The 215552-nt window shown below is 63.0% G+C and carries 183 protein-coding genes, 4 pseudogenes and 1 riboswitch; of the genes and pseudogenes, 83 read left to right on the top strand and 104 right to left on the bottom strand.

The window, feature by feature from the left end; translation table 11 throughout:
* The first annotated feature begins 116 nt into the window (after nt 1–116).
* The 10 genes from PH586_RS13805 (at nt 117) to PH586_RS13760 (ending at nt 6994) form a co-directional block, all read left to right on the top strand.
* Nucleotides 117–626: an OsmC family protein gene (locus PH586_RS13805; protein WP_271348332.1), complete on the top strand. Its 510-nt coding sequence runs from the start codon at nt 117–119 to the stop codon at nt 624–626.
* An 8-nt stretch (nt 627–634) separates the two neighbouring features.
* Nucleotides 635–1450 (top strand): class I SAM-dependent methyltransferase, encoded by an 816-nt coding sequence (locus tag PH586_RS13800; protein ID WP_271348331.1) that lies wholly within the window; start codon nt 635–637, stop codon nt 1448–1450.
* Between the two features lie 101 nt (nt 1451–1551).
* Nucleotides 1552–1986, top strand: a complete 435-nt coding sequence (locus tag PH586_RS13795) for a 2,4'-dihydroxyacetophenone dioxygenase family protein (protein WP_271348330.1) — start codon at nt 1552–1554, stop codon at nt 1984–1986.
* 113 nt (nt 1987–2099) lie between these two features.
* Nucleotides 2100–2261, top strand: a complete 162-nt coding sequence (locus PH586_RS13790) for a DUF2986 domain-containing protein (protein WP_271348329.1) — start codon at nt 2100–2102, stop codon at nt 2259–2261.
* Nucleotides 2262–2407: 146 nt separating this feature from the next.
* On the top strand, nt 2408–2716 hold the full coding sequence (locus PH586_RS13785; protein WP_271348328.1) for a chorismate mutase: 309 nt from the start codon (nt 2408–2410) through the stop codon (nt 2714–2716).
* Nucleotides 2717–3005: 289 nt separating this feature from the next.
* Nucleotides 3006–3809 carry a class I SAM-dependent methyltransferase gene (locus PH586_RS13780; RefSeq protein WP_271348327.1) on the top strand — a complete coding sequence of 268 codons (804 nt, stop codon included), beginning with the start codon at nt 3006–3008 and terminating at the stop codon, nt 3807–3809.
* Between the two features lie 393 nt (nt 3810–4202).
* A complete protein-coding gene (locus PH586_RS13775) occupies nt 4203–4562 on the top strand; it encodes a nuclear transport factor 2 family protein (protein WP_271348326.1) in 360 nt (119 codons plus the stop codon).
* Nucleotides 4563–4769: 207 nt separating this feature from the next.
* Nucleotides 4770–5327: a GNAT family N-acetyltransferase gene (locus PH586_RS13770; protein WP_271348325.1), complete on the top strand. Its 558-nt coding sequence runs from the start codon at nt 4770–4772 to the stop codon at nt 5325–5327.
* 41 nt (nt 5328–5368) lie between these two features.
* On the top strand, nt 5369–5818 hold the full coding sequence (locus tag PH586_RS13765; protein ID WP_271348324.1) for an SRPBCC domain-containing protein: 450 nt from the start codon (nt 5369–5371) through the stop codon (nt 5816–5818).
* Between the two features lie 420 nt (nt 5819–6238).
* Nucleotides 6239–6994, top strand: a complete 756-nt coding sequence (locus tag PH586_RS13760) for a substrate-binding periplasmic protein (protein WP_271348323.1) — start codon at nt 6239–6241, stop codon at nt 6992–6994.
* A gap of 163 nt (nt 6995–7157) precedes the next feature.
* Here PH586_RS13760 and PH586_RS13755 read toward each other — a convergent pair whose 3' ends face one another.
* The 3 genes and pseudogenes from PH586_RS13755 to PH586_RS13745 all read right to left on the bottom strand — a co-directional run bounded on the left by PH586_RS13755 (nt 7158) and on the right by PH586_RS13745 (nt 10451).
* Nucleotides 7158–8111 (bottom strand): DUF808 domain-containing protein, encoded by a 954-nt coding sequence (locus PH586_RS13755; protein WP_271348322.1) that lies wholly within the window; start codon nt 8109–8111, stop codon nt 7158–7160.
* Nucleotides 8112–8594: 483 nt separating this feature from the next.
* Nucleotides 8595–9446, bottom strand: a pseudogene (locus PH586_RS13750) (universal stress protein); the annotation flags it as partial.
* 579 nt (nt 9447–10025) lie between these two features.
* Complete coding sequence (locus tag PH586_RS13745; protein WP_271348321.1) at nt 10026–10451, bottom strand: 3-isopropylmalate dehydratase; 426 nt, start codon at nt 10449–10451, stop codon at nt 10026–10028.
* 254 nt (nt 10452–10705) lie between these two features.
* Between PH586_RS13745 and PH586_RS13740 the strand changes: the two genes are divergently transcribed.
* The gene (locus PH586_RS13740; protein WP_271348320.1) at nt 10706–12367 is read left to right on the top strand and encodes a VRR-NUC domain-containing protein; all 1662 of its coding nucleotides are present in this window, start codon (nt 10706–10708) and stop codon (nt 12365–12367) included.
* The gene (locus PH586_RS13735) at nt 12364–14676 is read left to right on the top strand and encodes an ATP-dependent DNA helicase (protein ID WP_408636864.1); all 2313 of its coding nucleotides are present in this window, start codon (nt 12364–12366) and stop codon (nt 14674–14676) included. The genes PH586_RS13740 and PH586_RS13735 overlap by 4 nt, the downstream gene beginning before the upstream one ends.
* A gap of 258 nt (nt 14677–14934) precedes the next feature.
* Here PH586_RS13735 and PH586_RS13730 read toward each other — a convergent pair whose 3' ends face one another.
* The gene (locus PH586_RS13730; protein ID WP_271348319.1) at nt 14935–15372 is read right to left on the bottom strand and encodes an HIT family protein; all 438 of its coding nucleotides are present in this window, start codon (nt 15370–15372) and stop codon (nt 14935–14937) included.
* A 277-nt stretch (nt 15373–15649) separates the two neighbouring features.
* Between PH586_RS13730 and PH586_RS13725 the strand changes: the two genes are divergently transcribed.
* On the top strand, nt 15650–16354 hold the full coding sequence (locus PH586_RS13725; protein WP_271348318.1) for a glutathione S-transferase N-terminal domain-containing protein: 705 nt from the start codon (nt 15650–15652) through the stop codon (nt 16352–16354).
* A gap of 126 nt (nt 16355–16480) precedes the next feature.
* Here PH586_RS13725 and PH586_RS13720 read toward each other — a convergent pair whose 3' ends face one another.
* The 5 genes from PH586_RS13720 to fadD2 all read right to left on the bottom strand — a co-directional run bounded on the left by PH586_RS13720 (nt 16481) and on the right by fadD2 (nt 25576).
* Nucleotides 16481–16765 (bottom strand): hypothetical protein, encoded by a 285-nt coding sequence (locus tag PH586_RS13720; RefSeq protein ID WP_271348317.1) that lies wholly within the window; start codon nt 16763–16765, stop codon nt 16481–16483.
* Nucleotides 16749–17336, bottom strand: coding sequence for a hypothetical protein (locus PH586_RS13715; protein ID WP_271348316.1), 588 nt, complete (start codon nt 17334–17336; stop codon nt 16749–16751). Before PH586_RS13715 ends, PH586_RS13720 begins: the two co-directional genes overlap by 17 nt.
* A 185-nt stretch (nt 17337–17521) precedes the next feature.
* A complete protein-coding gene (hrpA, locus tag PH586_RS13710) occupies nt 17522–21592 on the bottom strand; it encodes an ATP-dependent RNA helicase HrpA (protein ID WP_271348343.1) in 4071 nt (1356 codons plus the stop codon).
* 247 nt (nt 21593–21839) lie between these two features.
* A complete protein-coding gene (gene fadD1, locus PH586_RS13705; protein ID WP_271348315.1) occupies nt 21840–23528 on the bottom strand; it encodes a long-chain-fatty-acid--CoA ligase FadD1 in 1689 nt (562 codons plus the stop codon).
* Nucleotides 23529–23887: 359 nt separating this feature from the next.
* On the bottom strand, nt 23888–25576 hold the full coding sequence (gene fadD2 / locus PH586_RS13700) for a long-chain-fatty-acid--CoA ligase FadD2 (protein WP_271348314.1): 1689 nt from the start codon (nt 25574–25576) through the stop codon (nt 23888–23890).
* A gap of 228 nt (nt 25577–25804) precedes the next feature.
* Here fadD2 and PH586_RS13695 point away from each other — a divergent pair, with 228 nt between their 5' ends.
* From PH586_RS13695 to PH586_RS13665, 7 genes are all read left to right on the top strand, one after another.
* Nucleotides 25805–26767 carry an alpha/beta hydrolase gene (locus PH586_RS13695; RefSeq protein WP_271348313.1) on the top strand — a complete coding sequence of 321 codons (963 nt, stop codon included), beginning with the start codon at nt 25805–25807 and terminating at the stop codon, nt 26765–26767.
* Nucleotides 26764–27234, top strand: coding sequence for a MaoC family dehydratase (locus PH586_RS13690; protein WP_271348312.1), 471 nt, complete (start codon nt 26764–26766; stop codon nt 27232–27234). The genes PH586_RS13695 and PH586_RS13690 overlap by 4 nt, the downstream gene beginning before the upstream one ends.
* Nucleotides 27235–27413: 179 nt before the next feature.
* On the top strand, nt 27414–27920 hold the full coding sequence (locus PH586_RS13685; RefSeq protein WP_271348311.1) for a DUF1993 domain-containing protein: 507 nt from the start codon (nt 27414–27416) through the stop codon (nt 27918–27920).
* A 130-nt stretch (nt 27921–28050) separates the two neighbouring features.
* Complete coding sequence (locus tag PH586_RS13680) at nt 28051–28683, top strand: TetR/AcrR family transcriptional regulator (protein ID WP_271348310.1); 633 nt, start codon at nt 28051–28053, stop codon at nt 28681–28683.
* Between the two features lies 1 nt (nt 28684).
* The gene (locus tag PH586_RS13675) at nt 28685–29650 is read left to right on the top strand and encodes an HlyD family secretion protein (protein ID WP_271348309.1); all 966 of its coding nucleotides are present in this window, start codon (nt 28685–28687) and stop codon (nt 29648–29650) included.
* Nucleotides 29637–30575, top strand: coding sequence for an ABC transporter ATP-binding protein (locus PH586_RS13670; RefSeq protein ID WP_271348308.1), 939 nt, complete (start codon nt 29637–29639; stop codon nt 30573–30575). Before PH586_RS13675 ends, PH586_RS13670 begins: the two co-directional genes overlap by 14 nt.
* Nucleotides 30572–31666 (top strand): ABC transporter permease, encoded by a 1095-nt coding sequence (locus PH586_RS13665; RefSeq protein WP_271348307.1) that lies wholly within the window; start codon nt 30572–30574, stop codon nt 31664–31666. Before PH586_RS13670 ends, PH586_RS13665 begins: the two co-directional genes overlap by 4 nt.
* Before the next feature lie 105 nt (nt 31667–31771).
* On the opposite strand, the gene ccoM is transcribed toward PH586_RS13665, so the two are convergent.
* From ccoM to PH586_RS13650, 4 genes are all read right to left on the bottom strand, one after another.
* On the bottom strand, nt 31772–31888 hold the full coding sequence (gene ccoM, locus PH586_RS23590) for a cytochrome c oxidase subunit CcoM (RefSeq protein ID WP_300655501.1): 117 nt from the start codon (nt 31886–31888) through the stop codon (nt 31772–31774).
* A 354-nt stretch (nt 31889–32242) separates the two neighbouring features.
* Nucleotides 32243–32404 (bottom strand): hypothetical protein, encoded by a 162-nt coding sequence (locus tag PH586_RS13660; protein WP_271348306.1) that lies wholly within the window; start codon nt 32402–32404, stop codon nt 32243–32245.
* Nucleotides 32401–33009 carry an alpha-ketoglutarate-dependent dioxygenase AlkB family protein gene (locus PH586_RS13655; protein ID WP_271348305.1) on the bottom strand — a complete coding sequence of 203 codons (609 nt, stop codon included), beginning with the start codon at nt 33007–33009 and terminating at the stop codon, nt 32401–32403. The genes PH586_RS13660 and PH586_RS13655 overlap by 4 nt, the downstream gene beginning before the upstream one ends.
* A 36-nt stretch (nt 33010–33045) precedes the next feature.
* Nucleotides 33046–33348, bottom strand: coding sequence for an aspartate-semialdehyde dehydrogenase (locus PH586_RS13650; RefSeq protein ID WP_271348304.1), 303 nt, complete (start codon nt 33346–33348; stop codon nt 33046–33048).
* Between the two features lie 176 nt (nt 33349–33524).
* Between PH586_RS13650 and rapA the strand changes: the two genes are divergently transcribed.
* Complete coding sequence (gene rapA, locus PH586_RS13645) at nt 33525–36368, top strand: RNA polymerase-associated protein RapA (RefSeq protein WP_271348303.1); 2844 nt, start codon at nt 33525–33527, stop codon at nt 36366–36368.
* A 143-nt stretch (nt 36369–36511) separates the two neighbouring features.
* On the opposite strand, the gene PH586_RS13640 is transcribed toward rapA, so the two are convergent.
* Entirely contained in the window at nt 36512–37846 is a 1335-nt protein-coding gene (locus PH586_RS13640; protein ID WP_271348302.1) for a spinster family MFS transporter, read from the bottom strand.
* Between the two features lie 728 nt (nt 37847–38574).
* Between PH586_RS13640 and PH586_RS13635 the strand changes: the two genes are divergently transcribed.
* The gene (locus PH586_RS13635; protein WP_271348301.1) at nt 38575–40245 is read left to right on the top strand and encodes a GGDEF domain-containing protein; all 1671 of its coding nucleotides are present in this window, start codon (nt 38575–38577) and stop codon (nt 40243–40245) included.
* 15 nt (nt 40246–40260) lie between these two features.
* Here PH586_RS13635 and PH586_RS13630 read toward each other — a convergent pair whose 3' ends face one another.
* Both PH586_RS13630 and PH586_RS13625 read right to left on the bottom strand, forming a co-directional pair.
* Nucleotides 40261–41046: a hydroxypyruvate isomerase family protein gene (locus tag PH586_RS13630; RefSeq protein ID WP_271348300.1), complete on the bottom strand. Its 786-nt coding sequence runs from the start codon at nt 41044–41046 to the stop codon at nt 40261–40263.
* The gene (locus PH586_RS13625; protein WP_271348342.1) at nt 41043–41933 is read right to left on the bottom strand and encodes an NAD(P)-dependent oxidoreductase; all 891 of its coding nucleotides are present in this window, start codon (nt 41931–41933) and stop codon (nt 41043–41045) included. Before PH586_RS13625 ends, PH586_RS13630 begins: the two co-directional genes overlap by 4 nt.
* A 369-nt stretch (nt 41934–42302) precedes the next feature.
* Here PH586_RS13625 and PH586_RS13620 point away from each other — a divergent pair, with 369 nt between their 5' ends.
* The 4 genes from PH586_RS13620 to phnE are packed head-to-tail and all read left to right on the top strand — an operon-like array spanning nt 42303 to nt 45566.
* Entirely contained in the window at nt 42303–43166 is an 864-nt protein-coding gene (locus PH586_RS13620; protein ID WP_271348299.1) for a putative selenate ABC transporter substrate-binding protein, read from the top strand.
* Nucleotides 43163–43966, top strand: coding sequence for a phosphonate ABC transporter ATP-binding protein (locus PH586_RS13615; RefSeq protein WP_271348298.1), 804 nt, complete (start codon nt 43163–43165; stop codon nt 43964–43966). The genes PH586_RS13620 and PH586_RS13615 overlap by 4 nt, the downstream gene beginning before the upstream one ends.
* A complete protein-coding gene (locus PH586_RS13610; protein ID WP_271348297.1) occupies nt 43960–44787 on the top strand; it encodes a PhnE/PtxC family ABC transporter permease in 828 nt (275 codons plus the stop codon). Before PH586_RS13615 ends, PH586_RS13610 begins: the two co-directional genes overlap by 7 nt.
* Entirely contained in the window at nt 44784–45566 is a 783-nt protein-coding gene (gene phnE, locus PH586_RS13605; RefSeq protein WP_271348296.1) for a phosphonate ABC transporter, permease protein PhnE, read from the top strand. The genes PH586_RS13610 and phnE overlap by 4 nt, the downstream gene beginning before the upstream one ends.
* Before the next feature lie 96 nt (nt 45567–45662).
* Here phnE and PH586_RS13600 read toward each other — a convergent pair whose 3' ends face one another.
* Both PH586_RS13600 and PH586_RS13595 read right to left on the bottom strand, forming a co-directional pair.
* Complete coding sequence (locus PH586_RS13600) at nt 45663–46031, bottom strand: DUF5064 family protein (protein ID WP_271348295.1); 369 nt, start codon at nt 46029–46031, stop codon at nt 45663–45665.
* Between the two features lie 178 nt (nt 46032–46209).
* Complete coding sequence (locus PH586_RS13595; RefSeq protein WP_271348294.1) at nt 46210–46512, bottom strand: DUF2288 domain-containing protein; 303 nt, start codon at nt 46510–46512, stop codon at nt 46210–46212.
* 296 nt (nt 46513–46808) lie between these two features.
* On the opposite strand from PH586_RS13595, the gene PH586_RS13590 reads away from it, so the two are divergent.
* The 12 genes from PH586_RS13590 (at nt 46809) to PH586_RS13535 (ending at nt 58142) form a co-directional block, all read left to right on the top strand.
* Nucleotides 46809–47936, top strand: a complete 1128-nt coding sequence (locus PH586_RS13590) for a branched-chain amino acid ABC transporter substrate-binding protein (RefSeq protein WP_271348293.1) — start codon at nt 46809–46811, stop codon at nt 47934–47936.
* A 123-nt stretch (nt 47937–48059) separates the two neighbouring features.
* Nucleotides 48060–48983 carry a high-affinity branched-chain amino acid ABC transporter permease LivH gene (gene livH, locus PH586_RS13585; protein WP_271348292.1) on the top strand — a complete coding sequence of 308 codons (924 nt, stop codon included), beginning with the start codon at nt 48060–48062 and terminating at the stop codon, nt 48981–48983.
* A complete protein-coding gene (locus PH586_RS13580; protein WP_408636863.1) occupies nt 48980–50248 on the top strand; it encodes a high-affinity branched-chain amino acid ABC transporter permease LivM in 1269 nt (422 codons plus the stop codon). The genes livH and PH586_RS13580 overlap by 4 nt, the downstream gene beginning before the upstream one ends.
* A complete protein-coding gene (livG, locus tag PH586_RS13575; RefSeq protein WP_271348291.1) occupies nt 50245–51012 on the top strand; it encodes a high-affinity branched-chain amino acid ABC transporter ATP-binding protein LivG in 768 nt (255 codons plus the stop codon). Before PH586_RS13580 ends, livG begins: the two co-directional genes overlap by 4 nt.
* The gene (locus tag PH586_RS13570) at nt 51012–51713 is read left to right on the top strand and encodes an ABC transporter ATP-binding protein (protein ID WP_271348290.1); all 702 of its coding nucleotides are present in this window, start codon (nt 51012–51014) and stop codon (nt 51711–51713) included. The genes livG and PH586_RS13570 overlap by 1 nt, the downstream gene beginning before the upstream one ends.
* Before the next feature lie 307 nt (nt 51714–52020).
* Nucleotides 52021–52731 carry an rRNA pseudouridine synthase gene (locus PH586_RS13565; protein ID WP_271348289.1) on the top strand — a complete coding sequence of 237 codons (711 nt, stop codon included), beginning with the start codon at nt 52021–52023 and terminating at the stop codon, nt 52729–52731.
* Between the two features lie 59 nt (nt 52732–52790).
* Nucleotides 52791–53252, top strand: coding sequence for a YehS family protein (locus PH586_RS13560; RefSeq protein WP_271348288.1), 462 nt, complete (start codon nt 52791–52793; stop codon nt 53250–53252).
* A 117-nt stretch (nt 53253–53369) separates the two neighbouring features.
* Nucleotides 53370–54140 carry an SDR family oxidoreductase gene (locus PH586_RS13555; RefSeq protein ID WP_271348287.1) on the top strand — a complete coding sequence of 257 codons (771 nt, stop codon included), beginning with the start codon at nt 53370–53372 and terminating at the stop codon, nt 54138–54140.
* A gap of 127 nt (nt 54141–54267) precedes the next feature.
* Nucleotides 54268–54903, top strand: a complete 636-nt coding sequence (locus tag PH586_RS13550; RefSeq protein WP_271348286.1) for a DUF1326 domain-containing protein — start codon at nt 54268–54270, stop codon at nt 54901–54903.
* 2 nt (nt 54904–54905) lie between these two features.
* Entirely contained in the window at nt 54906–55712 is an 807-nt protein-coding gene (locus PH586_RS13545) for a DUF2182 domain-containing protein (RefSeq protein WP_271348285.1), read from the top strand.
* A gap of 69 nt (nt 55713–55781) precedes the next feature.
* Nucleotides 55782–56474: a tRNA (N6-threonylcarbamoyladenosine(37)-N6)-methyltransferase TrmO gene (gene tsaA / locus PH586_RS13540; RefSeq protein WP_271348284.1), complete on the top strand. Its 693-nt coding sequence runs from the start codon at nt 55782–55784 to the stop codon at nt 56472–56474.
* Nucleotides 56475–56771: 297 nt separating this feature from the next.
* Nucleotides 56772–58142 carry a sensor domain-containing protein gene (locus PH586_RS13535; RefSeq protein ID WP_271348283.1) on the top strand — a complete coding sequence of 457 codons (1371 nt, stop codon included), beginning with the start codon at nt 56772–56774 and terminating at the stop codon, nt 58140–58142.
* Between the two features lie 214 nt (nt 58143–58356).
* Here the strand turns inward: PH586_RS13535 and fpr are convergent, their stop codons facing one another.
* Nucleotides 58357–59136 carry a ferredoxin-NADP reductase gene (gene fpr / locus PH586_RS13530; protein WP_271348282.1) on the bottom strand — a complete coding sequence of 260 codons (780 nt, stop codon included), beginning with the start codon at nt 59134–59136 and terminating at the stop codon, nt 58357–58359.
* Nucleotides 59137–59243: 107 nt separating this feature from the next.
* Between fpr and PH586_RS13525 the strand changes: the two genes are divergently transcribed.
* Nucleotides 59244–60170, top strand: coding sequence for a LysR family transcriptional regulator (locus PH586_RS13525; RefSeq protein WP_271348281.1), 927 nt, complete (start codon nt 59244–59246; stop codon nt 60168–60170).
* 35 nt (nt 60171–60205) lie between these two features.
* Here PH586_RS13525 and PH586_RS13520 read toward each other — a convergent pair whose 3' ends face one another.
* Nucleotides 60206–60571, bottom strand: coding sequence for a diacylglycerol kinase (locus PH586_RS13520; protein ID WP_271348280.1), 366 nt, complete (start codon nt 60569–60571; stop codon nt 60206–60208).
* A 101-nt stretch (nt 60572–60672) separates the two neighbouring features.
* Nucleotides 60673–61323, bottom strand: coding sequence for a response regulator transcription factor ErdR (gene erdR, locus PH586_RS13515; RefSeq protein WP_238041996.1), 651 nt, complete (start codon nt 61321–61323; stop codon nt 60673–60675).
* 202 nt (nt 61324–61525) lie between these two features.
* On the opposite strand from erdR, the gene PH586_RS13510 reads away from it, so the two are divergent.
* Nucleotides 61526–62479 (top strand): DMT family transporter, encoded by a 954-nt coding sequence (locus PH586_RS13510; RefSeq protein ID WP_271348279.1) that lies wholly within the window; start codon nt 61526–61528, stop codon nt 62477–62479.
* Here the strand turns inward: PH586_RS13510 and PH586_RS13505 are convergent.
* Complete coding sequence (locus PH586_RS13505) at nt 62415–63125, bottom strand: tRNA-uridine aminocarboxypropyltransferase (RefSeq protein ID WP_271348278.1); 711 nt, start codon at nt 63123–63125, stop codon at nt 62415–62417. The two genes, PH586_RS13510 and PH586_RS13505, sit on opposite strands and share 65 nt — an antisense overlap.
* Before the next feature lie 185 nt (nt 63126–63310).
* Between PH586_RS13505 and PH586_RS13500 the strand changes: the two genes are divergently transcribed.
* Nucleotides 63311–63709 (top strand): quorum-sensing-regulated virulence factor family protein, encoded by a 399-nt coding sequence (locus PH586_RS13500; protein ID WP_271348277.1) that lies wholly within the window; start codon nt 63311–63313, stop codon nt 63707–63709.
* A gap of 98 nt (nt 63710–63807) precedes the next feature.
* On the opposite strand, the gene PH586_RS13495 is transcribed toward PH586_RS13500, so the two are convergent.
* On the bottom strand, nt 63808–66213 hold the full coding sequence (locus tag PH586_RS13495; RefSeq protein ID WP_271348276.1) for a phosphoketolase family protein: 2406 nt from the start codon (nt 66211–66213) through the stop codon (nt 63808–63810).
* Nucleotides 66214–66341: 128 nt separating this feature from the next.
* On the opposite strand from PH586_RS13495, the gene PH586_RS13490 reads away from it, so the two are divergent.
* Nucleotides 66342–67745 carry an MBL fold metallo-hydrolase RNA specificity domain-containing protein gene (locus tag PH586_RS13490; protein ID WP_271348275.1) on the top strand — a complete coding sequence of 468 codons (1404 nt, stop codon included), beginning with the start codon at nt 66342–66344 and terminating at the stop codon, nt 67743–67745.
* 572 nt (nt 67746–68317) lie between these two features.
* Nucleotides 68318–69397 (top strand): LOG family protein, encoded by a 1080-nt coding sequence (locus tag PH586_RS13485; protein ID WP_271348274.1) that lies wholly within the window; start codon nt 68318–68320, stop codon nt 69395–69397.
* A gap of 236 nt (nt 69398–69633) precedes the next feature.
* On the opposite strand, the gene recX is transcribed toward PH586_RS13485, so the two are convergent.
* From recX to PH586_RS13470, 3 genes are all read right to left on the bottom strand, one after another.
* Entirely contained in the window at nt 69634–70098 is a 465-nt protein-coding gene (gene recX / locus PH586_RS13480) for a recombination regulator RecX (protein WP_271348273.1), read from the bottom strand.
* 10 nt (nt 70099–70108) lie between these two features.
* Nucleotides 70109–71146, bottom strand: coding sequence for a recombinase RecA (gene recA, locus PH586_RS13475; RefSeq protein ID WP_238042004.1), 1038 nt, complete (start codon nt 71144–71146; stop codon nt 70109–70111).
* A 90-nt stretch (nt 71147–71236) separates the two neighbouring features.
* Nucleotides 71237–71749 carry a CinA family protein gene (locus tag PH586_RS13470; protein ID WP_271348272.1) on the bottom strand — a complete coding sequence of 171 codons (513 nt, stop codon included), beginning with the start codon at nt 71747–71749 and terminating at the stop codon, nt 71237–71239.
* 78 nt (nt 71750–71827) lie between these two features.
* Here PH586_RS13470 and mutS point away from each other — a divergent pair, with 78 nt between their 5' ends.
* Together mutS and fdxA are read left to right on the top strand one after the other, a co-directional pair.
* Complete coding sequence (mutS, locus tag PH586_RS13465; protein ID WP_271348271.1) at nt 71828–74401, top strand: DNA mismatch repair protein MutS; 2574 nt, start codon at nt 71828–71830, stop codon at nt 74399–74401.
* A gap of 144 nt (nt 74402–74545) precedes the next feature.
* Complete coding sequence (gene fdxA, locus PH586_RS13460) at nt 74546–74869, top strand: ferredoxin FdxA (protein ID WP_238042007.1); 324 nt, start codon at nt 74546–74548, stop codon at nt 74867–74869.
* A gap of 437 nt (nt 74870–75306) precedes the next feature.
* On the opposite strand, the gene rpoS is transcribed toward fdxA, so the two are convergent.
* The 9 genes from rpoS to PH586_RS13415 all read right to left on the bottom strand — a co-directional run bounded on the left by rpoS (nt 75307) and on the right by PH586_RS13415 (nt 83417).
* Entirely contained in the window at nt 75307–76311 is a 1005-nt protein-coding gene (rpoS, locus tag PH586_RS13455; protein ID WP_271348270.1) for an RNA polymerase sigma factor RpoS, read from the bottom strand.
* Between the two features lie 105 nt (nt 76312–76416).
* The gene (locus PH586_RS13450; RefSeq protein ID WP_271348269.1) at nt 76417–77262 is read right to left on the bottom strand and encodes a peptidoglycan DD-metalloendopeptidase family protein; all 846 of its coding nucleotides are present in this window, start codon (nt 77260–77262) and stop codon (nt 76417–76419) included.
* Between the two features lie 71 nt (nt 77263–77333).
* Nucleotides 77334–78272, bottom strand: coding sequence for a DUF368 domain-containing protein (locus PH586_RS13445; protein ID WP_271348268.1), 939 nt, complete (start codon nt 78270–78272; stop codon nt 77334–77336).
* Nucleotides 78273–78298: 26 nt separating this feature from the next.
* On the bottom strand, nt 78299–78934 hold the full coding sequence (locus PH586_RS13440; RefSeq protein WP_271348340.1) for a protein-L-isoaspartate(D-aspartate) O-methyltransferase: 636 nt from the start codon (nt 78932–78934) through the stop codon (nt 78299–78301).
* Between the two features lie 41 nt (nt 78935–78975).
* Entirely contained in the window at nt 78976–79725 is a 750-nt protein-coding gene (gene surE / locus PH586_RS13435; RefSeq protein ID WP_271348267.1) for a 5'/3'-nucleotidase SurE, read from the bottom strand.
* Nucleotides 79713–80771 carry a tRNA pseudouridine(13) synthase TruD gene (gene truD, locus PH586_RS13430; RefSeq protein WP_271348266.1) on the bottom strand — a complete coding sequence of 353 codons (1059 nt, stop codon included), beginning with the start codon at nt 80769–80771 and terminating at the stop codon, nt 79713–79715. Before truD ends, surE begins: the two co-directional genes overlap by 13 nt.
* Nucleotides 80768–81241: a 2-C-methyl-D-erythritol 2,4-cyclodiphosphate synthase gene (gene ispF, locus PH586_RS13425; protein WP_271348265.1), complete on the bottom strand. Its 474-nt coding sequence runs from the start codon at nt 81239–81241 to the stop codon at nt 80768–80770. Before ispF ends, truD begins: the two co-directional genes overlap by 4 nt.
* Before the next feature lie 137 nt (nt 81242–81378).
* On the bottom strand, nt 81379–82221 hold the full coding sequence (gene fghA / locus PH586_RS13420; RefSeq protein WP_408636862.1) for an S-formylglutathione hydrolase: 843 nt from the start codon (nt 82219–82221) through the stop codon (nt 81379–81381).
* An 83-nt stretch (nt 82222–82304) separates the two neighbouring features.
* Nucleotides 82305–83417, bottom strand: coding sequence for an S-(hydroxymethyl)glutathione dehydrogenase/class III alcohol dehydrogenase (locus PH586_RS13415; protein ID WP_271348264.1), 1113 nt, complete (start codon nt 83415–83417; stop codon nt 82305–82307).
* Between PH586_RS13415 and PH586_RS13410 the strand changes: the two genes are divergently transcribed.
* Both PH586_RS13410 and PH586_RS13405 read left to right on the top strand, forming a co-directional pair.
* Entirely contained in the window at nt 83416–83574 is a 159-nt protein-coding gene (locus PH586_RS13410) for a hypothetical protein (RefSeq protein WP_271348263.1), read from the top strand. The genes PH586_RS13415 and PH586_RS13410 overlap by 2 nt on opposite strands.
* Nucleotides 83571–84461, top strand: a complete 891-nt coding sequence (locus PH586_RS13405) for a LysR substrate-binding domain-containing protein (RefSeq protein ID WP_271348262.1) — start codon at nt 83571–83573, stop codon at nt 84459–84461. Before PH586_RS13410 ends, PH586_RS13405 begins: the two co-directional genes overlap by 4 nt.
* Nucleotides 84462–84563: 102 nt before the next feature.
* Here PH586_RS13405 and ispD read toward each other — a convergent pair whose 3' ends face one another.
* From ispD to rpsB, 23 genes are all read right to left on the bottom strand, one after another.
* Entirely contained in the window at nt 84564–85274 is a 711-nt protein-coding gene (gene ispD, locus PH586_RS13400; protein ID WP_271348261.1) for a 2-C-methyl-D-erythritol 4-phosphate cytidylyltransferase, read from the bottom strand.
* A complete protein-coding gene (ftsB, locus tag PH586_RS13395) occupies nt 85271–85549 on the bottom strand; it encodes a cell division protein FtsB (protein ID WP_271348260.1) in 279 nt (92 codons plus the stop codon). Before ftsB ends, ispD begins: the two co-directional genes overlap by 4 nt.
* 106 nt (nt 85550–85655) lie before the next feature.
* Nucleotides 85656–86945, bottom strand: coding sequence for a phosphopyruvate hydratase (gene eno / locus PH586_RS13390; RefSeq protein ID WP_271348259.1), 1290 nt, complete (start codon nt 86943–86945; stop codon nt 85656–85658).
* Nucleotides 86946–87090: 145 nt separating this feature from the next.
* Nucleotides 87091–87936 (bottom strand): 3-deoxy-8-phosphooctulonate synthase, encoded by an 846-nt coding sequence (gene kdsA / locus PH586_RS13385; RefSeq protein WP_271348258.1) that lies wholly within the window; start codon nt 87934–87936, stop codon nt 87091–87093.
* Nucleotides 87937–87940: 4 nt separating this feature from the next.
* Entirely contained in the window at nt 87941–89572 is a 1632-nt protein-coding gene (locus PH586_RS13380) for a CTP synthase (protein ID WP_271348257.1), read from the bottom strand.
* A 177-nt stretch (nt 89573–89749) separates the two neighbouring features.
* A complete protein-coding gene (gene tilS, locus PH586_RS13375) occupies nt 89750–91066 on the bottom strand; it encodes a tRNA lysidine(34) synthetase TilS (protein ID WP_271348256.1) in 1317 nt (438 codons plus the stop codon).
* Between the two features lie 92 nt (nt 91067–91158).
* Nucleotides 91159–92109 (bottom strand): acetyl-CoA carboxylase carboxyl transferase subunit alpha, encoded by a 951-nt coding sequence (gene accA / locus PH586_RS13370; protein WP_271348255.1) that lies wholly within the window; start codon nt 92107–92109, stop codon nt 91159–91161.
* A gap of 185 nt (nt 92110–92294) precedes the next feature.
* Nucleotides 92295–95813, bottom strand: coding sequence for a DNA polymerase III subunit alpha (gene dnaE / locus PH586_RS13365; protein WP_271348254.1), 3519 nt, complete (start codon nt 95811–95813; stop codon nt 92295–92297).
* Between the two features lie 119 nt (nt 95814–95932).
* On the bottom strand, nt 95933–96529 hold the full coding sequence (gene rnhB / locus PH586_RS13360; RefSeq protein WP_271348253.1) for a ribonuclease HII: 597 nt from the start codon (nt 96527–96529) through the stop codon (nt 95933–95935).
* On the bottom strand, nt 96529–97662 hold the full coding sequence (gene lpxB, locus PH586_RS13355; RefSeq protein WP_271348252.1) for a lipid-A-disaccharide synthase: 1134 nt from the start codon (nt 97660–97662) through the stop codon (nt 96529–96531). Before lpxB ends, rnhB begins: the two co-directional genes overlap by 1 nt.
* Before the next feature lie 3 nt (nt 97663–97665).
* Nucleotides 97666–98442 (bottom strand): acyl-ACP--UDP-N-acetylglucosamine O-acyltransferase, encoded by a 777-nt coding sequence (gene lpxA, locus PH586_RS13350; protein WP_271348251.1) that lies wholly within the window; start codon nt 98440–98442, stop codon nt 97666–97668.
* Nucleotides 98439–98879: a 3-hydroxyacyl-ACP dehydratase FabZ gene (fabZ, locus tag PH586_RS13345; protein WP_090500253.1), complete on the bottom strand. Its 441-nt coding sequence runs from the start codon at nt 98877–98879 to the stop codon at nt 98439–98441. Before fabZ ends, lpxA begins: the two co-directional genes overlap by 4 nt.
* Before the next feature lie 47 nt (nt 98880–98926).
* A complete protein-coding gene (gene lpxD / locus PH586_RS13340) occupies nt 98927–99985 on the bottom strand; it encodes a UDP-3-O-(3-hydroxymyristoyl)glucosamine N-acyltransferase (protein WP_408636860.1) in 1059 nt (352 codons plus the stop codon).
* Nucleotides 99986–99987: 2 nt separating this feature from the next.
* Complete coding sequence (locus tag PH586_RS13335) at nt 99988–100491, bottom strand: OmpH family outer membrane protein (protein ID WP_271348250.1); 504 nt, start codon at nt 100489–100491, stop codon at nt 99988–99990.
* A gap of 47 nt (nt 100492–100538) precedes the next feature.
* The gene (gene bamA / locus PH586_RS13330) at nt 100539–102899 is read right to left on the bottom strand and encodes an outer membrane protein assembly factor BamA (RefSeq protein ID WP_271348249.1); all 2361 of its coding nucleotides are present in this window, start codon (nt 102897–102899) and stop codon (nt 100539–100541) included.
* 91 nt (nt 102900–102990) lie between these two features.
* Nucleotides 102991–104343 carry an RIP metalloprotease RseP gene (gene rseP, locus PH586_RS13325; RefSeq protein ID WP_271348248.1) on the bottom strand — a complete coding sequence of 451 codons (1353 nt, stop codon included), beginning with the start codon at nt 104341–104343 and terminating at the stop codon, nt 102991–102993.
* 69 nt (nt 104344–104412) lie between these two features.
* Nucleotides 104413–105600: a 1-deoxy-D-xylulose-5-phosphate reductoisomerase gene (gene ispC, locus PH586_RS13320; RefSeq protein ID WP_271348247.1), complete on the bottom strand. Its 1188-nt coding sequence runs from the start codon at nt 105598–105600 to the stop codon at nt 104413–104415.
* Nucleotides 105597–106412, bottom strand: a complete 816-nt coding sequence (locus PH586_RS13315) for a phosphatidate cytidylyltransferase (protein WP_271348246.1) — start codon at nt 106410–106412, stop codon at nt 105597–105599. The genes ispC and PH586_RS13315 overlap by 4 nt, the downstream gene beginning before the upstream one ends.
* A complete protein-coding gene (gene uppS / locus PH586_RS13310) occupies nt 106412–107167 on the bottom strand; it encodes a polyprenyl diphosphate synthase (protein WP_271348245.1) in 756 nt (251 codons plus the stop codon). Before uppS ends, PH586_RS13315 begins: the two co-directional genes overlap by 1 nt.
* A 16-nt stretch (nt 107168–107183) precedes the next feature.
* Nucleotides 107184–107741 (bottom strand): ribosome recycling factor, encoded by a 558-nt coding sequence (gene frr, locus PH586_RS13305; RefSeq protein ID WP_271348244.1) that lies wholly within the window; start codon nt 107739–107741, stop codon nt 107184–107186.
* Nucleotides 107738–108481 (bottom strand): UMP kinase, encoded by a 744-nt coding sequence (pyrH, locus tag PH586_RS13300; protein ID WP_271348243.1) that lies wholly within the window; start codon nt 108479–108481, stop codon nt 107738–107740. Before pyrH ends, frr begins: the two co-directional genes overlap by 4 nt.
* A gap of 194 nt (nt 108482–108675) precedes the next feature.
* Nucleotides 108676–109545 (bottom strand): translation elongation factor Ts, encoded by an 870-nt coding sequence (gene tsf / locus PH586_RS13295; protein WP_271348242.1) that lies wholly within the window; start codon nt 109543–109545, stop codon nt 108676–108678.
* Between the two features lie 176 nt (nt 109546–109721).
* Entirely contained in the window at nt 109722–110474 is a 753-nt protein-coding gene (gene rpsB, locus PH586_RS13290; RefSeq protein ID WP_271348241.1) for a 30S ribosomal protein S2, read from the bottom strand.
* 273 nt (nt 110475–110747) lie between these two features.
* Between rpsB and map the strand changes: the two genes are divergently transcribed.
* From map to PH586_RS13255, 7 genes are all read left to right on the top strand, one after another.
* Nucleotides 110748–111530, top strand: coding sequence for a type I methionyl aminopeptidase (gene map / locus PH586_RS13285; protein ID WP_238042038.1), 783 nt, complete (start codon nt 110748–110750; stop codon nt 111528–111530).
* Nucleotides 111531–111562: 32 nt separating this feature from the next.
* The gene (locus tag PH586_RS13280) at nt 111563–114265 is read left to right on the top strand and encodes a [protein-PII] uridylyltransferase (protein WP_271348240.1); all 2703 of its coding nucleotides are present in this window, start codon (nt 111563–111565) and stop codon (nt 114263–114265) included.
* A gap of 53 nt (nt 114266–114318) precedes the next feature.
* Nucleotides 114319–115539 carry a succinyldiaminopimelate transaminase gene (gene dapC, locus PH586_RS13275; protein WP_271348239.1) on the top strand — a complete coding sequence of 407 codons (1221 nt, stop codon included), beginning with the start codon at nt 114319–114321 and terminating at the stop codon, nt 115537–115539.
* On the top strand, nt 115536–115883 hold the full coding sequence (locus PH586_RS13270) for an ArsC family reductase (protein WP_271348238.1): 348 nt from the start codon (nt 115536–115538) through the stop codon (nt 115881–115883). The genes dapC and PH586_RS13270 overlap by 4 nt, the downstream gene beginning before the upstream one ends.
* Nucleotides 115884–115920: 37 nt before the next feature.
* The gene (gene dapD, locus PH586_RS13265; protein ID WP_271348237.1) at nt 115921–116955 is read left to right on the top strand and encodes a 2,3,4,5-tetrahydropyridine-2,6-dicarboxylate N-succinyltransferase; all 1035 of its coding nucleotides are present in this window, start codon (nt 115921–115923) and stop codon (nt 116953–116955) included.
* Between the two features lie 101 nt (nt 116956–117056).
* Complete coding sequence (locus PH586_RS13260; RefSeq protein WP_271348236.1) at nt 117057–118262, top strand: aminotransferase class V-fold PLP-dependent enzyme; 1206 nt, start codon at nt 117057–117059, stop codon at nt 118260–118262.
* Nucleotides 118259–118669, top strand: a complete 411-nt coding sequence (locus PH586_RS13255) for a SufE family protein (protein ID WP_271348235.1) — start codon at nt 118259–118261, stop codon at nt 118667–118669. Before PH586_RS13260 ends, PH586_RS13255 begins: the two co-directional genes overlap by 4 nt.
* A gap of 210 nt (nt 118670–118879) precedes the next feature.
* Here PH586_RS13255 and tcdA read toward each other — a convergent pair whose 3' ends face one another.
* Nucleotides 118880–119692 carry a tRNA cyclic N6-threonylcarbamoyladenosine(37) synthase TcdA gene (tcdA, locus tag PH586_RS13250; protein WP_271348234.1) on the bottom strand — a complete coding sequence of 271 codons (813 nt, stop codon included), beginning with the start codon at nt 119690–119692 and terminating at the stop codon, nt 118880–118882.
* Between the two features lie 296 nt (nt 119693–119988).
* Here tcdA and PH586_RS13245 point away from each other — a divergent pair, with 296 nt between their 5' ends.
* From PH586_RS13245 to PH586_RS13230, 4 genes are all read left to right on the top strand, one after another.
* The gene (locus PH586_RS13245) at nt 119989–122583 is read left to right on the top strand and encodes a glycosyltransferase (protein WP_271348233.1); all 2595 of its coding nucleotides are present in this window, start codon (nt 119989–119991) and stop codon (nt 122581–122583) included.
* 92 nt (nt 122584–122675) lie between these two features.
* The gene (dapE, locus tag PH586_RS13240; protein WP_271348232.1) at nt 122676–123830 is read left to right on the top strand and encodes a succinyl-diaminopimelate desuccinylase; all 1155 of its coding nucleotides are present in this window, start codon (nt 122676–122678) and stop codon (nt 123828–123830) included.
* Nucleotides 123831–123976: 146 nt separating this feature from the next.
* Nucleotides 123977–124780 (top strand): putative RNA methyltransferase, encoded by an 804-nt coding sequence (locus PH586_RS13235; RefSeq protein WP_271348231.1) that lies wholly within the window; start codon nt 123977–123979, stop codon nt 124778–124780.
* 21 nt (nt 124781–124801) lie between these two features.
* Nucleotides 124802–125173 (top strand): hypothetical protein, encoded by a 372-nt coding sequence (locus PH586_RS13230; protein WP_271348230.1) that lies wholly within the window; start codon nt 124802–124804, stop codon nt 125171–125173.
* 40 nt (nt 125174–125213) lie between these two features.
* On the opposite strand, the gene PH586_RS13225 is transcribed toward PH586_RS13230, so the two are convergent.
* The 4 genes from PH586_RS13225 to PH586_RS13210 form a co-directional block, all read right to left on the bottom strand.
* Nucleotides 125214–127409, bottom strand: a complete 2196-nt coding sequence (locus PH586_RS13225) for an LTA synthase family protein (protein ID WP_271348229.1) — start codon at nt 127407–127409, stop codon at nt 125214–125216.
* 313 nt (nt 127410–127722) lie between these two features.
* Complete coding sequence (locus PH586_RS13220; protein WP_271348228.1) at nt 127723–129558, bottom strand: GldG family protein; 1836 nt, start codon at nt 129556–129558, stop codon at nt 127723–127725.
* Nucleotides 129559–129566: 8 nt separating this feature from the next.
* The gene (locus PH586_RS13215) at nt 129567–130301 is read right to left on the bottom strand and encodes an ABC transporter permease subunit (protein WP_271348227.1); all 735 of its coding nucleotides are present in this window, start codon (nt 130299–130301) and stop codon (nt 129567–129569) included.
* Complete coding sequence (locus PH586_RS13210; RefSeq protein WP_271348226.1) at nt 130298–131221, bottom strand: ABC transporter ATP-binding protein; 924 nt, start codon at nt 131219–131221, stop codon at nt 130298–130300. Before PH586_RS13210 ends, PH586_RS13215 begins: the two co-directional genes overlap by 4 nt.
* A gap of 453 nt (nt 131222–131674) precedes the next feature.
* Here PH586_RS13210 and plsB point away from each other — a divergent pair, with 453 nt between their 5' ends.
* Entirely contained in the window at nt 131675–134158 is a 2484-nt protein-coding gene (gene plsB, locus PH586_RS13205; RefSeq protein ID WP_271348225.1) for a glycerol-3-phosphate 1-O-acyltransferase PlsB, read from the top strand.
* A gap of 270 nt (nt 134159–134428) precedes the next feature.
* Here the strand turns inward: plsB and PH586_RS13200 are convergent, their stop codons facing one another.
* Both PH586_RS13200 and PH586_RS13195 read right to left on the bottom strand, forming a co-directional pair.
* Nucleotides 134429–137017, bottom strand: coding sequence for a bifunctional diguanylate cyclase/phosphodiesterase (locus tag PH586_RS13200; RefSeq protein ID WP_271348224.1), 2589 nt, complete (start codon nt 137015–137017; stop codon nt 134429–134431).
* A gap of 454 nt (nt 137018–137471) precedes the next feature.
* Nucleotides 137472–137744 (bottom strand): hypothetical protein, encoded by a 273-nt coding sequence (locus PH586_RS13195; protein ID WP_271348223.1) that lies wholly within the window; start codon nt 137742–137744, stop codon nt 137472–137474.
* 285 nt (nt 137745–138029) lie between these two features.
* On the opposite strand from PH586_RS13195, the gene PH586_RS13190 reads away from it, so the two are divergent.
* Both PH586_RS13190 and stpA read left to right on the top strand, forming a co-directional pair.
* On the top strand, nt 138030–138518 hold the full coding sequence (locus PH586_RS13190; protein ID WP_271348222.1) for a GFA family protein: 489 nt from the start codon (nt 138030–138032) through the stop codon (nt 138516–138518).
* A gap of 76 nt (nt 138519–138594) precedes the next feature.
* Nucleotides 138595–139884, top strand: a complete 1290-nt coding sequence (stpA, locus tag PH586_RS13185) for a glucosylglycerol 3-phosphatase (protein WP_271348221.1) — start codon at nt 138595–138597, stop codon at nt 139882–139884.
* Nucleotides 139885–139912: 28 nt separating this feature from the next.
* Here stpA and PH586_RS13180 read toward each other — a convergent pair whose 3' ends face one another.
* The 3 genes from PH586_RS13180 to PH586_RS13170 all read right to left on the bottom strand — a co-directional run bounded on the left by PH586_RS13180 (nt 139913) and on the right by PH586_RS13170 (nt 142136).
* Nucleotides 139913–140164 carry a hypothetical protein gene (locus PH586_RS13180; protein WP_271348220.1) on the bottom strand — a complete coding sequence of 84 codons (252 nt, stop codon included), beginning with the start codon at nt 140162–140164 and terminating at the stop codon, nt 139913–139915.
* Nucleotides 140165–140448: 284 nt separating this feature from the next.
* Nucleotides 140449–141210: an ABC transporter permease gene (locus PH586_RS13175; protein ID WP_271348219.1), complete on the bottom strand. Its 762-nt coding sequence runs from the start codon at nt 141208–141210 to the stop codon at nt 140449–140451.
* Nucleotides 141207–142136, bottom strand: coding sequence for an ABC transporter ATP-binding protein (locus PH586_RS13170; protein WP_271348218.1), 930 nt, complete (start codon nt 142134–142136; stop codon nt 141207–141209). The genes PH586_RS13175 and PH586_RS13170 overlap by 4 nt, the downstream gene beginning before the upstream one ends.
* A 135-nt stretch (nt 142137–142271) precedes the next feature.
* On the opposite strand from PH586_RS13170, the gene PH586_RS13165 reads away from it, so the two are divergent.
* Nucleotides 142272–146687, top strand: a complete 4416-nt coding sequence (locus tag PH586_RS13165) for a DEAD/DEAH box helicase (RefSeq protein ID WP_271348217.1) — start codon at nt 142272–142274, stop codon at nt 146685–146687.
* Nucleotides 146688–146867: 180 nt separating this feature from the next.
* On the opposite strand, the gene PH586_RS13160 is transcribed toward PH586_RS13165, so the two are convergent.
* Nucleotides 146868–149351 carry an arsenate reductase (azurin) large subunit gene (locus PH586_RS13160; protein ID WP_271348216.1) on the bottom strand — a complete coding sequence of 828 codons (2484 nt, stop codon included), beginning with the start codon at nt 149349–149351 and terminating at the stop codon, nt 146868–146870.
* 13 nt (nt 149352–149364) lie between these two features.
* Nucleotides 149365–149877 carry an arsenate reductase (azurin) small subunit gene (locus PH586_RS13155; protein ID WP_271348215.1) on the bottom strand — a complete coding sequence of 171 codons (513 nt, stop codon included), beginning with the start codon at nt 149875–149877 and terminating at the stop codon, nt 149365–149367.
* Between the two features lie 574 nt (nt 149878–150451).
* Between PH586_RS13155 and nirB the strand changes: the two genes are divergently transcribed.
* The 3 genes from nirB (at nt 150452) to PH586_RS13140 (ending at nt 154266) form a co-directional block, all read left to right on the top strand.
* Nucleotides 150452–153010 carry a nitrite reductase large subunit NirB gene (gene nirB / locus PH586_RS13150; protein WP_271348214.1) on the top strand — a complete coding sequence of 853 codons (2559 nt, stop codon included), beginning with the start codon at nt 150452–150454 and terminating at the stop codon, nt 153008–153010.
* Nucleotides 153010–153402, top strand: a complete 393-nt coding sequence (nirD, locus tag PH586_RS13145) for a nitrite reductase small subunit NirD (protein ID WP_271348213.1) — start codon at nt 153010–153012, stop codon at nt 153400–153402. The genes nirB and nirD overlap by 1 nt, the downstream gene beginning before the upstream one ends.
* A gap of 462 nt (nt 153403–153864) precedes the next feature.
* The gene (locus PH586_RS13140; protein ID WP_271348212.1) at nt 153865–154266 is read left to right on the top strand and encodes a hypothetical protein; all 402 of its coding nucleotides are present in this window, start codon (nt 153865–153867) and stop codon (nt 154264–154266) included.
* Between the two features lie 83 nt (nt 154267–154349).
* Here the strand turns inward: PH586_RS13140 and egtB are convergent, their stop codons facing one another.
* From egtB to PH586_RS13120, 4 genes are all read right to left on the bottom strand, one after another.
* Complete coding sequence (gene egtB / locus PH586_RS13135; protein ID WP_271348211.1) at nt 154350–156479, bottom strand: ergothioneine biosynthesis protein EgtB; 2130 nt, start codon at nt 156477–156479, stop codon at nt 154350–154352.
* A gap of 669 nt (nt 156480–157148) precedes the next feature.
* Nucleotides 157149–157964 carry a substrate-binding periplasmic protein gene (locus PH586_RS13130; protein WP_271348210.1) on the bottom strand — a complete coding sequence of 272 codons (816 nt, stop codon included), beginning with the start codon at nt 157962–157964 and terminating at the stop codon, nt 157149–157151.
* The gene (locus PH586_RS13125) at nt 157951–159231 is read right to left on the bottom strand and encodes a GGDEF domain-containing protein (protein WP_271348209.1); all 1281 of its coding nucleotides are present in this window, start codon (nt 159229–159231) and stop codon (nt 157951–157953) included. Before PH586_RS13125 ends, PH586_RS13130 begins: the two co-directional genes overlap by 14 nt.
* Before the next feature lie 39 nt (nt 159232–159270).
* Entirely contained in the window at nt 159271–159519 is a 249-nt protein-coding gene (locus PH586_RS13120) for a hypothetical protein (protein WP_271348345.1), read from the bottom strand.
* Nucleotides 159520–159593: 74 nt separating this feature from the next.
* Here PH586_RS13120 and PH586_RS13115 point away from each other — a divergent pair.
* Nucleotides 159594–159692 (top strand): annotated as a pseudogene (locus PH586_RS13115) (IS5/IS1182 family transposase); the annotation flags it as partial.
* Nucleotides 159693–160266: 574 nt separating this feature from the next.
* Here PH586_RS13115 and PH586_RS13110 read toward each other — a convergent pair.
* A complete protein-coding gene (locus PH586_RS13110) occupies nt 160267–161340 on the bottom strand; it encodes a GGDEF domain-containing protein (RefSeq protein ID WP_271348208.1) in 1074 nt (357 codons plus the stop codon).
* A gap of 556 nt (nt 161341–161896) precedes the next feature.
* Here PH586_RS13110 and PH586_RS13105 point away from each other — a divergent pair.
* From PH586_RS13105 to PH586_RS13095, 3 genes are all read left to right on the top strand, one after another.
* Complete coding sequence (locus tag PH586_RS13105; protein ID WP_271348207.1) at nt 161897–162646, top strand: TIGR01458 family HAD-type hydrolase; 750 nt, start codon at nt 161897–161899, stop codon at nt 162644–162646.
* Nucleotides 162647–162766: 120 nt separating this feature from the next.
* A complete protein-coding gene (locus tag PH586_RS13100; RefSeq protein WP_271348206.1) occupies nt 162767–164128 on the top strand; it encodes a UDP-glucose dehydrogenase family protein in 1362 nt (453 codons plus the stop codon).
* A 183-nt stretch (nt 164129–164311) separates the two neighbouring features.
* A complete protein-coding gene (locus PH586_RS13095; protein ID WP_271348337.1) occupies nt 164312–166675 on the top strand; it encodes a DNA polymerase II in 2364 nt (787 codons plus the stop codon).
* 403 nt (nt 166676–167078) lie between these two features.
* Here PH586_RS13095 and PH586_RS13090 read toward each other — a convergent pair whose 3' ends face one another.
* The gene (locus PH586_RS13090; RefSeq protein WP_271348205.1) at nt 167079–167840 is read right to left on the bottom strand and encodes an alpha/beta hydrolase; all 762 of its coding nucleotides are present in this window, start codon (nt 167838–167840) and stop codon (nt 167079–167081) included.
* Nucleotides 167841–168069: 229 nt separating this feature from the next.
* On the opposite strand from PH586_RS13090, the gene PH586_RS13085 reads away from it, so the two are divergent.
* From PH586_RS13085 to PH586_RS13070, 4 genes are all read left to right on the top strand, one after another.
* Nucleotides 168070–168423, top strand: a complete 354-nt coding sequence (locus tag PH586_RS13085) for a RidA family protein (RefSeq protein WP_271348204.1) — start codon at nt 168070–168072, stop codon at nt 168421–168423.
* Nucleotides 168424–168839: 416 nt separating this feature from the next.
* The gene (gene dsdA / locus PH586_RS13080) at nt 168840–170213 is read left to right on the top strand and encodes a D-serine ammonia-lyase (protein ID WP_271348203.1); all 1374 of its coding nucleotides are present in this window, start codon (nt 168840–168842) and stop codon (nt 170211–170213) included.
* Nucleotides 170214–170243: 30 nt separating this feature from the next.
* Nucleotides 170244–171194, top strand: a complete 951-nt coding sequence (dsdC, locus tag PH586_RS13075; RefSeq protein WP_271348202.1) for a DNA-binding transcriptional regulator DsdC — start codon at nt 170244–170246, stop codon at nt 171192–171194.
* A 183-nt stretch (nt 171195–171377) separates the two neighbouring features.
* Nucleotides 171378–172055, top strand: a complete 678-nt coding sequence (locus PH586_RS13070; protein WP_271348201.1) for a DUF4197 domain-containing protein — start codon at nt 171378–171380, stop codon at nt 172053–172055.
* Nucleotides 172056–172182: 127 nt separating this feature from the next.
* Here the strand turns inward: PH586_RS13070 and gtfA are convergent, their stop codons facing one another.
* From gtfA to PH586_RS13055, 3 genes are all read right to left on the bottom strand, one after another.
* Complete coding sequence (gtfA, locus tag PH586_RS13065; RefSeq protein WP_271348200.1) at nt 172183–173625, bottom strand: sucrose phosphorylase; 1443 nt, start codon at nt 173623–173625, stop codon at nt 172183–172185.
* A gap of 417 nt (nt 173626–174042) precedes the next feature.
* Nucleotides 174043–177123, bottom strand: a complete 3081-nt coding sequence (locus tag PH586_RS13060) for an efflux RND transporter permease subunit (protein WP_271348199.1) — start codon at nt 177121–177123, stop codon at nt 174043–174045.
* Nucleotides 177124–177128: 5 nt separating this feature from the next.
* The gene (locus tag PH586_RS13055; RefSeq protein ID WP_271348198.1) at nt 177129–178220 is read right to left on the bottom strand and encodes an efflux RND transporter periplasmic adaptor subunit; all 1092 of its coding nucleotides are present in this window, start codon (nt 178218–178220) and stop codon (nt 177129–177131) included.
* 91 nt (nt 178221–178311) lie between these two features.
* On the opposite strand from PH586_RS13055, the gene PH586_RS13050 reads away from it, so the two are divergent.
* Nucleotides 178312–178950 (top strand): TetR/AcrR family transcriptional regulator, encoded by a 639-nt coding sequence (locus PH586_RS13050; protein ID WP_271348197.1) that lies wholly within the window; start codon nt 178312–178314, stop codon nt 178948–178950.
* Between the two features lie 165 nt (nt 178951–179115).
* On the opposite strand, the gene PH586_RS13045 is transcribed toward PH586_RS13050, so the two are convergent.
* A complete protein-coding gene (locus PH586_RS13045) occupies nt 179116–179907 on the bottom strand; it encodes a class I SAM-dependent methyltransferase (RefSeq protein WP_271348196.1) in 792 nt (263 codons plus the stop codon).
* A 105-nt stretch (nt 179908–180012) separates the two neighbouring features.
* Between PH586_RS13045 and PH586_RS13040 the strand changes: the two genes are divergently transcribed.
* The gene (locus PH586_RS13040; protein ID WP_271348195.1) at nt 180013–180399 is read left to right on the top strand and encodes a hypothetical protein; all 387 of its coding nucleotides are present in this window, start codon (nt 180013–180015) and stop codon (nt 180397–180399) included.
* Nucleotides 180400–180423: 24 nt separating this feature from the next.
* On the opposite strand, the gene PH586_RS13035 is transcribed toward PH586_RS13040, so the two are convergent.
* The 4 genes and pseudogenes from PH586_RS13035 to PH586_RS13020 all read right to left on the bottom strand — a co-directional run bounded on the left by PH586_RS13035 (nt 180424) and on the right by PH586_RS13020 (nt 183399).
* Nucleotides 180424–181461 (bottom strand): GlxA family transcriptional regulator, encoded by a 1038-nt coding sequence (locus PH586_RS13035; protein WP_271348194.1) that lies wholly within the window; start codon nt 181459–181461, stop codon nt 180424–180426.
* 132 nt (nt 181462–181593) lie between these two features.
* A pseudogene (locus PH586_RS13030) lies at nt 181594–181794 on the bottom strand (SDR family oxidoreductase); the annotation flags it as partial.
* 102 nt (nt 181795–181896) lie between these two features.
* A complete protein-coding gene (locus tag PH586_RS13025; protein ID WP_271348193.1) occupies nt 181897–182715 on the bottom strand; it encodes a pyrroline-5-carboxylate reductase family protein in 819 nt (272 codons plus the stop codon).
* An 18-nt stretch (nt 182716–182733) separates the two neighbouring features.
* On the bottom strand, nt 182734–183399 hold the full coding sequence (locus PH586_RS13020) for a TetR/AcrR family transcriptional regulator (RefSeq protein ID WP_271348192.1): 666 nt from the start codon (nt 183397–183399) through the stop codon (nt 182734–182736).
* A gap of 280 nt (nt 183400–183679) precedes the next feature.
* Between PH586_RS13020 and PH586_RS13015 the strand changes: the two genes are divergently transcribed.
* Nucleotides 183680–185728 carry an NADH:flavin oxidoreductase gene (locus PH586_RS13015; protein ID WP_271348191.1) on the top strand — a complete coding sequence of 683 codons (2049 nt, stop codon included), beginning with the start codon at nt 183680–183682 and terminating at the stop codon, nt 185726–185728.
* A 218-nt stretch (nt 185729–185946) separates the two neighbouring features.
* Here the strand turns inward: PH586_RS13015 and PH586_RS13010 are convergent, their stop codons facing one another.
* On the bottom strand, nt 185947–186888 hold the full coding sequence (locus PH586_RS13010; RefSeq protein ID WP_271348190.1) for a DMT family transporter: 942 nt from the start codon (nt 186886–186888) through the stop codon (nt 185947–185949).
* A 397-nt stretch (nt 186889–187285) separates the two neighbouring features.
* Here PH586_RS13010 and PH586_RS13005 point away from each other — a divergent pair.
* Nucleotides 187286–187438: pseudogene (locus PH586_RS13005) on the top strand (2Fe-2S iron-sulfur cluster-binding protein); the annotation flags it as partial.
* Nucleotides 187439–187499: 61 nt separating this feature from the next.
* Here PH586_RS13005 and PH586_RS13000 read toward each other — a convergent pair.
* The 10 genes from PH586_RS13000 to ppc form a co-directional block, all read right to left on the bottom strand.
* On the bottom strand, nt 187500–188174 hold the full coding sequence (locus PH586_RS13000) for a type 1 glutamine amidotransferase domain-containing protein (RefSeq protein ID WP_271348189.1): 675 nt from the start codon (nt 188172–188174) through the stop codon (nt 187500–187502).
* A 24-nt stretch (nt 188175–188198) separates the two neighbouring features.
* The gene (locus tag PH586_RS12995; protein WP_271348188.1) at nt 188199–189236 is read right to left on the bottom strand and encodes an NADP-dependent oxidoreductase; all 1038 of its coding nucleotides are present in this window, start codon (nt 189234–189236) and stop codon (nt 188199–188201) included.
* A gap of 24 nt (nt 189237–189260) precedes the next feature.
* Nucleotides 189261–190418, bottom strand: a complete 1158-nt coding sequence (locus tag PH586_RS12990; RefSeq protein WP_271348187.1) for an iron-containing alcohol dehydrogenase — start codon at nt 190416–190418, stop codon at nt 189261–189263.
* 115 nt (nt 190419–190533) lie between these two features.
* On the bottom strand, nt 190534–191115 hold the full coding sequence (locus PH586_RS12985; protein ID WP_271348186.1) for a TetR/AcrR family transcriptional regulator: 582 nt from the start codon (nt 191113–191115) through the stop codon (nt 190534–190536).
* Nucleotides 191116–191274: 159 nt separating this feature from the next.
* On the bottom strand, nt 191275–192135 hold the full coding sequence (locus tag PH586_RS12980; protein WP_271348185.1) for a DUF72 domain-containing protein: 861 nt from the start codon (nt 192133–192135) through the stop codon (nt 191275–191277).
* Between the two features lie 12 nt (nt 192136–192147).
* Complete coding sequence (locus PH586_RS12975) at nt 192148–192489, bottom strand: hypothetical protein (protein WP_271348184.1); 342 nt, start codon at nt 192487–192489, stop codon at nt 192148–192150.
* A gap of 207 nt (nt 192490–192696) precedes the next feature.
* The gene (gene tsaB, locus PH586_RS12970; RefSeq protein WP_271348183.1) at nt 192697–193377 is read right to left on the bottom strand and encodes a tRNA (adenosine(37)-N6)-threonylcarbamoyltransferase complex dimerization subunit type 1 TsaB; all 681 of its coding nucleotides are present in this window, start codon (nt 193375–193377) and stop codon (nt 192697–192699) included.
* A 127-nt stretch (nt 193378–193504) separates the two neighbouring features.
* On the bottom strand, nt 193505–194560 hold the full coding sequence (locus tag PH586_RS12965) for an HAD family hydrolase (RefSeq protein ID WP_271348182.1): 1056 nt from the start codon (nt 194558–194560) through the stop codon (nt 193505–193507).
* A gap of 191 nt (nt 194561–194751) precedes the next feature.
* Entirely contained in the window at nt 194752–195399 is a 648-nt protein-coding gene (gene adk / locus PH586_RS12960; protein ID WP_271348181.1) for an adenylate kinase, read from the bottom strand.
* 245 nt (nt 195400–195644) lie between these two features.
* Nucleotides 195645–198281, bottom strand: coding sequence for a phosphoenolpyruvate carboxylase (gene ppc, locus PH586_RS12955; protein WP_271348180.1), 2637 nt, complete (start codon nt 198279–198281; stop codon nt 195645–195647).
* 186 nt (nt 198282–198467) lie between these two features.
* On the opposite strand from ppc, the gene PH586_RS12950 reads away from it, so the two are divergent.
* Complete coding sequence (locus tag PH586_RS12950; protein WP_271348179.1) at nt 198468–198812, top strand: pilin assembly protein; 345 nt, start codon at nt 198468–198470, stop codon at nt 198810–198812.
* A 133-nt stretch (nt 198813–198945) separates the two neighbouring features.
* Here PH586_RS12950 and PH586_RS12945 read toward each other — a convergent pair whose 3' ends face one another.
* The 5 genes from PH586_RS12945 to PH586_RS12925 form a co-directional block, all read right to left on the bottom strand.
* Complete coding sequence (locus tag PH586_RS12945; protein WP_271348178.1) at nt 198946–201684, bottom strand: LuxR C-terminal-related transcriptional regulator; 2739 nt, start codon at nt 201682–201684, stop codon at nt 198946–198948.
* A 370-nt stretch (nt 201685–202054) separates the two neighbouring features.
* The gene (locus PH586_RS12940) at nt 202055–203422 is read right to left on the bottom strand and encodes a DUF1329 domain-containing protein (protein ID WP_271348177.1); all 1368 of its coding nucleotides are present in this window, start codon (nt 203420–203422) and stop codon (nt 202055–202057) included.
* A gap of 31 nt (nt 203423–203453) precedes the next feature.
* Nucleotides 203454–205316: a DUF1302 domain-containing protein gene (locus PH586_RS12935; protein WP_271348176.1), complete on the bottom strand. Its 1863-nt coding sequence runs from the start codon at nt 205314–205316 to the stop codon at nt 203454–203456.
* 232 nt (nt 205317–205548) lie between these two features.
* Complete coding sequence (locus tag PH586_RS12930; RefSeq protein WP_271348175.1) at nt 205549–207231, bottom strand: fatty acid--CoA ligase; 1683 nt, start codon at nt 207229–207231, stop codon at nt 205549–205551.
* A 476-nt stretch (nt 207232–207707) separates the two neighbouring features.
* The gene (locus PH586_RS12925; protein ID WP_271348174.1) at nt 207708–208337 is read right to left on the bottom strand and encodes a LysE family transporter; all 630 of its coding nucleotides are present in this window, start codon (nt 208335–208337) and stop codon (nt 207708–207710) included.
* Nucleotides 208338–208416: 79 nt separating this feature from the next.
* On the opposite strand from PH586_RS12925, the gene PH586_RS12920 reads away from it, so the two are divergent.
* From PH586_RS12920 to PH586_RS12905, 4 genes are all read left to right on the top strand, one after another.
* The gene (locus PH586_RS12920) at nt 208417–209382 is read left to right on the top strand and encodes a 2-hydroxyacid dehydrogenase (protein WP_271348173.1); all 966 of its coding nucleotides are present in this window, start codon (nt 208417–208419) and stop codon (nt 209380–209382) included.
* Between the two features lie 105 nt (nt 209383–209487).
* Nucleotides 209488–210486 carry a class I SAM-dependent methyltransferase gene (locus tag PH586_RS12915; protein WP_271348172.1) on the top strand — a complete coding sequence of 333 codons (999 nt, stop codon included), beginning with the start codon at nt 209488–209490 and terminating at the stop codon, nt 210484–210486.
* A 37-nt stretch (nt 210487–210523) separates the two neighbouring features.
* A riboswitch (yybP-ykoY riboswitch) is annotated at nt 210524–210663 on the top strand.
* A gap of 113 nt (nt 210664–210776) precedes the next feature.
* Entirely contained in the window at nt 210777–211364 is a 588-nt protein-coding gene (locus PH586_RS12910; RefSeq protein ID WP_271348336.1) for a TMEM165/GDT1 family protein, read from the top strand.
* 106 nt (nt 211365–211470) lie between these two features.
* Nucleotides 211471–211914, top strand: a complete 444-nt coding sequence (locus PH586_RS12905) for a ketosteroid isomerase-related protein (protein ID WP_271348171.1) — start codon at nt 211471–211473, stop codon at nt 211912–211914.
* Between the two features lie 79 nt (nt 211915–211993).
* Here the strand turns inward: PH586_RS12905 and PH586_RS12900 are convergent, their stop codons facing one another.
* The 4 genes from PH586_RS12900 to PH586_RS12885 form a co-directional block, all read right to left on the bottom strand.
* The gene (locus tag PH586_RS12900) at nt 211994–212815 is read right to left on the bottom strand and encodes a M48 family metallopeptidase (RefSeq protein ID WP_271348170.1); all 822 of its coding nucleotides are present in this window, start codon (nt 212813–212815) and stop codon (nt 211994–211996) included.
* A 199-nt stretch (nt 212816–213014) separates the two neighbouring features.
* Nucleotides 213015–213632, bottom strand: a complete 618-nt coding sequence (locus PH586_RS12895; protein WP_271348169.1) for an SOS response-associated peptidase — start codon at nt 213630–213632, stop codon at nt 213015–213017.
* A 185-nt stretch (nt 213633–213817) separates the two neighbouring features.
* A complete protein-coding gene (locus tag PH586_RS12890) occupies nt 213818–214078 on the bottom strand; it encodes a putative signal transducing protein (protein WP_271348168.1) in 261 nt (86 codons plus the stop codon).
* Complete coding sequence (locus tag PH586_RS12885; protein ID WP_271348167.1) at nt 214078–214260, bottom strand: CPXCG motif-containing cysteine-rich protein; 183 nt, start codon at nt 214258–214260, stop codon at nt 214078–214080. Before PH586_RS12885 ends, PH586_RS12890 begins: the two co-directional genes overlap by 1 nt.
* A gap of 110 nt (nt 214261–214370) precedes the next feature.
* Between PH586_RS12885 and PH586_RS12880 the strand changes: the two genes are divergently transcribed.
* Entirely contained in the window at nt 214371–215537 is a 1167-nt protein-coding gene (locus tag PH586_RS12880) for a 1-acyl-sn-glycerol-3-phosphate acyltransferase (protein WP_271348166.1), read from the top strand.
* The last annotated feature ends 15 nt before the right edge of the window (nt 215538–215552 follow it).

Raw genomic sequence — 215552 nt, 5'->3', positions numbered from 1 at the left:
GGACTGATTGCTAATCAGTGCCATCCAGTTGTTGGCCTGTAAACTATTAAGGTGTAATACCGCGCTTTTAGTCTAGGCTTGTAGAGAATTTAGCCATTACCCGCAAGGAGAGAATTATGGACAAAGACTCAAGAATCCGAGATACCCAAAACCGGATCAAAGATGTTTTTAAAAAGCGACAGCAAAAAGCACTAAGCACAAACCACGCAACTGCCGTTATCAAGGACGGGCTTACTTGTACGTTCACTCAAGGGGAGTTCAGTGCGGTCATGGATATGCCCGCGATTATGGGTGGCGATGCCGCCGGACCAACGCCTGGTTTCTTCGCGCGCGCGGGTATCGCTGGGTGTGTTTCCATTGGAATAAAACAGACTGCGGTAATGGCAGGCGCTGTTTTCGATACCGTCACTGTAGATATTGAAACTGACTTTGACGATGGCGCAGCAATGGGGTTAGGCGATGCTAGCGCAGCGCCACTAGAGACCCGACTGGCTATTCGAATCAGTACTAACTTACCCGCCCCCGAAGTATTTGCCCTGGTTGAAAAAGCCCTTAGCATGGACCCATGGTTCTTGGCACTTCGCGATGCACAACATGTTAAATTTAATTTAATTGTGGATGAGTGAACACGGTTATGGACTCGAAGCTTCAACTTAGAATACAACGATACGGATGGGATGCAGCGGCCTCCGTATACGAAATCGAATGGCAGCAACATCTAGCCCCTGCTCAATTAGCTTTACTTGCAGCTTCCGATTTGCTACCGGGTATGGCCGTCATCGAAACAGCCGCAGGAACTGGATTGATTACATTTCCCGCAGCAGACATCGTTGGACCAGGCGGCAGCGTTCTGGCTACGGACATCTCGGGAGAAATGGTTAAATCCGGTAATGCGGCCGCTGAAAAATCAGGCCTGTCAAACGTCACATTTCAGCGCATGAACGCAGAAGCTCTCGATTGCGAAGACGATAGTTTCGACCGCGCCCTGTGTGCACTTGGGTTAATGTATATGCCTGATCCAAGGGCTGCTCTGAATGAAATGAAACGCGTACTCCGACCAGGAGGGCTCGCCAGCGTTGCTGTTTGGGGGGAGCGTCGCAACTGTGGCTGGGCTGAGATTTTCCCAATTGTGGACTCTCATGTGCACTCCGAAGTGTGTCCTTTATTTTTTGGTCTTGGTTCTGCAGGCGCCCTGGTTTCGGATTTGGAAGCTGCCGGTTTCACTAACGTTCAAGAACGCAGAATTCAATCAGTTTTGTCATTTGACAACTCGAAACGAGTTATATCCGCGATAATAGACGGTGGTGCCGTTGCGCTGGCAGCAAAGCGATTTGACCATGCAACAAGACAAGCTGTTGACGAAGCGTTCCTGAAATCAGTAGAAAAATATCGGCATGGGGAGGGATATGAAATTCCAGGTGAATTTGTCATCGCTTCAGGCACCGCTTGAGCATTTTTTACCCAAACACCTGCCACATAACAATCGCATGCAAGCGGACGCAGCAAAGCTGCGCCGATGATGCGGGGCGTTAGACAAAGATAGGAAACAACATGAACTCTACAGAGATTGGTGATTTCCATGTCGCATCGAAGGACGTCCCATGGAAGGAATTGCGCGACGGCTACCACTTCAAACTGCTGCGCACCTGTCCTGTCACGGGTACCTGGGTTGCGCTGTTTCGGACAGTAGCGGGTGCTTCTGTACCGCCCCATAAGCACATTGGGGCCGCCGAGTATTTTGTCCTAAAGGGCAAAATCGAGATTAGAGGTGGCGTCGAAAAAGGAGGCGTAACAGCGTGTGCCGGTGACTATGGGTATGAGCCGAATGGAATCATTCACGAGAAAACTTACTTCCCTGAGCCTTGCGAGTACCTGTTCATTAACCATGGTCCCCTCCAGTACCTCGATGCAGAGGGAAACACGGTATTGGTCCTTGATTGGATGGGCATTCAGGCGAAATGGGATGATGCCCCAGTGGTTGAATAACTGCCGCATGTCTAACAAAATGGCCGAGTCAATCGTCTGGTGCTCCGCGGCGGCGATCCTGAGCAATATCTTAATCTGATATCATTCAAGAATTTACAAGTTTGGTAGAAATCATGAATCGGCGTAAAAAAATAAAGCAGTTACTACAGGCTCACGCCAAAAAAGCCAGTGCCAAATTGGCACCAAAACGCAAGTCCACCTACATTAGCAAAGCTGACCGATTGAAGATAGCGGCTGAATCGAGTCCAGATTCAACAATTGTTTCTGACAGCTGATACTTGTACCTAAAGCGACAAGGCAGCTCTATAGAATGGCTGTTACGCTACTCAGTGCGGTCGTGCGTAATAAGTCTCTGAAACGGCGTTCCGCCGGCCCTTAGCTTAAGCGTTAAGGTCAAATCAAACACTGGAGCAAGGCACACATGGAAGTCACATGCAATTCACTAAATGATGTTCGCGAAAACATCGACAGAATAGATCGAGCAATTGTGGCGTTACTCGCCGAGCGCGGCAATTTTGTCACTCAAGCAGCATCATTCAAAAAGACAACAGACGAAGTAAAAGCACCCAATCGGGTCGAGCAGGTCATTGCAAAGGTCACAGCACTGGCGCAAGAGCAAGGTGCTAATCCCAAGGTAGTGGCAAGCGTCTATCGCGCCATGATCTCAGCCTTCATCGAAGCCGAGCTTAAAGAGCATGCTTTGCTTAACGAACATGCCGGGAAACCCTAACAGGCACTGCAAGCCGTTCGCTTCGCTCGGGACGGGCTAAAGCCCGTCCCTTGATCTATCGTTAATCAACATCTGCTACTGGCCACCCGGACGCCACAGTCAAAGTCGGCCAGGATGCGGAGTTGGTCCTCTTCAGTCCGCAGCATGAGCACAGCCAAGTGACAGATCACATGTTGTGCAAATTGGCTGGCTGAAGCGGAGGCCTGACAATCAATACAAGCCGAACCGGCTTCGCGGGTCGGCTCAACTCAGGCGTTAGGCATCGAATGATGCGCAGAAGGCCCTGACCATGGACCGCAAGCATGTGTCCGACACCTGGGCACGCGGCGACCCGTATGAGCAGTACGTCGGCCGCTGGAGCCGTCAGGTCGCACCCAGGTTTCTCTCGTGGCTCAACATTGCCCCGGGCCGAAGCTGGCTCGACGTGGGATGCGGTACAGGGGCGCTGTGCGCGGCGATTGCCGAGCACTGCGCCCCGTCATCGGTCGCGGGTGTCGATCCTTCCGAGGGGTTTATCCAGACCGCGAGGGAGAATCTGGCGAGCCGGGTGGCGCTGCACCTGGGCAGCGCAACGGCGATTCCGCTCGCCGACGCTTCGGTCGATGTGGTGGTCTCTGGGCTGGTCCTGAACTTCATACCAGATCAGCGCGCCGCGCTGCTTGAGATGGCGCGGGTAACCGGCAAGGGCGGCACGATCGGCGCATACGTCTGGGATTACGCCGGAAAGATGGAGCTTATGCGCTTCTTCTGGGACGTAGCGAGCGAGCTCGACCCGGACGCGGCGCAGCTCGACGAAGGTGCCCGATTTCCGCTGTGTCGGCCAGAGGCACTGTCCACGCTTTTCGCCAGCAGCGGACTGGAACACGTCGAAGTGGCGCCCATCGACATAGCGACACCGTTTGCGAATTTCGATGACTACTGGCGGCCGTTCCTCGGCGGCCAAGGGCCGGCTCCCGCCTATGCCATGTCGCTCGACGAGACAGCGAGGGCGCGCCTGCGGGAGCGTCTAAGGGCGCGTCTGCCAAGCGCTGCTAACGGCTCGATGTGCTTGACGGCTAGGGCTTGGGCGGTTCGCGCAAGCGTTGCAAGCTAGAGGATGCCCGACCTTATGCAACGGCTAGTTGATCACTCCCTGCCGTCAGGTAATCCCCCCATTTTTAGCGCTCGCCAGAAGTAGAGGTTAGGCCGCATGAGCCAACATCTTGTTTGGGAGGTGATGCACGCCGCCGTGTGCGCGGCCCGGCTAGGGGCGCGACTGGCGTGGATCAGCAGGGAGCCGCACGCTCCCCCGAACGACTCGCTGGGCGCGTCCTGCCGGCATTCGAGTACCCGCCACGACAGCCCCTGCGGGCATACGTCAGACGTCGCTGCCGCCTTCAGCAGGCGGAGACTATAGTTAAAGAGTTCCACTACAAGGTGTCGTTGAGGGCGCTTGTTATCGAACAACTTAGCCGCATCTTATTTACTAATATTGGAGGATAAGTCGATGACTTTAGCCGATATAGTACAGAAAGGTTGGGAAGCAGTCGGCGCAGGAGACTTTGATAGCCTGGTAGCAGACTACGTTGAAGACATGACCTTCATTATGCCCGGGCAGACGGACATCCTGACAGGGCGCAATGCCTTCCGTTCCGCGCTTGATGGCCTCGGTAAAATCCTCCCACCAGGGTTCGAGATCACCGGGCTTCGTCAACTCGAAGGGCAAGATGAAGTTGCCTCTATTGTTGAATGGAAAGCAGATAAAATTACCAGCTCGCAACTGTCCGTGCTTTTCAAGTTTGATAAAGACAAGATTCATGAGGAACGCTGGTTCATTGACACGGAACAATGGAAAGGCGCCTTCTGAATCATGTTGCAAACATAACCCGCCTACCCTGCCGCCGCGCATGCCGTAACCGCTTTTTGTGCATTGTGTTTCGCTTGATTACCACACAAAATCCGCGTCGGCAGGCATACGGCCGATAGCGGTGTGCCACGGTACTCAACGAGAGGAATAACCATGTTTAGCGTTGCCCCCCCATTTCGACAGGCCACGCCGGAGGATGCGAAGGACTTGACCGAATTCGTCAATATGGCCGGTGAAGGCTTGGCGCACTATCTGTGGGAGCAAATGGCCACGGCCGGTGAATCCGCCTGGGATGTCGGCTGTATTCGGGCCAAGCGGGATACAGGTTCCTTCTCCTACCGCAATGCGGTCCTGCGCCTGGTGGGGAATGATGCCGTTGCCTGCTTGATTGGCTATCCGTTGGAAGACGCCCCTCCTCCTGTGGATTACTCGGAAATGCCGCCCATGTTCGTGCCCCTTCAGCAATTGGAGGACATGGCTCCAGGCACTTGGTACATCAATGTCCTTGCCACCAAGGAAGCGCATCGAGGCCATGGTTATGGAAACGAGCTACTCGCCCTTGCCGAGGGCATAGCGGCGAGCCTTGGCAAGCATGGTCTGAGCCTGATCGTCGCGGATACCAACCTGGGCGCACGTCGGCTCTACAGTAATCTCGGTTATCAGGAAGTGGCGCAGCGAGCAATGGTCAAGGAGCGCTGGGCTCATCCCGGCACACATTGGATTCTGATGACCAAAAGTTTGCAGGTTGAGGATAAACAAACCTAGGCCGCAACAGGTTGACCACCGCCCCCCTTGGAGGCAAGCAAATGCAAGCAGTCGACAAGCGTTCCGACTCGCAAGGCGTGTTCATTGCCGCAACCCCGGCACAGGTCTTTGCCGCCCTGAGCGATCCGACCCGAGTCGCTCGCTGGTGGGGGCCTGACGGTTTCACCAGCACCATCCACCAGTTCGATTTCCGCCCCGGTGGCACCTGGCTACTGACCATGCACGGGCCCGACGGCAAGGACTACGCCAACGAAAGTCGCTTCACGCGCCTGGCCTCTGACGAGCTCTTCGAGATCGAGCACCTGTCCGGTCATCACTTCACCCTGGCCATCGAGTTGAGAGCGTCTGGCCAAGGAACCCGGGTCAACTGGCGCCAGACCTTCGACACCATTGAGCATTACCAATGCGTTGCCGATTTCGTCGCCGGCGCCAACCAGCAGAACTTGCAGCGCCTGGCAGCGGAAGTCCTGCACTCGCCAGATGCCCGCTAGCCCTCCGCTCGCGCGGACCTCCACCGGCATGGCGGCTGGACACTCAACTCAAACCCAGGGCCGACAGCCAACGTCTGACCAAGCTTAGCGAGGCAATATCAAGAATCCAGACGCCAGTGATCGCCGCTCAGCATCCGTGCTGATCGACCCGAGCAATCGCATGGCGCTCAAGGCGCTGGAGGGTGAGACTTTTTCCCTGCACAGCAGCAGGGCGCGCACCGAGGAGGTGGCCGTTTAACCGGCCACCAACCCACTCGCGCCTGAACTTCGCGCCCTCCAGCGCGTGCCCGGCAGCCGCGCGGCGGTGTTGTGCAACATCGACGCTGCCCCCGGCCCTCTGCAACGAATGGGCCGGGCAGGCAGTTCGTCTACACTCTGGACCAATCTCCAGATCAATCGAACACGGACAGGATTGTGATCATGGCTGCCTGGTTAGTGCGCCTGTTGGCTGCATGGCTGCTCTGCTCGTCGGCGGCCGCCACCGAGCTGCGGCTGTATACCGAGGAAAACCCGCCGATCAACTTCAGCCACGACGGCCAGCTGGATGGCCTGGCGATCGCGGCGGTGCGCGAGTTACTGCGGCGTACCGGGGACAGCGGCACCATCCATATGCTGCCCTGGGCGCGCGGTTATTTGCATGCGCAAGGCCGCGCCAATGTCGGCTTGTTCGTCACCGTGCGCACACCCGAGCGCGAGGCGCTATTCCAATGGGTCGGCCCGCTGTTGTCGACCACCACCAGCTTCTACGCCCGCAGCGGCAGTGGCCTGCATATCGACAGCCTGGACGATGCTCGGCAAGTGGCGGCGATCGGCGTACCGCGCGACTGGTACTCGCAGCAGTTCCTTGAGGGCGAAGGATTCAGCAATCTGTACCTGGCGTCCAAGCCGCACGGCATGCTCGATATGGTCCTGCATGGCCGTATTCCCTTGATGGCCTATGAAGACCAATTGCTGCCCAGCCTGACGGCCAAACTGGGTGCTTCGATGGCCGATCTCGAACGCCACTACAGTTTCATGCAGAGCAGCAGCTATATCGTCTTTTCCCTGCAGACCGACCCGCTCCTGGTCCAGCACTGGCAAGCCGCGCTGGATGATATGCGCAACGACGGCAGCCTGGCCCGCCTGCAGCAGCAGTGGTTGCCGGACGTTGTCCTACCGGCGCCGGCCAAGGATTAGCCAGCCCTCGATCGCGGCTTGGCCGCTGGCGACTTGAACACCCTGCCCGCCCCCAGGTTGTCCGACCCTCTCGCCCGGTGCCCCCATGCCCATCAGACCCGCCGAGGGGCGAATAGTCCTCGTTCGCCGGTCCCTGGCCGAGACCGGCCAACGCCCTGGTCGCCTAGGCCGGCTTGAACACTCGGTACAGGCGCCCCAGCGCGGTCACCCCGGCCAGCACCAGCGCGCCGGCCAGCACCCCCAGCAGCATGTCCAGCAGCGTCGGGGTAATGGCTGCCAGAGCGCCGCCGAGTGTGGGAACGGTTTGCAGGCCGTGGGCGAAGCCCTCGAACAGTGTGTGCACCCCCGCAATGCCGTGGCTGAGGATGCCGCCGCCGACCATGAACATCGCCACCGTGCCGACCACCGCCAGGCCCTTCATCAGGTAGGGCGCGGCGCTGATAATGCCGCCACCGATACTGCGCAGCAGGCGCCCGACCCGGCCGTCGCCTGGGCGCTGGGAAAGGTACAGGCCGCCGTCGTCCAGTTTGACGATGCCGGCCACCAGCCCATAGACGCAGACGGTCATGAGCAGGGCGATGCCGACGAGCACGGCGAGCTGAGTGGCCAGAGGCTCGCTGGTCACGGTGCCGAGGGTGATAACGATGATTTCCGCAGAGAGAATGAAGTCGGTCCGCACCGCCCCCTTGATCTTGTCGCGCTCGAAGGCGACCAGGTCGACCGCGGGGTTGATCAGCGCCGCCGTCAGCTTGGCCTTATGTTGCTGTTCCTCATCCTGGCCGTGCCGCAGCTTGTGGGCCAGCGTCTCGAACCCTTCATAGCAGAGAAAAGCGCCGCCCAGCATCAGCAGCGGGGTCACCACCCAAGGCGCCAGCAGACTGATGACCAGCGCCGCCGGCACCAGAATCAGCTTGTTCAGCAACGAACCCTTGGCCACCGCCCAGACCACCGGCAACTCACGCTCGGCCCTGACCCCCGAGACCTGCTGGGCATTGAGGGCCAGGTCGTCGCCGAGCATGCCGGCGGTCTTCTTCGCCGCGACCTTGGTCATCAGCGCCACGTCGTCGAGCATGCTGGCGATATCGTCAAGCAGGGCGAACAGGCTGGTTCCGGCCACGGGTATCTTCCTCGACAAGCGGGTTCTGAACGGCGCGCACAAACGCCGTCCAATTATGCAGAGGCATAGTAGATCAAGTCTGTGGGTCGGCGGGGAATGGCCAATAGGCAAAGTCGGCCGATCACGGCTCGACGGTGACGATAATCACCACGCGGTGACAGGGCGGGCGATCGCCGCCAGGCGCGCTCCGTGAAAAATGGGGGATGACTCGCGAGCCGAATGCCCTCCACTTTTCAAGCAGCGCACAGCAGCAGCGCGCGTATCAGCGGGCCCCACCGTCGCCCTCCATGTCGCCAAGCAGGCCTAGCGCACCTGGCGGCTGAGTCTCTGCTCTTGCTCCGGACTGATTGATGGGGTATCCGTTTGCCGACTGGACGCCTCCTTGCTGTAACTGACGGACTGAGTCGTTGGCACCTCCAGATGCGCGGTATGGCTATAAGGCCAGGAGTGGATGGCGCTATCCAGCACCTGATTGTGCGGAGGCGATGCCAGTTCCTCAAGGTGGCTGATGATGTCATCGGGTTTGAGTACCAGCACGTCCGAGTTCAGGCTGTCGAGAATGTTTTCGGCCGTGTTACCGAGCAAGGCTCCAGACAGGCCAGTGCGGGCGACGCTGCCAATCACGGTGAGTGTGACCCTCAGCCGCTCGGCGACAGACGGGATCAGCTCATCGGCTGGACCTTCTTCGATATGCAGGCGTTCGTCGCTGACCTCGTATTCGGCTTGCAGCGCCCTGCAGTGCTCGTGGTACATCGCATGGATGCTTTCCTTGAGGTGATAGACAGGATCGGCAGACAACAATTCGGCACAGGGGTGGGCGGACATCATGTGCAGGACGCCGCCAGTCATCTGGGCAATGTCGTGACCATGCCCGACAATACCGGCATGCAGGATCCGATGATCGACGTCGCTATTACCGGCGTCGATGGCCGCCAGAATCACACCTCCAGCCCAAGACTCGGTGCTTTTGACGATCAGCACAGGGCAGGGGCAGAAACGCAACAGCTTCCAGTCTTCGGAGGGTAAAAAGGTCTTGAGCAGTGGGTTGTCGGGCAGATGCCGCTTGATCACCAGGCCGCATTCCTGCTCCTGCTGCACGGCGATGATGGTCTTGTGCAGGCTGTGCTTCCAGGCCTGCTCTGAACTGACGCTGAAACCTTGCTGGCGCAGAAAATCCTCTGTTGCCTGCAGATCCGATGATGAGTGGTTGTTCTTGTTACAGGCCAGCAAGTGCAAGTGCGAGGAGGTAGCGCTGGCGATCAGCGTGGCTCTATCCAGCAGTAGAGGGTCAGGCTGTGCATCCATCACCACCAGCGTGCTGCGAATGGTTTGCATAACTAGCATCCTATGCGTGGGTACGCTAGGAAGCGGCTTCGTCTCTCAACACAGACAAGCGACAGCTGAAATCGGACTCTGCTGACTCAGATCGCTACTTGACGATTACATCGAGTTGGCCCAGACAAACAATCTATTGCTGCTGATCGCTGCTGCAATCATTAGGACGGCCTCTTCAGCTAAGCGGTACGGAGAATTAGTCATGAGCAATGAGATGAGCAAACCTTTGATCATCCATCCTGGCTTGCGTCGAGACTAGGGCGCGCATATAGCGGAGATAACACCATGGAAAAACCAAAGGATGGATCAGCCAATGACCATTACCGCCGCTCATAAAGCAGGCCACGCCGCTGGCGAGGGCTTCGAGCGGTGATGAATATTCATCCTTTTGTTTTCGGCGTTTCTGATTATTCCCTAGCGGTTCAAGCCAAATTTTAGTTCGTTCAACTCACGTCAAATTGTGAGCGCTGAATCCGCGCCTGCCAAGGCCGCTAGTCATCTGGGTTAAGCCAATTCGCGCTTACCTCACTACCAACTGGATATATCCGATGCCGAAACCATCGCCTGCCGCGCCAGCGATCAGGGCGTGGCAACCCGGATATCGAAGCCGCTCTTGGCCTCGCTGAGAATGCGCAGGTGCTGGCTTTCGCCTGCGACCACGGGCACCACCAGTTCGCGGCGCAGCCGGCCCTTGCCGCAGAGGGTATCGTCAGCCCGATCGATGCCAATGCCGACCACCCGGTTACCCGGCGGTACATGCAAACGCGCCTCTTCGCCGATGCCGATGCGCGCCGCCACCTGGCGATCGACCAGCACCGCCACGTAGCAGCCGCCGCCGAGCATGCCCAGGTCGCGATTGACCACGATCAGTCCGCTGCCTTCGACCGGCTGCTGGTAGGCCAGCATGCGTTCGCTGGGCACCGCAGTGACCTTCTCCGGGGCGGCCTGAAAGGACGAACAACCGGCCAACACCAGCAAGGGCAGTACTGCACAAATCAATCGCATGGGAATCCTTCATGGGTGGATTATCGGAGTACTGACGCACGGACGCCGGCTCAGTATTGACGGTGTGGCGGCCGCGCTCAAGTAAAGCAGTCAATCCGGGGCGCGCCTATGGGTATCGCTACGCTCAAACCTACGCGGCCCGCGCCATCCTACGGTAGCACCCTGTACACTGCGGGTTACCGCGCGACCGCGGACCCGACTGAGCCTCCCATCCCCTGCTCGTTGCAAAGCGCGCGCCACGCTGATATCTGTATATGCAAACAGTATCCGGTTTTCCCATGCAGCCTCAGCTCGACCCCAGCCTGTATTACCTGAGCAACTTTCATAAAGCCCTGGCCTGGCTGCGGGAGCGTCACCACGACCTGTTGCTGGACGAGGAGCAGGCGTTCCTGCGCCGCTTCGGCGAACTGGCGCTGCCCAGCCAGGCGTTGCTGGTGCGCATGATCATGCGCAAGGGCCCGCATTTTCGCGCCAGCAAGCTGGTCTACGCCGAGATCGGCTGCCCGCGCCATGCCGCCCAGGCGCTGCTCGACGCCGGCTGGATCCACAACGACGCCGAGCTGACGCTGGCGGAGTTGTTTGACCTGCTGCGCAAGGAGGAGCTGCTCGAGGCCTTCGCTGCGCGCGCACACAGAGCCCTGAAGAAAGCCGAATTGCTCGCTCAGCTGGCCGCCGAGCACAGCCAGCCGCGCAGCTTTGCCGACTGGTGCCCGGGGCTGGACGAGCGGGTGTACAGCCTGGCGATCAATCCGCTCTGCGAACGCCTGCGCCTGATGTTTTTCGGCAACCTGCGGCAGGACTGGTCGGAGTTCGTCCTCGCCGAGCTCGGCATCTTGCGCTACGAGCCGGTCGCGCTGAGTGCCGACTCGCGGGTATTCCGCCAGCGTGCAGAGGTGGACTGCTACCTGGCGTTGCAGCGCTGCCGCGAACGTGGCGAGGCCGGCGAGCCGGTCGCCGAAGTGCTGCAACAGATCGCCGCGCTGGACTGCGCCACGCCCTTTCTCGTCATGCGCCGGGCCAAGCTGCTGTTTCGCCTGGGCCAGCAACTAGAGCGCGCCGGCGAGCTGGAACACGCCCTGGCCTGCTATAGCGACTGCCCGTTTGCCGGCGCCCGCCTGCGCCGCATCCGCGTACTGGAACGCCTGGGCCGCGCCAGCGAAGCCCATGAGCTGGCCAGCCAGGCCGCCGCCGCGCCGGAAAACGAGGCCGAGGCACAGGGGCTGGAACGCGTGCTGCTGCGCCTGCGCCGCCAGCTCGGCCTGGCGCAACCGCGCAAACCGCAGCTGCCCGCGCCGGCCCGCCTCGACCTGTGCCTGCCCAGGCCCGCAGGCCAGAGTGTCGAGGATGGGGTCAAGCTGCACCTGAGCGAACCGGACGCGCCGGTGTACTACGTCGAGAACAGCCTGATCTGCAGCCTGTTTGGCCTGCTCTGCTGGCCGGCGATCTTCGCCCCGCTGCCGGGCGCCTTCTTCCATCCGTTCCAGAGCGGCCCGCAGGATCTGCTCAGCCCCGACTTCCAGGCGCGCCGCGCCGAACTGTTCGCCACCTGCCTGGCGCAACTTGAGTCCGCTGCCTACAAAAGCACGATCCGCCAGACCTATGTCGCCAAATACGGCATCCAGTCGCCCTTCGTGTTCTGGAACGCCCTGGATCAAGCGTTGCTGGAACAGGCCCTGGATTGCCTGCCGGCGGCGCACCTGCGGGCCTGGTTCCAGCGCCTGCTGGACGATATCAAGGCCAACCGCGCCGGCATGCCCGACCTGATCCAATTCTGGCCGGCGCAGCAGCGCTACCGGATGATCGAGGTCAAAGGCCCCGGCGACCGCCTGCAGGACAACCAGCGGCGCTGGCTGGCGTTCTGCGCCGAGCACGGCATGCCGGTGGACGTCTGCTACGTGCAATGGGCCGACGCATGAACCCGCGGCTCGTGAACTATCAGGTCGCGGTGCGCGCGCTGTGCGAATTCACCGCCAAGGTCGGCGATCTGGATCTGCGCTTCACCCCCTCGCCCACTGCCCAGGAAGGCATGACCGGCCACGCCATCGTGGTTGCCCGGCGCGGCCCGCGTTACCAGGCGGAGCTGGCGCTCGCCGGCGACTACCAGGGTCTGCAGGTGCGCGGCCGGGCCGACGGCTATGACCCGGACGCCAACCGTCTGGAAGAGATCAAGACCCACCGCGGCGACATCGCGCGCATCCCGGAGAACCACCGGCTGCTGCACTGGGCCCAGGCCAAGGTCTACGGCTGGCTGCTGTGCCAGCAACGCGGCCTGGCCGAGATCGACCTGGCGGTGGTCTATTTCAACGTCCTCAGCCAGCACGAGACCGCCTTTCATCAGCGCTGCAGCGCCGATGAACTGCGTGGGTTCTTCGAGCTGCACTGCAGCCGTTTCATCACCTGGGCGGTGCACGAACGCGACCATCGCCGGCGGCGCAACCAGGCGCTCGGGCGCCTGCGCTTCCCCCACCCGCAGTTTCGCAGCGGCCAGCGCCAGTTGGCCGAAGCGGTGTACCGCGCCGCCCGCGACGGCCACAGCCTGATGGCCCAGGCCACCACCGGCATCGGCAAGACCCTCGGCACCCTGTTTCCGCAGCTCAAGGCCTTCCCCGAGCAGGCGCTGGACCGTCTGTTCTTCCTCACCGCCAAGACCCCCGGCCGGCGCCTGGCGCTGGACGCCCTGGCCACCCTGCGCAGCCAGGAACAGGCGATGCCGCTGCGGGTGCTCGAGCACGTCGCCCGCGACAAGGCCTGCGAACACCCGGACAAGGCTTGCCACGGCGACGCCTGCCCGCTGGCCAAGGGTTTCTACGACCGTCTGCCGGCCGCGCGTCAGGCCGCGCTGGAGCGCCAGTGGCTGGACCAGGACAGCGTGCGCGAAACCGCGCTGGCGCATCGAATCTGCCCCTATTACCTGAGCCAGGAACTATGCCGCTGGGCCGACGTGGTGGTCTGCGACTACAACTACTACTTCGACATGGGCGGCCTGCTGCACGGCCTGACCCTGCTCAACGAGTGGCGCGTGACCCTGCTGGTGGACGAGGCACACAACCTGATCGAACGCGGCCGCGGCATGTACACCGCCGAACTCGAGCAGACCCGCTTCGAGGCCCTCCGACGCATCGCCCCGCCAGTGATGAAAGGCCCGCTGGAACGGGTCAACCGCCATTGGCAACAACTGCAGCGCGACCAGCAAGCGGCCTACCAGGTCTACCCCGCCGCCCCGGACCTGTTCATCATGGCCCTGCACAAGGCCGTCAGCACCCTCACCGATCACCTCAGCGATCAGCCGGCGGGAAACGCCGCCGAGTTGCTGCACTTCTACCTAGACGCCATGCTGTTCTGTCGCCTCGCCGAGGCCTTCGACAGCCATTCGCTGTTCGACATCAGCCGCGACGACAACCCCGGCGGGCCGGCGACCTCGACCCTGTGCATCCGCAATATAGTCCCGGCGCCCTTCCTCGCCCCGCGCTTCGCCGCGGCCCACAGCTGCACCCTGTTCTCCGCGACCCTGAGCCCGGCGCCCTTCTACGCCGACCTGCTCGGCCTGCCGGAGCAGACGCCGTGGATCGATGTCGAGTCGCCGTTCAGCGCCGAGCAATTGCAGGTGCAGGCGGTCAGCAACCTGTCGACCCGCTTCGCCCACCGCGACTACTCGCTGGCGCCGATCGCCGCACTGATGGCGCGCCAGTTCGCCGAGCGGCCGGGCAACTACCTGGCGTTCTTCAGCAGCTACGCCTACCTGCGCCTGGTGCTGGATGAATTCAGCGCCGCCCATCCGCAGGTTCCGATCTGGCAACAGTCACGGCAGATGGACGAGAGCCAGCGCCAGGCCTTTCTCGAGCGTTTCAGCAGCACCAGCCAGGGCATCGGCTTCGCCGTGCTCGGCGGTGCGTTTGGCGAGGGCATCGACCTGCCCGGCGACCGCCTGATCGGCGCCTTCATCGCCACCCTCGGCCTGCCGCAGATCAACCCGGTCAACGAGGAAATCAAGCAGCGCATGCAGGGCATGTTCGGCAATCACCTGGGCTACGACTACACCTACCTCTACCCCGGCCTGCAGAAAGTCGTGCAGGCCGCCGGCCGGGTGATCCGCACCCAGGACGACCAGGGCGTGGTCTACCTGATCGACGACCGCTTCAACCAGCCCGCCATCCGCCGCCTGCTGCCGAGCTGGTGGACAGTCGAACGCTGCCGCCTGCCGCTGCTGACCGCACCAAGCCTCTAGCGCCAGAGGGCGGCTCGGGCGCGATTCGTTCGGGCCGTAGGGCGGCGCGTAGGGCGGCCTCGGAGCGCAGCGACAGCCCGCCAGAACTGCGCCGCACCGATCAACCACGGCGTACTGCCTGCGGCGAGTAGCGCCCTACGGGTTGCGCGCGGCGCCAGATCGTCAGACGACCCGAGCGTGGACTCGTGCATGAACACAACCGATGGGTATCGCTTCGCTCAACCACATCCTACCTAGTTGGTATTTGCCGTGCGGCCCTCAGCCGCCAAGGCGCTGCAGCAGCCGTGCCTGCAGCTTTTCCAGCTCGAGCGGGTCGGCCTTGCTGCTGGCGTGGACGGCCAGGCCCTGGCCGGCGAAGCGCGGGACTATGTGCATATGGATGTGAAACACCGTCTGCCCGGCCGGCGCACCGTTGAACTGCGCCACCTGCACGCCCTCCGGCTGCAACTCGTCCACCAGCGCCTGGGTGAGCCGCTGGGTCACCCGCATCAGCTTGCACAGGCTGTCCGCATCGATGTCGAGGATAGTGCGCGCCGCCGCGCGCTTGGGGATCACCAGGGTATGGCCATGGGACTGCGGAAACAGGTCGAGGAAGGCGAGCACGTCGTCGTCCTCGTACAGCTTGTAGCAGGGGGCCTCGCCGCGAATGATCTGGGCAAAGATGTTCTGCGGGTCGTAATCGCCATGCAGGCTCATCGGGGGTTCTCCATTACCGGTGGGTCGAAGCGCGCACCATACCGGCTCGCAGCGTCCCAGGGAACCAGCACGCGCCGTCCATCGACCGGCTCGATGGCCACTAGTCCGGCTATCGATTTCCACCGGGCGGCCGCCCGTGGTCTTATCCCTGCACGCCAACGACCCGCGTCAGCGTCCGCTGCAGCGCCCCGCCCCTCCAGTAGTGAGCGGCACAAGGCTGCCGGCGCCCGCGGCGCGCCGGCCGGACTTCTCCCACCGCATGATGATAGGAAGCGCTATGCCAGACCTCTCCGCCTACCCCATCACCCACAAATGGCCCGCCCAGCACCCCGAGCGCCTGCAGCTGTACTCGCTGCCCACGCCCAACGGGGTCAAGGTGTCGATCATGCTGGAAGAGACCGGCCTGGCCTACGAGCCGCACCTGGTCAGCTTCGCCGACAACGAGCAGCTCTCGGCGGAGTTCCTCTCGCTCAACCCGAACAACAAGATCCCGGCGATCCTCGACCCCAACGGCCCGGACGGCGAGCCGCTGGCGCTGTTCGAGTCCGGCGCCATCCTGCTCTACCTGGCCGACAAGAGCGGCCAGCTGATCGCGCGGGACGCCGCCGGCCGCTATGAAACCCTCCAGTGGCTGATGTGGCAGATGGGCGGGGTCGGGCCGATGTTCGGCCAGGTCGGTTTCTTCCACAAGTTCGCCGGCAAGGACTTCGAGGACAAGCGCCCACGCGACCGCTACGTCGCCGAAGCCTCGCGCCTGCTCGGGGTGCTCGAGCGGCGCCTGGAGGGCCGCCAGTGGATCATGGGCGAGGCCTACAGCATCGCCGACATCGCCACCTTCCCCTGGGTGCGCAACCTGATCGGCTTCTACGAGGCCGGCGAGCTGGTGCAGATCGAGCGCTTCCCCCAGGTGCTGCGCGCGCTGGACGCCTTCCTCTCGCGCCCGGCGGTCATCCGCGGCCTGGCCATACCCCGGCGCGACTGATCCGGAGTATCAGCAACGAATCGAGCATCGCGTACAACCAGAATCAGCAGGTGCTTGATGTAACCAGTGGCGTCGTCGACCTGATCAAGCATCCCGCATCAGCGCAATAATCCAGCAACCAGGCCACTAAGGCGCGGATACCTTCAACCACAGCTCGGTCCAATCCCACGCCCAGCAACAGTGATGATCGAAGCCAGGCAACACCAACAGCCGCGCCCGAGCGGGTTCCGGCAAGCCCGCGACAAAGTCGCGGGCAATGCTCGGCGGCATCACCGCATCCTTGGCACCGGACAGATGCCACTGGTGCACCTGCAGCAGTTGCTGCCGGTAATCGGCGGGATTGAGCGACCCCGCCAGCGGGGTGAGCCGATGCAGCCGTGCCCAGGCGCGGTGATCAAGGTTGCCGGCCACCGTCACCAGCAGGCGTACGTCGGCGCGCCGCGCCGCGCCGCGCCGCCACCAGGCTGGCGACCGCGCCGCCGCCCGAATACCCCACCAGCACCAACCGCTGCGCGGCGAAGCGTGCCTTCAGCGCATCCAGGGCGCGGTCCGTGGCGGCAATCACCTGCTCGGCAAACCGCGCGTCGGTCCAGTAACGCGGGGAGCAATCACTGGCCTGTGCATCACCGTACTGGCAAGGCCGCGCCAGGTAGGCCGCATTGCCTGCCGGTTGCGCCAGCGCCAGTTGCAAGGCCAGCGGCGAGCGCGGTGTGGGGTCGCGGGAGGGCCGGGTCGAACTGGCCCAGGCGAAGCCGTCGCCCTCGATATAGACCGTCAGTTCCTCGCCGGCCCGGATGCGCGCGGGCGCATAACCGATCAACTCGAAGTCGCCCGCCGGCAAGGTCAGTCGTTCCCAGCCGCGCGGCGTCGCCAGGGCATCGGCCTGAGCGCGCCGTTCGGCGGGGGATGGCACCTGCACGCAAGCAGCCAGCAGCAGGCTCGGCAACAACGCCAGTACTCCCCACGATCGCCAACTCGCCATGCTGTGCTGCTCCTGAAAATGCAAAGGGCCGCGAGCAGGATGCCGCCGTCCCGGGCGAGCTGAGCACCAAGCTCGAGGCCGGGCCGCACTCCTGGAGGCGACCATAAATACGCCGCCTACGCCGCTCTACCACCCTCGCAGCGGCCAGGCATCGCGGCTGCCGAGGCTACCGCAGAGACGCCGGCTCAGGCCTCGACCTGGCTCCACTGCTTGCTCAGGCGCTTGTCCGAGACCGCCAGCTTGGTGCCGAGCTGCTGGGCGAACAGCGACACCCGGTATTCCTCGAGCATCCAGCGATACAGGGTCAGTTGCGGGTCGCGCTTGCCTTCCTGGCGGTGCTTGCCCAGGCGCGCCTGGTACTGCTCCCAGTAGCCGGCCAACTCGCCACTCCAGACCCGGTCGCGCTGCAGTTGGCCGGCGATCTTGTCCAGGCGCTGCTCGATGGCTTTCAGGTAACGCGGCAGCTCCTTCAGCCATTCGCCCGGGGTTTCGCGGACGAAGCCTGGGTAGACCAGGTTGCCCAGCTGCAGCTTGATGTCGTTCAACGCGATGGCCTGGGCCAGGTCAATCTTGCCCTTGAAGCGCTTCTGCAGGCCGTGCCAGAGCTTGAGGATCTCCAAGGTCAATTTGGCCAGGCGCTCGGCATGCTCGTTCCAGGCACTGCGTTTCTTCTCGGCCAGCGCGGCGAGGGCGGCGCCGTCGCGGGGCAACGGGCTCTCGCCTTCGAGGATGCAGCTGTCCAGGCTGGCCAGCAGAATGTCCTCGACCAGTGCCTCGACTCGACCCAGGTCGCGGTGCAGCAGGCCCAGCTCGGTCAGCCCCGGCAGCTTGCCACGGAGGAACTTGGCCGGCTCGGCCAGCTGTTGCAGGAGCAGGCGCTGCAGGGCGCGGCGGTGCTGGAACTCGGCCTCGGCCTGGGTCGGGAAGCGACCTTCCTTGACCGTGCCGGCCTCCTCCACCAGCGCCGGATACACGGTCAGCGACAGGCCGGCGATCTGCTGCTGGGTTCTTTCGGCCACGGCGACGAAGGCTTTGGCCTCGACCGACTTCTGGCTCTTCTCGGTCTGCGGCAAGGCCAACGCGGCCTGGCTGGCCTCACTGAAGCGCGCGCACAGCTCGGCCAGGTCGCGGCCTTCGCCGAGCAGCTTGCCGTGCGTATCGACCACCTCCAGGTTCATCTTCAGGTGGCTGTCGAGCTGCGCCTCGGCCTCGACCCAGGCCTCGTCGGCCACCCGCACGCCGGTCATGCGTTGCAGTTCGCGGCCCAGGGCAGCGGGCAGACTGCCCTCACCGATGCTCAGCTTGCTCAGTGCGGCGCCGACGAAATCTGGTACCGGCACGAAGTTCTTGCGCAGGGCTTTCGGCAGGTTGCGCACCAGCGCCACGCACTTGGCTTCCAGCAGGCCGGGCACCAGCCATTGCAGGCGCTCGGCCGGCAGTTGCGGCAGCAGTGGCGCCGGCACGCGCAGGGTGACGCCATCGCGCGGGTGATTGGGCTCGAAGTGATAGCTCAGCGGCAGGGTCAGGTCGCCCAGGCGCAGGGTGTCCGGGTACTGCGCGGCGGTGATTTCCTTGGCGTCGCGGGCCAGTACGTCTTCCTCGCGCATGATCAGCAGCTGCGGGTCTTTCTGGCTCTCGATCTTGTACCAGCTGTCGAAGGTCGCGGTCTGATGGATCTCGGCTGGCAGGCGTGCCTCGTAGTAGGCGAACAGGGTTTCCTCGTCGGCCAGGATGTCGCGGCGGCGTGCCTTGGCTTCCAGCTCGTCGAGCTGTTCCAGCAGCTTGCGGTTGGCACTCAGGCACTTGGCCCGCGAGAGGATTTCGCCACCGACCAGGCCCTCGCGGATGAACAGCTCGCGCGACACCACGGGGTCGATGGGGCCGTAATGCACCGGCCGACGGCCGACCACGATCAGGCCGTAGAGGCTGATCTGCTCATAGGCCACGACCTGGCCGCGCTTCTTCTCCCAATGCGGTTCCAGGTGGTTCTTCTTGATCAGGTGCGGCGCCAGTGGCTCGATCCAGTCCGGCTCGATCCTGGCCACCATGCGGGCGAACAGCTTGGTGGTCTCGACCAGCTCGGAAGCCATGATCCAGGTGGGCTTCTTGCGGCCGATCACGCTCGAGGGGTGCACCCAGAAGCGCCGCTGCCGCGCGCCCAGGAAGTCGCCGTCTTCGGTCTTCTGGCCGATCTGGCTGAGCAGCCCGGAGAGGATCGCCTTGTGCACGGCGGCGTAGCCCTTAGCACGCTGGGCGGCCTGGTCTTTTTCCGCCAGCTCTTGTTCCTTGTGGGAACCAGGGTCGGCGCCTGGTCCTGGCTGGCGATCCGGCGATGCAGGCGAGCCCGAACCCTGCGCAGGTTTGCCGGCGGCCTTGCCCCCGCGGCGACTACCCTGGGGGTTACCGCCGGGGGACAGCTGCAGTTCCCGGACGATCAGCACCAGCTGACGGTGGGCGTCGCGCCATTCGCGCAGGCGCAGGTAGTTGAGGAAATTCTTCCGGCACCAGCTGCGCAGCGCACCGGAACCGAGGGCCTGGCGCTGTTCCTCGAAGCCGCGCCACAGATTGATCAGCGCGGCGAAGTCGGAATCCACATCCTTCCATTGCGCGTGGGCCTGGTCGGCGGCCTGCTGGCGATCCGAAGGGCGCTCGCGCGGGTCCTGCACCGACAGGCTGCTGGCGATGATCAGCACTTCCTCGAGGCTGCCCTGCCTGGCGCCTTCGAGGACCATGCGGCCGAGGCGCGGATCGACCGGCAGGCGTGCCAGCTGGCGACCCAACGGGGTTAGCTGGCCGTCGCGGCTGACCGCCGAGAGCTCCTGCAACAGGTTGAAGCCGTCGCTGATGGCCTTGCCGTCCGGCGGCTCGATAAAGGGGAAATCCTCGATCTCGCCCAGACGCAGGTGCAACATCTGCAGGATCACCGCCGCCAGGTTGGTGCGCAGGATCTCTGGATCGGTGAAGGCCGGCCGGCCGTTGAAATCCTCCTCGCTGTACAGGCGCACGCAGATGCCGGCCTCGACCCGTCCACAGCGGCCCTTGCGCTGGTTGGCGCTGGCCTGGGACACGGCTTCGATGGGCAGGCGCTGGACCTTGGCGCGGTAGCTGTATCGGCTGATGCGTGCCGTGCCGCTGTCGATCACATAGCGGATGCCCGGCACGGTCAGCGAGGTCTCGGCGACGTTGGTGGCCAGGACGATCTTGCGCGCGCCCATGGGCTGGAATATCTTCTGCTGCTCGGCCGGGCTCAGCCGCGCATACAGCGGCAGCACTTCGGTAAAGCGCAGGTTGGCCTTGCGCAGCACCTCGGCACAATCGCGAATCTCGCGTTCGCCGGGGAGGAACACCAGCACATCGCCGGGGCGCGTGCCTGCGCTCTTCTCGAACGCGGCGATCTCGTCGAGGCTGGCGAGAATCGCCTGATCGACCGACAGGTCTTCCTCGACCCGGTTGCCGTCCTCGTCCTGCTCGGAGGTCAGCGGCCGGTACCAGGTGTCGACCGGATAGGTCCGTCCGGACACCTCGACGATGGGCGCGCCGCCGAAGTGCTCGGAAAAGCGCTGCAGGTCGATGGTCGCCGAGGTGATGATCAGTTTCAGGTCGGGGCGCCGTACCAGCAGGGTTTTCAGGTAACCGAGGAGGAAGTCGATGTTCAGGCTGCGTTCGTGGGCTTCGTCGACGATCAGGGTGTCGTACTTTTCCAGGTAGCGGTCGTGCTGGGTCTCGGCCAGCAGGATGCCGTCGGTCATCAGCTTGATCAGGCTCCGCTCGCTGCTCTGGTCCTCGAAGCGCACCTGGTAGCCGACCAGCTCGCCCAGCGGCGTGCCGATCTCTTCCGCCACCCGCGTGGCCACACTGCGCGCGGCCAGGCGCCGGGGCTGGGTGTGGCCGATCAGGCCATGTACGCCGCGGCCCAGTTCCAGACAGATCTTCGGCAACTGGGTGGTCTTGCCCGAGCCGGTTTCGCCGGCGATCACCACCACCTGGTGCTTGGCGATGGCGGCCTTGATCTCGTCACGCTTGGCGGCGATGGGCAAGGCATCGTCGTAGCGCATGACCGGCACGCTGAGACGCCGCGCCTCGACCTTGGCCACCGAAGCCTGGAAGCGCTCCAGCCACTGCGCCAGCTTGGCCTCGTCCGGCACCGTTGGCTTGCGCAGCTCGTGGAGCTGGCGGCGCAGGCGATGACGGTCGCCCAGCAGGGACTGGTCGAGGTTTTTCAGCAGCTGGTCGGTATCGGTAATCGGGTCGGTCATCAGGCAGCCGTGGCAAAGCGGTGTGGGCACGCAGGCGCGCTCATCGAAAAATAATGGGCAGGGATTGTCGCAGATTTGCGCCGTGAAAAACGACAGAACGTAGGCCGGACCGGTTCGGCGCGCAGCGACAACCCGCCAGCTTTGCTACGGACTGCGGACCGCGGACCGCGGGCCAAGCCATCGGGAACGGGGTCGGCAAAACGCCAAAGCCCCGCACGGGGCGGGGCTTTGCTTGCGCAGCGGGCGCTTACTTCTTAGCCAGTTTTTTCAGCTCTTCGTCACGCAGTTCGCGGCGCAGGATCTTGCCGACGTTGGTGGTAGGCAGGGTATCGCGGAATTCCACGGCTTTCGGCACCTTGTAGCCGGTGACGTTGGCGCGCATGTGCTGCATGACCTGTTCTTTGGTCAGGTTCACGCCCGGCTTGGCGACCACGAATATCTTGATCGCTTCGCCGGATTTCTCGTCCGGGATGCCGATCGCCGCACATTGCAGCACGCCCGGCAGGGTCGCCAGCACGTCTTCCAGCTCATTGGGGTAGACGTTGAAGCCGGACACCAGAATCATGTCCTTCTTGCGGTCGACGATGCGCATGTAGCCGTCTTCCTGGATCACCGCGATATCGCCGGTTTTCAGCCAGCCCTCGGCGTCGATAATTTCGTCGGTGGCGTCCTGGCGCTGCCAGTAGCCCTTCATTACCTGCGGCCCCTTGACGCACAACTCGCCCACCGCGCCGAGCGTCAGTTCGTTGCCTTCGTCGTCGATGACCTTGCACTGAGTCGAAGGCACCGGGATGCCGATAGTGCCCAACTGGATGCTCTGAACCGGGTTGACCGTGGCCACCGGGCTGGTTTCGGTCATGCCAAAACCTTCACACACCGGGCTGCCAGTTACCTGGGTCCAGCGCTCGGCGGTGGCCAATTGCAGGGCCATGCCACCCGACAGGGTAATTTTCAGAGCCGAGAAGTCGAGCTTCTGGAAGTCTTCGTTGTGGCACAGGGCGACAAACAGGGTGTTGAGGCCGACGAAGCCGCTGAACTTGTAGCGGGACAGATCCTTGACCATGCCCGGCAAGTCGCGCGGATTGGTGATCAGCACGTTATGGTTGCCGATCAGCATCATGGCCATGCAATGGAAGGTGAAGGCGTAGATATGATAGAGCGGCAGCGGCGCGATGATGATTTCGCTGCCCTCGTTCATGTTCGACGCCATCATCGCGCGGGCCTGCAGCATGTTGGCGACCAGGTTGCGATGGGTCAGCATCGCGCCCTTGGCCACCCCGGTGGTGCCGCCGGTGTACTGCAAAACGGCGATCTCGCTGCTGGCCGGATTGGCCTCCCTGACGGCCTTACCGCGACCTTTGCTCAGGGCTTCGGTGAACTTGACCGCCTGCGGCAGGTTATAGGTCGGTACCATCTTCTTCACGTACTTGACCATGCTGTTGACCAGCAGGCGCTTGAGCGGCGGCAACATGTCGCCGACTTCGGTGATGATCACCGTCTTGATTCCGGTTTTCGGCAGAACCTGCTCGGCCAGGTGGGCCATGTTGGCCAGGCTGACCAGGGCCTTGGCACCGGAGTCGTTGAATTGGTGTTCCATTTCCCGCGCGGTGTACAGCGGGTTGGTATTGACCACGACCAGACCGGCGCGCAGGGCGCCGAACACGGCGACCGGGTATTGCAGGACGTTGGGCAGTTGCACGGCTATACGATCACCGGGCTGCAGGTCGGTGTGCTGCTGCAGGTAGGCGGCAAAGGCGCCGGACAGCTCGTACAGTTCGCCGTAGGTCAGGGTCTTGCCGAGGTTGCTGAAAGCCGGCTTGTCAGCGAAGCGCTGGCAGGACTGTTTCAGTACCGCTTGAATATTCGGGTACTGGTCGGGATCGATTTCGGCAGCAATCCCAACGGGATACTTGTCCTTCCAAAAGTTTTCGTTCATGGAAGCCCACTCCTAAGCAACAGCTTATCTTCACCGCGCAGAGGCGGTTGTTTATTGTGTGTTTGCCTGCATTTCGACCTGGCAGAAGGCCAAAAAGCGGGCCGAGGGTAGCAGCTTTGCCTGGGAGCGCCTAGCACCAAACACCGCCCAACCAGTCACAAAGTCGACCAATGATAATTATCAGGTCATTTTATGGCCTGCCTTTGCGCGCGTTCGCTGCGCCAGCAGGACAGGGCTGTGCGCCTGGGCCGCATCCCGCACGAGCCCGAACCCCGGATGAAATCCGGGGGGCAAACCGAGGGGAAATTCGCTGTTGGCTATTGGCTGCCGATTGCTTTCGGCCCAGGGCGCGGCGTGCCCTAGGCGATATCGCGCAGTTCGCGACGGAGGATCTTACCCACCGGGGTCATCGGCAGGGAATCGCGGAAGACGATGTGCTTGGGCACCTTGTAACCGGTGAAGTTTTCCCGGCAGTAGGCCTTGAGCGCCTCGCAGCTGAGGGCGCTGTCACGGGCGACGACGAACAGCTTGACCGCCTCGCCGGATTTCTCGTCGGGCACGCCGATCGCCGCACAGCTGGCGACTTGCGGGTGGCCCATGACCACATCCTCGATCTCGTTGGGGTACACGTTGAAGCCGGAGACGATGATCATGTCCTTCTTGCGGTCGACGATGCGCACGAAGCCGTCAGGGTCGATCACCGCGATGTCGCCGGTCTTGAACCAGCCCTCGGCATCGAGCACCTCGCGGGTAGCCTCTTCGCGCTGCCAGTAGCCCTTCATCACCTGCGGGCCCTTGATGCACAGTTCGCCGCGCTCGCCCAAGGGCTGCTCGTTGCCGTCGTCGTCAATGACCTTGAACGTGGTACCCGGCACCGGAATGCCCACGGTACCCAGCCGGGCCTGCTTGCCGTAGGGGTTGGTGCTGGCTACCGGCGAGGTTTCGGTGAGGCCGTAGCCTTCCACCACCGTGCAGCCGGTGATCACCTGCCAGCGCTCGGCGGTGGCCTTGACCAGCGCAGTGCCGCCGGAGTTGGTGACCTTGAGCTTGGAGAAATCGAGGTTCTTGAACTCGGGATGATCCATCAGCGCAACGAACAGGGTGTTGAGGCCCAGCAACGCGGAGAACTGCCACTTGCCCAGCTCCTTGATAAAGCCGGGGATGTCGCGCGGGTTGCTGATCAGCACGTTGTGGTTGCCGTTGACCATCATGCACATGCAGTTCGCGGTGAAGGCATAGATGTGATAGAGCGGCAGCGGCGCGATCATGATTTCCTGGCCCTGCTTCATCAGCGGGGTGCCGTCCTCGCCGAACTGCGACAGGCAGGCATCGACCTGCAGCATGTTGGCCACGAGGTTGCCGTGGGTGAGCATCGCGCCCTTGGCCACGCCGGTGGTGCCGCCGGTGTACTGCAGCACGGCAATGTCGTCGTGGCCGACCTTGACCGGCTTGAACTCGTGGCCATGGCCCTGCTTGAGCGCCGCCTTGAACGACACCGCCTGGGGCAGGTGATAGTCGGGCACCAGCTTCTTGACCTTCTTCACCAGGGTGTTGACCAGCCAGCCCTTGAGGCTCGGTTGCAGGTCGCCCATCCGGGCCTCGATCAGGTAGTCGATCTCGGTATCGGGCAGGACGTCCTGCACCAGCTTGCCGAACATGTTCAGGTAGACCAGCGCACGCACGCCGGCGTCCTTGAACTGGTGGCGCATCTCGCGGGCGGTGTACAGCGGATTGGTGTTGACCACGATCAAGCCGGCGCGCATCGCGCCGAACACGGCGATCGGGTATTGCAGGAGGTTGGGCATCTGCACGGCAATGCGCTCGCCGGGCTGCAGATCGGTGTGTTGCTGCAGGTAACTGGCAAAGGCACCGGACAGGCGATCCAGCTCGGCATAGGTCAGGGTCACCCTCATATTGCTGAACGCCGGCCGGTCAGCGAATTTCTTGCACGAGCGCTCGAACACCTCGACCACCGATTTGTAGGCACCCAGGTCGATATCGTTGGGTACGCCGGCCGGGCGTTTGTCGTTCCAGAAATCAGGCTGCATTATTTTTGTCCTCTAACCCTGAAAGTGTCTGCCCCGCTGAATCCGCCGTGGCAAAAATTGCGACGACGGCCGGCAAGGAACTGCAGCCGACGTTAGCAGCTCCGACCTGCAGCGCAAATACTTGCAGGGCGTCATTGACAACGTGAATCTTCGATCACTCTATTCGGCTGGGAAAAGCCTGCCTGCAAGCTCTACAATGCCGGACTCTCGCAGGTCGAAGGATTCGCCATGCAGCACAATGCTTACTGGCTCAATAGCAGCGATGCCACACCGCTCTATGTGAACCACTGGTTCGCCGAACAGCCGCCGAAAGCGGTGGTGATGGTGGCCCATGGCATGGCCGAACACAGCGGACGCTACGCCCGCCTGGGCGCCGCCCTGGTCGCGGCGGGCTTCGAACTCTTTGCCCACGACCAGCGCGGCCACGGCAGGACGGCCGAACACGGCCGCCTCGGCCACTATGCCGATGCCAACGGCTGGAACCTGGTGGTGGGCGACCTGGCCTGCCTCAATCACCATATTCGCCAGCAGCACCCGCAGGCACCGATCTTCCTGCTTGGTCACAGCATGGGCAGCTATATCGGCCAGGCCTACCTGATGCAGCACAGCTGCAGCCTACAAGGGGCCATTCTGTCCGGTTCCAACTACCAACCGTTGGCGCTGTACCGCGCGGCCAGGCTGATTGCCCGCTTCGAGCGCTGGCGCCAGGGACCGGCGGGACAAAGCGCACTGCTCGAATTGATTTCCTTCGGCTCATTCAACAAAGCCTTCAAGCCCAATCGTACCCGTTTCGACTGGCTGAGCCGCGACCCTGACGAGGTGGATGCCTACCTCAACGACCCGCTCTGTGGCTTTCGCTGCAGCAATCAGCTGTGGCTCGACCTGCTCGGCGGCCTGCTGCAGATCACCCCGCCGCGCAACCTGGCGCAGATCGACTGCAAACTGCCGTTGCTGGTAGTCGGCGGCGCCTGCGACCCGGTCAGCGACGGCAAGCGTTTAACCGATCTGACCAATGCCCTGCGCAAGGCCGGCCATACCCAGGTGCAATTGAAACTTTACCCGCAGGCTCGTCACGAGCTGCTCAACGACAGCAACCGCGACGCAGTCACCGCCGACTTGATCGACTGGCTGGAACAGGCCCTGAGCCATCCGCGCCAGCTTCACCCGCAGCCCCAGGAGACACACCCATGAGTCAAAGCAGCAACACGCCTTACGACGCTCTCGAAGTAGGCCAGACCGCCAGCTACAGCAAGACCGTCGAAGAGCGCGACATCCAGTTGTTCGCCGCCGTGTCCGGCGACCGCAACCCGGTGCACCTGGATGCCGAATACGCCGCTACCACCATGTTCAAGCAGCGCATTGCCCACGGCATGTTCAGCGGCGCCCTGATCAGCGCGGCCGTGGCCTGCGAACTGCCTGGCCCCGGCACCATCTACCTCGGCCAGCAAATGCGCTTCACCGCGCCAGTGAAGCTCGGCGATACCCTCACCGTGCGCCTGGAGATCCTGGAAAAACTGCCGAAATTCCGCGTACGCATCGCCACCCGGGTGTTCAACCAGAACGACGAACTGGTAGTCGATGGCGAGGCGGAAATCCTCGCCCCACGCAAGGCGCAGACCGTCGAACTGGCCGAACTGCCGCCGATCTCCATCGGCTAAGGCCAAGTTCTTGTTCGGCATCGATTGCTTGCGGCTCATGTCGGATTCGTTGCCGGTGGGCTGAAGCGGATCGCCGCCCGGTCCACCGCCTACCGCCGATCACCGCAAGTCCCCTACCCTGGCTGCGTGCAGGAGTATTCCCTGCTCGAGCCGCCCCCCTTGTTTCACTGGAGAACTCCATGTCCCTGTCCATGTACCAAGCATCCATTCCGGTGTTTATCCGCCAACTCGGCAACCTCTCGACCATCCTTGGCCTCGCCGCTGCCGACGCGGAAAGCAGAAAGATCGACCCCAGCGTATTGCTCAATGCCCGCCTGGCTCCCGACATGTTCCCGCTGAGTCGCCAGGTACAGATCGCCTGCGACGGCGCCTCGGCCGGCACTGCGCTGCTGGCCGGCATCGATGCGCCCAGCCAGGCCGATGACGAAACCAGCTTCGCCGAATTGCAAGCACGCATCGCCAAGGTCCAGGCCTTTCTGCAAGGCGTCAGCGCCGCGCAGATCGACGGCAGCGAGGAGCGCACCGTGACCCTCTCGCGCCGCGGCAAGGACACCCACTTCCAGGGCCAGGTCTTCCTGCTCGACCACGTGATGCCCAACTTCTATTTCCACTACACCACCGCCTACGCCATCCTGCGCCACAATGGCGTGGCAATCGGCAAGCGCGACTTCCTCGGCACCCGCTGAGTCCGCCCCGGCAGCGCCCGGCTGTGCCGGTCGCCGCCTTGCGCACGCCCGCTCTACACGCAGCGCTGAATTATGGTTTGCGTTTATTTATATTTGTATTTAATTTTAATTCATGAGAACCCCCAGCACAGTGACCAGCCCCCGTGCACCCGGCCGACCGGCGGGTGATTCGCCCGCGCAGCGCGAACGCCTGCTCGACATTGCCGTGCAAGCCTTCGCCCACGACGGCATCAAGGCCTCCAGCCTGCGCAGCATCGCCCAGCAGGCCGGGGTCACACCCGCATTGGTCAACTATTATTTCGGCAACAAGACCAAACTGCTCGCGGCGGCGGTCGAAGAGCGTCTGTTGCCGCTGCTGCTCGGACTTGGCCAGGAGCTGCGCCAGCTCGACGATGAGCCCATCACGCTGGTCAGCGGCTTTATCCAGGGCATGCGCCGAATCGTTCAGGACCATCCCTGGCTACCGCCGCTGTGGGTGCGCGAAGTGCTGTGCGAAGGCGGCGGCCTGCGCGAATTGCTGATGGGCCGCGTGGGCCCGGTGGTGGCGCACATGCTGGCCGAGCGTTTCGCCAGCGCCCAGCGACGCGGGGCGCTGAACCCCGACCTCGATCCGCGCCTGCTGGTGGTCTCGCTGATCGGCCTGACCCTGTTCCCCTATGCCGCCGCGCCAATCTGGCGCGGCCTGTTTGCGGCCCCCGAGCTGGACGACGCGGCGCTCGCCCGCCACACCCTCGCCCTGCTCGAACGTGGAATGGAGCCCTGATATGAGTAAACATCTGCTACCCAGCCTGATCCTGCTCGCGCTGCTCGGCGGCTGCGAACCTGCAGGTGAGCAAGCCCTGCTCGGCACCCTGGAGTGGGATCGTATCGGCCTGCCGGCGGAAACCTCGGAAACCATCCTCAGCTGGCAGGTCGCCGAGGGCGACCGGGTCGAGGCCGGGCAACTGCTGCTGGAGCTCGATCCGCGCCGCCAGGACGCACGCATCGCCCAGGCCCAGGCCGAAGTCGCGCAGGCCGACGCGCGCCTGAGCGAGCTGAGCAACGGCGCGCGCCTGGAAACCATCGAGGCCGCCCAGGCCATCCTGGCCCGCAACCGCGCCGAACAAATCGACGCCGAGCGCAATTTCCAGCGTTTCGACACCCTCTACCAGCATCGCCAGCTGGCCATTGCCGAACTGGATCGCGCCCGCGCCAGCCGCGACCAAGCCAGGGCCGCCACCCGCAATGCCGACGCCCAGCTGCGCGAGCTGACCCACGGCACCCGCCCGGAACAACTGCAACAGGCCGCCGCCAACCTGCAGGCCGTGCGCGCCAACCTGGCCCGCCTGCTGGTCGACCGCGAGCACCTGAGCGTACGGGCACCGCGCGCGGGACGGGTCGACGCCCTGCCCTTCAAGCCCGGTGACCAACCGCCGATCGGCGCCGAACTGGCCAGCCTGCTGGTCGGCGATGCGCCTTACGCACGGATCTACATCCCGGCCAGCCAGCGCCCCCACTTCGCCCTAGGCGACAGCCTGCGCGTGACAGTCCAGGGCATCGCACAGCCCTTCGTCGCCACCCTCAGCAGCATCCGCAGCGAAGCCAGCTTCACCCCCTACTTCGCCCTCAGCGGTGACGATGCCAGCCGCCTGATGTATCGCGCCGAGCTGCGCCTGCAGGGCGACACCGCCCGCCAGCTGCCAGCCGGGCTCCCGCTAAGCGCCGAGCGCGACGCCAATGCCCAACAGTGACGTGGTGATTCAGGCCAGCGGCCTGACCAAGCGTTTCGGCCAGCTCACCGCCGTCGACGACCTCAACCTGTGCGTGCGCCGCGCCGAGGTGTTCGGCTTCCTCGGCCCCAATGGTTCCGGCAAGTCGACCACCATCCGCCTGCTCTGCGGCCTGCTGCTGCCCAGTGCCGGGGAAATCGAGGTACTCGGCTACCAGATCCCCCGGGACGCCGAGGCGCTCAAGCGGCGCATCGGCTACATGACCCAGAAGTTCTCCCTCTACGAAGACCTCAGCGTGCTCGAGAACCTGGATTTCCTCGCCACCGTGCAGGGGCTGGACAAGGCCACCGCGCGCCAGCGTATCGCCGAGCTGCTGGAGCGCTACTGGCTGGGCGACCAGCGTCAGCAGATGGCCGGCACCCTCAGCGGCGGACAGCGGCAGCGCCTGGCACTGGCCGGCGCGGTCCTGCACAAGCCCGACCTGTTGCTGCTCGATGAACCCACCAGCGCGGTCGACCCGCAATCGCGCCGGGAATTCTGGGCATCGCTGTTCGAGCTGGCCGACGCCGGCACCACCCTGCTGGTCTCCACCCACTACATGGATGAAGCCGAACGCTGCACCCGCCTGGGCATCCTCGATGACGGCCGCCTGGTCGCCGACGGCAGTCCGCGTGAGCTGCTCGACGCCCTGCCCGGGCACCCATTACTGGTCGAGTGTGCCCAGCCGCGCCAGGCCCAGCAGGCCCTGCAAGGCTGCAGCGAGGTGCTGGCAATGGCGCAGATTGGCGTCGCCCTGCGGGTCCTGGTGGCCCGCGAAGACGCTCGCGAGCATATCGAGCAGCGCCTGCGCGACGCCCACATCGATGCAACCCTAAGCAGCACGCAAGCCAATCTGGAAGACGTCTTCGTCAGCGTCACCCGTCAACCCTTGCAGGCCCAGCGATGAACCTGCGACGCCTGACGGCGGTCATCGTCAAAGAGCTGCGGCAGTTGCGCCGTGACCGCCTGACCTTCGCCATGATCGTCGGCATTCCACTGCTGCAGCTGGTGCTGTTCGGCTATGCCATCAACATGGATGTGCGCGGCATCGACGCCGCCGTACTCGACCAGGCCAATACCGCGCGCTCGCGCGAGGTGGTGGCGGAAATCGGCTCCAGCCAGACCCTCAATCTGCGCTACCAGCTGAGCAATCCACAGCAGATGGATAGCCTGCTGCGCCAGGGCAAGATCAGCGCCGCCCTGGTCATCCCCAGGGATTTCGAGGCACGCCTGGAACGCCAGGGACGCCTGCCGCACGATCGCCTGCCGTTACAGCTGATAGTGGATGGATCGGACCAAAGCGTGCAGGCCTCGGCGCGCCAGCTGGCGAGCTACCCGCTGCCGGGCTGGGCAAGTCGCCAAGGGGTCGAGCTGGTCAACTTCTACAATCCCGAGCGTCTCGCGGCGCTCAACACGGTGCCGGGGCTGATTGGGGTGATCCTGACCATGACCATGGTGCTGTTCACCGCCATCGCCCTGGTTCGCGAACACGAGCGCGGCAATATGGAAATGCTGATTACCACGCCACTGTCGCCCTGGGAGCTGACCCTCGGCAAGGTACTGCCCTTCGTCGGTATCGGCCTGATCCAGGTGACGGTGATCCTGCTCACCGGCCGCCTGCTGTTCGAGGTGCCGATCCGCGGTTCGTTGTTGGAACTCTATGGCGCCTCCCTGCTATTTATCGTCGCCAGCCTGGCCCTCGGAGTGTTCATCTCGACCCTGGCCCGGACCCAGTTCCAGGCCATGCAGATTGCCTTCTTCACCTTCCTGCCGCAGATTCTGCTGTCGGGCTTCATGTTCCCCTTCGCCGGCATGCCCAAGGCCGCCCAGTGGATTGCCGAACTGCTGCCGCTCACCCACTTCCTGCGCCTGGCGCGCGGGATCATGCTGCGCAGCGCCGGGCTGATCGATCTCTGGCAGGAGATACTGGCCCTGCTGGTATTCACCGTGCTGATGCTGAGCGTGGCAGTCACCCGGGTGAGCAAGCACCTGGATTGAACAGTGAGCGTGCTGCCCCGGATCAAGCCAGGAATAAATCGCGCGCAAAAAAAAGGACGACCGAAGTCGCCCGAATTGCCTTGCGTGCTCGTGGAGCTGGAGAACTTACGGCGTCTTGCGCTTGTGTGAGTCCTTCCAGATGAAATAACCAACTCCGGCAAAGAAAGCGACCATCAGACCGACGGTGCCGATTCCGGCGAGAACTACGACATCGATAAACATGGCTGCCTCCTGCGGTAGCCCTCTTGGGCCGTTGGGGATGGCTGCAAGTTATCAGGACTGCGCGGCTGTTCATTGATCCAAGTCAAGGAGGCGCAAAGGTCGGCTACGCAGGGCAGCAGACACTGATCCAGGTCAACGAATCGGCTCCCGAACGGAGCGAAAGAAGCGGCGCGGCGCAAGGCGAGATCGCCTTTATGGATTGCGCGAAGCGCTTGTGAAACGACGCTCGCCTGCTGCGAGCGCCTCCCGGCGGCAGTGAGCCAAGGTTGATCGGCGCAGCACAAAAGCTGGCGGGTTGTCGCTGCGCCCTCGCGACGGTGCGCGACAGGTTCACAACCGCTGAGCCAGACCCGGCTAGCGCTTTTTCGACTTGCCCTTGCTGTTCTTCTTGCCCTTGGGCAGGGGCAGCGCCTGCTCGAACGCCTGGCGCATCTCGTCGAGCTTCTTGTCGTGCAGGTCGTGGATGCGCTTGCCGCGCTCGGCGCTGAAATCAATCAGCTTGTCATCGTTGCTCATGCTGGCGACCGGATTAAACGAAACGTCAGATTCAGGCGCGGCGCACACAGGGTGCGCGTCTTCGCCACTTGATGCTGCCAATAATGCTGGGTTGTACCGCTCATGACCAGCAACGAACCATGATTGAGCGCGAGGGAGTGCTCGATACGACTCTGGCCTTTGCGCCGCAGATCGAAACGCCGGGTGGCGCCCAGGTTGAGCGAGGCGACCAGGGGATTGGCGCCCAGCTCGGCTTCGTCGTCGCTGTGCCAGCCCATGGAGTCCTGGCCGTCGCGGTAATAGTTGAGCAATACGCCGTTGAGCGGCTGCCCCAGCGTCGCCACCAGCCGGGCGCGAATCTCGGCGAGCAGCGGCGTCCAGGCCAGCGGCCGATGGATCAGACCGGAATACCGGTAGCTGGCTTCGGCATCGCCGTACCAGGCGACCAGACGCGGCACCGGGTACTGCCGACCGTAAAGCCGCACCTGCGGCTGCTGCCAGGGCGTTTGCGCGAGCAACAGCGCCAGCCAGCGATCGGCCGTCGCCGGCTCCAGCCAGTGCGGCTTGAAATCCAGCTCGGCGTCAGCCAGTTGCAGGGCACTGTCGTTGAATAGGTTCACGGGCATTAGAAGGCAGTTATCGTGCACACCAGTGTGCGCGCCTCAGACTTCCACATCCACCCACAGACCCTGCCGCGGCAGTTCGTCGATGAGCGCCGCGTCAGCCTCGGCCACATCGCCGGCGGCCAGCTCCTCGGGGGTGTAACCATGGCGCTGGCGCTGGCGCCGGCGCTGCTCTTCACGCAGCAACTCCTCGGCTTCCTGCGGATGCCGCTTATCCAGACCCACAGCACTTTCCTTGGCGGTTTCTGCCACGGGCGTCACAGGCACGATGTCGGGCCTGGGCTTGATCACGTCCTGCTGGACAGTGACCGGCGCCAGGCTGTGCGGAATGGGCGGTAGCACTTTATGCAGTCCTCCTTTGGTCAGGCTGTCGGCCACTTGGACGCCAACTTGAGCGCGGTCTCGCTACACTTCCCATTCAAGTATCGCCGAATAAGTGCCGCTTAAGCAGCATTGCGCCTTTGGCCTAGGCCTGGCGTTCCGTTACCATAGTCGGCTTTTTCACGCGGGAGACAGGCATGGCGCAGTATGAACCGGGGCAACGCTGGATCAGTGACAGCGAAGCGGAGTTGGGCTTGGGCACCGTCCTCATGCAGGACGGCCGGATGCTCACCGTACTCTACCCGGCCACTGGCGAAACCCGCCAGTATGCTGCGAACAATGCACCGCTGACCCGCGTGCGCTTCTCCCCGGGCGACGAAATCACCCATTTCGAAGGCTGGAAGCTGACCGTCCAGGAAGTCGACGACCTCGACGGCCTGCTGGTTTATCACGGTCTCAACGGGCAGAGCCAGAGCATCAGCCTGCCGGAAACCCAGCTGTCCAACTTCATTCAGTTCCGTCTGGCCAGCGACCGCCTGTTCGCCGGGCAGATCGACCCCCTGCCCTGGTTCGCCCTGCGCTACCGCACCCTCGCGTTCACCAGCAAGCAATTGCAATCCTCGCTCTGGGGCCTGGGTGGTGTTCGTGCGCAACCGATCGCGCACCAGCTGCACATCGCCCGCGAAGTCGCCGACCGCATCGCCCCACGGGTATTGCTGGCCGACGAAGTGGGCCTGGGCAAGACCATCGAAGCCGGTCTGGTGATCCATCGCCAGTTGCTCTCCGGCCGCGCCAATCGCGTGCTGATCCTGGTGCCGGAAAACCTCCAGCACCAATGGCTGGTGGAAATGCGCCGGCGCTTCAACCTGGATGTGGCGCTGTTCGACGCCGAGCGCTTTATCGAGAGCGACGCCAGCAATCCCTTCGAGGATTGCCAGTTGGCCCTGGTTGCCCTGGAATGGCTGCGCGAAGACGAACGCGCCCAGGACGCGCTCTTCGCCGCCGACTGGGATCTGCTGGTGGTCGACGAGGCCCATCACCTGGTCTGGCACCCGGAGCACGCCAGCGTGGAATACAGCCTGGTCGAACAGCTTGCGCAGGTGATTCCCGGCGTACTGCTGCTCACCGCCACCCCGGAACAGCTCGGCCAGGACAGCCACTTCGCCCGCCTGCGCCTGCTAGACCCCAACCGCTTTCATGACCTTGCCGCCTTCCGCGCCGAAAGCGCCAACTACCGTCCGGTGGCCGAAGCCGTGCAGGAGCTGCTCGACCAGGGCCGCCTGTCGGCCACCGCGCACCAGACCATCCATGACTTTCTCGGCGCCGAGGGCGAAGAACTGCTCGCCGCGGTCAATGCCGGCGATAAAGAAGCCTCGGCACGCCTGGTGCGCGAGCTGCTCGACCGTCACGGCACCGGCCGCCTGCTGTTTCGCAACACCCGCGCCGCCGTGCAGGGTTTCCCCGAACGTGAGCTGCATGCCTACCCGCTGCCAAGCCCCGACCTGTATATGGAGCTGCCGATCGGCGAGCACCCGGACCTGTACCCGGAAGTCAGCTACCAGGCCCAGGCCGAGGTCGACGAGGAGCAGCGCTGGTGGCATTTCGATCCGCGCGTCGAATGGCTGATCGACACCCTGAAGATGCTCAAGCGGGTCAAGGTGCTGGTGATCTGCGCCCACGCCGAAACGGCCATGGATCTGGAAGACGCCCTGCGCGTGCGCAAGGGCATCGCCGCCACCGTGTTCCATGAAGGCATGAACATTCTCGAGCGCGATCGCGCCGCCGCCTACTTCGCCGACGAAGAATTCGGCGCCCAGGTGCTGATCTGCTCGGAAATCGGCAGCGAAGGCCGCAACTTCCAGTTCGCCCACCATCTGGTGCTGTTCGATCTGCCGGCCCACCCGGACCTGCTCGAGCAGCGCATCGGCCGCCTCGACCGGATCGGCCAGAAGCACCGTATCCAGCTGCATGTGCCTTATCTGGAAAACAGCCCGCAAGAGCGCCTGTTCCAGTGGTATCACCAGGCGCTGAATGCCTTCCTCGCCACCTGCCCGACCGGCAATGCCCTGCAGCACCAGTTCGGCAGCCGCCTGCTGCCGCTGCTGGAAAGCGGCGACGACGACGAATGGAAAAGCCTGGTGGATGCCGCAAAAGCCGAGCGCGAGCGCCTGGAAAGCGAGCTGCATGCCGGTCGCGACCGCTTGCTCGAGCTCAATTCCGGCGGTGCCGGTGAGGGTGAAGCCCTGGTCGAGGCGATTATCGAACAAGACGACCAGTTCGCCCTGCCGATCTACATGGAGCAACTGTTCGACGCCTTCGGCATCGACAGTGAAGACCACTCCGACAACGCCCTGATCCTGCGTCCCAGCGAGAAAATGCTGGATGCCAGCTTCCCGCTCGGCGACGACGAAGGCGTGACCATCACCTACGACCGCGACCTGGCCCTGGCCCGCGAGGACATGCAGTTCCTCACCTGGGAGCACCCGATGGTGCAAGGCGGCATGGACCTGGTGCGTGCCGGTTCGATGGGCAACACCGGGGTGGCGCTGATCAAGAACAAGGCGCTGAAACCCGGCACCGTGCTGCTCGAACTGCTGTATGTCAGCGAAGTGGTCGCGCCACGCGCCCTGCAACTGGGGCGCTACCTGCCGCCGGCGGCGTTGCGCTGCCTGCTCGACAGCAGCGGCAACGACCTGGCGCACAAGGTGGCGTTCGAAACCCTCAACGACCAGCTCGAAAGCGTGCCGCGTGCCAGCGCCAACAAATTCGTCCAGGCCCAGCGCGACACCCTCAATCCGCTGATCAATGCCGGCGAAAACAAGGTCGCGCCACGCCACATCGAGCGGGTGGCCGAGGCCAAACGGCGCCTGGCCGCCGACACTGAAGAAGAGCTGGCGCGCCTGACGGCCCTGCAAGCGGTCAACCCGAGCGTGCGCGACAGCGAACTCACCGCCCTGCGGCGGCAGCGCGAACAAGGCCTGGCCTTGTTCGACAAAGCCGCCCTGCGCCTGGAAGCGATTCGGGTGCTGGTGGCTGGCTGACGTGAGCGTTTGAAACAAAAAAGGCCCGCACTTGCGGGCCTTTTTCGTTCAGGGTGACAGGCTGTGGAAGGGGCTTCAGCCGCGATTCGAAACGCCTCCGGCTTGTCGCGGCTAAAGCGGAGCGCCGCCCGGCCCCTCCCACATTAGGCCGGCAGCGGCTCGGCCCCGGCCATACTGGCATGCATCCGCGTGGAGTCGGCGACAAAGCAGCGCGAGGCCTGCAGCAGCGCCAACATGGTGAGAAACAGTGCCACCGGGATCAGCAGCATCGCATCATGCAGGCCTTCCGCCTTGAAGACCTCGGTCATCTCACTGACACCAGCGGCGAGCATCGCCGCCTGGGCGAAATGATCGGACAGCAGGCCCACGCCAATGGGGCCGAGACCGCCACCGAGCAGGTACAGACCGGCGAAAAACAACGCCATGGCGGTGGCGCGCAAGCGCGGCTCGACGACATCCTGAAGCGCCGTGTAGACGCAGGTGTAGAAGTTGTACGCGAACAACCAGCCGACGCTGAAGACTGCAACGAATACGCCGACCTCGATGCGCCCGGCCAGCAGCGCATAGCTGGTGGCTCCGGCGGCGATGAGCATGCTCACGGCGGCGAACAGCAGACGCCCGGTTGCCGAATGCTGATGAATGCGATCGGCCATCCAGCCGCCCAGCGTCAGGCCTAACAAGCCGGTCACACCGACGATCACCCCGGTGGCCACCGCCGCCTGCCCCAACGGCATGAGGAAATACCGCTGCAGCATCGGCACCATGAAGGAGTTGCAGGCGTAGCTTGCGAAGTTGAAGGCCAGGCCGGCGAGTACCAGCCACCAGAAGGTGCGGATCGCCAGCACCTTGCGCAGCGGCTTGTCCACCGCAGTGGTCGCCACCTGCACGGCTTCCGCCGCACCGCGCCTGGGCTCCTTGATGAAGAACATGAACAGCGCGAGGATTATCCCCGGCACGGCAGCGATGAAGAAAGGCGCGCGCCAGCTGTCGAAGGCCTCGACCATGGCGCCGATGGTGAAGAACGCCAGCAACAGCCCCAGCGGCAAGCCGAGCATGAAGATGCCCATAGCTCGAGCGCGCTTGTGGGGTGGAAACAGGTCACCAATCAGTGAGTTGGCCGCCGGCGCATAGCTCGCCTCACCGATGCCAATACCCATGCGTACCAACAGGAAGCTCCAGAAATTCCAGGCCAGGCCGTTGACGGCGGTCAAGCTACTCCATACCACCAAGCCCCAACCCATGATCTTGCGCCGCGCGCCGGTGTCGGCCATGCGGCCCAAGGGCACGCCGGCTATGGCATAGACGATGGTGAAGGCAGTACCGATCAAGCCTATCTGAAAATCGCTGAGGCCCCACTCCAGGCGAATCGGCTCGATGATGATGGCCGGGATGGTACGGTCGAAGAAGTTGAACAAGTTGGCGAGAAATAGCAGGAACAGAATGCGCCAGGCGTTCGCCGCTTGTTGGGACTGCTGCATGGAATCATCTCTGGTTATTGTCATGAGCGCGATTCGGCGCGAGTGCACGAGCCTGCCTGACAGTAACTGCCTGGCGCCTGCGCAGTCGAATCTAGAGCCTGCAGCCTGGGCTGTCTGTGACTATTTACAGCGCTGATGTCGGTGAATCGCCGCGCCCGCGCAATCCTCTGCACTGCGAATTCACTGATGAAATGTTGCTTGGCCTTGAGTGGTCAGGTGTTCCGCCAGCCGTCTGCGTCGAGGCTTTCCATAGCCTGAATCGCGCTGCGCATGATCAAGAACCATCCAGCTGCACGAGGACATGCCACTGTTTGCGCCGGGCCGCACACTACCGACATCCCGGTAGCCGCCACCGGCGTACTCGATCGATTCGATTTATTCGCCCTCGGCGCTGCCGACGTCGCCCAACAGAACCTCAGGCCGGCAAAGGCGTCGGACGACACTTCGACTGCCGCCTGGTAAAGCGCAAGAGCTGCGATAGCAACGAGATTGGCTGCCGTTCGGCAGCAGCAGCCTGCCTCCGGGCATGCCGATCCGCGGCCATGGCCTTGCCCTATGCACGAACTCACTATACTCATGCCAGATCGCCATCCTCTTCACGCATAACCGGCGACAGCGATAATCGACGAGAGCGCGGGTCACGACTGACAGCCAGGGCCGTTACCGTGACCACTCACTGTTGATGGTTTTACCAGGCAACATTAACGCTGAGTCAGCAACAGGTCGCCATGTCCCTACCCGTTGAAACACCACCCGGCAAGCGCAACACCACTTCGCTGCGCCTAGTTCTCGCCCTGCTGCTGATGCAGTTGCCGTGCCTGAGCGAAGCCATGGCCGCGGAGAAAATGCGCCTGCAACTGCGCTGGCTGCCTCAGTTCCAATTCGCCGGCTACTACATGGCCCTGGAAAAAGGCTTCTATGCGCAGGCCGGGCTGGAGGTGGAAATCCACCCGGGCGGGCCCGGCAAACCAAATCCGATAGACCTCCTGCTCGAAGGTGATACCGATTTTGCCATCGCCAACAGCGGCCTGATCATCGCGCGGATGCAGGGCAAACCGCTGGTGGCGCTGGCGGCAATCATGCAGAGCTCACCCGTCGCGTGGATAGTGCGCGCCGACTCGGACATCTACACGCCACAGGATCTGGCCGGCAAGCGCGCGATGCTGATGCCCGCGCCGGAAAGCGCCGAACTGCTTATAACCCTGGCCCGCGAAGGCGTCGATCGCGACCAGCTGCAGCTGCAGCAGACCAGTTTCAACCCGCAAGACCTGATCGACGGCAAGACCGACGCCTACGACGGTTACATTTCCAACGAACCGTTCTGGCTGCAACAGCAGAAGGTGCCTTACCGGCTGATCAACCCGCGCGAATATGGGGTCAATTTCTACAATGACGTGCTGACCACGCGCGAAGCCCTGTTGCAGCAAAGTCCGGCGCAGGTCGAGGCCTTTATCCAGGCCAGTCTGCGGGGGTGGCAATACGCCCTGGACAACCTCGATGAAAGCGTGCAACTGGTTCATCAACGCTACGCCCCCGACAAGAGCCTGGAACATTTGCGTTTCGAAGCCGAGCAACTGAAGAAACTGATCATGCCCGAGCTGGTGCAACTGGGGCACATGAACCCGGGGCGCTGGCAAGCCATTGCGCAAAGCTACCTGGATCTGGGCATGGCCGAAGGACCGATCGAACTGGATGGCTTTATCTACAAGCACAAGGTGGCAACCGACAACAGCCTGCTCTACCAGGTGCTTGGTGGGGCCTTGCTGGTCCTGTTGCTGGTGGGCGCCGTGGCGTTGCGCTTCGCCCGCCTGACGCAGAAGCTGCGCCTGGAGGTCAGGCGCCGGCAGCAGGCCGAGCAGGAGTTGCGTGACAGCAACCTGCAACTGGAACGCCTGGCCAACACCGACCGCCTGACCGGACAGTGGTCACGCCTGAAGATCGAAGAACTGGCGCACAACGAAATCAAGCGAGCCGAGCGCTATGGTTTTCCCCTGGCCTTGGTGTTTCTCGATATCGACCGCTTCAAGTCGGTCAACGACCAGTATGGCCACGACGTCGGCGACTGTGTCCTCACTGGCGTGGCGCAACGGATCAGGTCCCACCTGCGCGACTCCGACAGCCTGAGCCGCTGGGGTGGTGAGGAGTTCATCATCCTCATGCCGCACACCGACCTCGATCAGGCCTACCTGATCGCGGAAAAACTCCGCGGCCTGCTCGCCGCCGAACCACTGACCGGAAGCATCGGCGTTACCGGCAGCTTTGGTGTGGCGCAGTGGCAGCCCGGACAAGGCCTGGGCGAATTGGTGCACTGCGCCGACCTGATGCTCTATCGCGCCAAGCAGCTGGGGCGCAATCGGGTCGAACGCTTTTCCTCCGGCGACACCCTGCCCCTGGTGTAACGCCCGACCGGGTCGTCAGCCGGCGCTGCGCCAGTGGCCCAGCCAAGCCAGTCCCGCCTGCGTCCCCGCTTCACCGGGCAGGTATTCGGCACCCAGCCAGCCCTGATAGCCGGTACGCTCGAGCGCCGCCAGGACCGGGGCAAACTCGAGCCGACCGGTTCCAGGTGCCCCGCGCCCGGGGCAATCGGCGAACTGCACATGGCCGATGCGCCCAGCCAACAGCTCGATGCCCACCACCAAGTCCACGCCTTGGCGCGCCATGTGGTAAAGGTCGTACTGGGCCGCCAGATTGGGATGCCCGACCCTGCGCAACATCTCATCGAGCTGCTCGGGGGTGTTGAGCAAAAAGCCCGGCATATCCAGCGGGTTGATCGCCTCCACCAGCACGCGGATCCCCAGCAGCTGAAAGGCTTCAGCCGTTGTGTGCAGATTGGCGGCCAGGGTCGCCAACGCCAGCTCTCGACTCACGCCTGCGGCCAGGCGTCCGGCCAGCACATTGACGCAGGTGGGACGGACCATCGCCGCATAGGTCAGGGCTTCCTGCAGCGCAGCGTCGAACTCGGCCTGGCGTGCCGGCACCGCCGCCAGACCGGCACCGCCGTCGAGCAAGTCGCCAGCGGGCAGGTTGATCAGCACCAGCGGCATGCCCGCCGCTGCCAGCGCCTCCTTCAGGCGAATCGCCGCCAACTCGTAGGGAAACTGGATTTCCACACCATCGAAGCCCGCCGCCGCGGCCGCCACCACGCGCTCGCGCAACGGCCGTTCGTTGAACAACAGGGACAGGTTGGCGGAGATTTTCATGCCTCGCTCTCCCGATACAGTTGCACCAGCGTGGCCGGATCGCGCTGCAGATTGCCCTGGCTACCGTGCAGGCGCATCAGCTGCGCCGCCAGGCCGCTGAGCGGTGCGGCCGAACCGCTCTCGCGCGACAGCTTGACCGCGCTGTCCAGATCCTTGAGCAGGGTGCGCACATGCCATTTGATCGGTTCGAACTGGCTGCTGGCCATTTGCGGGGCGAGGATCTGCAGCGGTTTTGAATCGGCAAAACCACCGGCCAAGGCCGGCGCGAGCAAGCTGGCATCGACCCCGGTCCGCTCCGCCAGGGCCACCACCTCGGCAATCACCAGCGCGTTGCAGGCGACGATCATCTGGTTGCACAGCTTGGTTACCTGACCGGCACCGACATCGCCCATGCGGGTCAGGCGCTGCCCCAGGTGGGCGAGGATCGGTCGCGCCCGCTCGACATCCTCCTCGCGGCCACCCGCCATGATCGCCAGGCTGCCGGCCTCGGCGCCGGGCGTGCCGCCGGACACGGGCGCATCAACCCAGCGCATGCCGCAACGCTGCTCCAACTCGGCGGCCATCGCGCGGGTCGCCGCCGGCTCCAGACTGGAGAAATCCACCAGCAGTTGCCCGGGGCGGGCACCCTCGACGATACCACCGGGGCCGAACACCACCTCTCGCACCACCTCGGTATTGGCCAGGCAGAGCATCACCATGCCGGCATCGGTGCACAACTCGGCCGGGGTTTGCGCACGCTGCGCCCCCAGCTCGAGCAACGGCAGGCACTTGTCCGGCGAACGGTTCCACACGCTCAGGGGATAACCGGCGGCCAGCAGGCGCCGGGTCATGGGCAAGCCCATCAGACCGATGCCAGCGAAAGCCAGGGCCGGCAGGGAAGTGGTCATCGATGCAGACATAATGCGACTCCAGCTCAAAGGACATGGCTATCTTAACGTAGGGTGCCCGGGCAACGCGGAACCTCTGCATCGAAGCCGCCATGGGCCGGGTGCAGGGCGAAACCCACCGGAGGGTATTGCCGATGCCGCCGAGGCAATCCGGGTGCAGCGCTGCGCCTTGCTCAGCCAGTGGGCACATCTCCAGCGCTGTCGCGAGGCCGATACCTGGCGTTCGTAGCGAAATATCAGCAGCGGTCGCTCGGAGACGCCCGCAGTAGGCGGGTGTTTTTTTTCACAGCCTCTCAGCCCAACCGCCACAAGCGCAGGATTCCCTTTATACTCCGCCGGCTTTCCCCGCTATTGAACCGGAGAACCCCCATGTTGAAGCGTCCCTTTGCGCTGGCCGTCGGCCTTGCCCTGTCTTTTTCCACCGTATTCGCCCAAGCCGCCGATGTATTGCGCGTCTCGGCCATCCCCGATGAAGCCCCCACCGAACTGTTGCGCAAATTCGAGCCGCTTGGCGCCTACCTCGAACAGCAGCTGGACATGAAAGTCGAGTTCGTCCCGGTATCCGACTATGCCGCCGTGGTCGAGGCCCTCGCCGCCGATCGTGTCGACCTGGCCTGGCTGGGCGGTTTCACCTTCGTCCAGGCGCGCCTGAAGACCGCCGACTCTGCACACCCCGCCATCCCGCTGGTGCAGCGCGCCGAAGATGAGAAGTTCACCAGCAAGATCATCAGCGCCGACCCGGCCGTGCACTCGCTGCAGGACCTCAAAGGCAAGACCTTCGCCTTCGGTTCGGTGTCGTCCACCTCCGGCAGCTTGATGCCGCGCTATTTCATGCTCAAGGACGGGATCAACCCGGAAGAGTTCTTCAGCCGCATCGCCTACTCCGGCGCGCATGACGCCACCGCGGCCTGGGTGCAGGCCGGCAAGGCCGACGGCGGCGTACTCAACGCCTCGGTGTGGGACAAACTGGTCGCCACCGGCAAGGTCGATACCGACAAGGTCAAGGTAATCGCCACCACCGCGCCCTACTTCGATTACAACTGGACAGTGCGCGGCACCCTCGACCCGGTCGTACGCGACAAGATCCAGGCGGCGTTCCTCGCCCTCGACCCGGCCAACCCGCAACACAAGGCTATCCTCGACCTGCAAGCCGCCAGCCGCTTCATCGCGACCAAGGCCGAAAATTACCAGGGTATCGAGGAAGCAGCCCAGGCGGCCGGCCTGTTGAAGTGAGTGTCAGCCTCAGCGGCGTGGGCCTGACCCACGCCAACGGTAAGGTTGCGCTCAACGAGATCGATCTGCGGGTAAAGCTCGGCGAGCGGGTGGCCATCATCGGCCCATCGGGCGCGGGCAAAACCAGCCTGCTGCGCCTGCTCGCCAGCAACCTGCAACCCAGCAGCGGACAAATCCAGCTGCTCGGCCAGCAGCCTTGGCAGCTTTCGGCCGGCAAGCGCCAGCAGTTGCGTGCGCGCATCGGCCTAATTCATCAGACACCGCCCCTGCCGCCACGCCAGCGGGTGGTCACGGCGGTACTGGCGGGTAAGTTGGGACAATGGTCGCTGGGCAAAAGCCTGCTCAACCTGCTGCATCCGCTGGATATGCCCGGTGCCCAGGCGGCCCTTGCGCGCCTGGACCTGGCGGACAAGCTGTTCGAACGCTGTGATCAGCTCTCCGGTGGCCAGTTGCAACGGGTCGGCATTGCGCGGGTGCTCTATCAGGCGCCGGAACTGATCCTGGCCGATGAGCCGGTGTCGGCCATGGACCCGGTGCTCGCCGGGCATACCCTGAGCGTACTCAATGAGGAAGTCAGTCGGCGCGGCATGACCCTGCTGGCCAGCCTGCATGCGGTGGAGTTGGCCCTGGCGCATTTCCCGCGAATCATCGGCGTGCGCGAGGGTCGCATCGTCTTCGACCTGCCACCCGCAGCAATCAGCGTCAACGCGCTGGATGCGCTATACGCCAACGAACAATTGCAAGCCGTGCCCGCTTCGGCAGTGCCGGCGCCTGTGAGCGTGCAGATCCCGCGATGCTGAACCCGCCACTGCGTGACCCGGCCGCCCTGCCGCGCCTGGCCCTGACCCTGCTGGCAGTGCTGCTGTTGTGGCCGGGCCTGACGCTCAGCGAGCTGAACCTGGCGGTGCTGTTCGAGCAACAGAACGCCGCCAATATGGGCGGCTTTCTCGCCGAGTTCTGGCCGCCGGCGCATGATCGCGAGTTCCTCCGGTTGCTCGCTCGCGCCACCCTGGAGACCCTGGCCATCGCCACCGCCGGCATGGCCCTGGCCCTGCTCATCGCCATTCCCGGGGCACTGCTGGCCAGCCGCGCGCTGTCACTCTCCGCGGTGCACCGTGGCGGACGTCCGGCCTGGTGGGCGCAGGCGCTGCGCTGGCCGGTACGCGGCCTGCTGATCGTCCTGCGCAGCGTGCCGGAAATCGTCTGGGCGCTGCTGTTCGTCCGCGCCGTTGGCCTCGGCCCGACCGCCGGGGTGCTGGCCATCGCCATCACCTACAGCGGCATGCTCGGCAAGGTCTACGCGGAAATTTTCGAGTCGGTCGACCCGCGTCCGAGCCGCGCCCTGCTGATCGCTGGCAGCCCTCGCTTGGCCGCCTTCGCCTACGGGGTGCTGCCCAATGCCGCCGCGGAAATGCTCTCCTACACGGTGTACCGCTGGGAATGCGCCATCCGCGCCTCGGTGGTCATGGGCTTCGTCGGTGCCGGCGGCCTGGGCCAGCAGATCGACCTGTCGCTGCGCATGTTCGCCGGCGGCGAAGTGGCCAGCATGCTGCTGACCTTCCTGTTGCTGGTCCTGCTCGCCGACCAACTCAGCCGCCTGCTGCGCGCGAGGTTGCTATGAAGCCTGCTGCAGACAAGCGTTTGGGCAACTACGCCCTGCTGCTGGCCTTGCTGGTGACGGTGGTGGCGTCCTTCCGCTTCCTGGGCATCGACCTTGGCGCACTGATCGGTGGCGACAGCCTGAGCCAGATGGGCCGCTATGCCGGCAACTTCTTCAGCCCGGATTTCTCGGTGCCACACTTGCGGGCCATCGGCCACGGCGCACTGGAGACCCTGGCCATGTCGGCCATCGGCACCCTGCTAGCGGCCCTGTTCGGCCTGCTCCTGGCCTTGCCGGCCGCCGGACGTTTCGGCTGGCTGGCACTGAGTGGCTCCCGCTTTCTTCTGAATGCCCTGCGCGCGATACCAGAACTGGTGTGGGCAGCCCTGGTGGTGCTGGCCGCCGGCCTCGGGCCGAATGCCGGCACCCTGGCCCTGGCCCTGCATACCACCGGGGTGCTCGGCCGGCTGTTCGCCGAAGCCCTGGAGAACACACCGGACGAACCGGCCGAGGCGATTCGCCTGAGCGGCGGCGGACATGTGGCGGCATTCTGCTACGGCACCCTGCCGGCAATCTGGCCGCAACTGATCGCCTATTCGTTGTACCGCTGGGAAAATAATATCCGCATGGCCAGCGTGCTCGGTTTTGTCGGTGCCGGCGGCCTGGGACAGATGCTCTACGTCAGCCTCAGCCTGTTCCAGCAAGCCCAGGCGGCGACGGTGATCCTGGCGATGCTGATCCTGGTGCTGGGCGTCGACGCCTTCAGCGGCTGGGCGCGTCAACGCTGGGTCAGCGCGTAAGGCGGTCCGGGCGGCGATCCGCTCGGAGCAAAGCGACAGCCCGCCACAGGCTGTTTCGCGAATCTGCGGCGAGTAACGCCCTATTCGATAGCGCCACTACAAGCCGTCTTTCTCCAGATGATCGAGATCGACCGGGTCGCCGGTATGACTGCCAAGCTTGGCGCGGATATCGGCGAACATCTGGTCGTATTCCTGGTGGCCACGCATGATCAGGCTGAAATTGGCCGGCATTCCATGCTTGAGTGCCAATCGGCTGGCGACGCTGGCGAAATTGAAGGCCGTATCGCGGTGCAACTCGAACTGTTCCTCGAACGCCTTGCCTGCCACGTCGCCGACCAGGCGCATGTGCAGCATCGGGCCCTCGACCGGATCCTGGCGCACCTCGTAGTAGAGGTCGATGCTGTACGCCGGTTGGTCAGGGGTGGCGACCGGGTTAGCGCGATGCAGATGGCCAGGCTCGAACATGATGGCTCCGTAGCGACTAGGGGAAGACTCGAACCAGTCTAGCCCCGTTCACCGCCCGCGACGTATCGACGCAACGCGTGCGAACAGATCGAGCGCTGTTGCGGAGCGTCTCCCGGTGTTCGCGGCCAGGCGCGCCGCGGTGATTTGCAGCCAGCCGCAATTGTTGCACAAGGCCCCATCAGCTACGCCGTTCCTGCACCAGCACCCAAGGCGCCACCACCACCGCCCATAGCGGCGGGTCGCGCGCCAGCAGATCCGCGGCATCGCCATCGTCGATTTTTTTCAATTGTTCGCTGGCCAGCCAGGCGGCCACCTCATCCTGGTCATTTTCCGCCACGGCCTGGGCCACCGCGATCAGATCTTGGGTAGCCCCGACCATCAGCAAGGCACCGCGGGCGAAGAAAGGTTGCAACTCTTGCCAGGTGATTGGCGCAGTTTCTCCAAGCAACTTGGCATAGAGGGTGCTAGGTTGTTCAGTCATGGTTTGTCCGCAGAAGTTTTCCGAGTTTACTTGGGCAGCATGATAGCGCCGCACAAGTCCCAGGCAAGTACGCCTGACGCGGCCGAGCGCAGACAAGGCACGCCGTTTTTCTATACATTTCGTTCAATTAAGCGACATCCGCGTGTGTTATCGCCAATGGCTGGCTTTCCAATCCGCAAAGCGGCGCTCTACACTGCAGCGGTAAAGTTGCCAGGTGTATAGCCGGGGAAAATGATCCGGCTCTGCAGTTTTGGCCGCCAGAACTACACAACGAAAACCAATAAGAGTGGAGCACTATGAACAAGGCTACTAAGCAGATCTCCAAACTGTTTGCCGCCATGGCCATGGCCGGCGTTGCCAGCTACTCGCTAGCGGCTGACACGATCAAGATTGGTATGGCAGGCCCGGTTACCGGCGCAGTCGCTCAATACGGCGAGATGCAATTTGTCGGTGCCAAGATGGCCATCGAGCAGATCAACAAGGCTGGTGGCGTCAACGGCGCCATGCTCGAAGGCGTGGTGTATGACGATGCTTGCGATCCGAAACAAGCCGTAGCCGTAGCCAACAAGATCGTCAACGACGAAGTAAAATTCGTGGTTGGCCACCTCTGCTCCAGCTCTACTCAGCCAGCGTCCGACATCTACGAAGACGAAGGCATCCTGATGATCAGCCCGGCTTCCACCAGCCCGGACATCACCGCCCGCGGCTACGAACTGGTGTTCCGCACCATCGGCCTGGATAGCCTGCAAGGCCCGACCGCCGGCAACTTCATCGCCGACTACATCAAGCCGAAGGCCGTGGCCGTACTTCACGACAAGCAGCAATACGGTGAAGGCATCGCCACCGCGGTCAAGCAAACCCTGGAAGCCAAGGGCACCAAGGTCGTTCTGTTCGAAGGCATCAATGCCGGCGACAAGGACTTCTCCGCGATGATCGCCAAGCTCAAGCAAGCCGATGTGGATTTCGTCTACTACGGTGGCTACCACCCGGAGCTCGGCCTGCTGCTGCGTCAGTCGGCTGAAAAAGGCCTGACCGCCAGGTTCATGGGCCCTGAAGGTGTGGGTAACAAGGAAATCTCGGCCATCGCCGGCCCGGCTTCCGAAGGCCTGCTGGTGACCCTGCCGAAGTCGTTCGACCAGGATCCACGCAACCAGGCACTGGTCGAAGCGTTCAAAGCCAAGAACGAAGACTCCAGCGGCCCGTTCGTCTTCCCAGCCTATGCTGCCGTGCAAGTGATTGCCGAAGGCATTGAAAAGGCTGGCAGCACCGACACCGCCAAGGTGGCCGCAGCCCTGCGTGCCAACAGCTTCGACACGCCTACCGGCATCCTCAGCTTCGACGACAAGGGCGACCTGAAGGACTTCAGCTTCGTCGCCTACGAGTGGCACCAGGACGGCACCAAGACCGAAGCACCGCTTAACTGATAAGCGGCTTCCCGCCTGAACCCAAAGCCCACTGCAACCGCAGTGGGTTTTGTTTATTAGAAGAATTCCGGTCTCACCCTGCGCCACAAGCGCTGACGTGCGTGACGACCCAGGAGTTAGGCAATGCCTGATCTGTATCACTACCTGCAACAGCTGGTTAACGGTCTGACCGTTGGCAGTACCTATGCCCTGATTGCCATTGGCTACACCATGGTCTACGGCATCATCGGCATGATCAACTTCGCCCACGGCGAGGTTTACATGATTGGCTCGTATGTAGTCTTCATCGTCATCGCCGGCCTGACCATGTTCGGCCTGGACAGCTTGCCCCTGATCATGATCGCCGGCTTCGCCGCCAGCATCATCGTCTGCGCGGCCTATGGTTACAGCATCGAACGCGTCGCCTATCGCCCCCTGCGCGGTGGCAATCGCTTGATTCCGCTGATCTCGGCCATCGGCATGTCGATTTTCCTGCAGAACCTCATGTTGTTGTCTCAGGACTCCAAGGACAAAGCCATTCCCAATCCCTTACCGGGCAACTTCGTGTTCGGTGAAAGCGCCATGAATGGCGTGGTCATTTCCTATATGCAGGTGCTGATTTTCGTCGTCACCTTCCTGGCAATGGTCGGCCTGACCCTGTTCATTTCCCGCTCGCGACTGGGCCGGGCCTGCCGGGCCTGCGCCGAAGACCTGAAGATGGCCAACCTGCTGGGCATCAACACCCACAACATCATTTCCCTGACCTTCGTCATCGGCGCCGCCCTGGCCGCGATTGCCGCCGTGCTACTGGGCATGCAGTACGGTGTGATCAACCCGCACCTGGGTTTCCTCGCCGGCATCAAGGCGTTCACCGCGGCGGTACTGGGCGGCATTGGCAGCATCCCGGGCGCGGTATTGGGCGGCCTGGTGCTCGGCGTGGCCGAAGCCTTTGGCGCCGACATCTTTGGCGATCAGTACAAGGACGTGGTGGCATTCAGCCTGCTGGTGCTGGTCCTGTTGTTCCGACCGACCGGTATCCTGGGTCGCCCGGAGGTTGAGAAAGTATGAGCACCGCGATCAAGAAAAACTTCAAAACGGCCTTTTTCAGCGCCCTGCTGGTGCTGGCCGTGGCCTATCCGGTCATCGGCCTGAAGCTGAGCACCGTGGGCATCAAACTGGAAGTGCAAGGTGCCAGTCCGGCCGTTCTGTGGACCATCCTCGGCAGCTCCATTGCCATGTTCTTCTGGCAATTGTTCCGCTCCCAGCTGAGTGCCATCTGGAGCCATGCACCGACGTTGCCGAGCATGCCGAGCCAGGCCAGCAATTTCCTCACCCTGCCCTCGACCCAGCGCTGGGTGATCATCGGCCTGATCATCATGGCCCTGGCCTGGCCGTTCTTCGGCAGCCGCGGGGCGGTGGACATCGCCACCCTGATCCTGATCTACGTGATGCTCGGCCTCGGCCTGAATATCGTGGTCGGTCTGGCCGGCTTGCTCGACCTCGGCTATGTCGCTTTCTACGCCGTCGGTGCCTACAGCTATGCCCTGCTGTCGTTCTACTTCGGCCTGAGCTTCTGGATCTGCCTGCCGATCGCCGGCCTGATGGCGGCGTTCTTCGGCTTTATCCTGGGCTTCCCGGTGTTGCGCTTGCGCGGTGACTACCTGGCCATCGTCACCCTGGGGTTCGGCGAGATCATCCGCATCCTGCTGAACAACCTGACCTGGCTGACCGGCGGTCCCAACGGCATCGGTTCGATCCCCAAGCCGACCCTGTTCGGCCTGTCGTTCGACCGCAAGGCCGCTGAGGGCATGCAGACCTTCCACGAGTATTTCGGCGTGGCCTACGCCTCGATCAACAAGGTGATCTTCCTCTACCTGATCGCCCTGGTGCTGGTGCTGCTGACCCTGTTCGTGATCAACCGCCTGCTGCGCATGCCGATCGGCCGCGCCTGGGAGGCCCTGCGCGAAGACGAAATCGCCTGCCGTGCCCTGGGCATGAACCCCACCATGATCAAGCTTTCGGCCTTCACCCTGGGTGCCTGCTTCGCCGGTTTTGCCGGCAGCTTCTTCGCCGCGCGCCAAGGCCTGGTCAGTCCGCAATCCTTCACCTTCATCGAGTCGGCGATCATCCTCGCCATCGTCGTGCTGGGTGGCATGGGCTCGCAACTGGGGATCATCCTGGCCGCCGTCGTGATGATCCTGCTGCCGGAACTGGCGCGCGAATTCAACGAGTACCGCATGCTGATGTTCGGTGCCCTGATGGTGCTGATGATGATCTGGCGTCCGCAAGGCCTGCTACCCATGCAGCGCCCGCACCTGGAGTTGAAACAATGAGTCGCCCTATTCTGGAAGTAAGCGGCCTGTCCATGCGCTTCGGTGGCCTGCTGGCCGTCAACGGAGTGGGGCTGACCGTCAATGAAAAACAAGTGGTGTCGATGATCGGCCCGAACGGTGCTGGCAAGACCACGGTCTTCAACTGCCTGACCGGTTTCTACCAGCCAACCAGCGGCAATATTCGCTTCAATGGCGAACAGATCGAAGGCCTGCCAGGCCACAAGATCGCCCGCAAGGGCGTGGTCCGGACCTTCCAGAACGTGCGACTGTTCAAGGAAATGACCGCGGTGGAAAACCTGCTGGTGGCTCAGCACCGCCACCTCAACACCAACTTCATCTCCGGGCTGTTGAAGACCCCGGCGTTTCGCAGGAGCGAACGCGAAGCCATGGAATACGCCGCGCACTGGCTGGAGCAGGTCAACCTGACCGAATTCGCCAACCGCCCGGCCGGCACCCTCGCCTATGGCCAGCAACGCCGCCTGGAGATTGCCCGCTGCATGATGACCCGGCCGAGCATCCTCATGCTCGACGAGCCGGCCGCCGGCCTCAACCCGCGTGAAACCGACGATCTCAAGGCCCTGATCCGCATGCTGCGCGATGAACACAACGTCACCGTGTTGTTGATCGAGCACGACATGAAGCTGGTCATGAGCATTTCCGACCATATCTACGTGATCAACCAGGGCACGCCCCTGGCCGAAGGAACGCCGGAGCAGATCCGCGCGAACCCGGACGTGATCAAAGCCTACCTGGGGGAAGCTTGATGCTGTATTTCGACAAGGTTTCCACCTTCTACGGCAAGATCCAGGCACTCCATGACGTCGACGTCGAGGTGCGCCAAGGCGAGATCGTCACCCTGATCGGTGCCAACGGCGCCGGCAAGTCGACCCTGCTGATGACCCTGTGCGGCTCACCCCAGGCGAGCAGTGGCAGCATCCGCTTCGAAGGTGAAGAGTTGATCGGCCAGAACACCCCGGACATCATGCGCAAGAGCATTGCCGTGGTACCGGAAGGTCGCCGGGTATTCTCCCGCCTGACCGTGGAAGAGAACCTGGTAATGGGCGGCTTCTTCACGGCCAAAGGCGAGTTCCAGGAGCAGCTGGACAAGGTTCTGCACCTGTTCCCACGCCTGCAGGAACGCCTGTCGCAGCGTGCCGGCACCATGTCCGGCGGCGAACAGCAAATGCTCGCCATCGGCCGCGCACTGATGAGCAAGCCCAAGCTGCTGCTGCTCGACGAACCCTCGCTGGGCCTGGCACCGATCATCATCCAGCAGATCTTCAGCATCATCGAACAGCTGCGCGCGGATGGCGTGACCGTGTTCCTGGTCGAGCAGAACGCCAACCAGGCGCTGAAGCTGGCCGATCGTGGCTATGTGCTGGAGAATGGCCGGATCGTCATGCAGGGCAGCGGGCATGAATTGCTCAATGACCCCAAGGTGCGCGACGCCTACCTTGGGGGTTAAAAACTACTGCGGGCTGCGCGCGCCATGCGTCGTTGAAAGCAGACTCAACAAGCCGCTTGCGGCTAACGCGCTTTAGCGCGGCCCGAAGGGCGAGTGAAACGAGTAATGCTCATGTACATACGTACACTCCGCTTTTTCATCTGCTTTTGCCTAGCCTGACCGCCGCTCGCTACGTTTTTAACCATACCTTGCTCAATAGAAACCGCTCCCCGGAGCGGTTTTTTTATCTGCACCGTTCGCCCAATGATCTGCGCACGATGCCCCCGGCCAGTTACAATGACAGCCCTTTTTTCCGACGACTCTTTCCATGACCGACCCGATACGCCTGTCCAAACGCCTGATTGAACTGGTCGGCTGCTCACGCCGCGAAGCCGAGTTGTATATCGAGGGCGGCTGGGTGCTGGTTGATGGCGTAGTGGTGCAAGAGCCGCAGTTCAAGGTCGAGGCGCAGCGCGTCGAGCTGCTCCCGGACGCCGTATTGGCCCCGGTCGAGCCGGTCACCCTGCTGCTGCATGTGCCCTCCGGTCACTTCCCGGATCGCGCGGTCGAGACTGTCAGCCAGGCCAGCCAGTGGCCGGAAGACAGCTCCGGCATCCGCCCGCTGAAAAGCCACTTCGCTCGCCTGGTCACCTGCCTGCCACTGCAAGCCGGTGCCGATGGCTTGCACGTACTGACTCAGGACTGGCGGATCGAGCGCAAGCTCAAGGACGATCAGGCCAAGCTGGAGCAGGAATATGTCGTCGAAGTCATCGGCACCCTCAGTAACAGCCAACTAAAACGCCTGAACCACGGTCTGACCTTCAACGGCTCAGCACTGCCACCGTGCAAGGTCAGCTGGCAGAACGAAACCCGCCTGCGCTTCGCCTTGAAAAACCCGCAGCCGGGGCAGATCGTATTCATGTGCAACAGCGTCGACCTCAAGGTGCTGGGCATGAAGCGCATCCGCATCGGCGGCGTGCCCATGGCCAAAGTCCAGCCCGGCCAATGGCGCTACCTGGCCGCGAAAGAACGCTTCTAGGCATTTCTCCGACTGCAGCACTCGAGTGCTGCAGCTCCCCAACATTTCAGGACACCCTCATGCTCAATAACGATGTACTGCGCAGCGTGCGCTATATGCTCGACGTCAGTGACGCGAAAATTGTCGACATCATCCAGCTCAGCGGCAAACAGACCAGCGTCGCCGAAGTAGCTCCGCTGTTGAAAAAAGACGACGAAGAAGGCTTCGTCGCCTGTGACGACGAGCTGATGGCGCACTTCCTCGATGGCCTGGTGTACCTCAAGCGCGGCAAGGACGACAGCCGCCCGGCCCAGCCCTTCGAGCTGCCCGTGACCAACAACATGGTGCTGAAGAAACTGCGCGTGGCCTTCGAACTGAAAGAAGACGACATGCACGAGATCATGCAGAGCGTCGACTGCCCGGTATCAAAACCGGAAATGAGTGCACTGTTTCGCAAGTTCGGCCACAGCAACTACCGCACCTGCGGCGATCAGTTCCTGCGTAACTTCCTCAAGGGTCTGACCCTGCGCGTACGCGGCTGAAGCTGGCCGGCGCAGCGCGGCGATGCTCATGGCACTGCATTCCCAGGCGCAATAATGCCTGCTGGCGGCCGGCCGGGCGTTTAGGGTAGTGGCATTCATCCCCCAAGAGGACTCGCCATGCACCCCTACTTCTCCCTGCAAGGCCGCACCGCCCTGGTAACCGGTGGCACCCGCGGTATCGGCAAGATGATCGCCAAAGCCTTCCTCGAAGCCGGCGCGACTGTGTATGTCTGTGCCCGTGACGGCGAGGCCTGCGCACAAACCGCCGCCGAACTCTCAGCCTTTGGCACCTGCCACGGCCTCGCCGCCAACCTGGCCAGCGAGGAAGGCGTGCAGGCGCTGGCCGCGCAACTGGCAGGCGAAATCGGCCAGCTGGACATCTTGGTCAACAATGCCGGCACCACCTGGGGCGCGCCACTCGAGTCCTACCCGGCCAAGGGCTGGGAAAAGGTCATGCAACTCAACGTAACCTCGGTGTTCAGCTGCATCCAGCAGTTGCTGCCGCTGCTGCGCAAGGCCGGCTCGGCGGCTAATCCGGCGCGGGTGATCAACATTGGTTCGGTAGCCGGCATCACCTCCCACGGCGAAGACGCCTATGCCTATGGCCCAAGCAAGGCCGCACTGCATCAACTGTCGCGCATGCTTGCCCGCGAACTGGCCGGCCAGTACATCAACGTCAACGTGATTGCGCCGGGGCGCTTTCCGAGCAAGATGACCCAATTCATCGCCCAGGATGATGCGGCCTTGGCCGCGGATACCGCGCTGATCCCGATGAAGCGCTGGGGCCGCGAGGAAGAAATGGCCGCCCTGGCGATCAGCCTGGCCAGCACCGCCGGCGCCTACATGACCGGGGCCATCATCCCGATCGACGGCGGCTTCAGCCTCTGAATCAGCGTTCCCGCCTGTATGCGGCCGCTGGTCTGGCGCGCCACGCGACGCACGACTGCTCTGCTAGTTTTAATGATGGGGGCTTATAGCAGCTTATCAGGCCGCAACAGCGGCAAGGAGCGCAGCCATGAACATGGCTGACTGGCGCATGCAGGGCGCCGAATTCGTCACCTGCAACTGCAACTGGGGGTGTCCCTGCCAGTTCAGTTCCCTACCTAGCCACGGCAACTGCGAGGCCGTGGTGTCGATGCGCATCGAGCAGGGCCACTACAATGAAGTCAAGCTCGATGGCCTGTGCTGGGTCGCCACCTTTGCCTGGCCCGGCGCCATCCATGAAGGCAGTGGCCGCTGTCAGGTCTTCATCGAGGACAGGGCCAGCCCGGAGCAGCGTCAGGCGCTGTTGCGCATTCTCTCCGGCCAAGACACCGAGCCCGGCACGACAGTGTTTTCGGTATTCGCCAGCACCATCAGCGAGATGTTCGACCCGCAGTTCGTACCCATCGAGTTCAGTGTCGACGTGGATAAGCGCGAAGCTCACACCCGCATAGCCGGCGTGCTCGAAGCCAACGGCGAACCGATGCGCAACCCGGTGACCGGCGAACCTCAGGAAGCGCGAATTGTACTGCCCAAGGGCTTCGAGTTCAGCGAAGCGCAGGTAGCCAGCGGCACCTTCCAGACCCAGGGCGCGATCAAGATCGCCGCGCAGAACAGCCATGCTCACTTCGCCCGGCTGCATTTCACCGGGCAAGGGGTGGTGCGCTGAAGGTGCCGGGCGCTCCCGAGGAACTCGCCGACCAGGCACACCGCCGCCTGCCCTACTGGCCACTGGGCAAGGAGCAGTGGTGGGTCATCGTGTGTTTGTTGATCCTCGCGGCGCTAGCCTGGCTGGAACTGTATCGCCTGGCTGCGCTTGGCGGCATGGCCGATATGGCCAATATGGCCATGGCCGGCATGCCGATGCCCTGGAGCTTGGCCGATGCGCTGCTGATGTTGGCGATGTGGTCGGTGATGATGGTCGGCATGATGTTGCCCAGCGCCTTGCCGATGATCCTGCTCTACCAGCAGATGCTGCGCCGATATATGGCAGCGCCCCAGCGGCATCTGGCGCTGCTGCTGTTCTGCCTGGCGTATCTACTGGTGTGGGGTGGTTTCAGCTTGGTCGCCACCGCCTTGCAGTGGGGCCTTGACCGTCTCACCCTGCTCAGCCCGCAGATGCGTAGCCAGAGTCACTGGCTTGGCGCGGCATTACTGATGGGCGCCGGCATCTACCAGTGGCTGCCAGGCAAGGCCAGCTGCCTGGCCCATTGCAGCGGGCCGGTGCAATTTCTGCTCGGTCACTGGCGTCCTGGGATTATCGGCGGCTGGTCCATGGGCCTCAAACATGGCCTCTACTGCCTGGGCTGCTGCTGGGCGCTGATGGGCTTGCTGTTCGTGGTCGGCGTGATGAACCTGCTCTGGGTAGCCGTGATCAGCATCTACATACTGCTTGAGAAAACCCTGCCACAGGGACTCTGGATCAGCCGCATCTGCGGTTTGTTGTTGCTCGGCTGGGGCCTGTTGCTGCTGGGCTAGCCAGCAAAACCCTGCGCCACAGCGGCCACAGCGGTTACCATTGATGCCCCACCGACTGACCCTGCCCCCATGCCCTACTCCGTCTCGCCCATCGGTTTCGTCCGCTCCTGTTTCAAGGAGAAGTTCGCCATTCCCCGTCAGCCTCAGCTGGCCCCGGCTGCCCGTGGCGTGCTGGAACTGCTCGCCCCCTTCGATACGGGCGAAGCGGTGCAGGGCCTGGAACAGGTCAGCCATGTCTGGCTGCTGTTTCTGTTTCACCAGGCACTGCAAGACCAGCCACGTCTGAAAGTGCGCCCACCGCGCCTGGGTGGGAATAAATCGGTGGGGGTATTTGCCACCCGTGCCACCCACCGCCCCAACGGCATCGGTCAATCTGTGGTGCAACTGGACAAGGTCGAACCGGGCAAACTCTGGCTGTCGGGGATCGACTTGCTCGACGGCACACCGGTGCTGGATATCAAACCCTATGTGCCCTATGCCGACAGCGTCGCAAGCGCCTGTAACCGCATCGCCGACGGAGCTCCGCTGCTGATCGAGGTGCAATGGCAAGACGCGGCCCTCGGCCAGGCGCGCAGCCACGGCCTGCGCCTGGACCAGCCGCTGGTCGAACTGATAGAACAATGCCTGGCCCAGGATCCGCGCCCGGCCTATCAGCTACCGCCGCCCGAGCGGCGCTATGGCACGCGCTTGTGGGATGTCGATGTGCGCTGGCACTACCCAGAACCGGGAAAAATTTGCGTGCTGGAAGTGGTGGAGACCTGAGCGGCAGTGAAGAACTCTTGCCCACGCGACGGCGCGCGGGATTTGCACAACCTCCGGGTGCGTCAGGTAAGGCAAGGCAGGCGCTTGCAGCCATTGCATCAGCTGCTATTGACCTGCCGGCCCCGTCGAGTCCAAGGTAATCACTAGCTGGCACGAAGCCACTACACATTTTGACTGAAGTATTGCTTCCGCAGTGTCTGGGCTGCGGCTAAAGTTGGCCAATGGGCTGCACCTTTCGGCACATGGTCACACTCTTGCACAAGTCATGGCTGGTTCAGAGCGACCACAATTTACCCTATGAAAACCACAAAGCCTTACGTCCCATCAGGCAACCTGGTTGATCTTCTACTCGATGCCATCTGCGTGGTCGACAAGGAGGGTCGATTCGTTTTTGTCAGCGCGGCTTGCGAGCGGATCTTTGGCTATTCCGCCGAGGAAATGATCGGCAAGAGCATGATCGAACTGGTCTTGCCGGAAGATCACGCCATCACGCTACAAGCGGCCAGCGAAATCATGTCGGGTGGCAGCAAACCCAACTTTGAAAATCGCTACATCCGCAAGGATGGTCGGATCGTTCACATCATGTGGTCGGCCCGCTGGTCGGCGGACGATCAATTGAGGATTGCCGTAGCCCATGACGTCAGCGAACGTAAACACAACGAGTCGATGCAAGCGGCGCTCTATGCCATCTCCGAAGCGGCGCACCTGGCCAAGGATCTACCCAGCCTGTTCGAGAAGGTTCACTCGATCGTCGGCCAACTGTTACCGGCCATCAATTTTTCCGTGGCTCTTTATGATGAGCAGAACGACCAGCTGAGCTTTCCCTACCATATCGATGAACGCCAGCAGGCACCTGCGCCGCACAATCTGGCGGCCCCCACCCTCAGCGCTGAAATCATCCGCACCGGGCAGACCTTGCTGCTCTCCCCAGATACGCTGAAGACCCTGCCCGAGCACCTCCAGGCGATCGACTGCACGTCATTGTATTGGCTGGGAGTGCCGCTAACCTCGCACAACGGCACCATCGGCGCCTTGGTGCTCCAGAGCTATACCCATGGAGCCTGCTACACCGACAAGGACAAGGAACTGCTGCAGTTCGTCTCGACCCAGGTGGCGGCAGCCATCGAACGCCAGCAGATGCTTAGTCGCTTGCAGTTCATGGCCCAATACGACCAACTGACTCAACTGCCAAACCGCGCCCTGCTCTATGACCGTTTGCACACCGCACTGACCAGGGCACGCCGGGATCAGACGTCGCTGTCGCTGCTGTTCCTCGACCTGGACAAGTTCAAGCAGGTCAACGATACGTTCGGCCATACCGTCGGCGATCTCCTGCTGCAGCTGGTTGCCGAGCGCATCAGGCAATGCGTGCGCGAATCGGATACGGTCGCACGCCTGGGTGGTGACGAATTCGTGGTGCTGCTCGAGGACTTCCGCACGCCAGATCACGCCTTGCTGGTCGCCGAAAAAATCCGCTTGGCCCTCAACCAGCCATTCGATCTCAAGGGTATGGCGCACATGATTCTGCCAAGCATCGGCGTTGCGTTCTATCCGCAGCACGGTATTGACGCGCAACAGTTGCTCACGCATGCCGACAACGCCATGTACGTGGCGAAGAAAGATGGCGGCAATCGCTTCCAGATCACCCTCGACCTAGGCTCCCACTGAAGGCGCCCTGGCCGACAGCGGACCGGAGACTGATCCGGGCAGATTCACCCGTGCAGCAGCCGGGCATGCAACGCCTGGCCCGGCTGCAATCCGGCAACGCCTAGTCGGTGCTAGATGCCTGCGCGAATTCCGTCCGGGCAGAAAAAATCCCGTTCACTTGAATCAAGTGAACGGGATTTATCCGTAGCGCGCCTTTGCTCTGCTCGCCTGGCGCTTACTTCTCGACGAAGGCGCGTTCGATCAGGTAATCGCCCGGCTCGCCCATGCGCGGGGAGATCTTCAGGCCGAAGCTGTCGAGCACGGCGGCGGTTTCGTCGAGCATGCTCGGGCTGCCGCAGATCATCGCGCGGTCGTCCTGGGGGTTGATCGGCGGCAGGCCGATGTCGCGGAACAGCTTGCCGCTGCGCATCAGGTCGGTCAGGCGGCCCTGGTTTTCGAACTCTTCGCGGGTCACGGTCGGGTAGTAGATCAGCTTGTCCCTCAAGGCGTCGCCGAAGTATTCGTTCTGCGGCAGGTGCTCGGTGATGAACTCGCGGTAGGCCACCTCGTTGACGTAACGCACGCCATGCACCAGGACGACTTTCTCGTAGCGCTCGTAGGTTTCCGGATCCTGGATCACGCTCATGAAAGGCGCCAGGCCGGTGCCGGTGCTGAGCAGGTACAGGTGCTTGCCGGGCAACAGGTCGTCGAGTACCAGGGTGCCGGTGGGCTTGCGGCTGACCATCAGTTCATCGCCGGGCTGGAGGTGCTGCAACCGCGAGGTCAGCGGACCATCCGCCACCTTGATGCTGAAGAACTCCAGGTGCTCTTCGTAGTTCGGGCTGGCGATGGAATAGGCACGCATCAGCGGCCGGCCATTGTCCTGCTGCAGGCCGATCATCACGAACTGGCCATTCTCGAAGCGCAAGCCCCGATCGCGGGTGGTCTTGAAGCTGAAGAGAGTGTCGTTCCAATGATGAACACTGAGTACACGCTCGACGTTCAGGTTGCTCATGCTAGGTCCTCAAGAATCACGGGCAGTTGCGGTTGCAGCAGATTCTAGTCGCGGGCAGAATATCTGTTAAGTGGATAATTAAGATATCCGTTATCGGTTATATAGATATGCGATTTACCCTACGACAGCTCCAAGTCTTCGTTGCCGTGGCTCAGCAGGAAAGCGTCTCCCGCGCGGCTGACTCACTGGCATTGTCGCAGTCGGCGACCAGCACCTCGCTCAGCGAATTGGAGCGCCAATCCGACTGCCAATTGTTTGACCGCGCCGGCAAGCGTCTGATCCTCAATGCCCTGGGTTCGCAGTTATTGCCCCAAGCCGCGGCCCTGCTCGACCAGGCCAAGGAGATCGAACGCCTGCTGGGGGGCAAGAGTGGCTTTGGCTCGCTGCATGTCGGCGCGACGTTAACTGTCGGCAATTACCTGGCAACCCTGCTGATCGGCAGCTTCATGCAGCGCCACCCGGAATGCCGGGTCCAGCTCCAGGTGCATAACACCGCCTACGTGGTGCAGCAGATCGCCCACTATGAGCTGGACATGGGCCTGATCGAAGGCGACTGCCAGCACCCGGATATCGAAGTGCAGCCCTGGGTCGAAGACGAACTGGTGGTGTTCTGCGCGCCGCAACATGCCTTGGCCAAGCGCGGCGAAGCCAGCCTCGACGAGCTGACCCAGGAAGCCTGGATACTCCGTGAGCAAGGCTCGGGCACCCGCCTGACGTTCGACCAGGCCATGCGCCATCACCCGCGCTCGCTGAATGTGCGCCTGGAGCTGGAACATACCGAGGCGATCAAGCGCGCAGTGGAGTCGGGCCTGGGGATCGGCTGTATCTCGCGCCTGGCCCTGCGTGATGCCTTTCGCCGCGGCAGCCTGGTGGCGGTGGAAACCCCGGAACTGGACCTGCGCCGGCAGTTCTATTTCATCTGGCACAAGCAGAAGTACCAGACTGCCGCCATGCGTGAGTTCATCGAGCTATGCCGGGCGCTGACTGCCGGGGTCAGGCGCAGCGATGAGATAGTGCTGCCGAACATTGCCTGAAGCCCTGCCACCAGGTTATTGCGCACGCACAGCAGCTAGCCCAACAGGGTCAGCGCCCAGACACTGGCGATCAACATCAGGGACATGAACTGCGCGGCGCTGCCCATGTCCTTGGCGTTTTTCGACAAGGGATGCAGCTCCAGGGAGATGCGATCGACCGCCGCCTCCAGCGCAGAATTGAGCAATTCGACGATCAACGCCAACAGGCAGACGGCGACCATCAGCGCGCGCTCGCCCCGGCTGACATCGCAGTAGAATGCCAGCGGAATCAACACCAGATTGAGCAGCATCAACTGACGAAATGCGGCTTCGCCGGCAATCGCGACACGCAACCCCGCCAGCGAATAGCCCGCAGCATTAACGATACGCTTGAGGCCAGTCTGGCCCTTGAATGGCGACATAAGAAGGTTATCCGCGTTCTGAAAGGCCGGCCGGCACGAGAGCTAAAGACTGCACAGGCAAACCGACGCCAGCCTGCCGAGCAACCAGGATCAAGAGCGGCTCAACTGCTGGGGATCGATTCCATCTGCTGCAACAGCAGCGCCGCCTGGGTGCGGGTACGTACACCGAGCTTGCGGAAAATCGCCGTGACATGCGCCTTTACCGTGGCCTCGGAAACGCTCAACTCGTAGGCAATCTGCTTGTTCAGCAAGCCGTCGCAGACCATGGTCAATACCCGAAACTGCTGCGGGGTCAGACTGGCCAGGCCGGCGCTGGCGGCTTTGGCCTCGGCAGAGACCTGGGCGGCCTCCTCGGTTTGCTCCGGCCACCAGGTATCGCCGTCGAGCACCACTTGCACGGCTTGCTGAATGCTCTCCAGGGAGCTGGACTTGGGAATGAAGCCACTCGCGCCAAACTCGCGCGCGCGGACCACCACGGCCGCATCTTCCTGCGCCGAGACCATCACCACTGGCACCTGCGGGTATTGTCCGCGCAGCAGCACCAGACCGGAAAAGCCATAGGCACCGGGCATGTTGAGGTCGAGCAGAACCAGATCCCAATCTGCTTTTTCCGCCAGGCAGGTTTCCAACTCGGCGATGCTGGCAGCCTCTACCAGGCGAACCTGCGGGCCAAGCCCCAGGGTCAGTGCCTGCTGCAGTGCGCTGCGAAATAGTGGATGGTCGTCGGCAATCAGGATTTCATAAGCGGCCATTGCAGATCCTGTTCTTGTTATGAGAGTAGCGCTGGCGCAGGCCTGTCGAATTAGACACGACAGGCCATTCGATTAAGCCGCGCATAGTACACGGCCAACCACAAATGCGCCTAGGACGGCGCTCAGCATGCCGAGCGATCCCGGAGTGGTCAAGCGCGTTGCTTTGCGGCACAGTCTGCACTTTTCCCGACGAGACTGTTTTATGCGAAGCCAGGCCCTGCGCGCCGATCTCTTGATGCTACTGACGGCCATGATCTGGGGCTCGGCGTTCGTCGCCCAGCGCCTGGGCATGGAGTCCATAGGCCCATTCCTTTATAGCGGCATGCGGTTTGCTCTGGCGGTATTGATTTTGCTGCCACTGCTACCGCTGCTCGAGCGCCGATCACGCAGCGCACCTACCGCGCCGCTGAACCGCCACCTGCTAATAGGTGGCGGCCTGATGGGCCTGGCACTGGCCCTGGGGATCAACCTGCAGCAGGTCGGCTTGCTCTTCACCAGTGTCACCAACGCCGGATTCATCACCGGCCTGTACGTGATCATAGTGCCCCTGCTCGGGCTGCTGATTGGCCACAAGACTGGCCTGGGCATCTGGCTGGGCGCCTCACTGGCGGTGATCGGCATGTTCCTGCTCAGCGTCGGCGAAGGCTTTCAGGTTGCCTCCGGTGACTGGCTGCAATTGGCCGGAGCCCTGGTCTGGGCCGTGCACGTGCTGCTGGTGGGCGTTTTCGCCAGGCGTCATGACCCATTGCGCCTGGCCGTGGTGCAATTCGCCACTTGCGCGCTGATCAGCCTGCTGTTGGCGCTGATTTTCGAGGACATCCACTTCGACTCGATCCTCGCCGCCGGGCCGGCGATCCTCTACGGCGGTCTATTCGGTGTGGCCATCGGATTCACCCTGCAGGTGGTGGCGCAAAAGCATGCGATCGCCTCGCATGCCGCCATCATCCTCTCGCTGGAAGCCGTGTTTGCCGCCATTGCAGGCGCCTGGCTACTGGGCGAAGCGCTGCAACTGCGCGGTTATTTCGGCTGTGCACTGATGCTCGCCGGCATGCTGCTGGCTCAACTATGGCCGAAAAAAACCAGCCGCCCCCTCACAGAAACAAGCGCAAATGCTGGTGCAGGGCGTCATCCAGATCAACCGCCCGTGGAGCTTTAGCCGCCAGATAGTGCTGGCTGAAGACATCCAGATAGGCATTCAGCGCGTCGGCGGCACGCTGATCGCCGGCCAGTTCCAGACAGAGCGCCGCCACCTCGGCGGTACACAGGTGATCGTCGCGCGTGGATCGACGCAGGCGGTAGCGCGACAACTGTTCGGGCTGCAGGCTGAGCACCGGCAAGCTGTCGAGGTAGGGGCTCTTGCGGAACATCTTGCGCGCCTCGGTCCAGGTCGCATCGAGCAGAATGAACAGTGGCCGCTTGCCAGGCGTATGCTGCACCTCACTGACCACCCGCTCGGGCTCGGCGTATTCACCGGGAAACACCAGATAGGGCTGCCACTGCGGATCGCTCAGCAACGCCGGCAAGGCCGGCTCGACCGCCGTTCGCAACCAGCCGAAGGCCGAGGTGTCGACCACTACATCGGCAATCAGCCAACCGGTATTGCTCGGCTTGAGCGCCTCGACATCATGCATCAGCAAACACACGCCCGACTTTGCCTCGATTTGCGGACGCCAGGCGCACAGGCAATGGCTCAGGGCCAACCGGCAGCGCTGGCAACGCACGGCCCGGGAGCCTCGGGCCAGGAACGGTTTTTCACTGCGCGCAATGCGCGCAGCGCGCAAACGAGCGACGGCATGGCTCATGCGCAAAGCGCTGCGCGGCGATAAGTTGAGGGCATGGGGGATCCTGGGGCGGTAAGCCCGCCAGTCTAACAAAGCCGCCGCGATTGCAGGTGGGGTAAACCGCGGCAGGCAAGTAAGATGGTTACCTGCTGAACCTCTGCAGGCTCATGCCTGTCGAAGGCTTCGAACCGACTCTGGAGAATCCTATGCCGCGCCTGATCGCTGTAATCCTCGCCCTTGGCCTACCCGTGCTCGCTCAAGCCGCATCGCTGAACAATTTCGAGCTGAGCAAGACCCTTGAACGAGTCGCCCGCGAAAGCAGCGTTGGCACGCCACGGGCGATCAACGCGGACATTCTCGATCAAGGTTACAGCGTTGACGATAATGAACTGGTCAATCATCTGAGCGTGCGCCCCGACCACGCCGCGCAGATGCGCGGCAACCCGGACAGTGTGCGCGCACAGTTGGCCAACAGCGTGTGCCGCAACCCGGGCTATCGCCAGTTACTGGCGCGTGGCGCCGTCCTGCGTTACGAGTTCAGCGAGTACAAGACCAATCGCCCGATCGTCAGCGAGCGCTTCAGTAACAGCGACTGCGCCCCATAGATAGGCCATGGGTCAGGCCGCGGCACCTGCCGGGCGCGTTAATGACCCGCAGCGCAGGCCACACAGCGACTTGACTTGCCACCCTCGGCCGGGCTGTTTCAGCGCAGGCATTCGGGCTTGCCCTGGCCGGCCAGGGCAGCCCGCTCCTCGCGACTCAGCAGCTTCTGTGCGGGGATGCCCAGCACCTCTGTGACCGCTTGCAACACATGTGCCCAGGTGGCCTGGTTGGCGAACAGCATGCCAGCCTCGTCCAGGGTGCCACCGCGGTTGCGATAACCCAGTACCCGGTTGCAGCGGGCATCGCCAAGGATCGGCCAGAGATGCCCGCGCGCCACTTCCGGGCGCATATGGGTCAGCAGTACGCGGCGCGGATACTGCGCAGGAAACAACTCGTTGCGGATTGCGGCAGGCGCCAGCGCTGGTGCCTCCCAGTGATCCCGTGGCTCACGAAAACGCCCTGGTTCCTGCAGGTAAATCAAACGCCAGGCAGATTTTTTCTCACTCAGGCGCACTGCCGCACGACGCATCTCGCTCAACTGATAAGCGCCGCTGGCGATCAGCAGCACGGGATCGGCACCCTCGTGCTGATCCAGCAGGATAGCGCCATCGCGGGCCAGTTGTTCGGCTTGCTGTTGATCGAACTGGAACGGGCGCTCGCGCTTGGGACTGACAATGCAAGCCAGCTGTCCGCGCGCCTGATAGACCGCCGGCAACAGGGCCAGCAGTGAGTTATGGTCGGCAGGAAAAAGCACCCGCACCATATCGTTCATCTCGCCGAGCAGCGCCTCGCAGAAGCTGGTGTCCTGGTGAGACTGCTGGTTCTTGCCGTTTTCCCAGGTATGCGAAGTCGCCACCAACGGCCAGCCAAGCCAGCCCGCAGGGCGCCCCACTTCTTTCTGCTGACGGGCGAAGATCAGGGTCTGGCGCACGGCGCCGAGCATCTTCACGCAGAAGGCCTCATAACTCGCCACCAGGTTCAGGCCGCCTTGATTGGCCAGGCAGGCGGACACCACCGCCTCCTCGTTGAGCACGGTGATAATCGCGCCATCCACTGCTTCCAAGGCGCTTTCAGGCACACAGACCCGATGCTTGAGCGCATGCAGAACGCCTTTCAGGCGATTGCTGGCCAGCTCATCCGGATTGCCCACTCGCGGTCGCAGGTGCGGGTTGGCCTTCACCAAGTCGACAAAAAAGCGGTCCAGCGCCGACATCGGCGAGCAGTCTTGCCCGTGATAGTGCAGCTCAGGCAGTTGCAATGCGGCCGGCTGGCGCAGCGCCAACCGATGATCACGCTCCAGCGCACGCTCGGCGCGCCCACAGCGGAACTGCGCACAGACCTGGAGCAACTCGTCGGGCGCTACCCAGAGGCCGGCAGCATGCTGATTGAACAGCCCGCGCGCGGCATCATCCAGATGGGGATTGGCCGGCAACGGCAGATTGTGCGCGGCATTACTGCCTGCACCATAGAACCCGAAGCCCTTCTTGGTTACGGCGATCGCATAAGGCATGGGCAGCGGGTAACGCAGGATGCCGCTGTGCAACTCGGCAACCCGATGCCCCAGGCGCTGCTCCATCTGCCACAGGGCGCAGACGAAAGCCGCCGGGTCGCGCCCATCGAAGCTGATCGGATCGAAACCGCAGTGGCGCAGGTGCTGACAAAAGCCTTCCAGCCCCTCTAGCGTGCCCAGTTCCGTGCGCTGCTCAATACGGCGGCCGTTGGCGATCATCACGGGCAGCGCCATGCCACAGTCTTCTGCCCGCCACCAGCGCGGCATCCAATCGCTGCCACGTTGCTCTTCGGCCGCGCCGTCGGACAAAAAAGCCACCAGCTTTTCACCCGGCAGCGGCAGGTGGCAGTACTGCAACTCGGCAAAGCCGAGATAGCCCCCTTCGGCAATACCGCCAGCGGTATGTGCATTGACGTGACTGCCCAGAGGCACACCCGGCGCGCCATCGGCGGCCTGGGCATAGCTGTAGAAATCTGCCACTAGCCGGCTCATCCCCACTTCATCGCAGCTGTAACGTGCGGCCTGTTCGGGGTGCTGGTTGGCGGTCAACAGATTCAGCGCCTCGACCGCCGCCACACAGTGCCCCTGCCCCATCAGCCAACCACGGGTTTCCCCGGTCAGGGCATTCAGCGCCAGGTAGGCCGCGTAGCCGGGCACCATGTTCAAGGCGCCGCCAGTATGGCCCTCGGGCTTTACCTTGAAGTCGCCCGGCTCCAGGGCCATGCCGTCCAGACGCACGCGCCGGGCATAGGTCATATGCACCACCAGCCATAAACCGGCGGCGTTCAGCCGGTCCAGGGCGCGCAGCAAACCATAGACGCTGGCCAGGTCCGGCTGCTTACCCGCCTGCACCAGTTGATGGGCCATGCGGAACACCGCCGCACAGGTCTCTGGGCTATGCTCTACCGGGCCATAGCCCTGCTGCCAAGCGGCGAACTCAGGTTCGACCAAGGCATGGGCGGCCAGCTCACGGGCACTTGGCAATAATTGCGACATGGGTGCTCTCCTGGAGTTTTCGCCCAGTCTAGGACACACCAAGCAGCCGGCACCCTGATATGCATCAAGGCCGGCGACCATCATTCGCGGCACCCTGAGCGTATTGACCATCATCAAGGATTTCCAACATGGCTCTTCTCAGCTTCCTTGGCGCGATTCAGCAAGTCACTGGTTCCTGCTACCTGATCGAAAGCCGCGACGGCGCCAAGGTGCTGCTTGAGTGCGGCATGCGTCAGGGCCGCCGCGAAGAGGACGAAGGCAACCGTGCGCCCTTCGCCTTCGATCCGCTGAGCCTGGATGCGGTGGTGATTTCCCATGCCCATATCGACCATAGCGGCTTATTGCCCAAACTGGCTGGCGCCGGTTATCGCGGGCCTATTTTCGCCACCGATGCCAGTTGTGAACTGATGGAACTGATGCTGCTGGATGCGGCGCAGATCCAGGAAAAGGATACCGAGTGGGAGAACAAGTGGCGTGCACGCCTGGGCAAACCACCGCTCAGTCCGCTGTATACCACCGAGGATGCCGAGCAGGCGCTGACACAAAGGCGCCCGCAGGCCTATGGCCAGCCCATCGAAGTGGCCAAGGGCGTGCAGGTAACCTTTCACGATGCCGGCCATATCCTGGGCTCGGCCATCGTCGAATTGCAGGTACAGGATCATCACCTGACCCGGCGCCTGGTGTTTTCCGGTGATCTCGGCAATACCTGCTCGCCCCTGATGCACCCACCGACCACGCTCGACCGCGCCGATCTGGTGCTACTCGAGTCCACCTATGGCGATCGCGATCACCGTAACAGCGACGACACCCTGGATGAACTGGCCGAAATTCTCCAGCAAGCCCATCGTGACGGCGGTAACGTACTGATTCCGGCCTTCGCCGTCGGTCGTACCCAGGACCTGATCTACTACCTCGGTCGTTTCTACCAGGAGGGCCGCCTGCCGCAGCAGGTGGTGTTCCTCGACAGCCCCATGGCCATTCGCGCCAATGCCATCTACTCGCGCTTTCAACACCTGTTTGACCCGAACGATCAGGCGGACATAGCGCCCAAGCAAACCAGGCATATCGAGGACTGGTTGCCGATCCTGCGCTGCACCCCAACCCCGGATGAGTCCATGGCGATCAACCGGATCAAGAGCGGTGCCATCATCATCGCCGGCAGCGGCATGTGTACTGGCGGGCGCATCGCCCACCACTTCAAGCACAACCTCTGGCGCGAGGATTGCCATGTGGTGTTCCCCGGTTTCCAGGCCAGAGGCACCCCGGGACGCGCCATAGTCGACGGTGCCAGCACGGTGAAGATGCTTCACCAGCGCATCGCGGTCAAAGCGCAGATCCACACCCTCGGCGGTTTTTCCGCCCATGCTGGGCAGTCGCAGTTGCTCGACTGGGTCAGCCATTTCGACCATCACCCCGAGCTGTACCTGGTGCATGGCGAACTGGAGAAAATGCAGGTGCTGCAGCAAACCCTGCGCGAGCGCCTCAACTGGATTGCCAACATTCCCGAGCCAGGCGAGCAGATCGCCATCTGAGCCACCGTGGGACGGCGGCGACAGCCCCCTCAACTGTATCCCCTAGAACCCGAGGCACGGGGCTGCAGTCGTGGGGTTGCCATCTGCCCCTGCTGGCGCCGGCCCTGGGACTACCCCGATCAGCCCGGCAGCTGCACGCCCTGCCGCACCGGTGACCGGGGACTCAGTGGCTGTGAAACATCGAGCGCCATCAGGCGAACGCCTCCAGGCAGCGCAGCGCGGCTGCTCCGTGCGCCCGATTGTGTGTCGCTCTGGCAATCGACGGTGCACTGCCGGCGGCGAGTGGCGCCCGGCGGACCACTGCTTTGTCGGGGGTAGGGGGCGGCGCGTAGCGACCTGGAAGCGGTCGCAGTCGGCGGATTTTCTCCCAAGCGCCCGGGTCTCCTGCTGCGTGCTGGCGAGCGGGAAAACGCTCAAGCTGCAGCGCTGGCGGCTATCCAGGCTCGGGGTTTTCTGCAACCTGCTCAGATGTTTAGCGCTTCCAATGCACAAGCGCCAGCCATACTCTGACTATGATTGGAGCTTGCACGATAGCGAAAGAATCCCGCCGGCATCCAGAAAGGAGCGGTCGAATGCCTTACGAACCGGACGATTACCTATCCCGCCACTTCCAGACCAGTGGCATCGACCTTACCGATAAAGTCGACGAGCTGGTTACCTTGGTCGTCCCCGGCGACAGCCCGAACCTGCCGCTGTATCGCGACATGCTGATCACGGTGATCCGCATGGCCCAAGCCGACCGCAATCGCTGGGACGCCAAGATCATGCTGCAAACCCTGCGTGAAATGGAGCACGCCTTCAGCTCACTGGAACAGTTCAAACGGCGGCGTAAAGTCACCGTATTCGGTTCGGCACGCACACCGCCCGACCACCCGCTGTATGCCCTGGCCCGTGAGCTCGGCGCCACCCTGGCGCGGCACGACTTGATGGTGGTGACCGGTGCCGGCGGCGGCATCATGGCAGCCGCCCATGAAGGCGCGGGCCTGGAGAACAGCCTGGGTTTCAATATCACCCTGCCCTTCGAACAGGGTGCCAATGCCACCGTGCATGGCACCAGCAACCTGCTGTCATTTCACTTCTTCTTCCTGCGCAAACTGTTCTTCGTCAAGGAGGCCGATGGTCTGGTGCTGTGCCCTGGCGGCTTCGGCACCCTGGATGAAGCACTCGAAGTACTGACCCTGATTCAAACCGGCAAGAGTCCTCTGGTGCCCGTGGTACTGCTCGATCAACCTGGGGGTAGTTTCTGGAAAGAGGCCATGACCTTCATCGACAACCAGCTGGTGGATAACCGCTATGTCCTGCCCGACGACCGACATCTGGTGCGCCTGGTGCACAGCGCGACGGAGGCAGCCGATGAAATCACGCAGTTCTATCGCAATTACCACTCCAGCCGCTGGCTCAAGGATCGCTATGTGATTCGTCTCAACCACCCACTCAATCAAGCGGCCATGCAGCAGCTGAACCTCGACTTCATCGGTCTGTGTAAAAGTGGTGGTTTTCAGCAGCAGGCTTATTGCGAGACCGAGCAGGACGAACCGGAACTCTGCCATCTGACTCGCCTGGCCTTTGCATTCAATAGCCGCGACCACGGCCGCTTGCGCGAATTGCTGGATCTGATCAACCTGCCGCAGCACTGGCAACAGCCAAGCTGATCACTGTTGCAGCATGGTCAGCCAGTTATGACGGATATCGCCCGTCCACCACTGCCGGCAAGCACGACCGTCCAGTAAACAAAAATCCTACTCTTAAGGGTGGCTGTGCAGCCCACCGCTGCTGAATTGGGGTCTTGCCTGCCTGCTGCGAAGCGCCGCCCGCTTTGCCATCAGCAGATAACGGGTGCATCGCCAACAAAAAACCCGGAGTGCAGGCTCCGGGTTCAAAGGGTATTTCAATCCAGATCCAGGCCGCGTAACAAGCGGCTGATCAGATCCAGTGGGTAACCGCGATAACTGAGGAAGCGGCCCTGCTGGGCATGCTCACGAGCATCGCCCGGCAACTGGCCGGCAAACTTGCGGCGCCAGGTTTGTTCCAGCTGCTCGCACCAGTCGATGCCGCTGTCGCGCAACGCCTGCTCGACATCGGGCCGGGACAAGCCACGCTGGATCAGCTCTTCACGAATGCGCAACGGCCCATAACCGGCACGCGCGCGATAGCCGACAAAGCTTTCCAGATAACGCGCTTCGGATAACAGGCCCTCTTGCGCCAGGCGCTCGAGGGCTGTGTCGATCAGCTCGACTGGGGCGCCACGCCGACGCAACTTGCGGCTCAACTCGACGCGCCCATGCTCGCGACGCGCCAGTAGATCCATGGCTGCTCGGCGCACCGCGACGAGGTTATCCAGTACGACAGGCATGATCTACGAATCAGGCCTCGGCGGTGGCCAGATCGTCTGCGCTGGCCTTGGCCGGAGTGCTGGCCACCAGCAACTTCTCGCGGACCAGACCCTCGATAGTGCGTGCCACTTCCGGGTTGTCTTCCAGGTACTTGGCCGAATTGGCCTTGCCCTGGCCGATCTTGCTGCCCTGATAGCTGTACCAGGCACCGGATTTCTCCAGCAGACCGTGTTGCACGCCGAGGTCGATAACCTCGCCATTGCGGTAGATGCCCTTGCCGTAGAGGATCTGGAATTCAGCCTGACGGAACGGCGGCGCCACCTTGTTTTTTACCACCTTGACCCGGGTTTCGCTGCCGACCACTTCGTCGCCCTCCTTCACCGCGCCGGTGCGGCGAATGTCCAGGCGCACCGAGGCGTAGAACTTCAGCGCGTTACCGCCAGTGGTGGTTTCCGGGCTACCGAACATCACCCCGATCTTCATGCGGATCTGGTTGATGAAGATCACCAGGCAGTTGGCGTTCTTGATGTTGCCGGTGATCTTGCGCAGTGCCTGAGACATCAGGCGAGCCTGCAAACCCACGTGCATGTCGCCCATCTCGCCTTCGATTTCCGCCTTCGGCACCAGGGCCGCCACGGAGTCGATGACGATCACGTCGACGGCATTGGAGCGCACCAGCATGTCGGTGATTTCCAGCGCCTGCTCACCGGTATCCGGTTGCGATACCAGCAGGTCATCGACATTCACGCCCAGCTTGCCGGCGTATTCGGGATCCAGGGCATGCTCGGCATCGACGAAGGCACAGGTAGCACCAAGCTTCTGCGCTTCGGCGATCACCGACAGGGTCAGGGTGGTTTTACCGGAAGACTCGGGGCCGTAGATCTCCACGATCCGGCCTTTCGGCAGACCGCCAATACCCAGGGCAATGTCCAAACCGAGCGAGCCGGTGGAAATGGCCGGAATCGCCTGGCGCTCATGGTCGCCCATGCGCATGACCGCGCCCTTGCCGAATTGCTTTTCGATCTGGCCCAAGGCTGCCGCCAAGGCGCGCTTCTTATTCTCGTCCATTGAAGTCCTCACGTAATAAAGAAGGGCCTGCTAGCGGCCATTAACAACTGTATAAGTAGACAGTATTATTCCACAGGGCAAGTCCCTCGCCTACCCTGCATTTGGATTTTCTTGCGCAATCACGCGCAACAGTCCTTCCAGCGCGGCCTCGACCGTTTGTCGGCGAACTTCGCCGCGGTCGCCAGCGAACTGGCGACGTGTGCTGAACAGCCGTTCGCCGTCACCCCAAGCCAGCCACACGGTGCCCACCGGTTTCTCCGTCGAGCCGCCATCCGGCCCGGCCACACCACTGACCGCTACCGCATAACGCGCCCCGCTCTGCGCCTGGGCGCCACGGACCATGGCTTCGACCACCGCGCGGCTGACCGCCCCCACAGTAGCGAACAACGCCTCGGGCACCCTCAACTGCTGGCTCTTCTGCCTATTGGAATAGGTGACATAACCCGCCTCGAACCAGGCCGAGCTGCCTGGGATTCTGGTAATTGCCTCTGCGATGCCGCCGCCAGTGCAGGACTCGGCGGTACTTACCTGCGCACCTTGCGCCTGCAATCGCTGACCCAGTTCGGCGGCCAGCCGGGTCAGGCGTTGATCATTCACAGTCATCTGCACTCCGGGGTTAAAGCCAGCCAAGGGGATACCGTACACTAGGCGCTTTTGCGATTCAGCCGGACAGTTAAAACGATGAGCCAAAGCGATCTTAGTTCTCACACGCCCATGATGCAGCAGTACTGGAGGCTGAAAAACCAGCACCCCGATCAGCTGATGTTCTACCGCATGGGCGATTTCTACGAGATCTTCTACGAGGACGCGAAAAAGGCCTCCAAGCTGCTGGATATCACCCTCACCGCTCGCGGCCAGTCGGCCGGCCAGGCCATCCCCATGTGCGGGATTCCCTACCACGCGGCCGAAGGCTACCTCGGCAAACTGGTCAAGCTCGGCGAGTCGGTGGTCATCTGTGAACAAATCGGCGACCCGGCCACCAGCAAAGGTCCGGTGGAGCGCCAGGTGGTACGCATCATCACCCCCGGCACGGTCAGCGACGAAGCCCTGCTCGACGAGCGGCGCGACAATTTGCTGGCCGCCGTACTCGGTGACGAGCGGCTGTTCGGCCTGGCGGTGCTGGACATCACCAGCGGCCGCTTCAGCGTGCTGGAAATCAAAGGCTGGGAGAACCTGCTGGCCGAATTGGAGCGCCTCAATCCGGTCGAGTTACTGATTCCCGACGACTGGCCGCAGGGCCTACCGGCAGAAAAACGCCGCGGGGTGCGCCGCCGGGCGCCCTGGGATTTCGAGCGCGACAGTGCACACAAGAGCCTTTGTCAGCAGTTCGCCACCCAGGATCTGATAGGTTTCGGCTGCGAGAGCCTGACCCTGGCCATCGGCGCCGCCGGCTGCCTGCTGGCCTATGCCCGGGAAACCCAGCGCACCGCCCTGCCGCACCTGCGCAGCCTGCGCCATGAACGTCTCGACGACACGGTAATTCTCGACGGGGCCAGCCGGCGCAACCTGGAACTGGACATCAACCTCGCCGGCGGGCGCGAGAATACTCTGCAATCGGTGGTCGACCGCTGCCAGACCGCCATGGGCAGCCGCCTACTCAGCCGCTGGCTGAACCGCCCGCTACGCGACCGTAGAATATTGGAAGCGCGCCAGGAATCGATTGCCTGCCTGCTGGAGCGTTATCGCTTCGAGACCCTGCAGCCGCGGCTCAAGGAAATCGGCGACCTGGAACGCATCCTCGCGCGTATTGGCTTGCGCAATGCGCGGCCACGGGATCTGGCGCGTCTGCGCGATGCCCTAGCCGCCCTGCCCGAACTGCAGCAGGCCATGACTGACCTCGACTCGCCGCACCTGGCTGACTTGGCCGGCATAGTCGGCACCTACCCGGAGCTGGCCGAGTTGCTAGCCCGCGCCATTATCGACAACCCGCCTGCGGTGATCCGCGATGGCGGCGTGCTCAAGACCGGCTACGACGTCGAGCTGGACGAACTGCAATCGCTCAGCGAAAACGCCGGCCAGTACCTGATGGATCTGGAAGTGCGAGAGAAGGCCCGTACCGGTCTGGCCAACCTCAAGGTCGGCTACAACCGGGTGCATGGCTACTTTATCGAACTGCCAAGCAAGCAGGCCGAGTCGGCACCGGCCGACTATATCCGCCGCCAGACCCTGAAAGGTGCCGAGCGCTTCATCACCCCCGAGCTCAAGGAGTTCGAGGACAAGGCCCTATCGGCCAAGAGCCGTGCCCTGGCCCGGGAAAAGCTCCTCTACGAGGAACTGCTGGAACGCCTGATCGGCCACCTCGGCCCACTACAGGACAGCGCCGCAGCCCTGGCCGAACTGGACGTACTGAGCAACCTGGGCGAACGCGCCCTGAACCTCGACCTCAATCGCCCATGTTTCGTCGACGAACCCTGCATGCGCATCGAGCAGGGCCGTCATCCGGTGGTCGAGCAAGTACTGACCACCCCCTTCGTGGCCAACGACCTGAGTCTGGACGATGACACGCGCATGCTGATCATCACCGGGCCGAACATGGGCGGTAAATCCACCTACATGCGCCAGACAGCGCTGATCGTACTGCTCGCGCATATTGGCAGCTTCGTGCCCGCAGCCAGTTGCGAACTGTCTCTGGTTGATCGCATTTTTACCCGTATCGGATCAAGCGATGACCTAGCGGGGGGCCGTTCGACCTTTATGGTCGAGATGAGCGAGACCGCGAATATTCTGCACAACGCCACAGAACGCAGCCTGGTGCTGATGGACGAAGTCGGTCGCGGCACCAGCACCTTCGACGGCCTGTCGTTGGCCTGGGCGGCGGCCGAGCAGCTGGCCAAGCTGCGTGCCTATACGCTGTTCGCCACCCACTACTTCGAACTCACGGTACTGCCGGAAAGCCAGCCGCTGGTTGCCAACGTGCACCTCAATGCCACCGAGCACAATGAACGCATCGTCTTTTTGCACCATGTACTGCCCGGCCCGGCCAGTCAGAGCTATGGTTTAGCGGTAGCGCAATTGGCTGGTGTTCCCGGCGCCGTGATCCTGCGCGCCCGCGAACATCTGGCGCGCCTGGAAACCACCAGCCTGCCCCATGATTTGCCACACAACGTACCCGGCCAGCAGGCGACTCCGCTGCAAAGCGATATGTTCTCCAGCCTGCCGCACCCGGTGCTGGAGGAATTATTCAAGATCAACCCGGATGATCTGACTCCGCGCAAAGCGCTGGAACTGTTATATACATGGAAAGCGCGAGTCTAACGCCCGCACGCGCAAGCTGTTAGAATCGCGCGCGCTTTGGGATGCTGCGGCCTACTAGCCTGGTGTCGCAGTCATAGTTTCCCGAGCCGAGGGGCTGTTTATGGAAAACAGTCCCCGTGCCGTAGCCTGAGGAGAGAATTAGAAATGACCTTCGTCGTCACCGACAACTGCATCAAGTGCAAGTACACCGACTGCGTGGAAGTCTGTCCGGTGGACTGCTTCTACGAAGGCCCGAACTTCCTGGTGATCCACCCGGACGAGTGCATCGACTGCGCACTCTGCGAGCCGGAGTGCCCGGCTCAAGCGATCTTCTCCGAAGACGAAGTGCCGGAAGATCAACAGGAATATATCGAGCTCAATGCCGACCTGGCCGAAGTCTGGCCGAACATCACCGAGAAGAAAGAAGGCTTACCTGATGCTGAAGAGTGGGATGGCGTAAAAGACAAGCTGCAGTACCTGGAGCGCTAACTCTTACGCAACGCTCACTGAAAGACCCGCCTTGCGCGGGTCTTTTACTTTCTCGCAGGCAAAAAAAAGGGGCGGTATTACCCGCCCACTCTTTTGTCCCTACTCCCTGTATTCCCTGTTCATCATCCTGATGAAATCGCATCCTGCGATTGTCCTGACCACTATCCGTTGCGGCCTGCGCCAGTCCCTAGGCACAGGTGTAATACTAGCGGTTCCCTGCCCTGCCACAAGCCCGTCCAATACCTGAAAAATGCACAACGCCTGGAAGAACAATTAAAATAACCATATTAATCAGTACGTTGCATTACACACCAATATTCAACCGGCGAGTTTCCTGCCATTCTTTCCTTTAATTGCTTACACGCCATGTAAGCAATGGCTTACATGGCGCCCATAAAAAACCCGGCCTGAGCCGGGTTAGATAGAACAGGCAAGAGCTACTGGAACAGGGCGTCACTCGACAAACCGTTCTTTTCCAGAATCTCGCGCAAGCGCTTGAGCGCCTCGACCTGAATCTGCCGCACCCGCTCGCGAGTCAAGCCGATCTCCTGACCGACTTCTTCCAGGGTGCAGCTTTCGTGGCCGCGCAAACCGAAACGCCGCACCACGACCTCACGCTGCTTGTCGGTCAATTCGGACAACCACTGGTCGATGCTTTGCGAAAGGTCGTCGTCTTGCAGCAGTTCGCACGGATCCGTCGGACGGTCATCGGTCAGGGTATCGAGCAGGGTCTTGTCCGAATCAGGGCCAAGCGAAACATCCACCGAAGACACCCGCTCATTCAGACCGAGCATGCGTTTGACGTCACCCACCGGTTTTTCCAGCAGGTTGGCAATCTCTTCGGCTGAAGGCTCATGGTCGAGTTTCTGGGTCAACTCGCGCGCCGCACGCAAGTAGACGTTGAGCTCTTTAACTACATGGATCGGCAATCGAATGGTACGGGTCTGATTCATGATCGCCCGTTCGATGGTCTGACGGATCCACCAGGTTGCATACGTCGAGAAGCGAAAACCACGTTCCGGGTCGAATTTTTCGACCGCGCGGATCAAGCCGAGGTTACCTTCTTCGATCAAATCGAGCAGTGACAAACCGCGATTGACATAACGGCGGGCGATTTTCACCACCAGACGCAGGTTGCTCTCGATCATGCGCTTACGCCCGGCCGGATCGCCCTTCTGCGCCAGACGCGCAAAGAACACTTCCTCCTCAGGGCTAAGCAGGGGGGAAAAACCAATTTCGTTGAGATACAGCTGAGTCGCGTCGAGCGCGCGGGTGTAATCAATGTACTTGTGCTGCTTGCTGCCGGATTGCTTGACTTTAGTGCGAGTGATTGGCGTTTCGGCCTTTTCATTCGGCACATCATTCAAGACGATGCCGGGCTCAATCAAGAGCATTTCATCGTCGACGTCAAACTCCGGCGCTTCTTTTGGTTTGAGTGCCATTGTTGTTGTCCCTTGCTGAGTTCGACAGCAAGCTCTGGCGGCGCCTGTCTCCTTGGCAACACCTGAGCCCGTCCTTCCCACGTGATGGAGCAGACGAGCGACAGATCAACGATGTGGCAAGTATTGCATCGGGTCTACTGGCTTCCCCTGACGGCGAATTTCAAAATGAAGCTTCACCCGGTCGGCTCCCGTGGAACCCATTTCGGCAATCGTTTGCCCAGCTTTGACCTGCTGTCCCTCCTGAACCAGCAGCCTGCGGTTGTGTCCGTAGGCACTTACGTAGGTATCGCTATGTTTGATGATCAGCAACTCACCGTAGCCCCGTAAACCACTCCCGGCGTACACCACTGAACCATCAGACGCAGCTAAAACAGGCTGTCCCAAATCCCCGGCGATATCAATGCCTTTATTCAAACTGCCGTTTGAGGAGAAGCGGCCGATGACAACACCAGTGGCAGGCCAGGCCCAGCCTGATGCTGAGCGTGCGACAGCGTGCAGCGGAGTGGTCGCCTGGGTTGTCTTGATCGGCACTGGCGACTTCGTCTGAGCCTGCACGGCAGCGGGCTTGAACGGCACAACCGTGCGAGCAGCGGGTGCCGGCCGGCTCACTGCTGGGGCGGCAGCGACAGCCCTGCGCGTCGGCCGGCGACCGTCGAAGCGAATGACCTGGCCAATCCGGATCAGATAAGGCGAGGCAATGCCATTGCGCGCCGCCAGGGCTTTCCAGTCCCAACCGAATCGAAAGGCAATTGAATAAAGGGTATCGCCACGCCGCACCAGATATTGACCGCGGGTCACAGGTTGACGCTGCTGTGTCGCCGCCCCCCGGTAATTCCGATCGACAACCTGCACACCACCGGATGGCGAACCGGCACAACCGGCCAGGAGCACTCCAATCACCAGGCCAGCCAACAGGCTCCGAGCGATACTGCTGCATTTTCGCGGTTGCATGGCAGTGAACCTCACCCGAGTCTCCCTTTATGGCTAGTGGCGTTTGTCGATAGGCGGGTATTGTGCCGCAATTATTCGGCGCAGCCGGAGCTTTGCTGCCGGCGACTGGCCAGCCTCTCCAGCCCGAGCACCAGCAATACCCCGCCCAGAGCCAAAAGAATAGCCAAGAGTAACTGTGGATCCTGCCCACTGACTTCGGCGAAACGCCCCGGCAAAAGGTTGGACTGGAGCAGCGGCACCTGCTGCCCATGGCTGTCGGCGTGCCAGGTAAGGGTTTCCTTCCACGGCCAGAGCTTGTTCAGCGAGCCCAGCATCAAGCCCGTCAATAGCGCCAGGGTCAGGTCGCGCCAACGCAGCAATAGCCAACGCAGCAACCCGGCAAAGCTGACAATGCCAACCAGGCAGCCACTGGCAAACAGCATCAGCACATGGACATCCAGGCCTTTCACCGCCCCGAGGATAAAGGGATACAGCCCCAGCAGCAGCAGGATGAAACTGCCAGAAATACCCGGCAGGATCATCGCGCAGATGGCAATCGAACCTGCGAAGAAAATACTCAGCGAGTCAGTACCCCACTGCACCGGCGCAGCCACGGTGATCCAGTAGGCAAAGGCCGCGCCCAAAGTGAAACTGACGAAGCGACTCCAGTTCCAGCGCTGGATCTCTCGTGCGACCAGATGCGAAGAAACCAGTATTAAGCCAAAAAAGAACGACCACACCGGGATCGGGTGCTCGGCCAGCAGAAAGGTGATAACCCGTGCCAGGCTGAGCACACTGGTCAGAATGCCGGCCACCAGAACAAGCAGAAAGGTCGCGTTGGCGGTCTGCCAGGCGGCCAGGACCCGGCCGCGCAAGAGCAAGCCCAGCGCGACAGGCACACCGGCGATCGAACGCAGCAGTTCATCGTAGATCCCGCTGATAAAGGCGACGGTTCCGCCGGAAACGCCGGGCACCACATCGGCCGCGCCCATGGCAATGCCTTTGGCGAAGAGCAGAAGAAATTTGTTCATGGATCCTTCCAGGTAACCGCTAAAAATCAGGCCAAGGGCCCATTGAGCAAGGGAACGAAACGCACCGCATCCAGTATATGCCTGGCAAATCCCTGTTCCTCACGGACGATCAGCAGCAACTGCTGCACATCACCGGTACCGACCGGAATCACCAGGCGTCCACCTGGCGCCAACTGATCGAGCAGCGCCTGAGGCACCTCACTGGCCGCCGCAGTGACGATGATACCGTTGTAGGGTGCCAGGGCCGACCAGCCCTCCCAACCATCACCCCAGCGAAACACCACGTTGCGCAAGTTCAGCTCGGCCATGCGTTCCTTGGCCCTGTCCTGCAACCCCTGAATACGCTCGACGCTGAAAACCCGCTCGACCAGCTGGGCGAGAATTGCCGTTTGATAACCGGAGCCGGTGCCAATTTCCAGGACCTTGTCCAAGGGGCCGGCGGCCAGCAGCAATTCACTCATGCGCGCAACCATGTAAGGCTGCGAAATGGTCTGGTTATGGCCGATCGGCAGCGCGGTGTCTTCATAGGCGCGGTGGGCTAAGGCCTCATCGACGAACAGGTGGCGCGGTGTGCGCCGGATCGTTTCCAGCACCTGGGCGTTGGACAACCCCTCTTCATACAGCCGCTGAATCAACCGCTCGCGCGTTCGCTGCGAAGTCATGCCGATGCCGCGATGATTCAACTCATCTTGCTCACGCCTCATCAGAGCAAACCCTCCAACCAAGGTTGCAGGCTGCTGAGGCCATCCTGGAAGGTACGATCGAGCTGCAACGGGGTAACGGAGACGAAGCCCTGCATCACCGCATGGAAATCAGTGCCCGGCCCGCCATCCTCGGCGTCGCCAGCGACCGAAATCCAGTAGCCCTCCTTGCCCCGTGGGTTGGTCACCTTGACCGGCGCCGCAGCGCGGGCACGATGCCCCAGGCGAGTCAGCTGGACACCACGGATATGCTCCAGCGGCAGATTGGGGATATTCACGTTGAGTACGGTGCGCGGCGGCAAATCCAGTTGATCATGCGCTGCGACCAGTTTGCGCGCGAAATAGGCGGCGGTCGCCAGATTATCCGGCTGGCGCGAAAGCAAGGAAAACGCGAATGCGGGACGGGTCAGGAACCGTCCCTCCAAAGCGGCGGCCACAGTGCCGGAATAGAGCACGTCATCGCCCAGATTAGCGCCCAGATTGATACCGGCCACAACCAAATCCGCCACCTGCGGCAGCAGCCCATTCAAGCCTAGGTGCACGCAATCGGTAGGCGTGCCGTTGAGGCTGATAAAGCCGTTGGGCAAGGTGCAAGGATGCAAGGGACGGTCGAGGGTCAGCGAACTGCTGGCACCACTTCTGTCCTGATCCGGCGCGATCACCACGCACTCGGCATAATCGGCCAAAGCAGCATGCAGCGCGGCAAGGCCTGGCGCTGCGACGCCATCATCGTTAGAAATCAGAATACGCATGGGTTGTCCGCCTGCCCTGCAGGCAACAGATCGACGAGCTCGCGCACCAATACGGTGGCAAAGCATCCAGCCGGCAGGACGAATTCCAGTTGCAGAATGTCAGGCTCGGGATAATGCCACGTCAACCCGCCAATGGGGAGGCGCAGGATACGCCGTTCGTGCGTCATGCCCGCTTCTGCCAACCAATCGACCAAGGCACGCTCATCCTCGGCGACAATCTGCTCCAGGGCCTGGGCGACTCCGTCGGCGCTCGAGTCGCCTGCCCCCCACAAGGGCCCGGTCGGGTGCAAATCCAGAATCGCCAGGCGCGGATCCGTGCATTCAGCCTCACCGGCAGGGAAAAAACTGCGGCTATCGGTAAAGGCCAGCAGATCGCCCAGCAGCGCCTTGTTCCAGGTTGCGGCGGCAACCCGCTGCGCCAGCACGCGATTAAACAGATAACTGCGGGCGGCGGACAGCACTCGCGAACGAACATTGCGCTTTTCAGGCAAGGTCTTGGATTCGGCAAAGTGCCGCGCATGGGCGACATTCCCCCCCTCGAAGCCAAAGCGCTGCAGGCCGAAATAGTTGGGAATACCCTGAGCGACTATTTGCGCAAGACGTATATCCAAGGCCTCGCGGTCGGCCTTGAGTTGAGTCAAACGCAGGGTAAAGCCATTGGCCGCATGCGCACCGCGCTGCAATTTACGCGTATGACGCACCTGCTTGAGGATTGCCAAGGTGGCGTCTTCGGCGCCGCTCAAGTCAGGATCGGCCTTGCCCGGCAGGTGCACACTGAACCATTGACGGGTCAAAGCCTGGCGGTCCTTGAGTCCGGCATAGCTGATCATCCGGATTGAAACGCCAGCGGCGCGGGCAATTCGCTTGGCCGCCTCTTCGGTATTCAGCTCGCGCTTTTCCACCCATAGCCAGAGGTGTTCACCTTCGCCAGCCAGGGGTATATCCAGCACCTCATCGACCTGAAAGTCTTCCGCCACAGCCTTGAGCACCGCCGTACCGCAGGGCTCGCCATGGCCGCGCGGGCCAAGCAGTTGGAGTTCGTTCATCGGCCTACCAACAGCGCAACGGCATGCACCGCGATGCCTTCTTCGCGGCCGGTGAAGCCGAGCTTCTCGGTGGTGGTGGCCTTGACGTTGACCTGCTCGCGCGAGACCTGTAGGTCCTCGGCAATCAGGTCGCACATGCGCTCGATATGCGCGGCCATCTTCGGCGCCTGGGCGACTATGGTGGCGTCGACATTAGCCACCTGCCAGCCTTTGGCCTGGAGCAAAGCCAGGACATGTCGCAGCAGCTCACGGCTGTCGACGCCCTTGAAGGTCGGATCGGTGTCGGGAAAGTGTTTGCCGATATCACCCAAGGCCGCGGCGCCGAGCAAGGCATCGGCGAGCGCATGGAGCAGCACATCACCGTCGGAATGGGCGATCAACCCGCAACTGTGGGGAATCCGGACGCCGCCGAGGGTGATGAAATCGCCCTCGCCGAAACGGTGTACATCGTAGCCGTGGCCAATACGCATAAGAACAATGCCCTGCAAAAGTCAGGGCCTGATTCTACATGCAGGAGCCTGGCTGGGGGTGCGCCGTGCGCACCGGCAATCGGCCTGCACCACGGCGAACTCTGTTTTCACAACTGCCGAGCGGTGAGCCCCGTCCCTTATGCCAGCGCCTGCGCATGATGACGCAGGTGGTCCTCGATGAAGCTGGCGATGAAGTAGTAGCTGTGGTCATAGCCGGGTTGCAGGCGCAGGGTCAGCGGATGCTTCACTGCTTGTGCTGCACTCTTCAGCGCGTCCGGCTTGAGCTGACTCTCGAGAAAGTCATCGCGATCGCCCTGATCGATCAGGATCGGCAAACGCTCGGTCGCATCGGTAATCAGCGCGCAGGCATCCCATTCGCGCCAGCGCGAACGCTCATCGCCGAGGTAGCGGGAAAAGGCCTTCTCGCCCCATGGGCAGTTGGACGGATTGCCAATCGGCGCGAAGGCCGACAGCGACTGGTAACGCCCCGGGTTGCGCAAGGCGCAGACCAGCGCACCATGCCCACCCATGGAATGGCCGCTGATGCCGCGCTTGGCCGAGACCGGGAAATTAGCCTCGATCAGCGCCGGCAACTCCTGCACCACGTAATCGTGCATGCGGTAATTGCGCGCCCAGGGCTCTTGGGTGGCGTTGAGATAGAAGCCCGCGCCCTTGCCGAAGTCCCAGGCATTCTCGGGGTCACCCGGCACATCGTCGCCACGCGGACTGGTGTCCGGCGCGACGATGATCAAGCCCAGCTCGGCCGCCAGCCGGTGGGCACCGGCCTTCTGCATGAAGTTCTCGTCATTGCAGGTCAGCCCCGACAACCAGTACAGCACCGGCAACTTGGCGCCCTGCTCGGCCTGTGGCGGCAGGTAGACGGCGAATACCATGTCGCAATTGAGCGAGGTGGAACGATGACGATAACGCTTGTGCCAGCCGCCGAAGCTCTTCTGGCAGGAAATATTTTCCAGGGTCATGACAATCTCCATAGGCTGGAAAGCCCTCACAGGCTTCCCAGCGCAAGACGGTGGGTGCAGACAGCGACACCCACCCTAGGCACTCAAAAATGGATGACCGTACGGATGCTCTTACCCTCGTGCATCAGCTCGAAGGCCTTATTGATGTCGTCCAACGGCATATTGTGGGTAATGAAGGTGTCGAGCGGGATTTCACCCTTCTGCGACTTCTCGACATACCCCGGCAGCTCGGTACGGCCTTTGACGCCACCGAAGGCGCTACCGCGCCAGACGCGCCCAGTCACCAACTGGAACGGACGGGTGCTGATCTCGGCACCGGCCGGCGCCACGCCGATGATGGTCGACTCGCCCCAGCCCTTGTGGCAGCACTCCAGCGCCGCACGCATCAGCTGCACGTTGCCGATGCACTCGAAGCTGTAGTCGACGCCGCCGTCGGTCATCTCGACGATGACTTCCTGGATCGGCTTGGCGTGGTCCTTCGGATTGACGAAGTCGGTCAGACCCAGCTCGCGGGCCACGGCTTCCTTGCCGGGGTTGATGTCGATCCCGATGATGCGCGAGGCCTTGGCCATCTTGGCGCCGATGATGGCTGCCAGACCGATACCACCCAGACCGAAGATGGCCACGGTGGCGCCCTCTTCGACCTTGGCGGTGTTAAGCACCGCGCCGATACCGGTGGTCACACCGCAGCCCAGCAGGCAGACCTTGTCCAGCGGCGCTTCTTTCGGGATTACCGCGACCGAGACTTCCGGCAGCACGGTGTACTCGGAGAAGGTCGAGCAACCCATGTAGTGGTAGATCGGCTGACCTTGGTAGGAGAAGCGGCTGGTGCCGTCCGGCATCAGACCCTTGCCCTGGGTGGCGCGCACCGAGCTGCACAGGTTGGTCTTGTTGGATTTGCAGAATTTGCACTCGCCGCACTCGGCGGTGTACAGCGGGATCACATGGTCACCCACCTTCACCGAGGTCACGCCTTCGCCGATGGCTTCGACGATGCCACCGCCCTCGTGACCGAGCACGCAGGGGAACACGCCCTCGGAATCCTGACCAGACAGGGTGTAGGCATCGGTGTGGCACACGCCCGTAGCGACGATGCGCACCAGCACCTCGCCGGCCTTCGGCGGCTCGACATCGATCTCGACGATCTTCAGCGGCTCGTTGGGGCCGAAAGCGACGGCAGCACGGGACTTGATCATGGAAGCTCTCCTGAGGGTTATGGACAGTGACCCGCAGTCTAAAGCAACAGGAAACAGAGATAATCCGGCAGATAACAAAACATTATTGCCAAGCAGGGATAATGGCGGCACGATCCGCTGTATCCCTGATATGGCATTGGGACTGGAGACCGCATGAACCGCTGGGAAGGACTGGATGAATTCGTCGCCGTGGCCGAGTGCGGCCAATTCAGCGCCGCCGCTGAACGACTAAGCCTGTCCACTTCACAGGTCAGCCGCCAGGTCGCCCGCCTGGAAGAGCGCCTGCAAACCCGCCTGTTCTACCGCAGTACCCGGCGCGTGGCCCTGACCGAAGCCGGGCAAACCTTCCTGCAGCATTGCCAGCGCCTGCAGGATGCCCGCGAAGAAGCCCTGCGCGCGGTCGGCGACCTGGGCAGCGAACCCAAGGGACTGTTGCGCATGACCTGTGCCGTGGCTTACGGCGAGCGCTTTATCGTGCCCCTGGTGACGGACTTCATGACGCGCCACCCGCAACTGCGGGTGGACATAGAGTTGAGCAACCGCAACCTGGATCTGGTCCATGAGGGCCTGGACCTGGCCATTCGCCTGGGCCGCCTGCAGGACTCGCGACTGGTCGCCACACGCCTGGCCCCCCGGCGCATGTACCTGTGCGCCGCGCCAGACTACCTGCAGCACTACGGTCGCCCACACAGCCTGTCTGAACTGAGCCGGCACAACTGCCTGATCGGCAGTTCGGACACCTGGAGTTTCCAGCTCAACGGCCGCGAAGCCTCGCAGCGCGTGCAAGGCAACTGGCGCTGCAACAGCGGCCAGTCAGTGCTCGATGCGGCCTTGCGCGGTCTGGGCTTGTGTCAGTTGCCCGACTATTACGTACTGGAACACCTGCGCAGCGGCGCCCTGGTCTCCCTGCTGGACAACCAGCAGCCGCCCAACACCGCGGTCTGGGCGCTCTATCCCCAGCAACGGCATCTATCGCCGAAAGTGCGACAACTGGTGGACACGCTGAAAGCCGGGCTGGCACAACGCAGCGAATACCTGCCCTGATCCGTAAGATGGGCTAGCGGCGCAGGGCCCTGGACCGCGAGCCATCACCGAACTTCGCGCGCCGCGTAACCCATCACGACATCGAGAGGGCCATCGCCGCGCTCAGCGGCGCCCCGCCCAGTGCTGGCGCAGCCAGTCGAGGTCTTCGGGGCGGGTCACCTTGAGGTTATCGGCGCGGCCCTCGATCAAGCGCGGCGCCTGCCCGAGCCATTCGACAGCCGACGCCTCATCGGTAATCGCCACCTCGGCGGCCAAGGCCTGGGCCAGCGCACGGCGCAGCAAGCCGAGGCGGAACATCTGCGGTGTGTAGGCCTGCCAGATCAGCGAGCGGTCGACGGTCTGCTGCACCCGACCATCAGACCCGGCACGCTTCAAGGTGTCGCGCACCGGCACTGCAAGCAGACCGCCCACCGGATCATCGGCCAGTTCGGCGAGCAGCAGATCCAGATCAGAGCGCGCCAGATTGGGCCGCGCCGCATCGTGCACCAACACCCAGTCGCTCTCCTGCGCACCCAGCTCGGCCAGGCGCTGCAAGCCATTGAGCACCGAATCTGCACGCTCGCGACCACCCTCGGCACGGGCGATACGCGGATCCTGCGCACAGGCCAAAGTCGGCCAGTAGGGATCATCGAACGCCAGACTGACCACAACGCCCTGCAACTGCGGGTGATCGAGAAAGCAGGCCAGGCTGTGTTCCACAATGGTCTCGCCAGCCAGTTCGAGGTATTGCTTGGGCCGGTCGGCACGCATGCGACTGCCAACCCCGGCGGCGGGGATCAGGGCCCAGAAATGCGCCAATGCGGACGTGTTCATTCGGTTAGTTGATAGAGAGTCTCGCCCTCTTTGACCATGCCCAGCTCATGGCGGGCGCGCTCCTCGACGGTTTCCATGCCCTTTTTCAGCTCCATGACTTCCGCCTCGAGGATACGGTTGCGCTCGAGCAGACGTTGATTTTCACCTTGCTGATCGGCGATCTGGTGACTCAAGTCGGTGGCCTGCGCCAGGCTGCCATCGCCCACCCACAGGCGATACTGCAGGCCAACCAGCAGCAGGATCAGGATGACTAACAACCAATAAGAACTACGCATGACAGTAAAAGCATCCGGACGAAAAGAGGGGCGACTCGCGCCGCCCCTCTTTTACCATGACTCGACCAATCACTGAAAATCCCGCGAGCGCCGCCCGCGGCAGTTTTTAGCCACGGAACTCGGCACGGCCGCGATACGGTGCCTTGCCGGCCAGCTGCTCTTCGATGCGCAGCAACTGGTTGTACTTGGACACCCGATCGGAGCGGCACAGCGAGCCGGTCTTGATCTGGCCGGCAGCGGTACCCACGGCCAGGTCGGCGATGGTCGAGTCTTCGGTTTCGCCACTACGGTGGGAGATTACCGCACTGTAGCCGGCCGCCTTGGCCATCTGGATGGCTTCCAGGGTCTCGGTCAGGGTGCCGATCTGGTTGAACTTGATCAGGATCGAGTTGGCGATGCCCTTCTCGATGCCTTCCTTGAGGATCTTGGTGTTGGTCACGAACAGGTCGTCGCCGACCAGCTGCATCTTGCTGCCGAGCTTGTCGGTGTGGACTTTCCAACCGGCCCAGTCGGACTCATCCATGCCGTCCTCGATGGAGATGATCGGGTAACGATCGGCCAAGCCGGCCAGGTAATCGCTGAAGCCAGCGGCGTCGAACACCTTGCCTTCACCGGCCAGGTCGTACTGGCCATTCTTGTAGAACTCGCTGGAGGCGCAATCCAGGGCCAGGGTGACGTCGTCGCCCAGCGTGTAGCCGGCGTTGGCCACGGCCTCGGCAATGGCGGCCAGGGCGTCCTCGTTGGAGGTCAGGTTAGGGGCGAAACCACCTTCATCACCCACCGAGGTGCTCAAGCCACGGGCTTTGAGTACGGCTTTGAGGTGATGGAAGATCTCGGTGCCCATGCGCAGCGCTTCGGCAAAGGTCTTGGCCCCTACTGGCTGGACCATGAACTCCTGGATGTCGACGTTGTTGTCGGCATGTTCGCCACCGTTGATGATATTCATCATCGGCACCGGCATGGAATAGACGCCCGGCGTGCCATTGAGGTTGGCGATGTGTGCATACAGCGGCAGATCGTTGTCCTTGGCAGCGGCTTTGGCAGCGGCCAGGGACACCGCGAGAATGGCGTTGGCGCCCAGCGTGGCTTTATTCTCGGTGCCGTCGAGGGCGATCATCGCGCGATCCAGGGCTTGCTGGTCGAGCGGATCCGTGCCCAGCAGCAGGTCACGAATCGGACCGTTGATATTGGCCACGGCCTTGAGTACGCCCTTGCCCATATAACGGCTCTTGTCGCCATCTCGCAGTTCCAGCGCTTCGCGCGAACCGGTTGAAGCACCGGACGGCGCACAGGCGCTGCCGATGATGCCGTTAGCGAGGATCACATCGGCTTCCACGGTCGGGTTGCCACGGGAGTCGAGAACCTCACGGCCTTTGATGTCGACGATCTTTGCCATTGCGTTTAGCACTCCAAAAAGTTGACGAAAAGGGTAGCACCGAGCTGCACACTCATTGCGCGCAGGAGGGGACTCCAGCGCGCAACATGTACCGACTATTCAGTCAGATTGTATACAAATGGCACTTTACCGCAGAATTGCCGTTTCAGGCAGTCTCGATCGGCGGAAAACTCTTGATCAGATCATCCAGCTGCTTGAGCTGGGTGAGGAAGGGTTCCAGCTTGTCCAGGCGCAAGGCACAAGGGCCATCGCACTTGGCGTTGTCCGGATCTGGATGTGCCTCGAGAAACAGCCCAGCCAGGCCCTGACTCATGCCGGCCTTGGCCAGGTCGGTGACCTGGGCACGACGGCCGCCGGCGGAGTCGGCACGACCGCCCGGCATCTGCAGGGCATGGGTGACGTCAAAGAATACCGGGTAGTTGGTCTGCTTCATGATGCCAAAGCCGAGCATGTCCACCACCAGGTTGTTGTAGCCGAAGGAGCTGCCACGCTCGCAGAGGATCAGCTGGTCGTTGCCGGCTTCGACACACTTGGCCAGGATATGCTTCATCTCCTGGGGGGCGAGGAACTGGGCTTTCTTGATATTGATTACCGCGCCGGTCTTGGCCATCGCCACCACCAGGTCGGTCTGCCGCGAGAGGAAGGCCGGCAACTGGATGATGTCGCACACCTGTGCCACCGGGGCGGCCTGCTGCGGCTCGTGAACGTCGGTGATCAGCGGTACGCCGAAGGCCTGCTTCACCTCCTCGAAGATCTTCAGGCCTTCTTCCAGGCCGGGGCCGCGGAAGGAGCTGATCGAGGAGCGATTGGCCTTGTCGAAGCTGGCCTTGAACACGAACGGAATACCCAGTTTTTCGGTGACCCGGACATATTCTTCGCAGGCGCGCATGGCCAGATCGCGCGATTCGATGACATTGATGCCGCCAAACAAGACGAAGGGCTTGTCATTGGCGATGTCGATGCCGCCGACCTTGATGATTTTCTGGGTCATGTCCTTATGCCTTCTTCGCGTGCTGGGCCAGTGCGGCGTTGACGAAACCGCTGAACAGCGGATGACCGTCGCGCGGCGTCGAGGTGAACTCCGGGTGGAACTGGCAGGCGACGAACCACGGATGATCCGGCGCTTCAATCACTTCGACCAAGGCGCCGTCACCGGAACGACCGGTGACCTGGAGGCCAGCCTCGATCAGTTGCGGCAACAGGTTATTGTTCACTTCATAGCGATGACGATGACGCTCGACGATCACATCCTTGCCGTAGCACTGATGCACTTGCGAGCCGCTGAGCAACTGGCAGTCCTGAGCGCCGAGACGCATGGTGCCACCCAGATCGGAGGCATTGCTGCGTTGCTCGGTGACCCCGGTGGCGTCCTGCCATTCGGTGATCAGACCCACCACCGGGTGGCCGCTGCTGGCGTCGAACTCGGTGGAGTTGGCATCGTTCCAGCCCAGCACATTGCGGGCGAACTCGATCACCGCGACCTGCATACCCAGACAGATACCCAGGTAGGGAATCTTGTTCTCGCGGGCGAACTGCACGGTGGTGATCTTGCCTTCCACGCCACGCAGCCCGAAACCGCCGGGCACCAGGATCGCATCGACGCCTTCGAGCAAGGCGGTGCCCTGGTTCTCGATGTCTTCGGAGTCGATATAGCGCAGGTTGACCTTGGTGCGGTTCTGGATGCCGGCATGGCTCATCGCTTCGATCAGCGACTTGTAGGCATCCAGCAGCTCCATGTACTTGCCGACCATGGCGATGGTGACTTCATGCTCCGGGTTGAGCTTGGCGTCGACCACCCGCTCCCACTCGGACAGATCGGCACCGCCGCACTCCAGGCCGAAGCGCTCGACGACGAAATCATCCAGGCCCTGGGCATGCAGCACGCCTGGGATCTTGTAGATGGTGTCGACGTCTTCCAGGGAAATCACCGCACGTTCTTCGACGTTGGTGAACAGGGCGATCTTGCGCCGCGAGGAGATATCCACCGGGTGGTCGGAGCGGCAGACCAGCACGTCCGGCTGCAAACCGATGGAACGCAATTCCTTGACCGAATGCTGAGTCGGCTTGGTCTTGGTCTCGCCAGCGGTGGCGATATAGGGCACCAGGGTCAGGTGCATAAGCATGGCGCGCTTGGCGCCCACTTCCACGCGCAACTGGCGAATGGCCTCGAGGAACGGCTGCGACTCGATGTCGCCCACGGTGCCGCCGATCTCGACCATAGCCACATCGGCATCACCCGCACCCTTGATGATGCGGCGCTTGATCTCGTCGGTGATGTGCGGAATGACCTGAATGGTCGCGCCCAGGTAATCGCCACGGCGCTCTTTGCGCAGCACGTGTTCGTAAACCCGGCCAGTGGTGAAGTTGTTGTCCTGGGTCATGGTCGTGCGGATGAACCGCTCGTAGTGACCCAGGTCGAGGTCGGTCTCGGCACCGTCGTGGGTGACGAACACCTCACCGTGCTGGAACGGGCTCATGGTGCCCGGATCAACGTTGATATAGGGATCCAGCTTGAGCATCGTGACCTTCAGGCCCCGCGCCTCCAGGATAGCCGCCAATGAAGCCGAGGCGATGCCTTTCCCCAATGAAGAAACAACACCACCCGTGACGAAGATGAAGCGCGTCATGAAAAACCCTAGAAGTCTGCGTTTAGGCGGTCAGCGCCGCCGGGGAAAGCAAAGGAAGGCCGAAGCCACAATCACGAACAAGCCGTAATTGACAAGCCGTTGCCGACTCCATTCTCTTGAGAAAAAGGGGTCCGCAAAAGCTCTAGTAAGACGGGAGCGTAGTCTACCGGAAAGGCCTTACCAGCTCAAACCTTGATCACTCACCGGCGGCTGCCAACTGAGTTGCCATTGACCATCAGCCGCCCCATCCAAACCGGGAAGATTAGCCACAGCACGCAGTTCGCCATTGCACAGCAGCAGGGGCAAGCGCGCACGGACAAACGCCGGCACCTGCCGCTCATTGAGCAAGCGCTTCAAATCGCGATGGCCGCGCCCGGGCAGGCCCATCACCTCGCCACCCTGGCGATAGGCCAAACGCCAGTCGCCGGCGGGCAACTGACCCTCGACCCGCACGCAACCATTACCCGCCAGCGGCAACCAGCACCCAGGACTGGGCCGAGCGTCGAGCGCTTGCGGCATGCACAGCCAGTCACCACTGAGCCACCATAACCGCTGATCGGCTCGACGCAATTCGCCTGTTGCCAGACGCCAGACCGGAGCGGCGTCGCTGGCCGCATCACGCAGCTCCTGCCAGCCGACCCAGTGCTCGCTGTCCGGCATAGGGGTCAGGCTGCGCAACCAGTAGCGCAAGGCGTTGCGTTGACGGGCATCGCTCAGCGCCCGCAATGGCGCCAGGGACAAGCCAGGCAGATGGAGCCAGGCAAACTCGCGGGGCGCCTGCGCAGCCTGCAAATCCTGCTGCGCCAGCTCATCGAGTAGTTGCACAGCCTCGCCCAGATGCTCCGCCGCACGCGCCATGCTGGCCGTCGCCTGCGGCCAGCGCCCAGTCAGTAGCGGTAAAACCTGATGACGCAAGTAATTGCGCGAGAAGCGGCTATCGGCATTCGACGGGTCCGTCACCCAGTGCAGCCGATGTTCGTCAGCATAGGCTTGCAACTCGGCGCGTGAACTCTGCAATAGCGGCCGCAGCAGGTGCCCGGCACCGAGTGGCCGGCTCTGCGGCATAGCCGCCAAGCCCTGCACACCGGCGCCGCGCAGCAGGCGAAAGATCAGGGTCTCCGCCTGATCATCGCGATGCTGCGCCGCCAGCAATAACTCGCCAGGCCCCAGCAGCGCATGAAACGCCGCATAGCGTGCCTGCCGCGCGGCGCGCTCGAGACTGGCCCCAGGCTGCACCTGCACGGACTCCACGTGCAACGGCACACCCAGCGCATCACACAGCCGACGACAATGCGCCGGCCAGGTATCGCCAAGCACTTGCAGGCCATGATGGATATGAATTGCGGAAAGCGGCGGCAACGTCTCGCGTTGCGCGAGACCGGCCAGGAGATGCAGCAGCACGGTTGAATCCAGACCGCCGGAAAGCGCGATACGCCAGGCCGGCGCCTCACGCCAGGGAGCCAGAGCCTTCAGCAAGCGGGATTCGAGGGACATGTGCACAACTTCAGGCAGCAGGATGGGTCGAGTTTCAGCCCACCGATACAGACGCCGGATGGGTGAACACTTCACCCATCCTACAACAGCTCTCAGGTGCGGCCGTAGCTCATCAAGCGCTCATAACGACGCGCCAGTAGTTCGGCGGTATCGAAGTTGCGCAGCATGGCCAACTGAGCCGCCAGCTCCTGGCGCACCGATTCGGCGGCCGCCACTGGATCTCGGTGGGCACCGCCCAATGGCTCGCCAATCACCTGATCGACAATGCCCAAGCCTTTCAGACGATCGGCGGTAATACCCATGGCTTCCGCGGCATCCGGGGCCTTGTCTGCGGTCTTCCACAAGATCGAGGCACAGCCTTCCGGCGAAATCACCGCGTAGGTCGAGTATTGCAGCATGTTCAGCTGGTCACATACGCCAATCGCCAGAGCGCCGCCGGAACCACCTTCACCAATCACGGTGGCGATGATCGGGGTCTTCAGACGCGCCATCACCCGCAGATTCCAGGCGATCGCCTCGCTCTGCCCGCGCTCTTCGGCGTCGATCCCCGGGTAGGCGCCCGGGGTGTCGATAAAGGTCAGGATCGGCATCTTGAAGCGCTCGGCCATTTCCATCAGACGACAGGCCTTGCGGTAGCCTTCCGGGCGCGGCATGCCGAAGTTGCGGCGTACCTTCTCGCGCACCTCACGACCCTTCTGATGGCCGATGACCATCACCGGCTCACCGTCCAGGCGGGCGACACCGCCGACTATCGCCGGATCATCGGAGAAATGTCGATCGCCATGCAGCTCGTCGAACTCGGTGAAGATGTGCTGCAGATAGTCCAGGGTGTAGGGCCGGCGCGGGTGACGGGCGAGCTGGGCAATCTGCCAGCTGCTCAGGTTACTGAAAATGCTTTCGGTCAGCGCACTGCTTTTGTCCTGCAGGCGGGCGATCTCATCGCTGATGTTCAACGAGTTGTCGTTACCGACCAGGCGAAGCTCTTCGATCTTGGCTTGCAGGTCGGCGATCGGCTGTTCGAAATCGAGAAAATTCGGGTTCATAGTCATCCGTCTTGCGTCGACGGCCATGCGGCCGGGGAGCTGTATCCATTTCGCGCCTACCATATAGGAACAGGCGCATTCAGGTCGACACCCGGGGCTGGATAAAAGTCACCGCAAACCGGTGATTTCCTCACAATCCCACCCACGGGTGCCGCAACCAACACATGAAGCCGGGGCTTCACAAATCAGCGGTAGTGCAGAAAGACGTTGTCTCGCCCGAACTGGTCACGCAATGCCTGAATCAGACTGTCGGCTGGATCGATTCTCCAGCTTTCGCCAAACTGCAGCATGGCCCGCGCATCCTCACCGGTGTACTCCAGGGTGATCGGACAGGCACCGCGATGGCGCTTGCACACGTCCGCCAGCCAGCGCAGCCGATCGCCCTTCAAGGTACTACTGGCGATCTTCAAGCGCAGGCTGTCGGCCAGCCCGGTCCGCGCTTCCTCCAAGCTCATCACCCGCTTGGCACGCAAACGCAGGCCACCGGAAAAATCATCGTTGCTCACCTCGCCCTCGACCACCACCAGGGCATCGCTCTGCAACAACGCCTGGTTGCTGGAAAACGCTTCGGCGAACAACGACGCCTCGATCCGGCCAGAGCGATCGTCCAGGGTGATGAAGCCCATCTTGTCACCCTTCTTGTTCTTCATTACCCGCAGGTTGACGATCAGGCCGGCAATCGTCTGGTCGCCGCGCGCCGGCTTGAGGTCGATGATCCGCTGGCGAGCGAAACGGCGCACCTCGCCTTCGTATTCGTCGATCGGATGCCCGGTCAGGTACAAGCCGAGGGTGTCCTTCTCGCCTTTCAGGCGCTCCTTCAGCGACAATTCACGGGCCTTGCGATGATTGGCATACACATCCATCTCGGCATCGGCAAACACTCCGCCAAACAGATCCATATGGCCACTGTCATGGCTGCGCGCGGTCTGCTCGGCGGCCTGCACCGCCTCCTCCATCGCCGCCAGCAGCACCGCGCGGTTACGATCGATATTGGCCTTGTAGGCTTTTATTTCCTCGTGGAAATACGGCCCCAGACGATCCAGGGCGCCACCGCGAATCAGCGCTTCCAGCGTGCGTTTGTTGATGCGCTTGAGGTCGACGCGCGAGCAGAAGTCGAACAGATCCTTGAACGGACCATCCTTGCGCGACTCGACGATGGCCTCGACCGGCCCCTCGCCGACACCCTTGATCGCGCCCAGGCCATAGATGATCCAGCCTTCGCCGGTGACCGTGAACTTGAATTCGGAAATATTCACATCCGGCGCATCGAGGCGCAGCTTCATGCTGCGGCACTCCTCGATCAGGGTCACTACCTTATCGGTGTTGTGCATATCCGCCGACAGCACCGCCGCCATGAAGGCCGCCGAGTGATGCGCCTTGAGCCAGGCCGTCTGGTAAGAGAGCAAGCCATAAGCGGCCGAGTGGGATTTATTGAAGCCGTAGCCGGCGAACTTTTCCACCAGATCGAAGATATTGCCCGACAGGTTCGCATCGATACCATTGCTCGTGCAGCCCTCGATGAAGCCGCCACGCTGCTTGGCCATCTCCTCGGGCTTCTTCTTGCCCATGGCGCGGCGCAACATGTCCGCCCCACCGAGGGTGTAGCCGGCCATGACCTGGGCGATCTGCATCACCTGTTCCTGATACAGGATGATGCCGTAGGTGGGCTTGAGCACCGGCTCCAGGCCGGCGTACTGGTAGTCCTGATGGGGATAGGAAATCGGCTCGCGACCGTGCTTGCGGTTGATGAAGTCGTCGACCATGCCCGACTGCAACGGGCCCGGACGGAACAGGGCCACCAGAGCGATCATGTCTTCCAGGCAGTCCGGCTTGAGCTTCTTGATCAGCTCCTTCATGCCGCGCGACTCGAGCTGGAACACCGCGGTGGTCTCGGCCTTCTGCAACATCTGGAAGGTCGGTTTGTCGTCCAGCGGGATGAAGTCGATATTCAGATCCGGCAGGCCCTGCTTGGCCTGCTCGCGATTGATCGTCTCCATCGCCCACTTGATGATGGTCAGGGTGCGCAGGCCGAGGAAGTCGAACTTGACCAGACCCGCGGTTTCCACATCGTCCTTGTCGAACTGGGTGACCAGGCTGCCGCCTTCGTCATCGCAAGCAATCGGCGAGAAGTCGGTGAGTTTGGTCGGCGCGATCACCACGCCGCCGGCGTGCTTGCCGGTACCCCGGGTGATGCCCTCGAGTTTGCGCGACATTTCCCAGATTTCCCGGGCATCCTCGTCGACCTTGAGGAAGTCGCGCAGCGGCTCCTCCATCTCGTAGGCTTTTTCCAGGGTCATGCCGACTTCGAAAGGGATCATCTTCGACAGGCGGTCGGCCAGGCCGTAGGACTTGCCTTGGGCGCGCGCCACGTCGCGCACCACCGCCTTGGCCGCCATGGTGCCGAAGGTGATGATCTGGCTGACCGCGTTACGCCCGTATTTCTCGGCGACGTAATCGATCACCCGGTCGCGACCATCCATGCAGAAGTCGACGTCGAAGTCGGGCATGGAGACCCGCTCCGGGTTGAGGAAGCGCTCGAACAGCAGGTCATAGGCCAGCGGATCGAGGTCGGTGATCTTCTGCACATAGGCCACCAGTGAGCCGGCGCCCGAACCCCGACCGGGGCCGACCGGCACGCCGTTGTTCTTGGCCCACTTGATGAAGTCCATGACGATCAGGAAGTAACCGGGGAAGCCCATCTGGATGATGATATCCAGCTCGAAGTTCAGCCGGTCGATATACACCTGCTTCTTCGCGTCGTAGTCCGGCGTACCCTTGGGCAGCCTGACTTCCAGGCGCTCGTCGAGACCGTCGAAGGAAACCTGGCGAAAGTACTCGTCCATGGTCATGCCGGCCGGCACCGGGAAGTCGGGCAGGAAGTACTTGCCCATTTGTACTTCGATGTTGCAGCGCCGGGCAATCTCGACGGTATTTTCCAGCGCCTCCGGCAGGTCGCTGAACAGCTCGGCCATCTCTTCCGGGCTCTTCAGGTACTGCTGATCGGAATAGCTGCGCTGACGCCGCGGGTCGTCCAGGCTGCGTCCTTCACCGATGCACACACGGGTCTCGTGGGCGGCGAAGTCATCCTGCTTGAGAAAGCGTACATCGTTAGTCGCCACCAGCGACGCCCCGACCCGGGCGGCCAGCTCGACCGCCAGGTGCAGATGTTCCTCGTCGTTGACCCGGTTGGTGCGCTGCACCTCCAGGTAGAAGCGCTGTGGAAACACCGCCAGCCATTCGCGCAGCAAAGCCTCGGCTTCGGCTGGCTCGCCGTTCAACAGTGCATGACCGACCTCGCCCTCCTTGGAGCCAGACAGCGCGATTAAACCTTCGGCGGCGGCCTTGACCCAGTCGCGCTGGATGATCACCTGATCGTTGCTTTGGCCCTCGGTCCAACCGCGGGAAACCAGTTCGGTCAGATTGCGGTAGCCCTTGGCATCGGTGGCGAGCAGGGTCATGCGGCTGAGTGGACCGTCTTCGTCGGTGCTGGCCAGCCAGATGTCGGCACCACAGATCGGCTTGATTCCGCCACCCATGGCCGCTTTGTAGAATTTGACCAACGAGCACATGTTGCTCATGTCGGTGACCGCCACCGCCGGCATTCCCATACTCGCCGCGGCCTTGATCAGCGGCTTGACCCGTACCAGACCATCGACCAGGGAATACTCGGTGTGCAGACGAAGGTGGACAAACGAAGCAGTCATGACAGTCCTATAGCAAACACAAAACGACAGGATGGGGATTGTACAGCCTTCGCCGCAGCAAGCAGCAAGCTGCACGCCACATGCTATATACCGGTGGTTTAGAGGCGGCGGGCGCTGCCTCAGTCGCCCAGCAGCGCACGCACCGGGGCAAACGAGCGCCGGTGAATCGGCGTTGGGCCCAGGCGGCGCAGGGCTTCCAGGTGCACCGCCGTGGGATAGCCCTTGTGTCCGCCGATGCCGTAACCGGGGTACTGCGCATCGAGCAGCTGCATCTCGCGATCGCGGCTAACCTTGGCCAGGATCGAGGCGGCGGCGATCGCCGGAACCTGGCTGTCGCCCTTGACCACCGCCGCACTCGGAACCTGTAGGACCGGGCAGCGATTGCCGTCGATCAGCGCCAGCCGGGGTACGACACTCAAGCCTTCGACCGCGCGCTGCATGGCTAGCATGGTCGCGTGGAGGATGTTCAGGCGGTCGATTTCCTCCACCTCGGCGCGTGCAATGCACCAGGCCAGGGCTTTCTCGCAGATTTCGTCGAAGAGCTGCTCGCGCCGCGCGGCGCTGAGTTTCTTCGAATCATTCAGCCCCTGAATCGGCCGCAACGGATCGAGGATCACCGCGGCGGTCACCACAGCGCCGCACAAGGGGCCACGGCCGACCTCGTCGACACCGGCAACCAGCTCCTGCACCTGACTGAAGTCCAGACCCAACTGCATCAGGCCTGGCCCATCAGCTTGAGCACGGCGTCGGCCGCCTGGGCCGAGGCATCACGGCGCAGGGCACGATGAATCACATCGAACCCCTCGGTCTGCACCTCGCCGTCATTGAGCAGCGGCGCCAACGCCTGGGCCAGGGCCTCCGGGGTGGCCGCATCCTGAATCAGTTCGGGCACCAACATACGCTCGGCCAACAAGTTGGGCAGGGAGATATAGGCACTGCTGACCAGCCGCTTGAGAATCAGGTAGGTCAGTGACGCGACCTTGTAGGCCACCACCATTGGCCGCTTGTACAGCAGGGCTTCCAGAGTGGCCGTACCCGAGGCGATGAGCACCGCATCGCAGGCTGCCAGGGCATCGTGGGAGCGACCATCGAGCAGGGTCAGGGGCAAGTCACGCCCGACCAGCAGCTGCTCCAACTGCACGCGGCGCTCGGGACTGGCGCACGGCACGACGAAACGAATGCCCGGACGCAGAGTCCGCAGACGCACCGCCGCATCGAGAAACAGCGCCCCCAGACGCGCCACCTCACCGCCCCGACTGCCCGGCAGCAGCGCTACCACGGCACTGTCCTGCGGCAAGTCCAGAGCCACACGCGCCGCGACCCGGTCAGCCTGCAAGGGAATGGCGTCGGCCAGGGGATGACCGACAAAACGCACTGGCACTTGATGGGCGTCATAGAACTGCGCCTCGAACGGAAACAAGGTCAGCATCAGGTCGCAGGCGTCACGGATCTTCAACACGCGTTTCTGCCGCCAGGCCCAGACGGAGGGACTGACGTAATGCACGGTTTTGATCCCGGCGCGGCGCAATGTGAGTTCGAGGCCCAGGTTGAAATCCGGCGCATCGATGCCGATGAACACGTCCGGCTTGGCGTCGATCAGGGTCCTGATCAAGCGCCGGCGCCGCAACAGCAACTCAGGCAACCGGCCGAGCACTTCGACCAGGCCCATCACCGCCAAGCGTTCCATGGGGAAATAGGGATTCAGGCCCTCGGCCTGCATGCGCGGACCGCCGACACCAATGAATTCGATTTGTGGATGGCGGGCCTTCAAGGCCTGCATCAACCCGGCACCGAGAATGTCGCCCGAGGCTTCGCCAGCCACCAGCGCGACGCGCAATAGATCCGTCATGGGCTAGCGGGTGATGCCGCGTTTGGACGCCTGGATCGAATCGCGGAACACCGCGACTTCAGGAAACTGCAGGGAAGGTTCCGCCAACTCCACCAAGGCTTCTTCGATGGTCAAGCCCTGGCGATAGACTGTCTTGTAGGCGCGGCGCAGCGCCTGGATCGACTCGGCAGTGAAACCACGACGGCGCAAGCCTTCGAAATTCATGCTGCGCGCTTCCGCCGGATTGCCGGAAACCGTGACATAGGCCGGTACATCCTTGCCAATTGCAGTGCCCATGCCGGCAAAGCTGTGCGCGCCGATATGGCAGAACTGGTGGACCAAGGTGTAACCGGACAGAATCGCCCAGTCGTCGATGTGCACGTGGCCTGCCAGTGCGGTGTTATTGACCAGGATGCAATGGTTGCCGATCACACTGTCATGGCCGATGTGCGCATAGGCCATGATCAAGTTGTGGTCGCCCACGGTGGTTTCGTCACGATCCTGGATGGTGCCCCGGTGCATGGTCACACCTTCACGAATGATATTGTGATCGCCAATCACCAGGCGCGTGGGCTCACCCTTGTACTTGCGATCCGGCGTATCTTCGCCCAGCGATGAAAACTGATAGACGCGATTGTGCTTACCAATTCTGGTTGGCCCTTTGATGATCACATTAGGCCCAAGCACTGTACCCTCACCAATCTCCACATCGGGCCCAATGATCGACCAGGGGCCGACGACAACGTCGTCAGCCAGCTTGGCAGAAGGATCGATGATGGCGCGAGGGTCAATCAAACTCATAGTTTGCGTTCCGCACAGATGATTTCAGCCGAGCATACTTCCTTGCCGTCGACACTGGCCCTGCATTCGAATTTCCAGATGCTGCGCTTGTTACTCAGGTGGCGGGCCTCGAGGATCAATTGATCCCCCGGCACCACCGGCTGACGAAAGCGCAGCTTGTCCGAGCCGACGAAGTAATACAGGGTACCGTCGGTGGGCTTCAAGCCCATCATCTTGAAGCCCAGTATGCCGGCCGCCTGGGCCATCGCCTCAATGATCAACACGCCGGGCATGATCGGGTGCTGGGGAAAGTGCCCGTTGAAGAAAGGCTCATTGATACTGACATTCTTGTGGGCACGAATACACTTGCCCTCTACATCCAGATCCACCACCCGATCGACTAGCAGGAACGGGTAACGATGCGGCAGGTACTCACGTATTTCGTTGATGTCCATCATGTCCAGAGAAGCCTGTAATAAAAAGAGAGGAGCGCGGTAGAACCGGCTCAAGCATCAGATGAGGCGTTCCCGCTGGAGGTCACGGCAGCCAGTTGTTTTTCCAACTGTTGCAGTCGCCGCGCCATGTCATCCAACTGACGAATTCGTGCCGCACTCTTGCGCCACTCGCCCGCAGGCTGCATGGCAGTACCGGAAGAATAAGAACCCGGTTCGGTGATCGAGCGGGTCACCATGGTCATACCCGTGACGAAGACGCCGTCGCAGACTTCGATGTGCCCGACCATGCCGACGCCACCGGCGATCATGCAGTTCTTGCCAATTTTGGTGCTGCCGGAAATTCCCGCACAACCGGCCATGGCCGTGTTGTCGCCGATCTGCACGTTGTGCGCGATCATGATCTGGTTGTCCAGCTTGACGCCGTTACCGATTAGCGTATCGGCCAAGGCACCACGATCTATGGTGGTATTGGCGCCGATTTCGACGTCGTCGCCGATCACCACGCCACCGATCTGCGCAATCTTTTGCCAGACACCCTTCTCGTTGGCAAAGCCGAAGCCCTCGCCACCGATCACCGCCCCCGACTGGATCACCACCCGCTTGCCGATGCGCACATCGTGATACAGGGTGACCCTCGGCGCGAGCCAACCGCCCTCACCGATCAGTGAGCGCGCACCAATCACGCAATGCGCGCCGACGGTGACCCCGGCGCCGATCCGCGCACCACCCTCGATCACCGCGTAGGCACCGACACTGGCACTGGTATCCACCTGCGCATCATCGGCAACCCATGCGGTTGCATGCACACCGGCAGCCGCCTGCGGCTTGCGATCGAACAGATGGGAGAGCTGCGCATAAGCCAGATAGGGGTTGGCGACCACCAAGGCGTTACCGCTGTAGCTGTCGGCATCGGCGGCGGTCAGCAAGACCGCACCGGCACGACAATCGGACAGGTATTTGCGGTATTGCGGATTGGCCAGAAAGCTCAGCTGATCTGGACCGGCCTCCTGCAAGGTGGCCAGGCCACTGATCAGCTGGTCAGCGGCGCCACGCAAGGTGGCGCCCAGACGCTCGGCAAGCTGGCTGAGGGTAAAAGCTGGAGCCTGCATGATCAGCGCAGCTGATTCATGCGCTCGATGACTTGCAGCGTGATGTCGAACTGAGGTTTGACATCGATCACCGCACCGCGCTCGAGTACCAGGTCGAAGCTGCCTTTCTTGATCACTTCTTCCACGGCCTTATCCAGGTTCGGCTTGAGCTTTTTCAGCATCTCGCGATCGGCAACGGCCTTGGACTCGTTCAGTTCCTTGGACTGGAACTGGAAATCGCGGGCCTTCTGCTTGAATTCCAGCTCGAGACGTTCACGCTCGGCGGTCTGCATCTTGCTGCCGTCTTTTACAATGCGATCCTGAATGCGCTTGGCATCGCTTTCCAGGGTCTTGAGCTTGTTCAGTTGCGGACCGAACTTCTTCTCGGCATCGACGGCATAGCGCTTGGCCGCATCGGACTCGAGCAGGGCCATCTGGTAATTGAGTACCGCTATTTTCATTTCGGCGAATGCTGGGGTCGCCAGCAAGGCCATGCTTAACAGAACCAGTTGAGTCAACTTACGCACGGTGCAACTCCTGCAAAAACTGTTGTCGTTGTTCGATAATCAGCCGCTTAGAACGTCTGACCGAGGGAGAACTGGAAGATCTGGGTATCGGCATCGTCCGGTTTGACGATCGGCATGGCCAGGCTGAAACTCAACGGGCCCAGCGCAGTGATCCAGGTCAGGCCTACACCCACCGAGCTGGCGAGGCTGCCGGCATCCAGGCTGCAGCTGTCGCTAACAGCTTTCTGGCTGGCACTGCAGTTGGTGTCGAACACATTGCCCACATCCCAGAACAGCGCGGTACGCAGGGAGCGCTGATCCTTGACGAACGGCATCGGAAACAGCAGCTCGACGCCGCCCTGGATCAGCACATTACCACCGAACGGCAACGGATCCTGATCGGGATCGAGCGCGGTACCCGGATTGGCGCCTGTACTTGGTGTGCTGCGCGGACCCAGACTGCTGTCCTCGAAGCCGCGCACCGAGCCGAACCCGCCGGCGTAGTAGTGCTCGTAGAACGGCAGCTCTTCAGTCGAGCCGTAGCTGTCGCCATAGCCCAACTGGGTGTGGAAGCGCAGGGCGTAGCTGTCGCTCAGCGGCTTGAACACCTGGCCCCGGTAGTCGATCTTGTAGAACGACAGGTCGCTGCCCGGCACCGTGGTTTCCAGTACAAGGCTCTGGGAATGGCCACGGGTGGCCATCACGCCGCGGTTGAGGGTCGATTCCGACCAGCCCACCGAGGCTTTGAGGTTCAGGTAGCTGTCGCCTTCCTGTTCAAGGAAATCGAAGATTTCATCGACCGTGTAGACGCCGGTGCTGATGTCATCCTGCTGCACGGTCAGGCCGTAGGTGAGGCGCGCGGTCTCGCTGATCGGATAACCGATGCTGGCGCCGGCGCCATAACTGTCCACCGCATAGCTGGACACATTGGTGTCGAGTTCGTCGTAGTCGGTGGTGCGGTAGAAGGCGTTGTAACCCAGACTGACGCCATCGGCAGTCCAGTAGGGGTCAACGAAACCGAAGTTGTAGCGTTCCTGGTATTCGCTGCGGGTCAAGCCGACGCTGACCTTGTTACCCGTACCGAGGAAGTTGTTCTGGGTGATCGAACCGCCGAGGATCAAACCGGCGTTCTGGGCAAAACCGACGCTGGCGGTGATCGAACCGGAGGCCTGCTCTTCAACGCTGTAGTTGACGTCGATCTGGTCGTCGGTGCCCGGCACCTGCGGCGTTTCGACGTTGACTTCCTTGAAGAAGCCCAGGCGCTCCAGACGGGTTTTCGACTGATCGATCAGATAAGTCGAAGCCCAGCCGCCTTCGATCTGGCGCATTTCGCGACGCAGCACTTCATCTTCCGACTTGGTATTGCCACGGAAGTTGATGCGGTTGACATAGGCACGCTTGCCTGGATCGATGACGAAGGTGATGGATACCGTGTTGTCCTCAGCATGCGCTTGCGGCACACCGTTGACGTTGGCGAAGGTGTAACCCTCGTTACCCAGGCGGCGGGTGATCAGCTCGGAGGTGGTGGTCATCACCTTGCGCGAGAACACCTGACCTTCCTTGACCAGCAGTAACGAGCGGATGTCTTCTTCCGGCACTTTCAAGTCACCGGAGAGTTTCACCTCACGCACGCTGAACTTCTGGCCTTCATCGACGTTGACAGTGATATAGACGTGCTTCTTGTCCGGGGTAATGGAGACCTGGGTCGAGGAGATATCCATATTGATGTAGCCGCGATCCAGGTAGTAGGAACGCAGACGCTCCAGGTCACCGGAGAGCTTTTCGCGAGCGTACTTGTCGTCATTGCGGAAGAACGACAGCCAGTTGCTGGTCTTCAGCTCGAACAGATCGATCAGGTCCTCATCGGCGAAGACGCTGTTGCCCACCACGTTGATGTGCTGGATGGCGGCGACCGTACCTTCGTTGATGTTGATCTTCAGCGCCACGCGGTTGCGCGGTTGCGGGATCACTTCGGTTTCGATTTCGGCCGAATAACGCCCCTGGGCCACATATTGGCGCTGGAGTTCGTTGCGCACACCCTCGAGGGTCGCACGCTGGAAAATCTCGCCCTCGGCCAAACCGGACTGATTCAGTCCCTTGAGCAGGTCTTCGCTGCTGATGGCCTTGTTACCGTCGATCTCGATGCCGGAAATCGATGGCCGTTCCACCACGGTAATCACCAGCACGTCACCATCTCGACCGAGCTGGATGTCCTGGAAGAAACCGGTCTTGAACAGGCCACGAGTCGCTTCAACCAACGCGCGATCATCGGCTTCTTCGCCAACATTGAGCGGCAAGGCACCGAATACGCTGCCCGCAGACACACGCTGCAGGCCATTGACGCGAATATCGGAGATGGTGAAGGACTCGGCGTGAACTTCGGCGATCATCAATGCGGCAAGCACCGCAGGTAGCAGCAGACGTTTCATGAAGTCCTTTCTTATTTCCAACTGACGATAAAAAATCTGCCGCCCAAGGCGACAGTTTTGTAATTCAGTAGCTTTGTAATTCAGTAACGGCTTACAGACGACCCAGGTCGTTGATCAAGGCCAATAACATCACCCCTACCACCAAACTGATACCAATCTGCATCCCCCAACCCTGCACCCGCTCCGACAGTGGACGACCACGCACCCACTCGACCAGGTAATACAGCAGATGCCCCCCATCCAGCACAGGGATTGGCAACAAATTGAGAACCCCCAGACTTATGCTCAGGTAGGCGAGGAAGTTGAGAAAATCCCCCAAGCCGGACTCGGCCGAAGCGCCCGCCACTTTAGCAATGGTTATCGGCCCGCTCAAGTTTTTTACCGAGAGCTCGCCAAACAGCATTTTCTTCAATGAATCGAGGGTCAGCAGACTCATCGTCCAGGTACGCCGAAAGCCTTCAGCCACGGCCTCCAACGGCCCGAAACTGACCTCACGAAGCATCTCCGCTGGCCACTCGACCCCTGCAACGCCAGCGCCGAGATAACCACGACGGGCCTCACCATCACCACGAGCGGCGAGGGTCACGGCCACTTCTATCTCCCGCCCGTCGCGTTTGACCAGCAGGGTTACGGCTTCGGCCGGCATGGCCTGCACGCGATCGACCAGCTGCTGCCATTCATCCAGCGGCTCGCCATCGAGCATCAGCAGACGGTCGCCAACCTGCAATCCGGCGGCCTGCGCCGGGCCTTGCGGATCCAGCTGCGCCAACACCGGCAACAGCGCCGGGCGCCAGGGGCGAATGCCAAGGGCGTCAATCGGATTGGGCTCCTCGACACCCCTGAGCCAATCTTTCAACACGATTTGCCGCGGACTATCGGCAGTCGAACCCTGATCGCGGACATTCACGTCCAAGGTGCCACTTTCACCCAGGCGCCGTACAAGTTGCAGGTTGACCGCCGCCCAGCCCGTGGTCGGCTCGCCATTCACCGCAACGATTTCCTGCCCCACCTGCAACCCGGCATCGGCCGCCAGACTGCCGACCCCAACGGCGCCGATGACCGGGCGCACCTGCTGGCTGCCGAGCATCGCCACCGCCCAGAAAAACACCAGGGCCAGGAGGAAGTTGGCAACCGGACCCGCTGCCACTATGGCAATACGCTGACGCACACTCTTGCGGTTGAATGACCGATCGAGCTGCTCGGATGGCACATCGCCTTCACGCTCATCGAGCATCTTGACGTAGCCACCCAGGGGAATGGCGGCGATGACAAATTCGGTGCCCTGGCGATCATGCCAGCGCACCAGCGGCATACCGAAGCCCACGGAGAACCGCAGAACCTTGACCCCGCAGCGACGCGCCACCCAGAAGTGACCGAACTCGTGAAAAGTAACCAGCACCCCGAGTGCAACCAGGGTACCGACAATCATATAGAGCGCACTCATCTAGCTTCTCCGCGACTGAGGGTGTGCCCGCAGCTAATGCCCAAGCACGCGATACTCGGCTTGCGCTTATCAACCACGACGGCTAAGCCATTGCCCGGCAAGCTCACGCGCTCGACGATCTGCTGCCAGCACTGCCTCCACACTTTCGACCGCAACACCCGGCTCGGCGTTCAGCACCGCCTCAATGATACTCGCGATCTCGGGAAAGCGAATGCGCCGCTCGAGAAAGGCCGCCACCGCCACCTCATTGGCCGCATTGAGCATGGCCGGCACACTGCCGCCCGCCTCTGCCGCATCGCGCGCCAAGCGCAAACAGGGAAAGCGCTGCTCGTCCGGGGCCTGGAAGTCCAGCCTGGCGATGGCGAACAGATCCAGTGGCGCCACGCCCGAATCGATGCGCTGCGGCCAGGCCAGGGCATGGCTGATGGGTGTACGCATGTCTGGATTACCCAATTGCGCCAACACCGAACCATCGACATAGTCGACCAGCGAGTGGATCACGCTCTGCGGATGGATCACCACCTCGACCTGCGCCGGCTTGGCATTGAACAGCCAGCAGACCTCGATCAACTCGAGGCCCTTGTTCATCATGCTCGCCGAATCCACCGATATCTTGCGCCCCATCGACCAGTTGGGATGGGCGCAGGCTTGCTCGGGAGACACCTCGTGCAACTGCGCCAGTGGTGTTTCGCGGAATGGACCGCCGGACGCAGTCAGCAGAATCCGCCGCACGCCCACCTGCTCCAGCCCGCGGGCATAATCGCCGGGCAAGCACTGGAATATCGCATTGTGCTCGCTGTCGATGGGCAACAAGACCGCACCGCTGCGCCGCACCGCGTCGATGAACAGGGCGCCGGACATCACCAGCGCCTCCTTGTTGGCCAGCAGGACCTTCTTGCCCGCCTCGACTGCCGCCAGCGTCGGCTTGAGGCCTGCCGCACCGACAATAGCCGCCATTACCGCATCAACCTCGGGGTGGGCAGCCACTTCGCATAGACCCTGCTCGCCGAACAGCACCCGCGTCGCCAGGCCCGCCGCATGCAAACCGCTCTGTAGATGGCGCGCCGAGCGCTCATCCGGCACCACGGCATAGCGCGGGCGATAAATCATGCACAGCGCCTCCAGCTCAACCAGGCGACTGAAGCCGGACAAGGCAAACACCTGATAAAGCGCAGGGTGCCGGGCGATTACATCCAGGGTACTGAGGCCGATGGAACCCGTGGCACCAAGCACCGTAATCTGTTGCAAATGACTCACAGGGCACCCCAACCGGACAGCCACAACAGCACGGCGAACACGGGAATGGCAGCGGTCAGGCTGTCGATCCGATCGAGCACCCCGCCGTGCCCCGGCAGCAGATTGCTGCTGTCCTTGAGCCCAGCCTGACGCTTGAACATGCTCTCGGTCAGATCGCCGACCACCGAAATCGACACCACCAACGCCGCACCCGCCAGCGCCAGCAACAACTCACTGGCGAACCAGCCCCGATAGAGACCCACCAGCAGGGTGATCAGCAGGCTGGTGATCAGACCACCAATCACGCCCTCCCAGCTTTTGCCCGGACTGACCCGCGGCGCCAGCTTGCGCTTGCCGAAGGCCTTGCCGCTGAAATAGGCACCGATATCCGCGCCCCAGACCAGCACCATCACCGCCAGAATCAAGCCATTGGCCAGCGGCCACTGCTTGAACAACACCAGGCCTTGCCAGGCCGGCAGTAGGATCAGCAAGCCGATCAGCAACCGCCGCGGGAGCCCGGTCCAATAGCGGCTACTGGCCGGATAACTCATCACCAGCACAGTGGCCAGCGCCCACCAGGCGACAGCCAGCAGCAACAGCCAGGGCGCCAGTGCTGGCAGCTGATAGAGTCCGAACAGCAATACAGCAACGCCAGCGGCATAGGCCACTCGCTGCGGCTGCCCAGCCAGACCGGCCAGACGCGCCCACTCCCAGGCTCCCAGGCTGACCACGGCGCCGATGAACAGCGCAAAGGCCGCTCCCTCGAGCAGAAAGAAGCCGACCAGGGCGATGGGCAGTAACACCAACGCAGTAATGATCCGTTGTTTAAGCATCAGTCATGCGCCTCGGCATCGACCTGCTCGGCGGACCGACCAAAACGCCGCTGGCGCCTGGCGTAATCCGCCAAGGCCTTGCGCATGGCGTCGTGCTTGAAATCCGGCCAGAACAGATCAGAGAAATACAGCTCGCTGTAGGCCAACTGCCATAACAGGAAATTACTGATGCGGTGCTCGCCACCCGTACGGATGCACAAATCGGGCAAAGGCAAATCGCCCGTTGCCAGGCAGCTCTGCAACAGCTCGGGGGTAATATCTTCAGGCTGCAAGTGCCCACCCTGAACCTCGCGCGCCAGACGCTGCGCCGCCTGCGCGATATCCCACTGACCACCATAGTTGGCGGCAATCTGCAGGACAAAACGCTTGGCACCGGCAGTCATGGCCTCCGCCTCGCGCATGGCGGCTTGCAGTTCCGGATGGAAGCGCGAGCGATCGCCAATGATGCGCAGACTGATGCCGTTCTCGTCGAGCTTCTTCGCCTCGCGGCGTAGCGCGCCGAGAAATAACTCCATCAGCGCCCCCACCTCGTCGGCCGGACGCTGCCAGTTCTCGCTGGAGAAAGCGAACAGGGTCAACACCTCGACCCCGGTCTCGGCGCACACCTCGATGACCGCGCGCACCGCATCGACGCCAGCCTTGTGCCCGGCAATCCCCGGCAACAGACGCTTGCGCGCCCAGCGGTTATTACCGTCCATGATGATCGCCACGTGACGTGGCACGGCCACTTTAGCGCCGCCTATGATCTTCTGCATGAGGATCTCCTGACCGCTAAACGGCCATCAGATCCGCTTCTTTCTGCTTCACGGCCACTTCGATTTCCGCCACGAACTTGTCGGTCAGCTTCTGGATATCATCGGCGGCACGACGCTCTTCGTCTTCGCTGATCTCTTTCTCTTTGACCAGATCCTTCAGCTGACTCAAGGCATCACGGCGGATGTTACGTACGGCAATACGACCATCTTCCGCGGCATCACGCGCCTGCTTGGTGAAGCCCTTGCGGGTCTCTTCGGTCAGCGCCGGCATGGAAATCAGCAGCAGCTCGCCCAAGTTGGTCGGATTGAAGCCGAGACCCGAACTCTGGATCGCCTTGTCGACAGCAGCCAGCATGCCGCGCTCGAACGCCACAACCTGCAGGGTGCGGGAATCCTTGACGGTCACGTTGGCAACCTGATTCAAGGGCGTGTCGGCGCCGTAATAAGACACCATCACACCACCCAGAATGCTTGGGTGAGCCTGACCGGTACGAATGCGACTGAAAGCATGGGTCAGCGAATCCAGGCTTTTCTGCATACGTTCCTGGGTATCTTTCTTGATCTCGTTGATCATTTTTCACTTTCCTCGATCAGAGTACCTTCGGCGCCGCCCAGCACGATATTCAGCAGGGCACCGGGTTTATTCATATTGAAGACGCGCAACGGCATCTTGTGATCGCGGCACAAGCAGATGGCCGTCAGGTCCATCACGCCGAGCTTGCGATCCAGCACTTCATCGTAAGTCAGGTGATCGAATTTCTCTGCATGCGGATCCTTGAACGGATCGGCAGTGTACACACCGTCCACCTTGGTCGCCTTCAACACCACGTCGGCATCGGTCTCGATGGCCCGTAGGCAAGCGGCCGAATCGGTGGTGAAGAACGGATTACCTGTGCCAGCGGCGAAGATCACCACCTCACCGGTTTTCAGATGACGCAGCGCCTTGCGCCGGTCGTAGTGATCGGTCACCCCAACCATGGAAATCGCCGACATCACGATTGCCGGGATATTCGAACGCTCCAGCGCATCGCGCATGGCCAGGGCGTTCATCACGGTCGCCAGCATGCCCATATGGTCACCGGTCACCCGGTCCATGCCGGCCGCTGACAGCGCAGCACCACGGAACAGGTTGCCGCCGCCGATGACCAGACCGACCTGTACGCCGATCCCCACCAACTGGCCGACTTCCAAAGCCATGCGATCGAGCACCTTGGGATCGATGCCGAAATCTTCCGACCCCATCAGGGCCTCGCCGCTAAGTTTGAGCAGAATGCGCCTATAGCGCGGTTGACGACCACTCACCTGCTGAGCCATTAACAGTCTCTCCTGCGGCGTTTGAATTCTTTACGAGCCTTGCGGCCCGGATTTATGCAGCATATTGACAACAGCCGAAGCCTTTTGTGCACGCCTACCGTCAGCGCACCAAGCAGCCCGACGACCCCTTAATTTGACAAAGAGGCCGCGCGCATAAGCGGGCAGCCTCTTCGGGGCGACAACTATAAAGCGTCTTACTGCTTGCTGGCAGCCAGTTGTGCGGCAACTTCTTCAGCGAAGTTGTCTACTGGCTTCTCGATGCCTTCGCCGACCTGGAAGCGCGTGAAGGAAACGATTTCAGCACCGGCTTTCTTGGCCAGAGCACCGACCTTGATTTCCGGATCCTTGACGAAGGCCTGCTCAACCAGACTGGCTTCAGCGAGGAACTTCTGGATACGACCGCCAACCATCTTCTCGACGATTTCAGCCGGCTTACCCTTGATCTTGTCTTCGTTGAGGCTCATGAACACGGCTTTTTCGCGCTCAACCGCTTCAGCGGAAACTTCCGAAGGCAGCAGGAACTCCGGGTTGCTGGCAGCAACGTGCATGGCGATGTCCTTGGCCAGATCGGCGTCGCCGCCTTTCATGACCACAACCACGCCAATCTTGTTGCCGTGCAGGTAAGCGCCGACCACGTCGCCTTCAACACGGGCCAGACGACGGATATTGACGTTCTCACCTACTTTGGCGATCAGCGCTTCACGCGCAGCTTCCTGAGCGGCGATCAACGGCGCCGCGTCGGTCAGCTTCTCGGCGAAGGCTTTTTCCAGGCTGCTGTTGACGAAGTTCTTGAAGTCGTCCTGCAGGGCCAGGAAGTCAGTCTGCGAGTTGACTTCGAGAATCACGGCCGACTTGCCGTCTTCAGCAACCTTGACGGCAATAGCGCCTTCGGCAGCGATGTTGCCTGCCTTCTTGGCCGCCTTGATCGCGCCGGAAGCACGCATGTCGTCGATGGCTTGTTCGATGTCGCCGCCAGCCTTGGTCAAGGCCTTTTTGCAATCCATCATGCCTTCGCCAGTGCGCTCACGCAGCTCCTTGACTAATGCTGCAGTAATCTCTGCCATTTCAAATTCCTCTTGGATAGGTTGTTAACCATTCCACCCGCCGGAACGGGCGATCAATTCTGTAAGCACATTGCTCGCATCCGACAAACATCAATCGGCCGACAATGGTTTTCAAAGTGGCAAAAAGGGGGCCTAGCCCCCTTTTTGCGCAGCGAGTAACGCTTGGCGCGTACCGCTTAGCCCTGAGCCGCTTCGGCTGCAGGAGCTGCTGGGGCTTGCTCGACGAATTCCTCGCTGCCGCCACCGGTGTTGGTGCGACCGCGAACTACTGCGTCTGCCATGGCACCCATGTACAGCTGGATGGCGCGAATGGCGTCATCGTTGCCTGGGATGATGTAGTCAACGCCTTCCGGGCTGCTGTTGGTATCGACGACGCCGATAACCGGAATACCCAGTTTGTTGGCTTCGGTAATAGCAATGCGCTCGTGGTCAACGTCGATCACGAACAGAGCGTCCGGCAGACCGCCCATATCCTTGATACCACCCAGGCTGCGATCCAGTTTTTCCAGATCACGGGTGCGCATCAGGGCTTCTTTCTTGGTCAGCTTGGTGAAAGTGCCGTCTTGGGCTTGAACTTCCAGGTCACGCAGACGCTTGATCGAGGCGCGGATGGTCTTGTAGTTGGTCAGCATGCCGCCCAACCAGCGATGGTCGACGAACGGCGAGCCGCAACGCGCTGCTTCTTGAGCAACGATCTTGCCCGCGGAGCGCTTGGTGCCAACGAACAGAATCTTGTTCTTGCCCGAAGCCAGCTTTTCAACGAACGACAGGGCGTCGTTGAACATCGGCAGGGTTTTTTCCAGGTTGATGATGTGAATCTTGTTGCGCGCGCCGAAAATGTACTTACCCATTTTCGGGTTCCAGTAACGGGTCTGGTGACCGAAGTGCACACCGGCCTTCAGCATATCGCGCATATTGACTTGGGACATGATAGTTCCTTGATAAGTCGGGTTAGGCCTCCACGTATCCCAATCTCCAACCATTCGCACGTGGCGAAAGGCACCCAGGAAATCGTGTCGATACGTGTGTGGATTAAAGCTTTCAGGCATACAGCCCGCAAAGCGGCGCGTTTTATACCATAAAAGACAACCGTAAGCTACAAGCTTCCAGGCGTACGACAAGACAGCCCTGCGGGCCGCTTATAGCTTGCAGGTCGAAGCTGCTAACATAGGCCTCTTTTCAGTCTGCACCCGAGAGCCTATATGACCGTCACCATCAAGACGCCCGACGAAATCGAAAAAATGCGCGTAGCCGGTCGCCTGGCTGCCGACGTTCTGGAAATGATCGGCGAACACGTCAAGCCCGGCGTCACCACCGAAGAGCTCGACCGCATCTGCCATGACTACATCGTCAATGTGCAGCAGGCCATCCCTGCCCCTCTCAATTACAAAGGCTTCCCCAAGTCGATCTGCACCTCGATCAACCACGTGGTCTGCCACGGCATCCCCAACGAGAAGCCGCTGAAAGAAGGCGACGTGCTGAACATCGACATCACCGTGATCAAGGATGGTTACCACGGCGATACCAGCAAGATGTTCATGGTCGGCAAAGTACCGGAGTGGGCCGAGCGCCTGGCCAAGATCACCCAGGAGTGCATGTATAAAGGCATCCAGCTGGTGCGCCCCGGCGCCCGTCTGGGCGATATCGGTGAAGTGATCCAGAAGCACGCGGAGAAGAATGGTTTCTCGGTGGTGCGCGAGTACTGTGGCCACGGCATTGGCGCGGTGTTCCACGAAGAACCGCAGGTGCTTCACTACGGCCGCGCCGGTACCGGCATGGAACTCAAGGAAGGCATGACCTTCACCATCGAGCCGATGATCAACCAGGGTCGTGCGGAAACTCGCCTGCTCGGCGATGGCTGGACCGCGATCACCAAGGACCGCAAACTCTCGGCACAGTGGGAGCACACCATTCTTGTCACCGCCGATGGCTACGAGATCTTTACCCTGCGCAGCGACGACACCATCCCCCGCACTTCGGCCTGATTATCACCGTTCTTATGAAGGAAGTTCGCCGCATGCCCCAGGTAGACCCCAAGCTGTTCGACCGCGGGCAATTCCAGGCTGAACTGGCGCTGAAGTCCAGCCCTATCGGCGCCTTCAAGAAAGCCATCCGCCGCGCCCACGAGGTGCTCGACGCGCGCTTCAAGGAAGGCTGCAATGTACGCCGACTGGTCGAGGATCGCGCCCGGTTTACCGACCAGATCCTGCGTGAAGCCTGGGATCGCCTGGAGTGGTGCGAAGACGCCGACATCGCGCTGCTGGCGGTTGGCGGCTATGGCCGTGGCGAACTGCACCCCTACTCGGACGTCGACCTGCTGATCCTACTCGACAGCGCCGACCACGAAACCTTCCGCGAGCCGATCGAACGCTTTCTCACCCTGCTCTGGGACATCGGCCTGGAGGTCGGGCAAAGCGTGCGTTCGGTCGATGAATGTGCCGAGGAGGCCCGTGCCGACCTGACGGTGGTCACCAACCTGATGGAAAGCCGCACCATCGCCGGTCCCGAGCGCCTGCGCCAGCGCATGCAGGATGTCACCAGCACCGCGCAGATGTGGCCAAGCAAGCAATTCTTCCTGGCCAAACGCAAAGAGCAGCGCGCCCGTCATGCCAAGTACAACGACACCGAATACAACCTCGAACCCAATGTGAAGGGTTCGCCGGGCGGCCTGCGCGATATCCAGACCATTCTCTGGGTCGCCCGTCGGCATTTCGGCACCCTGAATTTGCACGCCATGGTTGGCCAGGGCTTTTTCCTGGAAAGCGAGTACGCCCTACTGGTGTCCAGCCAGGATTTCCTGTGGAAGGTGCGCTACGCCCTGCACATGCTGGCCGGGCGTGCCGAAGACCGCTTGCTGTTCGATCACCAGGGCGACATCGCCCGCCTGCTGGGCTATGAAGACGGCAACGCCAAACTGGCAATCGAGCGCTTCATGCAGAAGTACTACCGCGTGGTGATGGGTATTGCCGAGTTGAGCGATCTGATCAAACAGCACTTCGAGGAGGAAATCCTCCGTGCTGGCCAAAGCGGTCAGGCGCAGCCGTTGAACAGCCGTTTCCAGCTGCGCGACGGCTATATCGAAGTGACTCACCCCAACGTGTTCAAGCGCACGCCGTTCGCCATTCTGGAAATCTTCGTGCTGATGGCCCAGCACCCCGAGATCAGGGGCGTGTGTGCCGACACCATTCGCCTGCTGCGCGATCACCGCCACCTGATCGACGACGAGTTCCGCAACGATATCCGCAATACCAGCCTGTTCATCGAGCTGTTCAAAACCCCGCAGGGTATCCACCGCAATCTGCGGCGGATGAACCGCTACGGTATTCTCGGGCGCTACCTGCCCGAATTCGGCCACATCGTCGGGCAGATGCAGCACGACCTGTTCCACATCTATACGGTCGATGCGCACACCCTCAACCTGATCAAACACCTGCGCAAATTCAAGTGGACGGAACTGGCCGAGAAGTTCCCCCTGGCCAGCAAGCTGATCGAAAAACTGCCCAAGCCCGAGCTGATCTACCTGGCCGGGCTTTACCATGACATCGGCAAGGGTCGCGGCGGCGACCACTCGGCACTCGGCGCGGTGGACGCCGAAGCCTTCTGCATACGCCATCAGCTGCCCAACTGGGACAGTAAACTGATCGTCTGGCTGGTGCAGAACCACCTGGTAATGTCGACCACCGCCCAGCGCAAGGACTTGTCCGACCCGCAGGTGATCTACGATTTCGCCCGCCTGATTGGCGACCAGACGCGCCTGGACTACCTCTACGTGCTGACCGTGGCCGACATCAACGCCACCAACCCCAGCCTGTGGAACTCCTGGCGCGCCAGCCTGCTGCGCCAGCTCTATACCGAAACCAAGCGCGCGCTCAACCGTGGCCTGGAAAACCCGCTGGATCGTGAAGAACAGATTCGCCTGACCCAGAGTGCAGCCCTGGATATCCTGGTGCGCGGCGGCACCGACCCGGACGAGACCGAACAGCTGTGGTCGCAGCTCGGCGATGACTATTTCCTGCGCCACACCGCAGGTGACGTGGCCTGGCATGCCGAGGCAATCCTGCAGCACGCCAACGACAGCAACCCGCTGGTGCTGATCAAGGAAACCACCCAACGCGAATTCGAGGGTGGCACCCAGATCTTCATCTATGCCGCCGACCAGCACGATTTCTTCGCCGTGACCGTGGCCACCATGGCCCAGCTCAACCTGAACATCCATGATGCGCGGATTCTCACCTCGACCAGCAAGTTCACCCTCGATACCTACATCGTATTGGAGGCCGAGGGCGGCTCGATTGGCGATAATCCGGCGCGGATCAAGCAGATCCGCCAGGGCCTGATCGACGCGCTGAAGAACCCCGACGATTACCCGAACATCATCCAGCGCCGGGTACCACGCCAGCTCAAGCATTTCGCCTTCGCGCCGCGGGTGACCATCCACAACGACGCGCAACGCCCGGTGACCATCCTCGAGTTGACCGCACCCGATCGACCCGGCCTGCTGGCCAGGGTCGGACGGATCTTTCTCGACTTCGATCTGTCACTGCAAAATGCCAAGATCGCCACCCTCGGCGAGCGGGTGGAAGACGTGTTCTTCGTCACCGACGCCAACAACCAGCCGCTGTCCGACCCCGAATTGTGTCGCCGGCTGCAGGAAACCATCATCGAGCAGCTCTCGGACGCCAATGGGCAATCCACCGAGCCAAGCCGGATAACTATTTGATGACGGCAAGCGCCGGCCCGCCAGTGGTCGCTTGCAGTACCCAGGAAAGCCACATGAACGACGCTTTGAACCAGCTGCAACCCTACCCCTTCGAAAAGCTCCGCGCCCTGCTGGCCGGGGCCCAGCCGCCCAGCGACAAGCCGGCCATCGCCCTGTCGATCGGCGAGCCCAAGCATCGCTCGCCGGCTTTCGTCGCCGAGGCGCTCAGCGCCAACCTGGAGAAACTGGCGGTCTACCCCAGCACCCTGGGCATCGCCGAACTGCGTGAAGCGATCGCCAGCTGGTGCAGCCAACGCTTCAACCTGCCAGCCGGCATGCTCGACCCGGCGCGCCATGTGCTGCCGGTCAATGGCACGCGCGAAGCCCTGTTCGCCTTTACCCAGACCGTGGTGCAACGGGGGGTCGACGGCCTGGTGATCAGCCCCAATCCGTTCTACCAGATCTACGAAGGCGCGGCCCTGCTCGCCGGTGCCCAGCCCCACTACCTGGCGTGCCTGGAACAGCATGGCTTCAACCCGGATTTCGACGCGGTACCGGCAGAGGTGTGGCAGCGCTGCCAGATCCTCTTCCTCTGCTCGCCCGGCAACCCGACCGGCGCGCTGATTCCGCTGGCCACCCTCAAGCAGCTGATCCAGTTGGCCGATGAGTACGATTTCGTCATCGCCGCCGACGAGTGCTACAGCGAGCTGTATTTCGACGAGCTGAATCCACCCGCCGGCCTGCTGACCGCCTGCGCCGAACTGGGCCGCACCGACTTCAAACGCTGCGTGGTATTCCACAGCCTGTCCAAGCGCTCCAACCTGCCGGGCCTGCGTTCGGGCTTCGTCGCCGGTGACGCCGACATATTGAAATCTTTCCTGCTGTACCGTACCTACCACGGCTGCGCCATGCCGGTGCAAACCCAGCTGGCCAGCATTGCCGCCTGGAACGACGAACAGCACGTCAAGGCCAACCGCGAGCTGTACCGCGAGAAGTTCGATGCCGTGCTGGCGATTCTCGACGGCGTGCTCGATGTGCAGCGCCCCGATGGTGGCTTCTACCTGTGGGCGAAAACCCCGATGGACGATGAAACCTTCACCCGTGAACTGTTCGCCCGCGAACACGTGACCGTAGTGCCCGGCTCCTACCTGTCGCGCAGCGTCGACGGCTTCAACCCGGGTGCCGGGCGCGTGCGCATGGCATTGGTCGCACCGTTGGCCGAGTGCGTGACAGCCGCCGAACGGATTCGCGCTTTCGTTACCGCTATCGACAACGTGAAGAGCCTGCCAGCATGAGCAAAACCCTCTATGGCATCAAAGCCTGCGACACCATGAAGAAAGCTCGCACCTGGCTCGACGAGCACGGGGTAAGCTACGGCTTCCATGATTACAAAACCGCCGGCATCGACCGTGAGAACCTGGACAAGTGGTGCACCGAACATGGTTGGGAAACCATTCTCAACCGTGCAGGTACCACCTTCCGCAAGCTGGACGAGGCGCACAAAGCCGACCTCGACCAGAACAAGGCGATCGAGCTGATGCTCGCTCAGCCGTCGATGATCAAGCGCCCGGTGCTGGATCTCGGCAACAAGACCCTGGTTGGTTTCAAGCCTGAGCGCTATGCCGCTGAACTGGCTTGAACCACCCCCTCATTGGATTCGCGTTAAGGAAAGCAACATGACCACTACCCTCTTCAGCCTGGCCTTTGGCGTCGGCACCCAGAATCGTCAAAGCAACTGGCTGGAAGTCTACTATGCCCAGCCCCTGCTCCAGCCAGCGGCCGATCTGGTGGCCAAGGCCGCCGAAAAGCTCGGTTACAGCGGTGGCAACCAGGCAATCGGCTTCACCACCCAGCAAGCCGGCGACCTGGCCGAAGCATTGAAAGGTATCGATGCGGCCCAGGCAGCCCTGCTCACCCGCCTGGCGGAAAGCCACCAGCCACTGGTCGCCACCTTCCTCGCCGAAGATCTGCCCCTGAGCAGCACGCCCGAGGCTTACCTCAAGCTGCACCTGCTGTCGCACCGCCTGGTCAAGCCGCACGGCCTGAACCTGACCGGGATCTTCCCGCTGCTGCCGAACGTGGCCTGGACCAGCCAGGGCGCCATCGACCTCAGCGAACTGCCCGAACGGCAACTGGAAGCGCGGTTGCGCAGCGAACTGCTGGAAGTATTCTCGGTGGACAAGTTCCCGAAAATGACCGACTACGTAGTGCCGAGCGGTGTGCGCATCGCCGATACCGCTCGCGTACGTCTGGGTGCCTACATCGGTGAAGGCACTACCGTGATGCACGAAGGTTTCGTCAACTTCAATGCTGGGACCGAAGGCCCGGGCATGATCGAAGGCCGCGTCTCCGCTGGCGTATTCGTCGGCAAGGGTTCCGACCTGGGCGGCGGCTGCTCGACCATGGGCACCCTGTCCGGCGGCGGCAACCTGGTGATTTCCGTGGGCGAAGGCTGCCTGATCGGCGCCAACGCCGGGGTCGGCATTCCCCTGGGCGACCGCAACACCGTGGAGTCGGGCCTGTACATCACCGCCGGCACCAAGGTGGCGCTGCTCGATGGCCAGAACCAGCTGGTCAAGGTGATCAAGGCGCGTGAACTGGCCGGCCAGCCGGATTTGCTGTTCCGCCGCAACTCGCAAACCGGCAGCGTGGAATGCAAGACCCACAAGTCGGCGATCGAACTCAACAAAGCCCTGCACGCGCATAATTAACCGCAGCCACAAGCTGCAAGCCATAGGTTTTGTAGATACCGCCTTGCCCCTCATCGGGCAAGACGGTATCTACGGTTCTCGTCACCCGCAGGAACTCTGCAATGTCTTTGCCCTCCCCATGGCGTGCCGACTTTCCCGGCATCCTGGCCCTCGACGGCGAGGGCCAGACCTACCTGGACAGTGCCGCCACCGCCCAAAAGCCGCAGGCCATGCTCGATGCCCTGCTCGGCTACTACGCGGGCGGTGCGGCCAATGTGCACCGTGCCCAGCATGTGCCGGGCGAGCGGGCCACCCGCGCCTTCGAAAGCAGCCGTGACAAGGTCGCGCGCTGGCTGAATGCGCCAGACTCGGCGCAGATCCTGTTTACCCGCAGCGCCACCGAAGCGTTCAATCTGCTGGCCTATGGCCTGGAGCATGAGCTGCAGGCCGGTGACGAAATTGTCATCAGCGCCCTGGAACACCACGCCAATCTAATCCCCTGGCAGCAGCTGGCCCTGCGCCGCCATCTCAAGCTGATCGTTCTGCCGCTGGATGCCAGCGGCCTGATCGACCTCGAACAGGCGGCCGACCTGATCGGCCCGCGCACCCGGGTATTGGCCCTCAGCCAGCTGTCCAATGTGCTCGGCTGCTGGCAGCCGCTGCCCGAGCTGCTCGCCCTGGGCCAAGCCCGGGGGGCGCTGACCGTGGTCGATGGCGCCCAGGGTGTGGTGCATGGCCGCCATGATGTCGAGACCCTGGGGTGCGACTTCTACGTCTGCTCCAGCCACAAGCTCTACGGCCCCGATGGCGTGGGCTTGCTCTATGGCCGCAAAGCGGCACTGCAGCGTCTGAAGCACTGGCAGTTCGGCGGGGAAATGGTGCGGGTGGCGGATTACCAGTGCGCCGAGTTTCGTCCTGCACCGCTGGGCTTCGAGGCCGGTACGCCACCGATCGCCGGGGTGATCGCCCTGGGCGCCAGCCTGGACTATCTGAGCGCACTGGACGCGGCTGCCGTGGCTGCCCACGAAGCGGCGCTGCATGGCCAACTGCTCAGCGGGCTGGCGGCGCGCGACGGCATCCGCCTGCTGGGCGCGCCCAGCGTCGCGCTGGCCAGTTTCGTCGTCGCGGGGGTGCACAATGCCGACCTCGCCCACCTGCTCACCGAACAGGGCATCGCCGTGCGCGCCGGTCATCACTGCGCCATGCCCTTGCTGAAAAGCTTCGGCCTGGCCGGCGCGATCCGCGTATCCCTGGGCCTGTACAACGACAGCGCGGATCTGCAGCGTTTCTTCGCCGCCCTGGATCAGGCCCTGGAGCTGCTGCGATGAGCCTGCCCGCCGGCGCCGAGCAGGCGCTCGCCGCCTTCGCTCAATGCCCCGGCTGGGAACAGCGCGCGCGCTTGCTGATGCAGTGGGGCGAACGCCTGCCCGCGCTGAGTGACGCGGGGCGCTGCGAGGCCAATCGCGTGCACGGCTGCGAAAGTCAGGTCTGGCTGATCGCCGAACAACGGGGGCAGGTCTGGCAGTTTTGCGCCAGCAGCGATGCGCGCCTGCTGCGCGGGCTGCTGGCGCTGCTGCTGGCCCGGGTCAACGGCCTGACCAGGGCGGATCTCGCTGCAATCGACCTGGCCGACTGGTTCGCCCAGCTCGGCCTGGCACGCCAGCTCTCGCCCTCGCGCAGCAATGGCCTGAATGCCGTGCTGCAGCGCATGCGCGAATTGACGGAACGCAGCTAGCACGCTGACGCCGAGGATCTAGCGAGCCTATCGATTAAATCGTTGATTGCCTGTTTCAAGCCGATCCGCCACCTTGTGGCGCGCGCCCTGCGTTGAATGCAGCCCGCAGGGCTGCCAGAGTACTGCGTCGAGGTGCACGGCAGAGGTTTCGCCCCCACCCCACGGACAAGGGGCAAACCTGCGAACGGCATTCACCAACCGTAGAGGCCACTAGTCCACATGCGAAACGCGCTCGGCCGGCCTGCGCGCGCCGGCCACCAGCTTTTCCACGGTCTTGGCCACAGCGACCATGCCGAAGCTCGCGGTGACCATCATCGCCGCGCCGAAACCGCCAGCGCAGTCGAGCTTGACCCCTTCGCCGACGAAGCCCTTGTACTGGCACACGCTGCCGTCCGGCTTGGGGTAGCGCAGTTGCTCGGTGGAGAACACGCAGGGCACGCTGTAGTTGCGCCCCGGCGTGCGCGAGAAATTGTAGTCGCGGCGCAGGGTCGAGCGCACCTTGGCGGCCAGCGGATCGTTCCAGGTCTTGTTCAGGTCGCTGACCTGGATCTGCGTCGGGTCGATCTGCCCGCCGGCGCCACCGGTGGTCACCACCTGGATCTTGCGCCGCTTGCACCAGGCAATCAGCGCCGCCTTGGCGTTGACGCTGTCGATGCAGTCGATCACCGCGTCGAGTTGTTCGGTAATGTACTCGGCCATGCTCTCGCGGGTGACGAAGTCCGCCACCGCGTGCACCACGCAGGCCGGATTGATCGCGCGGATGCGCGCCGCCATCACCTCGACCTTGGCCTGGCCGACCGTGCCATCCAACGCCTGGATCTGCCGGTTGGTGTTGCTGACGCAGACATCGTCCAGGTCGAACAGCGAGATCTCGCCGACCCCCGAGCGCGCCAGCGCCTCGGCCGCCCAGGAACCGACACCGCCAATGCCGACCACCGCGACATGCGCCGCGGCAAGCCGTTCGGCGCCCTCGCGACCGTACAGGCGGGCAATTCCAGCAAAGCGTTGTTCGTCGAGCGGCATATCATCACCTCGCGCCCGGGATGGGGCAGGCGCGCATTATAGGAAGCCCGTGGCCGCCACCCAAGACCGACTTTTGCCCCAGGCATCAATTCGGCCGACGATCCGGCACGCCCGCAGCGCCTCGTTCGCCCCAGGCGAACTTTCGCACTGCCGTTGAACTTTAACGCCCAGGCGCCCACAGCCCCCGAAACACGGGGTCTGCGGGTGCTATACAGGCGTTCGAGCGGAGAGTAGGATGCGCGCCACCCGGCGTTCGCCGGTTCCTCCCCGTTCCCCTCTTCGGAACTTGAAACGCTATGCCTTCGCGCAAACTTGGACTCAACCTCGTCGTGGTCTTGACGATCGCCGCGCTGTGCGCCGGCCTCTGGGCGCTGGTCAACCGGCCGGTGAGCGCGCCGGATTGGCCGGAGCAGATTGCCGGCTACTCCTTCTCGCCCTTCCGTGCGGGCCAGGCCCCCCAGCACGGCAGCTACCCGAGCGATGCGCAGATCCGCGCCGACCTGGAGTTGCTCAGCAGCCAGACCGACAATATTCGCACCTACTCGGTGGAAGGCACCCTGGCCGATATTCCGCGCCTGGCCGAGGAGTTCGGCCTGCGCGTCACCCTCGGGGTGTGGATCAGCCGCGACCTGCAACGCAACGAACGCGAGATCGCCAAGGCCATCGAGCTGGCCAAGCGCGAGCGCAGCGTGATCCGCGTGGTGGTGGGCAACGAGGCGCTGTTCCGCCGCGAGGTCAGCGTCGAGCAACTGAGTGCCTACCTGGACCGGGTGCGCGCCGCGGTCAAGGTCCCGGTGACCACCTCCGAACAGTGGCACAGTTGGGAGGATAACCCCCAGCTGGCCAGGCATGTCGACCTGATCGCCGCCCACGTGCTGCCCTATTGGGAATTCATGCCGATGGATAAGTCGGTGCAGTTCGTGCTTGACCGGGCGAAGAGCCTCAAGCGCCTGTTCCCGAAGAAACCGCTGCTGTTGTCCGAGGTCGGCTGGCCGAGCAACGGCCGCATGCGCGGCGGCGCCGATGCCTCGCCGGCCAACCAGGCCATCTACCTGCGCACCCTGGTCAACACCCTCAACGCCAAGGGATACAACTACTTTGTCGTCGAAGCCTTCGACCAGCCGTGGAAGACCGCCGAGGAAGGCGCAGTCGGCGCCTATTGGGGCGTCTACAACCTGGAACGGCAAGCCAAGTTCGCCTTCGAGGGCCCGGTGGTGGCAATTCCCGCCTGGCGCCTGCTGGCGGTCGCTTCGGTGGTCCTGGCGCTGCTGGCGTTGGCCCTGCTGCTGATCGACAGCAGCGCCCTGCGCCAGCGCGGCCGCACCTTCCTGACCTTCGTTGCCTTCGCCGGCGGCTCGCTGCTGGTGTGGATCGCCTACGACTACAGCTTGCAGTACAGCACCTGGTTCAGCCTGACCGTGGGCGGCCTGCTCGGCCTGGGCGCACTTGGCGTGTTCATCGTGCTGCTCACCGAGGCCCACGAACTGGCCGAGGCGGTGTGGATGCACGACCGTCGCCGGCCGTTCCGCCCGGTCATCGCCGAGCAGGCCTACCGGCCCAAGGTGTCGGTGCACGTGCCCTGCTACAACGAGCCGCCGGAGATGGTCAAACAGACCCTCGACGCCCTGGCCCGCCTAGACTACCCGGACTTCGAAGTCCTGGTGATCGACAACAACACCCGAGACCCGGCGATATGGCAGCCCGTGCAGGCCCATTGCGCCAGCCTTGGCCCGCGCTTCCGCTTCTTCCATGTCGCACCGCTGGCTGGCTTCAAGGGCGGCGCGCTGAACCACGTGATGCAGTACACCGCCGCCGATGCCGAGGTGATTGCAGTAATCGACTCGGACTATTGCGTCGACCGTAACTGGCTCAAGCACATGGTGCCGCACTTCGCCGACCCACGGATCGCCGTGGTGCAGTCCCCACAGGACTACCGCGACCAGCAGCAATCGCTGTTCAAGAAGCTCTGCTATGCGGAATACAAGGGCTTCTTCCACATCGGCATGATCACCCGCAACGAGCGCGACGCGATCATCCAGCACGGCACCATGACCATGACCCGCCGCGCGGTGCTCGACGAGCTGAAATGGGCCGACTGGTGCATCACCGAAGATGCCGAGTTGGGCCTGCGGGTCTTCGAGAAGGGCCTGTCCGCCGCCTACTCGGAGGACAGCTACGGCAAGGGCCTGATGCCCGACACCTTCATCGACTTCAAGAAGCAGCGCTTCCGCTGGGCCTATGGCGCCATCCAGATCATCAAGCGTCACGCCGCCAGCCTGCTGCTGGGCAAGGCCAGCGAACTGACCCGCGGCCAGCGCTACCACTTCATCGCCGGCTGGCTGCCGTGGATCGCCGACGGCCTGAACATCTTCTTCACCGTCGGCGCGCTGCTCTGGTCGGCGGCGATGATCATAGTGCCCAACCGTGTCGACCCGCCGTTGCTGATCTTCGCCATTCCGCCCCTGGCGCTGTTCCTGTTCAAGCTGGGCAAGATCCTGTTCCTCTACCGCCGCGCAGTCAGGGTGACCCTGAGCGACGCCTTCAGCGCTGCCCTGGCCGGCCTGGCCCTGTCGCACACCATTGCCAAGGCGGTGCTGTACGGCCTGTTCACCAGCAGCATCCCGTTCTTCCGTACGCCGAAGATGCGCAGCCAGCACGGCCTGCTACTGGCCCTGGCAGAGGCCCGCGAAGAGGTGTTCATCCTGTTCCTGCTGTGGGGCGCCGCCGCCGGCATTGCCTTGGTCCAGGGCATGCCCAGCCCGGACGTGAAGTTCTGGGTGGCCATGCTGCTGGTGCAATCGCTGCCCTACCTGGCGGCCCTGATCATGGCCCTGCTGTCGTCGCTGCCAGCCCCCCAGCCGCAGTCGCTCGAGCAACCGGCCAGGGTCTGAACATTAATCGGGAAACAGCCTGACGGCGGCCAAGGGCCGCCGTTTTGCTTTAAGATGGCGGCCTTTCCGCTTGACGCCGCTCTGGAGCCGCAATGACTGCCCCCGCCCCGACCCTGACGCCCACCCTGGAACTCGCCTGCGACCTGATTCGCCGCCCGTCCGTCACCCCGGTCGACGAAGGCTGCCAGGAGCTGATGATGCGCCGCCTCGACGCCCTGGGTTTCCAGATCGAAGCCATGCGCATCGAGGAAGTGGATAACTTCTGGGCCAGCCATGGCCAGCAGGATGGTCCGGTGCTGTGCTTCGCCGGGCACACCGACGTGGTGCCGACCGGCCCGCTGCAGGCCTGGCAGCATCAGCCGTTCGACGCCCTGATCGACGAGCAGGGCATGCTCTGCGGGCGCGGCGCAGCCGACATGAAGGGCAGCCTGGCCTCGATGATCATCGCCGTCGAGCGCTTCGTCGCCGACCACCCGCTGCATAAGGGCCGCATCGCCTTCCTGATCACCAGCGACGAAGAAGGCCCGGCCCAGCACGGCACCAAGGCCGTGGTCGAGCGCCTGGCCGCGCGGGGCGAACGCCTGGACTGGTGCATCGTCGGCGAGCCGTCGAGCACCTCGCTGGTTGGCGATACGGTCAAGAACGGTCGCCGCGGCTCGCTCGGCGCCAAGCTCACGGTGCGCGGCGTGCAGGGCCATGTGGCCTACCCGCACCTGGCCAAGAACCCGATCCACCTGGCCGCCCCGGCACTGGCCGAGATGGCCAGCGAGCACTGGGACAACGGCAACGCCTTCTTCCCGCCGACCAGCTTCCAGGTCTCCAACCTGAATGCCGGCACCGGCACCACCAACGTGATCCCGGGTGAACTGCAGGCGATCTTCAACTTCCGGTTCTCCACCGAATCCACGGTCGAAGGCCTGCAGCACAGGGTCAACGCGATCCTCGACAAGCACGGCCTGGACTATCACGTGGAGTGGGCCTTGTCCGGCCTGCCGTTCCTCACCGAACCCGGCGCCCTGCTCGACGCCGTGGCCGCCAGCATCAAGAGCGTGACCGGTCGCGAGACCCAGCCTTCGACCAGCGGCGGCACCTCCGATGGACGCTTTATCGCCACCCTCGGCACCCAGGTGGTCGAACTCGGCCCGGTCAACGCCACCATCCACCAGATCAACGAGCGCGTGCTGGCCAGCGATCTGGAGGTACTGACCGAGATCTACTATCAGACCCTCGTCAAGCTGCTCGCCTGAAAATCCATGACTATGTCTACTGCGCACACCGATAGCTGCGTTGGGCGGTACTCGCTCCTCGCCTATCTAACTGATATGTCTCGTCGCTGCGTTCCGTCCGCCTTGCTCTCGGGTTGCTCGCTACGACATTTCCACGGATTTTTCGCATGCTGACCTGCCCCCTCTGCCAAGGTGCCTTGAGCGCCGTCGACAACGGCGTGGTCTGCCCGGCCGGGCATCGTTTCGACCGCGCGCGTCAGGGCTACCTGAACCTGCTGCCGGTGCAGCACAAGAACAGCCGCGACCCCGGCGACAACGCCGCCATGGTCGAGGCACGCCGACGCTTTCTCGATGGCGGCCACTATGCGCCGCTGGCCAAACGCCTGGCCGAGCTGGCCGCGGGCTACGCGCCGGCGCGCTGGCTGGATGTCGGCTGCGGCGAGGGTTATTACAGCGCACAGCTGGCCGACGCCCTGCCCGATGCCGACGGTTATGCCCTGGATATCTCCCGCGAAGCGATCAAGCGTGGCTGCAAACGTTCGCCGCAGCTGACCTGGCTGGTCGCCAGCATGGCCCGGGTGCCGCTGGCTGACGCCAGTTGCCAACTGCTCGCCAGCGTATTCAGCCCGCTCGACTGGGCGGAAGCCAAACGCCTGCTCGCCCCCGGCGGCGGCCTGCTGCGCATGGGCCCGACCCGTGAACACCTGATGCAACTGCGGCACAAGCTGTATGACGAAGTCCGCAATTACGACGACCAGAAGCACCTCGAGCTGATCCCCGAAGGCATGCGCCTGGCCCACAGCGAAACCCTGAGCTTCACGCTGCAACTGAGCAGCAGCGAGGCCCGCGCCGACCTGCTGGCGATGACGCCCCACGGCTGGCGCGCCAGCGCCGAACGGCGCGCCGCGGTGATCGCCGAACCTTTAGAGGTGACGGTTGCCATACGCTACGATTGGATCGAAAAAATTTAGGCTCCCCAGGAACAGATGACCATGCGCCAACCGGATATCGAGATTTACCTGAAAGATGCCGACCACCACGCCATCGCCGCCTGGCTGAGCGAAGCGCTCGGCCCGTGCACGCCCTGGCAGCAGAAAGGCCAGACCTTCAAGTGCCTGGCCGGCGATGTGCCGGTGACCTGGCTGCCGAAAGCCGTCGGCAAGTGGCATAGCCTCTACCTGGAAAGCGCCGCCACACCCTGGGCAGACGACCTGACCTGCGCCCAGGCAGCCTTTGCCGCGCTCGGCGTCGAAGTGCGCTGCGCTCCGGGTAGCTGGCAGGAAGAAGAAAACGTCGAACAAGCCGATCGCTGGATGCGCATCAGCGCCGATGGCGTCGAGGAAATCACCTGGCGCACCAGCTGAGGCGAGCCACTGGCCCAGTCCGCCGCCGACGCGTCGGCGGCTAGTGTATGGCGCGGCTGGCGACCAGCTTACGCGTCGGCACCAGTGGCCGAGTCGTCACACTGAAGTCGGTAATTTCGATGAGGCCGCGGCCCTGGCCCAGCAGGTGGAAGGAAAACGCCTTGCGCGCCTGCAGGTTGTCGAAGCTGAACTTCAGGTCAATCGGTGCGTTGCGCGTCAGCAACGGCAATGACGGCATGGCCAACCCGTCGTCCTGATCGTACTCCTTGGTCTTGAGCTGCAACTGCACCCCTTGCTTGCCCAGATTCAGCGCACGCACCTTGAGGTGCACGCTGGTCCGCGAATCCTGCGGCATGTCCAGATACTGGGCACCGACCAGATTACCGGTCCAGTCGTCCATGACCCGCTCCTTTAGCTGGACCCGATCGCGGTTGGCGAAGCGGTAGCGCTGACCGAGCTGACTGCTCAACAGCGAGTGATCCAGCAGGGTCGCGCGCGCGGCGATCAACTCGGCTGACGGACCGCTGAAGCGGCCGAGATAGCGTGCGCTGTCGGCGATGAAGCCCTCGCTGGCATAGCGTCGGCAGACCTGCTGGAAATTGCACTCGATGAACTGCCCCTTGCCGTCATGCTGGCGCAGCATGCCGTTGGTGTACGACATGATTTCGCGGCCGCCGGGGTAGTCACGAAACAGCGAGCGACCGGAAATATTCGCCGGCACCGGCAGGGCAAAGTAGTCGAGGACCGACGCGGTCAGGTCGACATGGCCATAGACGCCGCTTTTCAGGGTCGGCAGCTGCGCCTGCTCCGGCGCAAACACCAGGTTCAGGCCCCAGGCTGAGGCCAGGCGCACGTCTTCCAGGCCATGGGACTCGTCGGAGGTGACAATCACCAGGGTGTCCTTGAACACGCCCTGACGATCCAGGGCACTGAGGAAGCGGTCGATGGCGTCGTCCAGGTAGCCGACGGCGGCCTGCTTGGGCCCCGCATAGCGGGCCAGATAGGCCGCCGGGGCGGCATAGGGCTGATGCGTGCCGACGGTCATCAGGGTGAGCATCCAGGGTTGCTGGCCGCGGCGCAGTTGCGCCACATAGCTCAGCACGCCGTCGAAGTAGGCCCGATCGTCCATGCCCCAGGCGAACTCCAGCGCCGGCGGGTTATGGAACCATTCACGGCCGTGGGTCTCGCCGAAGCCGATGTGCGGCATGATCTTGTCCTTGGCCATGAATTGCAGGCCGGCGCCCTGGAGAAAGTGCGTGCTGAAGCCTTGGGCATGCAGTTGCGCCGGCAGGCATTGCTGGTTGCGCTTATGGTTGTTGAGCATCTCCACACCCTTGGGCGTGCCGGTGTCGAGCTTGCTGTAATCGCCGCAGAGCATGGCGTACAGGCCGCGAATGGTCTGGTGACTGTGCAGCACATAGTCCGGGGTGGTCATGGCGCGCTCGGCCCAGCGGCTGAGCTTGGGCATCAGGTTTTCCTGATAGCGACTGTGCAGGGCTTGGCGATTGCGCTCGATGTAGGCACCGGGAATACCTTCCAGGGTGACGATCAGGACATTGCGCGCCTTGCCCCCGGCCGCCAGCAGCGGCCTACCGGCAAGGTCGAGGCGGCTGAGCCCGGCGATATCGACCGGGGCCTCGACCGAGCTGTCGTCCTGCCAGCGCTGCAGACGCAGATCTCCAGCGCTGAGCGCAGTGGCCAGCAGCTTGTGCGGCAGGTTGTATTGACGCCACTCGTCGGCCTCGCTGGGCATTAGAAAGTTCAGCCCGCCGTGACCCACGAGCAGCAACAGCGGCAGCGCATGGGCATAGCGCCAGGCCCGCGTCGACTTGCGTCCCGGACGCCGCGCCGACAGCAGGTAGACCAGCAGCCCCACGGCCATGGCCACGGCCAGTAGCGGGTGACCGATACCGCCACCTGCGGTGGACTGACTGAGAAATTGCCGATCGCCCAGATAATGCAGGTCGGCGGGATCGGGCATGCGCCCCACCGCACTGATCAACTCGGCCGAGCCCAGGCTCAGGGCGCACCAGAAGATCAGCAGCGGCAGACCGATCCAGCGTGGGCAAGGCCGCAACAGCAGCAGCAGGAGGCCGCCGATGGCGAGGTCCGAGAGGTAGCCGCGCAGATCTGACCAGCCCAACAGGTAACGGCTGGCCAGGGGAATAGCCAGCAACAACAGGCTGAGCGCAAAGGTGACGCTGACGCGAGACAGCCGCGGACTGAAAGTGCGCACAGGGACTCCTCGAGTGGGAGTGCGTGATTAAGTATAGATGCGCATGATAATGAAATTACGCGGCGGTCATCTGACTGAAATGAGAGTGTGGCAGGCGCCATGCGCCGAGGCGCGACCATCCCCTACGAGCGGCCCGACGGGAACCGGGCAAACAGCGGCGCGCCCCGTGCCACCTTGCTGGGGCTGACGCCCCATGGCCTGCGCGCCAGGACACACGAAAAGGCCCGTCAATGACGGGCCTTTGCGTTTTCGTTGCTGTCACAACTCGGGGCGCAGAGACGTCTTGCGCCCTTCCAGCAAGGTGCTCAGCCCATCAACCGTGCTTGCGCCGCCGCCATAGCCACAATGCCAGCACGCCGAGGGTCAGCAACAGCGGCATCAGGGCGATATTGACGAACTTCAACGTGCGCCCCAGCGCCTCGATATCGGCGTTCAGCTGGTAGCGCACCTCGCGCAGTTCCTTGCGGATCTTCAGCTTCTCCTGAAGAAACTGGCGCACCGTGGCCTGCTGCTCCGGGGTCAGCTCCAGCGCCTTGCTCGGGTCGTCGTTCTGCTGCAGAGCCGCGAGCTTCTGCTCGGTGTCCGCCAGGCGCGCCTGCAGGGCCTGCTCCTTCTCGCGGTAACGGGTCTCGGCCTCGCGCTGCAATGCCTCAACCACCTCGAACGGGCGGGTGAAACGGCCGCGCGAACGCACGCTGATCAGCGCCTCGGAACCGGCCAGGTTATCCAGCGCATTGATCGTGAAGCTGGCGTTGTCCGCCCACGGCTGCGGAATACGCTGGCCGAAGAAGTCCTGCACCTGGACCCACATGCGGTCGCTGAGCATATCGGTATCGGCGACCACGATGAGATTGATGTTGTCCGCCTGCTTGAGCCCGTCCTTGCGCCCTTCGATGCCCTCCGGGTAGGCCGACTGCGCCGGGCCGTCGATCCGCGCGGCGAGGGTGAAGCGCTCGCCGGTTGGCTGCAGTTCGCGGATCAGTTCTTCCGGATTCTGCAACATGGCGAAGCGCTTCACGTCGAACGGCATGGCGTACTGCGAGCTCTGGATCAGCGGGATGAAACGGGTCTTGGCGCCCTCCAGAGGCTCGAGCATGCCGGCGGCGGCCACGGTCAGGTTCTCCAGCCCAGCGGTGCTGATGTCCTCCTGATCCAGGGCGCTCTTCGGCAGGCTCAGCCAGGCGGCATGCCGCACTGGCCGACGATCCTGGCCCATGCTCACCGACATGGCGTAGGAGCCATCGCCGAGCACCTGATCCGGCAGCATGCGCAGGCCCCAGGCCTTGAACAGCGGCTCGAGATCGGAGGACTTGTCGAGGGCCATCGCACCGGGCATCTCGGCCTGGCTATCGGCCTCGCTGAACGGATCGACAAAGGCCAGCAGCTTGCCGCCACGCAGGACGAACTGGTCGATGGCATAGAGGGTCTGCTGCGGCAACTGCTTGGGGTGCACCAGCAGCAGCACCGAGACATTCTCGGGGATCAGGTCGACGTCGGCCTTGAGGCTCTCGATCTGGAACAGCTGGCGGATTTCCTCCATGACCATCCACGGTGGCGTCGGCTGGCGTGACGCCATGTCGAAGCCGCCATTGATCTGCAGACCGGACAGCACACCGACCACCGGCCGCTCCGGCTTGGCCAGGCTCTGCAACAGGCGGCTGATCTCGTATTCGAGAAACTCCTCCTGATCCAGGGCGAAGAACGGGATCACCTGCACATCGCCCGCGGCGTTCTTGCCGGCCAGGCCGAAGTAGATCGAATCGCCGCCCGGCTGCAGGGGAATGGCCTGCAGGCCGAACTCGGCTGCCTTGTCCTCCTGCGCGGAGAAGGGCTCGGGGTCGATGATGTTCAGCTTGAGCTTGCCACCGGCTTCACGCTGGTAGGCCTCGAGCATTTCCTCGACCCGCTTGGCGTAGGTGCGCAGTGCCGGCAGGTCCTTGGTGGCGGCATCGGAGTAGAAGAAGTCCAGCTCCACCGGTTCATCCAGCTCGGCAAGGATCTGCTTGGTGCCGGAGGAGATGGTGTACAGTTTCTGCTCGGTCAGATCCAGGCGTGCGCCGGTCAGGCTGATACTTGCGAACAGGTTGAAGGCGAGAAACGCCAGGGCGATAAGCACGAGCCCGACGCCGGAATACATCAGCTTTTTCATGGGCGCCCTCAATCGGCTTTCTTCAGGTCGATGACCACCGCCGTCGCGGCCAACCAGGCCGCGATCAGGGTGAGGAAATACAGCAAGTCACGCAGGTCGATCACGCCCTTGCTGATGGCCTCGAAACGGGTCAGGAAGCTCAGCGACGCCACCGCGTCGATCAGCCATTGCGGTGCCCAGCCACTGAAGCCGTCGAGCACCATGGGAAAGCCGCTGACGATGAACAGGAAGCACACGCTGACCGCCAGGATAAAGGCGATCACCTGGTTCTTCGCCAACGCCGACATGCACGAGCCGATGGCCAGGTAGGCGCCGGCCAGCAGCCAACTGCCGAGGTAGCCGGTGGCGATGGCGCCGTTGTCCGGATCGCCCAGGTAGTTGACGGTGATGATCATCGGGAAAGTCAGCAGCAGCGCCAGGCCGGCAAACGCCCAGGCGGCGAGGAACTTGCCGGTGACCGCCTCGAAGCGGGTGATCGGCAGGGTCATCAGCAACTCGATGGTGCCGGACTTGCGCTCCTCGGCCCACAGGCGCATGGCGATGGCCGGCACCAGGAACAGGTACAGCCAGGGATGGAAGCCGAAGAAGGGCGCCAGATTGGCCTGGCCACTCTCGAAGAAACCGCCCAGGTAGAAGGTGAACACCCCGGACAGAACCAGGAAGATCACGATAAACACATAGGCCAGCGGCGTGGTGAAGTAGCTCGCCAGCTCGCGTTTGAACAGCACCGGTAACTGCCTCATACCACCTCTCCACGAGTCAGGCGGCGGAACACTTCGTCCAGCCGACCGCGCTCGACATTCAATTCCTTGATTCGCCAGCCGCGCTGGACGATTAGCGCATTGACCTGGGCGAAGATCACTTCGCCCGGCTTGGCCAGTACGCTGAGGCTGTGCTCACGCTCGTTCGCTTCCACCGCCAGCACGCCCGGCAGGGCCGCCAGCGCTGCCACATCCAGCGGCTCTTCGGCCACCAGGGTGACCGCCTGGTGATAGCGCGAGCGGCTTTCCAGCTCCAGCGGGGTGCCATCGGCGAGCAGCTTGCCGTGGGCGATCACCACCGCACGGGTGCACACGGCTGAAACCTCTTCGAGAATATGGGTGGAGATGATCACGATCTTGTCGTGGGCCAGGCTCCGGATCAGCTGGCGCACCTGGTGCTTCTGGTTCGGATCGAGGCCATCGGTGGGCTCGTCGAGGATCAGCACCTTGGGATCATGGACAATCGCCTGGGCCAGCCCGACCCGGCGCTTGAAGCCCTTGGACAGGGTCTCGATGGACTGTTCGAGGACATGCTCCAGCTCGACCTGGGCCACCGCCTTGGCCACCCGCTGACGTTTTTCAGCCCCCTTGAAGCCGCGCACCTCGGCGATGAAGTCGAGGAAACCACGCACCGTCATGTCGCCGTAACAGGGCGCGCCTTCCGGCAAGTAGCCGATCTGGCGCTGGGCCTTGAGGGTGTCCTGCTGGATATCGAAGCCGAGAATGCGCGCCGTGCCGGTAGTTGGCGCGAGAAAACCGGTGAGCATCTTCATGGTGGTGGACTTGCCGGCGCCGTTCGGGCCGAGAAAGCCCAACACTTCCCCCCGGTCGACGCTGAAGGACAGGTCGTCCACCACCGTGTGCTGTGCGAAACGCTTGGTCAGCTTGCTTATCTCGATCATGGACCCTCACCAGTGCGCTAACAGATCCTGCTCGCGGCCCCTAGAGCCGCGAAACGGCCTTTAAATGCCGGCGGGACTATAAGGAGTCCGGCGCCAACAGTGCAAGCCAAGAACCCGGAGTCATGGCCCTCGCGTAACCCGGAGGATGGGTTAGGCGGCCGCGAATGGACCTGCTGCCAGCAGCACAGAGGCGCGCTAACCCATCATCGATATTCGCCATGCCGGCAGCTGCAGACATGAACCGCTGATGGGTATTGCTGCGCTCACCCTACGCGGCCCGACGGATCGCCGCCCGCATCATCCTTCGCACTGCCTCAGCCCCCGCGCGAACCGGCACAACCTGCGCTGGCGTTTCAATCAATCGGCCCATGACAAGCTTTTGCCGGCACGCCAACGATCCGGCACACTAGCCGCCCCGAGCAAATGCTCGTTTGCACAGCCAGCAGACTCCGTATGACCCGCTCCCCGTTTCGCCGCCTCGTGTTCGGTACCCTGCGCCGCCTGCTGTACCTCTGGGTGCGCTCGGAAACCATCAACCAGTCGGCCTTCAGCCTCAAGCTCGACCGTAGCAAGCCGGTGTTCTATGTGCTGCAACTGCCGTCCTTGAGCGATCTGGCGGTGGTCGATACGGAGTGCCGCAAGGCTGGCCTGCCGCGCCCTATCTTGCCGGTGGCGGTGGGCGATCTGCTGGAGCCGGCGGCGTTCTTCTACCTGACCCCGGAGCCCGACTGGCTCGGCCGCCAGGACAAGCGCGGCATCTCCCCCACCCTGCAACGCCTGGTCAGCGCCCTCAGCCAGCACGCCGCGGAGGATGCACAGATCATCCCGGTCAGCGTGTTCTGGGGCCAGTCGCCGGACCGCGAGACCAGCGCCTGGAAGCTGCTGTTCGCCGACAGCTGGGCGGTCACCGGACGCCTGCGCCGGCTGGCCAGCATCCTGATCCTGGGGCGCAAGACCCGCGTGCAGTTCTCCACGCCGATCCAGCTGCGTGAACTGGTCGAGCAGGACAAGGGCCGCGAACGCACCCTGCGCATGGTCCAGCGCATCCTGCGCGTGCACTTTCGCCAGCAGAAGGCCGCGGTCATCGGCCCCGACGTGTCGCACCGGCGCAACCTGGTCAAGGGCCTGGCCCATGGCCCGCAGGTACGCCAGGCGATCATCGAGGAAGCCGAGCGCGACAACATCAGCCTGCACAAAGCCGAAGCCAGGGCGCTGCGTTTCGCCAACGAAATCGCCTCGGACTACACCTACACGGTGATCCGCTTCCTCGAACTGCTGCTCAGCTGGTTCTGGAACAAGATCTACGACGGCATCAAGGTCAACCACATCGAGGGCGTGCAGGAGGTGGCCCAGGGTCACGAGGTGATCTACGTGCCCTGTCACCGCAGCCATATCGACTACCTGCTGCTGTCCTACCTGCTGTTTCGCAACGGCCTGACCCCGCCGCATATCGCCGCCGGGATCAACCTCAACATGCCGTTGATCGGTGGCCTGCTGCGCCGCGGCGGCGCCTTCTTCATGCGCCGCACCTTCAAGGGCAACCCGCTCTACACCGCGGTGTTCAACGAATACCTGCACACCCTGTTCAGCAAGGGTTTCCCGGTCGAGTACTTCGTCGAGGGCGGCCGCTCGCGCACCGGGCGCATGCTCCAGCCGAAGACCGGCATGCTGGCGATTACCGTGCGCAGCTTTTTGCGCAGCCACCGCCTGCCAGTGGTGTTCGTGCCGGTGTATGTCGGCTACGAACGGGTGCTGGAAGGCCGCACCTACCTGGGCGAGCTGCGTGGCGCGAGCAAGAAGAAGGAATCGATCTTCGACATCTTCAAGGTCGTGGGCGCGCTCAAGCAGCGCTTCGGCCAGGTCTGGGTGAATTTCGGCGAGCCGATCAAGCTGGCCGAGTTCCTCGACCAGCAGCAACCGGACTGGCGCAGCCAGGACTATGGCACGCAGTTCCGCCCGGATTGGCTGAACAGCGCCACCAACCGCCTCGGCCAACGCGTGGCGCAACACCTCAACGAAGCGGCGGCGATCAATCCGGTCAACCTGGTGGCCCTGGCACTGCTCTCCACCAGCAAGCTGGCCCTGGACGAACCCGCCCTGGCGCGAGTGCTGGATCTGTACCTGGCACTGCTGCGCCGCGTGCCCTATGCGCCGCACTGCACCCTACCGGAGGGCGATGGCCAGGGGCTGATCGAGTATGTGCAGGCCATGGGCCTGCTGGCCGAACAGCGCGACGCCCTGGGCAAGATCCTCTATCTGGATGAACACAACGCGGTGCTGATGACCTACTACCGCAACAATGTGCTGCACATCTTCGCCCTGCCCGCGCTACTGACCAGCTTCTTCCAGAGCAGCGCGCGGATCAGCCGCGAACAGATCCTGCGCTACACCCGTGCGCTCTACCCTTACCTGCAAGCCGAACTGTTCATCCGCTGGAACCTGGACGAACTGGACGCCGTGGTCGATCAATGGCTGGCCGCCTTCGTCGAGCAGGGCCTGCTGACTGTCGAGGCCGACGTCTACGTGCGCCCGCTTCCCAGCTCGCGCAATTTCGTCCTGCTGACCCTGCTCTCGCGCACCATCGCCCAGACCCTGCAGCGCTTCTACATGGCCACCGCCCTGCTGCTCAACGCCGGCCAGCACGCGATCAGCGCCGAGGAACTGGAAGACCTCTGTACCGTGATGGCCCAGCGCCTGTCGATTCTGCATGGCCTCAATGCCCCGGAATTCTTCGACAAGAGCCTGTTCCGCCACTTCATCCAGACCCTCCTCGACCAGCGCGTGCTGCGCCAGGATCCGGCCGGCAAACTCAGCCACCACCCGCTGCTGGGCGAGCTCGCCGAAGGCGCCGCCAAGCGCGTGCTGCCGGCGGAGATCCGCCTGTCGATCCGGCAGGTGGCCATGGACAGAAGCGAGGATGTGCCGGAGCCGGTTTAGCCGCGAGAAGGTCCGCTTCCTGCAAGTTGGCGCAGCCCCGGCATCCGGGCTTATCCAGGCGCCGCAATCCGGCCTCAAGGCCAACCCGCATGTCATTGGATTTATGGGTTATGAGGTTTCCTGCAGGATTCACCGGCGCGGCACAACAGCTGGCGGGTTGTCGCTGCGCTGCGAAGCCGCCCTACGAACGGAACGCACCCCAGTCGCGCCTACAGGTGCCTGCGGGCCAGCAAGCATGATGGCCTCCAGCTTGCCGCCAGAGTGCCCGGCTCATGCCCCTTGTTCCAGACGCTCCAGCGCACTGCGCAGCAGGGCCGGCTGCATCGGCCGGTCGAGGAAGTAGCCCTGGGCTTCCTCACAGTCGTATTGCTGGAGGATATCGAGTTGCCCCTGCGATTCCACACCCTCGGCCGTCACGGTCAGGGACAGCGCCCGCCCGAGCCCGATGATCGCCTTGATGATTGCCTGGCTGTTCTCGCAACCGTTCAGGTCGGACATGAAACTGCGATCGATCTTCAACCCGTCGAAAGGAAAGGTGCGCAAGTAGCCGAGGGACGAATAGCCGGTACCAAAGTCATCCATGGACAGCCTGACACCCAGATCCTTGAGCGCCTGCATGGTCACCAGCGCGCTTTCGGCATCTTCCAGCAGGACACTCTCGGTGAGTTCCAATTCCAGTCTCGACGGCGGCAGGCCGGTCGCGTCGAGAACGTTCTTGACCCGCTCAACCAGGTGCCCGAACTTGAACTCTACCGACGAGAGATTCACCGAAACGATCAGTTTCTCGCTCCAGCTCATGGCTTCCATGCAGGCGGCATGCAGCACCCAGGAACTCAGGGGCACGATCAAGCCGGTGGTCTCGGCGATTGAAATAAAGCTATCCGGGCTCAGCAGTCCGCGTTGCGGGTGCTGCCAGCGAACCAAGGCTTCGGCCGCGACCATGCGTTTGCCCTTGACGCTATAGCGTGGCTGCAGGAGCAGGCGCAGCTCGTCGTGTTGCAAGGCCTGGCGCAAATCGCTTTCCAGCTGACGCTGTTCCAAGGCCCGCTCATGCATATCGCTGGCATAAAAACGCCAGGTATTGCGCCCGGCTCCCTTGGCCTCGTACAGGGCAATATCCGCATAACGGAGCAACTCTTCCGCCAAGGTGGCATCGGCGGGCGCCATGGCGATGCCAATGCTGGTGCCGATAAAAATACTGTGATTGTCGATCTCGAATGGCTGCTCGATAGTGGCGACCAGGCGCCCGCACAGGTGCTCCACTTCCTCCTGGGTGGATATGCCACTGACAATCAAAATGAATTCGTCACCGCCCATGCGGGCGACCAGGTCGTCATCGCGCAAGCACTGGCGCAGGCGCCAGGACACTTCGTTGAGCACCTGATCGCCGACTGCATGGCCGAAGGAATCGTTGACCGGCTTGAAGCGGTCAAGGTCGAGGCTGAGCATGACCAGTGGGTTTGCCGCGCGGGGTACCGCCTTGAGCTTGCCCTCGAGGAACTCCTGCATGCGGTTGCGGTTTGGCAGGCCGGTCAGCGCATCATGCAGCGACAGGTGTTCGATGCGGGCGCGGGCCTCGACCTCTTCGGTGATATCGCTGACGGTACCGCGGTAGCCAGCAGCAACCTGCAGATCGGCAACAGCGCGCATGGCGAGTCGACAGGTGCGCAGGCGACCATCCCGGGCGCGGTAATGACATTGCCGGGTACCGCTGGAGGCCCTGCTGTTGCGCTTGTTCAACCAGACGGACAACCCCCCGGGACAGTCGATGAACTCATCGAGCGGCCGCCCCAGCCAGTCACTCTCGGCATGCCCGGTCACCGCCTGAAAACGTGCGGAAAGGTAGGTCAGCCGCAGCTCGGCATCAACCTCCCAAATCCAGTCCGAGGCGGCTTCGGCGACATCGCGAAAGCGCGTTTCACTGACCAACAGCGCGCGCTGGCTCGCGTACAGGGAGGCATAGCTGGCATCCATCTCGCGCGCGGCAGCCATGGCCCGGCGCAGGGTCAACCAGGTGACCAGCGCAAAGATGCTCCCGGCCAGGGCCAGCAGCGGCAGAATCAGGTACAGCAACTGATCGCCGGGCCGAGCCGGCTGCCAGCGCAGCAGCACCGACTCACCGTCGAGGGTAGCCAGGGGCAACGAGGCCGCGCCTGGCGCATCGGTTGCAGCGGCCGTCATCTGCAGCTTGTCGATACCGAAACTCTCGCCAAGCGCTTGCAGCTTGTCCGGCCCAAGCAGATCGACGAAGAGCAATACTGATTTCGGGCCCGGCACCTCGACTATCTGCGGATCGCCGCCGGGGGTAATGCCCGCAGCCGCAACCAGCGCCGGCTGACCGGCTATCTGCACAAAGCCCACGACCGGTTCGCCATCCCCGGCCTGCTCACGCGCCTGGGCGAGCAGGTCGGTTATGTCTTGCTGCAGCCACTGCTGCACCGAGGTTGCCACCCGTTGACCGTCAACCACCGCATAAGCGGTAGTACCGTTGGCAGCGACGACGAACAGCCCCTCAAAGGCAAAATCCTCGAACAGACTGGGCCCCAGATTCTGCCGCGTGTAGGCCCATTCAAGATCGACCGAGGCATGCAGGTTGCGGTAGGCATCGCCCCAAAAGGCGTTGTCGCTGATAGTCGCCAGAATCGACTTCTGCCGGGCCTGGCTGGCCTTTTCCACATAGAAGCGGCCTTGTTCGAGCGCCCGGGTGTTCTGCTCCAGCGCAATCTGCACCAACGCCGCACTGGCCACGACGAACAGCACTAACAGCAAGGCCGAGATGCGCAGCAATGCCCGGCGTGTGGCAGCCGAATTGGCGACGCCACTGGTCGGTTGAGGGGACAGTTCTGCTGTGGGCGACATGGAAATTCCTCGACCGGTTGGTGATGCGCCGCAGGGCGGGGCGGGCGCAAGCCAGGCAATACAGGAGCGGCAGGCATTATGCCGTCACGGTTATCAACACCAAGCCCCATGCGGACCAGCGCACTCGCTCGACTGCGCCACAGTGTCGCCAAAGGCGTTGGGGAATTCGTGAACGGCCGTCATATTCGTCGAACAATTACGGCAACAGAGCGGACCGCGCCGGCGCAGGGCCGCCAAGCCGCAGTGTCTTGGGCTTCATCCGCAAGATGAAGTGCACGGCACCGCCGAGGGTAGCGGTTACCGCGGATCGGTACAGGCGAAGCAGGAGCCAGCATCGGCCAGCCCGACGAACGGCGGAGAAAGTCAGCCGTTATGGCTGCCCCGCTGCTGCAGCATCAAGATGACTCAGCAACCCGCGCCAACAGGGTGGATGCAGCCGGACATGGCCCAGCCGCTATTCTGAAATCTGCCGGATATCCAGCAACACCCACACCTCGTAACCCTTGGCGCGTGCGGCTTTTTCGGCCTCGAGCTGGGCGGCGAGCGTGCTGATCGAGCGCGAACGATGCTCGAAACGCAAGGGCGGGCCACCGTCCTTGCGCACGCTCAGTTCGACGAGCGTGTAACAGGCTGCGGGTTTTGACTGTGACTGTGCTTGTTTCGGCGGAGCGGGGTCGAGGCCGAGGGCGCGGCGCATCTCGCCTTCTGAGAGGTTGTTTTCGGTCAAGCTAGAGCCCTATTGCATTAATCAGTGTCATTGTTGAGCCGGACTTTGCGGGGCATTTCGCGGCAAAGTGCAGCAGGGACGGTGAATCTTGCCAATCCACCGCTGATCAAGGTGGATAGTGCCACGTCGGCCTAAAGAAGTGGATACGCAGTGCGTTATCTACCCTGACTTACGGCTGGCGGCGCCAATTCAGCCGACCAACGGACTCGTGACCGGCCGGTCGATGATTGTCTAGGCTGTAATTGCCGATCTTGCCAACACGGCCATCTCGTCTGGAGGTTCACCATGCAACTCCAAGGTTCCTGCCATTGCGGCGCAGTAGCTTTCAGCCTCAGCAGTGCCCACCCTTATCCCTACCAGCGTTGCTACTGCTCGATTTGCCGCAAGACCCAGGGCGGCGGCGGTTACTCGATCAACCTCAGCGGCGATGCGCGCAGCCTGAAAGTCACCGGGCGCAAGCAGATCGCCATCTATCACGCCAAGATCAAGCGCGAAGGCGAGCGCCGTGCCCATACCAGCAGTGCCGAGCGGCATTTCTGCCGACTCTGCAGCAGCGCCCTGTGGCTGTTCAGCCCGCAGTGGCCGGAGCTGATTCACCCCTTCGCCTCGGCGATCGACTCGCCGCTGCCAGTGCCGCCGGAGCACACCCACCTGCTGCTCGACTCGAAAGCCTCCTGGGTCGAAGTCGATGTGCGGCCCGGCGACCAGCTTTTCGCCGACTACCCGGAAGAATCCATTGCCCAGTGGCATGAGCGGCTTGGCCTGAGTTGCTGACGGCTGGCCAGCCGCGCGCCCGCCGCTTGCAGGCTGCCGGTTTGGTCGACCCCGCCGGTGCGGGTAAGATGGCGGCATGATTAAACACAGCCCAACGTTTTCACTCGATCACCAGCGCCTGCTCGACACCCTCGTCACCAGCGACAAGCTGCTGATCATTCAGGACCTGGACGGCGTCTGCATGGGCCTGGTGCGCGACCCGCTGAGCCGAACCATCGAACAGCGCTATGTGCAGGCAGCCCGTCAGTTGGCGGGACACTTCTTCGTCCTGACCAACGGCGAACACATCGGCAGGCGCGGGGTCAACGGCATCGTCGACAACGCCCTTGCAGCACCCGCCCAGGCCCGCGAGCAAGGCCTCTACCTGCCGGGGCTGGCGGCCGGTGGCGTGCAATTGCAGGACCGCCACGGCAGGGTCTCCCACCCCGGCGTCAGCGCGGCCGAGCTGGCCTTTCTAAAGACGCTACCGGGCAAGGCCGAGCGCTTCCTCGGCGAGCTGCTGGGCGCACCACCCTATGCCCTCGCGGCGGCCGAAGTCGCCGCCCTGGTTGGCGCCAGCGTACTGGACAACCTCGCCTCGCCGACCCTCAACATCAACAGCCTCTACCAGCATTTCAGCGAGCAACCGGCGCTCTACCAGCAGTTGCAGCACGCCGTCGAAGGCTTCATGGCGCAGCTGCTGCAACAGGCCGCTGCCTGCCAACTGCAGGAGTCGTTCTTCGTCCACTACGCGCCCAATCTCGGCAGCGACGCCCAGGGCCTGGAACGGGTCAAATACAGCACCGGCGACGACGCCGGCACCACCGACTTCCAGTTCATGCTCAAGGGCGCGATCAAGGAAGTCGGCGTCCTGGTGATCCTCAATCACTACTATCACCAACACACCGGAGCCTACCCGCTGGGCGCCGACTTCAACGCCCGCCAGGCTCCGCGTGAGCGCGACGCATTGTTGCAACTGGCGCGCGAGCACTTCGACCCGGCCCAGATGCCGCGCATCGTCGGCGTCGGCGACACGGTCACCTCGGCCAGCCGCACGCTGGATGGCCAGACCCAGCAACTGCGCGGCGGCAGCGATCGCGGCTTCCTGACCCTGGTGCAGGAGCTGGGCAAGGCCTTCGATAGCGATAATTGCGTGGTCTACATCGATAGCAGCGGCGGCGAAGTCGATCGCCCGGGCCTGGATGCCGTGCACCTGCAGCGCCGGGCGGCCGACCCCGGCCTGGAACCCTGGCCGGCAGCCGAGGGCATCAGCGACCCCGCCGACCCGCTCGGGCTGGATGTGGTGTTCTGCGATGGCCATGGCCAATACGTGACCTTCTTCTGCAGCCTGGCCGAGCGCTACGCGGGCCGCACCGGCGCCGCGTAGCCGAGCGCAGTCGCTCGGCAACAGCCGCCTAGCGCGCCGCCAGCAAGCGCCGGACTTCGCGCTGCACCATGCTGGCGTATTCGGGTGGCGTCATCTGCGCCAGTTGCGCACGCAACCACTCGTCCCACTTGCCTTTGCGCTTGCTCTTTTCCCCGACCAGGCGCGCCGCTTCGACCTTGGTGCGGTGCAGGTTCTGCTGCCAGAGCTCGAACAGCCGGGCCTTTTCCGCTTCCTCGATGTTGCGTTGTTCGCTGGATTTGTTTGCCAAGTTGAAGCTCATCGAGCACTCCTGCCGCCGGAAAAAGGGCGCGAATTCTACCCATTTTTCTGGTTTTGGCCAGGCTTGATTCACTGCATTTCATGCCTCGAGCAAGCCGCGGTCCGTAGGGTGGGTTAGCGGCGCATTGTCACAAAATCGATGGTTATTCGGTGCGTGGGCGCCGCGTAACCCACCAGTTCGCGCGTCAAAGGCCGTGCACCATTGGTTCATCGGTGCGGCGCAAAGCTGGCGGGCTATCGCTGCGCTCCGAGCGGAGCCTGTGCGCGTTGCCGCAAACGCTTGGCTCAACTCTTCAGCCGATAACCGGTCTTGAAGATCCAGCCAACGGTGAACACGCACAGCAGCAGGAAGGCGAAGATCATGCCCAGGCTGAGCACCACGTTGACGTCGGAGACGCCGTAGAAGCTCCAGCGGAAGGCGCTGATCAAATACACCACCGGGTTGAACAGGGTGATGGTCTGCCAGGTGGGCGGCAGCATGCTGATCGAGTAGAAACTGCCACCGAGAAAGGTCAGCGGGGTGACGATCAGCGCCGGGACTATCTGCAGTTTCTCCCAGCCGTCGGCCCAGACGCCGATGATGAAGCCGAACAGGCTGAAGGTCAGCGCGGTCAGCACCAGCAAGGCCAGCATCCAGACGGGATGGAGAATCTCGAAATCGACGAACAGCCGCGCCGTGGCCAGGATCACCAGCCCCAGCACGATCGACTTGGTGGCCGCCGCGCCGACATAGCCGAGCAGAATTTCCAGGTAGGACACCGGTGCCGAGAGCAGCTCGTAGATGCTGCCGGAATACTTGGGCATGTAGATGCCGAACGAGGCATTGGAGATGCTCTCGGTGAGCAGCGCCAGCATGATCAGCCCCGGCACGATGAAGGCGCCATAGCTGACCCCGTGCACCTCGGTCATGCTGCTGCCGATAGCCGAGCCGAAAACCACGAAATACAGCGAGGTGCTGATCACCGGGGTGGCGATGCTCTGCAGCAGGGTGCGCCAGGTTCGCGCCAGTTCGAACAGGTAAATGGCGCGGATCGCGTAGAAATTCATGCGCGTTGCTCCCGCACCAGATTAACGAAGATGTCTTCCAGCGAACTCTGACTGGACTGCAGGTCCTTGAAGTCGATGCCGTGCTGGGCCAGCTCCTTGAGCAGCTCGGCGATGCCGGTGTTTTCGTGCTGGGCGTCGAAGGTGAACACCAGGGCGTGCCCGTCGTCCGCCAGCTCCAGGCGATGGCCGTTGAACTCGGCCGGAATGCTCGCCAGCGGTTGCTGCAGCTGCAGGGTCAGCTGCTTCTTGCCGAGCTTGTGCATCAGCACCTGCTTGTCCTCGACCAGGATGATCCGCCCCTGGCTGATCACGCCGATGCGGTCGGCCATCTCCTCGGCCTCCTCGATGTAGTGGGTGGTGAGGATGATGGTCACCCCGCGCGCGCGCAGGCCGCGGACCATGTTCCACATGTCGCGGCGCAGCTCGACGTCGACCCCGGCGGTGGGTTCGTCGAGAAACAGGATCTGCGGCTCGTGGGACAGCGCCTTGGCGATCATCACCCGGCGCTTCATGCCGCCGGACAGTTCCATGATCTTGGCGTCGCGCTTGTCCCACAGCGACAGGTCGCGCAGCAGGCGCTCCAGGTAGGCCGGATCGGGTTTCTTGCCGAACAGCCCGCGGCTGAACTTGACCGTCGCCCAGACCGTCTCGAACACGTCGCTGACCAGTTCCTGCGGCACCAGGCCGATCTGCCCACGGGCCGCGCGGTAGTCCGCGATGATGTCGTGACCGTCGACCAGCACCTTGCCACTACCCGGATTGACGATGCCGCAGATGATGCTGATCAGGGTGGTCTTGCCGGCGCCGTTGGGGCCGAGCAAGGCGAAGATCTCGCCCTTGCGGATATCCAGGTCGATGCTTTGCAGCGCCGGATGGCCGGAGGCATAGGTCTTGTTCAGTTGCTGGATGGAGATCACCGGGTGCACGGGATGGCCTTGCCTGGAAAAAGAAACACAGAGTGTCTGAAAAACGGCGCGGGGTGAAGCCAGTACGGCATGCAACGGCTGAGCAAATCCGCCGGCGATGGGCGGCGCTTGAGGCCGGCGCGCGGCGCTAGCATGATGAACGACATGAAGCCGACTGCCGTTTCAGCGCCAGCCGACGCCGTGCTGGAGGTCTTTCATCCAGCGGTCGCCGCCTGGTTTCGCCGCCAGTTCGCCGCGCCCACCGCGGCCCAGCTCGCTGCCTGGCCGGCGATAGCCGCCGGGCGTTCGACCCTGGTGGCCGCGCCCACCGGCTCGGGCAAGACCCTCACCGCCTTCCTCGCCGCCATCGATACGCTGGTGCGCGAGGGTCTGGGCGCTGGCGGCGAGCTGGCCGAGCGCTGCAGCGTGGTCTACGTCTCGCCGCTCAAGGCGCTGTCCAACGACATCCGCCTCAACCTGGAACAACCGCTGGCCGGTATCCGCGCCGAGCTGCAGCGCCAGGGCCTGGCGGATGTCGACATTCGCACGGCGGTGCGCACCGGCGATACCAGCCCCGGCGAGCGCACGGCGATGCGCAAGCGCCCGCCGCATATCCTGGTCACCACCCCGGAATCGCTCTACGTGCTGCTCGGTTCTGAATCCGGGCGGGCCATGCTCAGCGGTTGTCGCAGCCTGATCGTCGACGAGATCCACGCCATCGCCGGCAGCAAGCGCGGCAGCCACCTGATGCTCAGCGTCGAGCGCTTGCAGGCGCTGTGCCCGGCACCGCTGGTGCGCATCGGCCTGTCCGCCACGCAGAAGCCGCTGGACGCGGTGGCGCGCTTTCTGCTCGGCAGCCAGGCGCCGCTGCCTTTAGTCGCCCCCGAGCTCGAACAGGCCGAGCCGTTGATCCATCCGCTGCAGCCACCCCGCGACTGCGCCATCGTCGATATCGGTTACCAGCGCGCCCGTGACCTGGCCCTCGAGGTGCCGCCGCTGCCGCTCGAGGCGGTGATGAGCAACGAGGTCTGGGACAGCGTCTACGACCGCCTGGCCGAACTGGCGGGCCAGCACCGCACCACCCTGGTGTTCGTCAACACCCGCCGTCTGGCCGAGCGCGCCTGCCGCCATCTGGCCGAGCGCCTGGGCGAGGCCGCGGTGGCCGCGCACCACGGCAGCCTGGCCAAGGAGCTGCGCCTGGATGCCGAGCAGCGTCTCAAGCGCGGCGAACTCAAGGTGCTGGTGGCCACCGCCTCGCTGGAACTGGGTATCGACATCGGCGAGGTCGAGCTGGTCTGCCAGCTCGGTTCGCCGCGCAGCATCGCCGCCCTGCTGCAGCGGGTCGGCCGTTCCGGCCACAGCGTCGGCGGTACGCCCAAGGGCCGGCTGTTCCCGCAGTCGCGCGACGAGCTGATCGAATGCGCGGCGCTGCTCGACTGCGTGCGCCGCGGCGAACTGGACAGCCTGATCATTCCCCAGGCGCCGCTGGACGTGCTGGCCCAGCAGATCGTCGCCGAGGTGGCCTGTCGCGAGTGGCGCGAGGACGACCTCTACCAGCTGCTGACCCGCGCCGCGCCCTACGCAGACCTGCCGCGCGCTAGCTTCGACGCCCTGCTGAAGATGCTCGCCGAGGGCTACAGCGGCCGCCGCGGGGTGCGCGCAGCCTATATCCACCGCGACGCGGTCAACCACCGGCTGCGCGGCCGCCGTGGCGCGCGCCTGACCGCCCTCACCAGCGGCGGCACCATCCCCGACAGCGGCGATTACAGCGTGCTCCTGGAACCCCAGGGCCTGACCGTGGGCACGCTCAACGAAGACTTCGCCATCGAGAGCATGGCCGGCGACATCTTCCAGCTGGGCAACCAGTCCTACCGCATCCTGCGCATCGAGCCGGGCAAGGTGCGGGTCGAGGATGCCCACGGCCAGGCGCCGACCATCCCCTTCTGGCTCGGCGAGGCGCCGGGGCGCACGGACGAGCTGTCCGCCGCGGTGGCGCGCCTGCGCGCGGCGATCGAGCAGCAGCTGGATCAAGGTGTGGAAGCGGCTAGGGCCTGGCTGATGCAGCGCCTGGAGTTGAGCGAAGCGGCCGCCGCCCAGATCGTCGACTACCTGGCCCGCGCCCGCGCCGCCCTCGGCGGCCTGCCGACCCAGCGGCGCCTGGTGATGGAGCGCTTCTTCGACGAGTCCGGCGGCATGCAGCTGATCATCCATTCGCCCTTCGGCAGCCGCCTCAACCGCGCCTGGGGCCTGGCCCTGCGCAAGCGCTTCTGCCGCAGCTTCAATTTCGAGCTGCAGGCCGCCGCCACCGAGGACGCACTGATCCTCTCGCTGGCCACCAGCCACAGCTTTGCGCTGGACGAGGTGTGGCGCTATTTGCACAGCAACAGCGGCGAACAGTTGCTGATCCAGGCCGTGCTGGATGCGCCGTTGTTCGCCGTGCGCTGGCGCTGGAATGCCGGCGTGGCCCTGGCCCTGCCGCGCTTCGCCGGCGGACGCAAGGTGGCGCCGCAGCTGCAACGCATGCGCAGCGAAGACCTGCTGGCCACGGTGTTCCCCGACCAGGTGGCCTGCCTGGAGAACATCGTCGGCGAGCGCGAGATTCCCGAGCACCCGCTGGTGGCGCAGACCCTCGACGACTGCCTGCACCAGGCCATGGACTGCGAGGCCTGGCTGGCCCTGCTGCGGCGCATGGAGGCCGGCGAGATCGAGCTGCTCGCCCGCGACCTGCCGGCGCCCTCGCCACTGGCCGCGGAAATCCTCAGCGCCAGGCCCTACGCCTTCCTCGACGACGCGCCACTGGAGGAACGGCGCACCCAGGCGGTGCAGAACAGGCGCTGGCGCGAACCGGAGTCCAGCGACGAACTCGGCGCCCTCGACCCCGAAGCCATCGACGCGGTGCGCCAGGAGGCCTGGCCCGAGGTGCGCGATGCCGACGAGATGCATGAGGCGCTGCTGAGCCTCGGAGCCATCCGTCAGGCCGAGGTCCAGGCCAATCCCGGTTGGCCGGTCTGGCTGGCGCAGCTGGGCAAGGGTAAGCGCGCCACCTGCCTGCAGCTCGATGGCGCACCGGCGCTGTGGCTGGCGGCCGAACGTCTGCGCCAGTGGCAGGCGCTGTACCCGCAAGCCACCTTCAAGCCGGCGATCCAGGCGCCGGACGGCTTCGACCAGCCTTGGGCGGGCGAGGCCGCACTGGTCGAACTGGTCCGTGCGCGCCTCGGCGGTTTCGGCCCGCTGCCGCTGCCACGCATCGCCGCCGACCTGCGCCAGAGCGAGGCCGCCGTGCAACTGGCGCTGCTCGCCCTGGAACGCGAAGGCTATGTGCTGCGCGGGCGCTTCACTCCAAGCGCCCTTGAGCAAGAGTGGTGCGAACGCCATCTGCTGGCGCGCATCCACCGCTACACCGTGGGGCGCTTGCGCCGCGAGATCGAGCCGGTGGCGCGCGCCGACTTCATGCGTTTCCTGTTCGACTGGCAGCGCGTCGCCCCGGCCAACCGGGTGCGCGGCGCCGAGGCCCTGGCCGGGGTGCTCGGCCAGCTGGAGGGTTTCCAGGCCGCGGCCGGCGCCTGGGAGAGCGAGATCCTGCCGAGCCGGGTCAGCGACTACGGGATCAACTGGCTCGACGACCTGTGCCGCTCCGGGCGCCTGGTCTGGTGTCGTCTGGCCGGGCGCAGCCGTAGCGCCGGTGGCCCGCTGCGCAGCACGCCGATCGTGCTGCTGCCGCGCCAACACCTGAGCCTGTGGCGCGCCTGCCTGGGCGATCCGCCTGCGGCCGAACCCTCGCCACGTGCCGAGCGCCTGCGCCAGGTGCTGGCCGCGCAGGGCGCACTGTTCTTCGACGAACTGCAGGACGAGGCGCACCTGCTGCGCAGCGAACTGGAGGACGCCCTGGGCGAGCTGGTCAGCCTCGGCCTGGCCAATGCCGACAGCTTCGCCGGCCTGCGCTCGCTGTTGCTGCCGGCGGCCAAGCGCAGCCAGCAGCAACGCCGCGCCCATCGCGCCCTGGCCAATATGCAGGACGCCGGGCGCTGGGCCCTGCTGCGCGGGCGTGGCGAGCAGGCGGCGAACGCCGAGGCGCTGGAGCATGTCGCGCGTACCTTGCTGCGCCGCTACGGCGTGGTCTGCTGGCGCCTGCTGGAACGCGAGGCCGACTGGCTGCCGTCCTGGCGCGAGCTGCTGCGGGTCTACCAGCGCCTCGAGGCGCGCGGCGAGATTCGCGGCGGGCGCTTCGTCGCCGGGGTGTCCGGCGCACAGTTCGCCTTGCCGGAAGCCGTGGCGCTGCTGCGCGAGGTGCGCAAACGCCCGCTCGACGACAGCCTGATCGGCCTGTCCGCCTGCGACCCGCTGAACCTGGTCGGCACCCTGCTGCCCGGCAGCAAGGTGCCGGCCGTTGCCGGCAACCGCCTGCTGTACTGCGACGGCGTGCCGGTGGCGAGCCTGGTCGCCGGCAAGATCCAGCTGCTGCAACAGGCCGATGCCTTCACCGCCGGGCAATGGCAAGCCGCCCTGATCCGCCAGAGCGGCCTGCCCGCCGCCTTCAGTCACCGCCCGCACCGCGCCGGATCACCGCGCTGACGCAGGCCGCGATCCCGCACGAATCCGCACCACGACGAGGCACGCAGCGGCCACTATGCCGCCTCAAAGCCGCCTGCCCGGATCGGCGCAGGGGCCGCTGCTCGGGGCCAGGGTTCGGCCGCAGCACCACGCTGCGCGGCCGGACCTGGCGCTCGCCCGGCGGGTGCCGAGCAAGCGTGCCTACGCCTTGAACCTGCGCGTCTTGAAGCTGATGTTGCGCTTGAACTCCTCCACCGTGCCGATGCGCCGCAGGTCCGCCCAGGTTCCCTTGTAATAGGGCACCACGTTGCGGTCGGTCCAGGGCGTGGTCAGGTCGCCCATTACGCCGTTGAAGTGGCCGAACTGCATGAAGGTCTGGTTGCGCTTGATGTCCGGCTCCAGGTAGGCCAGCGCGAAGGATGATCCGTAGTCGTTGTACACCTCGACCACATCGCCGGAGGCAATCGCCAGGGCGTGCGCATCCTCGGGGTTGATTTCCAGGTAGGCCATCGGCACGCGGCGCCGCACGAACTCGTTGTACTGATCGTGGTAGAGCGTTTGCCAGACCTCGTTGATGCGCCCGTTGTTGATCCAGAAGCGGTATTTCTGCTTCTGCTCGGCCACCGGCTTCGGCAAGCCTGGCCAGGGTGCCGGCTTGAACTGCGCCTTGCCGTCCGCGGTGTCGAACTGGTAGTCGCTGTAGAGCATTTCGCTGCCGATCAGCTTGCCGTCGCGGTATTCCTTGACCGGCAATTGCACGCCGTTGTTGCCCATGGCGCGCAGGCGCTGGTAGGTGACCAGATTGCCGGTGGCGCCGCCCTGGCTGTCGATCGGGCCGGCACCGGCCTGGCCGGCCATGCGGAAACCGTCATTGAAGGCGTCCTCCTCGCTCTTCCAGTCGAAGCCGGCGAAGCGCGCGGCCATGTCCTGCTTACCCTCGGCGGCATACAACTGCCGAAGGCTGTTGGCGATCGCCGCGGCGATCAGGCAATCGGGTTTGGCTGAACCGGGGGGATCGGTGAATCTCTCCGAGAGCCGCAGCCGGCGCTCGCCGTTCATCGAGGTGAGGTTCATCTCGCCCGGATGGGCGGCCGGCAGCATCAGGTGCGCGGCCTCCGCCAGCTTGGTCGGATAGAGGTTGATATTGACCAGGAACAGCCCGCCTTTGTGCTTCAGCGCGTCGTAGATCGCCTCCACCCGTTGCGCGGTCGAGCCGCCACGGGCGCTGGCCATGGCCTCCCTGACGATGTTGGCGCGGCGCAGGATGACCGTGCGGTGCTGTTCGGCATTCAGGGTGGTCTGGAACGGGTTGGCGCCCCAGGCGGTATACATCATGCCCTTGCCCTGGATGATCTCCTGATCCACGTAGATCTTCGAATCGCCCGGATAGGGCGGGCGGGTATAGCCCTCCTGGTGCCCGCCCATGCGCACCACGCCGGTGCCGCGGCGGCCGACGTTATGGCTCGCCAGCACCAGGTCGACCAGGGCGGACTGGATCAGGTAGTTGTCATTGCCCCAGATGATGCCTTTTTCGTAGGCGTGCATGGCCCGCGGGCGGTGGCCGGAAGCCTTGGGCTTGTAGGCCCACTCGGCCGCCCGCTGGAGCTTGTCCAGCGGCACGCCGGTGATGCGGCTGGTGTCCTCCAGCGTCATGCGGTTGGCTTGCAGCACCTGCTCGAAATCCCTGGTATGCGCCGCGATAAACGCCTCGTCGTGCCATCCCTGGTCGACCACGTAGCTCAGCAGGCCGTTGAACAGGGCGATATCCGTGCCCGGCTCGATATCCAGGTGCAGCACGTTGTCCTTGCCGGCCGCCTGCTCGGCTATCGCGATGGTCGGCGTCCGCCGCGGATCGACGAAGATGATTTTCGCCGGGGCGACGCTCTCGCCGGGGAAGCGCTGCTTACGCTGCGCCACCGTCTGGCCCTGCAGGTTGGGTAGCCAGTGCGCGAGGAAGTAGTTGGTCTGGGTTTCGTAGGAGTTGCAGCCGATGGCCAGGATCACGTCGGCCAGCTCGGCGTCCGCATAGCTGTTGTTCAGTTCGCCAATGCCCATCTCGCGCGTGGCGTGGCACTCGGAGTTGTAGGCCGGGCGGTTGTGGATCCGCACCAGCGGCGTTTTCAGCGCGCTGAACATCAACTTGCCGGTGCCCCAGGTGTTCTCGAAGCCGCCGCCGGCACCGCCGTGGTCGAAGCAGTCGAAGGCCAGGGCCCCGGGCCCGTCATTATCGAGAATCTTCTTGGTCACGCCGGCATAGAGCGCCAGCGCATCCTCCCAGCTGGTGTCGACCCACTGGTCGCCGACATACACCCGTGGGCTGCGCAGGCGCTCCCGGCCCACGCCCTCGGGGCTGTACATGACCCTGGCCAGCTGGCCGCCGCGGGTGGACGACAGGCCCTGGTTCACCTGGCACTGCTTGTCCGGGACGATCATGATGTTGTAGCGCTTGCCGTCCTGATCGGTGATGGTGTTCTGCATCGCCGGGGTCAGGGTGACGGCCAAGGGCGGCAACTGCTGACGGAAATCCAGGCCGAGGGCATTGTCTTCGGGTGCCCGCCCGCCTTCCTGGCTCTCCGGCCATTTGTACACGTGATAGCCACAACCGACGATGCAGAAGTGGCAGACGAGGTTGGTCTTCTGCGCCCCAGGTGGAGGCAGTGCCACACGATCTTTATTGGTAGCCATGTGTATCTCCTTGTCACAGGAGGTTGGACTGACGTCCGTAGATCAACCCGTTGACGGCGATTGCGTTTACCGAATCGTCATCGGGGTTGTATACGAGCACTATGCTGGGCAGGTTCTCGGTAGCCTGGCCGGAAACCATCTGGCCAACATGCTCAGGGTCGAAGATGCTGAAGTGGCAGGGGCATTTGAACAGCCGCTGCTCCGCGTCATAGGTCACCGGGCAGCCCATGTGCGTGCACAGGGTGCTGTAGGCAACGATGTCGCGCTGCGGGCCGACCCCACCAGGAACGGGGGCGCCCATCTTGATCAGTACACAGGGTGAAGTGTCGTCGGGGTAGGCGAACGCGACCGGCGTGTTGGCCTGCAGTTGCTGCGCCTTGCCGATCGCACGTGTGGGATACGGGAGATTGACCCGGCCCTCTGCGCTCGAGGTTGCGGCCTGGGTCAGGGCAGGCACGCCGATGACCACGCTCGCGGCCACCCCGCCTCCCGCCTTCAGGAAAGTTCTTCTGGAAATCGTTGCCATCTCTGCCTCCGCATGACGCTTGCGATGCAGTCGGCCCTGTCTGTGTCGTAAGCGACTCTGGTTTCAACAAACTGAGCATAGGAGAGAAAACCCACGGGCGCGGCCAACAGGGCTCGAATGGCGGGCGAAGCGCCAGACAGCGCGTGCGCAACGCCCCAAAAAAGGGATCGCGCAAGCCGCCTGCACCCTTATGGCTCACCGCCCTGCGCCTGGGCACTGACCACGCAGCAGCCGCTGGACGCCCGCCGCACCACCGGTGCCAGTGCCCGCACCGGCCCTGCTTGGCCAATCCGCCCGTCAGGGGTTGCCGGCGGCACGGCCCCGGGCGGATGTCGGCACGAAACCTGCTAATGCTCTGCCAACAGCTGCCAAACCTTCGGCAGCACATCCTGGATGGTCACCGACGACCACCGGCCTGCACAGGCACAGGATGGGTGAAACGGACAGCGCGGTCCGGGCACTTCACCCCCACAAACCCATGAATACCAGGCAAAGACGCCTGGAGCTGCCAGCCAGCTCCAGGCGTTTTTTTGTTGGCCGTGCTCCAGGCAACGGCTTCGACTGAGGAACGGCTATGAACTCTCTCGACACTCCGATTAAGCGCGAAACCCTGATCGTCATCGGCAACGGCATGGTCGGCCATCATTGCGTCGAGCAACTGATCGAGCAGGGCGCACTGACCCGGTATGACGTGCAGGTGTTCGGTGAAGAGCGCCAGCGTGCCTACGACCGCGTGCACCTGTCCGAGTATTTCGGCGGTCGCGATGCCGAGTCCCTGGCCTTGGGCGAGCCCGACCTCTATGCCCGCCACGGTGTGCAACTGCACCTCGGCGTGCAGGTGCTGGAAATCGACCGCGAGAATAAGCAAGTGGTCACCAGCGCCGGGCGCCAGGCCTACGACCGCCTGGTGCTGGCCACCGGCTCCTACCCCTTCGTGCCGCCGATCCCCGGCGCCGAGGGCAATTCGCGCCTGGTCTACCGCACCCTCGACGACCTCGACGCGATCCGCGATGCCGCGGCCAATGCCAAGCGCGGCGTGGTGGTCGGCGGCGGCCTGCTCGGCCTGGAAGCGGCCAACGCCCTGAAGTCCCTGGGCCTGGAAGCCCATGTGGTCGAGTTCGCCCCACGCTTGATGCCGGTGCAGTTGGATAACGAAGGCGGCGCCGCGCTCAAGGCGCGTATCGAGGCGCTGGGCGTCGGCGTGCACCTGTCGCGCGCCACCCAGGAGATCGTTCCCGGCGAGGCATACGCCTACCGGATGAACTTCAACGACGGCGAGTTCCTCGAAGCCGACCTGATCCTGTTCTCCGCCGGCATCCGCCCGCAGGACGCCCTCGGTCGCAGCGCCGGCCTGGAGATCGCCGCACGCGGCGGCCTGGTGGTCGACAACGATTGCCGCAGCAGCGACCCGGACATCTTCGCCATCGGCGAATGCGCGTCCTGGAACGGCAGCATCTTCGGCCTGGTTGCGCCGGGCTACAGCATGGCGCGCAACGTCGCCGCGCAGTTGGCCGGCGGCGCCTACGAGCCCTTCACCGGAGCCGACATGTCGACCAAGCTCAAGCTGCTCGGCGTCGATGTCGGCTCGATCGGCGATGCCCACGCCGCCACCCCCGGCGCCAAGAGCTACCGCTTTATCGACGAGGCCAGTGCCAGCTACCGGCGTTTAGTCGTTTCCGCCGATGGCAAGCAGGTACTGGGCGCGGTGCTGGTCGGCGACAACAGCTACTACGACACCCTGCTGCAATACGCGCAGAACGGCATCGCCCTGCCGCAAGACCCGTCCGGGCTGATCCTGCCGCAATCCGCAGGCGCGCCGACCCTGGGCGCCGACGCCCTGCCGGACAACGCGACCATCTGTTCCTGCCACAACGTCAGCAAGGGCGCGGTGTGCTGCAAGGTCGAGGCCGGCGTCACCGACCTCGGCGAACTCAAGGCGCAGACCAAGGCGGCCACCGGCTGCGGCGGCTGCAGCGCGCTGCTCAAGCTGGTGTTCGACAACGAGCTGAGCGCCCGTGGCGTCGCGGTCGACAAGAGCATCTGCGAACATTTCGCCCACACCCGCCAGGAGCTGTACGCCATCGTCCGGGTCGAGGGCGTCATCAGTTTCGAGGAGCTGCTGGCCAAGCACGGTCGCGGCCACACCGGCTGCGACATCTGCAAGCCGGCGGTGGGCTCGATCCTCGCCTCCTGCTGGAACCAGCCGATCACCGACTCGTCGTTGCTGCCGCTGCAGGACACCAACGACACCTTCATGGCCAACATGCAGAAGAACGGCACCTACTCGGTGGTGCCGCGCATCGCCGGCGGCGAGATCACCCCGGACAAGCTGATCGCCCTCGGCGCCGTGGCGAAGAAATACGACCTCTACACCAAGATCACCGGCGGCCAGCGCATCGACCTGTTCGGCGCCCAGCTGCACCAGCTGCCCGATATCTGGGGCGAGCTGATCGAGGCCGGCTTCGAGACCGGTCACGCCTACGGCAAGTCGCTGCGCACGGTGAAATCCTGCGTTGGCAGCACCTGGTGCCGCTACGGCGTGCAGGACAGCGTCGGCATGGCCCTGCGCCTGGAAGACCGCTACAAGGGCCTGCGTTCGCCGCACAAGATCAAGTTCGGCGTCTCCGGCTGCACCCGCGAATGCGCCGAGGCGCAGAGCAAGGACATCGGCGTGATCGCCACCGAGAACGGCTGGAACCTCTATGTCGCCGGCAACGGCGGCATGCGCCCACGCCACGCCGAGCTGTTCGCCACCGACCTCGACGACGCCAGCCTGATCCGCACCATCGACCGCTTCCTGATGTTCTACATCCGCACCGCCGACCGGCTGCAACGCACCTCGGTCTGGCGCGAGAGCCTGGACGGCGGCCTGGATTACCTCAAGGAAGTGATCATCGACGACAGCCTCGGCCTCGGCGCCGAACTGGAGGCGCAGATGCAGCTGGTGATCGACCGCTACCAATGCGAGTGGGCCAATGCCCTGAAAGACCCGGAGAAGCTCAAGCGCTTCCGCACCTTCGTCAACGACGAGCGCGGCGATCCGGACATCCACTTCGTCAAGGAACGGGGCCAGCGCCGCCCGGTGCATGCCCATGAACTCCACCTGATCCCTGTTACCGAGGAGCTGCGCTGATGAGCCAGTCGAATGTCGTACCAGCCGAATTCCGCCGAGCCGCGCCAAGCCCCGCCGCCTGGCGCGCGCTGTGCAGCCGCAGCGACCTGGTCGCCAACTCCGGCGTGGTCGCCTGGCACGAGGGCGCCCAGGTCGCGCTTTTCCACCTGCCGCACACCGCCGAGGGCGAACAGCTCTTTGCCATCGCCAACCGCGACCCGCAATCCGGCGCCAACGTCATCGGCCGCGGCATCCTCGGCCAGCTCAAGGGCGACCTGGTGATCGCCTCGCCGCTGTACAAGCAACACTTCCGCCTGGCCGACGGCAGCTGCCTGGAATACCCCGAGCAGAGCCTGCGCGTGTGGCCGGTTCGGCTGAACGGCGATGCGGTTGAAATCGGCCTGTTTGATTGAAGCCCTCGGGGTGCAACTATCGATCGGCGTCGCAAGCGCTCCGCCAGGCGTTCGCCCCCAGCATCTGCAGCGCGGCGTGCCGTAGGGTGGTCCGGACGGCATTCCGTAGGTCGTTCCGGGCGGCGTGCCGTAGGGCGGCCTCGGAGCGTAGCGACAGCCCGCCAGCTATGTGCCGCGCCGAGCAACCATCGGTGCACTGCCTGCGGCGAGTGACACCCTACATATTGCGGCTTAGCCCAGACTCTGTGGTTTGTCCGTAGGGCGATCCGTGCGGCGTTCCGTAGTGCGGTCCGGGCGGCGTTTCGTTCGGAGCGCAGCGACAGCCCGCCTGCCATGTGCCACGCCGAGCAACCAACGGTGCACTGCCTGCGGCGAGTGACACCCTACAAACCGCATCCGTAGATCAATCTCGCGACAAAGCAGATAGGCAAAAGCGAGCTCGGCTCGCTATGCTTGCAGCCCATGACCCCCTCTCCCCTGCTCCGCCAACCCTGCCCGCCCGGCGCCTGCGATTGCGGGCGCGAACAGCTGCTGGCAACCGGCGACGGCGACCTGCGCATCCTGCGTCTGACCCGCCAGGAGGAAAAACGCCTGCTCGAGCGCCTGGAAAACATCGAGAGCCTGGGCGACCTGGAAAAGCTGCAACAGCGCATGTACGAGCAACTCGGCATCCGCCTCGACGTCGCCCCGGGCTTCAACGAAGTACGCAGCATGCGCGGCATCGCCATTCATATCGACCAACTGCCGGGCCTCTGTCGCAAGACCCGCCAGTCGCTGCCCACCGCCATCCGCCGCGGCCTGGAAAAACACCCGGAAATCGCCTACCGCCTGCTCGATGCGCATGACCTGTTTCGGGATGTTTGAGGGGGGCAACCCTTGCTTGTCCACCCGTTTCTGCGACTAGGTTGGAGTGGAGGAGCCTTCATGGAAAGCGCCGCCAATGCTCCTCAATTTTCCAGAATGAACAGCCCGACTTGAGGCGCCGGGCTGAGCCAGTAGCGGCCCAGTTGCCAGCCGGCTTCGGCGGCCAGCTGGCTGAAGGACTCGACGCTGTATTTGTGCGAACACTCGGTATGCAGGCGTTCGCCGCGCTTGAAGATGAAGCGCCGGCCGGCGACCTGTACCTGTTGCTCGTGGCGGCTGACCAGGTACATCTCCATGCAGTTCTCCTGCGGGTTCCATTGCGCCAGGTGATCGAAGGCGTCTGGGTCGAAGTCGCCGTGCAATTCGCGGTTGATGCGCACCAGCAGATTCTTGTTGAACCGCGCGGTGATGCCCTCGGCGTCGTCGTAGGCGGCTTCCAGGGTGGCGATGTCCTTGAGCATGTCGACGCCGACGATAAAGCGCGCGTTCGGGCCGAGAAAGGTGCGGACCGAGCCGAGGAACTGCACCGACTCGGCAGGCGTGAAGTTGCCCAGGGTCGAGCCGGGAAAGAAGCCCACCCGCGCCTGCGCCCCCGTTGTCAGGCACAGCCGCGACAGTTGGCTGAAGTCGGCGACCTGTGGGGCAATTTCCAGCCGTGGGTAATCGCGGCGCAACTGAGCCACGGCCTGGCGCAGGGCCGATCCACTGATATCGATGGGCAGGTAGGCGGCGAGCTGCGGCGCGGCGGCGAGCAACAGGCGGGTTTTTTCGCTGGCGCCGCTGCCGAATTCGATCAACGCGGCGCCGGCGGGAATCTGCGCGGCCAGCTGCGGTGCGATGCGTTTCAGCAGCTTGAGCTCGGCGCGAGTGGGGTAGTACTCCGGCGTGCGGCAGATCGCGTTGAACAGCTCCGAACCGCTGGCGTCATAGAAGTACTTCGGCGCCAGGCGTTTCTGCGGCGCGGACAGGCCGGCGATCACGTCGCGGGCGAATTCCCCGTCGGGCATGTCGATTCGCCCGACAGCCCCGGCATTTACCGCCCCGGCATCACGCGCCAGGCGCAGACCGGAGAACATCCAGCGCTGCGCCGGGTAGAAGAAGTTGCGGTAGCTCAGGCGCGAATGCCCGGCTGGGGTGACGCTGGCGCCGCCGCGCAGGACCATCTGGCTGACCATGAACTTGCCGTTGTACTCGCCGATGGCGCTGGCCGCCGGACGAAACCCCGGATAGGCGCCGTAGGCGCTCTGGGTCCATTGCCAGGCCACATCGTCGAGTTGCTCGAGCAGACCGCTGCCGGCGGCATGCTCCCATTCCGCCTCGGTCGGCAGGCGCGCGTCGGCCCAGCTGGCGTAGGCTGCGGCCTCGTAGTAACTGATATGGGTCACGGCGGTATCCAGGTCGAGCGCTTGCAGACCGCGCAGGGTCATGGCCTGCCAATGGCCATCCAGTCGCTGCCAATACAGAGGCGCCTGCCAGTGTTCGGCCTGGCTCAGCGCCCAGCCATCGGCCAGCCACAGCTCGGCGCGCCGGTAGCCGTCGGCCTCGATAAAGGCCAGCCATTCGCCATTGCTTACCAGGCGGTCGCTGATTTCGAACGGCTGCAGGTAGCAGGTGTGGCGCGGCCCTTCGTTGTCGAAGGCGAAGCCGTCGCCGGCATGCCCCACCTCGATCAAGCCGCCCGGCATGGGGATGAAACGCCCACGCCGACCCGCGCGCTCCGCCGGCCAGTGTTGGACATATGCCGGCTTCAGCGGCGACAGGCTGAACAGGTTCAGCAGGTCCATCAGCAGCAGTTCCTGGTGCTGCTGCTCGTGGGCCAGGCCCAGTTCCACCCGCGCCGTCAATTCGGCATTCAGTGGCGCCGCTTGCAGTAGCCGGCCCATGTGTTCGTCGACGTGGGCGCGATAGGCCCGCACCCTGGCCAGCGGCGGTCGCGTCAGCAAACCGCGCTGCGGCCGCGGCTGGCGCGGGCCGAGGGCTTCGTAATAGGAATTGAACAGGTAGGCGAAGGCGGGGTCGAACTCGCGGTAGTCCGGCGCGTGCGCGGCGAGCAGAAAGGTCTCGAAGAACCAGGTGGTGTGCGCCATATGCCACTTGGCCGGGCTGGCATCGGGCATCGACTGGACGACCATGTCCTCCTCGCTGAGCGGCGCGACCAATGCCGCGGTATGGCGGCGAACCTGCAGGTAACGATCGAGAAGCGTGCTGTTCATCGGTCTGTTCTCTCGAGCCCGCCGGGGGCGAACCGGCCGTGAAGCGGCGCCGGGCGTCCTGGGACCTGATTGATGACTCGCCATGTACGGCCGGACGACGCAATACCCGTGACCCATGCGATTACTCAAGTGTGGACGACTGCGGCTCTGAGGCAAGGCGCACCGCCGTAGCGGAGCCGCCAACCCTGCCCGCCCGGCGACTGCGGGCGCGAACCGCTGCTGAAAACAGCCTGCAGCGAACTGTGCATCCTGCGCCTGACCCGCCAGGAGGAAAAACACCTGGAGATCGCCTACCGACTGCTCGATGCCCATGACCTGTTTCGGGGGACTTGAGGGGTTGGTTGGAAGCAGCCTGGTACAGCCGATCAGCACAATAAATAAATCTGTCCCCTTTCCCACATATTCTGATTGGCGAAAAACACTTAATAACTTAGGGCCAGTGCGCCTAAATTCCAGCCAACTAGCGAAATACGAAAAAACAGCCCGGAAGATCCGTCTGGATTTTAGGATTTTCGGCAAAAAAAATCCGCCACCCAGACCGTCCAAAAGGTCAAAGGTATAGTTGACATGTGAAAACCCGAAGGGATACTGAAAATAGCAAACTTTACGTTAGACAACTCCCACTACAAATATACGCTCAACCTTCCTCTGCGTGAATCCATGCTGGCACTACTCTTCAAGTGTTACGTTATACTTCTTGAGAAGCATTTTTTCTTTTGTGCCCTCCAGCGACAAACGCCCTTCATTCCAAATTCTTATAAGTTTCTGTCTTTTTTTAGCAGGGATTTTTTTTGAAAAGATCGGTAGTTCAACCAATTTATTTTCTAAGCCGGGGTGCACGATCTTAAGGTCATCGTTCAAGTTCAGCCGATTCAAAACATGCTGAAGAACGAGTTCGTTATCCGCATATAAATCGACCCTGTTTTCTCTAATCATATGGAAGACCCGGTCCACCACATCATCGTAACCAGCAATGACTTCAACAGAGCTCGAATTTTTTGGGTCATCGATATAATTCTGATAGTCGACACTCATTGAACTGTAATCCCAGCCTGGCCCAGTTGCGATGCGTTTACCTTTAATGGATTGAATACCATTATAGCGCCATCGATCATCTCGCCTGACGACAAAGGCCGAGGTGTATGCAAATGTTGGTTCGGTGGCATACACAAAGTTCTTTTCTGAATTTTTTGAATATAGGTATTCCGGCAACATATCGCAAAGCCCCTCTGCCACCATATCCAGCCCTCTTGCCAGGGGAACTTCATAGTATTTCAGCTTATAGCCTTCTGCTGTGTATATTTGCTCCAACATATCGATGACAACACCACGCGCAGGGGACCCTTCTGATGGAAATATTGTCATAGGGACCCATTGGTCGTAGCAAACTTTTAATGTCGCAGCATGACTGATACTGGCCATGCTGGTGCTTACCAAAAAGAACATATGGAAAAAATGCTTAGGCAATTTTTTATATTTCGACACGATCACGCCCCTTATCTTTCGCCCCATACAGTTTCAAATCGGCGCGTTTAAATAGCTCGCCAATTGACTGGTCTGACGTCTCGGATGACTCAACGCCAAGGCTCACAGTGTAGTTGACCGTTGTACCTTCAACCTCAAAGGTTGAATGGCCAATGGTTTTTCTTATTTTATCGGCTAGCCGAAAGGCCTCATCAACTCCCGTACCAGGGAGAAACAGTGCAAACTCCTCACCACCAACTCTGCCAACGAGGTCAGATTTTCTCAATAGATTTTTAATTGTAGTAACAAAATGAATGAGTACTTGGTCACCTATAAAATGGCCATGCGTATCGTTGATAATTTTAAAGTGATCTAAATCCATCAAAACAAAGGCCGCTGGTGATTTTTGGCGCTGGGAAAGAACGAGCAAATGCTGCGCAATCTCAAAGAAACTTCCCCGATTTAATGCGCCTGTCAAAGAATCCCGTGTCGCTAGCTCTTTGAGTTTTTCATTCGAGATTTGTAATGCTTCTGTACGCTTTGCGACGGCCTCCTCTAACCAGTTTCGCTTGGATTGTTCGTCTTCCAATAGTCGTTCTCGATCCTTTTCCATTGCAGATAGCATCGCATTCATATTTTCTTGAAGTTGGCTGAGCTCGTTATTCTCAACATTCGAAAGGTCAATCCGCTTACTTATATTTTGGCTCAACTGAACCTCATTCACTTGAGACATCAATTCTTTCAAGGGTGTTGCCAAATAACGATCAAAGGCCCAAATAAACAGCCAAAACAAAACAGATATCTTTATAAGTGCCGTAATTGCAATCAGAGAAAACCCGAACAAAACTCGATCCAAAACAACTTGTGACGATGAATAAAGTGTAAGCGACCCAAGAAATATTCTCTTATCATTAAGCATCCAGTATAGGTCTGATTTTGTATTGAAAACTGACAATGGGGCTGAAGCCAGAGCATAGGATCTTTGAGAAATCATATTTTTTGCATACTTATCTTGAATATCGACACCCTCGATAATCGGCATTTTCATAAGCCCAGCAATAAGTGAATTCAACTGATTCTGATTATATTGCCACAAGCTGGTAGAAATAGGACCGCGGATCGTTTCTTCCAACTGCTTCAATTCACTTAATATTGAATCCTGCGTTTTCAAATATTCGGTCAAGAACTGCATGCTTGTGACGAGACAGGTCACACCAAAATAGATGGAAAAAATAACACGCATCATTTTTTGGGATAGATTGTTTGGACGAAGAAAACTTGCAAACATCAAAAGCCCCTTCCGATAAATTTTAAACTTGAGTTGATCTTAGATTACTCCCGCACTTAATGGAACCGACTTAGGGAAACGCTGAAAAAGACTTCCTGATTTTGGCAAAATAACCGGATTCCACCCGCTGAGTTTTCCCGATGAAGCAGATGACTGGGCCTCCGGTGCCCTGACCCACTTGCGGATGGTGTTGCGCGCCAGCCCGGTGCGCTTGGTTATCTCATGCACCGACAACTTGTCGCGGAAAGACATCCGCTGGAATTTGCCCATCATTTCCAAATTGATCACCCTGTGTGCTCCTGGGTCGGTTTTCAGGCGGAAGAACATCCTCTACTGGGCCAATTTTCGGTCAGCGGCAACAGCAGAACTGGTTCGGCTACAGCGATCCGGCGATGGAAGATTCGCTCTACGAGACCACGATTTTGCGCCACTTTGCCGGGCAAAGCCTGGAGCGCATCCCGGGAAAAGGGGACTGATTTATTGTTCATATTTTCACGGCCTGACAAAGCAATAGGGAACCACGATTAATTTTGCTTCTGCTTGTTCACTTCAGCCAAAACCGTGGTCTGTTCCTTATTGTCCTTGGGCTGAAGGCGGCGAACGAACGCCTACGAGCAGTGGACTGGTAGAGGACACAATCGGGGGCAGACCACGATATTAGTGATGCCGAAATGTCCGCAATTGGCCGATATCTGCCGGTGACCACCGCCTGCTCTAGCTCGACTCCGGCCCGTCGCGAAGAGTAGAAGTCGTCCAATGCAGGCACTAAATATCATGCGCGCGCCCGTTACCTATAGCGAAAGGCTTACACGCACTGGCTGCGATCTCCTCTGTCGAGGCTGCGCCAGTGCGCCTAATCTACACACATCAACTGCAGCGCAGGACGCGCTCAGGATCACGGATGATCGACCATCGCCTGGAAGGCTGCTGACAGGATGTCGGAATGGTCTTGAAAAAACCCGCTTCGGCGGGTTTTTTGTTGCCTTCGCAAAAGAGCCCGGCTGATTCTGGGGGCCTTCTGGACTGGTAGAGGGCTCAAACGGTTACTTCGCAATCGGTGCACACCTCGACCCGATTGCGACCATCGTCCTTGCAGCGGTAAAGCGCCCTGTCGGCCCGGTTGATGGCGCTTTTCAGCTCATCGCCCTCCTGGAACTCGCTGACTCCCACACTGATGGTGACAGCGACGGATTTGCCGTCGAAACTCCAGCGCTGTTGCATCAGCGCCTGCCGAACCCGCTCGGCACTCGCCCGCGCCTGTTCCAGGTTGGTATCCGGAAGAACGGCCAGAAACTCCTCGCCACCCCAGCGCGCAATCAGGTCCTGGCTTCTCAGCACGGCCTTGATGCCGTTCGCCACCTCGACCAGCACCTTGTCGCCGATCTCGTGGCCATGGTTGTCGTTGATCAACTTGAAGTGATCGATATCCAGCAACAGCAGCCCGATGGGATGCAGGTTGCGCTGGATGCGTGCCAGTTCTCTCTCGGCCAGATCGATCATGTGCCGGCGGTTGAGCAGCCCCGTCAGCGGGTCGGTGGCCGCCATTTGCCGCAGCTTGCGCTGGGCCGAACTGACGATCTTCAGATAGAAGAACGACAAGTAACTGAACATGGCGAATACCACGCTCAGGTTGAACAGGTGCACGGCCAGCAAGGCGTCGCGGGAAATCGGCTGCAGCGGCTCGCCAGTCCACATGAGCACATCCAGCAACAGGTAAAACCCCCACAGCGAAACCAACGCCGCAAGGGCGCCGCGCAGCGGCATGCTGAGAAACAGCGCCGGGATGAACATCAACAGATAGTAGTGAAAGCCACTGTCCCAGCCGATCAACAGCGTGCCCAAGGCGGCGTGGACGATGACCTCTGTCCAGATCAGCGCAATGGCCAGCCGATTGCGTCGCCTGGCCAGCGCCTGGTACGCCAGGATGTACATGGAAACACTGATGACATTGACCCAGGCCAGGAGGGGAGAACCGAGGAGATGAAACAGGAAGAAAAATGCCACATCCACCGTGCCGGCAATCTGGCAACAGCGCTTGGCCACCTGCCAGAACTGCGGACGCCGCACAGAGGCGGAAGCGGGTGTCTTAGATGTGTCGCTGTTGTTCATAGGCGTAATCCAAATGCGCTCCCCCCAGCCTAGGCGTCTATGGGTGGGCTTGCGCGCCGATGTTACCCAGGGTTCCTCTCCTGCAACCACCTGGATTGAGGTTCTGGGGATGACGATCAGGTTGATCGAGCGCATGTCCTGCGGGTTGATACCGTCATTAACTGCAACGATTGGAGCCGCTCGTTAGGCCTTACCTGCGCTGCCGCCCTGCCTCGATAAGCCCTTGACCACAAGATCAAACAACAGGCCCATTGAGACGAAAAAAACAGTGATGGGCAAGTAGGCATTACAGGGGCGATTCAGACCTTCCTGCCGGAGCATGGCATGACCATCGCCGATCCGGCGGACGCGTATTAGGATGATAGCCAGGCGGTGTATTGCCTCGATCCGGGCGGGTTCAAGCTGGAGGCTGCGTGCTCTGGCAGGGAGCATGATTGGGACGGCAATCCTCAATCACCGGTTCGGGCCAAATTGGCCAGCCTGTGCTCGGACGCTTGCAGGCCCAGGCAGTGCAACGATGGAGCGCTTTGACAACCTCTGACTGGAGGCGAAGACCATGCCGCAGGCGGTGCTGCTGGATATCAGCGGGGTGCTCTACCAGGACGCGAGCCCCCTGCCCGGCTCGGTGCCGGCAGTGGCAGCGCTGCAGGCCAAGGGCTACCCGCTGCGCCTGGTGACCAACACCTCGCGCCTGACCTCCGCCGAGATTTACCGGCAACTGACCGGCATGGGCTATGCCCTGCAGCCCGAGCAGATCTACAGCGCCCCGCGCGCCGTGCGCCATTACCTGCTGGCCCATGACTTGCGGCCCTACTGCCTGATCCACCGCAACCTCGAAGAGGAGTTCGCCGACCTGCTCGAGCTGCCCGCAGCCAATGCGGTGGTGCTCGGCGACGCCGAGGAACGCTTCGACTACGCCCACCTGGAGCACGCCTTCCACCTGCTGCTGGACGGCGCACCGCTGCTGGCCATGGGCGACAACCGCTACTTCCGCAGCCATGGCGCCCTGCACCTGGATGCCGGGCCCTTTGTCCGCGCGCTGGAATATGCCGCTGGGGTCCAGGCGCTGGTCCTGGGCAAGCCCTCTGCCGCGTTCTTCGCCGGCGCACTGGAGGAGCTCGATGTGCCGGCCGGCGAAGCCTTGATGATCGGCGACGATGTCGAGAGCGATGTACTGGGCGCGCAACAGGCCGGCCTTCAGGCTTGCCTGGTGCAGACCGGCAAGTACCGCGCCGGCGACGAAAGCAAGTCGCCCGGTGCCTTGCTGGCCAAGGATCTGGCCGATGCGGTGCGGCGCTTCTGCTGAGCCAGAGCGCCGTCGCTTGCGCACCCGCTGTTTGCCCGGTCACGGGATTGTCGCGCCCCTGTCATACGCCTGCCACCGGCTTTAGCTGGAATCGTTGCAACTCATGGAGAGGATGCGGCGATGCGAATTTGCGTGATCGGGGCGGGTTATGTGGGGCTGGTGTCGGCGGCCTGTTTTGCCGAAATGGGTAACCGGGTGGTCTGCGTCGAGCGCGACGGCTCGCGTGTGGCGCGCCTGGCGCGCGGCGAGGCACCGATCTACGAGCCCGGTCTCGAAGCCCTGCTCAAGGCCCATTTGGCCAGTGGCCAACTGAGTTTCAGCCAGCACCTGGCGACGGGCATCGAACGCGCCGAGATCGTCTTTATCGCCGTGGGGACGCCAAGCGGGGAGGACGGCTCGGCCGACCTGTCGCATGTCCTGGCCGTGGCCGACGAACTGGGCGAGCGCCTGCAACAGGCCTGTCTGGTGGTGGATAAATCCACGGTGCCGGTGGGCACCGCCGAGCGCGTGGCGCAGCGCATCAATGCGCGTCTGGGGCAACGCGGCAAGGGCTTCAAGGTCGTTGTGGCGAGCAACCCGGAGTTCCTCAAGGAAGGCTCGGCGATCGACGATTTCATGCGCCCGGACCGGGTGCTGATCGGCTGCGATGAGCCGGCCGGCAGCGAGCTGCTGCGCCGTTTGTACGCGCCTTTTTTGCGTAACCACGAACGCCTGCTGTGCATGAGCGTGCGCGCCGCCGAGTTCAGCAAGTACGCGGCCAATGCCTTTCTCGCCACCAAGATTTCCTTTATCAACGAGATGGCGGGGCTGTGCGCGCGCCAGGGGGTGGATATCGAGGAAGTCCGCCGCGGCATCGGCAGCGACAAGCGCATCGGCACGCACTTCATCTATGCCGGCTGCGGCTATGGCGGCTCCTGTTTTCCCAAGGATGTGCGCGCCCTGATCCGCGCGGCCGAGCAGGAGGGTATCGAGCCGGGCATTCTGCGCGCCGTCGAAGCCCGCAATGCGCTGCAGAAAACCTTGCTGTTTCAAGCGTTGCGCGAACATTTTTCCGGCCACTTGCACGGCCGCGTCGTGGCCCTCTGGGGCCTGGCGTTCAAGCCCGGCACCGATGATCTGCGCGAGGCGCCGAGCCTGGTGTTGCTCGATGCCCTGCTCGCCGCCGGGGTGGTGGTGCAAGCCTGCGACCCGGTCGCCACCGCGGCTGTGGCGGCACGCTATGCGCCGGCAGTCGCCAGCGCTCAACTGCGCTTGAGCGAATCGCTCTACAGCGTGGCGGAGGGCGCCGATGCGGTGGTGCTGGTCACCGAATGGAAGCAGTTTCGCCAGCCGGACTTCGTGCGGATTCGCGGTTCGATGCGCATGCCCGTGCTGTTCGATGGTCGCAACATCTATGATGCCAAACAGCTCGCGCAATTGGGTTTCCTCTACCGCGGCATAGGCCGGCCGGCGCTAGGGCAGGCCAGGGAGCATGCTGCCTGATGGCTTGCGCCGGCGCTTTCGTAGGGTGGTCCTGCCGGCGCTCCGCTTCGGTCCACCCTTGCTTGGCGTACACGATGTAACCGCTACATAGCCGTCAGAAAACCCGCCCCCTGCCCTGCCCGCGCAATCGCGGCCCATGCCACGTAGAATCGCACGGTGAAACAAGGACTTGAGGTTGCAGCGGTGGATCTACAGCAGGGCTTCGTCCTGACCCGACATTGGCGCGATACGCCGGCCGGCACCCAGGTCGAGTTCTGGCTGGCGACTGACGCCGGGCCGCGGCATATCCGCCTGCCGTGTCAGCCCTCGGTGGCGTTTATTCCGGCCGAGCAACGCGCGCTGGCCGAGGCGCTGCTGCGCGGCGAGCGTGACGTCGAGCTGCGCCCGCTGGAGCTGTGCGACTTCCACCATCGGCCGGTGCTCGGCCTGTATTGCCGCCAGCATCGCCAGCTGATGAATATCGACAAAATGCTGCGCAAGGCCGGGGTCGAGGTGTACGAGGCCGATATCCGCCCGCCGGAGCGCTACCTGATGGAGCGTTTCATCACCGCGCCGGTGTGCTTCGGTGGCACGCCGGACGCCAACGGCCTGCTGCTCGAGGCGCAGCTGAAGCCCGCCCCGGCCTATCGCCCGCGCCTGAAGCTGGCGTCCCTGGACATCGAGACCAATGCCCAGGGCGATCTGTATTCGATCGCCCTGGAAGGCTGCGGCCAGCGCCAGGTGTACATGCTCGGCCCGGCCAACGGCGCGGATGTGGCGCTGGATTTTGCCCTGGAATACTGCGCCAGCCGCAAGCAGCTGCTGGAGCGGCTCAATCAGTGGCTGGCTACCCATGATCCCGATGCGATCATCGGCTGGAACCTGGTGCAGTTCGACCTGCGCGTGTTGCACGAGCACGCCCAGCGCCTGCAGGTGCCGTTGCAGCTCGGTCGTGGCGGCGATGCGATGGGCTGGCGCGAGCATGGCAGCCGCAACAATCACTTCTTCGCCGAGGCCGCCGGGCGGCTGATCATCGACGGCATTGAGGCGCTGCGCTCGGCGACCTGGAGCTTCGCCTCGTTCAGCCTGGAGAACGTCGCGCAGACCCTGCTCGGCGAGGGCAAGGACATCGCCACGCCGTACCAGCGCATGGACGCCATCGACCGCATGTTCGCCGAGGACAAGCCGGCCCTGGCGCGCTACAACCTCAAGGACTGCGAGCTGGTCACGCGGATCTTCGCCAAGACCGAGATCCTCACCTTCCTGCTCGAGCGCGCCACCGTCACCGGCCTGCCCGCCGACCGTAGCGGCGGCTCGGTCGCGGCCTTCTGCCACCTGTACATACCGCTGATGCACCGCCAGGGCTTCGTCGCGCCGAACCTCGGCGAGCGGCCGCCGGAGGCCAGCCCCGGCGGCTTCGTGATGAATTCGCAGCCCGGCCTGTACGAGTCGGTGCTGGTGCTCGACTACAAGAGCCTCTACCCGTCGATCATCCGCACCTTCCTCATCGATCCGCTGGGGCTGGTGGAAGGCATGCGCCATCCCGAGGACAGCGCCTCGGTGCCGGGATTTCGCGGCGCGCGCTTCTCGCGCACCCGGCATTGCCTGCCGGCCATCGTCGAGAGCGTCTGGCAGGGCCGCGAGGCGGCCAAGCGCGAGCACAACGCGCCGCTGTCGCAGGCGCTGAAGATCATCATGAACGCCTTCTACGGGGTGCTCGGCTCCAGCGGCTGCCGCTTCTTCGACCCGCGCCTGGCGTCCTCGATCACCCTGCGCGGCCACGAGATCATGCGCCGGACCCGCGAGCTGATCGAGGCCGAAGGCCATGCGGTGATCTACGGCGACACCGACTCGACCTTCGTCTGGCTCAGGCGCGCGCATGGCGAGGACGAGGCGGCGCAGATCGGCCGCGCCCTGGTGCAGCGTGTCAACCAGTGGTGGCGCGCGCACCTGCGCCGGGAGTACGACCTGGAAAGCGCCCTGGAGCTGCAGTACGAGACCCATTACAGCCGCTTCCTGATGCCGACCATCCGCGGCGCCGAAGAGGGCAGCAAGAAGCGCTACGCCGGCCTGGTCGTGGCGGCAGACGGCAGCCGCGAGATGGTTTTCAAGGGCCTGGAAACCGTGCGCAGCGACTGGTCGCCGCTGGCCCGGCAGTTCCAGCGCGAGCTGTACCTGCTGATCTTCAACCGGCAACCCTACCAGGACTATGTGCGCAACTACGTGCGCCGCACCCTGGCCGGCCAGCTCGATGAGCTGCTGATCTACCGCAAGCGCCTGCGCCGCCGGCTGGACGACTACCAGCGCAATGTGCCGCCGCATGTGCGTGCGGCGCGCATGGCCGATGAATACAACGACCAGCACGGCCGCCCGCGCCAGTACCAGAACGGCGGCTGGATCAGCTACGTGATCACCCTCGCCGGCCCCGAACCGCTGGAGACCCGGCGTACCCCCATCGACTACGAGCACTACCTGACGCGCCAGCTGCAGCCGGTGGCGGACGCCATCCTGCCGTTCGTCGGCGACGATTTCTCCCGCCTGGTCGGCGGCCAGCTCGGCCTGTTCTAAGTACGCCGACGCTGCGCAGATGCCGTCTACAGGAGGAGGAATCACTCGCCGCAGGCGGTGCACCCTGGAGCAGCGACGCGGCGCACATCCGGCGGATTGTCGCTGCGCTCCGAAGCCGCCCTACGTCTTGGCGAGCTGCCGAATCTGAAGCGGTCGCCGTAGTTGTGAACATATCGAGCGCAACGCCGTAGCGGGCGTATTTGCCGATCAGTAGGGTGTCACTCGCCGCAGGCAGTGCACCGATGGTTGATCGGGGTGGCACACAGCTGGCGGGCTGTCGCTGCGCTCCGAGCGGACGGCGACCCGGCCGCCCTACGTCCAGGCGGACTGCCGAAGTTGAAGCTGGCGCCATCCGGGAAATCCCCCGGGTTACCCTGGCGCTGATCCAGGCTACCAACGCCGCTCACAGCGCGGCGCGCAGCAAAGGCAGGTACGCGGGGCTCTCGGAGATCGAGTTGTGATCCTGGCCCGGGATCACCTTGAGCATGGCCACGCCGGGTGGGAAATGCCGGTAAAGCGCCTCGGTACTCGACAAGGGGATGACTTCGTCCTGCTCGGCGGCGACCAGCAGGGTCGGCACCCGGATACGCGCGGCATAGGTCGAGGACTCGAACCTGTCCTTGAGCAGCCACTTGATCGGCAGGTAGGGGAACTGCCGCGTAGCGAACGCCTGCAGGCTGTCGAATGGCGTGATCAACACCAGCCGCGAGGCCGGGCGCTGGCTGGCCAGACGAATGGCGACCCCCGCCCCCAGGCTGCGCCCCATTAGCATGGTCTGCGGGTGCGCGGCGTGCACCCGGTCGAACAGGGCCAGGGCATCGCGCTGGATCGCCTCCTCGGAGGGCGAGCCGGCACTGCCGCCATAGCCGCGGTAGTGCAGCAAGTACAGGGCATGCTCGGGAAAGGCCTGGGTAAACGCGGGCAGGTTCAGCGAAACGTCCTCGGCATTGCCACCGAAGTAGATCAGCGCCTTCGGCCCGGCGTGGGGCCTGATCGACACCAGCACCTCGGCATCGTCCACCGCCAGCCTGAGCAGGGTGTCGGGCCGGCTGATGGTGAGCGGTTGCGGGAAGTAGATGAGGCTGCGCTGGAACATCCACACCGCGACGCAGATCGCCACGTACACGGCGGCAAGCACTGCCAGGAGCGGAAGTATTCGCGACATGCGCTTAGCCTCGTATCGGCTATGCAGCCGGGCTGAACGACTGCGACGGAGTGCGTGCAGCGGTTGTGGAACAATCCAGCGCTTGCGCGCAACCGACGCAGGGCGTTTGCAGGCGGCCGCCGCAGGCGCGGGTTTATCACAACCACTCACAGCTTCAGCATAGGTTTATCCGCCCGGCCCCGCTAAGCTCGGCGTGTCATCCCATAATCCAACCCTCACAGGAGCTTTCATGAGCATTAGCCGATACGAAACAGCCGCCCGCATGAGCCGAGTCGTGGTGCATAACCAGACCGCCTATCTATGCGGGCAGGTGGCAGAAGACCGCAGCGCCGGCATTCAGGAACAAACGCGGACCATGCTGGCCAAGGTCGATACCTTGCTGGAATCGGTCGGCAGCAATCGCGAACAGCTGCTGTCCGCCACCATCTACCTGAAGGACATGAGCCTGTTCGCCGAGATGAACAGCGTATGGGACAGCTGGGTACCAACCGGTTTCGCCCCCGCGCGGGCCTGCGTGGAAGCCTCGATGGCCAGCCCCGAACTGCTGGTAGAAATCTCGGTGATTGCTGCCGTCGGTAATTGATGGAAGGCGAACCGTTGCGCGGTTGCTGAGCGTGGATTCGAGCGCAACCTCATGGAAGCGGTTGCAGCAGGCGCAATGCTGTTCACTTAAGCCAAGTGGCCAGCATTTTTTGTGGATCCTGTGTTCATGTGCAAGGTCTGCGGCATCGTAGGGTGGATCGGGATGCGTAGCTGACGCTTTACCCATCCACCGCAACGATGGTGGATGAAAAAGGCGTCACCCACCCGACTGCAGGTTGCAGCAGCGGGCGCTTTTCCAGCCCCGCACACTATTGCTGGGCATAGACGATCCTGGGTCATCTATCCGCTGCACAAACATCCTTTGTCGGCCACACCGCGGCGCCGTCTAATGGCAGCGCTCCGCGGCCGGTTCATCTCTCCGCACGCAGCCGAACATCCAACCCGAGGAACCTACCCATGCTGCTTGGCAAATCCCTCACCACCTGGTGCAACGAGTATCCGCTGCTCGATGAGTTGATTGCGCTGCGGGAAACCAGCTGGTTCAACCCGGGGGTTGCCGGCGCGACCGAAGCCTTGGCCGATGTCGGGCTGACTAGCGCCGACGTCGACGACGCCAGCGCGCGCCTGGCACGCTTTGCACCCTATATCGCCCGGGCATTCCCGGAGACCGCGGCCAGTGCCGGGATCATCGAGTCGGGCATCCGCGCGGTGCCGCACCTGCAGGCGCGATTAGCCGAACGCTATGGGCTGGGCGACAGCGGTGCGCTGTGGCTCAAGCTGGACAGCCACCTGCCCATCTCCGGATCGATCAAGGCGCGTGGCGGCATCTATGAGGTGCTCAAGCATGCCGAGGATCTGGCGCTGGCCGCAGGCTTGCTGCAGCCAAGCGACGACTACGGAGTGCTCGACAGCGACGCGACCCGGGCCTTCTTCGGCCGCTACAAGATCGCCGTCGGCTCGACCGGCAACCTGGGCCTGTCGATCGGCATCGTCAGCGCCCGCCTGGGCTTTCAGGCCACGGTGCACATGTCCGCCGATGCCCGCCAATGGAAGAAGGACAAGCTGCGCGCCCATGGCGTCAGCGTGGTCGAGTACGACTCCGATTACAGCGTCGCGGTGGCCGAGGGGCGCCAGCAGGCCAGCGCCGACCCTTACTGCCACTTCGTCGATGACGAGAACTCAACCAGCCTGTTCCTCGGCTATGCCGTCGCCGCGCAACGCTTGCAGCAACAGTTCGCGGCCGCCGCGATCCGTGTCGATGTCGAGCACCCGCTGTTCGTCTACCTGCCCTGTGGCGTCGGCGGCGGTCCAGGCGGGGTGGCCTTCGGTCTCAAGCTGGCGTTCGGCGATGCGGTGCATTGCCTGTTTGCCGAGCCCACCCACTCGCCCTGCATGCTGATCGGGGTCCATACCGGTAGACATGACCAGGTCTCGGTGCAGGACTTCGGCATCGACAACCTCACCGCCGCCGATGGCCTGGCGGTCGGGCGCCCGTCCGGCTTTGTCGGGCGCGCCATGCAGCGTTCGATCGACGGCTACTACACAGTCAGCGACGAAGAGCTGTATCGTCTGCTGGCGCTGCTGGACAGCAGCGAAGGCCTGCGCCTCGAACCCTCGGCACTGGCCGGCGTGCCGGGCATGGCCCGGGTGCTGACCGAGCAGCAGGATTATCGCGCGCGCATGCAGCTGACCCCGACCCGGATGGCCCGGGCCACCCACCTGATCTGGGCCACCGGCGGCAGCATGGTGCCCGCGGCGGAAATGGTCGCTTATCTCGCCAAGGGCCGGCAGCTGTTGCAGGCCGAACCGACTGATAGCGGTGGTCGCTGATCCGACACCACTCACTGCTGGAATGACGTCATGCTGAATCTTCCCCCTCGGATTGGCGCCGGCCTCGACAGTAGCCAGTTCGCCAACCTGCATACCTTCCATGCGGCGGCGCGCCATCTGAGCTTTGCCCGCGCGGCAGACGAGCTGTGCCTGACGCCGAGCGCCGTCAGCCACCGCATTGCCCGCCTGGAGCGCGGGCTGGGGCTGAAACTGTTCCAACGCCTGACCCGGCAGATCCGCCTGACCGCGGAGGGCGAACGCATCTTCAACATCCTGCAAGGTGCGCTGGGCCAGTTGCTCGAAGCCTTGCAGCAGGCTCCGGGCGCCGAAATCGCCGGGCCGCTGGCGATCTATGTCCGCCCCTCGCTCGCCGAATGCTGGCTGGTGCCGAGGCTGGCCGACTTTACTGCCCGCTACCCCGCGGTTGCCCTGGATATCCGGGTGGGCAACGACACGGTCGATTTCCGCACCCAGAACATCGATTTGGCGCTGTATTTCACCCGCGATGAGTTCCCGGGACTGATCGCCGGCAAACTGATGGACGAACAGATCGCACCGGTGTGCAGCCCGCAGTATGCCCGGCGTCATGGCTTGCTGGACAACCCGGACAACCTTGCGCAGTGCACCTTGCTGCATGACTCCCTGGCCTGGGACAACGCCGCCTACAATGCCGAATGGCAACTGTGGGCCAGGCACTCGGGGATGGAGGCCAAGCTGCCTCCGCGCAGCCTCACCTTCGACCGTTCCGACCTCTGCGTGCTGGCGGCCGTCAATCATGCGGGGGTCGCCATCGGCCGCTCTCGACTGGTGCAACAGCGGCTTGAGCGCGGCGAACTCATCCTGCCATTCGGCGGCGTCGCGCTGACCAGTCGCTGCCACTACCAGCTGGTGCACCCAGCCCTCGAGACCATGCCGAGCCGGCTGCAGGTCTTCATCGACTGGCTGCACGAATGCGTCGCGGCCGACGCCGGACGGGCATAAGGACGCTCCAGAGCCTGTGAAAAAATCGCGCACCGCAGCGAGAGCGTCGCCAGGTGTTCGCTACATCAGCAGCCCGCGCCTGGGGACGGTCGCAGTGGGCGAGCGTTTTCTTCACCCGCTGTTTGCACCAGCGCCCCGCTCCGCTACCCTCGCGGCATACCTCAGCGCAAGAAGGATCCGCCCATGTTTCGCATCACCACCCTCGTTGCCGGCCTGGCCCTGTCTGCCAGCGCTTTTGCCCTGTCGCTCGCCGACCTGACCCAGCAGGATGCCAGCGGCGGGCTCAAGGATGCCTTGATCCAGGGCGCCCAGGTGGCCGTCAAGCAACTGGGCGCACCAGGCGGCTTCAGCAATAACCCGGCGGTACGCATCGAGCTGCCGGGTAACCTCGGCAAGGCGGCGCGAACCATGAAGATGATGGGCATGGGTGCCCAGGTGACGCAGCTGGAAACCAGCATGAACCAGGCCGCCGAAGCCGCCGTACCCCAGGCCCAGGCCTTGCTGGTGGAGGCGGTGAAGAAGATGAGCGTGCAGGACGCCAAGGGCATCCTCGCCGGCCCGCAGGATTCGGCCACCCAGTACCTGAACAGAAGCAGCCGCGAACAGATCCGCGCGCGTTTCCTGCCGATCGTCAAGCAGGCCACCGCCCAGGTCGGCCTGGCCCAGCAATACAATGCCTTTGCCGGCCAGGCCGCGAGCTTCGGCGTGATCGACGCGAAGAGCGCCTCTATCGAAAACTACGTCACCGAGCAGGCGCTGGACGGCTTGTTCACGATGATCGCCCAACAGGAAGCCAGCCTCCGCCAGAACCCGGCGGGCGCGGCGACCAGCCTGGCGAAGAAGGTGTTCGGCGCGCTGTAACACGGGTTCGCGCCAATATGAAAAAGCCAGACCCTGGGGTCTGGCTTCTTGTGCAGCTACGTCGCTGATTCAACGCGCCTGACGCGGGGCTTACTTGCCCGACTACCAGCCGGCTTACCGTGCCGGCTCAGCACCTGAAGGACGTCTCCTCGCCACCCTCGGGACCGGTGCAGGTAATCGTGGCGGTGCGGAAGTTCAGGTCGACGTACAGGTGGCAGCAATGCTCGCCGGCGCGCCAGCCCATGGACACGCTCGACACGTTCGACTGGTGCAGCTCGAACTCGCCGGCGAAGGCCGGGTGGGTCGAGCGCAGCTCCATCAGACTCAGCAGACGCTGCACCACCGGGGCCTGCAAGGCCTGCTCGGCCTCGTCCACGGAATAGTAGTGGCGGTTGATTTCCCGCGCCTCGCCGGTTTCCTCCAACAGCTCGGTGTCGTTGTGGCCGGCCAGCAGGCCGACGTAGTAGACCTGGGGAATGCCTGGGGTGAAGAACTGGATCGCCCGGGCGGCGATGTAGGCGTCCTCGTTGCCCTGCAGGGCATCGAAGAAGGTGCAGGTGAGCTGGTAGATCGCGCCGACGCTGTGCACGTTGGCGGCGGAACGACGCAGGATGGGGTCGGCGCTGCGTTCCGAGACGTTCTGGATCAGTGCTTCGATATGCTCGCGCGGGAGGATTTCCTCCACATCCGGAATGCAGATGCCGTCGTGGGTATCGAGCACGGTGATCTGGTTGTGCGGGCACATGCGCAACCAGGACTTCAGGTACTGGCTGTTGCCGTCGAGCAGCGTGTACAGCAGCAGGGGCGGCAGCGCGAAGGCATAGGACCACATGCCGCGCGCCGAGATGGCGTACTGCCAACTCGGGTGGTCGTGCACCTCGGGCAGTATCTCTATGCCCTTGCTCGCCGCCGTGTTCTTGAACCAGTCGAGGATGTGCCACACCTGCGGTTCGACCAGAAAGCAGCTGGTGCCGATCTTCTTGGTGGTGTAGCCGAAGGCATCCAGGCGCAACAGCTTGACCCCGCGCTCGGCGAGATAGGTGATGGTGTCGGCCATCATCTGGTAGGTCGCCGGCGAGTCGTAGTTGAGGTCGATCTGCCGTTCGGTGAAAGTGCACCAGACCCGCCCGCTGCTGCCGTCGGCAAAGGTGATGTCGCGGAACGGCTCCTTTTCCTTGCGGATGTGGATCTTCGCCAGGTCGTCCGGGCCGATCTCGCCCAGGCTGTCGACATCGACGAAGATCTCGGCCCACTGCGAGGCCTTGCCCTTTTGCAGGTAGTCCTGGAACTCCGGCGAGTCATCGGCCAGGTGATTGAGTACCAGATCCAGACAGACATCGTAGTGCGCGGTCAGGCGCTCGATGTCGGCCCAATCGCCTAGCGCCGGGTCGATGCGCTTGTGCGTCAGCGGCGAGAAACCACTGTCGGCATTCGACGGAAAGGGCGGCAGCACATGCACCCCGCCCACCGCGCGACCGAGCTTGTGCTCGACGAAATTGGCCAGGTCAGCCAGATCCGCACCGATGCGGTTGGGATAGGCGATCAAGTGGACGGTATTTTTCAATGACATGCTAAGTCTCCCTGAATTCATGCAATTTAGTGCAACCCATGCAATGAGCAGCAGAAGACAAACCAGCGCAGGAATCAGGCCTGCAACGCAACGGATTCACGCGCAACACACCACGCCTGCCGGCAACTGCCTGCAACAACCGTAACAGCTTGAGCCCGGGATGTGGGCGGACAGCGCCCGCCAGAATCGGTTCGGTGCCGCGTAGAGTGGGACGGACAGCGGGACTTTTGCCCGGCCAAACGCCGGCGCTATCGGCGACTACCCGGAGGATTGCACCGCGCCCGGCGACTTATCCGCCAAGCTGAAGTGGCGGCGTCGCCCCTGCAGCCTGGCAGCGCCGGCAGACCAACACTGGCGCTGGAAATAACGCCGCTCCCCTGGCTCAAGGGAACGGCGCGGCTCAGCTCAGCGGGCGGACTAAGCTGCCGGGGATGGCTCTTGCTTGACCCGGAACCAGGCGGCATAGAGTGCCGGCAGGAACAACAGGGTCAGCGCCGTGGCGACGACCAGGCCGCCCATGATGGCCACCGCCATCGGCCCGAAGAACACGCTGCGCGACAGCGGGATCATCGCCAGCACCGCCGCCAGGGCGGTCAGCACGATGGGCCGGAAGCGTCGTACCGTGGCTTCGATGATGGCGTTCCAGCTGTCCATCCCGGCCGCCCTGTCCTGCTCGATCTGGTCAACCAGGATCACCGAATTGCGCATGATCATGCCGGACAGGGCGATGGTGCCCAGCATGGCGACGAAGCCGAACGGCTGGCGGAAGATCAGCAGGAACAGGGTCACGCCGATCAGACCCAGCGGCGCGGTGAGGAACACCATGGCCGAGCGCGAGAAGCTTTTCAGTTGCAGCATCAACAGGGTCAGCACCACCACGATAAACAGCGGCACCCCGGCATTCACCGACTGCTGCCCGCGCGCCGAGTCCTCGACCGTGCCGCCGACTTCCAGCAGGTAGCCATCGGGCAGCGCCGCGCGGATCGGCTCAAGGGTCGGCAGGATCTGTTTGACCAGACTGGCCGGCTGCTCCTTGCCGTAGATGTCGGCGCGCACGGTGACGGTCGGCAAGCGGTTGCGGTGCCAGATCACCCCTTCCTCGAACCCGTATTCAAGGATGGCGATCTGCGCCAAGGGCACGCTGGTACCGCTGTCGGTGGGTATCGCCAGGCTCGGCAAGAGACTCAGTTGCTGGCGCTCGCTGAGGGTGCCGCGCAGCAGAATCTCGATCAGCTCGTTACCTTCGCGGTACTGGCTCACCGACGAGCCGGTCAGCGAACTGCGCAGAAAGCGCGACAGGTCGGCGGTGCTGATGCCCAGGGCACGGGCACGCTCCTGGTCGATATTCAGGCGCACCACCTTGCTCGGTTCTTGCCAATCCAGGTGCACGTTGGCCACATGCGGGTTGTCGCGCACCTTGTCCGCCACCTCGCGGGCCAGGGCACGAACCTCGTCGATATGCTCGCCGGAGACCCGCAACTGCACCGGGTAGCCGACCGGCGGGCCGTTCTCCAGGCGCGAAACGCGGGTACGCAGGGTCGGGAATTCTTCACTCAGGGTGGTGATCAGCCAGCTGCGGAGTTTTTCGCGCTCCTCGATGCTTTTCGCCAGCACCACGAACTGGGCGAAGCTGGCCGCCGGCAGTTGCTGGTCGAGCGGCAGGTAGAAGCGCGGCGAGCCGGTGCCGACATAGGCCACATAATTGTCGATGCCCTCGTGGCCATTGAGCAGTTGCTCGAGATGCGTGACCTGCTCTGCAGTGGCGCTCAACGAGGCGCCTTCGCCAAGCTTGAGGTCGACCATCAGCTCCAGGCGTCCGGAGGCGGGAAAGAACTGCTGCGGCACGAAACGGAACAGCATGATCGAGGCGACGAACACCGCGAGGGTCAGCAGGATCACCGTCTTGCGCCGACGCACGCACCACTGCACGGTACGCCGCACGCGCTGATAGAAGGGTGTCGCGTAGGGGTCATGCCCCCCGGCGCTGCTGCCATGCTTGGTCGCATGCAGCTTGGCCAGGTCTGGCAGCAGCTTGGCGCCCAGGTAGGGCACGAACATCACCGCGGCGACCCATGACACCAGCAAGGCGATGGTCACCACCTGGAAGATCGAACGGGTGTACTCGCCGGTGCCGGACTGGGCGAGAGCAATCGGCAGAAAGCCGGCGGCGGTGATCAGGGTGCCGGTGAGCATCGGGAAGGCAGTGCTGGTCCAGGCATAGCTGGCCGCCTTGATGCGGTCGTAGCCCTGCTCCATCTTGATCGCCATCATCTCCACGGCAATGATCGCGTCATCGACCATCAGCCCCAGTGCCAACACCAGCGCGCCGAGGGAGATCTTGTGCAGGCCAATGCCCAGGTAGTACATGGCGGCGAAGGTCATCGCCAGCACCAGCGGAATCGACAGCGCCACCACCAGGCCGGTGCGCAGGCCGAGGGAGAAAAAGCTCACCAGCAGGACGATGATCACCGCCTCGGTGAGTACGCGGACGAACTCGCCGACGCCGGTCTTCACCGCCGCCGGTTGATCCGAGACCTTGCGCAGCTGCATGCCGGCTGGCAGGGTTTCCTGCAGGCGGGCGAAGTCGACTTCCAGGGCATCACCCAGCACCAGGATGTCACCGCCAGCCTTCATCGATACGGCCAGGCCGATCGCGTCTTCACCCATGAAGCGCATGCGCGGTGCGGGTGGGTCGTTGAAGCCGCGCTTGACCTCGGCCACATCGCCGATGCGGAAGGTCCGCTCGGCCACCCGGATCGGGAAGTTGCGGATGTCCTCGACCGACTCGAAACTACCGGTGACCCGCAGGCGCACGCGGTCCGAGAGGGTTTCGAAGAAGCCCGCCGCCGCCACGGCGTTCTGCTCCTCCAGCGCCTGCTGCACCACGCCCAACGGCAGGCCGAGGGTGGCCAGCTTGGTGTTGGACAATTCGATCCAGATCTTCTCGTCCTGCAGACCGATCAGGTCGACCTTGCCTACATCCTTGACTCGCTGCAGCTGCAGCTGCACGCGATCGGCATAGTCCTTGAGCACCGCGTAGTCGAAACCTGCGCCGGTCAATGCATAGATATTGCCGAAGGTGGTGCCGAACTCGTCGTTGAAGAACGGCCCCTGAATCCCCGAGGGCAAGGTGTGGCGAATATCGCCGACCTTCTTGCGCACCTGGTACCAGAGGTCGGGAATCTCTTCGGAATGCATCGAGTCGCGCGCGACGAAGGTCACCATGGATTCGCCAGGTCGCGAGAAGGACACGATCCGCTCGTACTCGCCGGTCTCCATCAGCTTTTTTTCGATGCGCTCGGTGACCTGGCTGGCGATTTCCTCGGCGCTGGCGCCCGGCCAGTTGGTGCGCACCACCATGGCCTTGAAGGTGAACGGCGGGTCTTCGCTCTGGCCCAGTTTGGTATAGGAAATACCGCCGACCACCGCCAGCAACAACATGATGTAGAGCACGATCTGACGATTGCGCAGCGCCCAGGCGGACAGGTTGAAATCCATCGAGGCTACTCCTTGGCTGCCAGCTTGACCGTGCGGTTATTGCGGTCGACCGGACGCACCTGCTGGCCTTCGCGCAGCACCTGCACGCCGGCAGCGACTACCCAGTCTTGCGCCTGCAGGCCATCGAGCACCGGCACGCTGTTCTCGGCATAGGCACCGATGCGCACGGCCGTGCGCTTGAGCCTGGAGTCCTTGGGGTCGACCACCCAGACGTAGGGCTGGCCTTTTTCCGCGGACAACGCCGACAGCGGCACCGACAACGGCACTGCGCCGTTGTGGGCGATGAATACCCGGGCACTCTGGCCCAGCTCGGCCGGCACCTCGCCTGCGCTGAAGGCCACGCGTGCGGCAAAGGTGCGCGACTGGGCGTCGGCCGACGGCGATATCTCGCGAATCCGCCCGGGGTAGCGTTGATCCGGCTGCGACCAGAGTTCGACCGCCACTGGCTGGCCGACCTTGAAGCGCTCGTAGGCTTGTTCGGGCAGGCTGATCGAGACTTCACGCTCGCCATCGACGGCCAGGGTGAACACCGACTGCCCCGCCGCCACCACCTGGCCGACCTCGACCATGCGCCGGGCAATCACGCCATCCTGGGAGGCGCGCAACACGGCGTAACCGGCCTGATTGCTGGCCACCTCGAACTCGGCCTTGACCTGCTTGAGGCGCGCCATGCCCGAGCGGTAGAGGTTTTCAGCGTTGTCGTATTGCGAACGACTGACCAGGTTGCGCCCCAGCAGGGTCTTGTAACGGTCGCGTTCGGCCTTTACCAGCTGCAGGTTGGCCTCGGCCGCGGCCACTTGCGCGCGCATGGCCTCGAGCTGCAGGCGCACATCCTGCGGATCCAGTTCGGCCAGCGGCTGATCCTTGCGCACATGGTTGCCCACTTCGACCAGGCGCTTGGTCACCTTGCCGCCGATGCGGAAGGCCAGTTCAGGCTCCAGGCGCGCGCGCACCTCGCCGGCATAGGCATCCATCATTTCGGTCGCCGGTTGCGGCTGCACCACCATGGCGGGACGAATAGACTGCTCGACCGGCTCACCCTTACCACAGGCAGCAAGCAGAGCGACGAGGCTGACAATCAAGGCATGGCGAAACATGATGAATGACCTTTCGCGAAGGTTTGGAATAATTGTACTGGCGGGTATAGTAGGAATAGCAAACTCACCAGTCCAGTATTAAAAGCAGCCAATGCCCAACAAGTTGTTAGCGCCCAGCGGCCCAGGCCGCCCAAAAGACCTCATCAAGCGCCAGGCCATCCTGGAGGCGGCGAAAAGCCTGTTCCTCAGTCAGGGGTACGATGGCAGCAGCATGGACGCCATCGCCGCCGAAGCCGGGGTGTCCAAACTGACGGTGTACAACCACTTCACCGATAAGGAGACCCTGTTCTCCGCGGCGGTGAAGGCGAAGTGCCAGGAACAGTTACCCGAACTGTTCTTCGAACTACCGCCAGGTGTGCCGATCGAGACTGTGCTGCTGACTATCGGCCGCGGCTTCCATGGGCTGATCAACAGCCACGAGTCGGTGGAGATGCACCGGCTAATGGTGGCCCTGGCCAGCCAGAACCCCAAGCTGTCGCAGATGTTCTACGACGCCGGCCCGCAACGCCTGCTCAACGAGATGGAGCGCCTGCTGAGCAAGGCCGATCTGGCCGGCCAGCTGCGCATCGACGATGCGTCTCGCGCCGCCGATCAGTTCTTCTGCCTGATCAAGGGCGGCGCCAACTTCCGCCTGCTGATCGGCTGCACCAGCCCGCCCCAGGACGAAACCGCCGAACAGCATGTGCGGGGCGCGGTCGACATGTTCGTGCGCGCCTATCGGCCGGACTGAGGGTGCCCGAAGGCTTTTGTAGGATGAGCGCAGCGCGGTTGAGCGTAACGATACCCATCGGCAATCAGCCAGCCAGCACGCAGATCGGCCCCGGCGATTGCCCCCTGCCCTGGAGCCGGGGGGCGGGGGGCGGCTTTGGTTGCGATGGGTATCGCTGCGCTCAACCTACGGACAGTTCGTCGCTGGCAGCTTCTTCAACGCATAGATGTCATAGCGGCTGGTTTTGCCTTCCAGCGCATAGGTCGGCTTGCTGCCGTCGATGACCGGCGCCTTGCGCGGGCGCTTGACCACCACCCTGTGGCTGGCCAGGGCCAGAGCGGCCTGGAGTAGCGCCGGGGCATCCAGGTCGTCGCCGACGAAGGGGCGGAACAGGCGCATTTCCTTTTTCACCAGCGCACTCTTGTCGCGATGGGGGAACATCGGGTCGAGGTAGATCACCTGCGGCGGCTCGCCCTGCCAGTCGCTCATCAACTCGATCGCGTTGCCGGTCAGCAGGCGCATGTGCGCCACGATCGGCCCCACATCCCGATCGAGCGCGGCGCGGGCCAGGCCATCTTCCAACAGGGCCGCGATCAACGGCTGGCGCTCGATCAGGGTCATGCTACAGCCCAGGCTGGCCAGGACGAACGCATCGCGACCGAGCCCGGCGGTGGCATCCAGCACGCGCGGGCGCACGCCCGGCTGCACGCCCACCGCCTTGGCGATCATCTGCCCGGTGCCGCCGCCGAACAGCCGGCGATGCGCCACCGCGCCCTCGACGAAATCCACCCGCACCGGCCCCGGCGCCTGCGGTCCCAGTTCGACCAGCTGCAGCCCCTGCTCACCCAGTTGCAGGGCAAATTGCGCCTCGCCGTCTTGCGCCAAGCCCAGGCGCTCAGCCCAGACGGCAGCGGGCTCGGCCAGATGCGGGGCCAGGGCTTGCATACGAATTGTGGCGCTAGGCCGGGGATTACTCATCGGGAAATATGCTCGAGAAATGTTCAACCCGACCGCCAAGCGGCCGATAACCAAGTGCGCGGCATTTTGCCAGACTTGGCCGCTCGCGGCCGCACCGAGTTCCTTATGATCAATGGCGTTTCCGCTCCCAGTCCCGCACTGACTACCCAGGGCAGCATCCCGAGCCGCAGCAGCCCGGCAGACATTCGCGCCTATCTGGATTTCCAGATCCTCTTCAGCCGGGTCACCTCGGGCCAGCAGCCGCGGATTACCGCCGAGGCCGCAGGCGACCCGCAGGTGGGTACAGAAGTCGCGCCCGCGGGCATCGAGCAAGACAACGACTTTCAGGAGTTCATCGCACAACGCCAGCTCGAGCTGAGCCTGAGACTCAACGCCGAACCCAAGCAAGTCGATCGCTTGACCCTGATGCTGCTCGCCGACGCGTTCAGCGCCGGCAGCCAGAGCGCGCCCATAACGCCCGAGCCGCTGCGCTACCCGCTGACCCTAGTGTAAGCGCGGTTGCGGATGGGGTTGCGCTCAACGCCGACCGTGTGAGGTAGCGCGAAAGCGCCCCGGCGAAATCTCGAAAAACTCGCGAAAGCAGCGACGGAAATGCGAGATGCTGACAAAGCCGCTGGCCACGGCGATATCGGTGAGGGATTTGTTGGTCTGCTGCAGCAGCTGGCGCGCACGGGTCAGGCGCAGCTCCAGGTAATAGCGCGAGGGCGTCGCCTGGACGTAACGGCAGAACAGGCGTTCGATCTGGCGCCTGGAGATATTTACGCACGCGGCGATCTCGTCCACCGTCAGCGGCTCGTCGATGTTGTTGTGCATCAGCTCGAGCGCCAGCTTCAGGTGCTGCGGCAGGGTGGGGTCGCAGTCGACCGCCACTACCGACACGTCCATGACCTCCTGCATCTTGTCGCAGCTCAGCACTTCCTCCACCGCGTGAACCAGGCTGTCGCCACAATCGCGCTTGACCACCTCGAGCATCATGCCCAGCGAACTGTTGGCGCCGGCGCAACCGATCCGCTGGCGATCCAGGACGAAGGCGTGACTGGACAACCTCACCTTGGGAAACAGCTCGGTCATCATGGCCCGGCCGTCCGGGTGAAAGGCACAGTCGTAGCCGTCCAACAGTCCCGCTTCGGCGAGAAAGTAGGCGCCGTTCCATAGCCCGCCGAGCACGGCCCCGGCAACATCGGCCGAGCGCAGCTTGGTTCTGAGCAGCGGATTGGCCTGCAATTGCACGCGAAAACCACCACACACCACTATCAGCTGCTGCTCCTTCTCTTTCAGGTCGGCCAGATGACAGCCCGCCGAGATGGCGATGCCCAGGTCGCTGACCACCACATCCTCGGTGCCACCGACCACCAGCACTTCGTAAAGCGGCATGGCACTCATCAAGTTGGCCGTGACCAGGGCATCCACGGCCCCGGTGAACGCCATCATCGAGAAATTATCCAGCAGCACGAAGGCCACCCGATGCACGGCCATCACGGGTTCGTCACGCTGCACCTTGTCGAGGTGCATGCGGTTCTTGTCCTTCAATACGCTCTCGAACGACGTTCTCATCTGGCAACTCTCAAGCGTCAAAATCTCAAGTCCATATTAAACCCTAGAATTGTCATTACCCTCAGCAATGGGCGACACCAGTCGATGACGGCGGCGACAAGCAGCTCGCCGTCACGGCCATTTACCCATCACTCAGAACGGCAAAGGCAACTTGGCGGTGCGCCCACCGTCGACCACCAGCACCTGGCCGGTGACGAAGGCGGCCTCGTCCGAGGCGAGAAACACCACCGCGCCACCGACGTCCTGCGGGGTGCCGGTGCGCCCGGCCTTGGAGGCGCAGTAGGCGGCATGCTGCGGGTTGGCGCCGAGGCCTTCGATCGAGCCTACATAGATGGGTGTATCGGGCGGCCAACGGGGCGGGCGGCAGCCCCACGGGATTGAGAACTCGGTGCCAGCATGGCCGGCAGAACCCTATCGGGCACGCCTGCCAGTGGTTTAGTTCGAGTCCTGCGCGAAGCGGCTTTTCATCTGCTGCGCCGCCGCTTCGGCCGCCTCCAGCCCGGCCTCGACAGCCTGCTTGAAACCGGCATCGATCATCGCCTGCAGGCCCGCCGCCGTGGTGCCGCGGTAGTCGAGCATGGCCTGGACCATGGCGGCCGGCAGCATGCCGTCGTGGCCGAGCAGCTGGCTCGCGCCCACTACCACGCCACGCACCGCGTTTTCGGCGATCTGCCGGGGCAGCCCCCTGGCCAGGGCATGGGCCAGCAGCGCCTCGGCCAGCAACGCCGGGTAGGCCGCTCCGGAGCCGACCAGCCCGGTGAGGTAGTCGAGATCGGCCTCGGAGAACACCTCGTCGGCGCTGCCGCAAGCCTCGAACATGGCCTGGGTAAAGGCCCTGTCGGCGGCCGTGACCTCGGCAGTGGCGAACCAGGGCGTGTAGCACTGACCGATCTCGGCCGCCGCATTAGGCATGGCGCGAATCACCCGGCGGCTGCCGCTACGCTCGACCAGAGTGGCGAGCGAGACGCCGGCCATGAAGGAAATCACCAGCTTGTCGCCGGCATCGACCTGGACGCTGGCAAACTGCTCGGGGCGCACCGACAGCACGATGATGTCGGCCTGGTGCACCAGCTGGCGATTGTCCGTGGTCAGCCGCACCTCGGGCCAGGCCTCGAAGCCCTCGACCCGCCCGGAACGGCTGGAGAGGATCAGACTGGCCGCCGGCATCACGCCCTTTTCGAGCATGGCGGCGCCGATCGAACGGCCCAGCCAGCCGCCACCACCGATGATGCCGACTTTCAATTGACTAAACATGCGGCCCCCTATGGTTGATCAGCCCAGGTTGATAGAAACCAGCGCCGGCTCCGTCACCGCATAGCCGTGACGGGCATAGAAACGCTGCAGTTCGCGGGCCTGCGGGTCCTGCCCGGTGAAGATCTTCACGTACTCGGGAATGCGCTGCATGCGCACCAGCATGTCCTCGCGGGCGTTCATGCTTATATAGCCGATCTGGGTCAGGTACATCGAGCGGGCCCGCACATCGGCGGGCAAGGCCTCATAGCCGAAGCGCATGAACATGCCGACCAATGCCGCCAGGCGGGCCTTGTCGGCGATCTCGACTTGGGCGGCTACCCTGGGCTCCTGCAGCGCCCAACTGCGCACCGCGAACTCGAACTGGGAATCGAACAGCGCCGGGTTCAGCCAGCAGTCGAAGACATTGAGCATGGCCTCGGCAATGCTCTCGGCATAGGCCTGGGTCTGGCCGACCAGGTTGTCGGTATTCTTCACCCGCCAGCGCTCCAGCAGCGCCGCCAGCAGCTCCTCGCGGTCCTTGAAGAACCAGTAGAAACTGGTTCGCGACAACTTCAATTTTTTCGCCAGCGGCAAGATGCGCACGGCCTCGACGCCCGACTCGATCAGGCCTTCGTAGGCCGCTTCCAACCAGCCATCGGCCGAGCCGCGCCAGCCGCTATCACTCGATTTCGTGTGTTCGTTCATGGGCCGATGGTAGCGGCCGACGCGCCTGGGTACAACGCAGAGTGTTGCTCGGCGTCCAGCAACCAGACACGACTGTACATTTTTCCAGCATGGCGGCTGCCCTTCCCGCCCCTGGACAAGTCCCCGCTAATACCTGCCGGTCGCCGAACTTGCGACAGCGGATTGCCATAAGCGACATGTCGACTTGCGAGCAATGTACATCTAAGTCAGATTAATTGACACCTGTGTACATTAACCTCGATGTACCGGCTCAAGCCTATAGCCACGTGGAGCCCCGACCATGTCGAATGACCCGCTGCTTCAGCCCTACCAGCTCAAGCACCTGACCCTGCGCAACCGGATCATCACCACCTCGCATGAGCCGGCCTACCCCGAGGACGGCATGCCCAAGGCGCTCTACCGCGCCTACCACGTCGAGCGGGCCAAGGCCGGCGTGGCCCTGACCATGACCGCCGGCTCGGCGGCGGTGTCGCGCGACAGCCCGCCGGTGTTCAACAACATCCTGGCCTACAAGGACGAGGTGGTCGGCTGGATGAAGGACCTCACCGACGAGTGCCACGAGCATGGCGCGGCGGTGATGATCCAACTCACCCACCTGGGCCGGCGTACCCGCTGGGACAAGGGCGACTGGCTGCCGGTGGTCTCGCCCTCGCACAACCGCGAGGCGGCGCACCGCGCCTTCCCCAAGCAGATCGAAGACTGGGACATCGAGCGCATCATCAAGGACTACGCCGACGCCGCCGAACGCATGCAGGCGGCCGGCCTCGACGGCATCGAGCTGCAGGCCTACGGCCACCTGATGGACCAGTTCTGGTCGCCGCTGACCAACGAGCTGGAGGCGCCCTATGGCGGCTCGCTGGACAACCGCCTGCGCTTCACCTTCGACGTGCTCAAGGCCATTCGCCAGCGGGTCGGCAACCAGTTCATCGTCGGCGTACGCTACACCGCCGACGAACTGCTCAACGGCGGTTTCAACGCGGATGAAGGCCTGGACATCTCGCACCGGCTCAAGCAAAGCGGCATGATCGACTTCCTCAATATCATCCGCGGCCACATCGACACCGACGCCGGCCTGACCGACGTGATCCCGATCCAGGGCATGGCCAGCGCGCCGCACCTGGATTTCGCCGGGCAGATCCGCGCGGCCACCGATTTCCCCACCTTCCACGCGGCGAAGATCCAGGACATCGCCACGGCGCGCCACGCCATCGCCTCGGGCAAGGTCGACATGATCGGCATGACCCGCGCGCACATGACCGACCCGCAGATCGTGCGCAAGCTGATCGAGGGCCGCGAGCAGGACATCCGCCCCTGCGTCGGCGCCAACTACTGCCTGGACCGCATCTATCAGGGCGGCGCGGCCTACTGCATCCACAACGCCGCCACCGGCCGCGAAACCAGCATGCCCCATCAGATACCCAAGGCCGCCCAGCGGCGCAAGGTGGTGATCGTCGGTGCCGGCCCGGCCGGCCTGGAAGCGGCCCGGGTGGCTGGCGAGCGCGGCCACGAGGTGGTGGTGTACGAGGCGGCCGCCCAGCCCGGCGGGCAGATCCGCCTGACCGCGCAGAGCCCGCGCCGGCGCGAGATGCTCGGCATCATCGACTGGCGCATGGCCCAGTGCGAAGCCCTGGGCGTGACCTTCCACTTCAACAGCTGGGCCGAAGCCGAGACCATCCGCGCCCAGCGGGCCGACGTGGTCATCATCGCCACCGGCGGCTACCCGCACACCGAGGTGCTGAGCGCCGGCAACGAGCTGGTGGTCTCGGCCTGGGACATCATCTCCGGCGACGTCAAACCGGGCAGTAATGTGCTGCTGTTCGACGACGCCGGCGACCACACCGCCCTGCAGGCCGCCGAGCTGATCGCCCAGAGCGGCGCCAAGCTGGAGATAATGACCCCGGACCGCAGCTTCGCCCCGGAAGTCATGGCGATGAACCTGGTGCCCTACATGCGCTCGCTGCAGCAGCTCGACACCACCTTCACCGTCACCTACCGTCTGGCCTCCGTGGCCCGCGAAGGCCAGACCCTGGTGGCGCAGATCGACAGCGATTACGGTGGCGTGTGCAAAGGCGTGCGCAAGCAGCGCCACGTCGACCAGGTGGTGGTCAACCACGGCACCCGGCCAATGGACGAGCTGTACCTGGCGCTCAAGCCCTTCTCGCGCAACCTCGGCGCAGTCGACCACGGCGAACTGATCGTCGGCCAGGCGCAGTCCAGGGACGACAATCCAGAGGGCGAGTTCCAGCTGTTCCGCATCGGCGATGCGGTGGCCGCGCGCAACACCCACGCGGCCATCTACGACGCCCTGCGCCTGGTCAAGGATCTCTGACCCCAGCCTGACAGGCACTGGAGGCACATGACGGACGGACTGTCATGTGCCTTTTCCTTGAAGACCGAACGCGGTCCACCCGCAGGACCAGGATCGACTTGCGGGCCTATTGGCAGCGCTCGCGGGGGAACAAACCCACACGCAATAGAAAAAGCCCTCGACACTGTCGGGGCTTTTTTATCTGAGGGTCTACTGCTGGCCCGGCCGGGCAACAGCCACTAGAGGATGTCCTCGGGCTCCTCCGGCACCGGGACCGGCACCAGCGCAGGCTCCGGCAGGGTGCCGCCTTGGCGCGACAGGATGATCGCCGCGATCACCACCATCAAACCGCCGCCGAGCATGCCGGCGCTGATCTGCTCGCCGATCAGCAGCACGGCGATGGTCACCGCCACCACCGGTTCCAGGGTCGACAGGGTGGAGGCCGAGGACGAGCCTATCAGCGGCGAACCGGCTAGGAAAAAGGCCACCGGCAGGATGGTGGCGAACAGCGCCAGGCCCAGGGTCGCCGACCAGGCTGGTGCCCCGGAAGGCAGGATCGCGCCGAAGAACAGCGCGGCCACGGCGAAGACCAGGGCGCAGCCCAGCAGCACCATGGCCGCCGAGGCCAGCGGTTGCTCATGGCGAATGCTGTGGGTGCCATAGACGATCGCCGATCCGTAGCTGAGGGCGGCGAACAGCGCCCAGAGCACCCCGGACAGGTTGCCGCGCAGGCTCAGGCCGGTGGCCAGCAGCACCCCGCCGAGGGCCAGCACCAGGCTGAGCAATTTCAGCGGGCTGGTGCGCTCGCCCAGGTAGGCGATCGATAGCGCGGTGACGAAGGCCGGGAAGGAAAACATCAGGATCACCGCCAGGCTCACCGAGGTGGAGCGGCTGGCGCTGTAGTAACCCAGCGCTGCGAAGCCATAGCCGATGCCCACCAGCAGGTTCTGCCCGGCCAGGCGTCCGCGCGGCAGGCGCACGCCGCGCACGCGCAGGAACAGCAGCAGGATCGCGGCGGCGATGGCGAAACGCACCAGCAGCAACCCCACCGGGTCGGCGCCACCGGCATAGGCATACTGGGCGAACAGTGGCTGCAAGCCGTAACAGAAGGCCGACAGCAACACCAGCATGAAGCCCCGGGCGTAGCCATCGTTGAGTACCAGGGGAGGCGCGCTGTGCATGATTTATCTACCTGCTGATCAAGGATCGGGCAAGCGTAAGTCCCGCCTGACCTTGAGGCTTATACGGGGCCGTCGGGGACATGCTAAGCGCCGTCATTCAGCCGGCTGGCGCACCCTGCTCGCGCAATACCAGCCCCCCGTTCTCGGCGATAGTGGAAAAGGGGCCGGCTCGTAGGCCGGTGAGCTGCCCCGGCCTGGGTGACTGCGACCAGTCGGCGGTCCTGGCCGCTGGTGGCCAGCCCCGGGGCATGATCGACCCCTTCCTGAGCGTCCTTGACCACCCGCCACTCGCTGCTCACCAGGCTCTCGTTCGGCCCCTGCGCCAGCCCCCGAAAGCTCAGGGCGTGGTCATGTGCCCGCGGCTTTACCCGCCGACGACCACATCCTGCAGGTCGGTGGCATGGGCATCTGCGGCACCTGCAAGGTACGCGTATTAACCGGCGAGACCGTGATGAGCCATAACGGCGGCATCTCCGAGGAGGAGATCGCCGACGGCTATGTGCTGAGCTGTTGCACCCGCGTAACGGGCGATGTCGAAGTGGGGTATTAGACGCTGCTCCGGGCAAACAGCCCGGAGCAACCAAGCGTCCCCGTGCCGGACGCGTAGCCCATCACAGCAGGGCGAGCAGCGCCTTTGCCGTGTCTTCGGACGAGGCCGGGTTCTGCCCGGTGAGCAGCAAGCCATCGGTCACCACGTAGCTCTGCCAGTCGCCCGCCTTGGAGTACTGGCCGCCGTTGGCTTGCAGCATATCCTCGACCAGAAACGGCACCACATCGGTCAGTTGCACCGCTGCTTCCTCGCTATTGCTGAAGCCGGTAACGCGCTTGCCCTTGACCAGTGGCTGGCCATCGGCGCCCTTGGTATGGCGAAAAATACCCGGCGCGTGGCAAACCGCGCTGACCGGCTTGCCGGCGCCATGTAAGGCTTCGATCAGGGCGATGGAGTGCGCATCCTCGGCCAGGTCCCAGAGCGGGCCATGGCCGCCGGGGTAGAACACCGCGTCATAGTCGTCGGCCCGGATGTCCGCCAACTTGCGGGTATTGGCCAATGCGGCCTGCGCATCAGGGTCGCCGCGAAAGCGCTCGGTGGCAGGGGTTTGCGCGTCCGCTTCGTCACTTTTCGGGTCCAGCGGCGGTTGCCCGCCCTTGGGCGAGGCCAGGGTCAGCTCGGCACCGGCGTCCTTGAACACGTAATAGGGTGCGGCGAACTCCTCCAGCCAGAAACCGGTTTTCTTGCCGGTATTGCCGAGTTGCTCGTGGGACGTCAAAACCATCAGAATCTTCATGCTGTGTTTTCTCCTTGCTGTGGGTTAGTTATCGGCGCCAACACGGATCACCAGCTTGCCGAAGTTCTTGCCTTCGAGCAGGCCGATAAAGGCCTGTGGAGCATTTTCCAGGCCGTCCACCAGGTCCTCGCGGTAGTTGATCTGGCCTGAAGCGAGCCAGGCGCTCATGTCGCGTGCGAACTCGCCATAACGGTGCCCGTAATCGTCGAAGATGATGAAGCCCTGAATCTTCAGGCGCTTGGTCAACACGGTGCGCATCAGCAACCCCAAGCGGTCGGGCCCCTCGGGCAGCGCCGTGGCGTTGTAGTGCGCAATCAGGCCGCACACCGGAATGCGCGCCGAGGTATTGAGCAGGGGCAGTACTGCATCGAAGACCTTGCCGCCGACGTTTTCATAATAGATATCGATGCCCTTGGGGCAGGCCTTGGCCAGTTGCTCGGCGAAGTCCGGCGCACGGTGGTCGATGCAGGCATCGAAGCCCTGCACCTCGACCGCATGCCGGCACTTCTCCGGGCCACCGGCCACGCCGACCACGTGGCAGCCTTTGAGCTTGCCGATCTGCCCGACGGTGGCGCCGACCGGCCCGGTGGCTGCCGCCACTACCAGGGTCTCGCCGGCCTTGGGCTGGCCGATGTCCAGCAGCCCCATGTAGGCGGTAAAGCCCGGCATACCGAGAATGCCCAAGGCATAGGCCGGATTTTCCGGCGTGGCGCCGAGGCGAGTCAGGCCAGTACCGTCGCAGAGCGCGTAGTCCTGCCAGCCGGCGTATGCCTGTACCCACTCACCGACCTGATAGTCCGGGTGTCTGGACGCCACCACCCGACTCACGGTCGCGCCCACCATCACCCCGCCCTCCTCGACCGGCGCCGCATAGGAGGGTGCATCGCTCATGCGCCCACGCATATAGGGATCCAGCGACAGGTAGACGGTGCGTAGCAGTACTTCGCCGTCAGCCGGGGCGGGAATGGCCGTTTGCTGGATCCGGAAGTTGTCTGCAGTGGGGGCGCCATGCGGGCGCGAGGCCAGCACGACTTGACGATTGATCGCTTGGGTCTGGGTCATTTTGCTACTCCTCGATGCAGTGAATTAAAGGCAGGCTTGCAGTACCTGGCGGCTGATGGCCGGGGTGACATCGCGGTGCTCGCCCAGGCGGGTCATGCCGTGTGCCTCGAGCTGAGCGATCAGTGGCTCGACCACTTCCTGCCCCAGCTGGTAATCGCCCAGGCGGGTCTTCACCCCGAGGGCCTCGAAAAAATCACGGGTGCGCACTATGGCCGCGTCAATGCGCTGCTCTTCGCTGCCGCTGCTCAAGCCCCATACCCGTTCGGCGTACTGCAGCAACTTGGCGTGCTTGGCTGCGCGGCGCTGCTGCAACATGGCCGGTAGCACTACGGCCAGGGTCTGCGCATGATCCAGGCCATACAAAGCGGTGATCTCGTGACCGATCATGTGCGTGGCCCAGTCTTGAGGAACGCCCGCGCCAATCAGGCCATTCAACGCCAGGGTCGCCACCCACATCAGGTTAGCGCGTACCTGGTAATCCTGCGGCTGACTCAATGCCTTGGGGCCGAGTTCGATCAGTGTCAGCAGCAGGCCTTCGGCGAAGCGGTCCTGTACCGGAGCATCGCCCGGGTAAGTCAGGTACTGCTCGACCACATGCACAAACGCATCGACCACACCGTTAGCCACCTGGCGCTCCGGCAGGGTAAACGTCTTGCTTGGGTCGAGAATCGAGAACACCGGGAACAGCAACTTATTGCGAAATGGCAGCTTGGCCTGCTCGGACTTGCGGGTGACCACGCCACCGTTGTTCATCTCCGAGCCGGTCGCCGGCAGGGTTAGGACCGCGCCGAAGGGCAATGCCTGAGTGACCTTGCTGCCATGACTCTGGAGGATCTCCCACGGCTCGCCGGCGTAGTTGACAGCCGCCGCGACAAACTTGGTGCCATCGATCACCGAACCGCCGCCGACCGCCAGCAGGAAGTCCACGGCCTCACGGCGCACCAGCGCCACCGCTTCAATCAGGGTTTCGTAACTGGGGTTGGGCTCGATACCGCCAAACAGCAGTACCTCGCGATCCGCCAGCGCGCCCTGCACTTCGGCCAGGGTTCCGGTGCGCCGGGCACTGTCGCCACCAAACAGCACCAGCACCCGCGCCTTGGCCGGGATCAGGCGGTCCAGTTCGGCGATGCGGCCTTCGCCGAAGCTGATAAGGGTGGGGTTGTAGAAGTCGAAATTGAGCATTAGTAGTGTGAGCCTCGATGGGTCGAATTCGTTCGACATGCAATTCTAATAATTAGACCAGTCGTCTAGAGACGTCGCCAAAAATACCCGCCAGGCGGGCGGGTACGGCAAATGGTTAGTCGAGCAGCTTGTGCGTCATGCTCATCGCCTGCTCCATTGGCTGGCTGGTGCGGTGCAGCTTGGCCAGCAGGCTGGCGCCCAGCCACAGCTGGTAGAGCAGCGTAGCGGTCTGCCGGGGCTCGCTATGTACCAGCGAACCATCCTGTTTGCCGGCCTCGATGCAGTCGGCCAGGCTGGCGATGATCCGCTCCGTACCATCGCGCAAGGTGATGCGCATGCTTTCGGAGAGGTCGGCGACCTCGGCGCTCAGCTTGACCACCAGGCACTGTTGTTGACTGCAGGGGCCCGAATAGCTGGCCAACCACTGCTGCCAGTACGCCATCAAACGCTCGCGGGCCGACTGGCCGTCGGAGGCGAAACGCCGCTCCAGTTGCTCCAGGTACTTCTTGAAGTAGTCTTCGAGCAAGGCCTGACCGAACAGTTCCTTGGATTTGAAATAGTGATAGAACGAGCCCTTGGGCACGCCGGCGGTCTGCAGGATTTCATTCAGGCCCACACCGCTAAAGCCTTTGCCGGCCATGATGCGGTGACCGGTGTCGAGCAGGTGTTGGCGGGTATCGTCGTAAGCGCTTTTCATGGCGGCGACCATACACCCTAAATAGACCAGTCGTCTAGCCGCCCAACCAAACGCGCCTGGCGAGGCGTCCAGACCTGTACAGCCATGACTATCAGCGCGACCACTTCAAGCTCGACGAGCGCGCCAAGCCTTGCGCCAGCTTTCGCCCAGGGCTGTCAATCAGAACAGGCCAAGTTGCTCGAGCGCAGGCTCGACGACTGGCTCAGGCAACGCCGCCAGCCCCGGCAAACGGGCCATCAACTGGGTATGGAAACGCCGCGCCAGTTGCGGCGCCAGGCGGTTGTCGCAGGTGTGCAAGAACACGTGAGGGGTGCGCCCCGCCTCGATCCAGCCGGCGACCCTGTCCAGCCAGGGCGCCATGAAACGGTCATTGGCAGCGAGTTCGGGGTGGCCGATAAAGCGCAGCTGCGGTGCCTGGCTAAACGCCGTCGGCCGAACCGGCAGACGCGGCTTCTTCGCCTGGGCATGCAGCAGCGCGGGCTCCTGCGAGACACAACTGAACAACGCCCGCGCATCCAGGCTGATCCGTTCGATGCCCCGCTCCAGCAGCAGGCGATTAAGCGCCCGCTCCTCTTCCCCCCTGGTGAAGAACAGCGGATGCCGCAGCTCGACGGCCAGGGCGCCGCCAGCCCAGTGCTCGATAAAGGCGCCCAGTTCAGCCAGACGCGACGGGCCGAAGCTGGCGGGCAACTGCAACCAGAAGGGCGCCACCCGCGCGCCCAGGGGCGCCAACAGCTGGCGAAAGGCGTCACTGGCGGCGAGTTGCTCGCGCAAATCCCCGGCGTGGCTGATATCGCGCGGCAGTTTGGCGCACAAATGAAAGTGGTCGGGCATCAGTGCAGCCCAGCGGGCAACCGTGGCGGCCGAGGGCCGCGCGTAGAAGGTGGTGTTGCCCTCGACCGCATTGAAGACCTCGGCGTAGCGCGGCAAAAAGTCCGCCGGGCGAGCGCTATCCGGGTACAGCGAACCACGCCAGGCCGGCTCGCTCCAGGACGGGCAGCCAAGAAAGTAGGGACGCATCAGCGGTGGTTATCAGGCGTAGAGATCAAGGCCCAGTATTTCCTGGGCACCAGGCTCGCTGGAATAGCTGGCGGTGGCGCCATAACTGGCAATCGCCTGGGCCGCGCGATTGCTCACGGCCGATTGGTAGCCCTGGTTCTGCGTCCGGGCCGGCAGGCTGTCGGTGCTGGCGTTGGCAGCCTGTACCCGACGGGTTTGCGCTGTTTGCTCGAAACCCTGACTGCTCGCTGGGGCTGCCGGCTGCTCACGACGCTGCTCGATCTCGCGCTGGGCTTCGCGAAACGGGGTAACCGCGGTGCCCGAACGAGGCCCGCGATCTGGCGAGTAGGAAGGTATGGAGCCGTCGATGCGCATCTATTACTGCTCGGCAGTGGTCAGCAAACTGGGTGAAAGTGCATGCAATTTAGCCCCGCCCGAGCGGATTGGCAATCAATCGTGGAAGCGGGCGACACAGCGGGTCCAGGCGGCCCCCAGGTGAACTAGCGGCCCATCCGCAAGCTGGCGCCTCCGGACGGCGCGCCTTGCCCAGTAACCCGGATGCCACCCATGCAGAATTCGCCCTTACTGCGGCGCTTTCGGTGTAGCGACCTTGTCACGCAGGTACACCGGCAGGGCCTGGTCGGCCACCACGGCCTCACCCCGCGCCCAGGCAAAGCGCGCCAGGCTGAGCAGGTCTTCGGCATGCGGCAGCATCCCATCATCCTGCGCATAGGGGGTCAACGGGATGCGCGCGGCGAAGGTGCCCCAGCCGGTGCCGGCACCGAACCAGTCTCCCGTGGCGTCAGACGGCAAAACGACCTGCTCGGGCGGCGACACCAGTTCGCCGCCGGCAAGGCGCATTTCCCCGTGTTCGCTGCGATAGCAGCCCCAGTAGACCTCATCCATACGCGCGTCGATGGCCGCAGCTACCTGGCTGGCGCCATGCTCGCGCTGCGCGCGCTGGGCCAGCACGGCAAGGTTGGACACCGGCACGACCGGACGATCCAGGGCAAAGGCCAGGCCTTGCACCACGCCAACCGCAATCCGCACGCCGGTAAAGGCCCCCGGACCACGGCCGAAGGCCACAGCATCCAGCGCCGACAGTGGCACCCCGGCCTGGGCCAGCAGCTCCTTGATCATCGGCAACAGGCGCTGGGCATGCTGGCGCGGAATCACCTCGTAATGGCTGATTACCTGGCCGTCATGCAGCAAGGCGACGGAGCAGGCTTCGGTAGCGGTATCCAGGGCCAGTAGAGTGGTCATTGCGATTCGGACAGGTCAGCGAGTGGGCGGGCATTAAAGCGGTTTACCGGCATTTTTGCCAGCTGTCCAGACTGCCATTGCGGCGTCCGGACAACGGAACCAGCCCGCAGGCCGGCCCCACAGGCCCTTAGTGCAGCTGGTCGGGCGTGACCACCAGCCAGTTTTTGTCCGCGTTCACCGGCAAACCCAGCTCGCCCTGGCGCTGGGCCGCGGAGGCCTGCCAATCCTTGACCTGCTGGGTGTATTTGGCCTTGCGATCGACCCAGATCCGCAGCCCGCCCTTAGTGGTGTCGGTCGCATTGAACAACATGTAGCCATCGGACAGCGGCGTGTCGCCGGCCACCAGTATCGGCATCTTCCACTGGTCGATCCAGCCGAAGATGGTACCGAGCTTGCCCTCGTACCAGGTCATCGGATTCATCAGATAGGGGGTCATTTCCAGGTCGAGGTTCTTCGCCGGGTCGTAGCTGCCCTTCTGCACCTGCAGGCGCGAGGTGGTCAGGGCGCCGCTTTGGCGATCCTTGAGCAGCATGTTGACGCCGATGACATTGGCCGGTTTGACGTTGTAGCCGTACTTGGGATCGCTGGCGATCATCCGCACCAGTTCCTCGCTGGCCGCGCTGATCACATAGACTTCGATGCCGTTTTCCTGCAGGCGGTTGTACAACTCCTGCATGCCGGCGAAGGGCTTGGGCGGATTGACACTGCCCTCGACCACCTTGTCGCCGTCGTAATACTTCAAGGGGATCGGCTTGCCGTAGGCCATGACCTCGTCGACATACCCCTTGAGCTCACGCAGGGTGAAACCGGCGAATATCTGCGCCACCCAGGGATAGCAGACCAGGTTGTCGACTTCGCACAGGCGGTAGTAGTAGCTATTGAGGCTTTCCTTGAACCCTGGCGTGTCCTTGAACGGGATCAGCTTGAGCGAGGGGTCCATGGTTTCGCGGGTCAGTAAGCCCTTCATTTCCAGGTAGGGCAGCAGCGACTCCTCGATGTCGAACTGGTAGGTGGTGTTGTCCATATCGAACACCGCATAGGCGCCTTTATTGGCGTTGGCGGCAATCATGTGGTCGAGTTGGGCGGCTGCCTCGCTCGGCCAGTGTTGCAGTTCGGTAGCAGCGGCGCCCAGGGACGCGACGCTCATGGCCAGACCGATCATCCACGCATGCATAGCTCTCATGTGTTCTCCTACTTCCGCCTAATGAAGAAATAAGCCTATCTGGTATAGACCAGATACCTGAGACTAGCTTGCCTGAGCGAGGCTACCGTTCTGAGAACGACGCTGAGTTAACCGAACCCCACCGCGCCTGGTGCAGATCCAGAAACGACAACGGCCCGCAAGCGGGCCGTTGATCAATTGCGCAGCGAGACTTAACTCAGGGCGGCAAGCACCTTGGCAGTAATCTCGTCCACGCTCCCAACGCCGGCAATGGCGCTGTATTTCGGCGTGCCATTGGCAGCGGCGAGTTTCTGGTAGAAATCCACCAGCGGCTTGGTCTGCGAATGGTAGACCGACAGGCGGTGACGCACGGTCTCTTCCTTGTCGTCGTCACGCTGGATCAGCGCTTCGCCGGTTTCGTCGTCTTTACCCGCGACTTGCGGCGGGTTGTGCTCGGTGTGGTAGACGCGCCCGGACCCCGGGTGCACGCGACGACCGGCAATACGCCCAACGATTTCCTCGTCGTCGACGGCGATTTCCACCACATGGTCGATGTTCACCCCAGCTTCCTTCAGGGCCTCGGCCTGGGGGATGGTGCGCGGGAAGCCATCGAAGAGGAAGCCATTGGCGCAATCGGGCTGGGTGATGCGTTCCTTGACCAGATTGATGATCAGGTCATCGGAAACCAGGCCGCCGCTGTCCATGATGCCTTTGGCTTGCAGGCCAAGTTCGGTGCCGGCCTTGACCGCAGCACGCAGCATGTCGCCGGTGGAAATTTGCGGAATACCAAACTTCTTGGTGATGAAACCGGCCTGGGTACCTTTGCCGGCACCGGGCGCTCCTAGCAGAATCACGCGCATCGATGTGCTCCTCAATATTAAATATAAAAGCGTCGGACTCGCCTCATGGGGCCAATCTCAGAATGGTTCGGACAGCGCTGGCAAGGTGCCAAGCAGTCAAAAGGTTGATCAAGATACACAGCGCACCCCCACCGCACAAGTCACCGAAAGTCGGATAAACCTGGGCCTTTCAGGCGCCATCAGGCCGCGATCGGGTGCTTCTGGAGTTGCTCCAGGGCACCCGAAAAACGCCCGAACCGCCGCCGCTAGCCGGTGTTGCGCAAACCCGCGGCGATACCGGCGACACTGACCAGCAAAGCCTGCTCCAGCGGGCTGTCGGCCTCATTATCACGCTGCCTGGAGCGTGCCAGCAGTTCGGCCTGAAGCAGGTGCAAGGGGTCGAGGTAGGTGTTGCGCACGCTGATGAACTCCAGGGTCTCGGGACTGTGCGCCAACAGCTGCGACTGACCGGTCAAACCCAATACCGCCGCAACAGCCTGCGACAATAGGTCGCGTAAATGTTCACCCAAGGGCTGCAAGGATGGCTCGACCAGGCGCTCATCGTAGAGCCGGGCAATTGCGCCATCGGCCTTGGCCAGGACCATTTCCAGCATATCGATGCGGGTGCGAAAGAACGGCCAATGCTCGCGCATCTGCTCCAGCAGCTCACCTTCGCCGCGTTTCAGCGCGCTGCTCAGGGCGTATTCCCAGCCTAGCCAGGCCGGCAACATCAGTCGGGTCTGGGTCCAGGCGAAGATCCAGGGAATAGCCCGCAAGCTCTCCACCCCGCCCTCACGACGCTTGGCCGGGCGGCTGCCCAAGGGCAGGCGACCGAGTTCCTGCTCCGGCGTGGCCTGACGAAAGTAGTCGACGAACTGCGGATGCTCGCGCACCACACCGCGATAGGCCGTGACGCCATCGGCGGCCAGCTTGTCCATCACGTCGCACCAGGCCGGTTCGGGCGTCGGCGGTGGCAACAGGGTGGCCTCCAGCACCGCGGCCAGGTATAGGTTGAGGTTTTGCTCGGCGATATCCGGCAGGCCGAACTTGAAGCGGATCATTTCGCCCTGTTCAGTGGTGCGAAAACGCCCCGCCACCGAACCCGGTGGCTGCGAGAGGATCGCCGCATGGGCCGGGCCGCCACCGCGGCCAACGGTGCCGCCACGGCCGTGGAACAGCAGCAACTCGACCTGCTGCGCAGCACAGACCTGCACCAGTGCTTCCTGGGCACGGTACTGCGCCCAGGCCGCCGCAGTGGTACCGGCATCCTTGGCCGAATCGGAATAACCAATCATCACTTCCTGCGGACCCTGCAGGCGCGCACGGTAGCCCTTGAGACTGAGCAGTCGGTCAATCACCGGGCCGGCGTTGTCCAGGTCGGCAAGGGTTTCGAACAGCGGCACCACGCGGATCGGGCGCAACAGCCCCGACTCCTTCAACAACAGTTGCACGGCCAGCACATCGGAAGGTGCACCGGCCATGGAGATCACATAGGAGCCCAGTGAGGCCGCCGGCGCAGCCGCCACCTCACGGCAGGTGGCGAGTACCTCGGCAGTGTCGGCGCCGGGTTCGAAGTGGCTCGGCAACAGCGGTCGGCGGTTGTCCAGCTCGGCCAGGAGAAACTGCTGCCGCGCGTCCTCATCCCACTCGGCGTAACGCCCCAGCCCCAGGTAATCGGTGATTTCATCGAGCGCCGCGGCGTGACGGCTGGAGTCCTGCCGCACGTCCAGACGCACCAGGAACAAGCCGAAAGTGGCGGCGCGGCGCAGGCAATCGAGCAGCGGGCCATTGGCGATCACGCCCATGCCGCAGGCGTGCAGCGATTGGAAGCAGCACTCCAGCGGCTCGAGCAGTTCACGGTTGTCCTGCAATACCGCCGCTGGCGCCGCGAGCGGCCCGTGCAACGCCTCCTGAGCCCAGCTACGGGTGGCGCGCAGGCGTTCGCGCAGTTGTTTGAGCAGGCTGCGATAGGGCTCGGCGCTATCGCCGACGCGGGCCAGCAGCTCGGGACTGGCTTGCTGCATGGACAGCCCGGCGGCCAGTTGATCGATATCACGCAGGTACAGGTCGGCCGCCATCCAGCGCGCCAGCAGCAACACCTCGCGGGTCACCGCGGCAGTGACGTTGGGATTGCCGTCGCGATCGCCGCCCATCCAGGAGGCGAAACGAATCGGTGCGGCGTCCAGCGCCAGGTGCATGCCGGTGGCTGCATGCAAGGCATGGTCAGCCTTGCGCAGAAAATTCGGCACCGCCTGCCACAGCGAATGCTCGATCACCGCGAAGCCCCACTTGGCCTCGTCCACCGGAGTGGGTCGGCTGCGGCGGATTTCCTCGGTATGCCAGGCTTCCGCGATCAGGCGCTGCAAATGTTCGGCGACCTGCTCGCGCTCGGCGGCCGACAGGTCGCTGTGATCGCCTGCCGCCAACTGCGCGGCGATCGCATCGTATTTCTGGATCAGGGTACGCCGCGCCACTTCGGTCGGGTGAGCGGTCAGCACCAACTCGATGTCCAGGCGGCCGAACTGGCGCGCCAACGCATCGGCGCCGTGGCCGCTGGCCAGCAGACGCTGCAGCAGCTCGGCCAGGACCCGCGATTCGAAGGCTTCCGGCTCCTCAGGGCCACGGCGACGGATGCGATGATATTGCTCGGCGATATTGGCCAGGTTGAGAAATTGGTTGAACGCCCGCGCCACCGGCAGCAGTTCGTCGTCGGCGAGCTGTTCGAGGCCCGCACTGAGCTGCTCGGCACCCGCAGCCGAACCACGCCGCGCCGCTTTGGCACCCTTGCGAATGCGCTCGATCTTGTCGAGAAAAACCGTCCCGCGCTGGGCACTGATGGTATTACCCAGCAGCTCGCCAAGCTGATGAACGTCCTCGCGCAGACGCGCGTCGATTTCTGCCATGACTGACTCTCCGCTCAAGCGTGAACCCCAAGAGTGCCCAGCACGGCAACATCTTACAAGCGTGCGACGCCGAACCGACAAGAGCGCCAGGCCGGACTAGGCTCTAATCAGGCCCGTCGCAAAAGGACGTGACCGCATACATATTGCACAGCCACCTGCCACGAGCAGGTTAAGGAAGAAGTAGTCATGAAAGTTCGCGAGCTTGTCCACCATTGGGAACAAAATGCCAAGGGCCGTATGACGCGCAACCTGTATCAGATCAATCTCGACCTGGAGGCGGCGGCACGCTTGGCAGCACTGGCCGAGATGTACCCCAAACGCAGCCCGGAAGCACTACTCGGCGAGCTGATCGGGGCGGCGCTGGAAGAGCTGGAAACCAGCCTGCCCTACGTCAAGGGCAGTCAGGTGGTGGCCACCGACGAGGAAGGCAATCCGCTCTATGAAGACATCGGCCCGACCCCACGCTTTCTCGCCCTGTCGCGCAAGTATCTGCACGAGCTGAGCGAACAGCAGGAGAGCACCAACCACTGAAAGCCCTGCGGGGCTTCGTGGACAGTCCACACGCCCCGACAATTGGGCCGACGTGCCTGCAGTCTTGCACCTGCAGACTCGCCCGAAGTGCGCTGAGCTTAATCCACGGGATCAACAAACCGCCCGTTCCAAGTCAGCGCAACAGCCCCAAGCCTTTGGCACGCGCCACTGCCTGGGTACGCCGTTCAACCCCCAGCTTGCCGTTGATATGCCGGGCATGGGTCTTCACCGTGTGCAGCGAAATGAACAGCTGTTCGCTGATTTCCTGATTCGAGCAGCCCTGGGCGATCAGCTGCAACACTGCCAACTCACGCGAACTCAAGGCCTCGGTCAGCTGGCTATCGTGCCGGTTGAGCGCCACTGTCTCGGCCTGAGGCAGGTACTTGAGCAGCTCGGCAGCCACGGTACAACCAGGGCGCGCCATCAATTGTTCGCGCAGCCATTGCGGCTGGTGAACGAACAACTCCTGATAAGGCAGAAAAGCGCCACCCTGCGCCGCTTCCAGGCTACTGCTCAGCCAGCTGACAGCCTCACGGTCGCGCCCGGAAGCCTTGAGCAACAGGGCCAATTGCACTTGCGCCGCCACCACGAACAAGTGCCCCGATGCGGACTGCGCGCACTGACTGAGTGCGCGCAGACGCCGTTCGGCCACCTCCAGACGCCCCTGCAAACGCTCGAGCGCGGCCTGCTGCAACTCGATATGCAAGGCCAGCTGCGGGTGAAACTCGGGGGCTGCGCCGGGCGTTTCGCCGCAATAGGTCTCGGCCAGCCGCTGAAGCCAGGCTTCGGCCAACTCCAGCTGGCCCTGGGACAACCACAGCTCGCACTTGATCACCGTGATCATGGCCAGATAGTAGATCGACGGCACATCCCAGGCATGCATCAGGCGCTCAGCTTCGGCCAGTTGGGCGAAGGCCTCGCTGAGGCGTCCTTCACGCCCCTCGACCCCGGCCAGCACGCAATACCCCACCAGAAGACTGATATCGCGACAGGCGCGCGCCTCACCGATCCCGGCCAGCAACTTGGTGCGGGCGGCCTGGGTGTTCAGCGACACGCTGAGCAGATAGCCCTCGTACAGATTCAGCCGCGCCCGCACCGAATACACGCGCTGGGGCGAGAGCCCCTGCAACCGCTGCAAACCCAGGCGCACCTCGACCAGGGCGCGCTTGACCTCACCCCGGGCGTGCAGCACTCGCGCCCGCTCGGCATGCGCCAGGCCCTCGAACAAGGGGCTACCGACCCGCTGCGCCAGCTCCAGGGCCTCGCGATTGAGCCCCCGCGCACGCCACAGGTCGCCCTTGGTCATGGCCAGGTTGGCCAGGGTGAACAAGCACATCAGGCGCGGGCCGCAGCGGTTGCTGCTGAGCAGGGCCAAGGCCTCGCTGCAATAGTGCTCAGCCTCAGGCACCTGGCCACGCCCGCGGGCGATGATGCCGGATAAGGCGAGCCACTGGGCCAAGAGATCATCCTGCTCCTGCGCGTCGGGGGCCGGCAGAAAACGCCCCAACTGCTGGATCAGCTCGTCAGCCGCATCCAACTGACAGGCCAGGGCCAGCGCCCAGCCGTACAACACCAGCAGGCGTGGCGTGCTGGCCAGCAGGCTGTCGGGCAGGTCCATCTTCCAGCGCAGCAAGCGCGCGACATTCTGCTCGCCGAGCAATTGTTCCTCAGACAGGTTCTGCACCAGGTTGGCCGCCACTTCCGGCTGGCCGGCACGTAACGCCTGATCGACCGCTTCCTCATGCAGGCCCTGGCTGCTGAACCAGCGACAGGCTCGCAGATGCAGGGCCGCCTGCGACTGGCTGCGCTGACTCGCGGGACGCGAGCGCAACAGATCGGAGAACAGGTGATGGTAGCGAAACCAGTGCCCCTGTTCGTCCAGGGGCACCAGAAAGACCTGATGGGTCTGCAGGTGCTGGATAATCGCCGCGCTGTCATGCTCCTCACGCAAGGCATCGCAGAGTTCGACACAGAAACGCTCCAGGCAGGCAGTGTCGAACAGGAAGCTCTGCACCTCGGCCGACTGCTGCTCGATCACCTCCTCCAGCAAGTACTCGCGGATCAACCCCTCGTCGCCCTGAGGCACCCGCTCCGGGCTGTCGTCCTCAGCCTCCTGCCGGGTCAACAGCCACAGGCGCAAGCCGGCCACCCAGCCTTCGCTGCGCTGACGCCATTCCTCGAGAACCGGGCCACTGAGCTGAGCCCCCTGGCTGCCGAGAAGCGCGCGGGTCTCGTCCTCGGTCAGGCGCAAGTCCTGCTCCTGCAGCTCCAGCAACTGCCGTGACAGGCGCAGGCGGGCCAGGTGCCAGTCGGGACGCTGGCGGCTGGTCACCAGAATGACCAGGCCCTCGGGTAAATGATTGAGCAGAAATTGCAGGCAGCGGTCGAGCACCGCGCCCTGAGCCAAGTGATAATCGTCCAGCACCAACAACAAGGGCGCAGTCGGTACCAGGCGCTCACCCAACTCTTCGAGCAGGCCGTCGAGCCACTCTTCGAAGGCGAAGGGTTGATGCCGCTGACGCATACGCAACAAGGCCTGGGCGTCTTCGCCCAACCCCGGATAAAACTGCTGCAGGCCAGCCAGCAGGCGCTCGAGAAAACGCCCGGGATCACTATCCCGTGGACTCAGGCCCAGCCACAGGCTGTGCCAGTGCTCGGGTAGCGCCTGGCAGAACTCGCTGGCCAGCGAACTCTTGCCGAATCCCGCAGGTGCGCTGACCAGTAGCAGTCGTCCCGCCAGGCCCTCGGCCAGCCGCTCACACAGACGCGGCCGCGACACATGGCTGGCAGGCAGTGGCGGACGGAAAAAGCGACTGTCGCCCAGAGGGACGGTATCGCTGACTGCAGGTGCTATACGCGTCAGATCGGTCATCACCCGGCTCTTGTTAAGTCATTGCCAGTTCAGGCGCGAACTCTCAGCAGACTATCGACTTAACCATGTGATTTGAAGCCTGGATGTGGTCACGGAAACAAATCATTACCCATGCGCAACTCGGCTTCAGGCTGAGCGAGTTCGGCGGGGCCATGTCAGGCGGCAGGGGTAACCGCGGTGAATGCGCGCTGTGGCGGAGGACGAGAAAGTGGCCGGCAGGCATGGCCATGTCCCGGTCATCGGTGGCGCAGAGTCGAGACAGGTGGGCACTGGGTAATACCCCGCGGGCTATCTCGGCCAGCGATTGGGCTATCAGCAAAACAAGAAAGCCGGCCCAAAGGGCCGGCTTTCACTGTTGCATCAACGACTGTTAACGGACGCCTGCCTGACGCAGTGCGGCCGGGGTGTAGTCACTTTCTTTGGCCGGATAGTCGAACTCGTAGGATTGACTTTCTTCGTTCTTCATACCCAGTGCCAGGTAACGACCGGACTGCAGGTCATACAGGGTTTCCAGGGTGTACCAGGGTACTTTCTTGTCGTAGTAGTACTGGGCATGGGCCTCAGCTACACGCCACAGGGAACCGCGACCGTCATAGTGGTCGATTTGCGCGGCCTGCCAGGTGTCTTCATCGAGGAAGAAGTCACGCTTGGCATAGATATGCCGCTCGCCCGCTTTCAGGGTTGCAGTCACATGCCAGACACGGTGCAGTTCGTAACGGGTCAGGTCCTGGTTGATATGACCGGCCTTGATGACCTGATCATATTTCAGCTTCGGCGAATCCAACGCGTAGGTGTTGTAAGGAATGTAGATTTCCTTCTTGCCGTTCAGCTTCCACTCGTAACGGTCAGGTGCACCGTTGAACATGTCGAAGTTGTCGGAAGTACGCAGACCATCGGAAGCGGTACCCGGACCGTCATAGGACACCTGCGGTGCGCGGCGCACGCGACGCTGACCGGCGTTGTACAGCCACGCCAGACGCGGCTCCTTCACCTGGTTGAGGGTCTCGTGCACCAGCAGGACGTTACCTGCCAGACGCGACGGCGCGGTTACCCGCTGCTTGAAGTAGAACAGCACGTTGCTCGGCTTGCTGGTGTCGGCATCCTTGAGCGCACCACGGAAGGTGAACTCATCCTGGAAGTAGACCATGCTGTAGGAGCCATTCGCCTGCGGAGTCGCCTGGGTCACCAGACGCTTGACGCTGCCGCCACGGTAACGGGTGATATGGTTCCAGATCGCTTCCAGGCCGTCCTTCGGAATCGGGAAGGGGTTGGCCTGCTCGAAGTTCTCGAGCCCGTTACCACCCTCGACCATCTTGGTGTTGACGGCATTGCGCTTGCCAGCTTCCAGCACGAAGTCCGGCATGCTCGCCGAACGGTGAGTCGGGTACACCGGGATTTTGTAGCTTTGCGGGTAACGCTTGAACATGGCCTGCTGACCGGGGGTCAACTTGTCCTTGTACTGTTCGGCGTTGGCCGCGGTGATGGTGAACAATGGTTGTTCGCCAGCAAACGGATCGGCCAGGAAGCCGGCAGCGTCGACAGCGCCGGCATTCTTCGGCAAGCCACCGGTCCAGGCCGGGATCGAGCCGTCGGCATTACCAGCCATCTCGGCGCCGACTGGCGTCAAGGTGGTACCCAGCTTGGCAGCCTCTTCTGGCGACACTGCTGCCATAACGCTGCAGGCCAGCAGCGAAAGGGTCAGCGCGCCGGTTTGCAACAGACTTTTTGTTGTTTTCATATACAGAGTCTTCCTCAAAATTCCTGGCCGCTTAGAAGTTCATACCGAAGCTGAGTGCAACGAAATCGCGATCGATCGCAGTGTTGTAGTCGCCACCGAAGAAATCGGTGTAAGACAGGTCAGCCGTGTAGGTGTTCTGGTACTCGGCATTCAAACCCAAGCTGACGGCCTTGCTGCCTTCGTTGAACAGACCGTTCGGGCCGTAGCCGTCGACGTCATGCGACCAGGACAGGCTCGGCTTGAGGTTGACGCCGGCAAACACGCTCGGGTATTCGAGAATGGCGCGAGCGCGATAGCCCCAGGAGTTGGCGGTGACGAAGCCATCGTCATTGCTGGCGCTATAGGCGCCATAAATGGAGTCGCGGCCGTACTGCAGATCTTCACGACGCTCAAGGGCACCCACATGGGCGGCACCGACTTCACCGACGACGGTCAGGCGGCTAGCGCCCAATACCCGGTCAAAGAAATGGGTGAAGGTGGTTTGCACCTGGGTCAGCTCCTTGCGGCGATAACCCTGATTTTCCGCACCTGGAGCCGTATCAATGGTCGGAGCTGCCTGACCACCGCTGGCCGGATTGAGCAGCGCCAGGTTGAGCGCAGTGCTGTTGATCTGGATCGGCGCATTGGGGCGATAGCTGACCTCACCGGCCCATGAAGTACCGGTAGGCAGCACGGTCGAGAAGCTCAGGCCGTACAGCTGGATATCCTCGGGATAGCTGATGAAGTATTCGCCGTTGCCCAATACAGTGCTTTGCGCCAAGCCGCTTGCCGTACCTGAATAAGCAGGATTACCGAAGCACCCTGGAGCTCCGCCAAGAGCCCCACATACCTGACCTAGAATGCCAGTTAACGGACCTGCAAACGGGTTAGCATTGCCCAATGCAGCAAAGGTACCTGCGTCTGCCGTCTTGGTATTAAAGAAGGGATTGCGGCTGTGGTAGTTCATGAAGTAGGCGCCGTACTCGGTGTTATCGCCGAGCCAGCGCAGGGCCATACCGTATTGGCCGCTGTCACGGGCATCGCGATCACCGCCACGCGGCACCACCACGCCTTCGCCTTCCACATCGAAACCCTGGCCAAATGCGGCGGCAATCGGCTGCAACGGTGCGATAGCAGGCGAGCCAACAGTCAAATTGTTATCGCAGCCATCGGCCACCACATCGGTAGTCGAGAAGAAGGTGCCGCAGTTATCGACTACGGTCTGATCCCACTCGAGCTGATAGAACGCCTCCATCGACAGGTTGTCGGTCAGGCTCTGCGCCACATAGAACATATTGACCGGGATCAGACCTTCCTTGATCTCCGCGCCAGGGCGACGGAAAGCGGCGGCGTCGACCGGGTTGATCGAGTTGATCGAGTTCTGAATGAAGGTGCTCTCGCCCCAACTGACCACCTGCTTGCCCAGACGCACGGAACCCGGCAAGTCGGCAATATCGTAGTTGTGGTAGACGAACGCATCGAGAATTTGCGCGCCCGAGGCCTGGGCGGCTTCTTTGCGGTTATGGTCGTCGATGTCCTTGAACAGGCGGTTTTCATCCTTGGCTTCAAAGTCATACCAGTACTTGCCGCGCACGAATACGCCGGTATCGCCGTATTTCAACTCAAGGTCGTGAATACCCTTGAAGATTTTCGAGAAGGTTTCGCCTTTCTTGAAGTTCAGACGATTGTCGTCGCTGGTCGATGAGGCAGCCTTACCACCATTTACTGTGCCGACCAGATCTGGATCTGCTCCACGAACAGACCAACTGGCACCTACAGACAGTGCGGAATCGAACTGACCTTCGATTTCACCGATATTGAAGGTGACACCGAATGCCGGTGCGGCGAGGGTGGATGCGAGGCTGACGGCCAGCGGCAGTTTTGCCAGGCGCCAGGTTTGCTTTGCTTTTGTCATCGACACTACTCCATGTAACTTTTTTGTTATGGATAGTGCGGACTATAGCCAGAGGGTGTGACTACCTGATCCCTCGAAAGTATGATTTGCTGCCTCCCAGCCACTCTGGCGCGCAGGTTTCGGCGCATCAGTCCGGTCCGCCACGAGCCAGGAATGGCTGGAAAAGAGCAACTGCCAGGCCAAACGCTTGTTTGACTATGCAGTCACTCTGGCGAGGTATCACCACCACACATTACAAGGTCGAGAGAAACGCACTGCCAGCCGCTTGCCACTGGGCGATATCCAGGCGAATGCGCTTCTTGTCCAGCTTGCCAACACTGGTCTTGGGAATTTCCGTAACAAGAGCAATCTGTGCGGGGATTGCCCACTTGTTGATATGCCCCTGCTCGACATAAGGCTTGAGGTGATCCTTCAGACCCTTGGCATCCAGGTCCTGACCATCTTTCAACACCAGCAAGGCAAAAGGCCGCTCACCCCATTGCGGGTCCACTACCCCCACCACCGCCACTTCACGCACGGCCGGATGACGACTGATCAGGTCTTCCAGCGCCAATGAGGAGATCCACTCGCCGCCGGTTTTGATCACGTCCTTGATCCGGTCACGAATCTCGATAAAGCCCATGTCATCGATGGTCGCCACGTCGCCGGTGTGCAGCCAGCCGTGCTCCCAGAGTTCCTGGCCTTTCTCCGGCTCGCGGAAATAGCCCTGGGTCAGCCACGGCGAGCGCAACACCAGCTCGCCCTGGGACTCGCCGTCTGCCGGCAACATCGTGCCATCGGCGCTCATGATTGCCGCCTCGACCAGAGGCACCGGCACGCCGGCCTTGATCCGGTAGGTGACCCGTTCATCTTCGCTACCGGCCAGCAACTCGTCATTGATGTGCGCGCAGGAGATCAGCGGGCAGGTTTCCGACATGCCATAGGCCGCAGTCAGCTGGATACCGCGCGCCTTGGCCGCATCGTAGAGGGTGCGGTTCAACGCGCTGCCGCCGATGATCATCTTCAGTCCGCCGAAGTCATGGCCTTGGGCACTTGGCGTGTTGAGCAGCATTTGCAGAATGGTCGGTACGCAATGGGAGAAGCTGACCTCCTCCTCCTTGATCAGCTTGCACAGCATCTCCGGCTCGTAGCGCCCCGGATACACCTGCTTGACGCCCAACATGGTGGCGACATAGGGCATGCCCCAGGCATGCACATGGAACATCGGGGTAATCGGCATGTAGACATCGTTGGTGCCCAGCAGGCGCACGCTGTCGAGACTGCCCATCACACTGGCCGCCGCCATGGTGTGCAGCACCAGTTGCCGATGAGTGAAATACACGCCCTTGGGGTTGCCGGTAGTGCCGGTGGTATAGAAGGTGGTGGCCACCGAGTTTTCATCGAAATCGGCGAAGTCATAGCTCGGACTGGCGGCCGCCAGTAGTCGCTCGTACTCGCCAACCAGCCCCGGCAGTTCGGCGGTTTTTTCCTCGGCATCGGTCAGCAGCAGGGTTTTCTCAACCGTGGTCAGTTGCCCGGCGATACCGTTGTAGAGGGGCACGAACTCACTATTGACCAGGACGAACTTATCCTCGGCGTGGTTCATGGTGTAGAGAATCTGCTCGGGTGACAGGCGAATATTGATGGTGTGCAGCACCGCACCAAGCATGGGAATGGCGAACATGCACTCCAGGTAGCGGTGGCTGTCCCAGTCCATCACCGCCACGGTATCACCGGCTTTGACTCCGGCCGTCGTCAGCGCACTGGCCAGGCGGGCAACCCGCTCATTGAAGGTCGCATAGCTATATCGCAGCGTGTCGCGATAAATGATTTCACGGGTTTTTTCATAGCGAACGCCGGACAGCAACAAGCGCTTGATCAGCAGCGGGTATTGATGGGCATTCGCCGCGGGCGGAATGATGCGGGTTTGCAACATAGTGAGCACCTGTCAGCAGAAATATTTTTTCCAGTGACAGGACTCTAGAGCGCTTGCCAGGCTGGCAAATCAGTCAAAAGAATGATTTGCCAGCCTGACTTTTCAGCTGCTTTGGGTCACTCGACAGGACCGACAAGCAATACCGGTTCACAGCCACCACTTATTTATCCAGCACGTTTATAGCGGCGACCGCAATAGCCAAAATCGTCACCGCCGGAGAGCGCCCGAGCCCACGGCCAGGGCAGGCCAGCGATAGCCTGCGCAAGAGAGCCGAGAGGAACAAGGATGGCGTCACTCAGTTCGAGATCAACCAAGCCTTCGCCATGACCAGCCTACTGAGCATGGCGAACAAAGTCTGGATCATGCCAAGGTCAACAACCCGGCTGGCGGCAACACTAGAGCGGGGGGGACGGTCGAACTGTTGCAAGCTGAAAGCGGAACGGAGAAACAGGCTAACGCTTCACCCCACCGCATCCCTAATGCAACTCGCTGAACGCCAGCTTGACGCCCAAGCCGACCAATACCGCGCCCATCAACCGATCGAACCAGTGGCCCATGCGGGCAAATCCGGCGCGCACCCGCGGCCGGCTGAACAACATCGCCACCAGACAGAACCACAGTGCCGTCGCCAGTGCCAGGTAGAGGCCGTAACCTGCCTGCACCGCCAGTGGAGTGTGCGGGTTGATCACCACGGTAAACAGCGAGAGGAAGAACAGGGTTGCCTTGGGGTTCAGGCCATTGGTGACGAACCCGGTAGCAAAGGCTGCACGCGGTGAACGCACGGCCTGTTCCAGGCTCAGTTCGGCGCGGGCGGGACCCGCCGGTTTGGCGCGCAACGCCTTGATCCCGATGTAGAGCAGGTAAGCGGCCGCCAGCCATTTCAACGCGTTGAACAAGACAATCGACTGGGACACGATCAGACCTATGCCGAGCAGCGAATAGGCCACATGGACGAAGATCCCGGCGCCCACACCCAGCGCGGTGAAAATTCCGGCACGCCGGCCGAAGGCCACGCTTTCGCGCACCACGATGGCAAAATCCGGACCGGGGCTGGCCACAGCCAGCAGGTGAATCAGGGCAACGGTGAAAAATTCCGTCCAGTACATAACGGCTCCGCAACAGGCATAGGGGTCTGATAGGCTGTTCACCTTACGCCCCGCTTCGACAGTCGAAAAGGTACAGCTGATGAGTAAAAGTAGCCGCGCAGCCTTTCTGGACCACAGTACGCTCGACCTCGGCGATCTCGACTTGTCGCCACTGCAGCAGCTATTCGGCGAACTCAGGCTGTACCCGCTGAGCGCCCCTGAACAGGTGATCGAGCGTCTGCAGGGCGTACAGGTGGCGATCAGCAACAAAGTACCCCTGGACGCCAAGACCTTCGCCGCCTGCCCTGAACTGAAGCTGCTGTTGATCGCCGCCACTGGCACCAACAACATCGACCTGGACGCCGCGCGCGAACATGGCGTGCTGGTCTGCAACTGCCAGGGTTACGGCACGCCTTCGGTGGCGCAGCACACCCTGATGCTGCTGCTCGCCCTGGCCACCCGCCTGCCGGACTATCAGGGCGCGGTACGGGATGGCCGCTGGCAGCAGGCGCAGCAGTTCTGCCTGCTGGACTTCCCCATCGTCGAACTGGAAGGCAAGACCCTCGGCCTGCTCGGCCACGGCGAACTGGGCGGCGCCGTGGCGCGCCTGGCTGAAGCCTTCGGCATGCGCGTACTGCTTGGCCAACTGCCGGGCCGGCCGCCCCGCCAGGATCGCCTGCCGCTGGACGAGTTACTGCCACAGGTCGATGCCCTGACCCTGCATTGTCCACTCAACCCGGCCACCCACAACCTGATTGGCGAATACCAGCTGAGCCTGATGAAACCCGGCGCCTTCCTGATCAACACCGCACGCGGCGGCCTGGTCGACGAACAAGCGCTGGCCGACGCCTTGCGCCGTGGCCATCTGGGTGGCGCGGCCACCGACGTGCTGACCCAGGAGCCGCCAACAGACGGCAACCCCTTGCTCGCCGCCGACATCCCGCGCCTGATCGTCACACCGCACAGCGCCTGGGGCAGCCGCGAAGCACGGCAGCGCATCGTCACCCAGTTGACGGAAAATGCTCAGGCATTTTTCGACGGTGCCGCGCGCCGGGTGGTGAACTAACCACCGGGGAAGGGGGACGCGCGCCAGGCTAACGGAGCAGCACGCCATGGCGCTCAACGCCCTGGCCATATTTGCTATCCTCCGCGCTTTGCCTAGGAGCCCCCCATGGACCCGCGAAGCGAAGTGCTGCTGCGCCAGGCCGACCTGTTCGGCGGCCCGCTGTTGCTTGCCGGCCTGCCGGCCGACGACCTGTTCGATCGCCTGCCTGAAGCCAGGGGCTGGAGCTGGCATGCCGGCGAACAGGCGCTACTGGAAACCCGCTTTGCCGGGCGCAGCCAATTCGGGGTAACGCCCCCATCTGGCGAATTCGCCGCTGCGGTGCTGTTCCTGCCAAAATCCCGTGAACTGACCGACTACCTGCTGTGCGCGCTGGCGGCACAACTGGCCGGGCGCGAGCTATTCCTGGTCGGCGAGAAGCGGGCCGGCATCGAGCGCGCAGCCAAGCAACTGGCGGCGTTCGGCAGGGCGCGCAAGCTCGACAGCGCGCGCCACTGCCAACTCTGGCAAGTGCATGTCAAACATGCACCAGCAACCCCGAACCTCGAAACCCTGGCGCGACACTACAGCCTGCCACTGAGTGACGGCCCGCTGAGCGTGATCAGCCTGCCGGGGGTGTTCAGTCATGGTCGCCTGGACATCGGCAGCGCCCTGCTCCTGGAGCATCTGGATCAGCTGCCGACAGGCCACCTGCTCGACTTCGGCTGCGGCGCCGGCGTACTCGGGGCGGCGCTGAAACGCCGCTACCCCGAGAGCCAGGTGACCCTGCTGGATGTCGACGCCTTCGCCGTGGCCAGTAGCCGCCTGACCCTGGCGGCCAACGACCTGCAGGCCAACGTCATCAGTGGCGACGGGATTGCCGCCGCACCCAGGGGGCTGGCCGCGATCCTCAGCAACCCGCCCTTCCACCAGGGTGTGCACACCCACTACCACGCCACGGAAAACCTGTTGCGCCATGCGGCGGAGCACCTCGAGCGGCACGGCCAATTGCGCCTGGTGGCCAACAGTTTCCTCAAGTACCCCCCGCTGATCGAGCAATACCTCGGTCCCTGCCATACCCTGGCCGAAGCCAAGGGCTTTCGTATCTACCGCGCGAGCAAGCAATGACCGCAGGCTTGCCCAATCCGCTGCGGCTAGGCAGAATGCCCGCGTCCTAGGGGAGTAGTCTCCCGCGAGCAACGGCTCGCCCGGCACGCGTCAACATACTTGGTCCACCGACCATGGTGCGTGCGACCCTCAGCCCAGCAACACGGGCTGGCGCAATGTCAACAACCAGCCGCTGGCTGGCGGCACTGCGCAAACGGTTTGACAAGACCTATGACACGCACACCTTACCCGGGGCGGGAAGGCTGTACGTGTCATAGCCATGTCGACCCGCCCCGTTAGGAAGTCTGATGCTGGAATCCCTGTTCGTCCCCACCCTGATCGTTGCCCTGGCCGAAATCGGCGACAAGACCCAATTGCTCGCGTTGCTGCTGGCCGCGCGCTTTCGCCAACCTCGGCCCATTATCCTCGGCATCGTGGTCGCCACCCTGGCCAACCATTTCCTTGCGGGTGCCGCCGGCAACTGGGTAGCCGGACTGTTTTCCCCGCTGACCTTGAGCTGGACGCTCGCCGCCTCCTTCATTGCGGTGGCCCTGTGGACCCTGGTTCCCGACAAACTGGATGACCATGAAAGCTCACGTTTCAAGCGCTACGGCCCGTTTCTGACCTCTCTGGTCGCCTTCTTCATCGCCGAGATGGGCGACAAGACCCAGGTCGCCACCGTGATGCTGGCCGCACAGTACCCCCATCTTGCGCTCGTCGTGATCGGCACCACCCTGGGCATGCTGATTGCCAACGTCCCGGTGGTGCTGCTCGGTAACTTCGCCGCCGACCGCTTGCCACTGCCCCTGATTCGGCGCCTGGCCGCGTGCGCCTTCGCCGCATTGGCTGCCTATGCCAGCTACCAGGCCCTGCAACTCGGCGGGCACTTGTGGTATTGATTTGACGCCGATCCTCTGGCGCTCAAAGCAATTTATTGGCTACTCTAGCGGCAGATAAGGTGCGCAGTATCTTGCGCACCTTACCCAACAAGCCCGGGAGCGACGCATGTCATTGGATGATCGGAAAAAGTTGGTCTGCCAGCATATCAACCTGTCGTGGAACAAAGGGTGCCTGGCCCTAGCCGAACAGCTGCACAGCAAGGATTTTCTCTACAGAAGCTCGTTTGTTGGCCACCACTTGGGCAGCGCGGCCTTCGCCCAGCTGGTTCAGGATATCCGCAAGGCCATGCCCGACTTGCAGGTAGTGGTCGAGGAATGCATTGCCGAAGGCAATAAGGTAGTCACCTGGAGCACCCTGATCGGCACCATCGAGCAACCGGCCATGGGTTACCCGCCGAGTGACAAGGTGTTGAGCATCGCAGCGATGGCCTTCTGGACGCTGACCCCGAGCAACGAGATCCAGGAAATCTGCACAATGTTCGACATGGAAAGCTTCCGCGCCCAACTGGGCCTGGACACTCGCTCCTTCTCGGAAAAAGCCCTGCCTTAAGTCGACTCAGCGCCAGCAGCCCCGACCAGCGGTGCGTATGGCGCTGCCTATACGATGCGGGCACACACCCGAGACGCTGTCAGCGCGAGGCCTTGGCCTGCTCGTAAAGCGGCATGACTTTCGGAATTGCCGCCTGCAGGGCCGCGATGCGGCTACTCGACGACGGGTGGGTGCTCATGAACTCGGGCGGTGCACCATTGCCGGCCTGGGCCATCTTGCGCCACAGGCTGATCGCGGCATTCGGGTTGTAGCCGCTGCGGGCAGCCAGTTCCAGCCCGAGCAGATCGGCCTCGTTTTCGTTGCCCCGGCTGTTGGGCAAGGTCAGGCTGTACTGCACCACGGTATCGGCCATGGCCATACCCACCTCTCCCAGGCCGAGCAGCGCACCGGCGCCCTGCTTGGCCAGCCCCACGCCATAGGCCTTGGACATGGCTTCACGGCTATGCTCGCGCAGAGCATGGGCCATTTCATGGCCGATGATCGCGGCGATCTCATCATCGCTCAGTTGCAACTTATCGATCAGCCCGCTGTAGAAGAGGATCTTGCCGCCCGGGCCACAGCTGGCATTCAGCTCGGGGCTCTTGATCAGGTTGACCTCCCACTGCCACTGCGCGGCATCGGGGCGAAAAATCGGCGCCTGCCTGATCAAGCGACTGGTGATGACCTGCAACCGCTTGGCGCTGGCGCTGCTCTTGTCCAGCACACCCTTGCTCGACGCCTCGCTCAGTGTCTGCTGATAGGACTGTGCATACATCTGATTGATCTCTTGGCTCGAGAGCATGCCAAACATGTACTGCTTGCGCTCGACACCCACCGCGCCACCGCTGGTGGTGTTCACGGCCTGGCATCCTGCCAGCAGCAAGGCCGCGGCCAGCGCGGTAAAGGACAACGTCTGGTTCATGCTGAGTCTCCATTCGATTAAGCAACGTATGCTAGGCCTGCCTCCTTGGGCGAGCAACCGGCAATAGCGCGGAAGAGCGCCGACTAGGCGTTATCGGCGCAAGACCCTGCACTCGCTAAACAGTCAGCGAGTGAACACCTCAAAGCTAGGGCCGGCCGGCCGGCAATAAGTTCCACCCCCGACACACTATTGACGGCAGCTACGCCGGTGTCAGGCACTCGGGGGCATTCAGTTTGGGATCATTGACCAGGTTGGCCAGGACCCGCTCGCGCAGCACCGGTTGAGGTCGGGCTAGCAGCGCGGCAAGCTCGTCGCGCGGCGTATCTGCCGCCAGCCACAGCGCCTGGGCGGCGGCATCGAGGATCAGCGGGCGGCGCTGATTGGCCGCCGGCTGGGTCACCACCGCCGCACTGAGATAGACACAGCCTTCGACCGGATACGCCTCCCACAGCGCGGCGAAATACAGCGGGCTGTCTTCGCCGGTCAGCCAATATGGCCGCTTGCGCGCAGAACCGCGCCATTCGTAGAAGCCATTGGCCGGCAACAAGCCGCGGCGCAGGCGAAAGGCATCGCGGAACATCGGCTGCTCGACCAGCGTTTCCGCCCGAGCCTGGGCCGGGGTTTTCGACAGATCCGTCAGCCAGGGCGGGGTCAGCCCCCAGCGAGCGCGAACCAGCTGGCGCTCACCCGCAACGGCTCGCAGCAACAGCACCTGGGCGCCGGGCGAGATATTCCATTGCGGCTGCTGATCTGCAGGAAATCCGGGCAAGGCCGCGAATGCTGGCGACCAACGGAACAGGGCATAACGTCCACACATGAGGCAACTCGATAACAGGTAGGCAGCAGGCCAGAAGGGGCCAGCGGTGGAATGGGCAACACACTAAGACCAGGGGCCAGCGCGCCACACCCTGGCGCTCAACCAGGTCAGGGCAGACTGAACCAGTGGCTCGCATCAGGTGCGCTCGGCTCACCCTGCGCGCCTGCCTCCACGCGCCGTGGGGTCTAGCAGAGCAACACGCCCTGAAAATCCTCGGGCTCATCATTGGCCAGAGGTTGCGCAATATTGTACGTGGCGATCAACTGCTGTGCGCGCTCGGCCTGAACATCGTCGACCAGCAGACCGAGCAAGCCACAGGCCGGCAGCTCGCCAACCCCGCCGAGCAGGTGCTCGCCGATCAGGTGGGCCTGGATGCCCTCACTGGCCAGCATTGCCAGCAGCAATTCGCCTTCCAGCACGTCCTGCGGCTCGTAAATGCGCTGCATCAGTCGTTTTCTCCACGCACATCGAGCGTCCAGAGAATACCGTCGGTTCGCAAATCGAAGACAATGGGGCGACAGCACACCGGGCAATCCTCGATGTACTGTTGATCGCCAGCGGAAAGGTCGAGCAGGGCTTCGACCGTCTCGCCGCAGTAGGGGCATTGATAAAGCTGGCTTTCCAGCATCGCAGTCTCCATGTGACTTGTAGGTATAATCGCCGGTCTATCGCTGGTCCCACGCACGGAACCACCCTCCTCCACATTCTGTTAACCACAGCCAACCACGACAAGAGAGCATGATGGGCGAATTCGATGCCATCCGACCTTACGCCGATTCCGAAGTACCCACTGTTCTGGCGCGCTTGCTGGCAGACGACGAGTTTCTCGACATCCTCACCCAGTATCGCTTCCCACGCCTGGCCGGCGCACTGGGCTGGTTGCTTAAACCACTTATAGCCTATCGACTGCGAGTTGAGTTCAGCAACGTCGCCTCGGTAGCGGCGCTGCAGGAAAAAGTCGAGGTTTACGTCGACCAGAGCATCGAGCGCGCCACCGACGGCGTGACCTACTCCGGCGTCGAGCAACTCAAGGCTGGCAGTGCCTACCTGTTCCTGGCCAACCACCGCGACATCGTCATGGATCCGGCCTTCGTCAATTACGCGGTGTACCACGCCGGCCTGCCGACCCCGCGCATCGCGATTGGCGACAATCTGCTGCAGAAGCCGTTCGTCAGCGACCTGATGCGCCTGAACAAGAGCTTTATCGTGCATCGCTCGCTCAGCGGCCGCCGCGAGAAGCTCGCGGCCTACCAACTGCTGTCGGCCTATATCAATCATTCGATCCGCACCGATTGCGAGTCGATCTGGATCGCCCAGGCCGAGGGCCGCGCCAAGGATGGTAACGACCGCACCGACTCGGCGATCCTCAAGATGTTCCACATGAGTCGCAAGAACGAACCCTTTGCCGAGGTGATCGCTGCGCTGAAACTGACCCCGGTTTCGATCAGCTATGAATACGACCCCTGCGATCAGGCCAAGGCCCGCGAGCTGTTCATCCGCGCCAGCAGCGGCAGTTACAGCAAAGCGCCGGGCGAAGACGACCAGAGCATCGCCCTCGGCATTACCGGCTATAAGGGTCGCGTGCATATTCACTTCAGTGCGCCCGTGAGCCGCGGTCTGGAGGACAGCAAGCAGCTGGCCGCCGAGATGGACAGACAGATTCTCAGCGGCTACCGGCTATTCCCCGTGCATTACCTGGCCTACGCCATGTGCAGCGAGCGCGATCCGGCACTCGACGTACCCAGCGCCGCACAGCTGTTTGCCGCCGAGGAACTGGCTCGCGCAGAAGCCGAGTGGAACAAGCGCCTGGCTCGCTGCCCGGTCGAACAGCAGCCTTATCTGGTGCTGCAATATGCCAACCCGGTGCGTAATCAATACCGGGTCAAAGCCGGCTTGCCGCTGTAGCAATGCCTGGCGCAC

Source organism: Pseudomonas aestuarii, from assembly GCF_027988105.1.
Taxonomy (GTDB): Bacteria; Pseudomonadota; Gammaproteobacteria; order Pseudomonadales; family Pseudomonadaceae; genus Aquipseudomonas; species Aquipseudomonas aestuarii.
The sequence above is the reverse complement of the archived record's forward strand: the minus strand, read 5'-3'. Positions and strand labels throughout refer to the sequence as shown.

Coding starts and splice junctions, on each gene's coding strand:
- PH586_RS13805 (WP_271348332.1), top strand. CDS start 117: ATGGACAAAGACTCAAGAATCCGAGATACCCAAAACCGGATCAAAGAT.
- PH586_RS13800 (WP_271348331.1), top strand. CDS start 635: ATGGACTCGAAGCTTCAACTTAGAATACAACGATACGGATGGGATGCA.
- PH586_RS13795 (WP_271348330.1), top strand. CDS start 1,552: ATGAACTCTACAGAGATTGGTGATTTCCATGTCGCATCGAAGGACGTC.
- PH586_RS13790 (WP_271348329.1), top strand. CDS start 2,100: ATGAATCGGCGTAAAAAAATAAAGCAGTTACTACAGGCTCACGCCAAA.
- PH586_RS13785 (WP_271348328.1), top strand. CDS start 2,408: ATGGAAGTCACATGCAATTCACTAAATGATGTTCGCGAAAACATCGAC.
- PH586_RS13780 (WP_271348327.1), top strand. CDS start 3,006: ATGGACCGCAAGCATGTGTCCGACACCTGGGCACGCGGCGACCCGTAT.
- PH586_RS13775 (WP_271348326.1), top strand. CDS start 4,203: ATGACTTTAGCCGATATAGTACAGAAAGGTTGGGAAGCAGTCGGCGCA.
- PH586_RS13765 (WP_271348324.1), top strand. CDS start 5,369: ATGCAAGCAGTCGACAAGCGTTCCGACTCGCAAGGCGTGTTCATTGCC.
- PH586_RS13760 (WP_271348323.1), top strand. CDS start 6,239: ATGGCTGCCTGGTTAGTGCGCCTGTTGGCTGCATGGCTGCTCTGCTCG.
- PH586_RS13745 (WP_271348321.1), bottom strand. CDS start 10,451: ATGCGATTGATTTGTGCAGTACTGCCCTTGCTGGTGTTGGCCGGTTGT.
- PH586_RS13740 (WP_271348320.1), top strand. CDS start 10,706: ATGCAAACAGTATCCGGTTTTCCCATGCAGCCTCAGCTCGACCCCAGC.
- PH586_RS13735 (WP_408636864.1), top strand. CDS start 12,364: ATGAACCCGCGGCTCGTGAACTATCAGGTCGCGGTGCGCGCGCTGTGC.
- PH586_RS13730 (WP_271348319.1), bottom strand. CDS start 15,372: ATGAGCCTGCATGGCGATTACGACCCGCAGAACATCTTTGCCCAGATC.
- PH586_RS13725 (WP_271348318.1), top strand. CDS start 15,650: ATGCCAGACCTCTCCGCCTACCCCATCACCCACAAATGGCCCGCCCAG.
- PH586_RS13715 (WP_271348316.1), bottom strand. CDS start 17,336: ATGGCGAGTTGGCGATCGTGGGGAGTACTGGCGTTGTTGCCGAGCCTG.
- hrpA (WP_271348343.1), bottom strand. CDS start 21,592: ATGACCGACCCGATTACCGATACCGACCAGCTGCTGAAAAACCTCGAC.
- fadD1 (WP_271348315.1), bottom strand. CDS start 23,528: ATGAACGAAAACTTTTGGAAGGACAAGTATCCCGTTGGGATTGCTGCC.
- fadD2 (WP_271348314.1), bottom strand. CDS start 25,576: ATGCAGCCTGATTTCTGGAACGACAAACGCCCGGCCGGCGTACCCAAC.
- PH586_RS13695 (WP_271348313.1), top strand. CDS start 25,805: ATGCAGCACAATGCTTACTGGCTCAATAGCAGCGATGCCACACCGCTC.
- PH586_RS13690 (WP_271348312.1), top strand. CDS start 26,764: ATGAGTCAAAGCAGCAACACGCCTTACGACGCTCTCGAAGTAGGCCAG.
- PH586_RS13685 (WP_271348311.1), top strand. CDS start 27,414: ATGTCCCTGTCCATGTACCAAGCATCCATTCCGGTGTTTATCCGCCAA.
- PH586_RS13675 (WP_271348309.1), top strand. CDS start 28,685: ATGAGTAAACATCTGCTACCCAGCCTGATCCTGCTCGCGCTGCTCGGC.
- PH586_RS13670 (WP_271348308.1), top strand. CDS start 29,637: ATGCCCAACAGTGACGTGGTGATTCAGGCCAGCGGCCTGACCAAGCGT.
- PH586_RS13665 (WP_271348307.1), top strand. CDS start 30,572: ATGAACCTGCGACGCCTGACGGCGGTCATCGTCAAAGAGCTGCGGCAG.
- ccoM (WP_300655501.1), bottom strand. CDS start 31,888: ATGTTTATCGATGTCGTAGTTCTCGCCGGAATCGGCACCGTCGGTCTG.
- PH586_RS13660 (WP_271348306.1), bottom strand. CDS start 32,404: ATGAGCAACGATGACAAGCTGATTGATTTCAGCGCCGAGCGCGGCAAG.
- PH586_RS13655 (WP_271348305.1), bottom strand. CDS start 33,009: ATGCCCGTGAACCTATTCAACGACAGTGCCCTGCAACTGGCTGACGCC.
- rapA (WP_271348303.1), top strand. CDS start 33,525: ATGGCGCAGTATGAACCGGGGCAACGCTGGATCAGTGACAGCGAAGCG.
- PH586_RS13640 (WP_271348302.1), bottom strand. CDS start 37,846: ATGCAGCAGTCCCAACAAGCGGCGAACGCCTGGCGCATTCTGTTCCTG.
- PH586_RS13635 (WP_271348301.1), top strand. CDS start 38,575: ATGTCCCTACCCGTTGAAACACCACCCGGCAAGCGCAACACCACTTCG.
- PH586_RS13630 (WP_271348300.1), bottom strand. CDS start 41,046: ATGAAAATCTCCGCCAACCTGTCCCTGTTGTTCAACGAACGGCCGTTG.
- PH586_RS13625 (WP_271348342.1), bottom strand. CDS start 41,933: ATGACCACTTCCCTGCCGGCCCTGGCTTTCGCTGGCATCGGTCTGATG.
- PH586_RS13620 (WP_271348299.1), top strand. CDS start 42,303: ATGTTGAAGCGTCCCTTTGCGCTGGCCGTCGGCCTTGCCCTGTCTTTT.
- PH586_RS13610 (WP_271348297.1), top strand. CDS start 43,960: ATGCTGAACCCGCCACTGCGTGACCCGGCCGCCCTGCCGCGCCTGGCC.
- phnE (WP_271348296.1), top strand. CDS start 44,784: ATGAAGCCTGCTGCAGACAAGCGTTTGGGCAACTACGCCCTGCTGCTG.
- PH586_RS13600 (WP_271348295.1), bottom strand. CDS start 46,031: ATGTTCGAGCCTGGCCATCTGCATCGCGCTAACCCGGTCGCCACCCCT.
- PH586_RS13595 (WP_271348294.1), bottom strand. CDS start 46,512: ATGACTGAACAACCTAGCACCCTCTATGCCAAGTTGCTTGGAGAAACT.
- PH586_RS13590 (WP_271348293.1), top strand. CDS start 46,809: ATGAACAAGGCTACTAAGCAGATCTCCAAACTGTTTGCCGCCATGGCC.
- livH (WP_271348292.1), top strand. CDS start 48,060: ATGCCTGATCTGTATCACTACCTGCAACAGCTGGTTAACGGTCTGACC.
- PH586_RS13580 (WP_408636863.1), top strand. CDS start 48,980: ATGAGCACCGCGATCAAGAAAAACTTCAAAACGGCCTTTTTCAGCGCC.
- livG (WP_271348291.1), top strand. CDS start 50,245: ATGAGTCGCCCTATTCTGGAAGTAAGCGGCCTGTCCATGCGCTTCGGT.
- PH586_RS13570 (WP_271348290.1), top strand. CDS start 51,012: ATGCTGTATTTCGACAAGGTTTCCACCTTCTACGGCAAGATCCAGGCA.
- PH586_RS13565 (WP_271348289.1), top strand. CDS start 52,021: ATGACCGACCCGATACGCCTGTCCAAACGCCTGATTGAACTGGTCGGC.
- PH586_RS13560 (WP_271348288.1), top strand. CDS start 52,791: ATGCTCAATAACGATGTACTGCGCAGCGTGCGCTATATGCTCGACGTC.
- PH586_RS13555 (WP_271348287.1), top strand. CDS start 53,370: ATGCACCCCTACTTCTCCCTGCAAGGCCGCACCGCCCTGGTAACCGGT.
- PH586_RS13550 (WP_271348286.1), top strand. CDS start 54,268: ATGAACATGGCTGACTGGCGCATGCAGGGCGCCGAATTCGTCACCTGC.
- tsaA (WP_271348284.1), top strand. CDS start 55,782: ATGCCCTACTCCGTCTCGCCCATCGGTTTCGTCCGCTCCTGTTTCAAG.
- PH586_RS13535 (WP_271348283.1), top strand. CDS start 56,772: ATGAAAACCACAAAGCCTTACGTCCCATCAGGCAACCTGGTTGATCTT.
- fpr (WP_271348282.1), bottom strand. CDS start 59,136: ATGAGCAACCTGAACGTCGAGCGTGTACTCAGTGTTCATCATTGGAAC.
- PH586_RS13525 (WP_271348281.1), top strand. CDS start 59,244: ATGCGATTTACCCTACGACAGCTCCAAGTCTTCGTTGCCGTGGCTCAG.
- PH586_RS13520 (WP_271348280.1), bottom strand. CDS start 60,571: ATGTCGCCATTCAAGGGCCAGACTGGCCTCAAGCGTATCGTTAATGCT.
- erdR (WP_238041996.1), bottom strand. CDS start 61,323: ATGGCCGCTTATGAAATCCTGATTGCCGACGACCATCCACTATTTCGC.
- PH586_RS13510 (WP_271348279.1), top strand. CDS start 61,526: ATGCGAAGCCAGGCCCTGCGCGCCGATCTCTTGATGCTACTGACGGCC.
- PH586_RS13505 (WP_271348278.1), bottom strand. CDS start 63,125: ATGAGCCATGCCGTCGCTCGTTTGCGCGCTGCGCGCATTGCGCGCAGT.
- PH586_RS13500 (WP_271348277.1), top strand. CDS start 63,311: ATGCCGCGCCTGATCGCTGTAATCCTCGCCCTTGGCCTACCCGTGCTC.
- PH586_RS13495 (WP_271348276.1), bottom strand. CDS start 66,213: ATGTCGCAATTATTGCCAAGTGCCCGTGAGCTGGCCGCCCATGCCTTG.
- PH586_RS13490 (WP_271348275.1), top strand. CDS start 66,342: ATGGCTCTTCTCAGCTTCCTTGGCGCGATTCAGCAAGTCACTGGTTCC.
- PH586_RS13485 (WP_271348274.1), top strand. CDS start 68,318: ATGCCTTACGAACCGGACGATTACCTATCCCGCCACTTCCAGACCAGT.
- recX (WP_271348273.1), bottom strand. CDS start 70,098: ATGCCTGTCGTACTGGATAACCTCGTCGCGGTGCGCCGAGCAGCCATG.
- recA (WP_238042004.1), bottom strand. CDS start 71,146: ATGGACGAGAATAAGAAGCGCGCCTTGGCGGCAGCCTTGGGCCAGATC.
- PH586_RS13470 (WP_271348272.1), bottom strand. CDS start 71,749: ATGACTGTGAATGATCAACGCCTGACCCGGCTGGCCGCCGAACTGGGT.
- mutS (WP_271348271.1), top strand. CDS start 71,828: ATGAGCCAAAGCGATCTTAGTTCTCACACGCCCATGATGCAGCAGTAC.
- fdxA (WP_238042007.1), top strand. CDS start 74,546: ATGACCTTCGTCGTCACCGACAACTGCATCAAGTGCAAGTACACCGAC.
- rpoS (WP_271348270.1), bottom strand. CDS start 76,311: ATGGCACTCAAACCAAAAGAAGCGCCGGAGTTTGACGTCGACGATGAA.
- PH586_RS13450 (WP_271348269.1), bottom strand. CDS start 77,262: ATGCAACCGCGAAAATGCAGCAGTATCGCTCGGAGCCTGTTGGCTGGC.
- PH586_RS13445 (WP_271348268.1), bottom strand. CDS start 78,272: ATGAACAAATTTCTTCTGCTCTTCGCCAAAGGCATTGCCATGGGCGCG.
- PH586_RS13440 (WP_271348340.1), bottom strand. CDS start 78,934: ATGACTTCGCAGCGAACGCGCGAGCGGTTGATTCAGCGGCTGTATGAA.
- surE (WP_271348267.1), bottom strand. CDS start 79,725: ATGCGTATTCTGATTTCTAACGATGATGGCGTCGCAGCGCCAGGCCTT.
- truD (WP_271348266.1), bottom strand. CDS start 80,771: ATGAACGAACTCCAACTGCTTGGCCCGCGCGGCCATGGCGAGCCCTGC.
- ispF (WP_271348265.1), bottom strand. CDS start 81,241: ATGCGTATTGGCCACGGCTACGATGTACACCGTTTCGGCGAGGGCGAT.
- fghA (WP_408636862.1), bottom strand. CDS start 82,221: ATGACCCTGGAAAATATTTCCTGCCAGAAGAGCTTCGGCGGCTGGCAC.
- PH586_RS13410 (WP_271348263.1), top strand. CDS start 83,416: ATGGAAGCTCTCCTGAGGGTTATGGACAGTGACCCGCAGTCTAAAGCA.
- PH586_RS13415 (WP_271348264.1), bottom strand. CDS start 83,417: ATGATCAAGTCCCGTGCTGCCGTCGCTTTCGGCCCCAACGAGCCGCTG.
- PH586_RS13405 (WP_271348262.1), top strand. CDS start 83,571: ATGAACCGCTGGGAAGGACTGGATGAATTCGTCGCCGTGGCCGAGTGC.
- ispD (WP_271348261.1), bottom strand. CDS start 85,274: ATGAACACGTCCGCATTGGCGCATTTCTGGGCCCTGATCCCCGCCGCC.
- ftsB (WP_271348260.1), bottom strand. CDS start 85,549: ATGCGTAGTTCTTATTGGTTGTTAGTCATCCTGATCCTGCTGCTGGTT.
- eno (WP_271348259.1), bottom strand. CDS start 86,945: ATGGCAAAGATCGTCGACATCAAAGGCCGTGAGGTTCTCGACTCCCGT.
- kdsA (WP_271348258.1), bottom strand. CDS start 87,936: ATGACCCAGAAAATCATCAAGGTCGGCGGCATCGACATCGCCAATGAC.
- PH586_RS13380 (WP_271348257.1), bottom strand. CDS start 89,572: ATGACGCGCTTCATCTTCGTCACGGGTGGTGTTGTTTCTTCATTGGGG.
- tilS (WP_271348256.1), bottom strand. CDS start 91,066: ATGTCCCTCGAATCCCGCTTGCTGAAGGCTCTGGCTCCCTGGCGTGAG.
- accA (WP_271348255.1), bottom strand. CDS start 92,109: ATGAACCCGAATTTTCTCGATTTCGAACAGCCGATCGCCGACCTGCAA.
- dnaE (WP_271348254.1), bottom strand. CDS start 95,813: ATGACTGCTTCGTTTGTCCACCTTCGTCTGCACACCGAGTATTCCCTG.
- rnhB (WP_271348253.1), bottom strand. CDS start 96,529: ATGCAGTTGGGTCTGGACTTCAGTCAGGTGCAGGAGCTGGTTGCCGGT.
- lpxB (WP_271348252.1), bottom strand. CDS start 97,662: ATGACGGATCTATTGCGCGTCGCGCTGGTGGCTGGCGAAGCCTCGGGC.
- lpxA (WP_271348251.1), bottom strand. CDS start 98,442: ATGAGTTTGATTGACCCTCGCGCCATCATCGATCCTTCTGCCAAGCTG.
- fabZ (WP_090500253.1), bottom strand. CDS start 98,879: ATGATGGACATCAACGAAATACGTGAGTACCTGCCGCATCGTTACCCG.
- lpxD (WP_408636860.1), bottom strand. CDS start 99,985: ATGCAGGCTCCAGCTTTTACCCTCAGCCAGCTTGCCGAGCGTCTGGGC.
- bamA (WP_271348249.1), bottom strand. CDS start 102,899: ATGAAACGTCTGCTGCTACCTGCGGTGCTTGCCGCATTGATGATCGCC.
- rseP (WP_271348248.1), bottom strand. CDS start 104,343: ATGAGTGCGCTCTATATGATTGTCGGTACCCTGGTTGCACTCGGGGTG.
- PH586_RS13315 (WP_271348246.1), bottom strand. CDS start 106,412: ATGCTTAAACAACGGATCATTACTGCGTTGGTGTTACTGCCCATCGCC.
- uppS (WP_271348245.1), bottom strand. CDS start 107,167: ATGCAGAAGATCATAGGCGGCGCTAAAGTGGCCGTGCCACGTCACGTG.
- frr (WP_271348244.1), bottom strand. CDS start 107,741: ATGATCAACGAGATCAAGAAAGATACCCAGGAACGTATGCAGAAAAGC.
- pyrH (WP_271348243.1), bottom strand. CDS start 108,481: ATGGCTCAGCAGGTGAGTGGTCGTCAACCGCGCTATAGGCGCATTCTG.
- tsf (WP_271348242.1), bottom strand. CDS start 109,545: ATGGCAGAGATTACTGCAGCATTAGTCAAGGAGCTGCGTGAGCGCACT.
- rpsB (WP_271348241.1), bottom strand. CDS start 110,474: ATGTCCCAAGTCAATATGCGCGATATGCTGAAGGCCGGTGTGCACTTC.
- map (WP_238042038.1), top strand. CDS start 110,748: ATGACCGTCACCATCAAGACGCCCGACGAAATCGAAAAAATGCGCGTA.
- PH586_RS13280 (WP_271348240.1), top strand. CDS start 111,563: ATGCCCCAGGTAGACCCCAAGCTGTTCGACCGCGGGCAATTCCAGGCT.
- dapC (WP_271348239.1), top strand. CDS start 114,319: ATGAACGACGCTTTGAACCAGCTGCAACCCTACCCCTTCGAAAAGCTC.
- PH586_RS13270 (WP_271348238.1), top strand. CDS start 115,536: ATGAGCAAAACCCTCTATGGCATCAAAGCCTGCGACACCATGAAGAAA.
- dapD (WP_271348237.1), top strand. CDS start 115,921: ATGACCACTACCCTCTTCAGCCTGGCCTTTGGCGTCGGCACCCAGAAT.
- PH586_RS13260 (WP_271348236.1), top strand. CDS start 117,057: ATGTCTTTGCCCTCCCCATGGCGTGCCGACTTTCCCGGCATCCTGGCC.
- PH586_RS13255 (WP_271348235.1), top strand. CDS start 118,259: ATGAGCCTGCCCGCCGGCGCCGAGCAGGCGCTCGCCGCCTTCGCTCAA.
- tcdA (WP_271348234.1), bottom strand. CDS start 119,692: ATGCCGCTCGACGAACAACGCTTTGCTGGAATTGCCCGCCTGTACGGT.
- PH586_RS13245 (WP_271348233.1), top strand. CDS start 119,989: ATGCCTTCGCGCAAACTTGGACTCAACCTCGTCGTGGTCTTGACGATC.
- dapE (WP_271348232.1), top strand. CDS start 122,676: ATGACTGCCCCCGCCCCGACCCTGACGCCCACCCTGGAACTCGCCTGC.
- PH586_RS13235 (WP_271348231.1), top strand. CDS start 123,977: ATGCTGACCTGCCCCCTCTGCCAAGGTGCCTTGAGCGCCGTCGACAAC.
- PH586_RS13230 (WP_271348230.1), top strand. CDS start 124,802: ATGCGCCAACCGGATATCGAGATTTACCTGAAAGATGCCGACCACCAC.
- PH586_RS13220 (WP_271348228.1), bottom strand. CDS start 129,558: ATGAAAAAGCTGATGTATTCCGGCGTCGGGCTCGTGCTTATCGCCCTG.
- PH586_RS13215 (WP_271348227.1), bottom strand. CDS start 130,301: ATGAGGCAGTTACCGGTGCTGTTCAAACGCGAGCTGGCGAGCTACTTC.
- PH586_RS13210 (WP_271348226.1), bottom strand. CDS start 131,221: ATGATCGAGATAAGCAAGCTGACCAAGCGTTTCGCACAGCACACGGTG.
- plsB (WP_271348225.1), top strand. CDS start 131,675: ATGACCCGCTCCCCGTTTCGCCGCCTCGTGTTCGGTACCCTGCGCCGC.
- PH586_RS13200 (WP_271348224.1), bottom strand. CDS start 137,017: ATGTCGCCCACAGCAGAACTGTCCCCTCAACCGACCAGTGGCGTCGCC.
- PH586_RS13190 (WP_271348222.1), top strand. CDS start 138,030: ATGCAACTCCAAGGTTCCTGCCATTGCGGCGCAGTAGCTTTCAGCCTC.
- stpA (WP_271348221.1), top strand. CDS start 138,595: ATGATTAAACACAGCCCAACGTTTTCACTCGATCACCAGCGCCTGCTC.
- PH586_RS13180 (WP_271348220.1), bottom strand. CDS start 140,164: ATGAGCTTCAACTTGGCAAACAAATCCAGCGAACAACGCAACATCGAG.
- PH586_RS13175 (WP_271348219.1), bottom strand. CDS start 141,210: ATGAATTTCTACGCGATCCGCGCCATTTACCTGTTCGAACTGGCGCGA.
- PH586_RS13165 (WP_271348217.1), top strand. CDS start 142,272: ATGAACGACATGAAGCCGACTGCCGTTTCAGCGCCAGCCGACGCCGTG.
- PH586_RS13160 (WP_271348216.1), bottom strand. CDS start 149,351: ATGGCTACCAATAAAGATCGTGTGGCACTGCCTCCACCTGGGGCGCAG.
- PH586_RS13155 (WP_271348215.1), bottom strand. CDS start 149,877: ATGGCAACGATTTCCAGAAGAACTTTCCTGAAGGCGGGAGGCGGGGTG.
- nirB (WP_271348214.1), top strand. CDS start 150,452: ATGAACTCTCTCGACACTCCGATTAAGCGCGAAACCCTGATCGTCATC.
- nirD (WP_271348213.1), top strand. CDS start 153,010: ATGAGCCAGTCGAATGTCGTACCAGCCGAATTCCGCCGAGCCGCGCCA.
- PH586_RS13140 (WP_271348212.1), top strand. CDS start 153,865: ATGACCCCCTCTCCCCTGCTCCGCCAACCCTGCCCGCCCGGCGCCTGC.
- egtB (WP_271348211.1), bottom strand. CDS start 156,479: ATGAACAGCACGCTTCTCGATCGTTACCTGCAGGTTCGCCGCCATACC.
- PH586_RS13125 (WP_271348209.1), bottom strand. CDS start 159,231: ATGTTTGCAAGTTTTCTTCGTCCAAACAATCTATCCCAAAAAATGATG.
- PH586_RS13110 (WP_271348208.1), bottom strand. CDS start 161,340: ATGAACAACAGCGACACATCTAAGACACCCGCTTCCGCCTCTGTGCGG.
- PH586_RS13105 (WP_271348207.1), top strand. CDS start 161,897: ATGCCGCAGGCGGTGCTGCTGGATATCAGCGGGGTGCTCTACCAGGAC.
- PH586_RS13100 (WP_271348206.1), top strand. CDS start 162,767: ATGCGAATTTGCGTGATCGGGGCGGGTTATGTGGGGCTGGTGTCGGCG.
- PH586_RS13090 (WP_271348205.1), bottom strand. CDS start 167,840: ATGTCGCGAATACTTCCGCTCCTGGCAGTGCTTGCCGCCGTGTACGTG.
- PH586_RS13085 (WP_271348204.1), top strand. CDS start 168,070: ATGAGCATTAGCCGATACGAAACAGCCGCCCGCATGAGCCGAGTCGTG.
- dsdA (WP_271348203.1), top strand. CDS start 168,840: ATGCTGCTTGGCAAATCCCTCACCACCTGGTGCAACGAGTATCCGCTG.
- dsdC (WP_271348202.1), top strand. CDS start 170,244: ATGCTGAATCTTCCCCCTCGGATTGGCGCCGGCCTCGACAGTAGCCAG.
- PH586_RS13070 (WP_271348201.1), top strand. CDS start 171,378: ATGTTTCGCATCACCACCCTCGTTGCCGGCCTGGCCCTGTCTGCCAGC.
- gtfA (WP_271348200.1), bottom strand. CDS start 173,625: ATGTCATTGAAAAATACCGTCCACTTGATCGCCTATCCCAACCGCATC.
- PH586_RS13060 (WP_271348199.1), bottom strand. CDS start 177,123: ATGGATTTCAACCTGTCCGCCTGGGCGCTGCGCAATCGTCAGATCGTG.
- PH586_RS13055 (WP_271348198.1), bottom strand. CDS start 178,220: ATGTTTCGCCATGCCTTGATTGTCAGCCTCGTCGCTCTGCTTGCTGCC.
- PH586_RS13050 (WP_271348197.1), top strand. CDS start 178,312: ATGCCCAACAAGTTGTTAGCGCCCAGCGGCCCAGGCCGCCCAAAAGAC.
- PH586_RS13045 (WP_271348196.1), bottom strand. CDS start 179,907: ATGAGTAATCCCCGGCCTAGCGCCACAATTCGTATGCAAGCCCTGGCC.
- PH586_RS13040 (WP_271348195.1), top strand. CDS start 180,013: ATGATCAATGGCGTTTCCGCTCCCAGTCCCGCACTGACTACCCAGGGC.
- PH586_RS13035 (WP_271348194.1), bottom strand. CDS start 181,461: ATGAGAACGTCGTTCGAGAGCGTATTGAAGGACAAGAACCGCATGCAC.
- PH586_RS13025 (WP_271348193.1), bottom strand. CDS start 182,715: ATGTTTAGTCAATTGAAAGTCGGCATCATCGGTGGTGGCGGCTGGCTG.
- PH586_RS13020 (WP_271348192.1), bottom strand. CDS start 183,399: ATGAACGAACACACGAAATCGAGTGATAGCGGCTGGCGCGGCTCGGCC.
- PH586_RS13015 (WP_271348191.1), top strand. CDS start 183,680: ATGTCGAATGACCCGCTGCTTCAGCCCTACCAGCTCAAGCACCTGACC.
- PH586_RS13010 (WP_271348190.1), bottom strand. CDS start 186,888: ATGCACAGCGCGCCTCCCCTGGTACTCAACGATGGCTACGCCCGGGGC.
- PH586_RS13000 (WP_271348189.1), bottom strand. CDS start 188,174: ATGAAGATTCTGATGGTTTTGACGTCCCACGAGCAACTCGGCAATACC.
- PH586_RS12995 (WP_271348188.1), bottom strand. CDS start 189,236: ATGACCCAGACCCAAGCGATCAATCGTCAAGTCGTGCTGGCCTCGCGC.
- PH586_RS12990 (WP_271348187.1), bottom strand. CDS start 190,418: ATGCTCAATTTCGACTTCTACAACCCCACCCTTATCAGCTTCGGCGAA.
- PH586_RS12985 (WP_271348186.1), bottom strand. CDS start 191,115: ATGAAAAGCGCTTACGACGATACCCGCCAACACCTGCTCGACACCGGT.
- PH586_RS12980 (WP_271348185.1), bottom strand. CDS start 192,135: ATGCGTCCCTACTTTCTTGGCTGCCCGTCCTGGAGCGAGCCGGCCTGG.
- PH586_RS12975 (WP_271348184.1), bottom strand. CDS start 192,489: ATGCGCATCGACGGCTCCATACCTTCCTACTCGCCAGATCGCGGGCCT.
- tsaB (WP_271348183.1), bottom strand. CDS start 193,377: ATGACCACTCTACTGGCCCTGGATACCGCTACCGAAGCCTGCTCCGTC.
- PH586_RS12965 (WP_271348182.1), bottom strand. CDS start 194,560: ATGAGAGCTATGCATGCGTGGATGATCGGTCTGGCCATGAGCGTCGCG.
- adk (WP_271348181.1), bottom strand. CDS start 195,399: ATGCGCGTGATTCTGCTAGGAGCGCCCGGTGCCGGCAAAGGTACCCAG.
- ppc (WP_271348180.1), bottom strand. CDS start 198,281: ATGGCAGAAATCGACGCGCGTCTGCGCGAGGACGTTCATCAGCTTGGC.
- PH586_RS12950 (WP_271348179.1), top strand. CDS start 198,468: ATGAAAGTTCGCGAGCTTGTCCACCATTGGGAACAAAATGCCAAGGGC.
- PH586_RS12945 (WP_271348178.1), bottom strand. CDS start 201,684: ATGACCGATCTGACGCGTATAGCACCTGCAGTCAGCGATACCGTCCCT.
- PH586_RS12940 (WP_271348177.1), bottom strand. CDS start 203,422: ATGAAAACAACAAAAAGTCTGTTGCAAACCGGCGCGCTGACCCTTTCG.
- PH586_RS12935 (WP_271348176.1), bottom strand. CDS start 205,316: ATGACAAAAGCAAAGCAAACCTGGCGCCTGGCAAAACTGCCGCTGGCC.
- PH586_RS12930 (WP_271348175.1), bottom strand. CDS start 207,231: ATGTTGCAAACCCGCATCATTCCGCCCGCGGCGAATGCCCATCAATAC.
- PH586_RS12925 (WP_271348174.1), bottom strand. CDS start 208,337: ATGTACTGGACGGAATTTTTCACCGTTGCCCTGATTCACCTGCTGGCT.
- PH586_RS12920 (WP_271348173.1), top strand. CDS start 208,417: ATGAGTAAAAGTAGCCGCGCAGCCTTTCTGGACCACAGTACGCTCGAC.
- PH586_RS12915 (WP_271348172.1), top strand. CDS start 209,488: ATGGACCCGCGAAGCGAAGTGCTGCTGCGCCAGGCCGACCTGTTCGGC.
- PH586_RS12905 (WP_271348171.1), top strand. CDS start 211,471: ATGTCATTGGATGATCGGAAAAAGTTGGTCTGCCAGCATATCAACCTG.
- PH586_RS12900 (WP_271348170.1), bottom strand. CDS start 212,815: ATGAACCAGACGTTGTCCTTTACCGCGCTGGCCGCGGCCTTGCTGCTG.
- PH586_RS12895 (WP_271348169.1), bottom strand. CDS start 213,632: ATGTGTGGACGTTATGCCCTGTTCCGTTGGTCGCCAGCATTCGCGGCC.
- PH586_RS12890 (WP_271348168.1), bottom strand. CDS start 214,078: ATGCAGCGCATTTACGAGCCGCAGGACGTGCTGGAAGGCGAATTGCTG.
- PH586_RS12885 (WP_271348167.1), bottom strand. CDS start 214,260: ATGCTGGAAAGCCAGCTTTATCAATGCCCCTACTGCGGCGAGACGGTC.
- PH586_RS12880 (WP_271348166.1), top strand. CDS start 214,371: ATGATGGGCGAATTCGATGCCATCCGACCTTACGCCGATTCCGAAGTA.